Origin of the sequence: Pseudomonas sp. LTGT-11-2Z (genome assembly GCF_003691445.1) — a bacterium.
Taxonomy (GTDB): Bacteria; Pseudomonadota; Gammaproteobacteria; order Pseudomonadales; family Pseudomonadaceae; genus Aquipseudomonas; species Aquipseudomonas monteilii.
Genome location: NZ_CP033104.1, coordinates 2,983,140 through 3,213,825, shown reverse-complemented (window position 1 = coordinate 3,213,825; position 230,686 = coordinate 2,983,140). Strand labels below are relative to the sequence as shown.

The 230,686-nt window shown below is 60.5% G+C and carries 196 protein-coding genes, 17 pseudogenes and 2 riboswitches (2 of these 215 only partly in view); of the genes and pseudogenes, 114 read left to right on the top strand and 99 right to left on the bottom strand.

Translation table 11 applies throughout. The features are described from left to right. Positions 1 to 553, bottom strand: partial view of a LysR substrate-binding domain-containing protein gene (locus D8767_RS14985; RefSeq protein ID WP_016715280.1) — the 5' portion only. 389 nt of this gene lie to the left of the window's left edge; only the first 553 of its 942 coding nucleotides appear in the window; it begins with the start codon at positions 551 to 553; its stop codon lies off the left edge, out of view. A gap of 146 nt (positions 554 to 699) precedes the next feature. On the opposite strand from D8767_RS14985, the gene D8767_RS14980 reads away from it, so the two are divergent. Beyond that, positions 700 to 2,076 carry an L-serine ammonia-lyase gene (locus D8767_RS14980; protein ID WP_016715279.1) on the top strand — a complete coding sequence of 459 codons (1,377 nt, stop codon included), beginning with the start codon at positions 700 to 702 and terminating at the stop codon, positions 2,074 to 2,076. A 40-nt stretch (positions 2,077 to 2,116) separates the two neighbouring features. Here the strand turns inward: D8767_RS14980 and D8767_RS14975 are convergent, their stop codons facing one another. The 4 genes from D8767_RS14975 to D8767_RS14960 all read right to left on the bottom strand — a co-directional run bounded on the left by D8767_RS14975 (position 2,117) and on the right by D8767_RS14960 (position 6,750). After that, positions 2,117 to 2,794, bottom strand: coding sequence for a DUF3313 domain-containing protein (locus tag D8767_RS14975; protein WP_121757664.1), 678 nt, complete (start codon positions 2,792 to 2,794; stop codon positions 2,117 to 2,119). 135 nt (positions 2,795 to 2,929) lie between these two features. Then, positions 2,930 to 4,225, bottom strand: a complete 1,296-nt coding sequence (locus D8767_RS14970) for an FAD-binding oxidoreductase (RefSeq protein ID WP_016715277.1) — start codon at positions 4,223 to 4,225, stop codon at positions 2,930 to 2,932. Positions 4,226 to 4,238: 13 nt separating this feature from the next. Further along, entirely contained in the window at positions 4,239 to 5,327 is a 1,089-nt protein-coding gene (locus D8767_RS14965) for a polyamine ABC transporter substrate-binding protein (protein ID WP_016715276.1), read from the bottom strand. A gap of 64 nt (positions 5,328 to 5,391) precedes the next feature. Beyond that, positions 5,392 to 6,750, bottom strand: a complete 1,359-nt coding sequence (locus D8767_RS14960; protein WP_016715275.1) for a glutamine synthetase family protein — start codon at positions 6,748 to 6,750, stop codon at positions 5,392 to 5,394. Between the two features lie 183 nt (positions 6,751 to 6,933). On the opposite strand from D8767_RS14960, the gene D8767_RS14955 reads away from it, so the two are divergent. Beyond that, positions 6,934 to 7,833, top strand: a complete 900-nt coding sequence (locus D8767_RS14955) for a helix-turn-helix domain-containing protein (RefSeq protein WP_016715274.1) — start codon at positions 6,934 to 6,936, stop codon at positions 7,831 to 7,833. Positions 7,834 to 7,892: 59 nt separating this feature from the next. Further along, the gene (locus D8767_RS14950; RefSeq protein ID WP_016715273.1) at positions 7,893 to 9,803 is read left to right on the top strand and encodes an AAA family ATPase; all 1,911 of its coding nucleotides are present in this window, start codon (positions 7,893 to 7,895) and stop codon (positions 9,801 to 9,803) included. Between the two features lie 38 nt (positions 9,804 to 9,841). Here the strand turns inward: D8767_RS14950 and D8767_RS14945 are convergent, their stop codons facing one another. Further along, the gene (locus tag D8767_RS14945) at positions 9,842 to 11,227 is read right to left on the bottom strand and encodes an aldehyde dehydrogenase family protein (RefSeq protein ID WP_016715272.1); all 1,386 of its coding nucleotides are present in this window, start codon (positions 11,225 to 11,227) and stop codon (positions 9,842 to 9,844) included. 106 nt (positions 11,228 to 11,333) lie between these two features. On the opposite strand from D8767_RS14945, the gene D8767_RS14940 reads away from it, so the two are divergent. The 3 genes from D8767_RS14940 to D8767_RS14925 all read left to right on the top strand — a co-directional run bounded on the left by D8767_RS14940 (position 11,334) and on the right by D8767_RS14925 (position 13,643). After that, on the top strand, positions 11,334 to 12,203 hold the full coding sequence (locus D8767_RS14940; RefSeq protein WP_016715271.1) for a LysR family transcriptional regulator: 870 nt from the start codon (positions 11,334 to 11,336) through the stop codon (positions 12,201 to 12,203). Positions 12,204 to 12,336: 133 nt separating this feature from the next. After that, positions 12,337 to 12,780 (top strand): hypothetical protein, encoded by a 444-nt coding sequence (locus tag D8767_RS14935; protein WP_016715270.1) that lies wholly within the window; start codon positions 12,337 to 12,339, stop codon positions 12,778 to 12,780. 341 nt (positions 12,781 to 13,121) lie between these two features. Beyond that, positions 13,122 to 13,643: an acyloxyacyl hydrolase gene (locus D8767_RS14925; protein WP_016715268.1), complete on the top strand. Its 522-nt coding sequence runs from the start codon at positions 13,122 to 13,124 to the stop codon at positions 13,641 to 13,643. A gap of 32 nt (positions 13,644 to 13,675) precedes the next feature. Here the strand turns inward: D8767_RS14925 and D8767_RS14920 are convergent, their stop codons facing one another. Together D8767_RS14920 and D8767_RS14915 are read right to left on the bottom strand one after the other, a co-directional pair. Beyond that, positions 13,676 to 15,820 (bottom strand): TonB-dependent siderophore receptor, encoded by a 2,145-nt coding sequence (locus D8767_RS14920; protein ID WP_016715267.1) that lies wholly within the window; start codon positions 15,818 to 15,820, stop codon positions 13,676 to 13,678. 223 nt (positions 15,821 to 16,043) lie between these two features. Continuing rightward, positions 16,044 to 16,934, bottom strand: coding sequence for a universal stress protein (locus D8767_RS14915; RefSeq protein WP_063977250.1), 891 nt, complete (start codon positions 16,932 to 16,934; stop codon positions 16,044 to 16,046). Between the two features lie 131 nt (positions 16,935 to 17,065). Between D8767_RS14915 and hisN the strand changes: the two genes are divergently transcribed. The 13 genes from hisN (at position 17,066) to D8767_RS14850 (ending at position 30,997) form a co-directional block, all read left to right on the top strand. Beyond that, positions 17,066 to 17,857: a histidinol-phosphatase gene (gene hisN, locus D8767_RS14910; RefSeq protein ID WP_016715265.1), complete on the top strand. Its 792-nt coding sequence runs from the start codon at positions 17,066 to 17,068 to the stop codon at positions 17,855 to 17,857. A gap of 114 nt (positions 17,858 to 17,971) precedes the next feature. Beyond that, the gene (locus D8767_RS14905) at positions 17,972 to 18,703 is read left to right on the top strand and encodes a hypothetical protein (protein WP_016715264.1); all 732 of its coding nucleotides are present in this window, start codon (positions 17,972 to 17,974) and stop codon (positions 18,701 to 18,703) included. Between the two features lie 329 nt (positions 18,704 to 19,032). Further along, positions 19,033 to 19,989, top strand: a complete 957-nt coding sequence (locus D8767_RS14900; protein WP_016715263.1) for an AraC family transcriptional regulator — start codon at positions 19,033 to 19,035, stop codon at positions 19,987 to 19,989. Between the two features lie 147 nt (positions 19,990 to 20,136). Next, positions 20,137 to 21,495 (top strand): benzoate 1,2-dioxygenase large subunit, encoded by a 1,359-nt coding sequence (gene benA, locus D8767_RS14895; protein WP_016715262.1) that lies wholly within the window; start codon positions 20,137 to 20,139, stop codon positions 21,493 to 21,495. Further along, entirely contained in the window at positions 21,492 to 21,977 is a 486-nt protein-coding gene (gene benB, locus D8767_RS14890) for a benzoate 1,2-dioxygenase small subunit (protein ID WP_016715261.1), read from the top strand. Before benA ends, benB begins: the two co-directional genes overlap by 4 nt. Before the next feature lie 72 nt (positions 21,978 to 22,049). After that, a complete protein-coding gene (gene benC / locus D8767_RS14885) occupies positions 22,050 to 23,060 on the top strand; it encodes a benzoate 1,2-dioxygenase electron transfer component BenC (RefSeq protein ID WP_016715260.1) in 1,011 nt (336 codons plus the stop codon). A gap of 21 nt (positions 23,061 to 23,081) precedes the next feature. Then, positions 23,082 to 23,843 (top strand): 1,6-dihydroxycyclohexa-2,4-diene-1-carboxylate dehydrogenase, encoded by a 762-nt coding sequence (locus D8767_RS14880; RefSeq protein ID WP_016715259.1) that lies wholly within the window; start codon positions 23,082 to 23,084, stop codon positions 23,841 to 23,843. Positions 23,844 to 23,900: 57 nt separating this feature from the next. Then, positions 23,901 to 25,229 (top strand): aromatic acid/H+ symport family MFS transporter, encoded by a 1,329-nt coding sequence (locus D8767_RS14875; RefSeq protein WP_016715258.1) that lies wholly within the window; start codon positions 23,901 to 23,903, stop codon positions 25,227 to 25,229. 54 nt (positions 25,230 to 25,283) lie between these two features. Beyond that, complete coding sequence (locus D8767_RS14870; protein WP_016715257.1) at positions 25,284 to 26,483, top strand: benzoate/H(+) symporter BenE family transporter; 1,200 nt, start codon at positions 25,284 to 25,286, stop codon at positions 26,481 to 26,483. Between the two features lie 54 nt (positions 26,484 to 26,537). Then, positions 26,538 to 27,788 carry an OprD family porin gene (locus tag D8767_RS14865; protein WP_016715256.1) on the top strand — a complete coding sequence of 417 codons (1,251 nt, stop codon included), beginning with the start codon at positions 26,538 to 26,540 and terminating at the stop codon, positions 27,786 to 27,788. Between the two features lie 74 nt (positions 27,789 to 27,862). After that, positions 27,863 to 28,933 (top strand): metal-dependent hydrolase, encoded by a 1,071-nt coding sequence (locus D8767_RS14860; protein ID WP_016715255.1) that lies wholly within the window; start codon positions 27,863 to 27,865, stop codon positions 28,931 to 28,933. 71 nt (positions 28,934 to 29,004) lie between these two features. Continuing rightward, positions 29,005 to 29,916: a LysR family transcriptional regulator gene (locus tag D8767_RS14855; protein ID WP_016715254.1), complete on the top strand. Its 912-nt coding sequence runs from the start codon at positions 29,005 to 29,007 to the stop codon at positions 29,914 to 29,916. A gap of 100 nt (positions 29,917 to 30,016) precedes the next feature. Continuing rightward, positions 30,017 to 30,997, top strand: a complete 981-nt coding sequence (locus tag D8767_RS14850) for an LLM class flavin-dependent oxidoreductase (RefSeq protein WP_016715253.1) — start codon at positions 30,017 to 30,019, stop codon at positions 30,995 to 30,997. Between the two features lie 48 nt (positions 30,998 to 31,045). Here the strand turns inward: D8767_RS14850 and D8767_RS14845 are convergent, their stop codons facing one another. From D8767_RS14845 to D8767_RS14830, 4 genes are all read right to left on the bottom strand, one after another. Continuing rightward, a complete protein-coding gene (locus tag D8767_RS14845; protein ID WP_028699188.1) occupies positions 31,046 to 31,648 on the bottom strand; it encodes an EF-hand domain-containing protein in 603 nt (200 codons plus the stop codon). 106 nt (positions 31,649 to 31,754) lie between these two features. After that, a complete protein-coding gene (locus tag D8767_RS14840) occupies positions 31,755 to 32,768 on the bottom strand; it encodes an aldo/keto reductase (RefSeq protein ID WP_016715251.1) in 1,014 nt (337 codons plus the stop codon). 71 nt (positions 32,769 to 32,839) lie between these two features. Then, entirely contained in the window at positions 32,840 to 34,360 is a 1,521-nt protein-coding gene (locus tag D8767_RS14835; protein WP_016715250.1) for an apoptosis inducing factor family protein, read from the bottom strand. Positions 34,361 to 34,558: 198 nt separating this feature from the next. Next, positions 34,559 to 35,887, bottom strand: a complete 1,329-nt coding sequence (locus D8767_RS14830; RefSeq protein ID WP_016715249.1) for an MFS transporter — start codon at positions 35,885 to 35,887, stop codon at positions 34,559 to 34,561. 163 nt (positions 35,888 to 36,050) lie between these two features. Between D8767_RS14830 and D8767_RS14825 the strand changes: the two genes are divergently transcribed. Together D8767_RS14825 and D8767_RS14820 are read left to right on the top strand one after the other, a co-directional pair. Then, positions 36,051 to 37,148: a sugar diacid recognition domain-containing protein gene (locus D8767_RS14825; RefSeq protein WP_016715248.1), complete on the top strand. Its 1,098-nt coding sequence runs from the start codon at positions 36,051 to 36,053 to the stop codon at positions 37,146 to 37,148. 128 nt (positions 37,149 to 37,276) lie between these two features. Further along, positions 37,277 to 38,416, top strand: coding sequence for a glycerate kinase (locus D8767_RS14820; protein ID WP_016715247.1), 1,140 nt, complete (start codon positions 37,277 to 37,279; stop codon positions 38,414 to 38,416). Here D8767_RS14820 and D8767_RS14815 read toward each other — a convergent pair whose 3' ends face one another. Beyond that, a complete protein-coding gene (locus D8767_RS14815) occupies positions 38,417 to 39,322 on the bottom strand; it encodes a LysR substrate-binding domain-containing protein (RefSeq protein WP_016715246.1) in 906 nt (301 codons plus the stop codon). Between the two features lie 205 nt (positions 39,323 to 39,527). Between D8767_RS14815 and D8767_RS14810 the strand changes: the two genes are divergently transcribed. Further along, positions 39,528 to 40,436 carry an SMP-30/gluconolactonase/LRE family protein gene (locus D8767_RS14810; RefSeq protein WP_371058901.1) on the top strand — a complete coding sequence of 303 codons (909 nt, stop codon included), beginning with the start codon at positions 39,528 to 39,530 and terminating at the stop codon, positions 40,434 to 40,436. Here D8767_RS14810 and D8767_RS14805 read toward each other — a convergent pair. The 4 genes and pseudogenes from D8767_RS14805 to D8767_RS14790 all read right to left on the bottom strand — a co-directional run bounded on the left by D8767_RS14805 (position 40,426) and on the right by D8767_RS14790 (position 47,637). Then, a complete protein-coding gene (locus tag D8767_RS14805) occupies positions 40,426 to 41,376 on the bottom strand; it encodes a site-specific integrase (protein ID WP_016715244.1) in 951 nt (316 codons plus the stop codon). The genes D8767_RS14810 and D8767_RS14805 overlap by 11 nt on opposite strands. Before the next feature lie 57 nt (positions 41,377 to 41,433). Continuing rightward, positions 41,434 to 42,978: pseudogene (locus tag D8767_RS14800) on the bottom strand (putative bifunctional diguanylate cyclase/phosphodiesterase); the annotation flags it as partial. A 225-nt stretch (positions 42,979 to 43,203) separates the two neighbouring features. After that, a complete protein-coding gene (locus D8767_RS14795; protein ID WP_028699191.1) occupies positions 43,204 to 44,187 on the bottom strand; it encodes an SCO family protein in 984 nt (327 codons plus the stop codon). A 54-nt stretch (positions 44,188 to 44,241) separates the two neighbouring features. Continuing rightward, positions 44,242 to 47,637 carry an Ig-like domain-containing protein gene (locus D8767_RS14790; protein ID WP_028699192.1) on the bottom strand — a complete coding sequence of 1,132 codons (3,396 nt, stop codon included), beginning with the start codon at positions 47,635 to 47,637 and terminating at the stop codon, positions 44,242 to 44,244. A gap of 249 nt (positions 47,638 to 47,886) precedes the next feature. Then, a riboswitch (TPP riboswitch) is annotated at positions 47,887 to 48,001 on the top strand. Between the two features lie 78 nt (positions 48,002 to 48,079). Here D8767_RS14790 and D8767_RS14785 point away from each other — a divergent pair. The 4 genes from D8767_RS14785 to D8767_RS14770 all read left to right on the top strand — a co-directional run bounded on the left by D8767_RS14785 (position 48,080) and on the right by D8767_RS14770 (position 51,932). Then, positions 48,080 to 48,727: a TenA family protein gene (locus tag D8767_RS14785; RefSeq protein ID WP_016715240.1), complete on the top strand. Its 648-nt coding sequence runs from the start codon at positions 48,080 to 48,082 to the stop codon at positions 48,725 to 48,727. Beyond that, positions 48,724 to 49,386, top strand: coding sequence for a thiaminase II (tenA, locus tag D8767_RS14780; protein ID WP_016715239.1), 663 nt, complete (start codon positions 48,724 to 48,726; stop codon positions 49,384 to 49,386). The genes D8767_RS14785 and tenA overlap by 4 nt, the downstream gene beginning before the upstream one ends. A gap of 88 nt (positions 49,387 to 49,474) precedes the next feature. Beyond that, complete coding sequence (codA, locus tag D8767_RS14775; protein WP_016715238.1) at positions 49,475 to 50,716, top strand: cytosine deaminase; 1,242 nt, start codon at positions 49,475 to 49,477, stop codon at positions 50,714 to 50,716. A gap of 229 nt (positions 50,717 to 50,945) precedes the next feature. Further along, complete coding sequence (locus D8767_RS14770) at positions 50,946 to 51,932, top strand: DNA-binding protein (RefSeq protein WP_016715237.1); 987 nt, start codon at positions 50,946 to 50,948, stop codon at positions 51,930 to 51,932. Between the two features lie 8 nt (positions 51,933 to 51,940). On the opposite strand, the gene D8767_RS14765 is transcribed toward D8767_RS14770, so the two are convergent. After that, positions 51,941 to 52,450 (bottom strand): GNAT family N-acetyltransferase, encoded by a 510-nt coding sequence (locus D8767_RS14765; RefSeq protein WP_016715236.1) that lies wholly within the window; start codon positions 52,448 to 52,450, stop codon positions 51,941 to 51,943. A gap of 14 nt (positions 52,451 to 52,464) precedes the next feature. Then, a complete protein-coding gene (locus D8767_RS14760; protein WP_016715235.1) occupies positions 52,465 to 53,181 on the bottom strand; it encodes an MgtC/SapB family protein in 717 nt (238 codons plus the stop codon). A 398-nt stretch (positions 53,182 to 53,579) separates the two neighbouring features. On the opposite strand from D8767_RS14760, the gene D8767_RS14755 reads away from it, so the two are divergent. Beyond that, positions 53,580 to 54,047: a sterol desaturase family protein gene (locus tag D8767_RS14755; RefSeq protein ID WP_016715234.1), complete on the top strand. Its 468-nt coding sequence runs from the start codon at positions 53,580 to 53,582 to the stop codon at positions 54,045 to 54,047. A 15-nt stretch (positions 54,048 to 54,062) separates the two neighbouring features. Here the strand turns inward: D8767_RS14755 and D8767_RS14750 are convergent, their stop codons facing one another. Beyond that, positions 54,063 to 54,956, bottom strand: a complete 894-nt coding sequence (locus tag D8767_RS14750) for a bile acid:sodium symporter family protein (RefSeq protein ID WP_016715233.1) — start codon at positions 54,954 to 54,956, stop codon at positions 54,063 to 54,065. Positions 54,957 to 55,140: 184 nt separating this feature from the next. On the opposite strand from D8767_RS14750, the gene D8767_RS14745 reads away from it, so the two are divergent. The 8 genes from D8767_RS14745 to D8767_RS14710 all read left to right on the top strand — a co-directional run bounded on the left by D8767_RS14745 (position 55,141) and on the right by D8767_RS14710 (position 60,779). Next, positions 55,141 to 56,004, top strand: a complete 864-nt coding sequence (locus D8767_RS14745; RefSeq protein WP_016715232.1) for a Dyp-type peroxidase — start codon at positions 55,141 to 55,143, stop codon at positions 56,002 to 56,004. Between the two features lie 88 nt (positions 56,005 to 56,092). Beyond that, positions 56,093 to 57,001, top strand: a complete 909-nt coding sequence (locus D8767_RS14740; RefSeq protein WP_016715231.1) for an aldo/keto reductase — start codon at positions 56,093 to 56,095, stop codon at positions 56,999 to 57,001. Between the two features lie 4 nt (positions 57,002 to 57,005). Continuing rightward, entirely contained in the window at positions 57,006 to 58,289 is a 1,284-nt protein-coding gene (locus D8767_RS14735; protein WP_016715230.1) for an NTP/NDP exchange transporter, read from the top strand. Between the two features lie 147 nt (positions 58,290 to 58,436). Beyond that, positions 58,437 to 58,619, top strand: coding sequence for a general stress protein (locus tag D8767_RS14730; RefSeq protein ID WP_016715229.1), 183 nt, complete (start codon positions 58,437 to 58,439; stop codon positions 58,617 to 58,619). Positions 58,620 to 58,736: 117 nt separating this feature from the next. Beyond that, positions 58,737 to 59,324 carry a nucleosidase gene (locus D8767_RS14725; RefSeq protein WP_016715228.1) on the top strand — a complete coding sequence of 196 codons (588 nt, stop codon included), beginning with the start codon at positions 58,737 to 58,739 and terminating at the stop codon, positions 59,322 to 59,324. A gap of 142 nt (positions 59,325 to 59,466) precedes the next feature. Continuing rightward, complete coding sequence (locus D8767_RS14720; protein WP_016715227.1) at positions 59,467 to 60,018, top strand: ATP-dependent Clp protease proteolytic subunit; 552 nt, start codon at positions 59,467 to 59,469, stop codon at positions 60,016 to 60,018. Between the two features lie 166 nt (positions 60,019 to 60,184). Next, a complete protein-coding gene (locus D8767_RS14715) occupies positions 60,185 to 60,394 on the top strand; it encodes a general stress protein (protein ID WP_016715226.1) in 210 nt (69 codons plus the stop codon). A gap of 115 nt (positions 60,395 to 60,509) precedes the next feature. Beyond that, on the top strand, positions 60,510 to 60,779 hold the full coding sequence (locus D8767_RS14710) for a DUF6555 family protein (protein WP_016715225.1): 270 nt from the start codon (positions 60,510 to 60,512) through the stop codon (positions 60,777 to 60,779). Between the two features lie 66 nt (positions 60,780 to 60,845). On the opposite strand, the gene paaZ is transcribed toward D8767_RS14710, so the two are convergent. The 15 genes and pseudogenes from paaZ to paaF form a co-directional block, all read right to left on the bottom strand. Further along, positions 60,846 to 62,900 (bottom strand): phenylacetic acid degradation bifunctional protein PaaZ, encoded by a 2,055-nt coding sequence (gene paaZ / locus D8767_RS14705; protein ID WP_016715224.1) that lies wholly within the window; start codon positions 62,898 to 62,900, stop codon positions 60,846 to 60,848. Positions 62,901 to 62,937: 37 nt separating this feature from the next. Next, a complete protein-coding gene (locus D8767_RS14700) occupies positions 62,938 to 64,170 on the bottom strand; it encodes an OprD family porin (RefSeq protein ID WP_016715223.1) in 1,233 nt (410 codons plus the stop codon). 39 nt (positions 64,171 to 64,209) lie between these two features. Then, positions 64,210 to 65,778: pseudogene (locus tag D8767_RS14695) on the bottom strand (cation acetate symporter); the annotation flags it as partial. Next, complete coding sequence (locus D8767_RS14690) at positions 65,769 to 66,077, bottom strand: DUF485 domain-containing protein (protein ID WP_016715221.1); 309 nt, start codon at positions 66,075 to 66,077, stop codon at positions 65,769 to 65,771. The gene D8767_RS14690 and the pseudogene D8767_RS14695, both read right to left, overlap by 10 nt. A 107-nt stretch (positions 66,078 to 66,184) precedes the next feature. Beyond that, positions 66,185 to 67,261 (bottom strand): 1,2-phenylacetyl-CoA epoxidase subunit PaaE, encoded by a 1,077-nt coding sequence (gene paaE / locus D8767_RS14685; protein WP_016715220.1) that lies wholly within the window; start codon positions 67,259 to 67,261, stop codon positions 66,185 to 66,187. A 15-nt stretch (positions 67,262 to 67,276) separates the two neighbouring features. After that, positions 67,277 to 67,810, bottom strand: a complete 534-nt coding sequence (paaD, locus tag D8767_RS14680) for a 1,2-phenylacetyl-CoA epoxidase subunit PaaD (protein WP_016715219.1) — start codon at positions 67,808 to 67,810, stop codon at positions 67,277 to 67,279. After that, positions 67,797 to 68,555: a 1,2-phenylacetyl-CoA epoxidase subunit PaaC gene (gene paaC, locus D8767_RS14675; RefSeq protein WP_016715218.1), complete on the bottom strand. Its 759-nt coding sequence runs from the start codon at positions 68,553 to 68,555 to the stop codon at positions 67,797 to 67,799. Before paaC ends, paaD begins: the two co-directional genes overlap by 14 nt. 8 nt (positions 68,556 to 68,563) lie before the next feature. Further along, positions 68,564 to 68,845 carry a 1,2-phenylacetyl-CoA epoxidase subunit PaaB gene (gene paaB / locus D8767_RS14670; protein WP_004374528.1) on the bottom strand — a complete coding sequence of 94 codons (282 nt, stop codon included), beginning with the start codon at positions 68,843 to 68,845 and terminating at the stop codon, positions 68,564 to 68,566. Between the two features lie 25 nt (positions 68,846 to 68,870). Continuing rightward, entirely contained in the window at positions 68,871 to 69,860 is a 990-nt protein-coding gene (gene paaA / locus D8767_RS14665; RefSeq protein WP_016715217.1) for a 1,2-phenylacetyl-CoA epoxidase subunit PaaA, read from the bottom strand. 212 nt (positions 69,861 to 70,072) lie between these two features. After that, a pseudogene (gene paaK / locus D8767_RS14660) lies at positions 70,073 to 71,392 on the bottom strand (phenylacetate--CoA ligase PaaK). Positions 71,393 to 71,513: 121 nt separating this feature from the next. Further along, positions 71,514 to 72,734, bottom strand: coding sequence for a 3-oxoadipyl-CoA thiolase (gene pcaF, locus D8767_RS14655; protein ID WP_016715215.1), 1,221 nt, complete (start codon positions 72,732 to 72,734; stop codon positions 71,514 to 71,516). After that, entirely contained in the window at positions 72,727 to 73,167 is a 441-nt protein-coding gene (paaI, locus tag D8767_RS14650; protein ID WP_016715214.1) for a hydroxyphenylacetyl-CoA thioesterase PaaI, read from the bottom strand. Before paaI ends, pcaF begins: the two co-directional genes overlap by 8 nt. Next, positions 73,160 to 74,677, bottom strand: a complete 1,518-nt coding sequence (gene paaH / locus D8767_RS14645; RefSeq protein ID WP_029380341.1) for a 3-hydroxyacyl-CoA dehydrogenase PaaH — start codon at positions 74,675 to 74,677, stop codon at positions 73,160 to 73,162. Before paaH ends, paaI begins: the two co-directional genes overlap by 8 nt. A 2-nt stretch (positions 74,678 to 74,679) precedes the next feature. Continuing rightward, the gene (gene paaG / locus D8767_RS14640) at positions 74,680 to 75,471 is read right to left on the bottom strand and encodes a 2-(1,2-epoxy-1,2-dihydrophenyl)acetyl-CoA isomerase PaaG (RefSeq protein ID WP_016715212.1); all 792 of its coding nucleotides are present in this window, start codon (positions 75,469 to 75,471) and stop codon (positions 74,680 to 74,682) included. 33 nt (positions 75,472 to 75,504) lie between these two features. After that, positions 75,505 to 76,278: a 2,3-dehydroadipyl-CoA hydratase PaaF gene (gene paaF / locus D8767_RS14635; RefSeq protein WP_016715211.1), complete on the bottom strand. Its 774-nt coding sequence runs from the start codon at positions 76,276 to 76,278 to the stop codon at positions 75,505 to 75,507. 348 nt (positions 76,279 to 76,626) lie between these two features. On the opposite strand from paaF, the gene paaY reads away from it, so the two are divergent. The 13 genes from paaY (at position 76,627) to D8767_RS14570 (ending at position 87,649) form a co-directional block, all read left to right on the top strand. Next, on the top strand, positions 76,627 to 77,226 hold the full coding sequence (paaY, locus tag D8767_RS14630) for a phenylacetic acid degradation protein PaaY (protein ID WP_016715210.1): 600 nt from the start codon (positions 76,627 to 76,629) through the stop codon (positions 77,224 to 77,226). Positions 77,227 to 77,303: 77 nt separating this feature from the next. After that, positions 77,304 to 78,227, top strand: a complete 924-nt coding sequence (paaX, locus tag D8767_RS14625; RefSeq protein ID WP_174442277.1) for a phenylacetic acid degradation operon negative regulatory protein PaaX — start codon at positions 77,304 to 77,306, stop codon at positions 78,225 to 78,227. Between the two features lie 218 nt (positions 78,228 to 78,445). Then, positions 78,446 to 78,973 carry a DUF3455 domain-containing protein gene (locus D8767_RS14620; RefSeq protein ID WP_016715208.1) on the top strand — a complete coding sequence of 176 codons (528 nt, stop codon included), beginning with the start codon at positions 78,446 to 78,448 and terminating at the stop codon, positions 78,971 to 78,973. Between the two features lie 103 nt (positions 78,974 to 79,076). Then, a complete protein-coding gene (locus D8767_RS14615) occupies positions 79,077 to 79,625 on the top strand; it encodes a sigma-70 family RNA polymerase sigma factor (RefSeq protein ID WP_016715207.1) in 549 nt (182 codons plus the stop codon). Next, positions 79,622 to 80,320 (top strand): anti-sigma factor domain-containing protein, encoded by a 699-nt coding sequence (locus D8767_RS14610; protein ID WP_016715206.1) that lies wholly within the window; start codon positions 79,622 to 79,624, stop codon positions 80,318 to 80,320. Before D8767_RS14615 ends, D8767_RS14610 begins: the two co-directional genes overlap by 4 nt. 349 nt (positions 80,321 to 80,669) lie before the next feature. Then, positions 80,670 to 81,347 carry a thermostable hemolysin gene (locus D8767_RS14605; protein ID WP_016715205.1) on the top strand — a complete coding sequence of 226 codons (678 nt, stop codon included), beginning with the start codon at positions 80,670 to 80,672 and terminating at the stop codon, positions 81,345 to 81,347. Beyond that, entirely contained in the window at positions 81,337 to 82,800 is a 1,464-nt protein-coding gene (locus tag D8767_RS14600; RefSeq protein ID WP_016715204.1) for an AMP-binding protein, read from the top strand. The genes D8767_RS14605 and D8767_RS14600 overlap by 11 nt, the downstream gene beginning before the upstream one ends. Before the next feature lie 8 nt (positions 82,801 to 82,808). Further along, positions 82,809 to 83,489: a TenA family transcriptional regulator gene (locus tag D8767_RS14595; RefSeq protein ID WP_016715203.1), complete on the top strand. Its 681-nt coding sequence runs from the start codon at positions 82,809 to 82,811 to the stop codon at positions 83,487 to 83,489. Then, positions 83,476 to 84,282 carry an SDR family oxidoreductase gene (locus tag D8767_RS14590; RefSeq protein WP_016715202.1) on the top strand — a complete coding sequence of 269 codons (807 nt, stop codon included), beginning with the start codon at positions 83,476 to 83,478 and terminating at the stop codon, positions 84,280 to 84,282. Before D8767_RS14595 ends, D8767_RS14590 begins: the two co-directional genes overlap by 14 nt. Next, positions 84,279 to 84,920, top strand: coding sequence for a tetratricopeptide repeat protein (locus D8767_RS14585; RefSeq protein WP_016715201.1), 642 nt, complete (start codon positions 84,279 to 84,281; stop codon positions 84,918 to 84,920). Before D8767_RS14590 ends, D8767_RS14585 begins: the two co-directional genes overlap by 4 nt. A 2-nt stretch (positions 84,921 to 84,922) precedes the next feature. Next, positions 84,923 to 85,585 (top strand): response regulator, encoded by a 663-nt coding sequence (locus tag D8767_RS14580; RefSeq protein ID WP_016715200.1) that lies wholly within the window; start codon positions 84,923 to 84,925, stop codon positions 85,583 to 85,585. Then, on the top strand, positions 85,582 to 86,946 hold the full coding sequence (locus tag D8767_RS14575) for a sensor histidine kinase (protein WP_029380340.1): 1,365 nt from the start codon (positions 85,582 to 85,584) through the stop codon (positions 86,944 to 86,946). The genes D8767_RS14580 and D8767_RS14575 overlap by 4 nt, the downstream gene beginning before the upstream one ends. Positions 86,947 to 87,106: 160 nt before the next feature. Then, positions 87,107 to 87,649: a cytochrome b gene (locus D8767_RS14570; RefSeq protein WP_016715198.1), complete on the top strand. Its 543-nt coding sequence runs from the start codon at positions 87,107 to 87,109 to the stop codon at positions 87,647 to 87,649. Positions 87,650 to 87,715: 66 nt separating this feature from the next. On the opposite strand, the gene chrA is transcribed toward D8767_RS14570, so the two are convergent. Further along, a complete protein-coding gene (chrA, locus tag D8767_RS14565; RefSeq protein WP_016715197.1) occupies positions 87,716 to 88,933 on the bottom strand; it encodes a chromate efflux transporter in 1,218 nt (405 codons plus the stop codon). A 568-nt stretch (positions 88,934 to 89,501) separates the two neighbouring features. On the opposite strand from chrA, the gene D8767_RS14555 reads away from it, so the two are divergent. The 5 genes from D8767_RS14555 to D8767_RS14535 are packed head-to-tail and all read left to right on the top strand — an operon-like array spanning position 89,502 to position 92,592. Beyond that, positions 89,502 to 90,038 carry a chalcone isomerase family protein gene (locus D8767_RS14555; protein WP_016715196.1) on the top strand — a complete coding sequence of 179 codons (537 nt, stop codon included), beginning with the start codon at positions 89,502 to 89,504 and terminating at the stop codon, positions 90,036 to 90,038. A 2-nt stretch (positions 90,039 to 90,040) separates the two neighbouring features. Continuing rightward, on the top strand, positions 90,041 to 90,577 hold the full coding sequence (locus tag D8767_RS14550; protein WP_016715195.1) for a DUF3833 domain-containing protein: 537 nt from the start codon (positions 90,041 to 90,043) through the stop codon (positions 90,575 to 90,577). Beyond that, positions 90,574 to 90,879 (top strand): DUF6482 family protein, encoded by a 306-nt coding sequence (locus D8767_RS14545; protein ID WP_016486281.1) that lies wholly within the window; start codon positions 90,574 to 90,576, stop codon positions 90,877 to 90,879. Before D8767_RS14550 ends, D8767_RS14545 begins: the two co-directional genes overlap by 4 nt. A gap of 7 nt (positions 90,880 to 90,886) precedes the next feature. After that, on the top strand, positions 90,887 to 92,413 hold the full coding sequence (locus tag D8767_RS14540; RefSeq protein WP_016715194.1) for a cryptochrome/photolyase family protein: 1,527 nt from the start codon (positions 90,887 to 90,889) through the stop codon (positions 92,411 to 92,413). Continuing rightward, entirely contained in the window at positions 92,410 to 92,592 is a 183-nt protein-coding gene (locus D8767_RS14535) for a DUF2256 domain-containing protein (RefSeq protein WP_080578134.1), read from the top strand. Before D8767_RS14540 ends, D8767_RS14535 begins: the two co-directional genes overlap by 4 nt. On the opposite strand, the gene D8767_RS14530 is transcribed toward D8767_RS14535, so the two are convergent. The 7 genes from D8767_RS14530 to D8767_RS14500 form a co-directional block, all read right to left on the bottom strand. Next, the gene (locus D8767_RS14530) at positions 92,530 to 93,018 is read right to left on the bottom strand and encodes a DUF2878 domain-containing protein (RefSeq protein ID WP_016715193.1); all 489 of its coding nucleotides are present in this window, start codon (positions 93,016 to 93,018) and stop codon (positions 92,530 to 92,532) included. The two genes, D8767_RS14535 and D8767_RS14530, sit on opposite strands and share 63 nt — an antisense overlap. Next, positions 93,018 to 94,280: a cyclopropane-fatty-acyl-phospholipid synthase family protein gene (locus D8767_RS14525; RefSeq protein ID WP_016715192.1), complete on the bottom strand. Its 1,263-nt coding sequence runs from the start codon at positions 94,278 to 94,280 to the stop codon at positions 93,018 to 93,020. Before D8767_RS14525 ends, D8767_RS14530 begins: the two co-directional genes overlap by 1 nt. Then, positions 94,255 to 95,064: a DUF1365 domain-containing protein gene (locus D8767_RS14520; protein WP_016715191.1), complete on the bottom strand. Its 810-nt coding sequence runs from the start codon at positions 95,062 to 95,064 to the stop codon at positions 94,255 to 94,257. The genes D8767_RS14525 and D8767_RS14520 overlap by 26 nt, the downstream gene beginning before the upstream one ends. Further along, positions 95,061 to 96,308 carry an NAD(P)/FAD-dependent oxidoreductase gene (locus D8767_RS14515; RefSeq protein WP_016715190.1) on the bottom strand — a complete coding sequence of 416 codons (1,248 nt, stop codon included), beginning with the start codon at positions 96,306 to 96,308 and terminating at the stop codon, positions 95,061 to 95,063. Before D8767_RS14515 ends, D8767_RS14520 begins: the two co-directional genes overlap by 4 nt. Before the next feature lie 6 nt (positions 96,309 to 96,314). Next, positions 96,315 to 97,067 (bottom strand): SDR family oxidoreductase, encoded by a 753-nt coding sequence (locus D8767_RS14510; protein ID WP_016715189.1) that lies wholly within the window; start codon positions 97,065 to 97,067, stop codon positions 96,315 to 96,317. Then, positions 97,064 to 97,264, bottom strand: coding sequence for a nuclear transport factor 2 family protein (locus tag D8767_RS14505; protein WP_028699217.1), 201 nt, complete (start codon positions 97,262 to 97,264; stop codon positions 97,064 to 97,066). Before D8767_RS14505 ends, D8767_RS14510 begins: the two co-directional genes overlap by 4 nt. Positions 97,265 to 97,366: 102 nt before the next feature. Beyond that, positions 97,367 to 97,813, bottom strand: a complete 447-nt coding sequence (locus D8767_RS14500) for a PAS domain-containing protein (protein WP_016715187.1) — start codon at positions 97,811 to 97,813, stop codon at positions 97,367 to 97,369. A 153-nt stretch (positions 97,814 to 97,966) separates the two neighbouring features. On the opposite strand from D8767_RS14500, the gene D8767_RS14495 reads away from it, so the two are divergent. From D8767_RS14495 to D8767_RS29235, 3 genes are all read left to right on the top strand, one after another. Beyond that, entirely contained in the window at positions 97,967 to 98,854 is an 888-nt protein-coding gene (locus D8767_RS14495; RefSeq protein WP_016715186.1) for a MerR family transcriptional regulator, read from the top strand. Between the two features lie 447 nt (positions 98,855 to 99,301). Continuing rightward, entirely contained in the window at positions 99,302 to 99,643 is a 342-nt protein-coding gene (locus tag D8767_RS29240; protein ID WP_231115628.1) for a hypothetical protein, read from the top strand. Next, positions 99,643 to 99,867, top strand: a complete 225-nt coding sequence (locus D8767_RS29235) for a hypothetical protein (RefSeq protein WP_231115627.1) — start codon at positions 99,643 to 99,645, stop codon at positions 99,865 to 99,867. The genes D8767_RS29240 and D8767_RS29235 overlap by 1 nt, the downstream gene beginning before the upstream one ends. A gap of 876 nt (positions 99,868 to 100,743) precedes the next feature. Here the strand turns inward: D8767_RS29235 and D8767_RS28755 are convergent. Beyond that, the gene (locus D8767_RS28755) at positions 100,744 to 100,896 is read right to left on the bottom strand and encodes a hypothetical protein (protein ID WP_162998269.1); all 153 of its coding nucleotides are present in this window, start codon (positions 100,894 to 100,896) and stop codon (positions 100,744 to 100,746) included. 110 nt (positions 100,897 to 101,006) lie between these two features. Between D8767_RS28755 and D8767_RS14485 the strand changes: the two genes are divergently transcribed. After that, complete coding sequence (locus D8767_RS14485) at positions 101,007 to 101,990, top strand: IS5-like element IS2000 family transposase (RefSeq protein WP_121757667.1); 984 nt, start codon at positions 101,007 to 101,009, stop codon at positions 101,988 to 101,990. Positions 101,991 to 102,294: 304 nt separating this feature from the next. Here D8767_RS14485 and D8767_RS14480 read toward each other — a convergent pair whose 3' ends face one another. The 3 genes from D8767_RS14480 to D8767_RS14470 all read right to left on the bottom strand — a co-directional run bounded on the left by D8767_RS14480 (position 102,295) and on the right by D8767_RS14470 (position 105,666). Beyond that, a complete protein-coding gene (locus D8767_RS14480; protein ID WP_121757668.1) occupies positions 102,295 to 103,284 on the bottom strand; it encodes a zinc-dependent alcohol dehydrogenase family protein in 990 nt (329 codons plus the stop codon). A 103-nt stretch (positions 103,285 to 103,387) separates the two neighbouring features. Further along, entirely contained in the window at positions 103,388 to 104,296 is a 909-nt protein-coding gene (locus tag D8767_RS14475) for a LysR family transcriptional regulator (protein ID WP_208722297.1), read from the bottom strand. 203 nt (positions 104,297 to 104,499) lie between these two features. Continuing rightward, positions 104,500 to 105,666 (bottom strand): hypothetical protein, encoded by a 1,167-nt coding sequence (locus D8767_RS14470; protein WP_163002508.1) that lies wholly within the window; start codon positions 105,664 to 105,666, stop codon positions 104,500 to 104,502. A gap of 733 nt (positions 105,667 to 106,399) precedes the next feature. Between D8767_RS14470 and D8767_RS14465 the strand changes: the two genes are divergently transcribed. After that, positions 106,400 to 107,562 (top strand): IS3 family transposase gene (locus D8767_RS14465; protein WP_085982910.1). Its coding sequence is split into 2 segments (ribosomal slippage): positions 106,400 to 106,655 and positions 106,655 to 107,562, totalling 1,164 coding nucleotides; the frame shifts between segments, so codons are not numbered across the junction. A 310-nt stretch (positions 107,563 to 107,872) separates the two neighbouring features. Here the strand turns inward: D8767_RS14465 and D8767_RS14460 are convergent. Next, complete coding sequence (locus D8767_RS14460; RefSeq protein WP_122048335.1) at positions 107,873 to 108,625, bottom strand: SDR family NAD(P)-dependent oxidoreductase; 753 nt, start codon at positions 108,623 to 108,625, stop codon at positions 107,873 to 107,875. Positions 108,626 to 108,728: 103 nt separating this feature from the next. Here D8767_RS14460 and D8767_RS14455 point away from each other — a divergent pair, with 103 nt between their 5' ends. Next, positions 108,729 to 109,637, top strand: a complete 909-nt coding sequence (locus D8767_RS14455; protein WP_122048334.1) for a LysR family transcriptional regulator — start codon at positions 108,729 to 108,731, stop codon at positions 109,635 to 109,637. A 121-nt stretch (positions 109,638 to 109,758) separates the two neighbouring features. Here the strand turns inward: D8767_RS14455 and D8767_RS14450 are convergent, their stop codons facing one another. From D8767_RS14450 to D8767_RS14430, 4 genes are all read right to left on the bottom strand, one after another. Then, a complete protein-coding gene (locus tag D8767_RS14450; protein ID WP_122048333.1) occupies positions 109,759 to 110,586 on the bottom strand; it encodes a hypothetical protein in 828 nt (275 codons plus the stop codon). 741 nt (positions 110,587 to 111,327) lie between these two features. Beyond that, complete coding sequence (locus tag D8767_RS28935; RefSeq protein WP_177412722.1) at positions 111,328 to 111,567, bottom strand: hypothetical protein; 240 nt, start codon at positions 111,565 to 111,567, stop codon at positions 111,328 to 111,330. A gap of 48 nt (positions 111,568 to 111,615) precedes the next feature. After that, positions 111,616 to 113,619 carry a UvrD-helicase domain-containing protein gene (locus D8767_RS14435; RefSeq protein ID WP_122048331.1) on the bottom strand — a complete coding sequence of 668 codons (2,004 nt, stop codon included), beginning with the start codon at positions 113,617 to 113,619 and terminating at the stop codon, positions 111,616 to 111,618. Continuing rightward, positions 113,616 to 115,733 (bottom strand): ATP-dependent endonuclease, encoded by a 2,118-nt coding sequence (locus tag D8767_RS14430; protein ID WP_232860078.1) that lies wholly within the window; start codon positions 115,731 to 115,733, stop codon positions 113,616 to 113,618. Before D8767_RS14430 ends, D8767_RS14435 begins: the two co-directional genes overlap by 4 nt. A gap of 259 nt (positions 115,734 to 115,992) precedes the next feature. On the opposite strand from D8767_RS14430, the gene D8767_RS29230 reads away from it, so the two are divergent. From D8767_RS29230 to D8767_RS14405, 5 genes are all read left to right on the top strand, one after another. Continuing rightward, positions 115,993 to 116,307, top strand: coding sequence for a hypothetical protein (locus D8767_RS29230; RefSeq protein WP_122048329.1), 315 nt, complete (start codon positions 115,993 to 115,995; stop codon positions 116,305 to 116,307). 472 nt (positions 116,308 to 116,779) lie between these two features. Further along, positions 116,780 to 119,200: a TerB N-terminal domain-containing protein gene (locus D8767_RS14420; protein ID WP_122048328.1), complete on the top strand. Its 2,421-nt coding sequence runs from the start codon at positions 116,780 to 116,782 to the stop codon at positions 119,198 to 119,200. Then, complete coding sequence (locus D8767_RS14415; protein ID WP_122048327.1) at positions 119,197 to 120,492, top strand: ATP-binding protein; 1,296 nt, start codon at positions 119,197 to 119,199, stop codon at positions 120,490 to 120,492. Before D8767_RS14420 ends, D8767_RS14415 begins: the two co-directional genes overlap by 4 nt. Positions 120,493 to 120,535: 43 nt before the next feature. Further along, positions 120,536 to 122,740: a DEAD/DEAH box helicase gene (locus D8767_RS14410; protein WP_177412733.1), complete on the top strand. Its 2,205-nt coding sequence runs from the start codon at positions 120,536 to 120,538 to the stop codon at positions 122,738 to 122,740. A gap of 29 nt (positions 122,741 to 122,769) precedes the next feature. Beyond that, entirely contained in the window at positions 122,770 to 124,083 is a 1,314-nt protein-coding gene (locus tag D8767_RS14405) for an OprD family outer membrane porin (RefSeq protein WP_122048325.1), read from the top strand. 39 nt (positions 124,084 to 124,122) lie between these two features. Here D8767_RS14405 and D8767_RS14400 read toward each other — a convergent pair whose 3' ends face one another. From D8767_RS14400 to D8767_RS14390, 3 genes are all read right to left on the bottom strand, one after another. Continuing rightward, positions 124,123 to 124,848 (bottom strand): LA2681 family HEPN domain-containing protein, encoded by a 726-nt coding sequence (locus tag D8767_RS14400; RefSeq protein ID WP_256658589.1) that lies wholly within the window; start codon positions 124,846 to 124,848, stop codon positions 124,123 to 124,125. 21 nt (positions 124,849 to 124,869) lie between these two features. Then, positions 124,870 to 126,032, bottom strand: a protein-coding gene (locus D8767_RS14395) for an IS3 family transposase (protein ID WP_085982910.1) whose coding sequence is annotated in 2 segments (ribosomal slippage) — positions 124,870 to 125,777 and positions 125,777 to 126,032 — 1,164 coding nt in all. Because the reading frame shifts where the segments join, the coding sequence is not laid out codon by codon here. A 270-nt stretch (positions 126,033 to 126,302) separates the two neighbouring features. After that, positions 126,303 to 126,605, bottom strand: a complete 303-nt coding sequence (locus D8767_RS14390) for a ribbon-helix-helix domain-containing protein (RefSeq protein ID WP_009681578.1) — start codon at positions 126,603 to 126,605, stop codon at positions 126,303 to 126,305. A 207-nt stretch (positions 126,606 to 126,812) separates the two neighbouring features. Between D8767_RS14390 and D8767_RS14385 the strand changes: the two genes are divergently transcribed. The 5 genes from D8767_RS14385 to D8767_RS14365 all read left to right on the top strand — a co-directional run bounded on the left by D8767_RS14385 (position 126,813) and on the right by D8767_RS14365 (position 130,567). Then, the gene (locus D8767_RS14385) at positions 126,813 to 127,205 is read left to right on the top strand and encodes a VOC family protein (RefSeq protein ID WP_122048324.1); all 393 of its coding nucleotides are present in this window, start codon (positions 126,813 to 126,815) and stop codon (positions 127,203 to 127,205) included. 119 nt (positions 127,206 to 127,324) lie between these two features. Then, complete coding sequence (locus D8767_RS14380; protein WP_122048323.1) at positions 127,325 to 127,885, top strand: tat (twin-arginine translocation) pathway signal sequence; 561 nt, start codon at positions 127,325 to 127,327, stop codon at positions 127,883 to 127,885. A gap of 10 nt (positions 127,886 to 127,895) precedes the next feature. After that, entirely contained in the window at positions 127,896 to 129,464 is a 1,569-nt protein-coding gene (locus tag D8767_RS14375) for a GMC family oxidoreductase (protein ID WP_122048322.1), read from the top strand. Continuing rightward, positions 129,461 to 130,255: a hydroxyacylglutathione hydrolase gene (gene gloB / locus D8767_RS14370; protein WP_122048321.1), complete on the top strand. Its 795-nt coding sequence runs from the start codon at positions 129,461 to 129,463 to the stop codon at positions 130,253 to 130,255. The genes D8767_RS14375 and gloB overlap by 4 nt, the downstream gene beginning before the upstream one ends. A 21-nt stretch (positions 130,256 to 130,276) precedes the next feature. Continuing rightward, the gene (locus D8767_RS14365; protein WP_009681572.1) at positions 130,277 to 130,567 is read left to right on the top strand and encodes a cytochrome c5 family protein; all 291 of its coding nucleotides are present in this window, start codon (positions 130,277 to 130,279) and stop codon (positions 130,565 to 130,567) included. A gap of 111 nt (positions 130,568 to 130,678) precedes the next feature. Here the strand turns inward: D8767_RS14365 and D8767_RS14360 are convergent. Then, positions 130,679 to 131,835 (bottom strand): IS3 family transposase gene (locus tag D8767_RS14360; RefSeq protein ID WP_122048320.1). Its coding sequence is split into 2 segments (ribosomal slippage): positions 130,679 to 131,577 and positions 131,577 to 131,835, totalling 1,158 coding nucleotides; the frame shifts between segments, so codons are not numbered across the junction. A 146-nt stretch (positions 131,836 to 131,981) separates the two neighbouring features. After that, positions 131,982 to 134,276 carry a 3'-5' exonuclease gene (locus D8767_RS14355; RefSeq protein ID WP_122048319.1) on the bottom strand — a complete coding sequence of 765 codons (2,295 nt, stop codon included), beginning with the start codon at positions 134,274 to 134,276 and terminating at the stop codon, positions 131,982 to 131,984. A 563-nt stretch (positions 134,277 to 134,839) separates the two neighbouring features. Here D8767_RS14355 and D8767_RS14345 point away from each other — a divergent pair. The 3 pseudogenes from D8767_RS14345 to D8767_RS29655 form a co-directional block, all read left to right on the top strand. Further along, positions 134,840 to 134,953 (top strand): annotated as a pseudogene (locus D8767_RS14345) (transposase domain-containing protein); the annotation flags it as partial. A gap of 159 nt (positions 134,954 to 135,112) precedes the next feature. Continuing rightward, a pseudogene (locus D8767_RS29660) lies at positions 135,113 to 135,208 on the top strand (50S ribosomal protein L31); the annotation flags it as partial. 161 nt (positions 135,209 to 135,369) lie between these two features. After that, positions 135,370 to 135,773, top strand: a pseudogene (locus D8767_RS29655) (histidinol dehydrogenase). Here D8767_RS29655 and D8767_RS28750 read toward each other — a convergent pair. From D8767_RS28750 to D8767_RS14310, 5 genes and pseudogenes are all read right to left on the bottom strand, one after another. Next, a complete protein-coding gene (locus D8767_RS28750; protein WP_163002501.1) occupies positions 135,671 to 135,919 on the bottom strand; it encodes a hypothetical protein in 249 nt (82 codons plus the stop codon). The pseudogene D8767_RS29655 and the gene D8767_RS28750 sit on opposite strands and share 103 nt — an antisense overlap. Before the next feature lies 1 nt (position 135,920). Continuing rightward, positions 135,921 to 136,829 carry an STN domain-containing protein gene (locus tag D8767_RS14330; RefSeq protein ID WP_122048317.1) on the bottom strand — a complete coding sequence of 303 codons (909 nt, stop codon included), beginning with the start codon at positions 136,827 to 136,829 and terminating at the stop codon, positions 135,921 to 135,923. A gap of 86 nt (positions 136,830 to 136,915) precedes the next feature. After that, positions 136,916 to 137,863: a FecR domain-containing protein gene (locus D8767_RS14325; RefSeq protein ID WP_122048316.1), complete on the bottom strand. Its 948-nt coding sequence runs from the start codon at positions 137,861 to 137,863 to the stop codon at positions 136,916 to 136,918. Beyond that, positions 137,856 to 138,356, bottom strand: coding sequence for a sigma-70 family RNA polymerase sigma factor (locus D8767_RS14320; RefSeq protein ID WP_122048315.1), 501 nt, complete (start codon positions 138,354 to 138,356; stop codon positions 137,856 to 137,858). The genes D8767_RS14325 and D8767_RS14320 overlap by 8 nt, the downstream gene beginning before the upstream one ends. 1,048 nt (positions 138,357 to 139,404) lie before the next feature. Continuing rightward, positions 139,405 to 140,596: pseudogene (locus tag D8767_RS14310) on the bottom strand (transposase); the annotation flags it as partial. Positions 140,597 to 140,621: 25 nt separating this feature from the next. Between D8767_RS14310 and D8767_RS14305 the strand changes: the two are divergent. Next, on the top strand, positions 140,622 to 140,867 hold the full coding sequence (locus tag D8767_RS14305) for a tyrosine-type recombinase/integrase (RefSeq protein WP_122048314.1): 246 nt from the start codon (positions 140,622 to 140,624) through the stop codon (positions 140,865 to 140,867). A 347-nt stretch (positions 140,868 to 141,214) separates the two neighbouring features. Next, positions 141,215 to 142,441: a PD-(D/E)XK nuclease family protein gene (locus tag D8767_RS14300; protein WP_232860030.1), complete on the top strand. Its 1,227-nt coding sequence runs from the start codon at positions 141,215 to 141,217 to the stop codon at positions 142,439 to 142,441. A 98-nt stretch (positions 142,442 to 142,539) separates the two neighbouring features. On the opposite strand, the gene D8767_RS14295 is transcribed toward D8767_RS14300, so the two are convergent. The 6 genes from D8767_RS14295 to D8767_RS14265 all read right to left on the bottom strand — a co-directional run bounded on the left by D8767_RS14295 (position 142,540) and on the right by D8767_RS14265 (position 151,540). Next, positions 142,540 to 145,863: a DEAD/DEAH box helicase gene (locus D8767_RS14295; protein WP_122048313.1), complete on the bottom strand. Its 3,324-nt coding sequence runs from the start codon at positions 145,861 to 145,863 to the stop codon at positions 142,540 to 142,542. A gap of 3 nt (positions 145,864 to 145,866) precedes the next feature. Beyond that, on the bottom strand, positions 145,867 to 146,304 hold the full coding sequence (locus D8767_RS14290; RefSeq protein ID WP_122048312.1) for a hypothetical protein: 438 nt from the start codon (positions 146,302 to 146,304) through the stop codon (positions 145,867 to 145,869). After that, positions 146,301 to 146,837, bottom strand: coding sequence for a hypothetical protein (locus D8767_RS14285; RefSeq protein ID WP_122048311.1), 537 nt, complete (start codon positions 146,835 to 146,837; stop codon positions 146,301 to 146,303). Before D8767_RS14285 ends, D8767_RS14290 begins: the two co-directional genes overlap by 4 nt. Next, positions 146,834 to 147,403 carry a hypothetical protein gene (locus D8767_RS14280; RefSeq protein ID WP_122048310.1) on the bottom strand — a complete coding sequence of 190 codons (570 nt, stop codon included), beginning with the start codon at positions 147,401 to 147,403 and terminating at the stop codon, positions 146,834 to 146,836. Before D8767_RS14280 ends, D8767_RS14285 begins: the two co-directional genes overlap by 4 nt. 252 nt (positions 147,404 to 147,655) lie before the next feature. Continuing rightward, on the bottom strand, positions 147,656 to 148,093 hold the full coding sequence (locus D8767_RS14270) for a YeeE/YedE family protein (RefSeq protein ID WP_016714077.1): 438 nt from the start codon (positions 148,091 to 148,093) through the stop codon (positions 147,656 to 147,658). Positions 148,094 to 148,492: 399 nt separating this feature from the next. After that, on the bottom strand, positions 148,493 to 151,540 hold the full coding sequence (locus D8767_RS14265; protein WP_063977480.1) for an aminotransferase class III-fold pyridoxal phosphate-dependent enzyme: 3,048 nt from the start codon (positions 151,538 to 151,540) through the stop codon (positions 148,493 to 148,495). A 142-nt stretch (positions 151,541 to 151,682) separates the two neighbouring features. On the opposite strand from D8767_RS14265, the gene D8767_RS14260 reads away from it, so the two are divergent. Next, positions 151,683 to 152,123, top strand: a complete 441-nt coding sequence (locus D8767_RS14260) for an Lrp/AsnC family transcriptional regulator (protein WP_016714074.1) — start codon at positions 151,683 to 151,685, stop codon at positions 152,121 to 152,123. Positions 152,124 to 152,193: 70 nt separating this feature from the next. Here the strand turns inward: D8767_RS14260 and D8767_RS14255 are convergent, their stop codons facing one another. Continuing rightward, positions 152,194 to 152,811 (bottom strand): dTMP kinase, encoded by a 618-nt coding sequence (locus D8767_RS14255; RefSeq protein ID WP_016714073.1) that lies wholly within the window; start codon positions 152,809 to 152,811, stop codon positions 152,194 to 152,196. A 127-nt stretch (positions 152,812 to 152,938) separates the two neighbouring features. Between D8767_RS14255 and D8767_RS14250 the strand changes: the two are divergent. Further along, a pseudogene (locus tag D8767_RS14250) lies at positions 152,939 to 153,117 on the top strand (helix-turn-helix transcriptional regulator); the annotation flags it as partial. A 105-nt stretch (positions 153,118 to 153,222) separates the two neighbouring features. After that, positions 153,223 to 155,763: an HWE histidine kinase domain-containing protein gene (locus D8767_RS14245; RefSeq protein WP_016714072.1), complete on the top strand. Its 2,541-nt coding sequence runs from the start codon at positions 153,223 to 153,225 to the stop codon at positions 155,761 to 155,763. Positions 155,764 to 155,849: 86 nt separating this feature from the next. Here D8767_RS14245 and D8767_RS14240 read toward each other — a convergent pair whose 3' ends face one another. Beyond that, complete coding sequence (locus D8767_RS14240; RefSeq protein WP_028699227.1) at positions 155,850 to 157,493, bottom strand: acetolactate synthase large subunit; 1,644 nt, start codon at positions 157,491 to 157,493, stop codon at positions 155,850 to 155,852. Between the two features lie 170 nt (positions 157,494 to 157,663). Here D8767_RS14240 and D8767_RS14235 point away from each other — a divergent pair, with 170 nt between their 5' ends. Both D8767_RS14235 and D8767_RS14230 read left to right on the top strand, forming a co-directional pair. Next, on the top strand, positions 157,664 to 158,545 hold the full coding sequence (locus D8767_RS14235) for a LysR family transcriptional regulator (RefSeq protein WP_016714070.1): 882 nt from the start codon (positions 157,664 to 157,666) through the stop codon (positions 158,543 to 158,545). A gap of 180 nt (positions 158,546 to 158,725) precedes the next feature. Then, on the top strand, positions 158,726 to 159,910 hold the full coding sequence (locus D8767_RS14230) for an MFS transporter (RefSeq protein ID WP_016714069.1): 1,185 nt from the start codon (positions 158,726 to 158,728) through the stop codon (positions 159,908 to 159,910). A gap of 51 nt (positions 159,911 to 159,961) precedes the next feature. Here D8767_RS14230 and D8767_RS14225 read toward each other — a convergent pair whose 3' ends face one another. Together D8767_RS14225 and D8767_RS14220 are read right to left on the bottom strand one after the other, a co-directional pair. Then, positions 159,962 to 161,227 (bottom strand): ATP-binding protein, encoded by a 1,266-nt coding sequence (locus tag D8767_RS14225; RefSeq protein ID WP_016714068.1) that lies wholly within the window; start codon positions 161,225 to 161,227, stop codon positions 159,962 to 159,964. Next, complete coding sequence (locus D8767_RS14220; RefSeq protein WP_016714067.1) at positions 161,224 to 161,916, bottom strand: response regulator transcription factor; 693 nt, start codon at positions 161,914 to 161,916, stop codon at positions 161,224 to 161,226. Before D8767_RS14220 ends, D8767_RS14225 begins: the two co-directional genes overlap by 4 nt. Before the next feature lie 197 nt (positions 161,917 to 162,113). On the opposite strand from D8767_RS14220, the gene bamA reads away from it, so the two are divergent. From bamA to D8767_RS14205, 3 genes are all read left to right on the top strand, one after another. Continuing rightward, positions 162,114 to 164,477: an outer membrane protein assembly factor BamA gene (bamA, locus tag D8767_RS14215; protein WP_121757669.1), complete on the top strand. Its 2,364-nt coding sequence runs from the start codon at positions 162,114 to 162,116 to the stop codon at positions 164,475 to 164,477. Positions 164,478 to 164,575: 98 nt separating this feature from the next. Then, on the top strand, positions 164,576 to 164,959 hold the full coding sequence (locus D8767_RS14210) for a hypothetical protein (RefSeq protein WP_016714065.1): 384 nt from the start codon (positions 164,576 to 164,578) through the stop codon (positions 164,957 to 164,959). 14 nt (positions 164,960 to 164,973) lie between these two features. After that, positions 164,974 to 165,939, top strand: coding sequence for an endonuclease (locus D8767_RS14205; protein ID WP_016714064.1), 966 nt, complete (start codon positions 164,974 to 164,976; stop codon positions 165,937 to 165,939). Positions 165,940 to 165,988: 49 nt separating this feature from the next. Here D8767_RS14205 and D8767_RS14200 read toward each other — a convergent pair whose 3' ends face one another. The 8 genes from D8767_RS14200 to D8767_RS14165 form a co-directional block, all read right to left on the bottom strand. Next, positions 165,989 to 166,963, bottom strand: coding sequence for a D-glycerate dehydrogenase (locus tag D8767_RS14200; protein ID WP_016714063.1), 975 nt, complete (start codon positions 166,961 to 166,963; stop codon positions 165,989 to 165,991). 10 nt (positions 166,964 to 166,973) lie between these two features. Next, a complete protein-coding gene (locus tag D8767_RS14195) occupies positions 166,974 to 168,266 on the bottom strand; it encodes an MFS transporter (RefSeq protein WP_121757670.1) in 1,293 nt (430 codons plus the stop codon). Between the two features lie 58 nt (positions 168,267 to 168,324). Further along, positions 168,325 to 169,275, bottom strand: coding sequence for a sugar kinase (locus D8767_RS14190; RefSeq protein WP_016714061.1), 951 nt, complete (start codon positions 169,273 to 169,275; stop codon positions 168,325 to 168,327). Beyond that, the gene (locus D8767_RS14185; protein WP_016714060.1) at positions 169,268 to 170,041 is read right to left on the bottom strand and encodes a sugar phosphate isomerase/epimerase; all 774 of its coding nucleotides are present in this window, start codon (positions 170,039 to 170,041) and stop codon (positions 169,268 to 169,270) included. The genes D8767_RS14190 and D8767_RS14185 overlap by 8 nt, the downstream gene beginning before the upstream one ends. Before the next feature lie 66 nt (positions 170,042 to 170,107). After that, positions 170,108 to 171,127 (bottom strand): transcriptional regulator PtxS, encoded by a 1,020-nt coding sequence (ptxS, locus tag D8767_RS14180; protein ID WP_016714059.1) that lies wholly within the window; start codon positions 171,125 to 171,127, stop codon positions 170,108 to 170,110. A gap of 263 nt (positions 171,128 to 171,390) precedes the next feature. Beyond that, on the bottom strand, positions 171,391 to 172,638 hold the full coding sequence (locus D8767_RS14175; protein ID WP_016714058.1) for a cytochrome c: 1,248 nt from the start codon (positions 172,636 to 172,638) through the stop codon (positions 171,391 to 171,393). A 12-nt stretch (positions 172,639 to 172,650) separates the two neighbouring features. Then, on the bottom strand, positions 172,651 to 174,435 hold the full coding sequence (locus tag D8767_RS14170) for a GMC family oxidoreductase (protein WP_016714057.1): 1,785 nt from the start codon (positions 174,433 to 174,435) through the stop codon (positions 172,651 to 172,653). Between the two features lie 3 nt (positions 174,436 to 174,438). After that, a complete protein-coding gene (locus D8767_RS14165) occupies positions 174,439 to 175,188 on the bottom strand; it encodes a gluconate 2-dehydrogenase subunit 3 family protein (RefSeq protein ID WP_016714056.1) in 750 nt (249 codons plus the stop codon). 276 nt (positions 175,189 to 175,464) lie between these two features. Here D8767_RS14165 and D8767_RS14160 point away from each other — a divergent pair. The 7 genes and pseudogenes from D8767_RS14160 (at position 175,465) to D8767_RS28745 (ending at position 184,982) form a co-directional block, all read left to right on the top strand. Next, a pseudogene (locus D8767_RS14160) lies at positions 175,465 to 176,154 on the top strand (histidine phosphatase family protein). A 2-nt stretch (positions 176,155 to 176,156) separates the two neighbouring features. Beyond that, complete coding sequence (locus D8767_RS14155) at positions 176,157 to 176,975, top strand: phosphatase PAP2 family protein (RefSeq protein WP_016714055.1); 819 nt, start codon at positions 176,157 to 176,159, stop codon at positions 176,973 to 176,975. A gap of 239 nt (positions 176,976 to 177,214) precedes the next feature. Continuing rightward, complete coding sequence (gene icmH / locus D8767_RS14150; protein ID WP_016714054.1) at positions 177,215 to 178,063, top strand: type IVB secretion system protein IcmH/DotU; 849 nt, start codon at positions 177,215 to 177,217, stop codon at positions 178,061 to 178,063. Between the two features lie 13 nt (positions 178,064 to 178,076). Then, positions 178,077 to 180,257 carry a type VI secretion system Vgr family protein gene (locus tag D8767_RS14145; protein ID WP_122048309.1) on the top strand — a complete coding sequence of 727 codons (2,181 nt, stop codon included), beginning with the start codon at positions 178,077 to 178,079 and terminating at the stop codon, positions 180,255 to 180,257. After that, positions 180,257 to 181,135, top strand: coding sequence for a DUF4123 domain-containing protein (locus tag D8767_RS14140; protein ID WP_016714051.1), 879 nt, complete (start codon positions 180,257 to 180,259; stop codon positions 181,133 to 181,135). The genes D8767_RS14145 and D8767_RS14140 overlap by 1 nt, the downstream gene beginning before the upstream one ends. Before the next feature lie 8 nt (positions 181,136 to 181,143). After that, positions 181,144 to 183,821 (top strand): annotated as a pseudogene (locus D8767_RS14135) (T6SS effector BTH_I2691 family protein). Then, on the top strand, positions 183,822 to 184,982 hold the full coding sequence (locus D8767_RS28745) for a DUF6708 domain-containing protein (RefSeq protein WP_155738428.1): 1,161 nt from the start codon (positions 183,822 to 183,824) through the stop codon (positions 184,980 to 184,982). Here the strand turns inward: D8767_RS28745 and D8767_RS14120 are convergent. Both D8767_RS14120 and D8767_RS14115 read right to left on the bottom strand, forming a co-directional pair. Further along, positions 184,936 to 185,112, bottom strand: a pseudogene (locus D8767_RS14120) (OprD family outer membrane porin); the annotation flags it as partial. The gene D8767_RS28745 and the pseudogene D8767_RS14120 sit on opposite strands and share 47 nt — an antisense overlap. Positions 185,113 to 185,117: 5 nt before the next feature. Beyond that, a pseudogene (locus D8767_RS14115) lies at positions 185,118 to 185,500 on the bottom strand (LysR family transcriptional regulator); the annotation flags it as partial. A gap of 269 nt (positions 185,501 to 185,769) precedes the next feature. On the opposite strand from D8767_RS14115, the gene D8767_RS14110 reads away from it, so the two are divergent. The 6 genes from D8767_RS14110 (at position 185,770) to D8767_RS14085 (ending at position 192,504) form a co-directional block, all read left to right on the top strand. After that, positions 185,770 to 187,098 carry a hypothetical protein gene (locus tag D8767_RS14110; protein ID WP_122048308.1) on the top strand — a complete coding sequence of 443 codons (1,329 nt, stop codon included), beginning with the start codon at positions 185,770 to 185,772 and terminating at the stop codon, positions 187,096 to 187,098. Positions 187,099 to 187,130: 32 nt separating this feature from the next. Beyond that, positions 187,131 to 189,362 carry an Ig-like domain-containing protein gene (locus D8767_RS14105; protein ID WP_016714044.1) on the top strand — a complete coding sequence of 744 codons (2,232 nt, stop codon included), beginning with the start codon at positions 187,131 to 187,133 and terminating at the stop codon, positions 189,360 to 189,362. Positions 189,363 to 189,377: 15 nt separating this feature from the next. Next, entirely contained in the window at positions 189,378 to 189,851 is a 474-nt protein-coding gene (locus tag D8767_RS14100) for a curlin (protein WP_016714043.1), read from the top strand. A 16-nt stretch (positions 189,852 to 189,867) separates the two neighbouring features. Then, positions 189,868 to 191,313: a curlin gene (locus tag D8767_RS14095; RefSeq protein ID WP_016714042.1), complete on the top strand. Its 1,446-nt coding sequence runs from the start codon at positions 189,868 to 189,870 to the stop codon at positions 191,311 to 191,313. A gap of 109 nt (positions 191,314 to 191,422) precedes the next feature. Next, positions 191,423 to 192,070: a DNA oxidative demethylase AlkB gene (alkB, locus tag D8767_RS14090; RefSeq protein ID WP_028698905.1), complete on the top strand. Its 648-nt coding sequence runs from the start codon at positions 191,423 to 191,425 to the stop codon at positions 192,068 to 192,070. 146 nt (positions 192,071 to 192,216) lie between these two features. Next, positions 192,217 to 192,504 carry a hypothetical protein gene (locus D8767_RS14085; protein WP_016714040.1) on the top strand — a complete coding sequence of 96 codons (288 nt, stop codon included), beginning with the start codon at positions 192,217 to 192,219 and terminating at the stop codon, positions 192,502 to 192,504. 58 nt (positions 192,505 to 192,562) lie between these two features. On the opposite strand, the gene D8767_RS14080 is transcribed toward D8767_RS14085, so the two are convergent. From D8767_RS14080 to D8767_RS14065, 4 genes are all read right to left on the bottom strand, one after another. Further along, positions 192,563 to 192,823, bottom strand: a complete 261-nt coding sequence (locus tag D8767_RS14080) for a DUF1652 domain-containing protein (RefSeq protein ID WP_016714039.1) — start codon at positions 192,821 to 192,823, stop codon at positions 192,563 to 192,565. A 232-nt stretch (positions 192,824 to 193,055) separates the two neighbouring features. After that, positions 193,056 to 193,943: a pirin family protein gene (locus tag D8767_RS14075; protein ID WP_016714038.1), complete on the bottom strand. Its 888-nt coding sequence runs from the start codon at positions 193,941 to 193,943 to the stop codon at positions 193,056 to 193,058. A gap of 96 nt (positions 193,944 to 194,039) precedes the next feature. Continuing rightward, a complete protein-coding gene (locus D8767_RS14070) occupies positions 194,040 to 194,912 on the bottom strand; it encodes an alpha/beta fold hydrolase (protein WP_063977465.1) in 873 nt (290 codons plus the stop codon). A 21-nt stretch (positions 194,913 to 194,933) separates the two neighbouring features. Beyond that, a complete protein-coding gene (locus tag D8767_RS14065; protein WP_019099248.1) occupies positions 194,934 to 195,563 on the bottom strand; it encodes a LysE family translocator in 630 nt (209 codons plus the stop codon). Positions 195,564 to 195,687: 124 nt separating this feature from the next. Between D8767_RS14065 and D8767_RS14060 the strand changes: the two genes are divergently transcribed. Continuing rightward, a complete protein-coding gene (locus D8767_RS14060) occupies positions 195,688 to 196,167 on the top strand; it encodes a GNAT family N-acetyltransferase (RefSeq protein ID WP_016714035.1) in 480 nt (159 codons plus the stop codon). Positions 196,168 to 196,212: 45 nt separating this feature from the next. Here the strand turns inward: D8767_RS14060 and D8767_RS14055 are convergent, their stop codons facing one another. Genes D8767_RS14055 through D8767_RS14040 form a run of 4 tightly spaced genes read right to left on the bottom strand, consistent with a single transcriptional unit; the run spans position 196,213 to position 201,768 of the window. Further along, positions 196,213 to 197,142 (bottom strand): aliphatic sulfonate ABC transporter substrate-binding protein, encoded by a 930-nt coding sequence (locus D8767_RS14055; RefSeq protein ID WP_063977464.1) that lies wholly within the window; start codon positions 197,140 to 197,142, stop codon positions 196,213 to 196,215. 3 nt (positions 197,143 to 197,145) lie between these two features. After that, positions 197,146 to 198,189 (bottom strand): L-glyceraldehyde 3-phosphate reductase, encoded by a 1,044-nt coding sequence (mgrA, locus tag D8767_RS14050; protein ID WP_016714033.1) that lies wholly within the window; start codon positions 198,187 to 198,189, stop codon positions 197,146 to 197,148. Then, positions 198,186 to 199,520, bottom strand: coding sequence for an LLM class flavin-dependent oxidoreductase (locus tag D8767_RS14045; protein WP_016714032.1), 1,335 nt, complete (start codon positions 199,518 to 199,520; stop codon positions 198,186 to 198,188). The genes mgrA and D8767_RS14045 overlap by 4 nt, the downstream gene beginning before the upstream one ends. A 31-nt stretch (positions 199,521 to 199,551) precedes the next feature. Next, positions 199,552 to 201,768 (bottom strand): TonB-dependent receptor, encoded by a 2,217-nt coding sequence (locus D8767_RS14040; protein WP_016714031.1) that lies wholly within the window; start codon positions 201,766 to 201,768, stop codon positions 199,552 to 199,554. Between the two features lie 260 nt (positions 201,769 to 202,028). Between D8767_RS14040 and D8767_RS14035 the strand changes: the two genes are divergently transcribed. The 9 genes from D8767_RS14035 (at position 202,029) to D8767_RS13995 (ending at position 211,051) form a co-directional block, all read left to right on the top strand. Then, positions 202,029 to 203,075, top strand: a complete 1,047-nt coding sequence (locus D8767_RS14035; RefSeq protein WP_016714030.1) for a LacI family DNA-binding transcriptional regulator — start codon at positions 202,029 to 202,031, stop codon at positions 203,073 to 203,075. Positions 203,076 to 203,310: 235 nt separating this feature from the next. Then, on the top strand, positions 203,311 to 204,150 hold the full coding sequence (locus D8767_RS14030; RefSeq protein WP_231115665.1) for an RHS repeat-associated core domain-containing protein: 840 nt from the start codon (positions 203,311 to 203,313) through the stop codon (positions 204,148 to 204,150). A 93-nt stretch (positions 204,151 to 204,243) separates the two neighbouring features. Continuing rightward, positions 204,244 to 204,468: riboswitch (cobalamin riboswitch) on the top strand. A gap of 92 nt (positions 204,469 to 204,560) precedes the next feature. Beyond that, complete coding sequence (locus D8767_RS14025) at positions 204,561 to 204,749, top strand: CbtB domain-containing protein (RefSeq protein WP_016714029.1); 189 nt, start codon at positions 204,561 to 204,563, stop codon at positions 204,747 to 204,749. Positions 204,750 to 204,758: 9 nt separating this feature from the next. Then, entirely contained in the window at positions 204,759 to 205,445 is a 687-nt protein-coding gene (locus D8767_RS14020) for a CbtA family protein (RefSeq protein WP_016714028.1), read from the top strand. Next, positions 205,445 to 205,831, top strand: a complete 387-nt coding sequence (locus tag D8767_RS14015) for a cobalamin biosynthesis protein (protein WP_028698897.1) — start codon at positions 205,445 to 205,447, stop codon at positions 205,829 to 205,831. The genes D8767_RS14020 and D8767_RS14015 overlap by 1 nt, the downstream gene beginning before the upstream one ends. A 32-nt stretch (positions 205,832 to 205,863) precedes the next feature. Beyond that, positions 205,864 to 206,616: a precorrin-4 C(11)-methyltransferase gene (cobM, locus tag D8767_RS14010; protein ID WP_016714026.1), complete on the top strand. Its 753-nt coding sequence runs from the start codon at positions 205,864 to 205,866 to the stop codon at positions 206,614 to 206,616. 66 nt (positions 206,617 to 206,682) lie between these two features. Beyond that, positions 206,683 to 206,925, top strand: coding sequence for a DUF1272 domain-containing protein (locus D8767_RS14005; protein ID WP_016714025.1), 243 nt, complete (start codon positions 206,683 to 206,685; stop codon positions 206,923 to 206,925). Positions 206,926 to 207,147: 222 nt separating this feature from the next. Then, positions 207,148 to 207,762, top strand: coding sequence for a response regulator transcription factor (locus D8767_RS14000; protein ID WP_016714024.1), 615 nt, complete (start codon positions 207,148 to 207,150; stop codon positions 207,760 to 207,762). Positions 207,763 to 207,775: 13 nt separating this feature from the next. After that, positions 207,776 to 211,051, top strand: coding sequence for a transporter substrate-binding domain-containing protein (locus D8767_RS13995; protein ID WP_016714023.1), 3,276 nt, complete (start codon positions 207,776 to 207,778; stop codon positions 211,049 to 211,051). On the opposite strand, the pseudogene D8767_RS29650 reads toward D8767_RS13995, so the two are convergent. The 3 genes and pseudogenes from D8767_RS29650 to D8767_RS13985 form a co-directional block, all read right to left on the bottom strand. Then, a pseudogene (locus D8767_RS29650) lies at positions 211,026 to 211,451 on the bottom strand (methyl-accepting chemotaxis protein); the annotation flags it as partial. The gene D8767_RS13995 and the pseudogene D8767_RS29650 overlap by 26 nt on opposite strands. Positions 211,452 to 211,559: 108 nt before the next feature. Then, positions 211,560 to 212,240: pseudogene (locus D8767_RS29645) on the bottom strand (PAS domain-containing protein); the annotation flags it as partial. A gap of 241 nt (positions 212,241 to 212,481) precedes the next feature. Further along, positions 212,482 to 213,501, bottom strand: a complete 1,020-nt coding sequence (locus D8767_RS13985; RefSeq protein ID WP_016714021.1) for a LacI family DNA-binding transcriptional regulator — start codon at positions 213,499 to 213,501, stop codon at positions 212,482 to 212,484. Between the two features lie 207 nt (positions 213,502 to 213,708). Between D8767_RS13985 and D8767_RS13980 the strand changes: the two genes are divergently transcribed. The 3 genes from D8767_RS13980 (at position 213,709) to D8767_RS13970 (ending at position 216,095) form a co-directional block, all read left to right on the top strand. Then, complete coding sequence (locus D8767_RS13980) at positions 213,709 to 214,248, top strand: gluconokinase (protein WP_016714020.1); 540 nt, start codon at positions 213,709 to 213,711, stop codon at positions 214,246 to 214,248. 110 nt (positions 214,249 to 214,358) lie between these two features. After that, positions 214,359 to 215,711 carry a GntP family permease gene (locus D8767_RS13975; protein ID WP_028698893.1) on the top strand — a complete coding sequence of 451 codons (1,353 nt, stop codon included), beginning with the start codon at positions 214,359 to 214,361 and terminating at the stop codon, positions 215,709 to 215,711. A gap of 84 nt (positions 215,712 to 215,795) precedes the next feature. After that, positions 215,796 to 216,095, top strand: a complete 300-nt coding sequence (locus D8767_RS13970; protein WP_016714016.1) for a hypothetical protein — start codon at positions 215,796 to 215,798, stop codon at positions 216,093 to 216,095. A 9-nt stretch (positions 216,096 to 216,104) separates the two neighbouring features. Here the strand turns inward: D8767_RS13970 and D8767_RS13965 are convergent, their stop codons facing one another. The 4 genes and pseudogenes from D8767_RS13965 to D8767_RS13950 all read right to left on the bottom strand — a co-directional run bounded on the left by D8767_RS13965 (position 216,105) and on the right by D8767_RS13950 (position 221,484). Continuing rightward, positions 216,105 to 217,532, bottom strand: a complete 1,428-nt coding sequence (locus D8767_RS13965; protein WP_016714015.1) for a sigma-54 dependent transcriptional regulator — start codon at positions 217,530 to 217,532, stop codon at positions 216,105 to 216,107. Beyond that, positions 217,501 to 218,995, bottom strand: a pseudogene (locus D8767_RS13960) (sensor histidine kinase). The gene D8767_RS13965 and the pseudogene D8767_RS13960 overlap by 32 nt, the downstream one beginning before the upstream one ends. Before the next feature lie 284 nt (positions 218,996 to 219,279). Beyond that, complete coding sequence (locus D8767_RS13955) at positions 219,280 to 220,740, bottom strand: HAMP domain-containing sensor histidine kinase (RefSeq protein ID WP_016714014.1); 1,461 nt, start codon at positions 220,738 to 220,740, stop codon at positions 219,280 to 219,282. A gap of 150 nt (positions 220,741 to 220,890) precedes the next feature. After that, a complete protein-coding gene (locus tag D8767_RS13950; RefSeq protein ID WP_028698888.1) occupies positions 220,891 to 221,484 on the bottom strand; it encodes a lytic transglycosylase domain-containing protein in 594 nt (197 codons plus the stop codon). A gap of 185 nt (positions 221,485 to 221,669) precedes the next feature. Here D8767_RS13950 and gspG point away from each other — a divergent pair, with 185 nt between their 5' ends. The 3 genes and pseudogenes from gspG to D8767_RS13935 all read left to right on the top strand — a co-directional run. After that, positions 221,670 to 222,095: a type II secretion system major pseudopilin GspG gene (gene gspG / locus D8767_RS13945; protein ID WP_003253843.1), complete on the top strand. Its 426-nt coding sequence runs from the start codon at positions 221,670 to 221,672 to the stop codon at positions 222,093 to 222,095. 11 nt (positions 222,096 to 222,106) lie between these two features. Continuing rightward, positions 222,107 to 223,297 (top strand): type II secretion system F family protein, encoded by a 1,191-nt coding sequence (locus tag D8767_RS13940; protein ID WP_016714011.1) that lies wholly within the window; start codon positions 222,107 to 222,109, stop codon positions 223,295 to 223,297. Between the two features lie 57 nt (positions 223,298 to 223,354). Continuing rightward, a pseudogene (locus D8767_RS13935) lies at positions 223,355 to 223,540 on the top strand (transposase); the annotation flags it as partial. 105 nt (positions 223,541 to 223,645) lie between these two features. On the opposite strand, the gene D8767_RS13930 reads toward D8767_RS13935, so the two are convergent. Then, complete coding sequence (locus D8767_RS13930) at positions 223,646 to 225,022, bottom strand: IS30 family transposase (RefSeq protein WP_081259058.1); 1,377 nt, start codon at positions 225,020 to 225,022, stop codon at positions 223,646 to 223,648. A 287-nt stretch (positions 225,023 to 225,309) separates the two neighbouring features. Then, positions 225,310 to 227,619 (bottom strand): phosphatidylinositol-specific phospholipase C domain-containing protein, encoded by a 2,310-nt coding sequence (locus D8767_RS13925; RefSeq protein ID WP_162998271.1) that lies wholly within the window; start codon positions 227,617 to 227,619, stop codon positions 225,310 to 225,312. A gap of 421 nt (positions 227,620 to 228,040) precedes the next feature. On the opposite strand from D8767_RS13925, the pseudogene D8767_RS13920 reads away from it, so the two are divergent. The 3 genes and pseudogenes from D8767_RS13920 to D8767_RS13910 all read left to right on the top strand — a co-directional run. Next, positions 228,041 to 228,206: pseudogene (locus tag D8767_RS13920) on the top strand (IS5/IS1182 family transposase); the annotation flags it as partial. A 298-nt stretch (positions 228,207 to 228,504) separates the two neighbouring features. Further along, positions 228,505 to 229,746 (top strand): multidrug efflux RND transporter periplasmic adaptor subunit MexE, encoded by a 1,242-nt coding sequence (gene mexE / locus D8767_RS13915; protein WP_016714008.1) that lies wholly within the window; start codon positions 228,505 to 228,507, stop codon positions 229,744 to 229,746. A 12-nt stretch (positions 229,747 to 229,758) separates the two neighbouring features. Then, positions 229,759 to 230,686, top strand: partial view of an efflux RND transporter permease subunit gene (locus D8767_RS13910; protein ID WP_016714007.1) — the 5' end (the start) only. It continues 2,252 nt past the right edge of the window; the window shows 928 of its 3,180 coding nt (coding positions 1–928); the start codon lies at positions 229,759 to 229,761; the stop codon falls past the right edge of the window.

Genomic DNA, 230,686 nt, shown 5'->3' with positions numbered 1-230,686 from the left:
GCCCATGCAGCGGCGGGCGCCCGCGTAGCAGGGTAGGTGAGCACACCGGAAAGATCTGCTCGTCCAGCAGCGGTGTCGAGAGCATGCCAGGGTAGCTGCCATCGTTCAGGTCGATAGCCAGGTCGAAATCGCCTGGGGTCAATGCCTGGGCACTGTCCTCGGCCACCAGGCGTAGCTCGATGTCCGGGTAACGCTGCTGAAAGCGCGGCAGGCGCGGGGTAAGCCATTTGGCCAAAAAAGACGGGATCGAGCGCACGCGCAAGGTGCCGCGGATTTCTCCGGCATCCAGGCGCAACAATTCGGCCTCGATGCTGCCGTAGGCTTCTGCCACTGTCTGGGCCAGGCGTTGCCCTTCGGCGCTCAGCTCCACACCGCGCGCCCGACGCAGGAACAGCCGGTAACCCAGGCGTTCTTCCAGCTGGCGCATCTGCTGGCTGACAGCACCTGGAGTGATGTGCAGCTCTTCGGCGCAGCGGGTGAAGGACAGGTGCCGGGCTGCGCAGGCGAATACATGTAGCCAGACGAACACCTGACCATTGAGTTGTCGTCGCATCGTTTAGTACCGCTAAAGCCTTGCTTAGAAAGATTCGTTGGTCATTCGTGAATGAGCGCGTCAGTATCGCGCAAAATCGCAATACCGCTCAATTTCTTCAGATAACCGTGCCGTGGATTCATCTCAGGGTACGGTCAGGCATTAGCATGGCTATCAGTGTTTTCGACCTTTTCAAAATCGGCATCGGGCCGTCCAGCTCTCACACCGTCGGCCCGATGCGGGCAGCAGCGACGTTCGCCCAGGCCCTGCGTGAGCAGGGGCTGCTGACGCGGGTAACGCGCGTTGAAGTGCGGTTGTATGGCTCGCTGTCGGCTACCGGGGTTGGCCATGCCACCGATCGCGCCTGCCTGCTGGGCCTGATGGGCCAATGGCCAGACCGGATCGACCCGGCCACCATCGATTCGCGTATCAGCCAGGTACTGCAGGAGCGTTGCCTGATATTGGATGGCAGCCACCCGCTGGCCTTCGAGTATGGCCGTGACATGTTGCTGCTCGACGAAAACCTGCCTTATCACCCCAATGCCATGAGCCTGGAGGCGCTGGACGGGCAGGGCAGCCTGCTGTGCCAGACCTACTACTCAGTGGGCGGTGGGTTTATCGTCGAGCAGGCCGAAATCGATGCCCCTGCCGCCGAAAGCAACGCAGTGATTTTGCCGTATGAGTTCGACAGTGCGGCCCAGCTGCTGACCTTGTGCAAAACCCACGGTTTGAGCGTTGCGCAACTGATGATGGCCAACGAACGTGCCTGGCGCCCGGAAGCCGAAGTGCGTGAAGGCTTGCTGCGTATCTGGGCGGCCATGCAGGAGTGTGTTCAGAACGGCCTGCGCAACGAAGGCATTCTGCCGGGTGGGCTGCATGTCAAGCGCCGCGCTGCGCGGTTGCATCGTAGCTTGCAGGAACTGGGCAAGCCCAACGTGATTGGCTCGACCCTCAGCGCGATGGAGTGGGTGAACCTGTTCGCCCTGGCGGTCAATGAAGAGAATGCTGCCGGTGGGCGCATGGTCACTGCACCAACCAACGGTGCGGCGGGCATTATCCCGGCGGTGCTGCACTACTATATGAAGTTCAACCCCAGTGCCAATGACGCGGATGTGGTGGACTTCCTGCTCGGCGCCGCAGCGGTCGGTATTCTGTGCAAGAAAAACGCGTCGATCTCCGGGGCCGAAGTCGGTTGCCAGGGGGAGGTAGGCTCAGCGTGTTCGATGGCCGCTGCCGGCCTGGCCCAAGTGCTGGGCGCAACACCGCCACAGCTTGAGAACGCCGCCGAAATTGCGCTGGAGCACAACCTCGGGCTGACCTGCGACCCGGTCGGTGGCCTGGTGCAGGTGCCGTGCATCGAGCGCAATGCAATTGCTGCGGTGAAGGCGATCAATGCCGTACAGATGGCGTTGCGTGGGGATGGCGAGCACTTCATCTCACTTGACCGGGTGATCCGCACCATGCGTGATACCGGGGCGGATATGCATGCCAATTACAAGGAAACTTCGCGTGGCGGTTTGGCGGTTGCATTCGTAGAGTGCTAACAGGCTAGATCTGGATTAGGGCCGCAAAGCGGCCCTAAACTTAACGAGCCTTCTGCTTCGCTGCCAGGAAGCTGGCACGCATGTCTTTCGCCCAACCATCCAGCACTGGCTTTACGTCATTCAAGGTCAGCTTCTGGGTATCGTTCTCCAGTTCCTGCCCCGTGCCTTTGCGCACCACCTGGGCCAGCACCTTCTGGCTGGCACCATCAAGGAACGCTGCCTCCACACCGACATCCACTTCCTGATCACGGCAACCCATGGCCGTGTTCACACCCGCCGAAATCAGTGCGATAGGGATGACTTCGTACGGCTTCAGGCCTTCGTTGCTGGTCGACACCGCTGTAATGGCGGGGCGCACCACGATCACTCCCGGGCCTGGCCCCTTGGCCAGCGGCATCACGCTGCCCATTTCACGGCGCAAGGCATCATTGAAGTAACGCGTGATTTCTTGCAGCGTCTGCTGCGAAATCACCGCCGTTGGTTGTGGCTTGGGGTAGAACTGGCTGGGCTCGATGAACACCTGGCTGTACTGGTTGACGTTAACGTTGGGGTCGATCCAGCGCATCACCGGATCACCCGAAGGGCTTTTGGCTTCCTGCAGGCGGCTGTAATCCTTGAGGAAGCCGGAATAGTCCTTGGGGTCCACGCTTTTGCTGGAGCAGGCGGCCACGGCAAGCAGCGCGGCGCACAACAGGGTAATGCGAGGCAGTGATTTCATGATGGAGATGCATCCATGAGATGGTCGGCCAGAACAACGCTAGCAGGTGCGCGGCAGTTGGCCAGTGGGGGCGTTCAATCTGGACAATGAATTGCGGTGCCTGGTTTGTCTGGCGCCGCAATTCATGTGCTGGACTCACCCCAACGCTTCGCGCAACCGGTACCACAACATGCCCAGTGCCAGTAGCGGCGAGCGCAGTGCCTTGCCGCCGGGGAAGGTCAGGTGTGGCACGGCGCTGAACACATCCAGGCCATGGCTATGGCCGAGGGCGATACTTTCGGCCAGCAGTTTCGCCGTCCAGTGCGTCACGTTCAGCCCATGCCCGGAGTAGCCTTGGGCGTAGTATACGTTCGGGTGCTGGCTCAGGCGCCCAACCTGGGGAAAGCGGTTGGCGGTGATGCCGATCATGCCGCCCCACTGAAAATCGATGCGCACATTGGCCAGCTGGGGGAACACCTTCAGCACCTTGGGCCGCATATAGGCCGCGATGTCCTTGGGGTCGCGCCCGGAATAGTGGCAGGCGCCGCCAAACAGCAGGCGGCGGTCGGCGGTGAGGCGGTAGTAGTCCAGGCCGACCTTTTGGTCGCACAGCGCCATGTTCTGCGGGATCAAGGTGCGGGCTAGCGCTTCAGGCAATGGTTCTGTGGCTACCACGTAACTGCCGGCCGGTAGCACCTTGCCGCTTAACCGGGGCTCCAGTTCATCGAGGTGGGCGTTGCAGCCCAGCACCAGGCTGCTTGCCCTCACTTTGCCTCGGGCCGTGTGCAGGGTCACGGTGGGGCCGTGCTCGATGCGCAATACCGGGCTCTGCTCGAAAAGGCGCACACCCATGCCGTGCGCGGCACGGGCTTCGCCCTGGACCAGGTCGAGTGGGTGCAAGTGGCCCGAGCCCATGTCGACCAGGCCGCCGGCGTACTGGTCGCTGGCGACAATCTCGTTCAACTGCCCCGCACCGACCAGGCGTGTTGCATGGCGATAACCCAGCGCCGCGAGGTCGTCCTGTTCATCCTTGAAGGCAGCGAACTGGGCAGGTGTATTGGCCAGCTCGCAGAAACCCCAACGCAGGTCGCAGGCAATACCGTAGCGGGCGATACGCTCGGCGACCAGCGCCACCGAATCGATGCCGGCCTGCTTCAGGTAACGCACGCCGTCCTGGCCAACATACCGGGCGAAACCACTGACATCGTGGCCAATACCGCGAATCAGCTGGCCGCCATTGCGCCCACTGGCGCCCCAGCCGATGCGCCGGCCTTCCAGCAGCACCACCGAAAGGCCACGCTCGGCGAGCTCCAGGGCGGTATTGACCCCGGTCAGCCCGCCGCCGACCACGCATACGTCAGCCGTCAGTTCGCCGTCCAGGCTGGGGTAGGGGGCCGCATCGCGCGCCGTGGCGGCGTAGTACGAAGCGGCGTGTTGAGTATTGAAAGACATGGGCGTTCTCGACTCAGCGGTTGGACTTGATCTTGCTCCAGGAGCGGGTCATGACGCGCATGATCTTCGGGCTCGGGGTGCTGGAGATGTACAGTTTGTCCAGCACGTCCTGGGGTGGGTAGATCTCAGGATTGCTGACCAGCGATGCATCCATGTAGGCCTTGGCGTCCGGGTTGGCATTGGCATAGCCGACGGTTGCGCTGACCTTGGCGATCACTTTGGGGTCGAGCAGGTAGTTGATAAATGCCAGGGCCTGCTCGGGGTTGCTGGCGTCCTTGGGGATGGCCAGCAGGTCGAACCACAGGTTGCTGCCTTCCTTGGGAATGCTGTAGGCCACTTTCACGCCGTTCTTCGCTTCCACGGCACGGTTGGCGGCCTGGAACACGTCGCCGGAGTAGCCGAAGGCCACACAGACATCGCCATTGGCCAGGTCGGAGACGTATTTGGATGAATGGAAGTACGTGATGTAGGGGCGCAGCTCCAGCAGGCGGGCTTCGGCCTTGGCGTAGTCGGCCGGTTTTTCGCTGCGCGGGTCCATGCCCAGGTAATTGAGGACAGCAGGGAACAGTTCATCGGGCGAGTCCATGAAGGCCACGCCGCACTGTTTGAGCTTTTTGAGGTTTTCCGGCTCGAACAGCACCGCCCACGAGTCGATATGGTCCACGCCCAGAGCCGCCTTGACCTTGTCGACGTTGTAGCCGATGCCATTGGTACCCCACAGGTAAGGCACCGCGTACTGGTTGCCGGGGTCGTTCTGTTCAAGCTGCTTGAGCAGCTTGGGGTCCAGGTGCTGCCAGTTCGGCAGCTTGCTGCGGTCCAGCGGCAAGAAGGCACCGGCCTGGGCCTGGCGGGCGAGGAAGTGGTTCGACGGCACCACCACGTCATAACCGGTGCGCCCGGCCAGCAGTTTGCCTTCAAGGGTTTCGTTGGAGTCGAACACGTCATACACCACCTTGATCCCGCTGCTGGCCTGGAAGTCGGCCAGGGTGGTGTCACCAATGTAGTCGGTCCAGTTGTACACGCTGACCGAAGGGGTGGCGTGGGTGGTGGTGGCGAACAGCAGGGTGAGTGCAGCGGGTATCAGGGCTTGTAGATGACGCATGGGGACACCTCGTAGGTCTTGTTCTTCGAATTCGGTGCAGGGGGGCTAAGCCCCCCAAGGTGGGTCAAACGCTGAGCATCAGGAACTCGCGCTCCCACGAGCTGATCACGCGCTTGTAGTTCTCGTGCTCGGCCCGCTTGACCGCCACGTAGCCCTGGACGAACTGCTTGCCCAGGTACTGCTGCACGGTTTCGCAGTCTTCCATGTGCTGCAGCGCATCCTCGATGGTGATCGGCAAGCGCAGGTTGCGCCGTTCGTAGGCACGGCCTTGTACCGGCGCGCTGGGGTCGATTTGCTCGACCATGCCCAGGTAGCCGCACAGCAGGCTGGCGGCAATCGCCAGGTACGGGTTGGCATCCGCACCCGGCAGGCGGTTTTCCACGCGCATCGCCTCGGGGCTGGACGTGGGCACACGCAAGCCCGCGGTGCGGTTTTCTTCGCCCCACTCGACGTTGACCGGTGCCGAGGTGTCCGGCAGGAAGCGGCGGAACGAGTTGACGTTGGGCGCGAACATCGGCAGCAGCTTGGGGATGTACTTCTGCAAGCCGCCGATGTGGTGCAGGAACAGCGGGCTCATGCTGCCGTCTTCATTGGCGAAAATCGGCTTGCCGGTGGCGATGTCCACCACGCTTTGGTGCAGGTGCATGGCGCTGCCCGGCTCGTCGGTGATCGGCTTGGCCATGAAGGTAGCGGCGACGTTGTGCTTGAGGGCTGCCTCACGCATGGTGCGCTTGAACACGGTGATCTGGTCGGCCAGGTCGAGCGCGTCTCCGTGGCGGAAGTTGATCTCCATCTGCGCCGGGCCGTCTTCGTGAATCAGCGTATCCAGGTCCAGGCCCTGGATCTCGCACCAGTCGTAGACGTCTTCGAACAGCGGGTCGAATTCGTTGGCGGCATCGATCGAGAACGACTGACGGCCGCTTTCGGCACGGCCAGAGCGCCCCAGCGGAACCTGCAGTGGCAAGTCCGGGTCTTCGCAGCGCTTGGTCAGGTAAAACTCCATTTCCGGCGCGACGATCGGCTGCCAGCCTTTGTCGGCGTACAACTTGAGCACCTTCTTCAGCACGTTGCGCGGCGACAGCTCAATGGGGTTGCCTTGTTTGTCGAAGGTGTCGTGGATCACGATCGCAGTCGGCTCGATCGCCCACGGGATCTGGTACACAGCGCTTGGGTCGGGGCGGCAGACCATGTCGATGTCGGCGGCGTCGAGCAGGTTGTAGTAGATGTCATCGTCAACGTAGTCGCCGGTGACCGTCTGCAGCAGCACGCTTTCTGGCAGGCGCATGCCACGTTCATGGAGGAACTTGGCGGTGGGCGCGATCTTGCCACGGGCAATGCCGGTCAAGTCGCTGATCACGCATTCGACTTCGGTGATGCGGTGTTCTTTCAGCCAGGTGTACAGCTGATCGAAGGGGGCGTTCATACAGACCTCTTGGTTGGGTTTTAGTGTGGGAACGCGTAAGCCCGAGAAAGCCGTCGCAGGGTTTCCGGGGCATCACGCTTCCCAGGTGACGCGCTGGAGACTATCTTGGTCGCAGCCCACCGGGGCAATCTATCCACTTTCTTCAGTAACGAATGCACCAAAAGAGTGCATACAGGACAATGCGTGACAACCGCCAATGCGTTGCAGGTCCAGGCTTTTCATACCACCGACGTTACCGAGCAAGTGCGCGCCACCCCTGGCTGGCAGCAACAGTATCGGCAGATGTCACCCGGGCATTTCAGCGGTGAACTGCGTTGCCTGGGGCTCGATGGTGTGGAGGTTTACGAAGAGCGGCTGAATACCCGGGTGGAGCAGTTTTTCCGTGCGCCGAGCGGTTCGCTTGCGTTCTGCTTCGACCGTAGCGAGAACAGCCTGTACCTGCTGAACGAGCAAAGCCGCAATATCTGGATCACGCCGGAGAACTACCAGGAAGTGGCGGTGGTGTTCGATCAGGCCTTTCTGGCCCGCCATGGGCTGGACCCGCAGCGCCTCGAAGGTTTATTCATGGTGCCATTGGGCAGCGGGCAGAATGCCTTGTTCGGTAGCTGGCTGAGCGCCACGCTGACGCGCCTGGGCGAGGCGGTTTGTCCGCTGCAGGGGCAGGCCTTGGCGGAGCAATTGCTGGAGGACTGCCTGTTCATACTCGACAATGCCTGCCAGCGCTTGCAGGGTGTGGCGCTGGGGCGTCGTGACGAAGAGCGGGCGATCATGCGCCGGGTCAGCGAATGGGCGGCCGACTGCCCGGAAGAGACACTGAACCTGGTGGAGTTGGCGGGGGTTGCCGGGGTTTCCCTGCGCCAGTTGCAGCAGGCGTTCAAGGCATTTACCGGCATGCCGCCGGCGCAGTGGCTGCGGTTGCGCAGACTGAACGGTGCGCGGCGCGACTTGTTGCACGGTGGTGGCGTAACGGTCGCCGAAGTAGCGATGCGCTGGTCATTCTGGCATTTGGGAAGATTTTCAGAGAGTTACAGACAGTTGTTCAAGGAGTTTCCCAGTGAGACGTTGAAGCGGGGCAGGGGTTAAACCCAGCATTTCCTACTGAAAGTTGCTATCGTGCCGCCCTGTTTCCACCCGAGGTGCCGATGTTTTACCTGCCTTTGCCCAGCGACCAGGCGGACCGCCTCGCCAGCGAACTCAACACCGACTTTTTCACCACAGCCAGCGTGCTCGACGCCGCCGCGGTGCTGTTCGTGCAAAACCTCCCACGCCAGCCCGGCACCGCATCGGCCGACGCACAAGAGCGCCGTTTCGCCGAAATCGTGCGCATCGCCAACGAAGTCGAAAGCGCCGCGCCCGGGCGTTTCCAGGGCCAGGTGGCGCAGCACTTCGATCGCGAAGCTTTTGCCATGGGCCTTGGCATGCTGGGTGAAAACGGCATTGCCCTGTTGTCGGCCGAGGTGGAGTACACCGTAGACGAGCTGCTGGATGCCGAAGGCCAGTGGAGCTTCCAGTTTGCCGACACCTACCGCCAGCGGGCCACACCGCTGCACCCGGTGTACTTGCCGTCCCTGGCCAGTGACCTGATGCTCAGCGATCAGCAAAACCGCCTGCTGCGCGAATTTCTCAGTGGCATAGACGAGTCGGTGGCCGTGCAAGGCTTCGCGGGCACCGGCAAGACCTTCCTGATTCACCAGTTCGCCCGGCTGCTGGAGCCACAGCGCACGTTGCTGCTGGCACTGACCGAGGGCCAGTTGCGCGCCCTGCAGGCGCGGGTGAAGGACGCTGCCGCCTACACCGCGATGACCTTCGGCCAGCTGGCAGACGAGCTGCTAAACCGCGACCTCACCAGCAATGGCTGGCGTTTGCGCGACCCGTACCGTACCAAGCTGTCGTGGCGCCCGCAGGACGCGCAGGTGGTGCGCTGGCTGGCCATTCCCGACATCGGCCCAGTTGCTGCACGCGATGTCGTTGCCTTGTGCGTGCGCGCCGTGCGCACGTTCTGCCACAGCGCCGATACCCAGCTGCAATTGCACCATTTGCCATGGGCCGGGCCGGGCACCTCGCCGCTGGACCAGGAGGTGCTGCTGGAAAAGGCGAGGTCGTACTGGCAGGAACTGATTCGCCCGTCGGCACGAGAAATCCAGCTACCGGTGCGCGACTACCACCGGGTAAAGCTGCTGTCACTGACCGACTATGTGATCGACAGCCGTTATACCCACGTCATCGTCGACGAAGCCCACGAGCTGTCCGCACCGATGCTTGCCGTGCTTGATCGCAGCCCGCAGTCGATCATTGCCCTGGGGGACGAGCTGCAGAACCTCAACGGCCTCAGTCCGCACCATGGCGGTTTTATTCGCCAGCGCTGCATCGACCATTCGTTGCGTGCCGGGCCGGCGATGGACAACGTGCTGAACCCGCTGATTCAGGCGCACCCGGCCTCGATTCAGGCCGCTTTCAGTGGCAGCGCCGAGCACTACACCCGGGTCAGCTTCTTCGATGCCGTGACGGTGCCGGAACAGCCCACGGCGCTGATCGTCGATGACGAATGGGGCCTGTTTGGCTGGTTCCAGCGTCTGACACACCAGGGCGTGCCGTTCGTGCTGCTTAAAAGCGCGCGCAAGGACTTCGAATTGTTCGTCGAAGACTGCATCGAGTTGTACCGTTACGGCACGCGGCCCCGTCACCCGATGCTGTTCCGCTATGCCAGCTGGCAGGCGTTGGAGCAGGACAAGGGCGACGACAAGGCCTTCGTTGCCGTGGCCAACATGCTGCGCAAGGGCTACACGCCTGAGCACTTTGCCAAGGCCAAGAGCCGTTACCGTTGGGACAAGGCACCCAAGTTGTTCCTGGGGCGGGTAAGGGACGTGAAGAACATGGAATTCGCCCGGGTGATGGTGTCGCCGGAGCTGATGGTGGTGCCTCAGGTGGCGGGTAACCGCAATGAGCGGGCGCGGATGCTGGCGGGGTTGTACACCGCCTGTTCGCGGGCGCGGCATGAGTTGATCGTGCCGGGAGGGATGCTGGATTGGGTCAAGGACCAGGTTCGCGATTGAAGCTTTTGGGGCTGCGAAGCAGCCCCAAAGGTTCTGAATCAGTTGCGGTCCAGCCACACCGTCTGGGCATTGGTGAACTCACGCACACCAAAGTGCGACAGCTCACGCCCGAAACCGCTCTTCTTCACACCGCCAAACGCCACGCGGGGATCGGAAGCGCAGTAACCGTTGATGAACACACCACCGGTATCCAGTGCTGCGGTCATGCGCTCGGCCAGCGCATAGTCGGCGGTGTAGATGGTCGCGGCCAGGCCGAACTCGCTATCGTTTGCCAGCTCCACCGCATGGTCGGCATCACGGGCAGTGATGATCGCGGCCACCGGCCCGAACAGCTCCTGCTTGAACGCCGTCATGCCCGGCGTGACGTTGGCGAACACGGTCGGCGCGTAGAAGTTGGCCACGCCCTCGACTTTGTTGCCGCCAAGCAGCAGGGTGGCGCCTTCGGCGAGGGTCGCTTGCACCTGGCCGTCCAGCTCATCGCGCAGGTCGTAACGGGCCATCGGGCCAATGTAGGTGTCGTCGTCCAGTGGGTTGCCCACTTTCAGTTCACGGGTGGCTTCAACGAACTTGCGGGTGAATTCGTCAACGATGCTTTCTTCGACGATCAGACGCTTGGCCGCGGCGCAGACCTGGCCGGTGTTCTGGTAGCGGCCGATGACCGCAGCCTTGACGGCGGCATCCAGGTCGGCGTCGGCCAACACGATGAACGGGTCGGAACCACCCAGCTCCAGCACGCACTTCTTCAGCGCGGCACCGGCCTGGGCACCGATCGCCATGCCGGCACGTACGCTGCCGGTTAGGGTCACGGCGGCAATGCGCGTGTCGTTGATGGCGCGGGTGACGCCATCCGGGGTCACGTTCAGCACTTCGAACACGCCCTCTGGCAGCCCGGCATCCTTGAACAACTCGCCCAGCAGGTAGGCGCTGCCCATCACGTTCGGCGCATGCTTGAGTACATACGTGTTACCCGCCAGGATCGCCGGCACGGCGCCGCGCAATACCTGCCAGACCGGGAAGTTCCAAGGCATCACGGCCAGGATCGGGCCAAGCGGACGGTATTCGATACGGGCTTTTTCAACCTGGGTAGGCTCCGGCGCGAGCATGGCCGGGCCGTGCTCGGCGTACCAACGGCACAGGCCAACGCACTTGCTGACTTCGCCACGGGCCTGGACGACTGGCTTGCCGATTTCGCGGCTGATCATCTGGGCGAAGGCTTCGGCTTTGGCTTCGAGGGTGCTGGCCAGGGCGAGCAGGTACTCGCTGCGCTGACCCAGCGACACTTGGCGCCACTGGCGGTAGCCAACCTTGGCACGTTGCAGCGCCGCTTCCAGTGCGGCGTCGGTGTCGAACGGGTAGGCGCCGATCTGCTCGCCGCTGTACGGGTCGAGGGAGATGGCGTGGGTCAGACTGCTGATCGCGCTCATGGCGGACACTCTCGTTGTTGTTAATCAGTGACGCCAGACTAGTGGGCTATGGCTTTAATGAAAACTGAATAATAATGAGCGAAACATTCACGTTTGGAGAAAGGCTGTGGACCTGGTGCAACTGGAGATCTTCAAGGCCGTGGCAGAGCAGGGCAGCATCAGTGCCGCTGCGCAGCACATCCATCGGGTGCCGTCGAACCTGACCACACGCATCAAGCAACTGGAGCAAGACCTCGGCGTTGAACTGTTCATCCGCGAAAAGAGCCGCCTGCGCCTGTCGCCTGCCGGTTGGAATTTTCTCGAATACACCCGGCGCATTCTCGACCTGGTTCACGAGGCGCGGTTGACCGTGGCCGGTGAAGACCCGCAGGGCACCTTCGCCCTGGGCTCACTGGAAAGCACCGCGGCCGTGCGCATCCCGGCGCTGCTGGCGGCCTACAACCAGCGCTATCCCAAGGTCGACCTGGACCTGTCTACCGGCCCTTCGGGTACGATGCTGGAAGGCGTGTTGTCGGGTCGCCTGGTGGCGGCGTTCGTCGATGGCCCGGTGCTGCACCCGACACTGGAGGGCATGCCCGTGTTCGAGGAAGAGATGATGGTGATCGCGCCGCTCAACCATGCCCCGGTTACCCGTGCACAGGACGTGAACGGGGAGAGCATCTACGCCTTCCGCGCCAACTGCTCCTACCGCCATCACTTTGAAAACTGGTTCGTGCAGGACCAGGCGGTGCCGGGCAAGATCCACGAGATGGAGTCTTACCACGGCATGCTGGCCTGCGTCAGCGCTGGCGCAGGCCTGGCCATGATGCCGCGCAGCATGCTCGACAATATGCCCGGGTGCAGCACCGTCAGTGCGTGGCCGATGTCGGAGGATTTCCGCTACCTGAAAACCTGGCTGGTGTGGCGGCGGGGCACGGTATCGCGCAGCTTGAGCATGTTTGTGAAGCTTCTTGAAGAAACGCGTATAACATCCTGATATTCCTATAAATATACGTTCGCATCATGAGTTAGAGCCGAATATCACGAGGGTAACCACATATCGGCACGAACACCGGTACGCCTGAAGGATCAGAGACTAGGTAAGCCATCCTCTGAAGGAGGGACGTACCATGCGTAACCATCACTATGCCCTTGGTGCGGCACTGCTGGTCGCCTTGGCCATGCCATGGACCTTGGCAGCCGCCGCCAACCTCAATGCCCCCATCGATATGCAGGCCGTTCAGTTACAACCACAGGAACAGAACGGCGTGCGCTTTCTGCAGGGAGGCATCGGCCAGGATGAGGCCAACGCCCTGCGCAAAACCCCAGGTTACGACTTGCACGTAGAGCTTTCTAAGGGGCCGGAAGGCAAGTTCCAGAGCGGTGCCAATGTCGATATCCAGAACGCCCAGGGGCAGCCCGTACTCAGCGTCATGGATGCCGGGCCGCTGCTGTATGTGCAGTTGCCGCCTGGCAAATACAAAGTCACCGGTAACGCTCAAGGGCAGACGGTGCAACAAATGGTGACTGTTAACGGAAAAGCCCCTACGACGGTGAGCCTTAACTGGCGTTAATGGATAACGGGCAGGAGTACGCATGTACTCCTGCCGGGTCGGAGCACATCGCCATGAACCTGAGCCTTCAACTGGAGATGTTGGACGAGCGGGGTTATGCATTGATCCCGGGTGTGCTCGAACCCCTGACGCGGAGTACGACTGCAGCCCTGCGCACGGCGAGGCCCATCTTGAAGAAGCGAATTAGCCAATAGTGGCATTTCACTTTCAACTTTCTGATTATCTGGACAATAATCAAAAAACTATTACTTCGTGTGACCGGCACTGGAAGTGCCGGGCACTACATAAGATCGAGGGGCTCAAGCCCCCGCTTGCCGTGTAGACCATCAGGAGAGTTGTTGATGAAAACCCGTCTGGCAGCATCGCTGGCCGCCGCAGTGCTGGCCTTTGCAGGGGCCAGCCTGGCCCACGCCGCTCAGGTGTCCGGTGCCGTTGGCGCCACAGGCCAAGGTGACATGACCTACCGTATTGGCATGTCGTTCGACTGGGACAAGAAATGGATGGAAAGCAGCACCGGTTATCTGAGCGGGTATTGGGACGCCGCGTACACCTACTGGGAGGGCGGGGACGCCAGTGGCGCACATTCGCTGTCGTTCAGCCCGGTGTTTACCTATGAGTTCAGCGGTTTCACCTACACGCCGTACATCGAGGCCGGCATTGGCCTGGCGGCGTTCTCCAAGACCGACGTGGGCGATCAGCGTCTGGGTTCTTCGGTCAACTTCGAAGACCGCATCGGTTTTGGCTTGAAGTTGCCGGGGGAGCAAAAGGTGGGAATCCGTGCGATGCATTACTCCAATGCGGGCATCAAGCAGCCCAACGACGGGATCGAGTCGTACTCGCTGTTCTACAGCAAGGGTTTCTAGCAGTTTGGGGCCGCCAGGCGGCCCCACACCCGTCAGAAGGTATACGAAACCCCAGCCTGCACTGTCCGAGGCGCCCCTGGGTACACATAGCTGTTGAACGCCCCCTCGTCATAGCCTTTGTTGAACACGTTTTTCACATCCAGGTTCAGACGGACGTGTTCGTTGACCTGGTAGAAGCTCAGCAAATCGACCACGGTGTATTGCTCCATGGTGTAGGTCGTCGCGGCGGTCTGGCCTTGACGATCATCCACATACTTTACGCCAACGCCCAGGCCCAGCCCCTTGGCCACGCCATCCTGGAATTCATACGTGTTGAGCAGGCTGAAGCTGTTGCGCGGGATGTTTGCCAGGCGCGTGCCGGTCGGCAGGCTGGTATCCTTGGTGACTTGGGCATCCACGTACGAATAGCCACCAATCACCCGCCACTCAGGCGTGATGTTGCCGGCAACGTTGATGTCCAGGCCACGGCTGCGCACTTCGCCGGCTGCGATTTTGTAGGTGCCGGTAGGGTCGCTGGGATCGTTGGCCAGCACGTTTTCCTTGACGATGTGGTAGATCGCCGCGTCAACGCTCAACTGGCGATCAAGTGCCTCCCATTTCACACCCAGTTCGTAGGACTTGCCTTTCTCGGGGTCGAAACCACGCCCTGTTGCACCGGCAGGCGCGCCACTATTGGGCTTGAATGAGCGTGCGGTGTTGGCATAGACCGCGACGGTATCGGTCAGGTCAAACAGCAGGCCGAACCGCGGGGTTACACCGTTCTCGCCTTTATCGAAGTTACCCGCACTGTTGAGCTTGTTGACATAGTCATGTTCAAAGCGTTCAAAGCGCACACCTGCCAAAGCTTTAAGGCGCTCGGTCAGGGCAACCTGGTCCTGAACGAAAAATGCCCAGGTTTTGAGGTTTTCCTTGTCATGGGTGGTGGGTGTACTCAATAGGGCTGGGCGCGACTGGTCATATACCGGATCGAAAAGGTCGATTGGATAGGACGTTGGAGTGGTAGCCGAACGCTGGATGATCGAGTTGTAGTCGTAGTCTTCGTACTCGACACCTGTAAGCAACGTATGGCTGAAACCACCGGTGTCAAAATGCCCGGTCAGGTTGAGCTGGTAGTCGCGGTCGCGCCATTCCAGCTTGCGGTAGTTGAAGTTACGCCCCAGGGTCCGGCCATCGGCCTGCAAGCGGTTGGCCTCGATGGCGTTGCCCTTGAGGGTACCGTCCAGCCACTGCATGCCGCCGCCCAGGGTCCAGTCATCATTGAGCGCATGCTCGAAACGCAACTGCGCCATGTTGTTATCGTTGTGCAGCATGTTGTCGCTGCCTTTGCCCCAGATGTTGGTATCGCGCGAGGCGCTGCCAGCCTGGTTGGTGTAATGCGTCAGGCCACGGTCAAGCGGGTGGTTGTTACGCATGAAGTCGCCTTCAAAGACGATTTTGGTCGCATCGTTCACCTGCCAGCTCAGCACCGGCGCGACGTCGTAGCGTTCGCTTTCGATGTTGTCGCGGAAGCTGTCGCCACCTTCGCCCAACACATTCAGGCGATAGGCCAGGCTGCCGTCCTGGTTCAAGGCACCGGTGGCGTCGAGGGTGGCGCGGTGCATGCCCTGATCGTCGAGCTGGCTGTCCAGGGTTACCTGCTGTTCAGCCTGCGGCTGCTTGGTAACCACATTGAAGGTGCCGCCGGGGTCGCCACGGCCGTACAGGCTGCTGGCCGGGCCACGGATCACTTCCAGACGCTCGACGCTGTTGGCATCAGGCGCATTCGGGTAACCGCGGTTCATTGGGAAGCCGTTGCGGTAGTACTCGCCAGTGGTGAAACCACGGACAGTGACCGTGGTCAGGCCCTGCCCGCCAAAGTTGTTGGCGCGGCCCACGCCACCGGCATAATCCAGGGCGTCTTGCAGGCGGGTGCTGGCCGTATCGGTCAGCACATCCTTGGGCACCACGCTGACCGACTGCGGCGTTTCGTGCAGCGCCGTGTCGGTGCGGGTGGCGCTGGCCGAGCGGGTGGCCTTGTAGCCAAAGACCGGGCCGTCGGCGCGTTCGCTGTCGGCGTTGCTGGTGATGTTCAAAGCCTGGAGTTCAATCTGGGCAGGGTCGCTGAGCGGTTCGGGCTCGGCAAAGGCCAGCGGGGAGACAGCATGAAGCACACAAAGCGAAACGAACGTGCGACGCATCGACGGTACGATCCTGGAGTAAGGCACTGAGGGAAAGGGTAGGGAAGCGCCGCGAAATTACTACGAATCATTATCAAATGCATTCTTTTTGTGTAGCACTGGTGTACCAAATACCAACCGGTGAAATACACGCCGGTCTCTACGCGGGTAAGCCGCTCCCACCTTTAATATCCCTAAGGGAGCGGGTTTTCCCGGGAAGCGGCCGGTCCAGATATGCCAGAACTCAGTGAACGGCCTTGATCGCCAGCACATTACACAACGGATGCTCCAGTACATGGGCCGTGGTCCCGCCCAGGAACGTCTGCATCGCGTCATGCCGGTGGCTGCCCATGACAATCACATCGGCCCGGCTGTGGGCGACAAACTGGGCAATCGCCCTGATCGCTGCTCCTTCCAGGAAGTGCCTGCGCTCCAGCGGAATCTGATGATGGTCACCCAGGCGGTTGAACGCTGCCCGCTGCGCGGTACGCACGCTGCTGTCGAAGCCAGGCATGGTTACCGTACCCGCACCAAAATCGGCGATATGGGTCTTGGCTGCATCGCACACATGCAGCAGATGGAGCTCGCCGTTGCATTGCAGCGCCAAGGCATGGGCAGTCCGTATGACCTGTTCATCCAGGTGTTCACCTGCGCCGTGGCTGTTCAGGTCCACCGCTGCGGCAATCTGCCGGGGCAGGGGCAGGCGGATGTCGCTCACCAGGTGCACGGCGACCGGGCTGTCCTTGAGCAGTTGCCAGTCCAGGGGCGTGACCAGCAGGCGTTTGAGAATCGGTTCGTGCTGCACGTCCTTGACCAGCAGGTCGCAACCCAGCCGCTCGACCCGCTCCAGCACACTGCCCAGCGGGTCGCGGGTCAATAACAGCTCGGTGGACACGTCCAGGCCTGCATCGCCCAACTGTTCGGCCTCGTCCGCCAGCCACTGGCGGTTGTCGCTGAGCAGCCGCTCACGTTCGCGACCATCGCTCATCAAGCCAAAGGTGTCGACATCATCGACGAAAACGTTGATATCCAGCAGTGCGCCGCTGGACTCCGCCAGCGCCGCTGCGCGTTGCAGCGCGGGCGTATGGCGCATTTGCGGGCCGAGCATGACGAACAAACGCTTGAACTGGCTCATCTCACACCTCCACGTGTGGCAGCCCCCCCGGTGCTCTGGTCTTGTTCAGTCTAGTTCGCTTCAGGCTGCATGAGCAGCAGGCTGGCGATCGGGTATGATGCTGCCCCTAATCATTGTCCTGAGGCCGTCCCATGTCCCTGAGTGCTGAACAGATCGGTGAATTGCGCACCTTTGCCGAGCAGTTGGCCGATGCTGCCGCTGTGGCGATCCAGCCTTATTTCCGTGCCAGCCTGGCTGTCGAGGACAAGGGCGGGCGTTTGTACGACCCTGTCACCGTAGCCGACAAGGCGGCGGAAGACGCCATGCGCGAGCTGATCCAGGCCCGTTACCCCGACCACGGTATTCTGGGTGAGGAAGCGGGTGTCGCCGTCGGCAGCAGCCCGTTGACCTGGGTGCTCGACCCAATCGACGGCACTCGTGCCTTCATCACCGGCCTGCCGCTGTGGGGAACGTTGATTGCCCTGAACGACGGCACGCGCCCAGTGGTTGGCGTGATGAACCAGCCGTTCACTGGCGAACGCTTTGTCGGCACCCCTGAAGGTGCGTGGCGCAGCGGCACGCCGCTGAAAACCCGTGCCTGCGCCGACCTGGCCTCGGCCACGCTGATGTGCACCACCCCCGACATGTTCGATACCGCCGAGCGCAAGGCTGCGTTCGAGGGCGTTGCCGGCCGGGCGCGGTTGATGCGTTATGGCGGTGATTGCTATGCCTACTGCATGCTGGCTTCGGGCTTTGTCGATGTGATCGTAGAGGCCAGCTTGCAGCCGTATGACGTGCAGGCATTGATGCCGATCATCGAGGGAGCAGGTGGGGTGATTACGGCTTGGGATGGTAGCTCGGCGCAGCATGGTGGTTGCGTGGTGGCGTGTGGTGACCCGGCGTTGCATGCGCAGGTCGTGGAGATGTTGCGCCACGCCATGTAGTTGAAGCGTCGCCCGCAAATCCCCAACCACTGCACTTTTTCCGTTTTCGAGGCTCTATGCTTGGCCAGGCTGCCTTGACCCCCAAGGCAGCCGCCGAATATCGACCCGGTGCCGATGGTTGCAAGCTACCCAAGTTTCTTCTCCCGCCTGTTGCTGGCAGGCGCCCTCACATGCCTGTGCGCCTGCACCCAGGAGCAAGGCCGTGACATCGTTAATCAGTTCGGCAACGGCAAGCCCAGCGAGCTGTTCCAGACCAGCGTCGACCGCATGGCCACGCTGTCCATGCGTGACAACCTGCAAAGCCTGTACCTGCTGATGAACAAGCTGTACCAGCGCAATCCCAACCAGTGGAAGATGTCTGGCTACATCGACGCCGCCACCGCCGAGCGACAGATCCGCATCGCCATCGAGCAACGCCAGCCATTGCCGCAACTGGGCAACCGCCGCGACTTGGCGGCATTGAGCTACGCCCTGAGCCCGGAGTTTCGCGGTGATCGTGTTGGCGCCTTCATTTACGCCATCGGCAGCATGCTGATTACCGCGCATGGTGGGCGTACCGATTTCTACATGACCGATACCATCGACCCGCTGTTCGTCAACAACGCGGCGCGCAATATCGAGAAGGCAACCTGGATGCTCAGCCAGCGGCAGGACGCGAATGGGGTGCTGCTGCTGTTCTCCAACGAGATCTCCGAAGAGGGCAGTAACCTGAGTTTTGCCGTGGAGTTTGGCAAAATCGTTGCGCGGCTGGATCTGCTGGCGGAGTTGCTGGATGAGCGTTATCGGCGGATTGGCCTGAATTACGCGCAAAGCCTGCTGTTGATGAATTTTCTGCCGGTGCAGTGAAAGATCGTCAAATCATATTGATATTTTTGCTAGTTACACAATTATCTTGGTGTGCCATTGCTATGTGGTATTCCATGCTCAGGATGTTGTAATTACCGTTCGATAAACGAACACTGGTTGCACTCGGCATGTCCGCTATCCGCCCATCCAATCCCTTCTCCACATTGCCCAACCCCCACCTTTTTGCTGTAGTGTGGCTATCCGCCGGTTGTCGCCTGCCCCCGCGACCCGCAACCGGCCCGATAGAATGACCGTGACGACCGCGACCACTGCCCACAAGGCGGCAGGAGGCGGCGACCAGAACAATAACGATACCGAGTGCCTTGCCTATGGAAAGCCGCCTGCTGAGCGAGCGCAGTAGCGTGTTTCATCACGCCGACCCTTATGCTGTGTCCGATTATGTGAACCAGCACGTAGGCCAGCATTGCATCGGTCTGTCGCGCACCACCCACCCTCAAGCCAGCCTCAGCCACCGCAAGTTCGCCGAACTCGACCTGTGCCGCATCAGCTACGGCGGCAGCGTGCGCGTTACCTCGCCGGCCCTGGAAACCATCTACCACCTGCAAGTGTTGCTCAACGGCAACTGCCTGTGGCGCGGGCACAAACGCGAGCATCACCTCGTGCCGGGCGAGCTGTTGCTGATCAACCCCGACGACCCGGTTGACCTGACCTATTCGGAAGACTGCGAGAAGTTCATCCTCAAGGTGCCCACCCGGCTACTGGATTCGATCTGCGACGAACAGCGTTGGCATCGGCCAGAAGGCGGTGTTCGGTTCTTGCGCAACCATTACCGGCTGGATGAGCTGGACGGGTTCGTGAACCTGCTGGCCATGGTTTGCCACGAAGCGGAAGTGAGCGATTCGCTGCCGCGCGTGCAGGGGCACTACAGCCAGATTGTCGCCAGCAAGTTGCTAACCCTGATGAGCACCAATATCCGCCGCGAAAGCCTGGGTTCGCCAGGGGCTAGCCTTGAGCGAATCATCGACCACATCGACCGTAATCTGAAGCTTGAGCTGACTGCCGAGGCGCTGGCGGAGCAGGCGTGCATGAGCTTGCGCTCGTTGTATGCGTTGTTTGACCGGCAACTGGGCACTACACCCAAGCAGTACGTACGCCAGCGCAAACTGGAGCAGGTGCGTGCCTGCCTGGGCGATGCCACTTGCTCGGTACGCAGCGTGACCGAGCTGGCCATGGACTATGGCTTCCTGCACTTGGGGCGGTTCTCCGAAGTGTATCGGCAGCAATTTGGCGAGCTGCCCTCGGAAACCTTACGCAAGCGGCGCTGAACTCGCGGGTCTCTTCATGGGGTTCGCCCGCGAGGAGGTCCGTTAACCTGCACAAAACGGATATCACTGCGCACAAACCGGATACTCCCGCCTAATACCAGCGCCCAAACTGACCAGGTCTAAACAATAACAAGGGAGACCCTGGCCATGTCCCTGGGATTCGACTACCTCAATGCCATGCTCGAGGACGACCGTGAAAAGGGCATCTACCGCTGCAAGCGCGAGATGTTCACCGACCCACGCCTGTTCGACCTGGAGATGAAACACATCTTCGAGGGCAACTGGATCTACCTGGCGCACGAAAGCCAGATCCCCGAGAAGAACGACTTCCTCACCCTGACCATGGGGCGCCAGCCGATTTTCATCGCGCGCAACAAGGACGGTGAGCTCAATGCCTTCCTCAACGCCTGCAGCCACCGCGGCGCCATGCTGTGCCGGCACAAGCGCGGCAACCGTTCCAGCTATACCTGCCCGTTCCACGGCTGGACGTTCAACAACAGCGGCAAACTGCTGAAGGTGAAAGACCCGAGCAACGCCGGCTACCCCGACAGCTTCAACTGCGACGGCTCGCACGACCTGACCAAGGTGGCGCGTTTCGAGTCCTACCGGGGCTTTTTGTTCGGCAGCCTGAATGCCGATGTGAAGCCGTTGGTGGAGCACCTGGGCGAGTCGGCCAAGATCATCGACATGATCGTCGACCAGTCGCCGGAAGGCCTTGAAGTGCTGCGCGGTGCCAGCTCGTACATCTACGAAGGCAACTGGAAGCTCACCGCCGAGAACGGCGCCGATGGCTACCACGTCAGCTCCGTGCACTGGAACTACGCCGCTACCCAGAACCAGCGCAAGCAGCGCGAGGCGGGCGACGAGATCAAGACCATGAGCGCCGGCTCCTGGGCCAAGCAGGGCGGCGGCTTCTACTCCTTCGACCACGGCCACCTGCTGCTGTGGACCCGCTGGGCCAACCCGGAAGACCGCCCGGCCTACGAGCGCCGTGACCAGCTGGCTGCCGACTTCGGCCAGGCCCGTGCCGACTGGATGATCGAGAATTCGCGCAACCTGTGCCTGTACCCGAACGTGTACCTGATGGACCAGTTCAGCTCGCAGATCCGCGTTGCGCGGCCGATTTCGGTGAACAAGACCGAAATCACCATCTACTGCATCGCGCCCAAAGGCGAGAGCGCCGATGCCCGCGCCAAGCGCATTCGCCAGTACGAAGACTTCTTCAACGTCAGCGGCATGGCCACCCCGGACGATCTGGAAGAGTTCCGCTCCTGCCAGACCGGCTACGGGGGCGGCACTGGCTGGAACGACATGTCCCGTGGCGCGAAGCACTGGGTCGAAGGCGCCGATGAAGCCGCTAAAGAGATCGAGCTCCATCCGCTGCTGTCTGGCGTGCGCACCGAGGACGAAGGCCTGTTCGTGCTGCAACACAAATACTGGCAGGACACCATGATCCAGGCCCTGAAGGACGAACAGCAGCTGATCCCTGTGGAGGCCGTGCAATGAGCCTGTATGAAACCGTGCGCGACTTCCTCTACCGCGAAGCGCGCTACCTGGACGACGCCCAGTGGGACCAGTGGCTGGAGCTGTACGCCAGCGACGCCAGCTTCTGGATGCCGAGCTGGGATGACGATGACACCCTTACCATCGATCCGCAAAGCGAAATCTCGCTGATCTGGTACGGCAACCGTGGCGGCCTGGAAGACCGCGTGTTCCGTATCAAGACCGAGCGCTCCAGTGCGACCGTGCCGGATACCCGCACCTCGCACAACATCAGCAACATCGAGATCGTCTCGCGGTGCGAGGGCAGCTGCCAGGTGCGTTTCAACTGGCACACCCTGAGCTTCCGCTACAAGACCACCGACAGTTACTTCGGAACCAGCTTCTACACCCTCGACCTGCGCGGCGAGCAGCCGCTGATCAAGGCCAAGAAGGTGGTGCTGAAGAACGACTACGTGCGCCAGGTCATCGACATCTACCACATCTGATACAGGGTTTTGCGAGCATTGCCCGGTGCGTCCTGCGACGCGCCGTGGGCCGGCTCGCCCGCGAGGTGCAACATGAGCTACCAGATCGCACTGAATTTCGAAGACGGGGTTACCCGTTTCATTGAAGCCACCGGCCATGAAACCGTGGCCGACGCTGCCTACCGCCAAGGCATCAACATCCCGCTGGACTGCCGCGACGGCGCCTGCGGCACCTGCAAGTGCAAGGCCGAATCCGGCCGCTACGACCTGGGCGACAACTTCATCGAAGACGCCCTCAACGAAGACGAAATTGCCGAAGGCTACGTACTGACCTGCCAAATGCGCGCTGAAAGCGACTGCGTTATCCGCATTCCGGCTTCGTCGCAGCTGTGCAAGACCGAACAGGCCAGCTTCGAGGCGGCCATCAGCGATGTACGCCAGCTGTCGGCCAGCACCATTGCCCTGTCGATCAAGGGCGAGGCCCTCAGCCGCCTGGCCTTCCTGCCGGGGCAGTACGTCAACCTCAAGGTGCCGGGCAGCGAGCAGAGCCGTGCCTATTCGTTCAGTTCGTTGCAGAAGGACGGCGAAGTCAGCTTCCTGATCCGCAACGTGCCGGGCGGTCTGATGAGCAGCTTCCTCACCAACCTGGCCAAGGCCGGCGACAGCATGAGCCTGGCGGGGCCGTTGGGCAGCTTCTACCTGCGGCCAATCCAGCGCCCGCTGTTGCTGCTGGCTGGCGGTACTGGTCTGGCCCCGTTCACCGCGATGCTGGAAAAGATCGCCGAGCAGGGCAGTGAACACCCGTTGCATCTGATCTATGGCGTGACCAATGACTTCGATCTGGTCGAGCTGGATCGGCTGCAAGACTTTGCGGCGCGTATCCACAACTTCACCTTCAGCGCCTGCGTGGCCAACCCGGACAGCCAGTACCCGCAGAAGGGCTATGTGACCCAGCACATCGAGCCGCGCCACCTGAACGATGGCGATGTGGACCTGTACCTGTGCGGGCCGCCCCCCATGGTGGAAGCGGTCAGCCAGTACGTACGCGAGCAGGGCATTACCCCGGCCAACTTCTACTACGAGAAGTTCGCGGCAGCGGCCTGACGGATCAAGCAGGAGACACACATGAATAACCGATTCCAAGGCAAGGTCGCCCTGGTCACCGGTGCCGCTCAAGGCATTGGCCGTGGCGTGTGCTGGCGGCTGAAGGCCGAAGGCGCGCAAGTGGTGGCGGTAGACCGTTCCGAACTGGTCCACGAGCTGGCCGGCGAGGGCATGCTTACCCTCACCGCCGACCTCGAACAACACGCCGATTGCGCCCGTGTCATGGCCAGTGCGGTGGAAACCTTCGGCCGCCTCGACATCCTGGTCAACAACGTCGGCGGCACCATCTGGGCCAAGCCTTTCGAACACTACGAGGTGGAGCAGATCGAGGCCGAGGTGCGCCGCTCGCTGTTCCCCACCCTGTGGTGCTGCCATGCCGCGCTGCCCTACATGCTCGAACGCGGCAGCGGCGCCATCGTTAACGTCTCGTCCATCGCCACCCGTGGCGTCAACCGGGTGCCTTATGGCGCGGCCAAGGGCGGCGTCAACGCGCTCACCGCGTGCCTGGCCTTTGAAACCGCTGGCCGTGGCATCCGCGTCAACGCCACCGCGCCCGGCGGCACCGAAGCGCCACCCCGGCGCGTGCCCCGCAACAGCGCCGAGCAAACCGAACAGGAAAAACACTGGTACCAGCAGATCGTCGACCAGACCCTCGACAGCAGCCTGATGCACCGCTACGGCAGCATCGACGAGCAAGTGGGCGCGATTCTGTTCCTTGCCTCTGACGATGCCTCATACATCACCGGCGTGACCTTGCCGGTAGGAGGCGGCGACCTCGGCTGAGCAGCAACCTCAAGGCAACAGCTTTCCCTCACAACAAAAACAAGAGCGACAGATGCCATGCGAACCCTTGACGTACACCCGATCATCGATAACGCACGCTTTACCCCGTTCCACTGGATGGTCATGGCCTGGTGTGGCCTGCTGCTGATCTTCGACGGCTATGACCTGTTCATCTACGGCGTGGTACTGCCGGTCATCATGAAAGAGTGGGGGCTTACCCCGTTGCAGGCCGGTGCGCTGGGCAGCTACGCGCTGTTCGGCATGATGTTCGGCGCCTTGGCATTCGGCAGCCTGGCCGACCGTATCGGGCGCAAGAAGGGCATTGCCATCTGTTTCGCCTTGTTCTCGGGGGCAACCATTCTCAATGGCTTTGCCAGCAGCCCGAGCGAGTTCGGCATCTACCGTTTCATCGCTGGCCTGGGCTGCGGCGGCCTGATGCCCAACGCCGTGGCACTGATGAACGAATATGCGCCCAAGCGCCTGCGCAGCACGCTGGTGGCGATCATGTTCAGCGGCTATTCGCTGGGCGGCATGCTGTCGGCCGGTGTGGGCATCTTCATGCTGCCGCGCTTTGGTTGGGAGTCGATGTTCTTCGCCGCTGCCTTGCCACTGCTGCTGTTGCCGGTGATTCTCTACTACCTGCCTGAATCGATCGGTTTCCTGGTGCGCCAGGGCCGTACCGAAGAAGCTCGCAAACTGTTGAAACGGCTGGACCCGGAATGCGATGTACAGGCCGATGACGTGTTGCAGGCCGCTGACCGCAAAGGCAGCGGGGCATCGGTACTGGAGCTGTTCCGCAATGGCCTGGCCATACGCACACTGGCGCTGTGGCTGGCGTTCTTCTGCTGCCTGTTGATGGTCTATGCACTCAGTTCCTGGCTGCCGAAACTGATGGCCAACGCGGGCTACAGCCTGGGTTCGAGCCTGTCGTTCCTGCTGGCGCTGAACTTTGGCGGCATGGCCGGGGCAATTCTGGGCGGCTGGCTGGGCGACCGCTACAACCTGGTCAAGGTGAAGGTGGCATTCTTCATTGCCGCTGCGCTGTCGATCAGCTTGCTGGGGGTGAACAGCCCGATGCCGGTGCTTTACCTGCTGATCTTCATTGCTGGTGCCACCACCATCGGCACGCAGATCCTGCTGTATGCCGGCGCTGCGCAAATGTATGGGCTGTCGGTGCGCTCCACCGGCCTGGGCTGGGCTTCGGGTATTGGTCGTAACGGCGCCATCGTCGGCCCGCTGCTGGGCGGCGCACTGATGGGCATCAACCTGCCGCTGCAACTCAACTTCATCGCTTTCGCCATCCCTGGCGCAATCGCTGCGCTGGCCATGGCCGTGCACCTGGCCAGTGGCCGTCGGCAAGCTCAGGCCCTTGCGGCGCAGGCATAACCCAAAGAACAAGCGCCGGGCACCGCGCCCGGCCGATGCCTTGCCAGAGGTCCCATGAAAACCCTGATCAAGGACAGCTCGCTGTCCGCCATCGTCGCCGGCTGCATCGCCACGATGATCTCCTACGCAGGCCCGTTGGTGATCATCTTTCACGCCGCCGAAGCCGCCGGCCTTTCCCACCAACAGTTGTCATCCTGGGTCTGGGCCGTGTCGATGGGCAGTGCCGTGCTCGGCGCGCTGCTCAGCCTGCGCTACCGGGTACCTGTGGTGATCGCCTGGTCGATTCCAGGTTCCGCGCTGCTGGTCACCGCCTTGCCGCAATTCGGCCTGGAGCAGGCCGTGGGTGCTTACCTGGTGGCCAATCTGGTGCTGCTGATGATCGGCATCAGCGGGGCCTTCGACCGCATTATCGCGCGCCTGCCGGGCTCCATCGCTGCCGGGATGCAGGCCGGCATCCTGTTCAGCTTCGGCATCGAAGTGTTCCGCGCCCTGCCAGTGCAGCCGCTGCTGGTGCTGGCGATGTTCGTTACCTACATGCTGATGCGCCGGCTACAGCCACGCTATGCGGTAGCGGCGGTGCTGTGCGTGGGCACTCTGGTGACCGTTGCCAGCGGCGCGTTGCGCAGTGAGGCGCTGGTGCTGGAACTGGCTTCTCCACAGTGGGTCACGCCGCAGTTCAGCCTTTCGGCGGTATTCAGCCTGGCCTTGCCAATGGTGCTGGTGGCGCTGACCGGGCAGTTCATGCCAGGCATGGCGGTACTGCGCAACGCCGGCTACGCCACACCCGCCAGCCCGTTGATCAGCGCCAGTGCCCTGGCTGGAGCGCTGCTGGCGCCGTTCGGCTGCCACGGGCTGAACCTGGCGGCGGTCACCGCCAGCCTGTGCACCGGCCATGAAGCCCATGAAAACCCTCGGCGGCGTTATGTAGCGGCGGTGGCTGGCAGTGCGCTGTACCTGCTGCTGGGCATTGCCGGCGCCACGTTGATGTCGCTGTTCGCCGCCTTTCCTGCTGCGCTGATCGCTGCCCTGGCCGGTTTGGCCCTGTATGGCGCCATCAGCGAAGCCCTGGCCCGCAGCCTGGCAGAGCCGGCCGAGCGCGACGCCGGGCTGTTCACCTTCCTGGTCACGGCTTCGGGGGTAGCGTTCCTGGGGCTGTCGGCGGCCTTCTGGGGGCTGCTGTTCGGCCTGCTGGCCCATGCGCTGCTCAGGTTGCATCGGCCACGTGCCCGGGAGGTGCTGCGCCGTACCCCATGAACTGCCGTGTTCCCAACGCTTTACCCATAAAAACAAGATCAAGAGAGCTTCGGAATGAATCACACCCCTTGTGTCGCCCTGGGCCTGACTTTGCTCAGTCAACCGCTGCTGGCTGCCGAAGGCGGCTTCTTCGAGGATTCGAAGGCCACCCTGAGTGCCCGCAACTACTATTTCAGCCGCGATTTCTCTGACATCGTCGGGGCCAACAAGCAGTCCAAGGCCGAGGAGTGGGCCCAGGGCTTCATCCTCGACTTCAAGTCGGGCTACACCCCCGGTACCGTCGGTTTTGGCGTGGACGCGCTGGGCCTGCTGGGTATCAAGCTCGACAGCAGCCCCGACCGGGCCAATACCGGCCTGCTGCCGGTGCATGGCGATGGCCGTGCCGCCGACGAGTACAGCCGCCTGGCGCCCACCTTCAAGGCCCGCCTGTCGAAGACCGAACTGCGCGTCGGTGAACTGCAACCCAACCTGCCGGTACTGACGTTCAGTGATATCCGCCTGTTGCCGCCGACATACCAGGGCGCCAGTTTGAGTTCGTCGGAAATCGACGGGCTGACCTTGCAGGCCGGCCACCTGAAAAGCACCCACCTGCGTAACGAAGGCGGCGACGGCAAGATGAACGCCATGCTCGGCCATGTGCCGATGCGCCAGGCCGAAAGCGATGCCTTCAACTACGTGGGCGGTGACTATGCGTTCAACGCCAACCAGAGCAGCGTCAGCCTGTGGTACGGGCAGTTGGAAGACGTCTATGAACAAGGGTTTATCGGCCTGAAGCACAGCAAGCCAGTGGGGGACTGGGTGCTTAGCGCAAACCTGGGCTATTTCACCGCGCGTGAGGATGGCGATGCGCTGCTGGGCAATATCGACAACCAGGCGTTCTTCTCGATGTTCACCGCCCGGCACGGCGGGCACAGCTTGCATGCCGGCTACCAGGGCATCTATGGCGATAGCCCGTTCCCTCGGGTATTCGCCAACATTTCACCGTTGGGTAACGAGGTGCCGACGTATGAGTTTGCCTACACCGATGAGCGCTCGTACCAGGTACGCTACGACTACAACTTCGCCGCCCTGGGCGTACCCGGCCTGACGGCGACCGTGCGGTACATAACCGGTAACAATGTCGATACCGGGCTGGGTTACGAAGGGCGGGATCGCGAACGTGACCTGGACATTGGCTATGCAGTGCAGAGCGGCGTGCTGAAGGGGCTGGGGATTCGGGTGAGGAACGCCATGGCACGCTCCAATTACCGCAGTGACATCGACGAGAACCGCCTGACGTTGGTGTACACCTGGCAGCTGTTCTGAGCCTGCCAAGGGAATTGCGCACCGTGGTCGTATGAAGGTAGCTTGCGCAAATGTCCCTTTCAGGAGCGCGACCCTTGGACTCCATCACCCAAGCCGTACTCGGCGCGGCCCTGCAAGGCACCGTGCTTGGCCGCATCCAGGGCCGACGCGCGTTGCTGTATGGCGCTGCGTTGGCCACGCTGCCCGACCTGGACGTGATCATCCGCTACGCCGACCCGGTGTCGCAGATGACCTACCACCGCGGGTTCTCCCACTCGCTGTTCGTGCTTACCGGGCTGGCCTTGCTACTGGCCTGGCTGGTCAACAAATGCTGGCCTGGCAAGGGTTACACCTTGTCCAGGTTGTTCCTCGCATTCTGGCTGGTACTCATCACCCACCCGTTGCTGGATGCCTTCACGGTTTATGGCACGCAGTTGTTCTGGCCACTGCAAGTCACGCCGCAAAGCTGGGCGGCGGTGTTCATCATCGACCCGGTCTACACCTTGCCGCTGCTGGCGGCGGTTACCTACGCCATCTTCAAGGGGGTGACCGCAAAGGCGACACGCCTGCTGACCCTGGCGCTGATGTTCAGTACCGCATACTTGGGTTTCGGCCTTGCCGGGCGTATGGCGGCGGAGCAACGCTTCCAGGCGGCGCTGGATCAGCAAGGCATTGTCGCCAGTGAAGTGCGCGCCGTGCCGATCGCTTTCAATAGTCTGGTCTGGCGAGTACTGGCCAGGACCCCGGAGGGTGATTACTACGAGGGCATCAGCAGCGGGTTCGACCGCCAAGCGCCCGAGATGCAGCGTTTGCCACGTAATCTGCAACTGGCGAAAGCATTGGCAGGAAGCCCTTTGCACCAACGTTTGCGCTGGTTTACCGATGACTGGCTGCGCTACGACCAAGTGGGCGATGCGTTGGTGGTGACCGACCTGCGCATGGGCATCCCTGGCAACTACACCTTCCGTTTCAACATGGCTCACCGTGACCGCCAGGGGCATTGGGTTGCGGATGTACCTTCGCGGTGGCAAGGCAGCGGGCCTGGCTCGATGTTCAACGGTGATGACCTGCGCTTGATCTGGCGGCGTATTGTCGACCAGCAGCCACCACTGCCGTTGGCCGCCTGGACAGACGCATACATGAGGCCAGCCCCGAACACGCCCTAGCCAGCCTGTGGCCTTGCATTAGCTGGCTTCGGCCCCATTTATGCCGGTTCGATGACTCCAGGAACCCGCTCATGGAACCCAACCGCTTCGGCGACATTGCCGCCTTTGTCAGTGCCGCCAAGGCTGGCAGCTTCACCGCTGCCGCCGCCAGCCTTGGCCTGACGCGTTCGGCGGTGGGCAAAAGCATCGCCCGCCTGGAAGCGCGCATGGCTGTGCGCCTGCTTAACCGAACCACGCGCAAGCTGAGCTTGACCGACGAAGGCCTGGTGGCCTTTGAGCGCTGGCGGCAGATTCTGGATGACCTGGATGAGGTGGAAAGCACCATGGCCCAGCGCCGCGGAAAGCCCACAGGCACCCTGCGCCTGACCGCGCCGCTTTCGTTTGGCCAACGTCACGTGCTTCCGATCCTGGATCGCTATCTCAAGCAGTGGCCGGAACTGCGCGCAGACATCCGTTTCACCGACCGCTTCGTCGACCTGGTCGAGGAGGGCGTAGACGTTGCGGTGCGTATTGGCGCACCCAAGGAAGACTCACAGTTGTTGACCCGCACGGTGGCCTGGCAGCAGTTCGTGACCTGTGCATCGCCTGCCTACCTTGAGAAGCGTGGTGTACCGCAAGTGCCCGGCGACCTCTATGGCCACGACAAGATCGCCTTCCTCGCAGGAGAGAAGGCCATGCCCTGGCGTTTTCACACCGAAGCGGGGCTGCACCTGTGCGAAGACCCCGGCCGTTTGAACATCGACAGTTCCGAAGCCATGCTCGACGGCGCCCGCGCAGGCTTCGGGCTGATTCACCTGCCCACCTACATCACCGGTGACGACCTGCGCGCCGGCACCTTGGTGGAAGTGCTGCAAGCCTACCGCCCACCGGCAGACCCGATCCGCATCGTCTACCCAAGCAAACGCCATTTGTCCCCGCGCGTACGCGGCTTTATCGATTTGTTGGTGGCCAGCTGGGAACCGGGCGTGCCTTGGGAGTACTGATTGGGGAATACCAGGCCCCTATACCGGGCCTGAACCTGGGTTTATCGCTAGCGGCGCAGCAGGGAAACTGGCAGCCACTGATAATCCCCCTGGAGACCCCATGACTGCTCTGTCCGTTCTGGATCTGGTCATGATCGGAGAAGGCAAGACCTTCGCCGACGCGATCGAAGAATCCCGCCAGCTGGCGCGCCATGTCGAGCAACAGCACTACAGCCGCTACTGGATTGCCGAACACCATGACATGCCGGGCATCGGCTCGGCGGCCACTTCGCTGGTGATCAACGAAATCGCCAACGCCACCCGGCACATCCGTGTTGGCGCGGGTGGCATCATGCTGCCCAACCATGCGCCGTTGGTGATAGCCGAGCAGTTCGGCACCCTCGATACCTTGCACCCGGGCCGTATCGACCTGGGCCTGGGCCGTGCGCCAGGCACTTCCGGGCCGACCGTACGTGCCTTGCGCGGTGCCGCGCCAGAACGTGACTTCAGCCAGGACATCGCCGAACTGCGCGACTACCTGGCCGACAACGGCAAGCGACGGGTGCGTGGCGTACCAGGCAGCCACGAGGTGCCGGTGTGGATCCTTGGCTCCAGCCTGTTCGGCGCCGACCTGGCGGCGAAGCTGGGCCTGCCGTACGCCTTCGCTTCGCACTTTGCGCCGCGTTACCTGCTGCAGGCGATTGCCCATTACCGGGCCAACTTCCAGCCCTCGGCGCAGTTGGCCAAACCTTATATGATGGTGGGCATGAATCTCTTCGCCGCCGCCAGTGATGCCGAGGCAGATTACCTGGCCAGTTCCCATCGCAAGTGGATGCTGGACCTGCACGTCGGGCGCTTTGGTTTGTTGCCCAAGCCGCAGGAGGGTTATGTGCAACGCCTGCCTGAGCATGAGCGCGCAGTGCTGGAGCAGGTGATGGCCTGTACCGTGGCGGGTGGGCCTGAGCGGGTGAGGGAGGGGCTGCGTTCGCTGATCGAGCAGACCGGAGCGGATGAGCTGATGATCGATTGCCGCATCCATGACCCGCTGGCGCGGCAGCGGTCGCATGCCTATGCGGCGCAGGCCTTGGCCGAACAAGGTTGAAGCTACTGGCCTCTTCGCGGGTAAAACCGTGAAGAGGCCGGCACAGGGCTACACGCGTGTGATGGATGCGCGCCCCTCGGCTATCTCTTTCAGGAATTCAGCATATGACACCTCACCATTGCCATCCCGGTCGTGGTGCCATATGAAGTATGTACAGAAATCTGACAAGCTAAAAAGCTCAGTAAGTTGGGCATTGATTTTCGCCATATTCTCTTTTCTGGCGAGAACGATGTCGGCATGCGAGATCTTTCCATCCCGGTTGCGGTCAAGAGATGACAGAAAATTCACAGTGCTACTTGCTTTACCGTCTGCAACTCTCGCGCGTTTTTCCTCGACTTCCATGAAAAACTCTCCGTACGTCACATCGCCATTTCCATTTCTGTCATGACGCAAAATAACCGAAAGGCAAAGGTCCGACCAGGAAAACAAACTCCTTAGCGCACTGCTAATCGAAGCGATATGGTGTTCCCTTGCTTGAACAATGTCCGCGTGGGAAATTGTACCATTGCGATCAAGGTCGAGAGCCTCCAGGAAACCAACGATGTCACCTACAGCATTAATGGTGTTGGCGTTCTGCTGGTCATTTATCTGTTTACCAAGTGTCGTACGTGGCAGCCCGCTCTTGAGCATCTTATCTTCCTTGCCTTCCATGTTTTGCACGCCTCCCAGCGCTAAATTTGGAATGGAGTGCTGATTGTGAGCGTATCCTACCTTTCCACAACTGGTAAAAATGCCAGGTCAAAGGCGCACTTATAGGTTAAAACTTTCGAGCGGTGCGTCCCGTCACATAATGCGCTACATCATTGAACCCCGGCGTGGATGCATGCCCCGGCGTCACCAGCGAGTCGATGAACGCCTCATCCTCTGCCGTGATCTTCACCGCCAATGCACCGCCATAGGTGTCCCACTGCGCTTCGGTACGTGGCCCGACAATCGCCGAGCTTACTAGCTGGTTATTCAGCACCCAGGCAATGGCGAACTCAACCACTCCCACGCCCTTGGCCTCGACGTAAGCCTGGATCTGCCGGGCGATGGCCAGCGACTCCTGGCGCCACTCCACTTCCATGATGCGCTTGTCCTGGCGCCCTGCGCGGCTGCCGGCATCCGGCACGGCCCCCGGCGCATACTTGCCACTGAGTACACCACGCGCCAACGGGCTGAACGGCACGACGCCCAGGCCATGGGCGGCAGCAGCGGTAAGCTGCTCCGGCTCGGCCTGACGGTTGACGATGTTGTACAGCGGCTGGCTCACCACCGGCTTGGGCACCCCGAGGCGCTCGGCAATGTGGCAGACCTCGGCAATGCGCCAGCCACGGAAGTTGGACACGCCCCAGTAGCGGATCTTACCCTGGCGCAGCAGGTCGCCGATGGCCTGCACGGTCTCTTCCAGCGGCACCTTGTGGTCTTCGCGGTGCAGGTAGTAGATGTCCAGATAGTCCATGCCCATGCGGGTGAGGGTGGCCTCCAGGGCATTGAAGATGTGTTTGCGCGACAGCCCGCTGCGGTTGGGCAAGCCATCGGCCGGGCCGAAGCCGACCTTGCTGGCGACGATCCAGTCCTGGCGATGGCGTGCCACCGCTTCACCGACGATTTCTTCCGAGCGCCCGGCGTTGTACACGTCGGCAGTGTCGATGAAGTTGATGCCTTGGTCCCAGGCCTTGTCGATGATGCGCAGGGCGTCCTCGGTACTGGTCTGCTCGCCGAACATCATGCTGCCCAGGGTAAGGGCGGAAACCTGCAGGCCACTGTGGCCGAGGGGGCGGTAGATCATGCGCTTGGGTCCTTATCAGTCGGCTGATCCAGCTGTTTTACACACAACCGGGGCGCATGGAAAGGCGGACCTCAGCCAATTAGCGCCAACGCCTCTTGCAGGCTCAACGGGCGTTTCATGCGTTGCGACAGCGTTGCCATGGCATCGGAATAACCCTTGGCGACCACGGCCTCAACCCGATCATCCATACACTGCAGCGCAATGAAATCGCCTTTTTCCGGCTCACCGACGAACTCGACCCGGTTCCAGTCCCGGGCGTGGCCAAGCACTTCATAAGTGCGGCCGTGCTGGTAAGTCCAGAAGAACGGCACATCGGCATAGCGGCGCTGCTCGCCAAGCATGTTGGCTGCAGCGATTACCCCGTGTTGCTGGGCCAGGCGCCAGTGCTCGATGCGCACAGGTCGACCGGTGAGCGGGAAGGTGGCGATATCTCCCGCCGCCCACAGGCCATCGGCAGCGCGCATTTCTGCGTCGACCCTCACAGACTTGTCCTCGGTCAGCGGCACGCCTTGGAGGAAGGCAGTGACCGGTTTTACCCCCGTGCCGAGCAGCACCAAGGGTGTTTGGAGCCGTTCTCCGTTGGCCAGTTGCACGGCTTCGACTTTGTCCTGGCCCTCGATGCGCTGAACTTCAGTAGGGCCATGGAAGGTGACACCCTTGCGCTCATGCAGCTCACGGATGCTGCGGCCGATGCGTTCACCCAGCTGCCGGGCCAGGGGGACTTCGTGGCGGGTGACCACATGCACCTGTAGGCCGTACTTGCGCAATGCCGAGGCGGCTTCGAGGCCGATGAAACCGTCACCGATGATGACCACCGGTTGGCCGGGTTCGGCTGCATCGAGCAACTGGGCGGCATCCTCCCGTGAGCGCAGGGTGAACACCCCGGGCAGGTCGGCGCCGGGGATGTCCGGGCGCAGTGCTTTCCCGCCGGTGGCCAGCAGGCAGGCGTCGTAATCGATCTGTTGGCCGTCGGCGAGTGTAAGCTGGCGTTTCTGGCTGTTGAGTGTGCGCACCTTGCCGTGCTTGCGCTCCAACTGGCCCTTGCGCAAGGCGTCGGCATCAAGCAACGCGGGCACTTCATCGGGCGGCATCTGCCCGGCAATCACGAATTTGCTCAGGGCCGTGCGATCGTAGGCGGGCTGGCGTTCCTGATCAATCCACACCAGCCGGCCGGCGAAACCGTGGGCCAGCAACGTGGCGACGGCAGCGCTGCCAGCGGCGCCTGCACCGACCACGACAAAGCAGCGGGCATCGCTGTGCCGTGGCGGCTCGATTGCCGGCAGGGGCTGGTCATCGACCCAGACTTCATCGCCCTTGACCCAGGTTTTGTAGCGACGCAGGTCGGCCAGCGCAGGGGGCTCGCAGACCACCCCGTCGTCAACCGCAAAGGCGGCTTTATGCCAAGGGCAGACCAACAGGCCAGCGCAAACCACACCCTCGTCGAGCGGAGCCCCTGCGTGGGGGCAATTGCCTTGGTAGGCCCGAACCTGGTCGCCCTGGCGGATGAGGACAAGTTCTTCGCTACCGGCCTGAACGCGCAGAGGACGGTGTTCGTCGAGCTGGCTAAGGCGGGCCACGGCGTGCTGGGTCATGGGGTTTCTCCAAAGGGGCCTTTGGAACCATTTGACGCCTGGGTCGGGGAGGGGATGCGTTGAGCTGACGATCGGTGGAGGGTGTGGATTGTGTGTGGCCTGGGCTGGCCTGTTCGCGGGCTTGCCCGTTCCCACAGGATCACCACAAGCTCGAACACTGTGGCGGTCCTGTGGGTGCGGGCGAGCCCGCGAATGGGTTCAACTGGCCCTGGCAGTACTCAGCGCACCTGCCCGCGTTACCCGCAAGGCCACCAGGCTACCCAGCACGATCAGCGCCGCCAGCGAATACAGTGCGGCATCGGTCGAGCCGGTCTGGTCCTTGATGAACCCCACCAGGTACGGGCTGAGGAACCCCGCCATCTGGCCTACCGAGTTGATGATGGCCAAACCTGCCACAGCGGCACCGGCACTGAGCAGCGCGGTGGGCATTGGCCAGAACATCGGCAGGCCGGTCAGCGCGCCCATGGTGGCAATCGACAGGCCAAGAATGGCAATGGTCGGGTTACCCGCGAAGTTCACCGCGATCAGCAGGCCGATAGCACCCATCAGCATCGGCACTACAAGGTGCCAGCGGCGCTCGTTGCGCAGGTCGGCCGAGCGCCCGCACAGGATCATGAACACACCCGCCATCAGGTACGGAACGGCGCTGAGCCAGCCGATCAGCAGCGGGTTGTCGAAGCCCATGTTCTTGATGATCGATGGCAGCCAGAAGTTGATCGCGTAAACACCGCTCTGGATGCAGAAGTAGACGAAGCCGAAGGTCCAGATCAGCGGGTTGGTCAAAACGGCCAGTACGCTGTCGCCGGTAGTGTTCGGTTTGCTGGCAGCATCGGCTTCCAGGTCGGATGCAATCAGCTGGCGCTCCGACGTACTCAGCCAAGGTGCTTTCTGGTAGCCGTCACTGAGCAGGAACACCGCCAGAATGCCCAAGGCAACGGTTGGCAGGCCCTGGATCAGGAACATCCACTGCCAGCCGGCCAAGCCGTGTTGGCCGGCGGCGAAGTGCTGGAGGATCCAGCCGGAGAACGGCCCACCGAGCAAGCCCGACACCGGGATCGCCGACATGAACAGGGCCATGATGCGCCCGCGACGGGCCGCCGGGAACCAGCGCGAGAGGTACAGCACCACACCCGGGAAGAAGCCGGCTTCGGCGGCGCCGGTGAGCAGGCGCAAGGTGTAGAACTCGGTGGGGGTGGTGACGAACAGCAGGCAGGTGGAGAGGCTGCCCCAGGCGATCATCATCAGTGCAATCCAGCGCCGAGGGCCAAACCGGTTGAGCGCCAGGTTGCTTGGCAAACCGCACAGTACGTAACCGATGAAGAAGATGCCGGCGCCGAGGCCGTACACCGTTTCGCTGAACTTCAGGGCGTCGAGCATCTGCAGCTTGGCAAAGCCGACGTTGACGCGGTCCAGGTAGTTGAACAGGTAGCAGATGAAAATGAACGGAATCAGCCGCAGGGTGATGCGCCGGTACAGCGCGTTGCGGGTGGTGTCCGTGCCTTGGTCAGGGGCGGGGCTGTGTGCCATGATCGGGTTCTCTGTTGTTATGGTTGTCGCCGCGTCGCCTGTGCCGGCGCTCGCCCTGACGAGTCTCGGGGACTGCGGCCAGCCTGTCTTTGTGCTTTTGCACAGTGCCCGGCCCAGGCTGCTGTGCCCGAGCCCAAAAGCCTGACACCTAAAGGACCCCGCAATGTTCGAACTCGACCATGACTTGGCACAGGATATCGTTGACCGGGCGATGGCCATTCTGCCGTGCAACGTCAATGTCATGGACAGCCAGGGGTTGATCCTGGGCAGCGGTGAACCGGAGCGTATCAACACCCGCCATGAAGGCGCGCAGCTGGTCCTGGCCAATGGCCGGATCGTCGAGCTGGATACTGAAGCGGCCAAATGCCTGAAGGGCGTGCAGCCCGGGGTGAACCTGCCGCTGATGCTCGATGGCCGGCTGATGGGCGTACTGGGCCTGACGGGTGACCCGCAACAGGTGCGCACCTATGGCGAGCTGGTACGCATGACCGCCGAGATGCTGCTGGCCCAGCGCCATTTGCAAGCCGACCAGCAATGGCGACGGCAGCGTTGTGATGACCTGCTGGCGCTGTTGCTAGGCGGCAGCGGCGACTCGCCACGCTTGCTCGACGAAGCCCGGCAACTGGGCCTGAAGCCGCAGTTGCCACGGGTGCCTTGCCTGTTCGAGCTGGCCTCGGGGCCACCCGCCGAGGCACTTGCCGCGTGGTTGCTGAGCCGCTACCCGGACAGCTGGTGTGTCAGCCCGGCGCGGCAGTCGTTGTTGTGGTGTCGGCCCGCAGGTGTGACGCTGGATGAACCGCGCCTGCTCGAGCGCCTGCAACGCCATGGCTGGAGCGTGGAGCGCCTGGCCTTGGGCAGTACCGCGCAGAGCCTGGAGCAACTGCGCCGAGGTTATCGCCGGGTGCGAGACTTGCTGGCCTATGGGCGCGAGGTACTCCCCGCCGAGCGCTTGCTGAGCCTGCATCGCTACCGGCTACCGGCACTGCTGTGGCGGCATCGCAACGATGACGCGCTGGATGAACTGCTGGAGCCGTTGCAGCGCATTCGCGCCAAGGACAACAGTGGGCAGTTGCTCACCACCCTGCGCGCGTGGTGTGCCCATGACGGCCAGAGCCAGGCCTGTGCCGATGCCTTGGGCATCCACCGCAACAGCCTGCGCTATCGCCTGGAACGGATTGCCGAACTGGGTGAGGTCGACCCGCTGCGCATGGAGGGGATGCTTAGCTTGTACCTGGGGTTGCAGCTGTTGCCTGCTGATTGACGCGGCGCCTGCAGGCGCCGCCACGAAGGCATCTGCCCAAACAACCCGCCCGGCGTTTTGTGCATATGACCGAGGCCAGCCTGGCGGGCACCTGTCAGCATGCCGCTCATCAGGACAGGAGAATCCCCATGAAGATCGTCATTGCCCCCGACTCGTTCAAGGACAGCCTTGATGCTGCCGGTGTCGCCCGCGCTATCGCTGCGGGCCTGAGCCAGGCGTGGCCGGACGCAGCCTTGGTCGAGTGCCCGATGGCCGACGGCGGCGAAGGCACCATGGAGGCGATCTTGGCCGCCAGCCACGGCGAACTGCGCCGCCAGGCGGTGCGTGGGCCATTGGGGCACAGCGTCGAAGCCGGTTGGGGGTGGCTGCCACAAAGCCGCACGGCCATCATCGAAATGGCCCAGGCCAGTGGCTTGCAGCTGGTACCAACCGGCCAGCGTGATGCGTGCCGCAGCAGCACCTGGGGCACCGGCGAGCTGATTGCCGCCGCCTTGGCCGCCGGCGCACAGCGAGTGGTGCTGGCCATCGGTGGCAGCGCCACCAACGATGCAGGCAGCGGCATGCTGCGCGCGCTGGGCCTACGCCTGCTGGATGCCGACGGGCAAGCGCTGGAAGAGGGCGGCCTGGCACTGGCGAAGCTGGCGCGGATCGACGCCAGTCACCTGGACCCGCGCCTGGCCGAGGTGCAATTCGAAGTCGCGGCGGACGTCGACAACCCGCTGTGCGGCGCCAACGGTGCATCGGCGATTTTCGGCCCGCAGAAGGGCGCTAACCCGCAGCAGGTGCAGGCGTTGGACCAGGCGCTGGGCCATTTTGCCGACCACTGCGCACAGCTGCTGGGCGACGATGTGCGCGACTACCCTGGGTGCGGCGCTGCCGGTGGTATGGGCTTCGCCGCCCGTGCGTTCATGGGGGCACAGTTCCGCCCGGGGGTAGAGGTGGTGGCCGAACTGGCCGGGCTTGACGCCTTGGTGCAGGGCGCGGACCTGGTGGTGACGGGTGAGGGGCGTTTCGATGCCCAGACACTGCGCGGCAAGACGCCGATGGGGGTTGCCCGGGTCGCCAAACGCCACGGTGTGCCGGTGGTGGTGCTGGCCGGGACACTGGGTGAGGGCTACCAGCAGTTGTATGCCCATGGGGTCGATGCTGCATTTGCGTTGGCCAGCGGGCCGATGAGCCTGGAGCAAGCGTGTGCCAACGCGGCAGAACTGCTGCAGGCTCGGGCTTGTGACGTGGGCCGGTTATGGCGCTGCGCAGCGCGCGCCTGATCAAAGCGTTTTTGCGTCTTCGAACATGGCGATGAAGTTGGCCAGCGCAGGCGAGGCATTCTGGGCGTTCCATTTCATGTACAGGCCAATGCCTGGGGTGGATTGCTCGTCTATCGGGCGGATCGCACAGAACTGTACGCGCTCGCGTGGGGTCGATCGGGCGAATGAGGCCGGCACCAGGGCCACACCGAAACCACAGGCGACCAGCCCCAGCAGGGTATGAATCTGTGCGGCTTCCTGCACCACCCGAGGGTAGAAGCCGGCCGACTCGCACAGGGCGACCAGCTGGGCATGGTAGCCGCCGCCCAACGCCTGCGGGGTAAACACAAAATCCTCATTGGCAAACTCGCGCAGGTCGACGTCGCCTTGCTGCGCTTTCACGTGGCCGGCGGGCAGCGCCATGACAATCTGCTCGTCAAGCAACAGCCGTGACTCCAGCGTACCCACCGGCAGCGGTAACCTGCGCATGAAGCCTATATCCGCCTCGCCGGCCAGCAGCGCCTTGGCCTGCGTCGCCGATGGCATCTCGCGCAGGGTCAGCTGCACGTTCGGGTAAGTCTCGCGATAGCGCCGCAAGCTGTTGAGTAACGAGTCGTAATAGGCGATGGAAATGGCCGTGATGGTCAGTTTCCCGCTGACACCCGAAGAGACATTACGGGCGTACTCGATACCCTGTTCCAGCTCGGCAAGCACGCGGTAAGCCGTATCGCGAAAGGCTGTGCCGGCCGGGGTCAGACGCACCCCGCGCGTATTGCGCAAGAACAAGCTGAAACCGAGCTTTTCTTCCAGGCGGCTGATCGCCTGGCTCAGCGGCGGCTGTGCCATGTGCAGGCGCGCGGCAGCCTTGTGAAAGTGAAGCTCTTCTGCCACGGCGATGAACTGCCTGAGCAAACGTGTTTCGATCAATCAAGCATTCCTTCAGCGCGGCGACTCGGTGGTGATATCCATGAGATATCAAAGTTGCATGCTTTTAATATTAAGTCATTGAATTTTTTGTTGTTATCGTAAAAAGGAGAATCGAAGGTAGCCAGAAATGCCCGTTACAGAGCCTTTCCACAACGAAGTTGCGGCCGTCACCGATGCCGCACAGGGCCTGGGCTTGGCCTATGGCATGGGGCTGACCGGACGATCGCCCCGCATCAAGGAATGCAGCTGCGTGCCAGTCAAGGTCGCCAATACCCGCGCCGACCTGGGCGAAAGCCTGGTGTGGGATGAGCATAACAGTGCGTTGTACTTCATCGATATTTCTGGCGGGCGGATCAACTGCCTGACGCCGGAAGGCGAAGTCGAGAACCTTTACGCGTCAGCCGCGCGCATTGGCGCCCTTGCGCTGACCGACCGGGGCAACCTGATTTTCACCGAAGATGCCAGCGTGGCCATCTTCGATATGGCGGCGCGCAAGGTATGCCAGCATTCAGCATCGGTCCATCCGCGCTCCACCTACCGCTTCAACGACGGCGCCTGTGACCCACAGGGGCGCTTCGTTACCGGGTTGATGGACGATGCCCTTAGCGGCAATACCGGGGCGCTGTTCCGTTTTGACGGGCAGTTGAGCGACGAGGTCATCCACGATGACATGGCCTTGCCCACTGGGGTTGCCTGGTCGCAAGACGGCCAGACGGTGTACTTCGTCGATTCGGCGGCGCGCGCCATCTACCGTGCCGAGTACCTCATGGAGGGGCGGCTGGGCGTTGTTACGCTATTTGCCGAAACGCCTGCCGAACTGGGGCGGCCAGATGGCCTGGCGCTGGACCGCGAAGGCGGGCTGTGGGTGTGCCAGTACCATGGCAGCTGCCTGCTGCGCTACGACCGCCACGGCCACCTGACCGATCAGGTACTGATGCCGGTACCGTGCCCCACCAGTTGCTGCTTTGGCGGGCCCGGCATGAATACCTTGTTCATCAGCACCGCGCGTTTCGACATGAGCCCTGAAGGCCTGCTCCATTACCCGGATGCTGGCGACCTGTATGCCATCCACCCGACAATTGGCGGTGTCCCCCGGCACAGCTTCAAGGAATAAGCGCTTGGGCCTGGCTGGCCGGCAACACGGCCAGTTCGCCAAAACGCTGCGCCGAGTCGATGTAGCGCAGCGCCGACTTGGCGTCTTTCCAGCCCACGTAGCTCATCAGTGATTTCAGTTCCCAACCATTGGCTGTGGCCCAGGTGGCAAAGCCACGCCGTAGCGAGTGGCCGGTATACAGCGCAGCCGGTACCCCGGCACGCTCCAGCATGCGCCGCAACAGGCCGACCAGGCTGTTGCTGTTGAGCGCGCTTTCACCGAGGTTGCCCCAGCGGTCGAGCTTGCGAAACACCGGCCCGTGGGCAATGCCGGCAACTTCCAGCCATTGCAGGTAGGCCGTTACCGGGCACAGGGCCTTGAGGGCAGGGGTGCGGTGCTGCACGCCCAAGGCTTCGCGGTCGCCCTTGCTGCGCGGCAGAAACAGCGTGATGCCGACACCGGCTTCGGCCTGGATATGTTCGATGCGCAAGCGTGCCAGTTCATCACCGCGAAAACCTCGCCAGAAGCCCAGCAACAGCAACGCAGTGTCGCGGCGTGCCCGGCGCAGGGCGGCCAGGTCATGGTGTTCGCGGGCCTGGCGAGCCTCCTCTTCAAAACACGCCACGGCAGTTTGCAGGTGTTGCAGCAACAGCGGGGCGGCCTGCCTGGGCGGCGTCGGGTGCAAGGTGCGGATGCCGCGTAGAACCTGGCGTACCAGCGGTGCCTTGGTCGGGTCGGGGAAACCTTGGGCGACGTGCCATTGACTGAGCGCGGCCAGGCGCTGGCGCAGGGTACTGACGGCGTGGTGTTCGGCATGCTCGACCAGGTAGCGGGCGATACTCTCGGCGGTGGCCGGGAGAAAGCCGCCCCAGTGGCTTTCGAAGTGCTCGATGGCGGCCTGGTAGCTGCGCCGGGTGTTGTCACGGGTGGCGGCGCGAAGGTAGCGCTCGATATCGGTCATGGTGCGGCTGTCGGTAGGTGATGAGCACACGATAAACCGAAATCCCAAGACAAGCACCTAATGCGGCACCGGGGCAACGCCATCCTGCAGGGCCGGCACCAGCCCCATCGTATCGTGCGAGGCCTCAATGCCGTTGAAGTGCGGGTAGTCGCGCAACTGCGCCGGCGACAGCGGCCGGCTGAAGTGATAGCCCTGGGCAATATCGCAACCCGCCAGTTTCAGGCACACCACCTGCTCACGGGTTTCCACACCTTCGGCCACCACTTCCAGGCCCAGGCGTTTGGCCAGGATGATGGTGGAGGACACGATCGGGCTGTCGTCATGACTGTTGGACAAGGGGGCGATCAGCGAGCGGTCGATTTTCAGCTTGCTTAGCGGCAGCGAATGCAGGTGGGCGAAGCCGGCGTAGCCGCGGCCAAAATCGTCCAGGCTGATGCCCAGGCCCGCGCTGCGCAGGGTGTGCAGGTGCGCCACAGCGGTACTTTCCGGGTCGAGGATGGTGGTTTCAGTGATTTCCAGCTCCAGCCGCTGCGGCGCAATCGCATACTGCTGCAGTTCGTTCAGCAACCGGGTAGCGAAGTCGTCCTGGCGCAGTTGCAGGGCGGAGACATTGACAGCCAGCCGCGTCTCCCGGCCTTGGGCGTCCCACTCCGATAATGCCTCGCAGGCCAGGCGCAACACCTCCCAACCCAGCTCGACAATAAAACCACTGCGTTCGGCCAGGTCGATGAAGCGGTCCGGGTACAGCAGGCCGAATTCAGGGTGATCCCAGCGCACCAGCGCTTCGTAGCCCAGCACTTGCTGGGTGTCGAGGCGTATCTGCGGCTGATAGTGCAGCACGAACTGGCGCTCGGCCAGGGCACTGCCGAAGGCCTGTTCGAGGGTGAAGGCCTGAATGTCGGCCAGGTTCAGCGAGGGGTCGAAGAAGCGATATTGCGCGCGCCCGGCCTGTTTGGCCGAATACATCGCAGCGTCGGCACTGCGGATCAGGCTGTCGATGTCCTGGCCATCGCGGGGGCAGATGCTTACGCCCACGCTGGGGCTGGTGTTGACCTCCTGGCCATCCAGGGCATAGGTGGCCGACAACCGCTGGACCAGTTCGCGAACCCAGGTATTGATCTGTTCCTCGCTGCGTTCGCCTGCCAGCAGCACCACGAATTCGTCGCCGCCAAAGCGCGAGGCTTCGTCACCGGGCTCCAGAAGGCGCTGGATGCGCCCGGCAACAGCCTGCAGCAGCAAGTCGCCAATCTTGTGGCCGAGCGAGTCATTGATCGACTTGAAACGGTCCATGTCGATGAACAGGATTGCCATCAGCCGGCGCTTGCCCCGTTGCCGAGTAAGTGCCTGACCCGCCACTTCGACGAACTGGCGGCGGTTGTGCAACCCGCTGAGGTGGTCGGTGGCGGCGGCATGGCTGCTGCGCCGGTGTTCCTCCTCAAGGCGCCCGATAAGTTGCTGGTTGACCTGTTGGGCCTGCTCCAGAGCATTGAAAGCCTCCTGGTGCTTGCGCAGCAGGCGCAAGGTGCACAGTAAACTGCCGAGGATCAGCAGGGTCATGCTCAGGTTCAGCCAGAACTGCCGACAATAGGGCAATGCCGAGGGTGTAGGCAGGCCAAGGCCGCACGCCGGATGGGCGGCGGTTACGGAGGGGATGTGCAGCCCCCAAAGAAAGGCCAGGGTGGCTGCGCACAGCATCAGGATCAGCAGCCGCAAAAGGCTGGTGGATGAAAACGAACGGCGAATCACTGCTGATAGTTCCCGACCCTGGGTGATGCTCGAAAAATACGACAATAAGATGACAGGCTGATGACTGATAGCTAATTGCCTTTAAGGGTTTCCCGTATCCGCCAAGGGCGCCTGCAGGCGTGCGGTCTCCTCTTCGATGTAGCTCATCAAGGCGCTGACTTCGGCATCACCCAGGCGCATGTTGGGCATCGCCAGGCGGTTGTACTGCTCGTACAGCAGCATGGCCAAGGGGTCTTTCTCTGCCAGCATGCGGTCGGGTTCTTTCAACCAGCGGGTCAGCCAGTTGGCATCACGCTGGCGGGTCACACCCAGCAGGTCGGGGCCTATACCCGGTTGCCCCGGCTCGGTATTGCCCAGCGTGTGGCAGGATGAGCAACGGGTGCGGAAGATCTGCTCGCCACTGCTTGGCGGACGTACTTCGGGCGCTTGAGCGTAGTCATTGTTCATGGCGCTGGCCTGCTTCCAGTTGTGCAGGCTGTTGCCCAGGCGATCGGCGAGGATGTACGGGCTTTCGAAGGGCGAAGCCTTCATCCAGCGGCCGGTGGCCTGGTTGCCGATGATGAGGCTCAGGTTGTGGTCTTTGGAACGGCCGTTTTCAAGGCCGTCAATCCACAGCCCTAGGCTACGGCGCAACCGTTCGATGTCGTCAGGTTCACCGGTGAGCAGCGTCCAGCCGGGGCCGATACCGAACTTTTCAGCGTAGCGTTTGAGGGTGGCTGGCGTGTCGTTGTAAGGGTCGATGCTGATGGAGTACAGGAAAATGTCCTTGCCGACCCGGTCGCCAAGAATCTTCTGCACCTGGCGCAGGCGTGCGGTTTCAACTGGGCAGGAGTCGGAACAACCGGTGAAGATGAAGTTGATGGCGACCACCTTGTCCTTGATCAGGTCGTCGAAGAAATGCACTTGCTCGCCGTCCTGGGTGAGCAGGGGGATGTTGGGGAAGTAGTCGGCACCCCAAGGGCTCTCAGCTTCTTTGGCAACCGGTTGTTGCGGCTGCAACGGCCAGAACGGGATGCTGGCGGCGAACAGCGCGAGCACCATCAGGAAACGCCATGAGCCGGACATGATGCGGTCCTCATCGGTTGGCAGTGGGGCCGCAAAGCGGCCCCCGCCTTGCACTCACTGATACCTGACTGGCGCCGTCACGGTCTGCCCCAGCGCCGACTTCACGGTAATCGTCGCCGGTGTTGCCGGGCCGAAGCCGGTGGTGGTCACCGACACGCGCCAGCGCGCACCGGTGGTCGTGGCGGTCAGCGTGGCGTTACCCAGGCTTACCGGGCCGCCAGTGGTCGCCGCAGTCACGCTGATGCTGTTGCCCGTGGCCACTGTGGTAGTCCCTTGCACATCCCAGGTGAAGCGGTTACCGCTGCGCACCTGCACCGTGGCACTGGTGACCTGGATCTGGTCGACCGCTGCCGCCGGGCTGACCGCGATGCTGACCGTGGCCGGGTTCACCGACTCGGCCCCTTTAGCATCCCGCGCCGTGTAGTTGAAGCTGGCGGTGAACGGCGTGGCGACCTTGGCAGGCGGGGTGTAGGTCACCGTGGTGCCATTGGTGCTGACGCTACCCTGGCCGGAGTCTGGCTGGCTGAGGCCGACGACAGTCAATGGCAGGTTCCCTTCCGGGTCGGTGTCGTTGGCCAGCACGTTCAGGGTGATCGGCTTGCCAGCAGTGGTTGCCGCACTGTCGTTGGCCGCGACCGGTGGCTTGTTGGCGGCATCATCGTTGTCGTCCTTGCCTTTGGTGCGGAAGGTCGGCAGGCCCACCGACGCCATGTATTGCACGCCATCCCAACCTGGCAGCGGGGTCGGCATTACCTGGAACTGCCCTGGGTGTTCAATGTCCCAGCGCAGCAGCATCGAAGAGTCTTCATGCTGGGTGTTGTGGCAGTGCTCCATGTAGGTACCGGCGAACTCCCGGAAGCGAATGGCAACTTCCACTTCTTCAGACGAATCAACATCGGGCCCTATGCGGTACACATCTTTGCGCGCCCATTTCTCCCACTCTGGCGGCGCCTTGCCGTCGCGGCTAAGAATCACACCTTCCTCGAAGTGCACATGCACCGGGTGGCTCCAGCCATTGCCGCCGTTGACGATTTTCCACACTTCCAGGGTGCCGTCGCCGCTGAAGCCGCCATCGGTGGACTGTTGGGCCAGTTGTGGTGCAGCGCTGATACGTCGTGGATCCATGCTGTAGCCGAAGCCGCCATCGGTCTTGATGGTCCAGGGGGTGGTATCGGTGCCGTCGGAGCGACCAAAGATGAACTCGCGGTGGCGGGCCTCCTTGATCTTGGCCTGGTCGGCGGCCGAATTGCGGTCAATGGGCAGCGGGAGCATTTTCAGGCCTGCGGCCTTGCCGGGTTTGGCCGGTTCGTAGGCCACCGGGTCCATGCTCACGTCCTGGCCGCTGTACGGCTGCACGATCAACTGCAGGAACTTGCCGACCAGCGGGTCGCCGTTCTCCCACAGCGGGCCCTTGCTGGTCTGTTTGATCACTGCCTTGTACTTCTCCGACAGCACGTCGGCCAGCGAGATGGCACCTTCCGGGCCCTTGCCGGTGAGGTGTTCCTCCAGGTTGACGAAGTACAGCTTGTCGCCCACCTTGATGCCGTTCTTGGCGAAGTTGATGATGATGTCGTAGCGCTCGGCAATACCTTGCAGCGGCAGGATACCGTTGTTGTCTTGCAGGTTGCCGTCACCGTTGAGGTCCATGGTGCCGTCGAATGGCACGGCGTGCTCCATGATGTTGCCGTCGTTGGCGATCATGTGGAACGGCACCCGCGCATAGGACACGTTGGAGCCGGATGGCCCCTTGAATTCGCCGCTGGTCCCGGCGATTTCACGCACGACTGCGAATTTGAAGTAGCGGGATACCGAGCCATTGAGCAGACGGAAGCGATAACTGCGCGCGCGCACCTTGAGCTTGGGCTGGTACTGCCAGTTGACCAGCATCTGGTCGCCAAGGAAGCCATCGGTGTTGAACGGGTTGAACCACAGCTGGCCGTTGGCATCCCAGGCCTTGTCGGCCATCACCAGGTTGACGTCGTAGTCGCGGTTGCCCCAAGGCATGCCCGAACCGCTGGGGAAGCGCAGGTTCACGCCATCCTGCAAGGCCTCGTTGCCGCGGTCCAGGGCGCTGTAGTAGTTCATCATCACGGCGTTGCCCTTGTAGACGTTCTGCGCCGTGAAATCCATCATGTGGTCGTGGAACCAGTGGGTACTCATGGTTTCGCGCCAGTCGCCACGAATCTTGATGCTGCCGTTCTGGCAGGTTTTCAGCCCGGGCGAGCCGTCATTGACGAACAGGGTTTCCCCCGGTGAGCAAGGGAACGCGGCACGCGGGTCTTGTGCGCGGGTGTTGATGGTGTCGTAGCCGGCCAGCTGCACCGGCCAACGGTAGTCGTAGTACTGGCCGGGGAAGAAGTAGGCGTTGGCATAGCCGTCGCTTTCGGCGGGGGAGTGGCCGTTGTGCTCGTGGGTCGAGATGGTATGCAGGCCAAAACCGCCGTTGGCCGACGGGTCGATCGGCAGGGCGTTGTAATGGCGCATCAGCACCGGCTGGCCATAGCGCACCATCAGCAACTTGACGGGGAACGTGCCATCGAACGTCCACAGCGACTTGTGGTTCTGCAGCGGCATGTTCGGGTGGAAGCGGGTGTCGATGCCCTTGGTCGTGCCCAGCGTATTCGGGATGTCGGAGGTCTGGTAGTACAGCCCGCCCGGGCCGAATTCACCGACCGCATAGTTGTGCAACTGCTTGCGGTCGCGCAGGCCCTGGTTGATGCGCGCACCGGCTTGCGCGGTCTTGAACGCAGTCTGCGGATAAAACTCGTTCCAGCGCTGGTGTGACCAGCCTTTGCCTGGTGGACGGCCTTCAGCCGGGGAGCCGACCGGCTTGCGGTTCAGGAACATCTCGATCTGCGCCTTCCACGGGTTGCGGTCCAGCACGTTGGCGTACTGGGTCGGGAACGGGTAAAGCCCGGGTTGCTTGAGGAAAGCTTCCAGCGCGGTGCCACTGGGGCCGCTGCGGGCAACGACGTTGGGGTCCTGCGCCGGGGCGGCCCCCAAGGTGGGAACCGGGAAGGTCAGGCTGGGCGGTGGCAGGGTGGGGTCGAGTTTTTCTGTGCCGAACTCTTCGAACAGCAGCAATTGTTGGGTGAACGGCTGCGCACCGAACAGCGGGCTGGGCTTGCCGTTGGTAGGGTACTTGTCAGAGGTTTGCAGGGCAGGCGGTAGTACGTTGTCGGTGCGCACCGTGTTGCGGTCGCCATACATCCCATTGGTCAGTTCCAGCGAACCTTGGTTGGCTTCGGGCAATGTATTGAGGTTCAGCAAGGCCGGGGTCGGATCAGCCGGTTGGTCGGTGTAGGCGGAAGGATCGGTTGGCGGCGGCAGGCCGTTATCGTCGAGGGGGGCCGCTGTAACCGTGATCAGCCCGAGGCTGAGCATCAGCGCGGTGACGGTCGACAGCTGGAATGCATGCCTAGCAGGGTGGATCACGGCAGATGTTCTCATTGCCTTATGCCTCGCTCGCGGCTTTATGGCTTAAAGCCATCAATGGCGTTTTGCCCGGTAAAAAGCCCTGAGCAACGGCTGTGCCAACCGATATTTCAGTAATGCTTTGTTAAACAAATCGTTGTAGCGCCTGATGTGCGCTAAATAACAGGGTGTCAAAAATGGGGATATGTCCCCACTAGCGGGTCACCCAGTGCCCAGTCTTTGGGGGATGGGTAGTGACAGCACTGGCTCACTGGGGTATACCTGAGCGCCACCAAGGGGAGCCCGGCAACGGGCTGAGAAACCGCTGAGCGTTGCAGCGCGGTGACCCTTCGAACCTGATCCGGATCATGCCGGCGAAGGGATGGGATTCGTAACCTGCCTTTTTGCCGGCCTCACTGCGAGGCCCGTCCATGCTCACCGCCAAGGTCTCGCTGTCACCCCCATCAAGGACAGCAACATGACCGAACGTTTCAGCCAGTCCCTGCGCCGCCAAAGCGAGCCGACCTGGTCGGCGGCCGTGGGCCACCGTTTCGTGACCCAACTGTGCGACGGCAGCCTGCCGGCCCCGATCATGGTCGACTACCTGGTGCAGGACCACCGTTTCCTCGACAGCTTCCTCACCTTGCTGGGCGCGGCCATCGCCACCGCTGACACGTTCGAGGCCCGCCTGCGCTTCGGCCGTTTCGCCGGGATGATCTCCAGTGACGAGAACACCTACTTCCTGCACGCCTTCGAGGCCCTGGATGTAAGCCCGGCGCAGCGCACTGAACCGGCCGACACTGCGCCAACCGCAGGTTTCAAGGCGATCATGCGTGAAGCGGCGGCAACCCGCTCCTATGCGGCGGCGCTGGCGGTGCTCAATGTTGCAGAAGGCCTGTACCTGGACTGGGCACTGAAGGCGCCGAAGCCGATGCCGGACAACTTCGTTCATGCCGAGTGGATCACCCTTCACGACAACCCGGACTTCCAGGCCTTCGTTGCCTTCCTGCAAGCCGAGCTGGACCGCGTTGGCCCGCAGGAAGCCGCACTGTCCAGTGATTTCTACCAACGTACCGTCGAGCTGGAGCTGGCCTTCTTCGATGCCGTCTACCCGGAGGGCAAGTGAGCATGGACATCTTCGAGCGCCTCAAGGCTGGTGCGACGCATCAGTGGCACAGCTACGTCGACCATGACTTTGTGCGGCAGATGGGCGAGGGCACGTTGAGTGAGGACGCGTTCCGGACTTACCTGGTGCAGGATTACCTGTTCCTTATCCAGTTCGCCCGTGCCTGGGCATTGGCTGCCTATAAAAGCCGCCGCCCGGCGGACATACGCGCCGCGCAGGCCGGGCTGGCAGCGATCCTGGATGAAACCGAACTGCATTTGCGCCTGTGCGCGCGTTGGGGGCTGACCCAGGCCGATATCGAGGCGGCGCCAGAGCATCAGGCTACCGTGGCCTATACCCGCTACGTGCTGGACTGTGGCGCCGCCGGCGACTTGCTGGAGCTGCATGTGGCGCTGGCACCGTGCGTGATCGGCTATGCCGAGATCGGCCGTACCCTGGCCGAACGGATTGGCGACTTGAGCAACCACCCGTACCGCGAGTGGATTGGCGAGTATGCCGGCGAGGGCTACCAAGGGGTCGCGGCGGCGGCGCGCAAGCACCTGGATGAACTGGCAGCGCGGAGCATGACCGAACAGCGCTTCGCAGACCTGGTGGGGATTTTCGGGCAGGCGTCCAGCCTGGAGGCTGATTTCTGGCAGATGGGGCTGGACAGCCAGTAAATCGATACCCGCGCCAGGCACTGGCGGATAACCTTGGGCTCGACCACTATGCAGGTAGCGGCGATAAGCGAGCCCAAGGAGTAACACCATGAACATTATCAATGCACGCTTGCGCGGCAAGCCCGGTTTGTTTCGCATCGAACTGAGCGGCGAGCGCATTGCTGCCATCGTGCCCCAGGCCGAGGTAGTGGCACCCGTTGCTATCGATGACCTTGATGCCGGGCAAAACCTGGTGGTGGCACCCTTTGTGGAACCGCACATTCATCTGGATGCCACCCTGACCGCCGGCGAGCCGAAGTGGAACATGAGCGGCACATTGTTCGAAGGCATCGAGCGCTGGGCCGAGCGCAAGGAAATCACCACCCACGACGACATCAAGGTCCGAGCGAAAAAAACCATCGGCATGCTGGTGGACCACGGTATCCAGTATGTACGGACCCATGTCGATGTCACCGACCCGAGCCTTACCGCGCTCAAGGCCATGGTCGAGGTACGTGACGACGTGCGCGAGCTGATCGACTTGCAGATCGTCGCCTTCCCTCAGGAGGGTATCGAGTCGTATGCCAATGGGCGGGCGCTGATGACCGAAGCAGTGGCCATCGGTGCCGATGTGGTGGGCGGCATTCCGCATTTCGAGAACACCCGCGACCAGGGCGTGTCGTCGGTGAAGTTCCTGATGGACCTGGCCGAACGTACCGGCTGCCTGGTGGACGTGCACTGCGACGAGACCGACGACCCGCAATCGCGCTTCCTTGAAGTGCTGGCCGAAGAAGCCAGGGTGCGCGGTATGGGCGCCCGGGTAACCGCCAGCCATACCGTGGCCATGGGTTCGTATGACAATGCCTACTGCTACAAGCTGTTCCGCCTGCTGAAACTGTCGGGCATCAACTTCGTGTCGTGCCCGACCGAGAGCATTCACCTCCAAGGGCGCTTCGACAACTACCCGAAACGCCGCGGCGTCACCCGCGTGGCCGAGATCGACCGCGCCGGCATGAACGTGTGCTTTGGCCAGGACTCCATCGTCGACCCTTGGTACCCGCTGGGTAATGGCAACATCCTGCGCATTCTCGAAGCCGGGCTGCACATCTGCCACATGCTCGGCTACGAAGACCTGCAGCGCTGCCTGGACCTGATCACCGATAACAGCGCCCGCACCCTGAACCTGGGGGAGCGCTACGGCATCGAGGTGGGGCGGCCGGCCAACCTGTTGCTGCTGTCGGCACCGGACGATTACGAAATGGTGCGTAGCCAAGGGCACGCGCTGGTGTCGGTGCGAAACGGCAAGGTGTTGATGCGCCGCACGCCCGCGCAGGTTGAGCGCACGCACTGATACACCCGCCACTTTGAAGCCCGTAACGCCCCGCCGGCCTTGAGCCGGACGGGGCGTTTTGCTGTTTGCCGTACGGCTAAACGCACGCTTGGAGCGGATTTTTGCCGGTAACATGCGATAAGCCGTGATTATTCTTCCTGAGGAAACGTTTGCAGGAGCGCGTTGTTATCGCCATAATCAGTACGTAATTACATGTTACATAACACAGTACAAAATCGTAGGAGCACGCATGGCCCGGGGCGGTATCAACAAGGTGGTGGTTCAGCAGGCACGTCAGGCGTTGATTGCCCGCGGCGAGAATCCCAGCATCGATGCCATACGTATCGAGCTGGGCAATACCGGCTCGAAAACCACGATTCACCGCTACCTGAAGGAATTGAACGGCCAGCAACCCGTGGCCTCCGAAGGGGGCGCGGCGCTGAGCGATGTGCTAAGCCGCCTGGTCGGGCAATTGGCCACTCAGCTACAAGATGAGGCCGACCTGAAGATCGAACAGGCCGAAAGCACGTTCACTCAACAGCGAGAGCAGCTTGAAGCTCAGCTGGAAATCGCCCGTCAGGCCCTGGCGGCAGCGCATCAGCAACACCAGATTGATGCAGCGGCTTTGGCCGACGAAACGGAAAAGCGGTTGACCACACAAAGCACGCTGCAAGCCGAACAGCTGCGCAGCGCCAGCCTCAACCAGTCACTGGGTGAATTGCAGGTGCGCCTTGCCGACAAGGACGAACAGGTGAAGTCACTGGAGGACAAACACCGCCATGCCCGCGACGCCCTGGAGCATTACCGCAATGCCAGCCGCGAACAGCGCGAGCAGGAACAGCGCCGCCATGAAGCACAACTGCAGCAGATGCAGGTGGAAGTACGCCAACTGCAGCAGGGCATGATCGTCAAGCAGGACGAGCTGACCCGCTTGCACCGCGATAATGAGCGTTTGCTGGGTGAGTACCGCCAGGCCGCCAGCGAGTGCCGGGCGCAGAACGAGTTGCTGGAGCAACGCGATGCGCAGATCCAGGGCTTGCGGACGATCCTGGCCCAGGCACAAGGTGCCAGCGAAGAAATGCGCCGGCAGCTGGATGTGCAAGCGCAGCATCTGGAAACCAGGCGCGACGTGTGCGCGGAACAGGCGCGGCAGTTGCTGCGGTATGAAGAGCAGTTAAGAGAACGCGATGTGGCGTTGGCGCAATGCAGGGCACAGCTGCCTGCACATGCAGAGTGACGGGCCGTCTAATAATCGACGTAACGGCGCATTGCACAACGCTCAGTGAGGCCGTGTGCACGTTCATTGGCCAGGATTTCCCGCAACCGCGGGCTCAGCAGCCGCTCATCGAGCACCTCGAACCCGAACCGTGCATAGAAGGGCGCATTCCAGGGCACCTTGGCAAAGGTGGTCAACGTGAGCTCGCGCGCTCCCGCGTCACGCGCGGCATCAGCCACTTGCTGCAGCAAACGCCGCCCCACGCCTTGCCCTTGAACCTCCTGGCGCACCGATATTTCATAAAGGTGCAGCGCCTGCCCTTCACGGCGGGCACAAGCAAAACCGGCAAGGCACCCATTATCGTCCTCGGCCACCCAGCTACCGCCCGAGTCGACGAAAGCCCTGTGCGCAACGCAATCCATCACATCACCTTGCGCCAGCCAGGCCAGCGTCGGCCAGCCGGCAAACGCCTGGGCCGCCGAACGCTCTACGTCCGGCAGGTGTTGAATATCGCGCTCAAGGGTAGGGCGGATACGCATGAATCACTCCTGTTTCAGTAATCCGCCGCCAGTACTTGCGGCTGTAATTGCCAGCGCACCGAGCTTACACCTTTCTCCAGGCTCACCCGGCTGACCAGCCGCTCCAGTTGTGCGGGGGCCTGCGCGGTGCCCAACAGCTCGGCGCGTACTTCCAGGCGCGCCGGGCTGTCCAGATCCTGGCTTTGCAGTGACTGCAGCCGCAGCTGCGGATCGCCCAGGCTATGCAGCATCAGGCTGCGCACCTGGATTTCGTCCTCGGCGCGGCAGACGATTCGCACTTCGAAGTGCTGCTCCACCTCGCTGGCCGGCACCACGTCCTGACGGTCCAGGCGCTGGGCGATGTCACGCAGCAGGATATTGGCACATAGCACCACCAGGCTACCCAATGCCGCCTCCAACAGCAGCCCAAGGCTGCACAGCACACCCACTGCCGCCGTGCACCATAAGGTGGCTGCAGTGTTCAGGCCTCGTACGTTGAAGCCGTCACGCATAATCACACCCCCCCCGAGAAAGCCGATGCCCGACACCACATAGGCGGCGACGCGCGACGCATCGGCAGGTGCCATGCCTGGCACCGTCTGGGTCATCAGCACGAACAGACAGGCACCGGTGCTGACCAGCGCATTGGTGCGTAGCCCGGTCAGCCGTTGGCGCAATTGCCGTTCGGCACCGATCAACGCCCCCAACAGCAAGGCAATGCTGACGCGCAGCAGAAATACTTTCCAATCCATAGCAAACCTCTTGCGCAGGCATACGCCCGCATGAACGCCATCAGTTGGCGTGGTTGAAAAACCAGAACAATGCGCAGGACCACGAGGAAGGGAGGAAAAGCGGGGGGTTACAAGAAACCACCGTCTTGCCAGGGCGGCCAGACAGTGCAGGACACTGCCGGGCTAGTGCGCCACGCGGGCCTGTCGCAAGCGACTGGGGCTACTGTCCAAGGCAAATCTCCTGTTGAAGAAGGCAAAATTGCGTCGCGGACCATACGCCCGGTGGTAGAGCAGGTCAAGGGCGAAAACATGACAATGGCTTCATCCTTGAATGGCCTGCAGCCGGTCACGCCCACATGGAAAAAAACCTGGGCAGCCGTTAACCTTGCGCCTCTCTTTGCCATCACCCGGACCGTTCCATGCTGTTGAATCTCGCCGTACTGTTCGGCACCCTGGTGGCCATGGAGGGTGTTGGCACGCTGGCTCACAAGTACATCATGCATGGCTGGGGCTGGTGGCTGCACCGTTCGCACCATGAGCCTCAGCTGGGCATGCTCGAAACCAATGACCTGTACCTCGTGGCACTGGGCCTGATCGCCACGGCACTGGTAACGCTGGGCAAAAGCGGTTATGCGCCCTTGCAGTGGGTGGGCGGTGGGGTGGCTGGGTACGGGGTGCTGTATGTGGTGGCCCATGACGGATTTTTTCACCGGCACTGGCCGCGCAAGCCTCGGCCAGTCAACCGCTACCTCAAGCGCTTGCACCGGGCGCATCGGTTGCACCATGCGGTGAAGGGGCGCACGGGAAGTGTTTCGTTCGGCTTCTTCTATGCGCCCCCATTGAAGGTGTTGAAGCAGCAGCTGCGCAGCAAGCGCAGCCAGCAGTAACAACCTGAGCGGGCCTCAATTCACCGCTTCGCCTTCGGGCTGCGCCGCCACATGCCCACGGCTCACCCACCAGCCAAACCCCGCTGCCGTAAAGAACATGATCAGGCTATACAGCGCCGCCGGTACCGCCATGGTCGCGTTGTTCAGCAGCGAAGGGCTCAGCGCCAAGGCAATGGCCAAGGTCCCGTTATGGATGCCGATTTCCATGCCAATGGCAATTGCCTGGCGCTTGGGAATATTCAGCAGGCGCGGCACCCAGTAACCCACTGCCAGGCTCAACAGGTTGAACAGCAGCGCCGCCAGGCCCACCACCGGCGCATACTCGACCACGGTCTGCCAGTCCTTGGCCAAGGCCAGGACGATGGTGAAGGCGAGGAACAGCGCGGCCACCAGCTTCATCGGTTTTTCCATGCGCGCGGCGAAAACCGGGGCGAAATGGCGTATCAGCATGCCCAGTGCTACCGGCAGCAGCACAATGGCAAACACCTGCATCACTTTGGCAAACTGCAGCCCAATGGCTTGATCCGAAGCCATGAACCAGCTCAACGACAGGTTCACGAGCAATGGCATGGTCAGGATTGCGATCAGCGAATTGACCGCCGTGAGGGTGATGTTCAGCGCCACATCGCCATGGGCCAGGTGGCTGAACAGGTTGGCCGTGGTGCCGCCTGGCGAGGCCGCCAACAGCATCAGCCCTACCGCAAGGGCCGACTCCAGGCCAAAACCGTTGGCGATCAGGAAACACACCAACGGCAGCAGCAGGATCTGGCAGGCCAGGCCGACCATCACCGGTTTGGGGTATTTCACAACGCGAGCGAAGTCCGCCAGGGTCAACGACAGCCCAAGGCCGAGCATGATGATGCCCAAGGCTAGCGGCAGAACGGCGGTGAGCAAGGGCGAGGCTGTCATGGGCGGTCTCTTGGGCGAAGGATCTCGAGGAGTGTAGGCAGGCGCGGATTGATAGCTAATTGCAAAGGGCCAGCTATTGGTAACCATTTGTTACCAAGCGCAGCGGCTGGCCGGGCTGCATGCCGCGTTGCAGTAGGCCTGCAGGCGCAGTAGCATTCCCGTTTTTACCAAGGATTAGCCTGTCATGCCGTTCCAGCAAGGTCTGCTTGCCAACCCTGTGCCGGCCCACGCCCGTCACCTGTTCTTCACCCTGCAGTCACCCGAGGCGTTGCCAGCTGCGCTCGATGCCTTGCTGCCGCAGGTCGATGGCGAACAGCTGCTGCTCGGTGTCGGCGCCCCGCTGGCCAAGGCCCTGGGCCGCGAAGTGCCCGGCCTGCGCGCCTTCCCGCTGCTGGATGCCGCCGTTGAAAACCCGAGCACTCAGCACGCCCTGTGGCTGTGGTTGCGCGGGAACGAGCGCGGCGACCTTCTGCTGCGCGCCCGCGCCCTGGAACAGGTGCTGGCACCGGCCCTGCGCCTGGCGGACAGCGTTGAAGGCTTCCTGCACCGTGGCGGTCATGACCTGACAGGCTACGAAGACGGCACCGAAAACCCGGTGGACGAAGATGCGGTGCAAGCGGCCATTGCCAGCGACGGTTCCAGCTTTGCCGCGTTCCAGCTGTGGAAGCACGACCTGGAATACTTCAAGTCGCTGCCCCAGGCCGACCAGGACAACATTATCGGCCGTCGCCTGAGCGACAATGAAGAGCTCGACGACGCGCCCGAGTCCGCACACGTCAAGCGCACCGCCCAGGAAAGCTTCGAACCCGAGGCGTTCATGGTGCGTCGCTCGGTGGCCTGGGCCGACCAGCGCGGTGCCGGCCTGGCCTTTGTCGCCCTGGGCCACAGCTTCGATGCATTCGAGGTGCAACTGCGGCGGATGAGCGGCCTGGAGGACGGCATCATCGATGGCCTGTACCGCTTCAGCCGGCCACTCACCGGTGGCTATTACTGGTGCCCGCCGATGGGTGACGCGGGGGTCGACCTGGGCCAGCTGCTGCAGGCCTGATCACTAAACATCCAGATACAGAAACACCCGCTGGCGCGGAGCAGAGCGACTAGCCTTGAAAGTTTCCGATTCATGACGGGAGCTTTCCATGTACGCACGTCGTGATGTCCTACGCGCCAGTGCCGCCTTGAGCTTGCTGGCGGCGGCCCCTTGGCTGCATGCCGCCAGCCCGGCCGGCCTGCTGACCCGTAAAGTGCCGTCCACAGGTGAGGCGTTGCCGGTGATCGGTGCCGGTACCTCGGGCAGCTTCGAAGTGGACGCTGGCTCGGCTCAGTACGAGCAGCTGAAAATCGTGCTCAAGGCCTTTTTCGAAGGCGGTGGCCGGGTGATCGATACGTCGCCCAATTATGGTGGCGCCGACAGCATACTCGGCCAGTTGCTTGAGGAGGGTGGCTGGCACCGGCAGTGCTTCATAGCCACCAAGATCGCTGCCAACAGCCGGGCCGAGGCCGAAGCACAGTGGGCCGGCAGCCTGAAGAGCCTGCGTACCGACAAAGTCGACTTGCTGCAAATTCACAATTTGCGTGAGTGGCGGACCCAGCTGCCCTACGCCCGTGAGCTGAAGCAGCAGGGCAAGGCCCGTTACGTCGGCATCACCCATTACCTGAACAGTGGCCAGGACGAAGTCGCCCGCATCGTGCGCAGCGAGCCGCTGGACTTCATCCAGATCAACTACTCGGTCAACGCCCCCGACGCAGCCCACGCACTGCTGCCGCTTTGCCAGGACAAAGGTGTTGCGGTGCTGATCAACCGTGCTTTCGACGATGGCCGCCTGTTTGCGCGGGTCAAGGACCAGGCGTTGCCCGGCTGGGCCGCAGAAGCAGGCATCGGCAGCTGGGCGCAGCTGTTTCTGAAGTTTGCCATCAGCCATCCGGCGGTGACCACGGTCATCCCCGCCACCGGCCGGCCCGAACGCCAGCTCGACCAGCTGAAGGCCGGGCATGAACCCCTGCTTAGTCAGGCGCAGCAACAGGCGCTGATCAAGCAGTTTGCCTGACACCATGCAAGCGTGGCGGCGGCGGCTCGATCAAGGGCTGAACATCGAGCCCGGCGAGGGGCCGGCGGTCATCGCCGGCTTGCTGCTGTTCTACCTGCTGTTCACCGGTTACTTCATGCTGCGTCCGGTGCGCGAAACCATGGGTATTGCCGGTGGGGTGGACAGCCTGCAATGGCTGTTCACCGGCACTTTCATTGCCACCCTGGCGTGCCTGCCGCTGTTCGGCTGGCTGGCGTCCAGGGTGCAACGCAGGCTCATCCTGCCGTGGACCTATGGCTTCTTTGCCAGCAACCTGCTGCTGTTCGCCGCCCTGTTCGCAGTTGCCCCTGACGACGTGTGGGCGGCCCGGGCCTTCTACATCTGGCTGTCGGTATTCAACCTGCTGACCATATCCCTGGCCTGGAGCGTGCTTGCTGATCTGTTTTCCACGGCCCAGGGCAAGCGTTTGTTCGGCCTGCTGGCAGCTGGGGCTAGCCTGGGCGGGCTAAGTGGCCCCCTGCTGGGCACCTTGCTGGTGGCGCCGCTGGGCCATGCCGGGCTGCTGGTGCTGGCGGCGGTATTGCTGCTGGGCAGCAGTAGCGCGGCCCTGTTCCTGCAACGCTGGCGAGCACGCCAACCTCTGCCGGCACAAGCCCAACGCTCGGGATCGCGACCTTTGGGCGGCAACCCGTTTGCCGGTGCCACCGCCGTACTGTGCTCGCCGTATCTGCTGGGGATCGCGCTGTTCGTCGTGTTGCTGGCCAGCGTCAGCACCTTCTTGTATTTCGAGCAGGCACGCATCGTCAGCGAAACCTTTGCCGATCGCACCCGGCAAACCCAGGTGTTCGGCCTGATCGACACCGTCGTGCAGGCATTGGCCATCCTTACTCAGGTATTCCTCACGGGCCGCCTGGCGCGTCGGTTGGGCGTGGGGGTGTTGCTGGTAGCGGTGCCGCTGGTGATGGCTGTGGGCTTTGTGTGGCTGGCGCTGGCCCCGGTGTTCGCCGTGTTCGTGGGGGTCATGGTGGTGCGCCGAGCTGGCGAATATGCACTGGTGCGGCCTGGGCGGGAAATGCTGTTCACGGTACTGCCGGCCGAGGACAAGTACAAGGCCAAGAACTTCATCGACACGGTGGTCTACCGGGGTGGCGATGCCTTGAGCGGCTGGGTCAAGCGGGCACTGGACGTGGTGGGCGAGCACCCGCAACTGGCGATGCTCATCGGCGCATTGATTGCCTTGGGCTGGGCAGTGACCGGTGGCTGGCTGGGCCGCCGACAAGCTCGCCTGGATAGCCCGCCGCACGACTGACAGGCGCCCCAAATATGGCGTTGTCGCTTATTTAACGCCACCGGTCCGAACCCCTCGCAATAAACCGAATCCCCCGAGGGAGCCGTACTCACAACCTGTGTACGGCAACGTGCCGTGCACACCTAAGTCATACGAGGTTTCAAGACCATGGCCAACAAAGAAAACAGCCGCACCGGCAATCAACAAGGCAGCCAGGGTGGTAGCAAGAACCCGGGCAACTTCGCCAACGATCGTGAAAAGGCCTCCGAAGCCGGACGCAAGGGCGGCCAGTCTTCGGGCGGCAACATGCCCCACGATAGCGAGTCGGGCCGTAAGGGCGGCCGCTCGTAAGTGACCTGATGGCAGTGCCGGGGCGACCTGGCACTGCAATGAACCGGGGGTTTGCAATTAGCCAGGGTTGGCCGACAATGGCGGCGCCCTTTGCAGCCACCCGGAATCATCTGCTCCATGATGCTGATCAAGCAATTCCCTGACATTTCCCTGGATGACACGCTATTCGTCTTCGCCCTCGAGGCCGAGGCGGGCGATGTATTCACCGAGGTGCGCACCGTGTTCACGGGTATTGGCAAGGTGAATGCTGCCATCGCCCTGACCAAAGCCATTGCGGCGCACCGCCCAAAGCTGATCGTGAACCTGGGCTCGGCGGGCAGCCAGCGCCATGGCAAGGGCGAGGTGGTGTGTTGTAGCCGCTTCGTGCAACGCGACATGGACGTGACGCCATTGGGCTTTGCCCGGTATGAAACGCCGCTGTCGGACATACCGGTGGTACTGGAGCACGGCACCGCTATCCCCGGGCTGGCACAGGAAACCTGTGGCAGTGGCGACAACTTCGAGATCAACCATGGCGATGCGCCCTATGACGTGGTCGACATGGAAGCCTATGTGCTGGCATTGATCGCACGCGACGAAAACATACCTTTTGTTTGCCTCAAGTACATTTCCGACGATGCCGGCAGCGATGCAGCGGATGACTGGGCGGTGCAGGTTCACTTGGCGGCCGAAGCGTTCAAGCGGGTGTTGTTCAGCCACGTGTAACCTGTGTCGTAACGCCAGGCCAGACGGCCTCTGCATGGCGTTGCGCCAACAGGGTGAGGTCGGGTTGAACTTTGCGGCGGTTGACGTTTCCACCGCATACACGCCAAGTCCAAGGAATGACCTGCCAACCCTGGAGGCAAACATGGCACGACATATCATCCATTTCACCGGGCCTATCAACTCGTCAACCTGCGGCAACCTGGTCAATACCTGTTCACGGGCGTTGCAGCAGGGGGCCGAGGTACTGCAACTGAACATCGCCACCATGGGGGGCGAGTGCAGCTACGGGTTTACCCTGTACAACTTCCTGCGGGCGTTACCGATCCAGGTGCAGACGCACAACCTGGGCACGGTGGAGTCCATGGGTAATATTCTGTTCCTGGCCGGGGAGCGGCGTACGGCATGCAGTTACAGCAAGTTCCTGTTCCACCCGTTTCATTGGACCTTGCATGGCTCGGTGGACCATTCACGGATGGCCGAGTACGCCATGAGTCTGGATTACGATTTGCGCTTGTATGCGCAGATCGTCGCCGAACGCACCAAAGGCGCCGCTGAGGTACTGGATGTGCCGCGGTATCTGATGGCCTATCCGCGCATATTGGGGCCACGGGAGGCGCTGGAGAACGGGATGATCCATGCCATTGATGAAATGCCGATCGACGTGGATGCGGTTCAGTGGAGTGTTCACGCTTGACGGTGAAAGGCCGGCAGCTTTGCCGCGCAAACATTTTGCCCGTAACAGTTTCGTGCCGCTCGTCACCTGCGGGCAAAACGATTGAGCAGACCTTGCAATTGGCGGCTCGGAATTAGGGCATGGTACTGGCCATGCAACCCGCCAATTCCTCGCAAGGAGTAATGACATGGCACAGGATCAAGCGCAAACCGGCCAACGTGGTGGCACCAAGGAAACCAACCCAGGCAACTTCGCCAACGACAGGGAGCGCGCCTCCCGCGCCGGGCAAAAGGGAGGGCAGGCTTCTGGCGGCAATTTTGCCAATGACCGCCAGCGGGCATCGGAAGCGGGCCGCAAAGGGGGGCAAAATAGCCACGGGCGCAGCCGCAGCCAGTGACTGAACATCCCCACCGTAGGGTTAAGGGTTCTAATTGTTCGACATTTTTTTGAATTATCTGGCCATGCCCGGATCAATCAGGTTGTCATCCATGGAGAAGAGGAGGCCCCCTGCGATGCCTAGCCCACAACTGTACATCATCGATTACCAACTGCATGGCCAGCCGCGCAGTTTCATCATTCGTCTGGAGCGGTTGGACAATGCCGAGGCCTGGCATTGGGCAAGTTGCGATGCGGGCATCGGCATCATTCCCAAGTTCGGGCGCGAAAAAATCCGGAAGATCAGCCGGCCCATGGCCGAGCGCTACGGGATTACCGAAGTGACCTGGCGAATTTCGGGGAGCAAGCCGAACCAGTCGGCGGTGGATCCGGCGGCAATGCGTTGATGCCACACCTGAAGCTGCCGGCCACTTCGCGGTTGAACCCGTGAAGTGGCCGGCGAGGTCAAACCATCACTCCGGCTGCTTCAACACCAAGGTCAGGATGTCATAGCTGGCCACCAGCTCCCCCAGTTGGTTAGTGACTTCTACATCCCACGCCACCACACCCTGCGGCTGGCCCAGCGGGCTGGTCTTGCCTTGGTCGATTTTGCGCTTGCAGGTCAAACGCGCCTGGATGGTGTCGCCAATGCCCACCGGGTTGATGAAACGCAGGGTATCCAGGCCATAGTTGGCCAACACCGGCCCGGCACCCGGCGACACGAACAGGCCGGCTGCCGCCGACAGCACGAAGTAGCCATGGGCAATGCGCTTGCCAAACTGCGATTCCTTGGCTGCGATTTCGTCGAAATGCATGTAGAAGTGGTCACCCGACAGGCAGCCGAAATTGACCAGGTCGGCTTCGGTCACCGTGCGGCGGTGGGTCAGCAGCGACTCGCCAATGCGCAGCTGCTGGAAGTAGCGGCGGAACGGGTGCACTTCGGTTTCGATCACTTCGCCACCGCGCACGTATTCGCCGGTGACTGCCGTGAGCATGCTCGGCGAACCCTGGACAGCGGCACGCTGCAGGTAGTGCTTGACCGCACGCAGGCCACCCAGCTCTTCACCACCACCGGCCCGGCCAGGGCCGCCGTGCTTGAGTTGCGGCAATGGCGAGCCATGGCCGGTGGACTCCTTCGCGGCCTCGCTGTCGAGCACCAGCAGGCGGCCATGCCAGGCAGCCGCCACCGGAATGGCCTTGGCAGCCACGCTACGGTCGGCGGTGACCAGGGTTGCCACCAGGCTGCCTTTGCCCCGCGCGGCCAGCGCCAAGGCTTCGTCAAGGTCATCGTAGGCCATCAGCGTGCTGACCGGGCCGAACGCTTCGATGTCGTGAGCGCCGCCTTCGGCGTGCGGGTCGCGGGCTTGCAGCAGGGTCGGGGCGAAGAACGCCCCTTCAGCCACACCCTCGCCGCGCGGGGCAAAGCCATCGCTGGCGCCGAACAGCTGGTCACAGCTTTGCAGCAGGCTGCGTACCCGCTCGGCCACGTCGTGCTGCTGGTCGTGGGAGGCCAGGGCACCCATGCGCACGCCTTCCAGCGAGGGGTCGCCAACCACGACTTTGCTCAGGCGCTCGCGCAAGCGTGTGGCAACGGCATCGATGTGCCTGGCCGGCACAATGGCCCGGCGGATGGCCGTGCATTTCTGCCCGGCCTTGGTGGTCATTTCACGCACCACCTCCTTGATATACAGATCGAACTCTTCGCTGTCCGGGCTTACGTCCGGTCCGAGGATGGCACAGTTCAGCGAATCCGCCTCTGCGGTGAAAGGTACCGAATTACGTATCAGGTTCGGCGTGACGCGCAATTTGGCAGCGGTATCGGCGGAGCCGGTGAAGGTCACGACATCCTGACCTTGCAGGCGGTCGAGCAAGTCGCCTGTGCTGCCGATCACCAATTGCAGGCTACCTTCCGGCAGCAAGCCGGAGGCGTTCATCAGGCGCACCACGGCTTCGGTCAGGTAGCTGGTGGAGGTCGCAGGCTTGACGATACAAGGCATGCCGGCCAGGAAGGTCGGCGCGAATTTTTCCAGCATGCCCCAGATGGGGAAGTTGAACGCGTTGATGTGCACCGCAACGCCTGCACGCGGCACCAGGATGTGGCTGCCGGCGAAATGGCCTTGTTTGCCCAGCGCAATGGCAGGGCCTTCGTGCACCAGGTTACCCGACGGCAACTCACGGCTGCCAATGCCCGCGTACGAGAACAACGTGGCGTTACCACCCTCGATGTCGATCCAGCTGTCGGCACGGGTAGCGCCGCTGTGGTGCGACAAGGCGTAAAGCTGTTCCTTGCGTTCGGCCAGGTACAAGGCCAGGGCTTTGAGGCGCTGGGCGCGCTGCTGGAAGTCCATGGCCATCAAGCTGGCAAGGCCACGGGCTCGTGCGTAGTCCACGGCTTCGGCGAAGTCCGGGCGCTCTTCATGGCTGTAGGCAAGCACGTGGCCGTCGAGGGCACTGCGCAGGGCCTGAGCGCCATGCTGGCCCAGCCAACGGCCGGCAATGAAGCTTTGCAGGGTAGGGGCGGCAGACATGCTGTTCTCCATGCTGTTCAAATGTAGGGGCGCGCTGTTACCACAGCGCCAGGGTGTAGCCGATGATCAAACGGTTCTCGTCCACAGCATTGGTCAGGCCATTGCCGGAACGGAAAGTGACATTGCGCCAGCGCAGGCTCACGTCTTTGAACGGGCCACTCTGGATGACGTAGGTGATGTCGGTGTCGCGTTCGCGCTCGCGGCCATTGCTGACGGTGGCGGTTTCGGCGTGGCGGCCGTCGGTGTAGCGGGTCATGAAACTCAGGCCGGGGATGCCCATCGCCACAAAGTCGTAGTCATAGCGCACTTGCCATGAGTCCAGCCCGGCACGGGTGAAGGTGTTGTAGGTGACCAGGTTGACCGTGAACGGGTCGCCGCCGTTGACGAACGGGAAGGCGCTGTCGCCGGACATCTGCTGCCAGGTGGCGGTGAACTTGTGCGCCCGTACGCCGAGCGTGAACATGGCGTTGAAGTTGCGGTTGTCGATGTTGCCGGCACGCTCGGCGCCATCGTTGCGGCTGTCGAAGTAGCGCAGGTCGCTGCGCAGGCTCACACCTTCGCTCAACGGACGGGTATCGATCAGGCCCACGAACTGCTGGCGGTAGATGTCTTCGAGTTTGGCGTAGTAGTAGCTGACGCTGGTTTGCGGGGTGATGGCATAGCTGCCACCGCCGAAGTCCAGGTGGTCGCTGGTAGCAGCGCCATAGCCGATGTCGTCCCGGCCCGAGGAATCGCGCAGGTTGGCCTTGGTCAGGCGGCCGGCGTTGAAGGTGAAGCCATCAAGGTCCTGGCTGGTCAACAGGCCACCCTGGAAGGTGGACGCCAGCAGGCGGGTGTCGTTGTAGACCACCACCGGCAAGATGGGTTGCAGCGTGCCCAGGCGCAATGTGCTTTTGGACACGCGCACCTTGCCGGTCAGGCCCAGTTCGCTGTAGTCATCGACCGGTTCATGGCTGTTTGGTCCAAAGGGCAGCAAGCCGGTGTTGCGGCGGTCGCGACTGGAGTCGAGCTTGATACCCAGCTGGCCCATGGCATCGACGCCAAAACCGACCGGGCCTTCGGTGAAGCCCGACTCAAGCTTGGCGGTAAAGCCCTGGCCCCATTCCTCGGCCTTGGCCTGCGGGGCATTGTTTTGGCGGAAGTCGCGGTTGATGTAGTGGTTACGCAGCTCCAGCCGTGCGTGGCTGTCGCTGATGAAGTCTGCCATCGCTGGCAATGGCAATGCGAGGGTGGCCAGCCAGGCAGCTGACATGAAGTGCGTGCGGTTCATTGTTGTTGTTTTACCCGACATGATTGTTCGTCCTTGAAGTCAGTGCTTGCTGGCGCCGGCGGCGCCGATACCGGTCATGGAGCGGATGAACTGGGCCAGGTAGCGGCCGCGCTCTTCAGTGGCACGCTCAGAGCTGTCGGTGACCGAGAACACCCAGGCGCTGAGGAACGCCAGGCTCATGGAGAACAGCGCCGGGTTGCTGTAAGGGAACAATGCTTTTTCGTTGTGCAGCACGTTGACCCACACCGCCGGGCCAAGCACCACCAGCAGCACTGCCGTAACCAGGCCAGCCATGCTGCCGCATACCGCGCCACGGGTGGTCAGCCCCTTCCAGAACATCGAGAGCAGCAGCACCGGGAAATTCACCGAGGCAGCCACTGCCAGTACCAGGCCGGAGAGGAAGGCGATGTTCTGCGACTCGAACAGCAGGCCGAGGATCACTGCCAGCAGGCCTATCAGCAGGGTGGCGATACGCGACACACGCATTTCTTCCTGCTCGGTGGCCTTGCCTTGACGGAACACGCAGGCGTACAGATCGTGGGACACGGCCGATGCGCCAGACAGCGCCAGGCCGGCAACCACGGCCAGGATGGTGGCGAAGGCCACGGCAGAGATGAAACCAAGGAATAGGTTGCCGCCCACGGCCTGGGCCAGATGCACGGCGACCATGTTGCCGCCGCCGATGATGGCGCCGGTGGCATCGCGGTAGGACGGCTCGGTGCCAACCATGACGATGGCGCCAAAGCCAATGACGATCAGCAGCAGGTAGAAGTAGCCGATGAAGCCGGTGGCATAGAACACGCTCTTGCGTGCTTCCTTGGCGTCGCTCACGGTGAAGAAGCGCATCAGGATATGCGGCAGGCCAGCGGTGCCGAACATCATGCCCAAGCCAAGGGAAATGGCATCAATCGGGTTGGACAGCAAGCCACCCGGGGCCATGATTGCCTGCCCCTTGGCATGCACGGCCACGGCGCTGGCGAACATGGCTTCGGTGCTGAAGCCGAAATGCTTGAGCACCATGAAGGCCATGAAGCTGGTGCCCGAAAGCAGCATGACTGCCTTGATGATCTGCACCCAGGTGGTGGCGAGCATACCGCCGAAGGTGACGTAGGCAACCATCAACACACCGACCAGCATGACCGCGTACAGGTAGCTGATGCCGAACAGCAGCTCGATCAGCTTGCCGGCGCCGACCATCTGCGCGACCAGATACATCAATGCGACGACCAAGGTGCCGAATGCCGATGTGAGGCGCACCGGCGTTTGTGCCAGGCGGTAGCTGACCACGTCGGCGAACGTGTACTTGCCCAGGTTACGCAGGCGCTCGGCGATCAGGAACAGGATGATCGGCCAGCCGGCCAGCACGCCAAGGGCATACAGCAGGCCGTCGTAGCCGTTCATGAACATCATGGCCGAGATGCCCAGGAAGGAAGCGGCACTGATCATGTCGCCGGCGATCGCCAGGCCGTTCTGCATGCCGGTCAGCCCCCCGCCGGCGGTATAGAAGTCGCTGGCCGAGCGGGTGCGCAGGGCAGCCCAGCGCGTGACCAGCAGGGTGAAGCAGACGAACACCATGAACATCGAGATGGCAGTCCAGTTCATTGTGCGCACTCCTGCTTGACCTTGTCGTTGAGCGGGTCGAGCACATTGTTGGCGCGGTGCACGTAGATGCCGGTCAGGGCGAAGGACAGCAGCACCATCAGCACACCTACCAGCATGCCCACGGTGGTCACGCCGCCGCTGAGGGACTGGCCGAGGGTGCTGGGCGAGAACGCAACCAGCAGGACGAAGCCGTAGTAGATCACCAGCATGGCCAGGGTCAGGCTGCCGTTGAGGCGGCGTTTGCGCCGTACCAGGTGCTGGAAGTCGGGGTGCTTGGCGATGCTTTCTATTCGTTCGGGTGTCATGGCAAGCGATCTCTTGGTGTTGTAATTGTTTTGTTGAGGTCACGCGGGTGTTGCGGTGTCGCTGATGGCCTCTTCGCGGGCGCGCCCGCGAAGCAGGCGACTCGGTCTCAGAGTTGGTCGAAATCGAGGACCACTTTGTCGCTCACCGGGTAGGTCTGGCACGACAGCACATACCCGGCCGCCACTTCGTAGTCTTCCAGTGCGTGGTTGCTGTCCATTTCCACTTCGCCTTCGATCACCCGGCACTTGCAGGTAGAGCACACGCCGGCCTTGCAGGAGTAGGGCAGCTCGGCGCCGATGGCATTGCCGGCGTCCAGCACGTTCTGGGTGTTGCGTGGCAAGTCGAAGGTGAGCGCGCGTCCGTCGCTGATCACGGTGATGTGGCTGAGCGCCGCGTCCACCTGGCGCGCTGCTTCGCGGGCTTCGCGTCGTGCTTCGTTACCGGCAGCGGCGAACAGCTCGAAATGGATGCGCTCCTTGCCCAGGCCGTTGGCCTGCAAGCTGTCGCGTACGGTCTCGGTCATCGCCTGGGGGCCGCAGATGAAGGCCGCGTCCAGGCCTGGAACGTCCAGCCAGCGCGAAAACAGCTGGCCGCACTTGTCAGCGTCGATGCGACCGTTGTACAGGTCGACATCCTGCTGCTCGCGGCTGAATACGAAAATCAGGTTCAGGCGGTCGAGGTACCGGTTTTTCAGGTCTTCGAGCTTGTCGCGGAACAGCGCGCCAGAGCTGGAGCGGTTGCCGTACAGCAAGGTGAAGCGGCTGTGTGGCTCGCTGGCCAGGGTGGTGCCAATGATCGACAGGATGGGGGTTATGCCGCTGCCGGCGGCCACGCCCAGGTAATTACCCTGGCGGGCAGGGTCCAGCGGTACGAAGAAGCTGCCCGATGGCGGCATCACGTCCAGTTGCTGGCCAACTTTGAGCCTATCATTGGCAAACGCCGAGAAACGCCCGCCGGGCACGCGCTTTACGGCCACGCGCAGCTCACCGTCCTGGACGGCGCTGCAGATGGAGTAGGAACGGCGCACTTCTTCGTTGTCCAGCTGGGTACGCACGACCAGGTACTGCCCCTGGGTGAAACGGAACTGCGCTTGCAAGTGCTCGGGCACGTCGAAGGCAATCGACACCGCGTCACGGGTCTCGTTGCGCACTTGCTTGATGGTCAGGCTGTGAAACTGGCTCATGGCGTTCTCCACGGCTCAAATGCATTTGAAATAGTCGAACGGCTCCAGGCACTCGCGGCAGCGGTACAGCGCCTTGCACGCGGTGGAGCCGAACTGGCTGAGCAATTCGGTATGGGCGCTGCCGCATTGTGGGCAGCACACTTGGGGCACTTCGCCGAGCAGGCTGCGCTTGCTGGCGCTGCCTTGAGGCGGCGCGATGCCGTAAGCCCGCAGGCGCTCGCGGCCCAGTTCGCTGATCCAGTCAGTGCTCCATGCCGGGGTCAGCCGGCGTTCAAGGTCTGGCGCGGCAAAACCGGCCTGTTCCAGCGCCTGGCGGATATCACCTTCGATCACCTCGGTGGCCGGGCAACCGGAGTAGGTCGGGGTAACCACCAGGTGCAGGTGGCCGGCGCGCCAGTCGAGGTCGCGAACGATTCCCAGGTCGACCACGCTGACCACGGGCACTTCCGGGTCCATGACCTGGCCAAGCACCGCCCATGCCCGGGCCAGGTCGTCACCTTGCAGCGCCCGCGCACCCCGGTCGCCGGCAATCAGCTCACCAGGTTGCATCGGGGTAGGCCCTTGGCAGGAACTGCATTTCGGCCAGCAGCAGGCCCAGGTGTTCGGTGTGCAAGCCTTTGCGACCGTCCAGGTAGAAGTGGCTGGCAGCCTTTGGCAGAGGCAGTTCGACCGAGGCGAAGGTTTCGCTTACCTGCTTGAGCCAGGCAGCACCCACGGCACCGGGGTCGGCAGCGATACCCGCTTTGGCGAGCTGTCCTTCATTGTCGCTGCCAGCCGTCAGCTCGACCGTGAAACGCCACAGTGACGCAATGGCGGCAAGTATGCGCTGGCGGCTCTCTGCGGTGCCGCCACCCAAGCGCTGTACCCACTTGCTGGAACGGCGCAGGTGGTAGGTGACTTCTTTCAATGCCTTGGCGGCGATACCGGCGATACGTTCATCGCTGGAGCCAGCTAACCCCTGCAGCACGGCGAAGTGCCAGGCGTCGTAGAGGAACTGCTTGGTCATGGTCACGGCGTAATCGCCGTTAGGTTGCTCGACCAGCAGCAGGTTGCGGTAGGCTCGCTCGTCACGGCGGAAGGCCAGGGCATCGGCGTCGCGGCCGTCATCCAGCAGCTCGGCGGCGTACTCCAGCCAATTGCGCGCTTGGCCTACCAGATCGAGGCCGACGTTCATCAGGGCCAGTTCTTCTTCGATGGCCGGGGCATGGCCACACCACTCGCAAAGGCGCTGGCCTTGTACCAGGGTACTGTCGCCAAGCAACAGCAGGTAGGGGATAAGGGCTTCGTTGTGCATGGCCAACCTCACATGTGTCCGACTTCGTCGGGCAGTTCGTAGAAGCTGGCATGGCGGTAGACCTTGTCGTCCGAAGGGGCGAACAGCGGGTCTTTCTCGTCGGGGGACGACGCGGTGATCAGCGCCGAGGGCACCACCCACAGGCTGACGCCTTCGCTGCGGCGGGTGTACAGCTCGCGGGCGTTCTCGATGGCCATGGCGGCATCGGCGGCGTGGACGCTGCCGACGTGCTTGTGGTTAAGGCCGTGCTTGCTGCGCACGAACACTTCGTAGAGGGTCCAGACAGACATTTTCGATCTCCGCATCAATCGCCGCTCAGGCGGCGTTCTTGTTCTGTTGCTTGCGCGCGTAGGCCTCGGCGGCCTCGCGTACCCAGGCACCGTCCTCGATGGCCTTGCGCCGGGTGGCGACACGTTCCTGGTTGCACGGGCCATTGCCCTTGATCACTTCGTAGAACTCGTCCCACTGGATTTCGCCAAAGTCGTAGTGACCGCGTTCGGCGTTCCACTTCAGCTCGGGGTCGGGGGCAGTGCAGCCGAGCAGTTCGAGCTGCGGCACGGTCTGGTCGATGAAGCGCTGGCGCAGCTCATCGTTGGTCTGACGCTTGATTTTCCAGGCCATGGACTGGGCGCTGTTGGGGGAATGTTCGTCGCTGGGGCCGAACATCATCAGCGAGGGCCACCACAGGCGGTTGATGGCGTCCTGCACCATGTCGCGCTGGGCCTGTGTACCGTGGCGCATCATGGTCAGGAGGATTTCGTAGCCCTGGCGCTGATGGAAGCTTTCTTCCTTGCAGATACGGATCATCGCGCGGGAGTAGGGGCCGTAGGAGGTGCGCTGCAAGACCACCTGGTTGACGATGGCGGCGCCATCCACCAGCCAGCCCACGGCACCCATGTCGGCCCAGCTGAGCGTGGGGTAGTTGAAGATGCTCGAATACTTGGCCTTGCCGCTGTGCAGCTTGGCGATTTCTTCGTCGCGATCGGCGCCCAGGGTTTCCATGGCGCTGTACAGGTAGAGGCCGTGGCCGGCTTCGTCCTGGATCTTGGCCATCAGTTGCAGCTTGCGCTTGAGGCTGGGGGCGCGGGTGACCCAGTTGCCTTCGGGCAACATGCCGACGATTTCCGAATGGGCGTGCTGGGAGATCTGCCGGATCAAGGTCTGGCGGTAGGCCTCGGGCATCCAGTTCTTGGCTTCGATCTTGATTTCAGCGTCGATCTTTTCCTGGAAGTTGCGCTCCTCGGGCGACATCTCTTCCAGCGACTTGACGCGCTTGACTCCGGTTTCCACTAGCTGTGCGTACATGTGCTGCGACTCCTGCTAAGGCATGAGTCATTTGTAAGCGATACAAAACATAACGTCAAACTGTTTCTTGTGTATCAAATAAGATTTGTGTATCGCTTTCAGGCCTCTTCGCGGGCAAACCCGCCACAGGGATCGCGCAGCCCCTGTCAGGGCGTGCAACACGCAAAAAAAAGCCCCGGACTGAGCCGGGGCCGAAAAGGCAGCCGAATGAATCAGCTGGCCAACCGTTTATCAAACACGTGGCAGGCCTTCCCCTCTGAGCGCTTAAGCGTGCCACAAGGCTGCAGGTACACCTGGGTGCTGATGCCAATGTAGGTCTTGATCTGCTTGCTCAGCTCACCGACCACCTGCTTGCGCTGGCCTTCATCGAGGTGCTGGCACTCCCCGCGCAACTCCACGTGCACCTCGACACTGTCCAGGTTTCCATTACGATACAGATGAATCTCATAAAGCTCTGATAGTTGTTTTATTTTAAGTACCTGCTCCTCGATTTGGGTCGGGAACACGTTGACCCCGCGAATGATCAGCATGTCGTCGCTGCGACCGGTAATCTTGCCGATCCGCCGCATAGGGCGAGCGGTGCCTGGTAGCAGGCGGGTGAGGTCGCGGGTGCGGTAGCGCACCATCGGCAACGCCTCTTTGCTAAGCGAGGTGAACACCAGCTCGCCGAGCTGGCCGTCTGGCAGCACTGCGCCGGTGACCGGGTCGATGATCTCGGGGTAGAAGTGGTCTTCCCAGATGGTCGGGCCGTCCTTGGTTTCGATGCACTCCATCGCCACCCCAGGGCCCATGATTTCCGACAGGCCATAGATGTCGAGGGCATTGATGCCCAGTCGCCCTTCGATCGAGCGGCGCAGCTCGTCGGTCCAGGGTTCAGCACCGAAAATGCCCAGCCGCAGCTTGAGGTCGTGCGGGTCGATGCCCTGGCGCTCGATCTCGTCAGCCAGGTTGAGCATGTAGGAGGGGGTGACCATGATGATGTCAGGCTGGAAGTCGCGAATCAGCTGCACCTGCTTCTCGGTCTGGCCGCCGGACATCGGGATTACCGTACAGCCCAGGCGCTCGGCGCCCTAATGCGCGCCAAGGCCGCCCGTGAAAAGCCCATAGCCGTAAGAAACGTGCACCTTGTCACCTTTACGCCCTCCGGCCGCGCGGATCGAGCGGGCGACCACATTGGCCCAGGTGTCGATGTCATTCTGCGTATAGCCAACCACTGTCGGCTTGCCTGTAGTGCCGCTTGAGGCGTGCAGGCGCACCACCTCTTCCTGAGGCACGGCAAACATTCCGTAGGGGTAGTTGTCACGCAGGTCGTTCTTGCCGGTGAAGGGGAACTTTGCCAGGTCTTCAAGGCTTTTGAGGTCGTCGGGGTGGGCGCCGCATTCGGCAAAGCGCTTGCGGTACAGCGGCACATTGTCGTAGGCGTGCTGCAGGCTCCAGCGCAGCCGCTCCAGCTGGTGCTGACGCAGGGCATCGACGCTGGCGGTTTCCATCGGGTCCAGCAGGGCACGATCGGCATCATGGTACATGTTCATGGCTTCACTCGAATTGTTCTTGTACGCCGCGCGGGACCGGTTGCAGGCCGCGCGGTGAGTGTCATGAGCGCAGCATATATGGCTGCGTTCGGTTGGGTAACAGGCAGATGGTCTGATCCGCTCAGAGGCGTTCGATGATCATCGCAATGCCTTGGCCAACGCCGATGCACATGGTGCACAGGGCGTAGCGGCCGGCGGTTTCTTCCAGCTCATGCAAGGCAGTGGTTACCAGGCGTGCACCGCTCATGCCCAGTGGGTGACCCAGGGCAATGGCACCGCCGTTGCGGTTCACCCTCGGGTCGTCATCGGCCAGGCCCAGTTCGCGCAACACCGCCAGGCCCTGGGCCGCAAAGGCCTCGTTAAGCTCGATGACGTCGAGGTCGGCCAGCGACAAACCCGTCAATTCCAGCACCTTGCGGGTTGCCGGTACCGGGCCGATGCCCATCAGCCGGGGCTCGACCCCGGCCACGGCCATGCCGGCGATACGGCCGCGCGCCTTGAGGCCGTGTTGGCGGGCAGCCGCGCTACTGGCCAGCAGCAGGGCGCAGGCACCGTCATTGACCCCGGAGGCGTTGCCCGCTGTTACGCTGCCGCCTTCACGGAAAGGCGTCCCAAGCCGGGCCAGTTGCTCGAGCGTGGTATCGGCGCGTGGGTGCTCGTCGTGCTCAATCACTTTGGGCGGGCCTTTGCGCTGCGGGATTTCGACCGGCACGATTTCCCGGGCCAGGCGGCCGCGGGCCTGAGCCAGCGCTGCCTTGTGCTGGCTACGCAGGGCGAATGCATCCTGGTCGGTGCGCGAAATACCGAACTGTTGCGCCACATTCTCGGCCGTTTCCGGCATCGAATCGGTACCGTAGGCGGCTTTCATGAGCGGGTTGACGAAACGCCAGCCGATGGTGGTGTCGAACAGCTCGGCGGCACGACCGAATGCCTGCTCTGACTTGCCCATCACAAATGGCGCACGGGACATTGATTCCACGCCACCCGCCAGCATCAGCCCAGCTTCACCACAGCGCAGGGCGCGGGCTGCATTGCCGATGGCATCCAGGCCGGAACCGCACAGGCGGTTGATGGTGGTCCCAGGCACTTCGAGTGGCAGCCCGGCCAACAGGCTGGCCATGTGCGCCACGTTGCGGTTGTCTTCACCGGCCTGGTTGGCACAGCCGAGCATGACGTCATCGACGGCTTTCCAGTCCAGTTCGGGGTGACGCTGGATCAACGCCTTGAGCGGGATTGCAGCGAGGTCATCGGCTCGCACGCCGCTCAAGGCGCCGGCGTAGCGGCCAATAGGGGTGCGCACGGCGTCGATGATCAAGGCATCGGGCAGAGTGTGTTCATTCATCTTGCGTCTCCTGCGCCAGCACGGTGCCGCGCACTTTGTAGGATTTGCCATGGAACATCGCCACCAGCTCACCGCGCTGGTTATCGATGCGCACGTCGTACAGGCCGGTGCGGCCCTTGCGGCTGACCTCGCTGGCGTGGGCGCAGAGCACGTCATCGCGCAACGCTGGGGTCAGGTAGTCGATGCTGCAGCCCAGCGCCACGGTGGCCTCATCGTAGCTGTTACAGGCGAAGGCAAATGCCGAGTCGGCCAGCGCGAACAGGAAGCCGCCATGGCAGGTGCCATGACCCTGGATCATGTCGGCACGAACCGGCATGCGCAGGCTGGCCCTGCCTGGGCCGGCATCCAGCAGGGTAATACCCAGGCTCTGGGTGGCTTGGTCGCGGGCGTACATGGCGTCGGCACAGGCGTGTGCCAGTTCCACTTCAGTCATGCAGGGTGCCTCCTTTGGCTTCGCAGCGGCGTAACAACAGGGAAGGGCGGTAACGGCTCTCGCCGTAGCTGCGCTGCAGGTTGTCGAGCACGCGCAGGGTGTGGGCAATACCTATATTCCCGGCCCAAGCCAGCGGGCCGCAGGGGTAATTGACGCCGGCGCGCATGGCCAAGTCGATGTCGGCGGCGCTGCCGACACCTTGCAGCACGGCATCGGCGGCTTCGTTTGCAATCATTGCCACGGTGCGCAGTACCACCAGGCCGGGCAGGTCGGCGACCGCCGTGACCTTGAGCCCGGCGCGCTGCAGCAGGGCCACGGCGTGGTCGCGTGCGCTTTCGGTGATGTCCGCCGACCAGCTGATGGCTATTCGCGTGGCCGTGCTGTAGTCCAGTGCGAGGTCGAGCAACACCAGGTTGCGCAGGCCGTCTTCACGGGCGCGCTGGCTGGCGAGGCGGCCATCGGACAGTGCCAGGGTGGCATCGCCGACCAGGATCACACCGCTACCTGCACGCCGGGTGACAGCGATGCCGTTGAGGCTCAGGCGCTCTACCAGTGGCTGCATTACACCCAGGTGCCCCTCGATGACGCAGGCTTCGGCGCTGGTGAGGCTGCACAGTTCAGCAGGTGTTGGCCGTTCGGCGCCTTCGGCATAGCTATAAAAGCCTTGGCCAGTCTTGCGGCCAAGGCGTCCGGCATCCACCAGCTCTTTTTGCACCAACGAAGGCTGGAAGCGGAAATCTCCATAGAACGCATCGAACACCGAGCAGGTGACGGCGTAGTTGACGTCGTGGCCTATCAGGTCGGTGAGTTCGAACGCCCCCATCCGGAAACCACCCGCATCGCGTAACAGTGCATCGAGGCTGGCGCAGTCGGCGGCACCTTCCTGCAACAGGCGCAGGCTTTCGGCATAGAAAGGCCGCGCCACACGGTTGACGATAAAGCCCGGTGTCGAGCGCGTGTGCACTGGCTGTTTACCCCAGGCCTGGGCGGTAGCGTAGATGCAAGAGGCCACTGCCGGTTCGGTTGCCAGGCCCGACACCACTTCGACTAATGCCATCAGCGGCGCCGGGTTGAAGAAGTGCATGCCAACGACCTGTTGCGGGCGTGCAAGGCCGGCGGCCAAGCTGGTGATGGATAACGACGAGGTGTTGCTGGCCAGTATGCAATCGTCGGCGCACAGGGCTTCGATCTGACGCAATAGCGTCTGCTTGACCTGCAGGTTCTCGACAATGGCTTCGATCACCAAGCCGGCATCAGCCAATGCTTCAAGGGTGTCGACCGGGCATAGCCGCAGGCGGATCATTTCGTGTTCGGCTGCCTGCAACTTGCCTTTTTCCACTAGCCGGGTGAGTTGCCGATCAATACCGGCCACAGCCTGGGCAGCAGCCCCTGGGCGGTTGTCGTACAGTTTCACCGGGTGACCGGCCTGGGCCGCGACCTGGGCGATGCCGGCCCCCATGGCACCCGCACCGATCACCGCCACCTGCACATCGCTTTCGAGTGGACTCATGTTCAGCACCCCTTGAAATCTGGCGTGCGCTTGTTCATGAAGGCGCTCACGCCTTCGCGGTAGTCTTCGCTGCGCCCGGCTAGGCGCTGCAGATCACGTTCCAGCTCCAGCTGCTCATCGAAGCCATTGTCGAAGCTGGCATTGAGGCCGCGCTTGATCAGGGCCAGACCGTAAGTGGGCTGGGTGGCAAGCTGGCGGGCGAGGGTGAGGGCCTCGTCACGCAGCGCGGCATCGTCCACTACGCGATGGATCAGCCCCCACTGCTGGGCCTGTTCGGCGCCAAGGCGGTCGCCCAGCATGGCCAGGGCCTTGGCCCGTGCCATGCCGACCAGGCGCGGCAGCAGCCAGGTACCACCCGAGTCCGGCACCAGGCCGATCTTGCAGAACGCCTGAATGAAGCTTGCAGAGCGGGCAGCCAGTACCAGGTCGCAGGCCAGCGGTATGTTGGCACCGGCGCCAGCGGCCACGCCGTTGACCGCACAGATCACCGGCAGCGGCAGGTCGCGCAGTGTGCGCACCAGCGGGTTGTAAAACCTGTCGATGGACTCGCCAAGGTCTGGCATTTCGGCACCTGGGGCAACGTTGCGGTCGGACAGGTCCTGGCCGGCGCAGAAGCCACGGCCTTCGCCGGTCAGCAGCAGCACCCGCGCGTCACTGCTCTGGCGTACTTGCTTGAGTGCCTCGCGCACTTCCAGGTGCATGGCGGTGTTGAAGCTGTTCAGTTGCTCGGGGCGGTTAAGCGAGAGGAGGGCGACGCCGTCCTCGATGGAAAACAGGATGTGCTGGAAAGTCATGACAGACTCGCTCCGTCAGTCGAGGGAAAATGGTCAGCGGCCCTGGAAGCGGGCCTGGCGCTTTTCCTGGAATGCTCGGATGCCTTCATCGCGGTCGGCGGTACCGGCAAGCAGGGTGAACGCATGCCGTTCGAAACGCAGGCCGCTGGCCAGGTCGGTGTCGCCGGCTTTCAGTAACGCCTCCTTGCCCAGACGCACAGCCAGGGGCGCCTTGGCGGCAATGCTGCGGGCAACCTGCAGGGCGCGTTCCACGGTGAGTTCGGGTTGAGTGGTTTCGCTGACCAGGCCGGCCTGCAGGGCGTGGTGGGCGGAGATCGCTTCACCTGTCAACACCATCTGCATGGCCAACGGCTTGCCGACGGCGCGCAACAGGCGCTGGGTGCCGCCGGCGCCGGGGATGATGCCGAGGTTGATTTCCGGCTGGCCGAAACGGGCGTCGGTACCGGCAATGACGATGTCGGCACACATCACCAGCTCGCAACCGCCACCCAGTGCATAGCCGTTCACGGCGGCAATCAGCGGCTTGGCGAATGCAGCGATCGCTTGCCAATGGGCTACACGAGGGTCGTTGAGAATGCCGACCAGATCGCGCTCGGCCATCTCACGGATGTCGGCACCTGCGGCAAATGCCTTGGGGCTGCCAGTAATCACTACGGCGCGTATCTGCTCGTCGCCCTCGGCAAGCTTCAAGGCCGCAGCCAGCTCTGCCAGTAGCTCGGTACACAAGGCATTCAGGGCCTCAGGCCGTTGCAAGGTGATGAGCTGAACGCCAAGTTCGGGCGCCTGCACATCGAGATATCGCGGCATGTCGGGTTCCTCTGGCTACACGCACGGCACATCGTGGCGCCGGCATTTCTTGGATTTGTTTTTTGCAAGGCGTGATGCTGGGTCACGACCAAGTGCAGCCAGTATATGCACCAAGCGATACCACTACGCAATGTTAAAAATTCAATTGCGTATCTCTTTATGCGATTTTAAGCCTCAAAAACAGGCATCGACGAGCTTTCGATTAAACGTTTCATCTAGCTATTAATCACAGTTATAGCTAGATTTATCCCGATTTTTCACCCACCAGAGAAGCGATACACGATTGACGAGCAAACTGCTTGTGATACAAGATCTAACTGCATACAAAGACATTTCAGGAGTTTTACCATGCCTTGTTATCGACTGGACGGCCTGACGCCCGTGGTGCATCCATCAGCCTACGTACACCCCAGTGCAGTGCTGATCGGCGACGTCATCGTCGGCCCTGGTTGCTACATAGGCCCATTGGCATCGCTGCGGGGAGATTTCGGCCGTATCGTGCTGGAGGAGGGTGCCAACCTGCAGGACACCTGCGTAATGCATGGCTTTCCGGGCGGCGATACCGTGGTAGAACGCAACGGGCATATCGGACATGGCGCCGTGTTGCACGGGTGCCGAGTAGGCGAGGACGCCTTGATCGGGATGAATGCGGTGGTGATGGATGGTGCCCATATCGCACCGCGCTGCATCGTAGCGGCTACCAGCTTCGTCAAAGCCGGCTTCGAGTGCGAAGCTCAAAGCCTTGTAATGGGCTCGCCAGCCCAGATGAAACGGCGCCTGAGCGAGCAGGAGCTGGCTTGGAAGCAGCGCGGCACTGCGCAATACCAGCAGTTGGCGCAGCGCTGCATGAACACCATGGTCGAATGCTCGCCACTGGCCGAGGTTGAAGCAGGGCGGCTGCGTATGGAAGACACAGGCATCAGGCCCAAAGGCCAGGCGACGGCATGAGCCTGCTTGCGTCACGCAATGGCCAGGCGGCCCGCCGCACAGGTATAGTCGGTGCTTTATCCGCGCACAGTTCGCCCATGAGCAATCTTGCCCCACTGAACAACTTGATCACTCGCTTCCAGGAGCAGACGCCGATCCGCGCCAGCTCCCTGATCATCACCTTGTACGGCGATGCCATCGAGCCCCACGGCGGTACCGTTTGGCTAGGTAGCCTGATCAACCTGCTGGAGCCTATCGGCATCAATGAACGGCTGATTCGCACATCGATCTTTCGCCTGACCAAAGAAGGTTGGCTCACGGCTGAAAAGGTTGGTCGGCGCAGTTACTACAGCCTGACGGGCACGGGTCGAAGACGCTTCGAGAAAGCCTTCAAACGCGTCTACAGCCCAAGCCAACCCGCTTGGGACGGGGCGTGGACGCTAGTGCTGCTGTCGCAACTGGAGGCAGGTAAACGCAAGGCCTTGCGTGAAGAGCTGGAGTGGCAGGGGTTTGGTGTAATGGCGCCGAACCTGTTGGGTTGCCCGCGGGCAGACCGTGCCGACCTGGCTGCCACGTTGCGCGAACTCGAGGCCAGCGACGACAGCATTGTCTTTGAAACCCACACACAGGAAGTACTTGCGTCAAAAGCCATGCGCGCCCAGGTGCGGGAGAGCTGGCGTATCGACGAGCTGGGACAGCAGTACAGCGAGTTCATCCAGCTGTTCAGACCGCTGTGGCAGGTGCTGAAAGAGCAGACGGTGCTTGATGCGCAAGATTGCTTCCTGGCACGCACGCTGCTGATTCACGAGTACCGCCGCTTGCTGTTACGCGACCCGCAACTGCCAGAGGAGTTACTACCAGGGGACTGGGAGGGAAGGGCCGCACGACAGCTGTGCCGTAACCTCTATCGGTTGGTGTTTGCCAAGGCAGAGGAATGGCTGAACGCAGCACTGGAGACGGCTGACGGTCCATTGCCCGATGTTAACGAGAGCTTCTACAAGCGGTTTGGTGGATTGGCGTAAGGGTAAAGAGTGGGCAGTTATCCGTCCTTTTTATATAACTACGCTAAATGAATACAGATGAGATTACTCACCTGTATTAAGAGGGGGCGTTAGCTGTCGGTGCTGATGGGCGAAACCCGTTTTTTACCCATTCAGTGCATCCAGTCCGGCCGTTGGCGGGTATTGCTTATGGGCGGCCTGTGACTGCCCAGCCAAATGACCTGTCAGGAGCACTACCCATGAGCCTCAAACCCTCCGTCTGCCTGCTCGCCTGCTGCCTCGCCCTGGCGCTGCAACCCGCTCACGCCCAAACCGCGCTGCCAGATGCGGTCAAGGTCCCCGATGGTCATCGCGTCTTGCTCGAGACCGTCGGCGTCGGCGAGATCACCTACGAGTGCCGCGACAAGGCCAACACCCCTGGCCAGACCGAATGGACCTTCGTAGGCCCCAAGGCCACGCTCAATGACCGTGCCGGCAGACAGGTGGGCGACTACTTCGGCCCACCCGCCACCTGGCAGGCCAAGGACGGATCAAAAGTCACCGGCACCCAGGTGGCGGTGGCACCTGCAGACAAGGGCGCTATACCTTATCAACTGGTCAAGGCCAACCTGGCCGAAGGCAAAGGCGCCATGCAGGGCGTCAGCTACATCCAGCGCCTGGCCACCCGCGGCGGCGTGGCGCCGGCAAGTGACTGTACGGCGCAGAACAAAGGTGCTAGGCAGGTCGTCATGTACCAGGCCGACTATGTGTTCTGGACAGCCAATTAAGACGCACTTGAGCAGACGCCTTGCAATCGTTCATCTATGCTCGTTGGCAAGCCCCCGGCTGGATGGCCGGGGTACCTTGCATGACACAAGGAAGCTGCACACGTTGAACTCGCCTGTCGCCCCCTTCGACTTCAACCGCTGCCTGGAGGCCTGCGCACAGGGTGACCGGCGTGCCCTGCAGGCGCTTTACGACCACGAAGGCGCGCGCCTGCTGGGCGTTGCCCGGCGCATCGCGCGTGACGACGCCAGCGCAGAAGACATCGTCCACGATGCCTTTATCCGTATCTGGACCCGCTCCGCCAGCTTCGACCCCGCACGCGGCTCTGCGCGCGGCTGGATCTACAGCATCACCCGACACCTGGCACTGAATTCGATCCGCGACTCACGCCGTGAAACCGTGCTGGACGAAGCCGATATGGATACGACGCCCACATTGCACGGGGGATTCGATGACGTTGACCTCTGGTCAGGGTCGGCGAAGATCTACCGTTGCCTTGAAAAACTGCAGCCTGCACCACAGCGTTGCATCCTGCACGCTTATGTGGACGGCTGCAGCCACGCCGAAATCGCCGGGCTGCTGGGAGCGCCATTGGGCACCGTCAAAGCCTGGATCAAGCGCAGCCTAAAGGCATTGCGGGAATGCCTGGAATGAAGCCGGATACTGCCGAGGAACTGGATAGCCTCGCCGGCGAGTTCGTGCTGGGAACCCTGTCGCCACAGCAACACGCCACAGTGGCCGAGCGCCTGGTCAACGACACGGCTTTGCGCGCCGCAGTGAATGCCTGGGAAGCACGTTTGCTGGAGCTGACCGCGCTGGCTGCGCCGCAACCTCCAAGCGCCCGCCTGTGGGGCCGCATCCAGCGCAGCCTGAATGAAATGGCCGCACCTGCCACACAGCAGCAAGTTAAATGGTGGCGACGCCTCGGCCTGTGGCATGGGCTGAGTGCTGCGGGGCTGGCTGCAAGCGCGGTCCTGGCGTTTACATTGCTTACTGCGCCCCCGCCGACCACCCAATTCGTGGTGGTATTGGTGGCGCCGAACAGCCAAACTGCCGGCTGGGTGGTGCAGACCAGCGATAGCCGCATGATAGAGCTGATCCCGCTTGGCCAGGATGCTGTCCCCGAAGGCATGGCCCTTCAGTTCTGGACCAAGGGCGAACAGTGGCAAGCACCGGTTTCACTGGGCCTAGTCAAACCCGGGGAGCCCTATCGTGTTCCGCTACAGAGCCTGCCACCGCTAGAGGCCAACCAATTGTTCGAACTGACACTGGAGAAATCTGGCGGTTCGCCTACCGGGCTGCCTACGGGCCCAGTGAAGTTCATTGGCCGCGCGGTAAAAGTGATCTGACCAAAGGTCTGCAACCACTGACCGCTATGGGTCGATAGCAGCCTTTGGCGATAGCTCCCAAGCAGGGGAATTTTGCTCCCCGTCCAATACGCATTCTTGCCCAGGCGCATTCGCGTATAAGCCTGTTTATGCGCTATCGACGTCTGGACCTCAACATTCGGAGCGTTCCGACTGATTATAAAGCAGCAATGCTGACCCCATTGTGACCAAGGAGTGGCCGCTCTTAGCGCGCTGACTGCTGTCTCCAACGATCAGCACGCGCACTGCGACCAAGGTCGAATCCGTGACTTCAGATTCCCTTCAGATTGACCACTGATACTCCCCCCATCAAGCCAACGGGGGGAGTTTCATGACCCAGTCTCAGTGGAGCGGCCTGCTCCCATTGCCTATCGGCAGCCACGTCGACCATCAGGCCCACTTGTCGCTTCATCTGCACAAGGACCCTGGCCGCGATGAGCTGGAGCACTTCATTCATCAGTGTTTTGCCAGCGTGCACCACGCTGATGTGCAGCATTACCTGCCAGAACTGCTGGCGCTGCATGACAGCCATGGTCGGCTGATTGCTGCCGCAGGCTTGCGCCCGGCCAGCAGCGGGCCGCTGTTTCTCGAGCACTACCTAGATGAGCCGCTGGAAGCTGCAGTTTCACGCGTAGCGGGCTGCCCCATTGAGCGTGAGTGCATGGTCGAAGTCGGCAACCTGGCCTCGCTCAGTGCCGGTAGCGCGCGAATCATGATCATAGCGGTGACCTGGCTATTGGCTACACGGGGCCTGAAGTGGGTGGCATTCACCGGCGCGACGACACTGATCAACAGCTTCCAGCGCCTGGGGTTGGTGCCATCGGTACTGGCGGCGGCCGACCCGGCTCGGCTGAATGGGCAGGTGGACCAATGGGGTACCTACTACGCTCAGCATCCGCAAGTCTTTGCCGGCAGCATTGGTCATGGCTTCGATGCCTTGAGCAAGGCTGGGGTGTTTCAGCGCCTAGGATTGCCAACCGCCTTCCAGGAGACTGGTCATGCCGCATGAACTGGAGCGCTTCCATCAACTGCTGGTCACGTTTTCCCGCGATCACGGTGACGCCATTGCCGTGCAAGGGGCGACTGAGCGCTTCACCTACAGGCAGCTACTGGCAGAGGTGGGGTTGCGCACCCACGGCTTGCGTACGTGTTCGCCAGGCCCTCTGGTACTGGCGCTGGATAGCAGCCCGCAGTTGGTGTTCTGGGATTTGGCGGCGCTGTTTGCCGAGCGTCCTTGTGTAATCGTGCCGTCGTTCTTCAGTGTTGCCCAGTTCAGCCATTGCATCGAGCAGAGTGGCGCCAGCCATGTGCTGTGCGACCCGCAATGGCACGGTACGCTCGCCGAACTGGGGTTCGTTCAGCAGGACGTGTTCTGGGTTCGCGAGGCAGAGCCCGCTGCAGCGCTGCCTGAAGGTACCGCCAAGATCACCTACACCTCCGGCAGCACGGGCAAGCCCAAAGGCGTGTGCCTTTCTGCTGCGGCCCTGTTGCGTGTCGCCCGGGAACTGGAGGTGGCCAGCCGGCCCAGTGAACCTCAGCGTTACCTGGCGGTGCTGCCGCTGGGCGTGCTGCTTGAAAACCTTGGTGTCTACGCCGCATTGATGGCCAGGGCGAGTGTGCTGCTTTACCCCCAGGCGCAACTGGGCATGGGCGGTGCAAGCCAGGTCGATTTCAAGCGCTTGCTGGGGGCCATCGCCCTGAGCGGCGCGCAGAGCCTGATTCTGGTGCCGCAGCTGTTGATGGGGCTGATCACTGCTATCGAGCGTGGGCTGATGCGGGTGGGGGCGCTACGGTTCGTTGCGGTCGGCGGTGCCCGTGTGGCACCCAGCTTGCTGGCCCGCGCCGAAGCGATCGGCCTGCCGGTGTTCGAGGGCTATGGCTTGTCAGAGTGTGCTTCGGTGGTGGCCTTGAACCGGCCGGGGGCAACCCGCCGCGGCAGTGTCGGCAAGCCGCTGCCCCATGTGCAGGTGCGGATCGCCGAGGACGGGGAGGTACTGGTGGCGGGCTCGGTGCTGCTCGGCTATCTGGAGGAACCACCCGTCTGCGATAGCTGGTGGGCCACCGGCGACCTAGGCCATTTCGACGAGGAGGGCTACCTGTACCTCGATGGCCGCAAGAAACACCAGTTCATCACCAGCTTCGGGCGCAACGTCAACCCGGAATGGGTGGAGGCCGAACTGACCCAGAGCGGCGTGATCGCCCAGGCGTTCGTACATGGCGAGGCCCTGCCAAAGAACCTGGCATTGCTCTGGCCGCTGGACCCCGCTACCCCCGACACCCTCATCGACAAGGCTGTGCAGCAGTGCAATGCCTTGCTGCCGGACTACGCCAGGGTCCATGCCTGGCGTCGCCTGCCGTGCCCCCTGTCCAGTACCGACGACACACTGACCGCCAATGGCCGCCCGCGCCGCGAGGCCATCCTGCGGCGTTACCACTCCCTGTTATCCGACATCCCTTTGTGAGGTCTGCCATGTCCTTTTTCGATACCCTGCAAATGCAAACCACCCAGGAGCGTCAGGCCCTATTTGCCGTGCCGGTTATACGCGATGCGCTGGCGGGGCACGTCAGCATCGACAGCTATGTGGCCTTCCTGACTCAGGCATACCACCATGTACGCCATACCGTGCCGCTGATGATGGCGTGCGGGGCGCGCCTGCCTTCGCGCCTGGAATGGCTGCGCGGCGCCGTGTGTGAATACATTGAGGAGGAGTACGGCCACGAGCAGTGGATCCTCAATGACATCAATGCCTGTGGTGCCGATTGGGAGGCGGTGCGTGACGGTCGCCCGGCGCTGCCGATCGAGCTGATGGTCGCCTACCTTTACGACTTGATTGCCCGTGGCAACCCGGTCGGGCTGTTTGGCATGGTCAATGTGCTCGAAGGCACCAGCATTGCCCTGGCCACCCAGGCCGCCGGCACAATCCAGCGCACGCTGGCGTTGCCCGACAGCGCCTTCAGCTACCTGAGCTCCCATGGCGCGCTGGACCAAGACCACATGGTCACCTACCGGCAGCTGATGGACCGCCTTGATGATGCTGACGACCAGCGGGCTGTGATCCATGCGGCCAAAGTGGTTTACCGGCTGTATACCGACATGTTCCAGGGGCTGCCGCGTGCGGACCTGCAAGAGGTGCGTCATGCGCTTGCCTGAGTGTGTAGTCATACTGACCGGTGCCAGCGGAGGCATCGGCCTGGAGCTGGCCGAGCAGTTGTGCGCAGCCGGTGCCCGGGTACTGGCGGTGAGCCGGCAGATGGGCAAGCTCGCCGGTTTGATGAACCGTTATCACGACAGGCTGCTCTGGCAGTCGGCCGATCTGCGCAGCCATGAGGGGCGTGAGCAGGTGCTTGCCCGTGCCCGGGAGATGGGCGGGGTCAACGTCCTGATAAATGCCGCGGGCGTGAACCGTTTTGCCCTGTTCGACCAGGTCGACGAGCTGGCGCTGAACGAGTTGCTGGACATTAACCTCAAAGCCGCCCTGCAACTGACGCGTGTGTGTCTGCCGCTGCTGCGCGCACAACCCAGGGCACTGGTGGTCAACGTCGGCTCCACCTACGGCTCGATCGGCTACCCCGGCTATGCCACCTACTGCGCCAGCAAGTTTGCCCTGCGCGGCTTCTCGGAGGCGCTGCGCCGCGAGCTGGCCGATACCTCGATTAATGTCATGTACGCCGCACCCCGGGCGACCCGTACCGCAATGAACAGCAGCGCTGCCACGGCGCTCAACGAGGCGCTGAAGGTTGGCATGGACGACCCGGCAGACGTGGCCCGTGCTGTGCTCAAGGCCGTGCAGTCAGAACGCAGCGAGCTTTACCTGGGCTGGCCAGAAAAGCTCTTCGTGCGCATCAACGGCATGTTGCCCGGCGTGGTCGACCGTGCACTGCGCAAGCAGTTGCCGTTGATCCGTCGTTACCTCGCTAGCCATTCCAAGGAGTCGATCAAATGAAACGTCTGTTCATCGCTAGCCTGCTTGCGTTCGCACCGCTCACCTGGGCGCTGGACCAGGCCGGCAGCCAACAATTGGCTAACTTGCAGCAGCGCTGGGCGCAGATCCAGTACCAGACGCCCAAAGACAAACGCGCCGATGCGTTCGAGAAACTCGCAGCTGATGCTTCTACGCTGGTCCATCAGCACCCGGGCTCGGCCGAACTTTTGATCTGGGAGGGCATCATCAACAGCAGTTGGGCGGGTGCCACCGGCGGCCTGGGGGCGCTGGGTAAGGTCAAGTCGGCCAAGGCGAGCCTGGAGCAGGCGATGGAAATGGACCCCACCGCCTTGCAAGGGTCCGCTTACACCAGCCTGGGGACCTTGTACGACCAGGTACCCGGCTGGCCCATCGGCTTTGGCGACAGCGACAAAGCTGACGCCTTGTTGCGCAAGGCGTTGCAAATAAACCCCAATGGTATCGACAGCAATTACTTCTGGGCCGATCATCTCTTCCGGCAGAAACGCTACGCTGAAGCCACCGCTGCCCTGGAAAAAGCACGCCAGGCGCCGCCACGGCCAGGCCGCGAACTGGCCGATCAGGGCCGGCGTGGCGATATCGATGCTTTACTCAAGGCCATCAAGGACAAACAGGACTGAACATGCGGCTGCTGCTGGTTGAGGATGATACCGCCCTGGGCGAGGGGATCTGCGACGGGTTGCGCCAAGAGGGCTACACCCTCGACTGGCTGCGCGATGGCCTGAGCGGGCTGCATGCCCTGCAACACGAAGTATTCGACCTGGTGATCCTCGACCTCGGGCTGCCGCGGTTGGACGGCATCGAGCTGCTGCGACGGGTGAGGGCAGGGGGCAACAGCTTGCCGGTACTGATCCTTACCGCGCGCGATGCGACCGAGGACCGTATCTCTGGCCTGGATGCCGGTGCCGACGACTACCTGGTCAAACCTTTCGACCTCAATGAGCTCAAGGCCCGCCTGCGCGCCTTGCTCAGGCGCAGCGCCGGGCGGGCCAAGGTGCTGATCGAGCACGCCGGTGTAAGCCTGGACCCTGCTACCCAGCAGGTGTGCTACAACGGCGTGCCTGTGATACTGACGCCCAAGGAGTATCGCCTGCTGCACGAATTGCTGGCGCAACCGGGCAAGGTGTTCACCCGTGAGCGGTTGACCCAGCTGCTGTATGGCTGGGACGAGGAGCCTGAGAGCAACACGTTGGAGGTGAACATCTATCACCTGCGCAAGAAACTGTTCAACGGCCTGATCCGCACGGTGCGCGGTATCGGTTATCTGGTCGAGGCCAAGCTGTGAGCTCGTTGCGCCAGCGCACATTGTGGCGGGTGATGGCGCTGATGCTGCTCGGCACCGGCTTGTTGGCGTTGTACAACTATCACGACAGCCGACGCGAGATCAATGAAGTCTACGATGCTCACATGGCTCAGAATGCCCGGCTGTTGCAGGGGGTGATGAACCTGCCGGTGCGGGATGGCAACCGCGAAAAGCTGTATCAGGCATTTAACGAGGCGCTGGGCAAGGCCGGGCGCCACCGTGTGGGCCACCCCTATGAGAGCAAGCTGGCATTCCAGGTGTGGGGGGAGGGAGCACGGTTGCTGGTGCACACCCCCAGTGCACCGACGCTCGACGCACCGCCTGCGGCGGCGGGCTTCTACGATTTTGACAGTGGTGGCGAACAGTGGCGCGGCTTTGTATTACCGGTGCCCGAAAAACAGTGGGTAATCTGGGTGGGTGAGCGCGACGATGTGCGTTACGACCTGATCGACCGCATCGTACGCCATACCCTTTTCCCGTTCCTGCTCGGCAGCCTGGGCCTGGCGCTGTTGGTCTGGGCGGCCATCGGCTGGGGGTTGCGCCCGTTGCAGAACATGGCCGATGTGATTCGTGGGCGCCATGCCGACTCCCTCGAACCCCTGCAACTGGTGCCGTTGCCGACCGAGCTTGAGCCTATGCAAGCCGCCATCAACCGCCTGCTGGCGCAGATCGATGATCTGCTGCGGCGTGAGCATCGCTTCATTGCCGACGCCGCCCATGAGATGCGCACACCGCTGGCGATCCTGCGTCTGCATGCGCAGAACGCACAGGCCGCCAGTACCGATGCCGAGCGCCAGAAAGCCCTGGGTTTTCTGATTGGCGGCGTGGACCGGCTGACCCGGGTGGTCAACCAGTTGCTGACCCTCGCCCGGGTCGAGCCGCGCCTTGGTCAGCGCGCCACCACCCGTGTCGACCTGGGCGAAGTGGTCACCGATGTGCTGGCGGATCTCACCCCCTGGATACTGGATCGCGGCCTTGAGCCCTCGCTGGATCTCAGCGAAGGTGACCATGGCCTGATGATCGATGCCGGAGCGTTGGGCATCGCCTTGCAGAACCTGGTTTCCAATGCGGTGGAGCATTCACCGCCTGGCGGGCGCATCACGGTATCACTCAGGCGCCTGGCCACTTGCTTCGAACTGGTGGTCGAAGATGAAGGCCAGGGCATAGACGACGCGGATCTTGCGCGGGTATTCGAGCGCTTCTATAGCCGCAATAGCCCCAATGGCGCAGGGCTGGGGTTATCCATCGTGGCCACCATTGTCGAGCGGCTGGGGGGGCAGGTGCGCCTGGAAAACAGGGCCACTGGCGGGCTGGCTGCCATCGTGTCGCTTCCCTTGCAGTGAGCTGCTCAAGCAAATCGCTGCACGGCCTCACCTGTTTCAAAACGTATCGGTACTTCAGACTTCTTTAAGCTTGGGCTGACAACGTGGTGGTGTACGTTGCCCGGTTTGCCTTCAGCGCCGATGGGCAGCGAATACTTCCCTGTCACAAGAGGCCCTGGATATGGCACGCACGTCGAACCCCGCCCGTTACGGGCAACTTTCGATAATCATGCATTGGAGCATGCTCGTTTTATTCATGGGCGTTTATGCCTGTGTCCAATTGCGCGAGGTATTGCCCAAAGGGCACTTTCTCAAGGCCCCCCTGTTGGGCGTGCATGCCGTGATGGGTATTGGCATCTTCACTCTGGTGTGGCTGCGCCTCCTTGGTCGGCTCAGCCCACGGCCTGCAATCGTGCCGACACCGCCTGCCTGGCAGGGCTTCATGGCCAGCGTGCTGCATATTGCATTGTACGCCCTGATGATCCTTACACCTCTGCTGGCCTGGCTGATGCTCGCGGCCGCTGGCAAGCCGCTGCCCTATTGGGGTGTGGCCATACCTGCACCCGTGGCGGTGGACCCGACGCTGGCCAGGGCGCTCAAGGGGTGGCATGAGTGGCTGGGGAATGCGGGTTACTGGCTGATCGGGCTGCATGCCTGTGCAGGCCTGTTGCATCATTACTGGCTGAAGGACAATACCCTCAAGCGCATGTTGCCAGGGCGGTGAGTCCGAAACGCTGGTTTCAAGGCTGAAGGCGAATGAGCCCTCAGCCTGGTTGGTTTCGTTGCGCGGCTATAAGGTGCCGCTCAGCAGCCAACCGAACACGCCGCAGCCCAGGACAACCAACCATGCAGGCCACTTCCAGAACATCAGGGCCATCAAGGCCATCAGCGCCCATGCCAAGTCTGCTGGCTTGGAGATGGCGCTCGTCCACACCGGTTGGTACAAGGCAGCCAGCAGAAGCCCGACCACGCCGGCGTTTACACCGGCAAGCGCTGACTGGCTGCGGGCGCTGCGCCGCAGTGTTTTCCAGAAGGGAACTACACCGATCACCAACAGGAAGGAGGGGGTAAAAATGGCGAGAATGCCAACCGTCGCGCCCACCCAGCCGGAGGGCTGCACGCTCATGGCTGCACCCAGGAAGGCTGCAAACGTGAAGAGTGGGCCCGGTATGGCCTGCGCCAAGCCATAACCTGCGAGAAAGGTGTCATTTGTGACCCAGCCATTGGCCACTGTGGCCGACTCAAGCAACGGTAGCACCACATGCCCGCCGCCGAATACCAGCGAGCCTGCGCTATAAAAGGCGTTGATCAATGCCAGTGCCTGTGAGGGCCAGATGCGGGTCAATAGCGGCAAGCCGACCAACAAGGCAAAGAACAGGATCAGCGCAGCCAGCCCGGCCTTTCGGCTGACTGAAAACGGCAGCTCGTCCCCTGCCGGGGAGCCCGGAGGCTTGAGCAGGATCAAGCCTGTGATGGCCGAGCCTGAGATCACAGCTATCTGCCCGATCGCGTTGGGCCACAGCAGCGCGGTACAGGCAGCGAACAGGGCGATGGTTACCCGCGCAACATCGGTGCAAAGGCTACGTGCCATGCCCCACACCGCCTGGGCCACCACGGCGACTGCGACGATTTTCAGCCCATGCAACAGGCCACTTGGGGCGCCACCTCCCCATGCCCCCAGGCCCTGAGCACACAGCGTCAGCAGTAGGGCCGATGGCAATGTGAACCCTGCCCACGCAGCGACAGCGCCCGCGAAACCCGCCCGTGACAGGCCCAGAGCGATGCCGACCTGGCTGCTGGCGGGGCCGGGAAGCAGTTGGCACACCGCGACCAGCTCAGCATAACTGCGCTCGCTGAGCCATTGGCGGCGCGCTACAAATGCTTCACGAAAGTAACCCAGGTGCGCAATGGGGCCACCGAAAGACGTCAGCCCCAGCCGCAAGAACACCAGAAACACCGACCAGGCAGAGTCGCTGGGCTTCACGCCGCAGTGGGTGCGTTCTGACAAGGCAGGCTCCTTGGGTGAGTGATGCTGCAGGTTTTGGTGAGGATCAGCCAGCCTCGAGGCTTGTTTTGGGGAGTAGACCCGCGCCGCCCGCGCGGCGCTCGGTTTCACAGTCACTGAAAATCCTGCAACACGCCCCCAGAACCCGTATTCATTTGTGCAAAGTTTGCTGTTCGCCGCCTACGCTGTCCAGAGTCTTGGTCTGCAGGAGGCACCATGAGCAGTTTCCCTATCGTCGCTACCGTCCTGTCTATGGTCTTCCAGCCGCAGCGAGGACGAACGTGAAGGGCTCGCGTGTACTTCGAGCAGGATGGCCGCTTCGCGTTGTTATTCCTGTCGGGCTGTTACCTGCTTGGGTTCATCGTCAACATTCTGTTATTCGGCGTTTCGCCCATGGCGCTGTGGGGCGCCTCTGACCGTGGCATTCGTGCCTCTCAATATGGCGGACCTGGTGATATCACTAGTGACGTGACCGAGGTCTGGCGCTGCGCATTAAAATCTATGCAGTTGGAATACAATATCTGTACAAGATGCTATTGTTGTACAGTATTTTCGCGTGCTCGAGGTCAGTATGGCGCACCGTGCTAGTTGGACTTGCCTTTGTCTGCTACTGGCTACCTTTTCAGCGGTGGCGGGCTGGAAGGCGGAGCTGCCTGGGGCGCAACGGCTTGGGAGTGGTGAGTTCACCTGGTTTGGTCTGCGTCTGTATACAGCCCAATTATGGACTTCAGGGCCAGTTCATGACTGGAACCAGCCCTTCGCCCTTGAGCTTCTCTACCACCGTTCGTTGTCCAGGGACACCTTGGTACAGGCAAGTCTCGAGGAAATGCGCCGCCTCAACGGTGGCAGCATTACGTCGCAACAACGCACGGCGTGGGCCCATGCGATTGAAGAGGCATTCGTGGACGTACGCCCCGGCACGCGCATTACTGGCTTGTACCTGCCGGGGCAGGGCTGCCACTTTTACGTCGACGGTAAACTCAGCCGCGAAATTGCCGACCCGGCCTTTGCAAGGGCGTTCTTTGCCATCTGGCTCGACCCCCGAGCCAGGGACCCACAACTGCGTCAGCGCCTGCTTGGGCTGGCTGGCAACGACCGAGGAACATGAATATGTACAAAGTACTGTTGCTGGTCTCCTGCCTGCTTCTGGGCAGCTGTGGCAATGTCGGTGTCGAGCACTATGCCCAGGAGCAGCCGAAACTGGACCTGGCTGCATTCTTCTCGCGACCGGTGCAGGCCTGGGGCATGTTCCAGAAGCGTTCCGGTGAAGTGGTCAAGCGCTTCCACGTGCGTATAGACAGCCGCCGCGAAGGTGAGCGGCTGATCCTCGACGAACATTTTCTATACAGCGATGGTACTCGCCAGCAGCGTACCTGGACACTTATGCCAGACGGCCCCGGCCGCTGGCGCGGTACCGCGGGGGACGTGATCGGCGAAGCGCGCGGCGAAGTCGCGGGTAACGCGCTGCGATGGCGTTACCAGCTGGACCTGCCGGTTGACGGGCGGCACTGGCAGGTAGACCTGGACGACTGGATGTACCTCATGGATGACGACACCCTGATCAACCGTTCGAGCATGAGTAAGCTGGGCGTTGAGATTGGCCAGATCACCCTGTTCTTCCGCCGCCTGCCAGAGGGCACACCATGAACCTGATCGCGCTTACCCAGCTGGTCTCGACCGGCGAAGCAAAGGAACTTGAACTGCTGTCGCTGGAGGGCGGCTTCTACCTCCTGCGCGCCTTGACCGACGCCGGCCCCGTGACACTGAGCGATGCCCATGGGCAGCCCGTTCGCGTGCGCTCCACTACTGAGCTGCGGCAGTTGTTAGCCGACCTGCCACCCGTGCCGTGCATGCTGGTACAACAGGTGGTGCATGATGAGATGTGCGGACAACGTGACGGCCCTATTGCACCGCTGCGCGTGCCGGTAACGCTCACCAGCCAATGGTAGCCTGACCATGCGCCTAGGCCTTGTGCTGGGTGACCAGCTGTCGTTCGACTTGGCGAGCCTGGCTGCCCTTGACCCCGCCCGCGATGCTGTTCTGATGGCGGAAGTGGAGGGTGAGGCCCGCTACGTGACGCATCATCCGCTCAAGATCGTTCTCATCTTCAGCGCCATGCGGCACTTTGCCCAGGCCCTGCGTGAGCGGGGTTGGCAGGTGCATTATGTCGAGCTGGATGCTGACGGCAACAGCGGCAGCATCGTTGGCGAGCTGCATCGCTGGCAACAAGCCTTGGGCGCCACGCACATTCACCTCACTGAGTGCGGGGAGTGGCGGCTGGAGCAGGCTTTGCGTGACGCCGCACTGCCGCTGGTGTGGCATCGCGACACACGTTTTCTGTGCTCCCGCGAGGCCTTCGCGCGCTGGGCTCACGAGCGTCGCCAGCTGCGAATGGAGCACTTCTACCGTGGCATGCGCAAACGAACCGGCCTGCTTTTGGAGCCCGACGGCAGTCCGGCAGGCGGGGCCTGGAATTTTGATGGTGATAACCGTAAGTCATTACCTCGCCAGTTGCGTGGGCCGTTCGCTGCGCATTTCGCGCAGGACGGGATCACGGCAGCGGTGGTCTCCCTGGTACGTCGGCGCTTCAGCGACCACTACGGAGACATCGACGGCTTCGACTACCCTGTGACCCATGCCGAGGCACAGCAGCTGTGGCAGCATTTTCTGGATTTTGGCCTGGCGGCTTTCGGCGACTACCAGGACGCGATGGCCGAAGGCGAGCCGTACCTGTTTCATGCGCGCATCAGTGCGGCGCTCAATATCGGGCTTCTGGATGTCAGAGGTTTGTGTGAGGAGGTCGACAAGGCCTGGCGAGAGGGGCGGGTACCGCTTAATGCAGCTGAAGGCTTCATTCGCCAGTTGATCGGCTGGCGCGAGTATGTGCGCGGTATCTACTGGCTGCGAATGCCGGAGTATGCCGGGCTCAACCACCTGGGCAACGACCGAGCGTTACCTGAGTTCTATTGGACCGGGCGCACCCGCATGCGCTGCATGGAGCAAGCCATCGGGCAGACCCTGCGGTTGGGCTACGCGCACCATATCCAGCGGCTGATGGTGACCGGCAACTTCGCCTTGCTGGCCGGAATCGTGCCCACCGCGATTTGCGAGTGGTACCTGGCGGTCTATATGGATGCCTTCGACTGGGTCGAGCTGCCCAACACGCTTGGCATGGTGATGCACGCCGACGGCGGCTACCTGGGGTCCAAGCCATACTGCGCCAGTGGTCGTTACATCCAGCGCATGTCAGATCATTGCAAGGCTTGCAGTTACAAGGTCGACCATGTGATCGAGGACGATGGCTGCCCGTTCAATGCCCTGTACTGGCATTTTCTTATCCGCCATCGCCCCCTGCTGTCGACGAACCCGCGTTTGGCTCTGGTCTATCGCAGCCTCGATGGCATGACGGCTAGCCGCCGCGACGCCGTGTGGCAGCGTGGCCAGGCACTGTTGGCGCAGCTTGATGCGCAGCAGGCGTTATGAAAAAGAGCCATTTGCCCAGCAAGGTCTGCGTGGTGTGTGGTCGGCCGTTCAACTGGCGTAAGCGCTGGGCCCGCTGTTGGGAGCAGGTGCGCTATTGCTCCGAGCGATGCCGCCGGTCAGCGCCGCGCCGCGAGGCGCGCGAGCAGTGGCAGGGCCAAGGCCCAAATCGGCATCAGTAGCAGGCCGGTTTGCAGCGAGCCAAGCGGCAGGGCGACATCCGCAAACCTTGCGCCGCCTACATAGGCTAAGGGGCCACCTAGTGCACCCAGCAGCGCACCGAGCTGCCAGTGCCTGCCAGCCCATGCAAGGCTGTGGCGCATGCCGCTGGCCAGCACCAGCCACAGCAGCGCCAGCCACAGGGGCAGCGGCCAGGCGTCGAAACCGAACATGCCCAGTGCCCCCAGCGAACTGTCGAGCACACACCCAGCCAAGGTGACGCGCAGCAGCGCCTTGACCTCGGCGTTAACATCCGGACACAGGCGCAGGTGCACCACCACACCTACAATCACCAGCAGCAGTAGCCAGGGGCGTTCTGCGCCCAGCACGCAGAGCCACCAGCCAGCCTGCAACCAGACTGCATTGGCGACCAGCCAGCGCCCGGGCATCAGGCACCGTAAGGTAATGGGGCGCGCCGTGCCAGTGGCGCTGCCCACAGCAGGTGCGCAACGCCGATGGTGCGCTCCTCGAAACCGCCCTGGCAGTAACACAGGTAGAACTCCCACAGGCGCTGGAACATGTCGTCGTAGCCCAGGTCCGTCAGTGCTGTGCGCGCCTGGCGCAGGTTTTCACGCCAGTGCTGCAGCGTGCGGGCATAGTCCCGGCCGAAGTCTTCCATGTGCACGAGGTTGAGTGCGGTATGCCGGCTGGCGGTGTCGAGCAATACGCTCAGCGAAGGCAGGGCGCCACCAGGGAAAATGTAGCGCTGGATGAAGTCGACCGAGCTCCGCGCCTGGGCGTAGCGCTGGTCGCGGATGGTGATCGCCTGCAGCAGCATCAGGCCGTCGGGCTTAAGTAGCGAGGCACACTGGCGGAAATACACGGGCAGGTAACGATGGCCGACTGCTTCGATCATTTCGATCGAAACCAGTTTGTCGAAGGTGCCTTGAAGGTCGCGGTAGTCTTCGCGAAGTACCTGGACGCGCTGCTCCAGCCCGAGGGCCTGAACGCGCGCCAGGGTATGGCTGTACTGCGCCTCGGAGATCGTCGTGGTGGTGACCCTGCAGCCGTATCGGGTGGCTGCGTGGATCGCCAGGCTGCCCCAGCCGCTGCCAATTTCCAGCAGGTGATCGTCAGGGTGCAGTTCAAGCTTCTGGCAGATGCGCTCCAGCTTGTACAACTGGGCTTGCTCCAGTGTTTGCCCGGGATGTTCGAATTGGGCCGCCGAATACATCATGGTGGGGTCCAGCAGCCGCTCGAACAGAGCATTCCCCAGGTCGTAATGCGCCAGAATATTGCGCCGTGCACCGCGTTTGTTATTGCGGTTGAACCGGTGCAGAAGCCGCAGGGCAGGGCGGCCGAAACGGGCCAGCCCCCCCTCCAGCGCGTCGAGCACCTCAAGGTTGGCGACGAAAAGGCGGGTCACCAGCGCCAGGTCGGGGCTTCGCCAATAGCCGTGGATGTAGGCCTCGCCAGCACCGATCGAGCCATTGCCGACGATTAGGCTCCAGGAGGCGTCATCGAGGATCTCCACCTCGGCCTGCAACGGGCTGTCGACATCACCGAAACTCCACTGCTGCCCGTGGCTGAGCAGACGCAGATGGCCGTGGCGCAGCTTGCGCAGTTGGGCGAGCACTGCGCCTCGTGCCAGCCCGCCAAGCAAGGGGGCAAGGCCTGCGAACTTGCTAACGCTCAGTGTGGGATTCGACATCATCAGGGTCCTCGCAAGGTTGGCCCAGCGCCAGGTCATTCTGGCTGGTGGTGTGGTCATGCACGGGGGTGAGTTTGAGTAACAGGCGTAGCGCTTGCCAGTAGATGGCCGAGACAGTGCGCAGGCTCATCCATGGGAAGGTCATGACATACCCGCGCAGCGCGGTTGCATCCAGTGGCTGACGGTGCAGGGCGAGGTCGGCCTCGAACACCTTGTGGCCGTCCTGCCAGTTCTGCATGTGGATGCGTACATGGTCTGCGCTCAGGAAAAAGCGCAGGTGATAGTCCATGTCCAGTGGCATGAACGGCGAAACATGGAAGGCCTTGGCCACGGTGAACGGCTTGGCAAGGTTTTCCTGCACCGGTAGTACGTAATGAAAACGCTCGCGCCACGGGGTGTTGCGCACCTCCATCAGGATTGCCGTCAGGTAGTCGTCGCGGTCGTGGCAGAAATAGAAGCTCACCGGGTTGAACGACAGCCCCCAGCAACGCAGTTGCGTCAGCAGCCGTACCGGGCCATTGGGCATGTGACCAGTGGCCTGACACACCAGCAAGCGTGCGGCCTGCGCCAGGGTTACGCCGTGGCGGGTCTGAGCTGGCAGGTAGTCGGTCTCGCGCCAGCACAGCGGCGCCATACGCCAGCGCCCAAGCCAGCGTGACAGGCCCATCAACCAGGCTTGTTCGTCCAAGTCCAGGTAGAACATGCCGATCCGGTAGCGGAAAGCATGCAGGTGCGGTTTCAGCCTGCGGTGGCTGATCCAGCCCAGGCAAAGGCTGCTGTTCACAATTGCTCTCCGAAATGTGCAGCCACCTTCAGGGCGCTGACCACCCCGTCCTCGTGAAAGCCGTTGCCCCAGTAGGCGCCACAGAAGTAGCTGTGAAGCTGACCCTGCAGTTGTGCCTGGCACGCCTGTGCGGCGGACGCGGCAATGCTGTACTGCGGATGGGCATACTGAAAGCGCGCGATCACCTGCGCCGGGTCTATCAGTGCGGTCTGGTTGAGGCTCACGCAGAAGGTTGTCGGCGCCTGGATTCCTTGCAGGATGTTCATGTTGTAGGTCAGCGCGGCGGGAGCCTGCTCGGGGCCGCCCAGGCGGTAGTTCCAGCTGGCCCAGGCGCTCTTGCGGCGTGGCAGCAGGCGGGTATCGGTGTGCAGCACCACATCGTTGCTGGCGTAGCCGATGGCGCCGAGTACAGCGCGCTCCTGCATGGTTGGGGTTTCCAATAGCGCCAGAGCCTGGTCGCTGTGGCAGGCGAACACCACATTGTCGAAGCGTTCGGGGCCGGCCGCGCTCACCAGATTCACGCCTCCGTCATCGCGGCTGACCCGGGATACCTTGCATTTGAGGCGTATGCGTTCAGCAAACGGTCTGCACAGCGGCGCGATATAGCTGTGTGAACCGCCTTGAACCACCCGCCACTGTGGACGCTGGTTGACCGACAGCAAGCCGTGGTTGCGACAGAAACGGACGAAGAACTCAAGGGGGAAATGGAGCATATCGGCGCGGGACATCGACCAGATCGCAGACCCCATCGGCACGATGTAGTGGTCGATGAAGCGCTGCCCGTAGCGCTGTGTCTGAAGGTAGGCGCCCAGGGTGGTGTCTTGATCGATTCGCCGATTGTCCAGGTCGGCCAGCGCCTGGCGGTTGAAGCGCAGAATATCACGGATCATGCCCCAGAAACCTGGCGACACCAGGTTACGGCGTTGGGCAAACAGTGTGTTCAGATCGTGACCGTTGTATTCCAAGCCAATGACCGGATCATGCACGGAAAAACTCATTTCAGTCGGCTGCGAGGTGACCTTGAGCTGGTCGAGCAAGCGTATGAAGTTGGGGTAGGTCCAGTCGTTGAAAACGATGAAGCCGGTATCTATTGCATAGCGCTGGCCCTGCCAGACCACATCGAGGGTGTGCGTGTGCCCTCCGATCCATTGCTCGGCTTCGAAAACCGTTACTTCATGCTTGCGTGACAGCAGATGGGCGCAGGTCAGCCCCGCGATGCCACTGCCGATGATTGCGATACGCATGGATCATCATTCCTGTTCATGACGGGCGAGTCGTTGGCCAAGTGCCAAACGCAGGCGCGCGGGTAGCACCCCTAACAGGCGCAAGACCAGGGTGAAAAGGCCGGGAAAGTTGATTTCCAGGGGGCGCCGGGGCAGGCGCGTGGCGATATAACGCGCTGCGCGCTGCGCAGTCCACAGCTGCGGCATGGGGAAATCGTTGCGACGGGTCAGTGGCGTGTCGACGAAGCCAGGGCTGACAAGGGTGACCGCAATACCCTCGCGAGCAAGGTCTATTCGCTGTGACTCCACCAGATAGCGCACCGCGGCTTTGGACGCGCCGTAGGCGCCGGCGCGGGGCAGGGCCAGCCAGGTCACAGAGCTGCCCATCACCACCAGGTGAGGGCGGTGGCCGGCGCGAAGCAAGGGCAGTGCGGCCGCCATGCAGTAGCTGACACCCAGCAGGTTTGTGCGCATTACACGCTCGACCAACGCTGGATCGAAATGCCCCGGCTCCAGGTATTCGCAGGTGCCGGCATTGAGAATGGCCATGTCCAGTCCTCCCCAGGCGTTCTCGATCTGAGCGGCGATCCCGGCGACCTGCTCCGGCTTGTCAAGATCGCCAATGGCCAGTATTACCTGCCCGGGAAACTTTTGGGCCAGAGGAGCAAGTCGATCGGCATGGCGCCCGCCCAAGGCAACCTGGTGGCCTTGCTCCAGTAGGATGTGTGCGAGTGCGGCACCGATACCGCTGCTTGCGCCGGTCAACCAGCAGCGGCTCATGCCAGCCTGCCTTTGAGCCAGCGGATTGCACCGCCCATGAGGGGGAGGTGTTCATAAAGCAGGGCATGCAGCCCTTGTATGTGATGAAGAGGGTCGCGAAAGGTGACATCTTCGCAGTACAGTTTTTCCAGCGTGTCGAGGTTAGCCCCATCGAGGCTGGTGAAGCGCTCGACGAATTGCTGTAGGTACGTTGACATACTGGCCTCCAGGCAATCCTGTACAAAATCTGTTGATTGTACAGATATAGCTGAAAACCAAGCATTAATCTATACAAGAAGACGACTTTGTATAGATTTTTGTCATTGCTCGATCTGTCCCAGTTGCCAGCGCAATTCAGCCACTTCAGCCTCAAGCTCGCGTACTTTCTCCTCGGCGCATATCTGCGCTGTGACGTCGCGCTGAATACCAATGTAGTACGTCAGCTGGTCCGCATCGTTGTACACCGGCGTGATGGACAACTCATTCCAGAACAGGCTCCCGTCCTTGCGGTAGTTACGCAGCACCTGGCGGCAGGGGCGGCCTTCGCGGATCGCATCGCGTATGGTTGCCAGGCCCTCCTGGTCATGAGCCTCGCCCTGAAGAAAACGGCAGTCCTGATAGAGGATATCGTCGGCGCAATAGCCAGTCAGGCGCTCGAAGGCGGGGTTGACGTAGATAAGGATACTGTCAGTACCTTCCTGCTCGGCGACGACGATACCATCGTTCGAATGCTCGACCATCAGTTGCAGGAGTTTTGCGTTGATCATAGGGCCCACCTACAGCGGTTCGTATGCGATATGCGCAGCGTAGCTTCTGTGCAGAAGGTTTCGGCGCCGTTTGTTGCATGATGAACCAAGGAGGCTCGCCGCAGAAGGTGCATATGGGTTTAGAATGGTTTACCACTCGGATATTCCCTCGTTATGACTGACGCCACCCCACCCAATTTGCTACCTATGCGCGATGTCGTCAGCATGACCGGCATCAACCCGGTGACCCTGCGTGCCTGGGAGCGGCGCCATGGTTTGCTACGTCCGCAGCGCACCGAGGGCGGCCATCGCCTGTACACGGTGGGGGATGTCCAGCGCATACGCGACATCTTGCGCTGGACGGCAAACGGCCTGTCCGTCAGCAAGGTCGGCGATCTGCTCGCGGCGCAGTCTGAGGCGTCTGCGCAGCAGCATTCGGCCTTTGACGATTGGCGCGCGGCCGTGGTGCGCGCAACCAAGGCATTCGATGGGCCGGCACTGGAGGGGATCCATGGTCAGTTGTTCACTCTCTTGCCGAAGGCCACCGTGCTGCGTGAAGTGCTGATGCCGGTTTGGCATGACCTGGCTTCAGGCAAAGCGCCAGGCCAGCGTAGCCAGTGGGTGTTTCTCGACACGTTCCTGCGCGCCCGCTTGCTGTTGCGTCTGCAGGTGAACCAGGTCGATGCGCCGCAGGTTTTGCTAGCCGGTAGCGAGGGGCAAGCCGAACTCAGTGTGTTGTGCGCCGGGCTACTCTTGAGCAGCGAGCTACAGCGTATCGACGTGCTCGGTTGCGGGCAGCCACTTGAAGAGCTCCCCATCGTGTGTGCGGCCATGCAGCCTGCGGCACTGGTGATAAAAGTCAAGGCGCCGGTGAGCCCAACCTTGGCTAAGCGCTTGCGGTCGTTGCAGATGGAAATTGCGTGCCCGCTGGCCTTGATAGGCGAGGGGCTGGCCGATTCGCAACCCACCTTGAACGGAATTCCGCTATGCCTGCTGGACGAGGGAGGCGCTGACGCCGCGCGCATGCTGAATGCCTTGCACAGCGGTGCTCTTGACGTTTGACCGAAGGGCTTGCCCCTTTACCGTCATGTCTGAACCTCGCCACTGTCGCCAATCCGACGACCGGGCACCAGATCTTCCTCGGCCAACGCTTCCGCCGTCTCGATCACATAGTCCCATTGCAGGTGGGTGAGGGCGCGGCCGTCCACTTCTTGGGTGTTGCGCTGCTTATAGACGCCTTGACCAGAGCAGCAAACGCTCGACCTGCGTGCGGTAGGAGTTGAAGGTGGCTTCATTACCGGCGTAGGGGGCTTGCAATATCCGGGGCTGGGAGTTATCGGATATTGAGGGAAGTGCAAAGGTTACTTTCTTGACAAACCACAACTATAACTACACTAAATGAATATTTAGTTTAGTTATTCCTTAATCGAATATTATAAGGGCAGGGTAGCTCATCTGCTGAACCAGGGAAAGCTCAATTCCTGGACCGCTGCTCTTTGGAAAATCTCGATGCAACCGCATCTGACACCCTGGATGGTTGAGAGCGCGTACCGCTATTGCGAGGCTGCAAAGCACCTACTTACTGGTCACGACATGATGGCAATTTCCCAACTAAATGCGGCAATTGGCATGGAAATCCTGCTCAAAAGCTTCGTTGCCCGTCCAAACGGGACCCACGGCAAGATTCATGAGACTTACGATCTGGAAGCAAGCATGATCAAGGCAGCTCACCTTGAACTTAAGCGTTCTGGTCGTGCTGCGCCGAAGCTAGATAAGCACGATCTACTCAGGCTTTTTTACGCAGTGCCTGCAAATGTCCGGTCGCGACTTCTATTCGACCAGGAGGAATAATGATCGAGCGTTATCTTAACGTCTTCACAAACGCTCGCTATCCGTACGAAGCAAGCTCGCCAGGCGGTTATGACGACATGCTGATCTACATTTTGGGTCAGATGATTGAGCGCGTTGTGATGTGGTACCGCGAGCAAGGCTGCCGCGATGTGTTCATTGTGTGCCATGGGATGACGCCGGCCGATTTCCAGTCCAAAGCGGGAAATGAGCCTGAACCTTCGTGAGCCTGGCTTCAAATCTGTCTACTCTTGGCCCTGGTAGCTCCATCCAAGGTGTCTCATAATGCATATTATGTTAAATCATGTGCTCTGTCAGAGATGTTCATACTGTCGGTTGCACCTAAAATCCGGTGCACCAATCGCTAATTAATGCGACTAAGCCACTAGCCATGGCTGGAGCCCTCGATCCCAATGGGCTGCACGATTATTCCTTACCACAGACCCTGCTTGCACTTCACGATTTGATGCGACCCTGAGAGAAAGAATGAATGTCTCAAGTCATTGATTTTATTCAGTTTCCCACGAGCCTCTCACACGGGTCATGTTGGAATTCTAGCGAAGAATGGTGCGACTGCTTCTGTAGGAATGACCTCGCGGACTTGAGATAAAAAGCTAATAAATACAACCACATAGCGCGCATTCGAAAAAATGATGCGTCTTTCATAAGGCGTTTTTTTGAAGGCTTTGATGCGCCGCTCCTACACAAAGCGACAGATATTTCTCAAATTGTTCACTACGCTGCTCAATGAGCATTTGTCTTGCAAGCCCCAGTTTTGATGGGATTTGCACTGATCGAGGGGTTGGTCGAGACAGTCCGGACGACTCAATTTCGTCATTGAGATAAAGGCGTGTACGTAAAATAACGTGCGACTTTTCTGAAGCGTGTTTTCATCTTTTATCCGCTCCCTTCCGGAAAGCACGGCTTACAGCTCTATCTAAGTATCGATGCGACTTTCCTGGGCGCATACTCTTTAAAGGTTTTGATGCGCCTCTCTTGATGCGTCAATCTACGAATTATTGGGCGAGGGACTTTCAAAAAGCGCCTGGCAATATTTAGATAATTAAATTCGCACTTGCCTGTAATGCAAAGGGCTGTCCCTGTCAATGCTGCCATGGAAAATGGTCGAGGTCGCTGCCCTCTCTGTCTTCACCGCGGCAAACGGAGCCGAATATCCGGACGGCCACGAAACCGTAGGACTCGACAGCTTGCTTGATCTCCTTGGTTTTCCCATGGATGGCGTAGGATGGTTTCATGCAGGGTCACCTCTCGTACTCTAGGGATTCTCCGATCAAGTCAGCACAGGCCGTCTGACCTGTGCTGAAATAGCCCTCCGTCCAACTGCCTTCTACAAGTCCGCCATCCCATGAGTCAGATGAGCTTTTCCGATTTCGAGTACGCCGGCAAGCGCAAGCAAACCCGTCGCGAGCGTTTCCTGGCCGAGATGGAGCAGGTGGTTCCGTGGAGTGGACTGGTGGCGTTGATCGAGCCTCACTACCCAAAGGCTGGCGGTGGCCGCAAGCCTTATCCTCTGGAAACCATGCTGCGCATTCACCTGCTGCAGAATTGGTTCTCTTTGAGCGATCCCGCCATGGAAGAGGCGCTGTACGAGATCACTTCGATGCGCCAGTTCGCTCGTCTGACGCTCAGCGCTCCGATCCCCGAAGACACGACGATCATGAACTTCCGGCACCTGCTGGAGAAGCATCAGTTGGCAGCCGGCATTCTGGAAACCATCAACAATTACCTGCAAGACAAGGGCCTGTCGTTGCGCCAGGGCACCATTGTCGACGCGACCATCATCCACGCGCCCAGTTCGACCAAGAACAAGGAAGGCAAGCGCGATCCTGAAATGCATCAAACGAAGAAGGGCAACCAGTACTATTTCGGCATGAAGGCCCACATCGGCGCGGATGCTGAATCGGGTCTGGTGCATCACGTTCATGGCACCGCCGCGAACGTAGCTGACGTGACGGAGGTCGCTCAGCTATTGCATGGCGACGAGAATGTCGTGTGTGCGGATGCGGGTTACACAGGCGTGGAAAAGCGGCCAGAACACGAGGGACGGCAGGTGATATGGCAGGTCGCTGCCCGCCGCAGCACCTACAAACACTTGAACAAACGCAGCGTGCTCTACCAAACCAAGCGCAAGATCGAAAAGGCCAAGGCGCAAGTGCGTGCGAAGGTGGAGCACCCGTTCCGGGTGATCAAACGCCAGTTCGGCTATGTAAAGACTCGTTTTCGCGGCTTGGCCAAGAACACGGCGCAACTGACCACGCTGTTTGCCCTGTCGAATCTGTGGATGGTGCGCCGGCAATTATTGCCTGCTGCGGGAGAGGTGCGCCCGTGAGTCCAGATAACCAAGGCTTTGCCTTGGTTATCCAATAATCAGCGGCTGAAAATCGGGTTTTTCGGCATCCCCAAGCCGTCCATTTCCGGCTGATGGGCAACTTGCTCGGAGTTTCCCTAGGTGCTCATAAGGCGTATGGTCGTCGACGAGATACCGCAATCCTACTACGGCGTCGCATGCCTAGTAACGGAGAGGCCGATAGGACACCTGTCCAGCAACACACCCCCGCCGCTGACTACCCACATACACGAGCCGCTTCTGCTATGTCCGGGCAGACATTGCATCCACCCGGGCCATGATCGATTTAGAGCTCTACAACGATCTTGCCTACCTGGCTGTTAGATTCCATGTAGCGGTGCGCTTCCACGATCTCATCGAACTTGAACACCTTGCCAACAATCGGACGCAAGCTGCCATTCTCAAGGCCCTCGATGATGAACGCCTTGGCCCTGTTCAGCCGCGCCTCATCCTGGGTAACCTCGAAAAGCTGGTAACCGCGGATAGTCAAGTCTTTGCCGAGCAGCTCCATCACTGGCACGCTGATGTCAGACGTCTCTAGTGCGCCGTACTGGAAGAAAATCCCGAGAAAAGACAGCGACCGCAGGATGTTTCCCACCTCAGGGCCACCCACGGGGTCAAAGGCCATGCGTGCACCCTTCCCGTCTGTGATGCGAGCTACGGCGGCGACCAGATCCTCTTCAGCGGTGGCAATCACGTGCACTGCCCCTGCGTCCACAAGAGCCTGGCGCTTCTCCGAGGTGCGGGTCAAAGCTACCGGAATGGCGCCCAGGGAATTGGCGATCTGAATAGCTGCCAGCCCAACACTGCTCGACGCAGCCCGGATCAGCACAACCTCACCTTTCTGCAACTGGCCGATGTCCACCAACGCGCCATAAGCGGTGACGTACTTCATCCAGGTAGCAGCAGCTTCTACTGAAGACAGCCCTGCTGGCTGCTTCACCAAGGCATGCGCCGGCGCGACAATGGTTTCGCCGTACATGCCGTAATCCGCAAATGAGAAGGCCGGGATCACATTCACTTCATCACCGACGGCAAACTCGCTCACGCCCTCTCCGACCGATTCAATCGTACCTGCTGCCTCATAGCCCAGGGCCGCGGGCATGTCAGGAGTAAAGGTGTACTGGCCGGAGCGGTACATCGCTTCCGCGCGATTGAGCCCAAGCGCCTTGACCTTGATCTTCACCTCACCTGGGCCAGGAGCCCTGACATCAAGCTCATCAATCTGAAGAACCTCAGGGCCACCCAAACGGTGGAATCGAACAACCTTTGACATGTCTTTGTTCCTCTTGAGAATGCTCAAAGGGCAAAATTACTGAGCTGCAAGCCGAAGAAAAAGACACGCACGAGTTACAGACTGGTATCCCTGAAATTACCAATCAAGGCTGGGTCAAGCCCTTTTCAGCCATTAGCGACCGCAACCATGCTACGAAGGCCTCGACCGCTGGGGGCATCAGCTCGCGGTGGGGGTACAGAATCGAAACACGCTTTGAAGGTACTGGACAATGCTGCATCACTTGCACCAGCGCGCCGGAATCAAGATGAGCCTGAACATTGAGCGCTGGGCCTTGGATCAGCCCGAAACCCGCCAAGGCTGATGCGACAAAACCCTGAGTTTCATTCACGTTGATTGCTGACTTGACCCGTACTGTCTGGATTCCATCGCCCTGAAGAAACAACCATTCCAGCGTGCGAGGATTGCTGCCTGAGAAATAGTTCACCGCGAGGTGTTCGCTCAGATCGCCAATGCACTGGGGCACCCCATGTCGAGCGAGGTAGGCTGGAGATGCGCACGTCACCATGGGTAGGTATCCAATTCCGCTTGCAATCAGGCTGGAATCTTCCAAGGCGCCAAGCCTCACTACGCAATCGACGCCTTCGCTGATCAAGTCGATCGGCTTGTCACTGGTACCCAGCGTCAATTCGATCCCAGGATAGCGTTGCTGGAACTCCATCAGTGACGGAATGATGAGCAGGTGGCCCACCGACACCGGCAAGTCAACCCGCAGCTTCCCGATCAATCGCTCTGGACGATCGCTCAGCGAAGACATCGCCTGACCGACATTGTCGAGGATGGCCTTGCACCGATGGTAAAACGCCTCACCTTCTGGGGTCATGCTGAGACTGCGTGTAGACCTGTTGAGCAGTCGTCCATCAAGTCGCTGCTCAAGGAGCTGGATCGTCTTTGACACCGCTGGCCGGTGCATGTGAAGTGACTGTGCAGCGTTGGTAAAACTACCCGTCTCCACAACACTCACGAACACTTGCATCGCATTCAGCACATCCATTCATAGCTCCAGGTAGATGCTGCTCAGTTAAGCAGTCGCCTACCATTCAATCACAGTCTGAAGCGTGAAATGCCGTTGTCGCCAGATTGGGAAGATGGGCGATCGCCACAGACAGGATGGCATCCACCTGCTGGGCAGCGGCTTTCTGGAACTTTTGAGGGGTTGCCGTAGCGCTAGAGCGTATAGGTTGGACTAACCGTCTTCTAGCGTTCCCACCAATCGTCCTCGTCTTTCGCAATCCTGTATCCAGTGAAATAGCTTTCAATCTGACAGTAGAGAGAAATGGTGGCGGGCGATGTTGATGGGTCTAAGAGCGCGGCTTGCTGGCGCGCCCATTCCGCCCATGCTTCGACTTGGTCAGCTTCTGCCTGGCAGTCTCTGACCACCGCGTCGACAAACGACCGCAGCCTTTTGGCTTTTTCCCAGTGCTCGAGGTTGCGCACCAAGCGCTTTCGCAGGCGCCGTTGTTGCTCCGACTTGATCGCGTGAGCCTTGCGTATGAGTTCCTCCTCCTCGTCGCGGCGCCTTTTCTCCTCCAATTCTTGGCGAGATACCTTGATTCTCTGGGTGAGAGCCTCTAAGCCTGGGATGAAGAGGTGGATTTTGTCCTCAATTCTTCCTGTTTTCGCGTCGGAAAATGTTTTCTGCGGCCCGTAGTCTGGGCTTTCCCTGAGAATCAAGGTCAGCTCTCCAGTAGAGAGAAACTCATACCTCGGCATCCCCATGCGTGAGAGGTCTAGAGTCCAGACTTTTTTCGGCTTTGGGTCTGGTGGCGGCGGTGGCAGCTCTTGCTTCAGCAACCTTTCTCGCAGTGTTACGTAGACCGTTTCTCCGTCGAAGGTCACCGTCGTCTGCTGTTTGGATACGGCCCACCTACAGCCACTGGTCTCGGTGTGCTTGATCAACGTGTCCAGGAGGATCGCGGCGCGATCAATGAGTGTTGGCGAAATCCTGGTGTTCAGCACGTTGGCTTGCTGGAGCGCCAGCCTTCCTTCAATCGCTTTGGTTTTCTGTGCCTTCTTCCGCCAGCGGTCTACGAGTGGATGTGGATCGACAAGACTGTCAGGGATCGTGACTTTGGGTGGCGGAGGTATTTCGTCGGTTACGGACGCCAGTTTTTCAGGGAACAAGGTGCGGTCTAGCACACGAAATGACACCAGCTCGTTAGAGGTTGGTGGAGCAGGTTTTTTCGGTCGTTTCGTTGCTGGTTTTGCCCAATGGCCGCGACGAGGGACAGCGATACCCGCCTTCCTGCAGGCTTTACCCAGCGCCACGTCTGAGACACCTATTTCTCGTGCAAGCGTCAGGACAGGCGTCGACCAAACCTTTTCGAAAAGCTCTTGGGCCGGGAAAGAAACCGTCTTGTGCATCTAGCCGTCTCCAACCAGTTTCTCCAATATTTGCTCTGCCAAGGTTAGCTCCTTGCCTCCAGGGTGTTCTGAGCTAGGCCATGGACGCTGACATTCAGCTCATGCTCAGCTTGGGAAGCATTGAGCAGCGACCTAGAGGGCTTGCATGGGTGAAGAACACTTTGCTAATTTAATCTGCAGGGTGTGCCGTGAACCTCCCTGCTGCGTGGGAAATCTCGGTTCTTCGCTTACCACATAACTCCCTGTGGCCGGCTCAGCAAGCAGCATGTTCAGCGAAGTGCGTATGCGCTATCAAGGCCATGACAGTGGAGTCATGCGACCATGTTTACGACCGAATTCATTCTCAGCGCCTTCAAATCAATGGAGGTTGCCGATGTCCCGCAGCACCTCACTCACGCCCAAACCCTTGAGTTCAAAGCGAAGCTGCTAGGATTCGCCCACTACCATCATTTCAAAACAAACCTCGAGAAAGCACCGGCAGACAGAGCCGCTCGCATCTACGACGCGCTCATGCGAAAAATCTGTGCCGCTCGGCTTCCACATCCGCAGGCTAGCCATGTCCGAATGGTCGCCGATGATGATGACGATGTAGGTTTCGATTCTTACTGGATTGGATGGGATGAGCGAGGCGATGAAGTCCGTGAGGCGAGGACTGGGTTTGGTAGGTCTTGTAGTGGTCTACTAACCCCGGACACCTTTTTAGGCGAAAATGGTCGCCACACAGAGGTGTTCGATGAGCAGACAACGACGTACTTTCACCCCCGAATTCAAGCGCGAGGCAGCCGGCCTGGTGCTCGACCAGGGCTATAGCCTTACTGAAGCCGCCCGGTCGCTCGACTTGGTTGAATCGGCGCTGCGCCGCTGGGTGAATCAACTCCAGTCAGAACGTGGCGGTGCTACGCCAACGAGCAAGGCGCTGACCCCCGAGCAGCAGAAGATCCAAGAGTTGGAAGCTCGGATCAACCGGCTGGAACGGGAGAAATCGATTTTAAAAAAGGCTACCGCGCTCTTGATGGCCGAGGAACACGAGCGCTCGCGTTGATTGATCAGCTCCGCCGCGAGGAGCCTGTCGAATTACTCTGCTCGGTGTTTGAAGTCACTCGCTCGTGTTACTACGCGCATTGCCATAAACGGCGATCTCCGGACGTTGCGCGACTGGCACTGCGCGTTCGGGTTAACGAGCTATTTACACAGAGCCGTAGTGCCGCAGGTAGTCGAACCATCATGTGCATGATGCGCCAAGAAGGCATTCAGATCGGCCGCTTCAAGGTGCGCAAGTTGATGCGCGAAATGAAGCTGATCAGTAAGCAACCGGGTTCACATGCCTACAAGAAGGCCACAGTAGAGCGCCCTGACATCCCGAACGTGCTGGAGCGCGCATTCGATGTTACGGCACCGAATCAAGTATGGTGCGGCGACATCACGTATGTGTGGGCTCAAGGCCAGTGGCACTATGTGGCGGCAGTTATCGACCTTTTTGCACGTCGCATGGTGGGTTGGGCGTTTTCACCCAAACCGGACAGCGAATTGGTCATCAAGGCGCTGGACATGGCGTACGAGCACCGCGGGCGGCCGCAGAATGTACTGTTTCACAGTGATCAGGGCAGCCAGTATGGCAGCCGAGCTTTTCGTCAGCGGTTGTGGCGTTACCGCTTCAAGCAAAGCATGAGCCGCAGAGGTAATTGCCTGGACAATGCGCCTATGGAGCGTTTGTTCCGCAGCCTGAAAACGGAGTGGGTGCCAAGTGTGGGCTACATGAGTGCTGCGCAGGCACAGCAGGACATCGGCAGGTTTCTGATGCAGCGCTACAACTGGGAGCGACCGCATCAGTTCAACGGTGGGTTACCTCCGGCGATTGCCGAGGAAAAACTTAATCCGGTGTCCGGGATTAGTTGACCACTACAGTCTCGGATAGAAGCGTTTCGTGCGCGCAACCCTCAACCGCTCTACCTTCTTAGCGATGCCCAGGAACTTATTGCATGGCTTACGGGTTGGCACTCAAGTGCAGCTGTGCCAGTTGAATTGGCCAAAGAATTTTTTCCGGACATTTTTGATCAGAAGCACCTCGTGGCAGAAAACCCTCCCCACGAGCTGATCGACGAAAAGGTCAAAGCTGACCTGCTGCGTCGGGGACTGAAACGCTGTGCTCGAGATTGAGTGCGGCAAGGAAGGGGGCTATCCCCCTTCCTCTCGCAAATCATAAGCATCAGATCTGTGCCTGCCCCCCGTCTACGAACAGTTCAGCTCCGTTTACGAAGCTTGAGTCATCGCTTGCGAGGAACACTGCGGCGTTGGCAATCTCGATGGGCTCTCCGACTCGCCCCAATGGTACTTGCGAAGCCAAGTAGTCGAGCAGGCCTTGTTGCTGTTCTGCATCTGGGCCAGCCAAGTCGACCAGGCCAGGGGTACGGGTCGCACCTGGGCTGAGGGTGTTGACCCTGACTGCGCGATCCTTCAGATCCAGAATCCAGCTGCGGGCAAAGGCGCGTACAGCAGCCTTGGAGGCTGAGTAAACGCTGAACGCTGCAGTACCTGAACTGCCAGCGGTGGAGCCTGTGAGGATGATCGAGGCGTTCTGCGCCAGCAACGGCAAAGCCTTCTGCACAGTAAACAGCACGCCTTTAACATTCCGGTCGAAAGTATCGTCGTAGTGAGCCTCGGTGATCTCACCCAAAGGCAGCATGGAACCGCCGCCAGCGTTGGCGAACAGCACGTCCAGTCGCCCATGGTTTTGCTTGATGTGGGCGTACAGCGCATCGAGCTGTTCGAGCTTCGTGGAGTCGACGGCAATACCGGTGGCGTTGCCCACCAGCTCCACCGCCTTGTCCAATTCAGCCTGGCGGCGGCCGGTGATGTAAACGTGGGCGCCCTCTTCAGCAAAGCGTTTAGCGGTGGCCAGGCCAATGCCGGTGGTGCCGCCAGTGACCAGTGCGATTTTGCCTTCGAGTTTCTTGCTCATGATGTTTCTCCCGTTGGGGTTTTGATTAGGTGTGGGAGAAGCGTATCGACTGTGGATGGCTTTCAAAATAGAATCATTTGAAAGCCATCATTGCAGATATGAAATGCCAAGAATTCCGGATTTTGAAGGGCTGGCGATGTTCGCCAAAGTGGCTGAAGAAGGCTCTTACGCCGCTGCTGCCAGGGCCATGGGCGTGTCGGTGCCTACTGTATCCCGGGCGGTTGCACGCTTAGAGGAGCGCCTTGGCGGTCGCTTGTTTAACCGGACATCACGCCAACTCTCTATGACCGAGTTTGGCCAGCGTATGGTTGATCAAGCGAGTGCGTTGTATCGCCAGGCTGAGGAAATGGAAAGCGAAGCTCAGGAGCTATCTGTGCAGCCGCGGGGATTGGTGCGTTTAGCCGTGCCAATGTCGTTCGGCTTGCGGTGGGTCGCGCCGTTGCTTCCCGAGTTGCTGGAGCGGTACCCAGGGCTTGAGCTGGATCTACACCTATCGGATTCAACAGTCGACCTGGTAGCAGATGGTTTCGATGCCGCATTGCGGATCGCTGCCCTCCCCGATTCCTCACTGGTTGCCCGACGGATTTGTTCAGTAACCCAGTACCTGGTAGCAGCACCGTCGTACCTGGCTCGGCATGGCCATCCAAGTCATCCGCGTGATTTGGTTGCTCATGCGTGCATGAGTTACGCCTATCGAGCGCGCAGTCAGGTATGGCGCTTCACCCACGGTGATGGCGGCGAGCAGGATGTAACACCGCGCGGCCCGCTACGTGTCACCAACTCCGATGCATTGGTCGAGCCTTTGCTGGCGGGGATTGCGATAGCTGAGCTTCCGGAGTTCATCGCTGCCGATTACTTAGCCGATGGACGTCTACAGCACATACTGCCTGAGTGGCGCATGACGCAAGGCGGTCTGTATTTCGTAACGCCATCAGCACGTGCACGGCCGAGAAAAGTTCAGGCCCTTTCTGATTTCTTTGCGGAACATCTTTCAAGCCCAGCCTGGCGGTAGTCAGTCCCAAGCAGGCGCAGGAGGATTTGGTAAGAAGATGTCGTAAGGAGTACATTTGTACTCCTGTGTCGGCTACCTCATCCGACTCGATTGTCTGAGCTACTCCGTTGACTGTGGGAAATCAGTTCATCGTTACATTAAGGCTATTGCACCCCTGAGATCCCAAGGGAATCGTCATCGCTGGGTCGGCGAACAGATCCATCTGAATGCAGTAGAGCATCAAGCCATCTCCCTCCGAGGTCGAGTACATAGTCTCAAAATAGCTCTTGGCATAGACCTCGAAGCGTTCAGTGTCTATGTCCTTGGCGATGTCCTCACTCACGCGCCAGGTGCGGCTGGAAACGCTATAGGCCCTTGTCGCCGAGGCCAGACGCTCAAAGCTGCTGGTGCCAGGGCCACGCACTAAGCCTGGATTGCCAACGTTTCTAAACATGGCAGCAGGAAAAGGCCCGCTGGTTCTACCGATCTCGCTGACGAGAAACGAGTGATTATCGAAGTCATAGTCTCCGAAACGGATCGATGTATTTCCGGTCATGAGCTTTGGTGGAGCTTTCGTGAACTTCATCTGGTAGCGAGTGAAAGCCTCCTCTGCAGCCACACGATTCTCAGTTGAGCGCCGGTTGGCTTCAAATTTATCCTTTGGCTTTTCCTGTCCAGACTCCAGGAAAGTCTTGTACTCCTTCTCGAATTCAAATCTTTGGTAATTTTTCGCCAGACCAGCAGTGACCAGAATGCGATTTTGTGGATCGTAGATATCCATCGCCTCAGCTTTTTCCTGAACGCTAAGCTCCTTGGATTCGAACGGCAGTACTGGTAGCTTCGCAACTACGGAAGCGTTATAGGCGTACTGATTTTGTTCCTCTACGTGAGACAGGTATTTATTCGTCAGCACAACAACTACCACTGCTGCACTGGCGCCGACCACTTGCTTTTTCGTAATTTTTCTCATGCTGTCCTTCGCTCAACGAGACCTTGCATTGACCAAGGTACGAGATCTTACGCGATTTCAAGACGCCATCATCATATGGAAATTGCCGCAACTGCCAGGGCTGGAGCGGCAATGTGTTCACCCTGTACATGCTGTGCGCCGCCTCATCAGTTCATGTGGCAGGCGCTCCAGCTCAGTACCCGTTACACCGTTTGCCTGAGCCTGGTGATAACGTTTCATCGCGTCAACTGCACGGTGTACATGGGTAGGCAGTGGGTTGCCCAGCCGAATGCGTACGAGGCTCCCCCCAGAACTCAACATTGGGGAGCCCTTCAAGACCGCAGCTGGAGTCCAGGGCCTAAACGACGCATTACCAACCTACCCTCGCTTGCGAAGCATGCGCTTCGCCGTTGGCTCATTTCTGACGATGAGCAGTTCGGAATCCAGAACTGTGCGCGAAATAAATGCAAGCGTACGGAGCGTAGGCTGGCCATCGATTGCCCGCGCGACCTCATCTGGATTGACCGACTTGTGCCCGATGAGACGCCGGCTTCTGCTTTACGAAGCGCGTCGACGATCAACTGACCAAGTTGGCGAATCCCGCCCTCATCCAGATCCCGGGTGGCTCGTTGATCCCGGGAGGTACCTAGAAGATCACTCATCATGTGGTTTTTGACTTGCGATGGGTCATCCGAACATCGGTAGGCCACAAGGTGGCTATTGAAGACGTAGTGCTCATCATCATCAGGAAGCACGCCTATCTCACCCTAACGAGTTGTCGACGATCTGCTTCGGCAGGTACTGCACAAACCGTGGCGATCCGAAAGGAATCTTGACGTCGTAGCCACCACCCGGTTTTCCCTCCTTCTGCAGTGAAGGAAACTCGGGGGCAGCCACAACATGAACGCCAGGCGCTGTGATCAGCTCGTTGGTGAAAGCAAAGCCGTAGGAAAACTGAGACATCTCGGGTTTCATTGTTGCGGCATCCTTGCTGTTGGTCATTCATGGCGCAGCATTTGGTTTTGCTGTCTGCATAGTGACGGTGGACGACTAAGGGGTAGGCGCTGACGCTGCAAGCTCCAGAATCGACCAGCCTGCTTTTTCAAGCGCCACCCTTCGCTTTTCCCCTGCGACACCCTCCCCCAATGAACTCTGGCGAATGGCCAAGCACAGCATGTGCGAAGGACGGGTCATCCCCACGTACATCAGCATCATGTCCTTCTTAGCTGTCTCCTGAGGCCTCTTGGCAGCTGCTTTTTTGCCCTCTAGATATGGCATGAGTTTCTGGATGAAGTGGCTGCTCCGGAAGGTCTCCAAGATTATCGTCGCTGCGTGTGTCTTGCCCTTTTCCGAATGAATGGATGACATCCGGATATCGACGCCGGCGGAGACATCCTGGAACCGGTAGGTGTTTACAAGGGATCCCCCTGTCTCTCCGGCTTCGGTGGCAACTGGAGCGGGCTCATAGGCAAGGTATTGGCGGCCCAGTAGTTCAGCTGCCACACCCTCAGAATCATAGAGCGCGGCAGCCAGTACCATGAGTTTCGGTGCGATGACCTTGACCCAGTCCTGCTGCGTGATTTCAGACGGCACAAACAACATCTGCTGGAGACACTCGCGGTACTGAGCAAAGGCTTCGGGCTTGTTCGCGAACTTCTCATGCACAGCGGCTTGGTGCCGACCTCGCATCTGAACCAGGCTACGAGGGAAAGCCAGCTCACCGAGGTTGATCAGGCACGAGGCCAGCAGCTCAACGGCCGAGTTGGCCGTTGGCTCCTTCATCGCATAGCGGCGCGCGATATGTGCGCCCTCGGCGAACGTGCGGGGCTTGAACGATGTCTTGGTCGTGTCAGAACGATAGGATGGCCAGTAATGCTCCAAGGCTTTCGGGTACTGTTTCGGCTTGAAGTTTTCAAGCCGATGCACGGCCCCGACGGCGAACACCCCCTTTTCGCGGATATCTGCCGGTAGATGTTTCAGCACCAGCTTGCCGAATTCGTCCAGCACTCCGGTTGCATCCTTGTCCGGAAAGACGATGATCGTGTTCGGGATGGTGCTGGATTCCCCTTCAGCCCGTAGCCCTTTCAAGCCATTCGTGATCGGAACATAGGCAAAAGGGTTGGCGATCGATGCAATGGCCTGATCAAAGCGGAAACTGCTGGCGATCTCCAACTGACGTTTTGGGTCAGGGAACGGATCCGACAATGGTGTCTTCTTCTCGAAGATTTCCTGGTTGGGGTCGCCGACGCGGATGACGCGAACATCTGGATCATCGTGGGGAAAGACCCGTTGCAGTATGCCCGCCTGGTCAGGCTGGGTGTCCTGCATCTCATCGATCAACACGCACGGGAAGCGCAGACGCAATGCGCCGCCCACAGCCGGCTCTTGGTCGAGTAACGCGTGTCCCAGCACGAACACTTCATCGAAGCAGAAATATCCCGCCTTGGCAGCGCCGCTCAGCGATTTCACCACACTCTTGTAGGTGGCGGTGTGTGGCGCAAAACCGATATCTTCCTCTCCGAGTGGATGATCGAAGTCGGCAGACCGGACTCGCAAGCTGTGGAGGCTTTTGTGCTTGACCTCAAAGGCCGTCTTTGCACCGAAATGCTCGCCATCCGTGAGCTTTCTTCGGCGTGCCTTATGCGTGAGGTCATCGTCGATGGCCTGCAGTGCAATCCCTTTCGAGCGCAACCAGGGCGAAGCCAAGAATCGTCCGGTGAAACCATGGATGGTGTCGATATAGTGAGGGAAGCGAAGCAGCCGTTGACCTACTTCGGTACCGCCGAGGCGTTTCTCGATCTCTTCCCGAGCCGCGTTGGTGTGTGAAAGCACGCAGATACCCTGCATGCGGCTCTTCCAATGGCGAGCCAGGATGGCCAATTTCGCCACGACCAGGGTCGTCTTGCCGCTCCCCGGGCAAGCCGCTACATCGATGGTATCCATGGATTTCAAGAAATTACGGCGAGGTTCGTCCAGCGTTTCCAGGCCCATGAGCTTGATGACCCAGTCCACATCGGCATCAGTGATGGGGGCAACCAGTTGGCTAAGCGTCATTCGGCGACCTCTTCCAGCGGATCAGCAGAGCCTGCCAGTGCTGTCGGCACCACGAGAGCGTGAGCCGGGCTGGAGGTTGTGGTCAGTGCGGCACCTCCGGTTGCGTACTCGATCGCATGGACAACATAGGTGGGCAGCAGCCCTCGCAGAGTCGTGGCGTCCAGGGTACTGGCTTCAAATCGCTCGTCGAGCATATCGATCAGGTGCTGGGCTGCGATCGCTTTAGAGGCCCTTTTGAACAGTTTGTAGATCGCGGAACACCGGGCATCTTCGGTTGCATAGGTGGTCTGGATCTTATCGAAGGCTGTCTGCGCCTTCTTCAGCAGCGTGACCTTGGTCTCCTTGCCTTCGTCGATCTTTTCCTCATTGATGGCGAGGTATGCGGCGTGGTGGACTTCCTTCGAAAGCCCCTTGAGCGCCAGGTCGTACTCAAGCGTCCATTGATCCGCAACGAACGTGCGCACGCATTGCCCATCACTTTCTGCTCGCTTCTCGCGGTGCTCTTTGAGCCCTTTTTCAAGGTCAGGCGGTGTGGCACCGAAGTCTTTCATCGCGCGCCAGCGCCGATCGGCTTTGTCTGGCCATACAGCCCCTTTTACTCCCTTTAGGCTCAAGATCTCGGGTGCACAGTCCGGCATCACGTCCATGTCCGTAATGCAGGCGGTAGGCACGGATATCTCGCCCTTGGAGGTGTCTTTTCGCTGCAGGATTTTCGAGTACCGCCGCAAGCCAACACCGCCCACGTTGATGATCGATACGCCATGCTTGGTGAGATCTTTGCCAAGTCGCCGAGCGAGCGACGGCAGCAGAATGGCTTCGGCATCGCCTTCTACGACCAGTAACCCCTTGGCGAAGAACAGACCCGCTTTGGTGACGTCCAGGAAACGACTAAGGAAGCGATAGTCGTCGGGAGCAAGGCAGGTTTGCTCTTCTGCAAGGGAGAATGCCTGCTGCCGCTGCATCAGAACCAGATTCTGCAACGGAATTTTCGAGCTCAGGTTGGGGCTGTGCGTAGTCAATATGACTTGAACCGGCCTCAAGCCTTTAGCTGGCTGAGCCGCAGCTTCAAGAAACTCCATCAACTGGAGCTGGCGCTGAGGATGTAGGTGCGCTTCTGGCTCTTCGATGAGGAGCAACGGAAGTCCGTCGGGCTCTTTACCGAGCAGCAGTAGCTCACAGGCCATGAAAAGCACGTTGTTTGAGCCCAGTCCATAAACGCCGCGGGCTTCACCTGTTGCGTGATCCAGCAGCCCCAGCTCCAAACGCTCCAGGATCTGCTTGAGTTTGGCGGGATCCGTTCCCGCTTCCCCAAAACCGATGCGACTTGTCAGTGGCTGGCCAGCAAGCGATAGCGGACGCAGGTAGGTGTCGTTGATTTCCTTCTGTGCGGAGACAATGGCGCCGTGGCTGTTCACCAAGTGACGAAGATAGTCGCCCATGCCTGCAATACTGAGGGCTTCAGCGTCAGCGAGGTCAGCTGGAAGCGTCGCGGGATCGAAGGCGCTGCCGGCGTCAATATTCGGGAAACTACTGAGTACTTGAGACAGGCGGGAGTTTCTGCCCGGGGACATCTCTCGTTCTGCGTCGCGCAGCGGTTTAAGGTACGCGGTGGCCAGTAGTTGCCGTACACCCACATCCAAGGACAAGCCTTCTCCGTTTTCACCCGAGCGAACCGAGATATCGACCCATTTACGGGTGGCGGCAGAGGCAACGATGCGGCGAGCCGACCAGTGAACGTATAGCCTCCCAACGCCACCCTTGTAGGTCACGTACTCAGCGAAAGCGCCGAGTTCCGCAGGGCTCAGTCCTTCCAGCGTACACCTGAGGGTGATGGCTTCCGCCTGGGTGCCATCGTTGGCGATGTGAAAGTCCTCGATCTGCAGCCTGAGATACTCAGCATCACGTGTCTGCAGAACGTAGCGAATCGCATCGATGACCGCGGTTTTACCCGCATCGTTTTCACCTACGAGGGCAGTCACGCCTTCGTTGAACTGGATGTTCAACGCATGGCCGCCTTGGCCGAACTGGCGGAAGTTTTCGATTTTCAAAGCCGAAAGATACACAGCGCTGCCCTCACCTGATTCAGTGGCAGGGAGAGGGTTGCCGAGCGTCAACCTGGCCGACGCCATCCCTCCCTGGATGCGCTAGCTATATGCCATGAAAAGCCCATTGGAGCTAGACGAATCGGCCGTTTCCTACCGGAGTTTGGTCATTCGGCATTCCCCCGTGGGCGTGTAGCCGTTGCGGGTATCAGTGCAGCCCAAATTGATGACGGCGTAACCCGCATAAGACGTCAAGTTTCATTTACCATGCTGTCGGCCCAGGCCGGGCGCGAACAGGCCGAAGGCCCCAATACGCACAGGTACTTTTCGTTTGGCAGAAAAAACACTAACAGTCCGTGAGGCCTATCAAATCCTGCGGGACATCGCCCTAGGGGTTCGAATCATACGGCGCATTGGCCTGCAGTCATGGGCTGAGATCTACTGTGGTTTGATGACTGTCGAGGCCGAAGGTTGGGTGCTCACGTTCTATAACGATTGCGACGCCCTCGATTACTGCGACAGCTGCTACAGCCCTGATGGCCGCGCGTACGTTTTCAATTCGTCGCAGTCGTACAGCACTGACCCTGTAGAGTTACTGAGCACTTGGGAGCATGCGCAGCTTGAAAAACTGTTGAGTGCCTCGTAGCCGGCCATGAGAGAGCGACAGGATTTTACTTAGTAGACGGTCGGCTAAGGCAGCTAAGATAATCAGCTCCTCATCGCGGTGATTGCCCATGGACGATTTCGCCAGCCGTTTTTCTGAGCAGGGTTATGAACCCCACGCCGACGACCGCTCTCACCTTCTGAAGGCATTGAATGAACAGCTCTACAGCCCAGGCTCTGATCGGTACGGGTGCCTTCTGCGCCACCACCGCCCCGTTGAAGCACAGAGAAGCTCATTTGCCTAAGGTGCCCGTAGAGTTGGTGTCGTAGGGAGACCAGCGTCGTAGTTTCCTAAGCCACGATGGCAGAATGTTCCGCCTGAGTGTCGTAGACCAACTCTACTGGCGACCCAGTCCAGTATTTTTCAAACACTCCCTTCGTCTGTTCAGCTTGGCCGCCCTCGAAAAATCCGTAAGAATGTCATTTGGCCATTACCAACTGTACGGAACACTCATATGCCACGGAAGCGCAAAGGGAGCGGCGGCGGGCCGATCGCTCTGTACGCCCTGTTTTTTGTTATTGCCCTCTTGGCACAGATCCCTAAACAGGTTTGGATTGCCATCGGGGTCGTCTTGGGCATAGGCGTATTGGTATGGGCCGTCAGACGCACCACCCAGGCGAAGCCCTACGTTCCTGAAGATGACATTGTTCCCGAGATCGCTGCGGCGTCTCGACAAGCAACTTCCCCCACTGTCACCGTCCAGTTCAGCACCAATACCCGCGAACGAGACTTCCATACTGTCCAGGTCGGTTCGTCCAGCGACAGTCAGAGTTACACCATCCCAAAGCCAAGTGCCAAACCCATTGGGGTTCGTTGGCTGGCTGAAAACGAGTCCATCAACGTGGCTGGGTTGGCCATCCCCGGTGGACTGCTCTACATCACCGAGCGAGCGACACAATTCGGCCAATCTGAACCCTCCCTGATCGATGCCACGCTTCGAGTCGCGCGCTCACCGATGAACCTCACCGAGCGACAGATGCCCTATTGGCCAAGCTACCGGAGCATCACACCCGAGGCGCGGCGAGCGTATCTGCAATGGCTGGCAGGAGGTCGCAGCCAGCTAGCCGATGCAGGTTACGTGTTCCTGTTTTTCTATGGGCTTGAACGCCGCGCGCTGATCGATGCACCGAGCGATCCTCAGGCCAAGGCAGAAATCCCTGCTATCAAGGCCGAGGTTGAGCGTCTGCTTGGTCTCTACGGCGACAACAATTCATTCCGCGGCTACGCTTCCCGCTTCCTCGCCCATATCGACGCAGGTTCTGTGCAGCTACAGAGCTACATGAATGAACCGGCTGCCAGTGCAGTAGATGGGTATGAGCTGCCAATGTCACTGAGGGTCGCGCTGGGTCAGATGGCCGTGGATAAATACCCACTCAATCCGAGTTGGGCATTGGCCTGGGCGCTCGCAGAGCCCAACATCTCCAGGCGCACACCTGTGACCCGGTGTCCTGAGCAATTCGCAGCGCTCTTCAAAAACGAATTCACAAAACGCTACCCCAACGGCATTGTGCTTCCTCAGAACAAGACCAAGCTGAAGATTGTCTACCGACCTGCGTCTGCCGGATTGAGTATTCCGGCAGTGGCTGTGGGTGACCTTCCCGATGTTGCGGCAACCTCAGGAACGCGTAACAAGCTGCAGGTCATTGTCGAGGAATGCACCGCTGTACTCGACGCGTTCAGTCGGTATCTGGGGCGCAATCCGGACGCGGAAAATAGCCTGGAAGCTATCCTGCAGTTGCCAACAGAACTCTGGCCCGCTGAAGCTAAAGCAGAACTTGAACAGTTGGAGCAACGCGTCGGGGGCGAAACCATCTGCATGAGTTTCGGTGAGCTGGCAGGCCGATTCAAATCAGCCGGCGCGCTCTCCCGCGACAAAGTCGTCGCACTTGCCCGGGCCTTGGAAAGCAAGCGAATTGGATTGGAGCCCGATGTCCTTTCTGGCAGCCGTACGCCCAAGGCAGAAGACACCATCGCGCTGTTCGCCGCGGACTCTGACGAAGGCACTCTTCGCTCTACCGATGCTTACAGCGCTGCAGCGGTGACCTTAGATCTCGCCAGTGCAGTTGCTGCGGCAGACGGTGACACCTCGCTTGAGGAGGTGAATCTGCTCTCAGGCCACATCGACTCATGGGATCACCTCTGTGTCGCGCATCGCAAACGCTTGAAGGCGCATCTCCAGATTCAATTGAAGCAGCCGCCCACGCTGGCAAGCCTCAAGAAGAAACTTGAGCCGCTACCCCTTGAGGCCAAACGAAAAATTGCCAGTTTCCTGGCCCACCTAGCGCAAGCCGATGGTGAGGTGACACCGCAGGAAGTGAAGCTGCTTGAGCGCGTGTACAAATCGCTCGCTCTCGATCCGCAGTTCGTCTACAGCGACCTCCATAGTGCAGCCGTTCGCCCTTCCCAGGTCGTGGAGGCAATGACTGCGACTGGCGCGCCGACCAGTATGGCTCCGTCTTCAGAAAGCAGTGGTTCAGGCTTTGCCCTGGACATGGACAAGGTCGCTCGTCTGCAACAAGAAACAGCAGAGGTGTCGGCGCTTCTGGCCAGCGTCTTCAATGAAGAATCGCCTACTGAAACACCTAATGCCTCGGTACAAGAAGCCCCCCAAGAACAGGAAGGCAGTACCGCCGAACAGCTTGCTACCGTACATGGTTTGGACGTCGAGCATTCCGCGTTCCTTCGTCTGTTGGTTTCTAGGACTGAATGGAGCCGCGCTGAGCTGGAAGACGCAGCCAGTGATATGGAACTGATGTTGGATGGCGCTCTGGAACGGATCAACGACACAGCGTTTGAGCTGTTCGACATGCCCGTGACTGAAGGCGACGACCCCATCGAAATCAACCCCGAAATTCTGGATGAATTAGCCCTATGAGTAAGATACGAGCCAAGGATCGCGACGCGGTCATTCAATCGCTGCGAGCGGGCGTTGTGCCCCGTGTGGGGCAGCATCTGATCCAGGTAGGTCGAGCAGGCGAGCTCGATTCCCTGCTCAAGGATGTGGATCGTCTCGCGGATGGCGGCTCGGCATTTCGGGTCGTTGTCGGCGAATACGGTGCAGGTAAAACCTTCTTTCTCAACCTGGTGCGCGGCATCGCCATGGAGCGCAAGCTCGTCACCATGCACGCCGATTTGAATCCTGACCGTCGTCTTCATGCTTCGGGTGGTCAGGCGCGCTCCCTTTACTCCGAACTGGCCAAGAACATGGCCACGCGCACCAAACCCGATGGCGGCGCGCTCCAGGGTATCGTTGAGAAATTCATCTCACAGGCTAAAACGGAAGCCAAGGCCAAAGGTGTTGAGAGCGAGGTGGTCATCCGTGAGTACCTGGCGGAGCTCACCGAGATGGTCAACGGCTATGACTTTGCCGACGTCATTGCTGCCTATTGCCGAGGTTTCGAGGAAGGCAATGAGCAGCTCAAAGCTGATGCTATCCGTTGGCTGCGCGGAGAATTCTCCACCAAGACCGATGCCCGGGCTGCGCTCGGTGTGCGTACGATCGTCGACGATGCCTCCATCTACGACCAGTTGAAATTGCTGTCCAGGTTTGTGCGCCTGGCCGGCTTCGGCGGCTTGATGGTCTGCCTGGATGAATTGGTCAACCTGTACAAGCTGGCAAACACCCAGGCCCGTAACGCCAACTACGAACAGATTCTGCGCATCCTCAACGATTCTCTGCAGGGCTCCGCTGAAGGTCTGGGCTTTGTCCTGGGCGGCACACCAGAGTTTCTGATGGACACTCGTCGCGGGCTCTACAGCTACCTTGCCCTGCAGTCGCGCCTCGCGGAAAACAGCTTTGCGAAGTCTGGGCTGGTCGACCTTTCTGGGCCGGTCATTCGACTCAGCAGCCTGACCCCAGAAGACTTCTATGTGCTGCTACAGAAGCTGCGTAACGTCTACGCCTTAGGCGAACCTGAGAAGTTCTTGCTGCCGGACGAAGCAATCCCCGCTTTCATGGCGCACTGCAACCAGCGCTTGGGCGAGGCGTATTTCCGGACGCCACGCACGACCATTACAGCTTTCATCAACCTGCTCGCGGTGATCGAGCAAAACCCTACGGCGGATTGGCGAACTTTGCTGGGTGCCGTGGAGCTGGCCAAGGATGAGGCTGGGCAACAGGATCTTGAAGTAGAGGCCGACGATGAGCTCGCCACCTTCAAGCTCTGACTCTTCTTCATTTGAGCGTCTGCACCCCGAGGTTCAGCAATGGATCTGGTCACAGGGGTGGACGTCGTTACGTGATGCCCAAGAGTGGGCGGTACCGGCTTTGGTGGGCGCTGATCGCGACGTGATCATTGCAGCGTCTACCGCGGCAGGTAAAACAGAGGCTGCATTCCTCCCCATCCTGACCAACCTGCTCCACGACAGCGAACCCGCCGGCGCGGTGCTGTATATCAGCCCGCTCAAGGCCCTGATCAACGACCAGTGGGACAGACTCAGCAGGCTGTGCGAGCGGCTTGAGCTGCCCGTCGTTGCTTGGCATGGTGATGTGGCAGCAAGTAAGAAACAACGATTCCTGAAATCGCCCGAAGGCATCTTGCTGATCACTCCAGAGTCGCTCGAGGCGCTGTTCGTGAACAGAGGCTCCAGTTTGCCTGGAGCTTTTCAGAACCTGCGTTACATCGTGGTCGATGAGCTCCATGCCTTCATTGGCAGTGAGCGCGGTAAGCAGCTGCAATCGCTCATGCAACGGGTTGAGATCGTCGTAGGTAGGGCCCTGCCTCGTGTAGGGCTTTCGGCGACGCTTGGGGAGATGTCGCTGGCCCGAAAATTCCTGAGGCCAGTTCGTCCCGATGACATTACCGTCATCGAGTCGAAATCCTCTGGCCAGGAACTCCAGGTGCAGGTACGTGGGTACATTGAACAGCCCATGCAGCAGCTGGTGGCCGAACACCCTGAAAATGCATCAACAGATGAAAGCGCCGAGAAGGAAGACCCCCCAGGTACCAAAGTGGCTATCGCAGGTCACTTGTATAAGGTACTCAGGGGGCATAACAACCTGGTCTTCCCCAACAGGCGCCAGGAGGTTGAATGGTTTGCCGACCGTCTGCGTTCACTGTGTGAGAGCGATGGAGTGCCAAACGAGTTCTGGCCGCACCACGGTAGCTTGTCCAAGGAACTGCGCCAGGATGCCGAACGGGCGTTGAAAGCGGGAGATCCTCCAGCCTCTGCCGTATGCACTACCACCCTTGAACTGGGTATCGACATCGGTAACATCAGGACGGTCGCACAGATCGGCTCCCCACCCTCTGTTGCGAGTCTCAGGCAACGGCTTGGACGCTCAGGTCGTCGGCCCGGTGAGCCTGCCATGCTCAGGGCGTACTGCCGAGAGCGCCCTTTAGCGGATCAGTCTGATCTCTCCGATCAGTTACGTGAGGGCCTTGTCCAAACGGTCGCCATGATCCGCTTGCTGATCAACGGATGGTTTGAACCGCCACGGTCGGAGGGCCTACACGCCTCGACACTGGTGCAGCAGTGCTTGTCTTCGATTGCTCAGCTCGGCGGTGCATCGGCAGCGCAATTATGGGGAAATCTCATAGCAAGCGGCAGTTTTGCGAGCGTTACCAAGCCTGATTTCCTGTCTTTGCTCAAAGGTATGGGTGAGAAAGAGTTGATCGTCCAGGACAGCTCAGGACTTCTGCTGCCAGGCGAACTCGGGGAGCGGTTGATCAACCACTATGAGTTCTACACCGCCTTCACGAGTGATGAAGAGTTTCGTTTGCTCCGGGATGGAAAACCACTTGGCTCGCTGCCCGTCAGCAAACCCCTGACCAAGGGGCAACGTATCATTTTCGGCGGCCGACGCTGGCAGGTTCAGGACATCGACCTTGAAGCGAAGGTGATCGTGGTCACGCCAGCGCGGGGCGGCGAGCCCCCTCAGTTTGATGGGCTAAGCGCGCAGTTGGATGATCGCGTCAGGCTTGAAATGCGAAATGTGCTGATGGAAACCACCCCCTGTCCCTTCTTGGACAAACACGCTCAAGCCCTCCTGGAGGAGGCTCGGAGTAACTTCCGTGCCCTAGGCCTGGATAGCACGGCGATTGTTGGCTCTGCTAGCGTAAGCCACGTGGCGACCTGGCGAGGGGATTACACCAACGATGCGCTGGCCTTATTACTCAGGCATGTGGGCATTCAGTGCGAAAACAATGGACTCTTTCTGGAGGTTGCTTTCGGTGAGGAGGACACGTTGCGAGCTTTGCGCGTGGTCGGCCAGATGGACATCTCAGATGTAGAGTCCATCTTAGAAAACGTCGAAAACATGATCCGAGAGAAATGGGATTGGGCCCTTCCCCGCTCGCTCCTGATGAAGTCGTTTGCCTCGAGCCATCTTGATCTCCAGGCTGCAGTCTTCACAGCGCGGCTTCTTAGCGAGGATGCGCAGAGCGAGGAGAATGCCCTTAGCCTCCTCTCCTAGGATCTGTCGCCCATCCTTTCGAGGTCGGCTTGTGCACTGGCAAGCTGCTGGGTCAACTCAGCCTCCCGCAGCTTCCCTGCGGCGGCCTCGGACTGAGCGTCAACAGTCTCCTTAGCCTTGGCTTCCAGTTGCTGAGAGAGCAGCTCTTTAGCGCCTTCCGCGCGCGCGGTGGCGGCATTAGCGATGCCCAGGTCGCCCCTCAGAAGTTCGATAGCATCACGATGCTGGTTTGCTTCCTTGGCGTGCTGGCGGTTTTCGGCGATCAAGCGTTCGTTGTCGCGGATCATTCGGGTGAGAGTGCCGGCGGCGGCACCGCGGGACTGCGGCTACTCCCCATCGACAGCGAGGGTAAGCCTGGTGATCAGTATTCCCGGGTTGGTGCAGCGTTGAAGCTCCGTGCATCAAAAAGCACGTTGAAGTACGGGGAGCAGATGCCCATGACCCCTGTCCTGGCAGTGAACACCGTCAGGCTGTTTCCAAGCGCCGCTACGGGCATACAGTTGAACGTCAACGAATTCGATAAGGTTGCGCTAGAGGCAGGCCATTTCACGAGGCAGACCGGGGTCGACTCGTCCAACAGCGACGATAAATTTACGACCGACTATGCCCTCAAGCGAGGCGGTACCGCGATCACCTACGACTCTGCGAGCTTCTTGGGTGGCCGATACCAGGAAGGGAACCTATCGCTAGCGCTCTATGCCGGACAGTTGGAAGACGCCTGGCATCAATACTATGGCAACACTAAATACACGTATGCCATTGATGAGGGGCGAAGACTGGCGTTCGACTTCAACATCTACCGCACGCTGGACTATGGCAAAAGCCTTGCTGGCCCTATAAACAACACCTCCTGGTCATTTTCCACTGCGTACACCACCGGCGCCCATACCGTCACTGTCGTGCATCAACGGATCAATGGGGACGAGCCTTTGGACTGGATCGGCTTCGGCACCATGGGCGGCACCGTCAACATTGGGAACGCAGTCCAGTACGCCACCTTCACCGAAGCCAACGAACGCTCCTGGCAGCTACGATACGATTTCGATTTCGCAGCTCTAGGCATTCCGGGGCTTAGCTTCATGACCAGGTACGTGAGGGGGGACGGTATGGATAACTCCCACAGTCATAATCCCTACTACACCGCTCGTCATGTGTACGATACGGACAAAGACAACAAGCACTGGGAGAGGAATTTTGACATCAAATATGTCATCCAGTCTGGCCCAGCACGTGATATGTCGTTCCGACTGAGACAGTCAACGCATCGCGGTACCAGTGGCTATCGGTATATCGACATCGACGAGGTACGGCTGATTACCGAGTTTCCGGTGAATATTTTCTGACCAGCTTCAGTAGCCCTGTGTGGGTTACACAGCTATGACTCATTGGTAGTCAGGAACATCTAGCGTAGCTAAAAGACCCTCACTACCGATCGGCTTCAGATTTTCATACTGACCAACTGCATCCGCGAGCATCTGAATTGCTGATCTCGCCACCCGAAGCGCAGCCAGCGCTTCACCGCGGAATTCGTCATACCGATAGCGTTCGATCTCATCAATCTGCCTGGCAGCAGCGGGATCACCGAAGTCATGCAACACCAGGAAGCGGTGGGTACCTGCGTTTCTCAAGTCCTTCAATGGGCGCAACCTACCACTCAGGGCATCGTAGTCATCCGCCAGCTCGGAAAGGCCGTAGAGGGAGCGCACTCCTTTCTTGATCAATTCGTTGACCCGATCAGTAAGCGACCGATCGCCTGACTTGGCTGGTGAGCGCCATAGCTTGCCGAAGGAAACGCCGCGGTAATTCAGCCCTAGCTCAAACTGATGGTTTGCTGTCACCGCGATTTTGTCTAGGAGGTCGAGAGCGGCGCGATGAGCAAGGATCAGAGCGGAGGTCGACGGGCCATAGGCGGCGTAATCTAAGGTATCGGCAAAGCGTCCAGTCGTGGGCCAAGCTCTGTCACTCATGGATCTCCAAGCCAAATCACGCGCAAGGATAAAGTCGCTTTTCAACTGATTGAACATTGCGAATATCGGAGGTGGCGCGATAGCCCCCTCAGGCTCGCGCTCATTTATGCCAGGGAGTGTGAGCCAATCTAGCTTTTCCAAGTCAGGGTCGATCTGTAGTGGTCAACTAATCCCGGACACCGGATTAAGTTTTTCCTCGGCAATCGCCGGAGGTAACCCACCGTTGAACTGATGCGGTCGCTCCCAGTTGTAGCGCTGCATCAGAAACCTGCCGATGTCCTGCTGTGCCTGCGCAGCACTCATGTAGCCCACACTTGGCACCCACTCCGTTTTCAGGCTGCGGAACAAACGCTCCATAGGCGCATTGTCCAGGCAATTACCTCTGCGGCTCATGCTTTGCTTGAAGCGGTAACGCCACAACCGCTGACGAAAAGCTCGGCTGCCATACTGGCTGCCCTGATCACTGTGAAACAGTACATTCTGCGGCCGCCCGCGGTGCTCGTACGCCATGTCCAGCGCCTTGATGACCAATTCGCTGTCCGGTTTGGGTGAAAACGCCCAACCCACCATGCGACGTGCAAAAAGGTCGATAACTGCCGCCACATAGTGCCACTGGCCTTGAGCCCACACATACGTGATGTCGCCGCACCATACTTGATTCGGTGCCGTAACATCGAATGCGCGCTCCAGCACGTTCGGGATGTCAGGGCGCTCTACTGTGGCCTTCTTGTAGGCATGTGAACCCGGTTGCTTACTGATCAGCTTCATTTCGCGCATCAACTTGCGCACCTTGAAGCGGCCGATCTGAATGCCTTCTTGGCGCATCATGCACATGATGGTTCGACTACCTGCGGCACTACGGCTCTGTGTAAATAGCTCGTTAACCCGAACGCGCAGTGCCAGTCGCGCAACGTCCGGAGATCGCCGTTTATGGCAATGCGCGTAGTAACACGAGCGAGTGACTTCAAACACCGAGCAGAGTAATTCGACAGGCTCCTCGCGGCGGAGCTGATCAATCAACGCGAGCGCTCGTGTTCCTCGGCCATCAAGAGCGCGGTAGCCTTTTTTAAAATCGATTTCTCCCGTTCCAGCCGGTTGATCCGAGCTTCCAACTCTTGGATCTTCTGCTGCTCGGGGGTCAGCGCCTTGCTCGTTGGCGTAGCACCGCCACGTTCTGACTGGAGTTGATTCACCCAGCGGCGCAGCGCCGATTCAACCAAGTCGAGCGACCGGGCGGCTTCAGTAAGGCTATAGCCCTGGTCGAGCACCAGGCCGGCTGCCTCGCGCTTGAATTCGGGGGTGAAAGTACGTCGTTGTCTGCTCATCGAACACCTCTGTGTGGCGACCATTTTCGCCTAAAAAGGTGTCCGGGGTTAGTAGACCACTACACCAGCAGCTCTTGGAAATCGTAATTCGCCAAAGGTAACGCCTCTGCAGTTGGAATATGCCAATAAGAAGCCGTGCCACACGCCCTACCCTAAAAACAGCCTCGTCAGCACGTTGCCTAATTCTCTCGCCTCCTGTGAGGTGCGCCTAAGAGTGGTCGGTTGCCGGCAGATGAGCACCTGCCAGGACACCGTCACGAGGCAGTTCACTTACCCCGCTGCGATCGAAAGTGGCACCACCCTATTGGCCACCTGCTTTTGGCTGAGGTAGCGGGTGCAGCTCACCCTCAAGAACGAGGCAAAATTCACCACTTCTCCGCGGTAATCCATGACTTCCTCGTACAGCTTAGCGATGAGTTGGTTCGTGCTGACACCATCCGCTGAAGCGATCTCGGTCAGGATGTCCCAGAACTGGTTTTCTAGACGCAGGGTGGTGACCACGCCCCTGATGCGCAAGGAGCGCGAGCGCGATTCATAAAGGATCGGATCTGCCTTCACATACAGCTCACACATGATGCCTCCGCTGGCTTTACCTGGCTAAGTCTCGTCGAGGGCATACGCCCACGCGTGAAGGTACCTTCCAAAAGCAGTTCATGGGTAATACACAGCTATTACACGTGTCCATTTTGCTGATGGGGAGAACGTAATAGCCACTTATTACCCACCATTTTTTCAGGCTGCCATCCTGAGCGCATAACAACACCACAGGAAAGCCTGATCATGCCGAAATTCCTCCACACCATGATCCGTGTAGGTGACCTGGATGCCTCCATGAGTTTCTACGGACAAGCATTCGACCTGCAGGAATCCCATCGCCTTGAGTTCGACGACTTCTCCCTCGTGTACCTGCGCGACCAGCAAAGCGGCGCCGAAATCGAACTGACCTGGAACAAGGGCCAAGACAGCTACACCCACGGCAGTGGCTATGGCCATGTCGCCTTCGCAGTAGAAGACCTTGATCTGCATCACGCTCGATTGAGCGAAATAGGGCTCTCACCTGCCCCCATCAAGGAATTCAAACGTGGCGAGGAGATGCTCGCTCGCTTCTTCTTCATCCAAGACCCCGACGGCTACAAGATCGAGGTATTGCAGCGCGCCGGCCACTACCAGTAACACAACCACAAGCATTAGACGCCTAGGCGTCCTCTATCAAAAACACGGAAGAACGCCATTCCCCAACAAAGCAGCACCCGTGATGTCAGGCTCCTAATAAAAACAACAAGGAGAACAGCATGCAGGATATACAGGCCAGCCGCCGTAGCTTTCTGAAAGGCAGCGGCGGAATTCTCTTGGGCACGTTGCTTTTCACCTCAGGCCCCATTGCCCTGCTCGCCCCCAGTAAAACCTGGGCGCTCGAGATGAAAATGCTGAATAACGATCAAGCCGCACGACTGATCGTCGTGGTGCGCCGGATCTACCCTCACGATCAGATGGAAGACGCTGTGTACGCCTTTGCGATCAAAGCACTGGACGACCGCGCCGTGACCGACCCCTACATTCTTCCCCTGCTTGAACAAGGTTTGAACGAGCTAGACAAGTCAGCTGATGGCGCCTGGCTGAATCTGGATGAGCCGCGCCAATTGGCCTTGCTGGAGTCCATCCAGACCACACCGTTTTTCACTTTGGTGAGATCAGTGTCGGTCAATGCCCTGTACAGCAACGAGCTCGCCTACCAGCACTTCGGCTACGAAGGTGCCTCTTTCCCCAAAGGCGGCTACTTGATGCGAGGCTTCAACGACTTGAAGTGGCTGCCTGCAGCCCCTGCCGAAGCCAGCCCTGCCGCCTATTCCTGAGGAAGCGTACATGACCACATTCAATTTCGACGACGACTCGGTAGTGGTGATCATCGGCTCTGGTGCGGGTGGCGGGACACTGGCCAATGAACTGTGCCAGAAGGGTATTCCAGTCGTTCTGCTGGAAGCTGGACAGCGCCAATCCTCAGCCACATTCATCAATGACGAATGGCCTTCATTCGAGCAATTGTCCTGGGGCGATACTCGCACTACCTCGGGCTCGTGGCAGATCGCCAAGGACTTCCCGAATCTCCCCGCCTGGATCTGTAAAACCGTCGGTGGAACCACCACTCACTGGGCAGGTGCCAGCCTTCGATTCCAGGAGCATGAATTCCGAGCGCGGCAGACCTACGGCGACATCAAAGACGCGAATCTGCTCGACTGGCCACTGACGCTTGCAGAATTGGAGCCCTTCTATGCAAGGGCAGAAGACAAGATGGGCGTGACGCGCACCAACGACATTCCTGGACTGCCGGGAAACAACAATTTCCAGGTGATGTACAACGGTGCTCGCAAGCTTGGTTACAAGAAATGCAGTACCGGCCACATGGCGATCAACAGCCGTGCTCGCGCAGGACGTGCTCAATGCATGCAACTCGGATTCTGCTTCCAGGGCTGCAAGATGGGGGCAAAGTGGTCAACGCTGTACACCGAGATTCCAGCAGCGGAAGCCACAGGCAAGCTCGAGCTCCGCACGCAGGCGCACGCAGTGAAGATCGAGCACGATGCCAAGGGACGCGCGACTGGAGTGGTCTACGCAGATGCGCAGGGACGACTGCAACGCCAGAAAGCGCGTCTTGTTGCGGTCGCAGGCAATGCCATCGAAACGCCCCGCTTGCTGTTGAATTCGACCAGCACATTGTTCCCTCATGGGATTGGCAACGGTTCAGGGATGGTTGGTAAGCACTACATGCGCCATACCACCGGCTCAGTGTTTGCGGAGTTCAAGGATCCGGTGCACTTCTACCGCGGCACCATCATGGCCGGCCTAATCGGTGATGAGGTGCACTTCAATCCCGACCGAGGCTTTGTCGGTGGCTACGAGATGGAAACCATCTCGCTCGGCCCTTCCTTCATGGCTGCGTTCTTCAACCCCGGCGCCTGGGGGCGCGACTTCACCCGCGTCATGGACAACTACACGCATCTGGCTGGCATGTGGCTGGTCGGTGAGGACATGCCCCGGGAAACCAATCGCATCACCCTGAGCGATACCGTCAAAGACCGCTTCGGCATTCCAGTGGCCAACGTGCACTACGACGACCACCCCAACGATATCGCCATGCGAGAGCATGCCTATCAGCAAGGTAGTGCGGTCTATGAGGCCGTCGGAGCACTGAAGACGCATCGAGTACCACCCTACCCCTCGACTCATAACATGGGCACATGTCGCATGAGCCACAAGGAAGCTGATGGCGTCTGCAATAAATACGGGCAAAGCCATGAAGTCCCGAATCTCTTCATTTCGGATGGCAGTCAGTTCACCACCAGCGCAGCCGAGAACCCTACCCTGACGATCGTCAGCCTCGCGATCCGTCAGGCTGAGTACATTGCCGATGCCTTGAGGACGCATGCGGCATGACTACTACTCCCGACAACCGTTTGGAGATTTGCGCTCTCCCGGCATTCACCGACAACTACATCTGGCTTCTGGCTGATCACTCAAACCAGGCCTGTGCAGTCGTAGATCCAGGTGATGCCGGGCCAGTTCAAGCCTGGCTGGCTGAGCATCCTGGTTGGGTGCTCACTGATGTACTGATCACTCACCACCACAGTGACCATGTGGGCGGTATCGAGAAGCTGAAGTCTGCGTTCGACCTTCTCGTCCATGGCCCGGAAAACGAGCCGATCCCCTATAGGGATCGGCCACTCAAGGATGGTGATCTGATCCAGGTATTGGGACGTACCATCAACGTGATCGGGGTGCCTGGCCATACTTCCGGACACCTGGCTTACCACCTGGTTGATGAGAATGTGCTGTTCAGCGGCGACACGCTGTTCAGCGCCGGTTGTGGGCGCCTGTTCGAGGGTACGCCGCTGCAGATGCTGACCTCGCTCGAATGCCTTGCAGCGCTACCGGAGCAGACGCAAGTCTACTGTGCACACGAGTACACCCTCTCCAACCTGCGTTTTGCATTGGCTGTTGACCCAGACAATCAGCAAATCGCCGAGCGCTTGGCCGAGGTCTGCGAAATCCGTGACCGCGGTGAGTGCACCTTACCGACCCGAATCAGCGTTGAGCGTGCATTTAACCCGTTCCTCCGCGTACGGGAAGCGAAGATCGTTGAGGCTATCGAACGTCACGCGGGGCTGACCATCAGATCCGCCGAGGAATGCTTCGCTGCAATGCGCAAGTGGAAAGACAATTTCTGAACAACAACAAGAAGATCATCTATGAGAAAAACACTGCTGATTGCCGCTACAGCCTTCATGATTGCTTCTGCCCAGGCAGCTCAAGAGCCTGAGGCCGTATTCGCAAAATCCTGCGCCATGTGCCACAACGGCCAACTCCCAAACGCGCCCAAGAAAGGTGATGCAGCTGCGTGGAAACCTCGCCTTGCTCAAGGGCAAGAGGCACTACTCAAAAACGTAGTGAATGGATTGAGTGTCATGCCACCACGTGGGCTCTGCAGTGACTGCAGTGACGAAGACCTCGTGGCAACGATAGGCTGGATGTCTCGCTAACCGATAGGAAAATCGAGCCGCTATAGGACAATGGGGCATCCACAAAGGTCAGCCTTGCTGTTCTGGTGATTTTAGACATGATGATCTTGCCCAGCAGCCGTGGACACGGGTTTAAGCACACATCCTGGCCTCGAAGGTCTCTGGGCTGATGTGCCCCAGCGTGCTGTGTCGCCGCTGGCGGTTGTAATCGGTTTCGACGTATTCAAACACGGTTTCACGCATCTGGGCGCGGCTCGTGAAGCGCTCGCCGTGGATGCACTCGACCTTCAGGCTGTGGAAGAAGCTCTCTGCACAGGCATTGTCGTAGCAGTTGCCTTTGGCGCTCATGCTGCATCGCAAGTGATGGGCGCGGATCAGCTCCTGGTAAGCCGCTGAGCAGTACTGGCTGCCGCGGTCGCTATGCACGATCACGTCATTAGGCTGCCTACGTCGCCACAGCGCCATGTGCAAGGCATCGCAAACCAAGTCGGCCGTCATGCGCTCGTTCATGGCCCAGCCGATCACCATCCGTGAATACAGATCGATGACCACTGCCAGATACAGCCAGCCTTCCTCCGTATGCAGGTAGGTGATGTCACCCACCCATTTCTGATTTGGCGCAGATGCCTTGAAATCCTGCTTGAGCAAGTTCTCTGCCACTGGCAGGGAGTGCTGAGAATTGGTCGTGGCCTTGAACTTCTTGGCGGCCTTGGCACGCAGTCCTTGCCGTTGCATCGAGGCGGCTACCGTCTTGCGATTGCAGGGTAGGCCGGCTTCCCGCAGGTCGTGGCACAGCCGTGGAGCCCCGCTGCGGCCCTTGCGTGCGCTGTATGCCTGAGCGACCTGCCGATCCAGTTCGGCTCTTCGCCGCTGGCGGATTGACGGCCTGCGAGAGCACCAAGCGTAGTAACCGCTGCGGGCAACGCCCAACACGCGACACATGGCCTGGATCGAGAAATGCGCGGTATGAGTCCTCATGAAGGCGTACTTCACTTGAGGCTCTTGGCAAAGTACGCGGCGGCCTTTTTTACGATGGCCAGCTCCTCGGCGTGCTCGGCCAACAGCCGCTTGAGTCGGGCATTCTCGTCGGCCAGCGACTGCTCGCGCTCGCTGCCGGCCTGAGTCTGGTGCTTCTTGCTCCGCCAGCCGTAGAGCTGGGAAGCATGCAGGCCGAGCTGTTCGGCAGCCTTGCTGACGCCAATGCGCTCGGCCAAAGCCAGCGCTTCGTCCTTGTAGGCTTGGGAATGGCGGGTGCGGGTCTGTTTCATTGGGGTTGCTTGTCTTGCCATGATTCACCTCGTTGCAGTTTATCGCTTAACGGGGTGTCCACTGGGACTGGGCAAGATCATGATGCGCCTAGACTCGACAGTACAGCCGCCGAGCTAGGTGCATCATATTATGCAAAATCGCCTATCGTTTGTCGTATCGATTGGAGCTAGTCAAGCAGTTCTGAAACCTCACCATCTTGATATTTGAGCCCGTCACACCAACTGCTGATCGTCCCAAGAGCTTCCACAGGACGCATCTCGCCGTTTGACACATAGCTAATATGCAGCTTGTCCCGTGCGCGCGTCATGGCCACATAGAGCTTTGCAACATCACCTGCTTTACTATCTTCATCGGCGCGAGGGATAGCGTGTGGTTCGGACACGGTGGATGCCAGAAAAACAGTTCCAAACTCAAAACCTTTAGCACTTTCTACAGTAGACACCCGAACTCCTTCGGAGTCGATTGAGAAATTCCCTTTAATGTCAATGCACGGAATATTAGCAGCCTTCATTGCCGTCATAATTTCATTTCGGAAAATTCGGCTACGTGAGATTACGCAAATATCTGACAGGGCAGAATCACCATGGAACTCTCTCAAGCTGGCAACCTCGGATAACACGTGCTCGAGTTCAGCTTCCTTGGAGCGACACCTAACCAGCGCGGGTCGTTCTCCTCTCCGAGTCGCAAAATCTGGCCGCAACGGTTTCTCTTGATTATCCTCATCAATGTCGGAGAACTCATGATTGCTAATCAGAGCATATGCAGCCTTCAGGATCTCCGAAGTGTTTCGATAGTTCTTCTTGAAAACGCTTGCACGTGCAAGGCTGATCCCAAGCGTCTTCAGAGAAAAGCCGCGCTTGTAGATGGTTTGGGCACCATCACCAACCAAGAACAGGCCGTCTGCAGCCGTTTTGAGAAGCTCACCTTGTGGGGTTCGTAGCAGCGAAAGCATACGGATTTCGTTCTGGCTGAGGTCTTGAACCTCGTCGGCAAGCACAGCCCTCCAGCGAGACTTGCTTACCCCCTCCCCCCGATCTTTCAAAAGGGTGGCGGCCTGCTGTACAACACCCTCATGATCAGGAGAGCCAGCTTCAACCAGTGAAGCCTCATAGGCTCGCAGGCCTTGTAGAACATGCTTACGTGCAACCTCACCTAGTGCCTTACCACGGCCAGTTCGCCTGAACGCAGAGGTTGCATAGCTGTCATACTCAGCTGGAAGCATCCGGGTGCGGATGTAGCTCAGCTCATCTCTAAGAAAATTCTTCAGCTCTGGGCCAGGCAATCGTGCTAATCCTTGGGCCCCGCCACTGTACCCATGGACAGCCTGGATAACTTCATGCATCTGGGCATCTGTGTAAGACTCCGAAGGACGGCGCATTACCTCTCCGCGCAAATCCTGCGTGATCTCGCGTGCAACACCCTGAATCGTTGCCACATGGATTTGGGCACGCTCAGGCCCACAGAGTGTGGCAACCAGAGAGTCGAGCAGCTTTCTCATGCTCTCAGTGAGCGTAACCACCAAGATGGGCTCGTTATACTTCCTCGCGAGATATCGTGCACGATGAACCAGAACGCACGTTTTGCCGCTACCGGAGACACCTCGAAGCCGGGAGGGGCCAGACAGATCCGCGGAAGCTATCTTGGTCTGTTCAGGATGCAGATAAAGCATCCACTCCTCTCGGTTGGAAGGGTCAGGCATCCCTGGCTCCTCCTTCCAAGTGTAAAAGGTTTCGGAGTTGATTGGCGCATTGATCGCCGTCAACAGTTCACCAGCTGATGCTTCATGAGCAGCATTCGATGCCACCTTGAGCCGTTGAGAAACACCGTCCATCTCACCACGATCAGCCATGGTCAAGATATCGACAGCTAGCAATGCAGCTTCAAAACCAGCCTGACGCTCAACTTCTCCGAGGATCGCGTCAGCAGACTCACCCCAATCACCTTTGTTAACCTTGAGCAACATGGCAATTATCGGAGCGCTGAGCTTGCAGCCACTGAAATCATCGCTGTTTAGTCCGATGAGCAGCGGCTCTTCCAGAACGTGTTCCGGCGTATCGAACGAGAGCTCAATAGCGGCAGATGGCCTAGGTTCATCCGGACTGGATACCTGGATAAAGTCGACCTTGCCATCAGAGTCCTTCCGAACCCACTTATAGCGCTTGTGCTTCTTCAACCAGCTATCGCAGTCGTCATGGGTGCCAGCGAATAGCATGATCAGAAAATCGTCTGTTCCACTCTGGTACCGCTGCACAACCAGTCGGTGCCCGTCTCCCAAATCGTACTTGTCGCAATCCATCCGGGATTCTCCATGATGGGTGCGCTCAAGTCGGATCTCACCATCCATACTGGCCTGGGTACACGCAGCCTCTGCACGTTGGGCTGCGACCTTACTAACTCGATTTGCCTTGGCCAGAGCCTTGAGCATTTTCCGAAAATCTCTCGGAACCACTACCTGCGGCATGTTCTTCCCTAATTTTGATAGACCATCACTGCTGCCCCGAAACCAGGTGCAACCCTCCGACACACGGCCGTGATATCAGTTAGGCATCATTCGTACCGATTTTTGAAGTGGACTTTGGTAGGAGAAGTCCTAGTCAGGGGGCTAGCCATGCGGCCACACCTTGTTACAAAGGCAGGATACGCTCGGAAAAATGGATCCTATGATGTGAAAGCCATCACATTGACGAGCTAAGGGGCATGGTCATGTCCCAAGGGGTTTTCCACGTTGCCTTGCGGGCTAACACGCAAGATTTTGGCGAAGGTTTAGTTGTGGTGAAGGACGGTTGCGTTAACGGAGGGGATGATAATTTTTTGTACCAGGGCAACAGTTTCCCTACTGAATCTTGGGCCTTTAGAGCTGAGATTAGGGTATCCCAGTGGCGCAAAAGCAACACGCATGTGTTCGGCGGCACCGGGGATTTCGTACTCTAAGTGAGCGGCTCAGTCGATTACAAAGCGGGCACACTATCCTTGAAAGGCTCGCCACAGGGGCAGCCACAGTTGGTACTCACTGCAACTGGCACACGCGTGGCTGGGCATGATCCGTATGCCTATCTCAAGGACGTGCTGACACGACTGCCCACGCAGCGAGCGAGTGACATCGAGGCCTTGTTGCCACATCAGTGGACGCCTGCTTAACGAGCGCAAGGTGTGTTCGCGGTTCGCTTACCCATCGCCAACATCGCCTTGGGTTACAGTCTCAATGCCAACCTCGTGCACAAATGGATTCGGCTGCACAATCAGAAAGCCACGGCTATTCAGCCAGCGTTTATCCCGCTGCATCCCCATGTACACGGCTCAGGGTCGCACGCCCAGGAGCGCAAAGCCAAATCTGAGGGCCGTGTACCTGGCTTCAACAAGCGGTTCGCCGGGTTCAGCCAAAAGTGGAGTTGAAGGGTTGAGCGCTCCCCAGGCATGAAACGAAGCAGCCGGCGCTAAAGCTGGCTTCTTTCTACACCGTTGAAGATCAGCAGTAGTACCTGACCGAGGCCCCAAATGTGGTTGATGGCTGTGGAACGATCACCAAACCGCTATTGGTACCGTAGGCTAAGCACATCCCTGTTAATGCAGCTGGCTGCTACGTGCCTGGTGGCAAGTACCCACTGCTGTCATCGGCCCACATGTCGATCGTTACCGCCAAATCGGAAGGCGTGAAGAACATCACCATGGCTGCCCCCCCTTCCAAGGCAAGCCGGCTCCTTACATCGTTGCTGCACAGGCGCTGGGCGGTGCTGACGCCATCTACAGCCTGGGTGGCATTCAGGCAGTTGCGGCGATGGCGATCGGCACTCAGTCGATGCCTAGTTCAGAAAACGATGGAGCCTCTAAACTCGGAGTAACAGATCAAACTGGACGCTACTTTGAAAAATCGATCACTGAACTTTCGACATCCGGCTTGTTCCTGATGATTTTCTTCTCCGCATACCAAGCTGCCACGTTCTCGATATGTTTGGTTTGATCAGGCCCGACAGCAATCAGCTCTGAAGTGTTGGTTTCACCCAGTTGGCGAGCGACTTCCTCATTCTGATTACCCATTTGTTTGGCCCAAATGCGGCCGGCTTCCTGGGGATGCTGACGAGCCCAAGCATTGGTCGATTTGAGCACATCAAATCCGCCCCGCGATCTTGTCGTCCACCAACACACCACCGCCGGCCCCCTCTACCGTGCGATTGCTTTGGCTACCGGCATCGAGCTTCAGATAGCCTGGGTTCGAAACGAAGTCTGGCCTGCGAGAAAGGAAATTGATTGCCCCAGCAGTCGTATTTTTACCCCACAGTGTTCCTTGAGGGCCCTTGAGCACCTCAACCCGATCCATGTCGAATAGAGGGAAACTGGTGGCGTCAACGTTGTTGATGTACACGTCGTCGAAGTAGATCCCGACTGGGCTGACGGTGTTTGCTCGCTGATCACCGGTACCAATTCCTCGAATCCACCACCTTGGCCGCTGGTTATCGATCGTCGCGGACGAAGTGTTCGGAATGAAGCGCGTGACCTGAGTAGCACTGTTTCCAGCGTTCAAATCATCGATACTGCGTCCGCTCACTACGCTTATAGGCACAGGCACCTTCTGGGCGCTGTCTTCCCGTTTTTCAGCGGTCACCACAACGTTTGCCAGGCGCGGTGGCTGCGGCTTACTAACGGTGGAAACAGTCGCTGGGGCAGCGGCTGCTTGAGCAGCTGTGTCACTACTCAAGACAGTAACCGCGCCTTCCGAGTCGCGCTCCAGGCGGAGGCTTGTGCCCTTGAGTGCACGAGATAATGCTTGGTCTACGCTCAGCTCCCCCTCTACAGCGGGACTGGTCAGTCCTTGAGTGATCCGTTGATCAAAGATGATCAATTGACCGCTTTGCCTGGAGATTGCAAGCAAGACTGAATTGAGTGGCCCAGAGGGAATGGAGTACCGAGCCACTTGGGTAGCCGCCTCAGTCGTAGTAGCAACAAAGAGTGCGGGTGTACTAGCCAGTGCGATGGCCAGCGTCAATCGATTCAAGGCTTGGGTAAAGGGCGGATACATATCTGACCGTCTCATGTTGTGTATGCCTTGAGGACGGCCAGCGAAAATCTATTTCCAGCTCTTCGATAGAACGGTTTTGCATGAGCTTATGCAGCGTCAATTTTTACCCAAACGTCCCAAACGCTTGTCACCTTGATAGGCGCAATCCGAGACAGCATCGACAATGCATGATCAGTGTTATCGAGAGGTAAGATGCCGCTGATTGGAACATTGGCCACGTCAGCCGAAAGCTGGATGACACCTCGACGGTACGGCCTGATCCGGTCGATAACGTCGATCAGAGGCAGACTGTTGACCTCCAATAGGCCCTTCAGCCAGAGTGTTTCGTCAGCTGAGGCAACCCCGGTACGCAGCTCCCCTGCATCATTGAATCTCGCCCATCGACCTTGTGTCACCCGACGTCGTGTCTGACCATTCCTGAGTTCTAAGTCTCCATCCAACGCTACTAGGTAACCTCCGTCACGCTCACATCGGACAAGCAGTCGTTTTTGATTGGCACTCATTTGCCAACCCGCAGCGTTGATCAGGAAAGGTGTGCGACCTGGTCGAACATCCAGAATGAGTTCGCCGCGATGGAGTGCAATCGAGCGCTCACTCTGGGTCACACTTGGACTTACGCGGGTAGCAGAATTGAGAGTCACTCGGCTTCCATCGGCCAGGTCATAGGACTCGCGCTCTCCAATGCCAGTGTAGAGGTCACCGGGCCAAGCGAAACCAGTACTTCCAACTCGCGACAGTAAGGCTGCTGACACGGCGCAGGCCGTGATGGCGAACATCCCATTGATGAACTGCCGTCTGGATGAGGGCGCATTCAAGCTGCTGGAAATCTGCCGTGAGCTCAGCTTGCTTAGTGGTGAGTCTCGGATGGCGCCAATCTTGCTCACTAACTCATCCATGCAGCGTGCATGCTCATCTGAAGCGTCTCGCCACGCCATAAAGGCCGTCGCCTGAGAAGACGTGACGGAACCTGAATTCATGATTGCCAGCCATCTGACAGCTTCAGAAAGCACGCCTTGAGAATGTCCCTCACTCATGCGGCATCACCTGAAACGCTGCCATGTAAGCCTTCTCCATGTGCTGGTGCACCCGGCTCTTGGATATGCCGAGCGCCCGTCCAATTTGTTCATAGGTAAGCCCATCGAAGAGACTGAGCACGAACGCCTGCTTTGCTTGCCGAGAGACCGCCGATAACGCCTTGTCCAGCGCGACGATGTACTGCATCACCTGGGCGTGCTCTTCCGGATCAACGATAGTGTTATGAGGCTCAGCTGCAAGCGAAGCGAGAAACGCTCGCTCAATATCCTCACGCCTCCAGCTGTCGATGATCAGCCGCTTGGCAATAGTGCTCAGTAATGTCTTGGGTTCTCGGATGGTGCTGAGATCATCCATGCGTAACACCCGGACAAAGGTGTCTGCCGCAACGTCATCAGCACGGAACCTGCACCCAAGCGTGCGACTGACCCGGCTGCGCAGCCACTGGTAATGCTGCGCAAACATCGCCGTGAACAGATGGTTTGGAGTAGACATGGTGCTTTCGGATGCGAATTGGAGGGGCTCACTATCACATGCCTCACGCAAACAAAAAAGGAATTTAAAATACTGTTCTTATGCAATTTAGAGATATTGATACTGCTAATCTGTGACCCACTGAGTCAAGCGTCCACTTGCCGCTTTCTGCACTAGGTGGCACACCGAAGTAGAACCACTGTTGACTTAATAAAACCGTCTTGCTCATTATCCGGTAGCACCTCTTCGCAACGGATCAACCATGATTCCCAATACTGACCACATGCAGATTGCCAAGAGCCTCTCCGCCCAGGCATGTGCATGCGTGTCCGTTGCTAAGAAATCCAAGAAACAGCCGCTCATTTGACCGGGGGCGCTGTCCCGTCAGATGAGCTGACTGGACAAATAGCGCTAGGTCTCCTCCCCACTTGATTCCCATCCCCTCCTCTCACGTCGACTAATCGGCCTGCCTGAGGAGTATTGTGTGCTTAATTTTCGCGGTATCTGGGTTGCACTGGCCACATCTTTTCGTTCGGGACTTGTCGACTTTGTGTAAGTGTCCGGCTAACACACCTTGCGTAGTCGAACGGACGCAAGCCCGGTATCCTTCACCCCAATCACGGTTACCGACTCTGAGGGCGCATTTTGGCAATATCCGTCTATTACACTGCTAGGCGAAAGGCCCCGCTCAGCTCGAACGAGGTAACCGTTATTGAGGAGATTGTTCGTCGCCACTGTGTAGATGATCAAATCGAACGATTCCTCTCCCTCGGCTCTGGCCTGAATTGGGAGTCATTCGATTTCTCAACCAACCTGGAGCCGAGTCGTTTTTTAAAGAAGGCCCTCGTGTTTTCGGGCGCCACTAAGCTCCCTGATAACCAAGAAGACGCATCATGGGTTGGCATACAACATTGGTGTAAGTGCTTATCGGAAATTCGTATCGCGGTGTCTGGTTGCGAATGGAATGTTGCGGTCGAAGACCATGCAATGCAGTGGGATGCGGTGCTCAACTCGTATGACCCGACACGATAAGAAGGGGAGGCGTAAGCGCACACCAACTCAGCGTAATTCAGGCCGGCACCCACTGATGCGGTAGCAGTTGGCCGATCTCACTGGCCTGCTGCATCGGCAGCCGCGTCAGCACATCTTTGAGATAGGCATACGGATCATGCCCATTCATGCGCGCCGACTGGATCAGACTAATGATGGCAGCCGCCCGTTTGCCACTGCGCAGCGACCCGGCAAACAACCAGTTCGAGCGCCCGAGCGCCCAGGGCCGGATCTGGTTCTCCACTTGGTTGTTGTCGATAGGCACAGCCCCATCGTCCAAGTAGCGCGTCAGCGCTACACAGCGTTTCAGACTGTAATCGAGGGCTTTAACTGTGGCTGATCCGTTGGGCACCAGGTCGCGCTGGGCCAACATCCAGTCATGCAGTGTTTTGCTGATCGGTATCGCCAACTCCTGACGGATTCGCCACCGATCTTCATCGCTCATGTCCCGAGCCTGGCGCTCGATCTCGTATAAACCGCCAATCGAATGTAACGCCTGTTCGGCCAACTGGCTTTTGTTCGCGACATGCAGATCAAAAAACTTGCGAGCTGAAGTCGTACACCACGGCTTTGAGCGCCGAAAACGGCGTCGTGCTGTAGGCCCTGACGTAGGCCCGGTGGGTTTTCTTCTCGCCTGGCGCAAGCATTTGAACCGGTGTTTCGTCAGCGTGAATCACGCCCTGGTTCAGCATCACTTCACGCAGTGCATCGACCAACGGCTGGAGCCGCACGCCGGTTTGTCCGACCGACTGGGCCAAGGTCGAGCGAGCAATTGCCAGCCCGGCGCGGCCGAAGATTTTCTCCTGCCGGTAGAGTGGCAAGTGATCGGCAAACTTGGCCACCATCACATGGGCCAGCAAGCCTGCGGTTTGAATCAGGGTTTCGCACTGACGGCAGGCCCATTTGCCACGCACATGTTGCTCAACCGTGAACACGCCCGGCGTGTAATCCAGCTTCTCACTGACGTCTTCGCCAATGCGCTGAAGTTGGCAGCCACAGGCGCACCTGATGTTTTCGGGTTCGTGACGAATCACTGTGCGTGGAAACTGCGGTGGCAATGGCGCAGGTTTCGGGGATTGCCGTGGTTCGGCCTGTGGCGTAGCTGGAAGGAGCTGTTTAAGCTCGGCTTCGATAGCCTCAAGGTCTGTGTCGAGCAAGTCATCCAGCAAGCTGCTTTGCGCCGGGCTGATTTGCTCGCTGCGCTTGGCAAACTAGGGGGATTGACGCTGGGGCAACATCAGTGATCGCCCGCTTGCGGCCCACAGCCTGATTCCCCTGCTTCGCGATACCCTGGATCGGTGTGGCTTGCCGTCCGAGATCTATAGCGCTCATTCGATCCGACGAGGATTTGCTACCTGGGCAGCCAGCTCTGGCTGGGACATCAAGACGCTGACGGAGTACGTTGGCTGGAGTGATATGAAATCAGCACTTCGCTATGTTGAGCCGGCTCAACAGTTTGGCGGTCTTATTAGGAAACTCTAGGGAAAGCCGACAAAGCGTTAGCTGATGACCTGCCCACGCATGGACATGATCGATCCAAACGCTATGCCATAGGTCTGACTGCTCCTGGACGGTAGTGCGTGTATGAGTCCGGTTGAATACAGTGGCTCACTCTGCTCTTGGGCATGCTTTGTAAGATGATGTCAAGAAAATTCCGAATCTTCAAGTTGGGTATTTTCTCTTCGAACCAAGACCATCCCACATCGGGCAGGCGACTGGGGAGTTAGCTAAGGGGTGGTGATGGAGAGGCTCCTAGGGTGGCTGAGTACAGCCGGTACGATTATCATAAGCCCCCAATTGGTCTTGCTAGCATTTGTTAGGGCGATAACATGGATTTTGTAGGAGCTGAGCAGCTGCTCGATGAGTTCCAGCTGTGGAATGACATGGATTCGAAGGCAAAGCGCCGCTACCAGGCCCAGCTCGCACCAGATTTCAGGTTGATGATGTTCTTGCAGCGTGATGAAAATGCTCTTTCTAGCTACTTGGGAGAGCTGCTTGATCCCAACGGTAGCCACGGACAAGGTGATCTTTACCTTACTAAATTTCTTGCTCTCCTCCCTGATACTGGCTTTGCCTTAACACAAGATTTTGTAGCCGCTCATAACGAGTTTCGCCTCCCTAGCCACCGCCGAATGGACATATATTTAAGGTTTCGTAATGGCGGGTTAGCTATTGAGAACAAACCTTGGGCAACCGACCAAAAGTATCAGCTGCTTGACTACGCCAGATACTTGGAAAGCCAGCACACGAAAGGACAATGGCTACTAATCTACCTGAGTAATGGTGAGATCAGCGAGTACACGCTTCCTAAACAGTCATCGGCCGCTCTTACCGAACAAGTTGTAGGTCTGGACTTTTTTCAACTTGCTCGCTGGCTTGAGGACTGCGCTCAGCATACACGCGCACACGCTGTGCGTCTTTTCGTGGAGGCGATTGCGCAATTTGTTCGTGAACAAATTAATGGAGAATTAATTGTGGAGAATGGCCAGGAACTAACTGCACTCATTTTGCGTACCGAAAAGAATGTTAGAGCCGCCTTTCAGATCAGCCAGCAGCTGCACGCAGCAAAGCGGCAGGTTTGGCAAGACTTTCAAGCATCCCTTCGCCAGCAAATCTCACACCTCCACGTGGAGGTTCTAGTCGATGAAGGCTTGGCCGACGGTGCTTCTCATTGCACATTAGGTATACGTTTCAGTCCTGAGGATGTTTGTGGCCCGGCTTGGGCATTTAACAAGCGCAACCATCAGGAGCTCTACTTCGGTATCTGTGCCTGGGGTCAAGAGGAAATTGCTAACATGCGGAACGACGCCATTAGTAAGGCGATGACCGAGTTTTGCGGTATGTCTTCATCAGCACCGACCAAGTGGTGGCCTTGGTGGACATTCGATACTAGAGCATTCAGCGCCTACCCTATCCATTCCAATTGGAACACTGATCCGGATGCCTGGCTTAACTTGATGAATCAGAGTGAAAATGGCTTCGCAGCACAAATCATCGATATAGCCACTCGCTTCAGCCAAGAGTTTAACTTGAGTCTTTTCCGCCGCAAACCCTGAGTAAAAGCACAGCATTTAGCCTTGTAATAGAGAGGGCGACACTGACGCCCCCTCCTGAATGACTCGGCGCAAGTGGAGCGACGCCACGACTCTGTATCTCAGCACTCCGTGAGTCCTTCCTGCTCTGCGTCCTTAAACCTGACAGCCAGGTTAAACGCATGAGACATGAGCCTTGGGAAGAGGTTTGCTTCAGGGTCTTTCTTCGAGTGCCACCGCCCCAAAAAGTCCCGATGCCCGAAGAAAAGCAGGTGAAGCTTTGCCCTTGAGCACGCTACGTTCAATCGCTTCCGATCAAGGATGAAGTTGAGATTGCCCTCGGTGCGCACTGTGGAATAGCAGACGATGTCTGCCTCACTGCCCTGGAAGGCATCAACAGTATCGACAGCAACAGTCAAAGATCCCTTGCAGCCATCGATCCAATCGGCTTTTTTCAGGCTTTTACGGATGCATTCCTTTTGAGCCCCATAGGGCGTGATCACTGCGACTGAAAGAGGGCGATCGACGCGCTGGGCAAGCTCGCTTAGGAATTCGGTAATCCGCAACGCCTCTTCCTTGTTTTCTTGGCTTTTCGAGCCTTTAGGCTGCCGTTGCTTTCCTTTCACATCTACCCAGTAAATTGGCTTCTGCAAGACATAGAGATCGTTGAAATAATCATCTTCGCGTCCGTTGTGCAGTACCCGCTGTCCATTCCTCATGTAGAAAAGCTCGGCAACCAAATTGCCAATCGCAGGCGCCATTCGGTACTGCAGATTGAGCGTCTCACAGCATTGAGCCGGAAGGCGTTCAAACATCAGTTCGAAGAAGCTGTTGTCTAAGAAATTTTCGCGAAGGAACCCGAGCTCTTCAGCAGCCTCGTCCTCCCGAAGCAGCGGAGCAATGCTAGGTGGAAGCTGGTAGTGATCGCCGACTAGGATTATCTTGCGCGAACGAAGGATGGGAATCAGGATTTCGGGAATGGTGGCGCGCCCCGCCTCATCGATGATAGCAACATCAAACTGCAGTTGGTCGATCCCGCCTTTGTTGCTGGCCAGACCCACGCATGTCGCGCCCAGCAGGTTTCGATCAGCAAGCAATGTGATGAAGAACTCATCCTGGTCTGCCTTCGACTGAGCGGCCTGCTTGATTAGGCTTAACCACATATGACACAGAGCAGCCTCATCCTCCGGCAAGCTGACTGCTCCGGCGATCGCACGCTCCTCCAGCTCAGTGATGTAGTCTGAAAACTGGGCATCGAAACCTGACGGCCTGATCTCTGCACTCATCTTTTCTGGGTTGCCGATACGAATCATACGAATCGGGTTATCAAAGCTATCAGCATGCTGTTTGAGGAATTTACTCAACGCGTTGTCGACAGCCGAGTTCTGCTGAGAAACGACCAATATGCGTAAATCCTGGCGTTGACGATAAAGCTGATAGAGCATTTCGACGATGGCTGTCGTCTTCCCTGCCCCTGGAGGGCCCTGTATCAAGGCGATATTGCGCTCCTTCAGCGCCAACTGGACAACACGCCTTTGGCTTTCGTCTAGAGGCCCAGACCAAGCAAGCTCTCTTTCTCGACTATCTTGCTCGGCAAGATAATGTTCAGGGGAAAGCAGTATATTTTTTAGTGCTGGGTTAACCAGCTGGTCGTTGAAAAAATCTTCGAGCGCTTGGGCTTGGCGTTTTAGGGCAGTGCTTGTAACCGTCACCACTAAACGGAGCATCATGGCTTCGTCTTCTGGGAGCGGGAATTCCCCGTCTATGCTGATGCTATCTTTGGAACATGAATATAAGGGAGATCTTCGACGATCGGTCGCCAAAATGAACTCGCTCCGCGCTTCATCCCATTTGTACAGGCGCACGCAGAAGTCCTGGTTGAGCTTGTTCCGTGGATCAAGCACTTCCTTCAGTTTTTCAACTGTCTGATCGAATCCGTCGAGCTCAGCGTAAGACAAGCGATCCCTGGACAAGCGAAGGCTTTCATCCTCGAGCTGCACCAAGGCGCTTGCCTGGAAGCTCACCGACGAAACTTCCTCCCTGCTGCGTTGATAGGCAATTACCTGCTCCCAACGCTGGTAGAAGCGGCTTTGAGCTAGCCGCTGCGGTGAGTCCTTCATATCCAAGGCTGTTTGGGCACAGAAACTGAGAAACTCATCTACGCCATCGCGCCATCCAACCTGTCCTCTGGCAGCCAAATTTCGCTCGATGAGCGTAAAGCGGAAAGGAGTATCAATCCCTATCTGCAACGCCCCTGTCTGAGTGGCCTTGATAACCTCGAGCATCTCGTAATTCGCTGAGGGCTGGCATTCAATGCGTACGGACGATTTGGCTAGAGAAATTGTTCCGGTTAAGCTGGAAAAGTCGAGAAGCGTCCATGGCTCGTCAGAATCGAAAAATTTCTGATCAGAGATTTCGCTAAGGAGCGCCTCATCTACAGCAACGTAGAGTTGCTGATATGACTGCACGCTGCGAGTATGGTAATCAAACTCACTAACTTCAATATGAGTCGGCCTTTCCTCAAAAGGGTTTTGCTGCAAGCAGAGGTCGTAGTGGGTTAAGTGTACCAGCACCTTTTGGCCGACCAGCAATCGAACACCGGGATGTTTGAGCTGACTGCTTGGAAGCCTGGCTTTGATGGCACCATCGAAAAGCGTCCCCACCACCCCTTGCTTGACTGTGTGGTCGACTATGAGCGATGCAGCTTCACCTGTCATTATGTGATTGTAATAAAGCAGTCCTCTGGCAACACATCCACTGAAGGATCCATTTTCCCAGCGGCGATTAATCAGGACAGGAATCTCGTCCTTATAAGGTAGCGCCAGGGCTTTCTGAGCAACGCTATCTTTTCCGAAAGAGACGCGATGACCAAACCGCGGCAGAGGTTTTCCGACCTCATTCATAGCGAGCAGTACCAGCTTGCCCGGGTATAGCCATTCAAGGGGAAGCAGTGGCTCAGCTGTTTCGACCTCAAGGAGTGCTTCGTACTGGCTCCGTGCCAATAGACCATCAATCTCAGATGCCGCGTAGGACAGGTACTTTTCGTACTCTTTCATTCGCACGATGGCATCTTCGATGCGCGCATACTCCCGGCGCAGTGCTGACTTGCGATACGGGCTTGACGTCTTGTCGCGAACCTCCATGCCGATCATTGTCTCAAGCTCTAGAAGCACTTGAGGGACGCCAGCAACCGCTTCGCGATTGTCTTGAATGACTTGCCGTAGCAATTGAGCATGCTCAAGAGCCATGGCTTTGTATTCTTGCCTGAGAGACTCGTCTTGCCTTTCTTTAGCCGCACGTGCACGGCTGCGGATGTCAGCTGTTTTCCGCCTCTCCTCCCTCTGCTTACGCTCTTCTTCCTCGGTCATGGTGTTAGCGACCCAGCTAAATACTTTGGCGGTTGCCATGACCATAAGGCCAGCCGCGACGAGGAAGGGAATAGCCATGACTTACTCCTGACCTCCGTACAGCAAGAGAGCAGCTTCTTGAGCTGTGATTTCCTTTGCTTCGAGCTGCTTCAGGATCCGATCTTCCTTACTGACTTTGCTGTCCAGCGACGCCATCGCATGCTCATGGCTATTGTCAGCCTGTCGACCTTGAGTTTCGAGTTCATGCATACGCTCATGATGCTCCCTCAAATGCTGCTGATCTCGTAGATGAGCTTCTTGGAGCTGTTGCTCTCCAAGGCGAATCGCACGCTCGCCATCAATGAGCGCCCTCTCAGTAATTAGGCTCTCTTTCTTGTAGTCGGCAAATGCCTTGAAGGCATCTGCAGAGGCATTTGCCATCTCCATTGCCTGGGAGAAATTGATCCCCCCTCCTCCTTTTTTACCAGCTGGCTTCTTAGGTGCTGGCTTGGAAGGGGTAGGTTTGCTTGGAGCTTTCATTCGTTCTCTCCCGTAGGGCTCAGAAGAAGTGCCAAGGTGGCATCAATGCACCTGTCAAGGCACACCTGTAAGGCGACGAGTTCCTGGAAATTCCCTAGCTCTCGACGCTCCGCTTGTAGCAAAACGTGTTGCCGTCTAAGGCTATTGAGTTGCCGCTCTACCGTCTTGGCAGTGAGTGCCTTCGTATTTTGAGCCCCTGCGAGAGCTTGAGTAATCCTCTTGGCCCGTTCCGCTCGATCGCGCTGAATGATCTTCAATTCACCCTCACCCAAACGCAGTTGCTGAGCCAAAGTCACCTCAAGCTGCTCGTTGAACGCTCGGATCTGCGCTGTCACTTCACGGGCGGCACAGTAGCGCAGGTAGCTGGAGCCGGCTTCAATCACAGCTACCACTGCGTCAATCCATACAGCCGTCGGGTTGAGTTTGGCGACGCCGCCTACACCCCGTGCAAGCAGAATCGCTCCGTATCGGCGTGTTTGAGTATCCTGAAACGCTTGATCCATGACGCTGGCAAAAATGTCGACGGTTTTCATTGATCACCACTGACAACGTGCAGGCCTTCCAGGTTAAGGCTTTGCTCTACAGCCCTCCAGTTGAACCCTAGGTGCTGCCAGCGATCCTCCAATACATGTTTCCGATTGATAACGGAAGAAACGCAGTCTTCCGAGGAAGCCACCTCATAGAACAGCTGCTCTATCACTTGCTCTCGAACGATGGTATCTACGATAGGCCACACCCAAGGTGTATCCGGTGACTCAGATAAAATAATCTCGTCTGAGCACTCATCGTCATAGTCAAGAAACGTGGTGAACCGCAGTTGGTTCGGTGGTAGGAGCTGGGAGAGATGGTGAGGTGCATCGGCGGGCAGGCTGTAGCGGGTCGAAAGGCAGATCACCGGGCTCGCGAATTTGAATTCACACCCCTGCTTACGACTGACGAACTGCGACTCCAGGTTCACTTCGATCGCTTGATCACTCTTGGCGCTTTCAGCATCGAGTCGAACTTGAAGCACCCATTCTGTTGGAATGAATTTGGCATCTTTGAAGCAGCTATAAAAATCTTCAAATGCTATCGAAAGGTACTGGTCTGGACACATCATGATGCGCTTCTTCTGACGCTCACAGTCCTCATTCCAGTCCGCAGTGGGCCACCGACGGGGTTTTCCGTCACCTCGATGCCATTGGCGAATAACAAAATCCTGCTCGTCCAGAGCAACGGTTTGAAGCGTATGGGCGCCGCAGAAAGAATGCGTCTTGTAGGCTCCGTCCAGCCAGAGTGACCGAGATTGCCGGACAGCAATAAACCTATCCCGAACAGCACCCCTGCGATGAAGCCACTGATCCGAGTCATGTTACGTTCCTGTAAAAAGATGCCGAGCGACGAACACAGTGACAAAACCGGTCGCCATGAAACACAGCGTCGCCACTGCCGAACGAGGAGACAGCCGCGACAGGCCGCACACCCCATGACCGCTGGTGCAGCCGCCACCGTAGCGAGTACCCAGGCCGACCAGCAGCCCTGCGGCCATCAGCACCCAAGGTGCGCTGGTGAACTGCACAGTAGGAAGCGACGCGAACGCCTGCCACAACAACGGTGCAGCGAAGATTCCCAGCAAGAACGCCGCTTTGTCACCACGCCCCTCCCCTGCACGCTGCAACATCGAAGCGAGCAACCCACTAATACCGGCTACCCGTCCGTTGCACATGGCGAACAGACCTGCTGCCAGACCAATCAGCGCGCCCCCTCCGAGTGCCGACCATGGTGTGAAAGCATTCACATCAATAAACATTGCAGTGCTCCAACTCTTGATGTCCTGATGACAGCAAACTTTATCTTAGCGCTGGGCCAGCGCGTTTGAAATCCAGCACGGAGGCAGCTCATCGTGTCTTTGGACACTGTCGATGACTTCATCGAAAAATACTACGACCACATGGAGTCGGAGGAAAACATCTTCTTTCCAGCAGCGTTGCCTCGAACAGTTCGAACTAGCGCCTGAAGAAGCCCGGGCGACGGTGCCTTGATTCGCAGTTCAGTTCTGGTCGATCGCCATCCAGTTAGTGCCATTGTTGTTTTATTTCCTGCCATTGACTGTTTGAAAGCCATTGTTCTGCCGCTCAAGCAGATGCTTTCTCAGGGAAGCCTGGGGGCGTTCTTGAACGGGACCTCTCAGAATCTCACTGGGTGCACCTCACTTCAGCGCCGCAATGAAGCTGTCTTGCAGCACTTCAAGCAGGAAGTCCGCATTGGCCCGGCTGAAAATCATGGAAGGACGCATTTTCAGCACGTTGTCATGCGGGCCTTCGGTACCGATCAATACGCCGCGCTCTCTGGCGCCATCGGCAACTTTCCTGGCCAAGGCCGTGGCCGGAGCCTTCGACGTGCGGTCCGTGACCAACACGACGCCGAGGAACAGGCCCAACCCGCGTACATCACCAATCACCTCGAATTGCTGCTGAAGTTTGCCCAAACCCTCAAGCAGGTAATTGCCGATGCGCAAGGCGTTCTCTTTCAACTGGTCGCGCTCGATTGCATTGAGCACCGCCAGGCCCACCGCACACGACACAGGGTTGCCGGCGAACGTATTGAAATACTCCATGCCGTTGTTGAAAGCATCGGCAACCTCGCGCGTGGTCACCACCGCCGACATCGGGTGGCCGTTACCAATCGGTTTGCCCATGGTGACAGCATCCGGCACTACGCCTTGGGTCTCGAACGCCCACCAGTGGCTACCGACACGGCCAAACCCGACCTGCACCTCATCGGCCAGGCACAGCCCACCTTCGGCGCGAACCATCGCGTATACCTCCTTGAGGTAATGCTCGGGCAGGAACACCTGCCCCGCCACGCTGGGGATCGACTCGGCAAGGAAGAACCCCGGGCCCTTGCCGGCTTTGCGCATGGCGTCCAGCTGCTCTGCCACCGACTCGGCAAACCGCTTGCCGTGCTCTTCCAATGGCCAGTGCTCGGGCGCGTAGTAGCTGTCTGGAACCACCGCCTCGTATACGTGCGCCGCCCTGCCCTTGCCGGCTTTGCGCTTGTACTTGTAAGGGCTCAGGTCGATGAGTTCTTGCGTGGTGCCATGGTAAGCCCAGTCCAGCACGATCGCCTGGTCGCTACCGGTGTAGTTGCGCGCCATGCGCAGCATGAGGCTGTTGGCTTCACTGCCCGAGCAGCCGAATGACGCCACACAAAGGCCCTCTGGCAACGTGCCGGTCAGCCGCTCGGCGTACTCCACGATGTTGTCGTGCAGGTAACGGGTGTTGGTGTTAAGTCGTGCAGCCTGGCGGCTCAAGGCGTCGACCACGTCGGGATGGCTATGGCCCAAGTGACACACGTTGTTGAAGCAATCCAGGTAGGCCCGCCCGAAGTTGTCGATCAGCCATACGCCATCGCCGCGCACGAACTTGATCGGGTCGGTGTACGAAATTGACAAGTTCGGTAGCAGCAGCTCTTTACGCTTGGCAATGATCTGGGCCTTGGTCATTCCCTGCTGGTTGTAGGTTTCTGGCGGGATGCCGGCCAAGGTCGAGGCATCAGGGAACAGGTCTGCCCACACTTCGCGGTACTCGGGCTCTCCAACGCCAATGACCTCACTCGCGCTCAGCTGGGTATCGGTGGTCATCTGCAGATGCAGGTGAGGAATCCAGCCGCCGTTTTCATTATCGGTGCCCATGTAGCCCACCAGGTCGCCGGCGTCGAGCTTGTCACCGGCCTTCAAGCGGCTGAGCGCCTCGTGGGCCAGGTGCCCCCACAGGGTCAGGAATGGCGGGCAACCTGGCGGGCTGTGCTCGATCATCACCAGCCCACCATAGCCCAGCGGGTCGGATTCAACCTCAACGCTTTTGACGGTGCCAGGGACCGGAGCGTACAACGGCGTACCGGCGGGCATCACCAGATCGACCCCTACATGCAAAGTGCGGCGCTGCCCCTTGATAAAGCGCGACTCGAAAGCGCTGTCCGTATAAATGGTACGCAACTCACCCCATGGCCCGATGGCCAGCGGCACGTTGTGCGCGGCAGAGAACGCATTCCACCAGCGCGTCGCATCGGCAGGCCGCTGCTCGGCTGAGGCGATGGTCATTTCGTGGCTGGCGTCGCCAAACGGCGCGATCACCTTGTTGAGGACGGCGGCTGACGGGCGCACCAGGTCGGCAAATGATGTGTGGTTATCGGCGATCCAGCGGCGCACTGCGCCCGCCCCCTCGATGGCATCGAAACCGCAGGCTTTGCGCAGGATGCCTGTAGCCAGCCGTGGATTCATCGAATCAAGCTGTTCCAGCAGGCGCCAGGCTGGCGCTTCACTGATCGCCAGGTAAGGGTTGTCTTCTGTCTGATCTTGCCGGGAAGCGGAGAAAGTAACGCTGATGACCAGGCGCATGGCAATCAGGTTGAACAGCACGTCAAGCTCTTGCGCTTGCAATGGGTACTTTTCATGGAATCCGGCCACCAGCGCTGCGGCAGCGCCGATCGGGTCGTCCATGTCGAGAATGGCGTAAGCACTGGCGATCGCGACCTCGGCAATCAGCACGGTATGCACGGCATCGCCAAAGTCGATGAAGCCGGTCACATGGCGGGTGGTTTCGGCATCGACCAGGATGTTCCAGTCGTTGGCGTCATTGTGGATCACCTGCGCCCTGAGTGATGCCAGCCGGGGCTGTACAGTGTGTTCGAACCGGGTGATAAAACGCTCGACAATGGCCCGGCGCTCGGGGCTTTTGATGTGGTGCAAGCGCGAACGGGAGCGTGCGGCATGGCGCAAGTCCCAGTCCAGATCACGGACGGCACCAGGGTGCATGAACCCCTGCAGGGCGCGGTCAAGTTCACCGAGTGCCCGACCAAAGTTGCTCATCAGCGCGAAAGATCGCTTGGCCTCGGCAAGTGGCGTACCGACCAACCAGCTGACCAAGCGCATCGCATGCTGCTCACCTGAGGCGCTGGCCACGGACGGCAGGTAGTCACCCGCCACACTGGCGCGAAGGTGAGGCACACCCAGGTGCGCGCCATGCACGGCCAGATGATCGAGCAGCGCGGTTTGAAACTCGCTTTCTACCCGGGGTTCGCTGGCGTTGACGATTTTCAGTATCCAGCCCGCATCGACGCCCGTATCCAACCGGTAATTGCGGTCCCGCTCCCCGTCCAGGGGGGTTGCTGTAGCGGTGACATTGAAAAAATCTTTTGCGAGGCCCTCTGCATCGCTTGCCGAAAACCGAGGTGCCGGGTGGGAAAGGTCTGTCATATCATCACGTTCCGAGCGAGCAAATTGTTTTTCAATAGCTTGTCATGCACTGCCGAAACCGACACCCTGCATACGGTCGGGATCGACAGGCATTATGCCGGTACCGACCGGCATAATGACGGCGAGCTTATCAGGTGGTGCAATGCGTGAACTGGACGCAAAAGATCGTGAGATTCTTGAAGTACTTTCGAAGGACGCGCGCATTGCGCTGAAGGCATTAGCCGGCCGCATAGGCCTTTCCAGAAGCGCCACTACCGAGCGTGTGGCCAACCTTGAACGCAGCGGGATCATTCGAGGATACCGTGCGGATATCGGCGAGATAGACGCCAATGTCATACGCGCGATACTGCTGGTGACCTTGCAGCGCACACCTGCCATGGGGCTGCTCGACCAGTTGGCAACGGACGCACGCGTGCGGCGGGTTTCCTCGGTGAGTGGGCAGCTTGACCTGGTGGTTGAGGTGGAAACCCGGACAATCGACGACCTCAATCAGGTGCGCGACAACGTGGCACGTCACGAATCGGTGGATGACATTACCACGTCGGTTGTCCTGCGCCGTGATATCGACCGCCAGGGCGCCTGATCATCCACGCATGGTTGCCCAGGCCGGCCTTTGCGCCGGCAAGCCAGCTTGCACAGCGGCGCACGAGCGCTCAACGCGATAGCAGTACGCGGTCAATCTCGCCAACCACCTGCCGCGTCGCGTCTTCGATAGCCCCTTCATTACGGCACAACACCCAGCCGTGCTTTACGAGCGCACGCTCGAAAGCCTCGGTGCAGGCAACCTGTTCATCCAGGTTGTATATCACCGTACTGCCCAGGCCACGCGTGCGTGCCGTAGCCCTTGCCCACGAGGTTTCAGGGGCAGTGACAACCCCGACATGCAAATCTGGCACTTGCACGCTTAGGTCGAGGTTCAATCGCAAGATCTGGTCAAACGGCACCGTGCGGCGAAACGCGGCGTCAGAGGGGTACCAGCGATCAATCAGGACGATGCTGTCGGCTGGCTGCTTGGGCAGTACGTGCCGGGAAATCCAGGCGCGGCTTTCAGCGAAGCGCTCGCACACCCTTAATTCCAGATCTCGGCAAGGGTTTCTGGCGAGCTTGTTGACCAGCGCCATGGTTTCGCCCCGGTAGGGATCGCTCTTTTTTTCGCAAAGGCGGATCACCTTTTTCCCGTCCACTCTCAGGGCTTGGGTGACGGCCTCCAGCAGCGTGGTCTTGCCGGTGCCTTTAGGCCCATCGATGGAAACAAACAGCGGGCGAATCATCGTTCAATACCAGTTGGCTCAGGTGCGGATGAGACCATTGATCGCCGCTTGCCTTCAAGGCATATCGACAAGAGCACATCTGTACTCCACCGGTAAAAGGCGGCACATGCCGCCTTCTCGTCCGTTCCTCCTGCGCGGCTATACGTCGAAGGCGATGGCGCACGGCTGGGCATCTCGCCAGAAACCATCAAGGTGCACCGGCGCCACCTGTACGCGAAACTGAATATCTCGCCTCACCCTGAACTGTTTTCGATGTTCATCCGTGAGCTGGGGTTCGCTGATGATCGAGGGGAACACCCGTCATAAGCCAGCAAGGCCCTTTTCGCCTCGCTATGCCAAAGGCGGGCATGCCTGCTAGGCTGACGTTGGCGGCCCTGCTGGCAGCCTCCTCATCCCCCACAGGCACGGCCCATGACATTCAACCCCCAAGTAAACCTGACCAACTGCGACCGCGAGCCTATTCAGATACCTGGCAGCATCCAGCCCCATGGTTGCCTGCTGGCGTGCGATGCCTCGGCCACCGTCGTTTTGCGTCATTCGGCCAATGCCCCACAAATGCTGGGCGTAGCAAGCGACATCAACGGCCAGAAGCTGCATGCGGTGCTCGGGGATGAAGTGGCGCATACCCTGCGCAACGCGCTGGCCCGCACCCGGGAGGCCTCGCGGCCGGCGCACAGCTTCGGTGTGAAACTGCCCAGCGGCGAGGCTGTCGACATTGCCGCCCACGTGTTCAAAGGCACGGCTATCCTCGAGTTCGAGCCCGCTGGCGCGAGCATTGCCGAGCCAATCGAGCTGGCCCGCACGCTGATCGCCCAACTGCGCGACATCGACCAGACCAGCAAGCTGTTCCGCGATGCTGCCCGCTTTGTCCGGGCCGTGCTCGGTTACGACCGGGTGATGATCTACCAATTGGGTGCCGACGGCGCCGGCAAGGTGGTTGCAGAGGCTAGGCGCAGCGACCTTGAAAGCTTCATGGGCCAGTATTTCCCGGCCTCCGACATCCCCCAGCAGGCCCGCGCACTTTACCTGCGCAACCCGATCCGGGTGATCTCGGATGCCCAGTTCAAGACAGTCGCCATCGACCCGGTGCTCGACCCCTCGGGCGAGCCGCTCGACCTTTCCTATGCGCACTTGCGCAGCGTCTCGCCGATCCACTGCGAATACCTGTGCAACATGGGCGTGGGGGCCTCCATGTCGATTTCGGTCATCGTCAATGGAGAGCTGTGGGGGATGATCGCCTGCCACCACTATGCACCACGCACGCTGTCCATGGGACAACGTGTGGCGGCGGAAATGTTCGGCGAATTCTTCTCGCTGCATATCGAGACCCTGCGCAGCCGGCAAAAGCTTGAAGCCGCCGTACACGTTCACAAAGCGTTGGACAGCATGCTGCTTGACGCCAACCGGGCTGCAGACATCGACGGGTTCTTCCGTGCGCGCCTGCCCCGGCTTATGTCGCTGATCCCCTGCGACGGCATCGGCATGTCGCTGCAAGGCCGCTGGTCATCCGCCGGGCTGACGCCGCCCACATCGGCGGTTCCCGACCTGCTGCGCCTGGCAGATATTGTCAGCGCTGGCCGTACCTGGGCGTCCAACCGCCTGTCGATGGTGCTGCCTGCGGCCCAGGCGTACTTTACCGATGTGTCTGGCGTACTGATCATACCGATGTCGCAGCAGCCGAGGGATTACCTGATCTTCTTCCGCAAGGAAGTGGTCGAGACACTCGACTGGGCCGGGGACCCGAACAAGACCTATGACAGCGGCGCATTGGGCGACCGCCTGACACCACGGAAAAGCTTTGCGATCTGGAAAGAAACCGTTCACCAGCAGTCACTGCCCTGGACCGAGCAGGACCGCCAGTTTGGCGACGCCATCCGTACCGCTATCGTCGAGGTGGTGCTGTATAACAGCGAGTTGCTGGCCAGCGAGCGTTCGAAGGCAGAAGTGCGCCAGCGCATCCTCAATGAAGAGCTCAACCACAGGGTCAAGAACATTCTGTCGTTGATTGGCGCGCTGGTTGCCCACCCGACCTCGGAGAGCCAGACACTGCAGGACTACGTGGCGACATTGAAGGGGCGCATCCATGCGCTGTCCCTCGCTCACGACCAGGTGGTACGCGGTGACGGTGGCGGGCGACTGGCCAAGCTGCTGGAGGCAGAGCTTTCACCCTACCGCACCGCCGCCGGAGTGATTGAACTGCAAGGCCCGAACGTTATCCTGGATGCCCGCGCCTACTCGGTCATGGCCTTGGTGCTGCACGAACTGGCAACCAATGCTGCCAAATACGGCGCGTTGTCGCGGGCGAGCGGCAAACTTGCCGTAAGCTGGGCCATCGACGCCTCCCACGGCTGCAGCATTACCTGGCGCGAAAGCGGCGGGCCAACGGTTCACCCGCCCAGCCGTAATGGCTTTGGCTCGGTGCTGATAGAACGCAGCATTCCGTTCGACCTGGGTGGCACCAGCACCGTGGAATATCACGCCGAAGGCGTGCAAGGGTTGTTCAGAATTCCTGCAAAACACCTGTCCGTGGCCGAAGCGGCCGACCCTGTGAGCACATCCGCGCCGGTTACCCGTGAAGCCGATGCCTTTGCCGCCCTGCCGGGCTTGTGCGTGCTGATCCTTGAAGACCAGTTGGTGATCGCGGTTGGCCTTGAGCAGATTCTCAACGATGCACAGATCAAGGACGTGATGACCGCCAGTTCCGAGGATGAGGCCATGCGCTTGATTAGCAGCCGCACACCGGACGCCGCGATACTGGATGTGAACCTGGGAACAGGGACGTCGATTTCCGTCGCCGATGAACTGCAGCGCCGGCAAATTCCGTTTCTGTTCGCTACCGGCTATGGCGACGGCATCAGCATTCCCGAGCATCTGCAGGATGTGCCCGTAACCCGCAAGCCCTATGACGCCAACAGCATCCTGACCAGTCTGCAGGCCCTGGTTGATCGCTGAGAGAAGGGATTCTGAACGGAAGGAGGGAGCGCAAGCCGCTCCAGGGAACGGCGCCAGCCTTGAGGTGGCGCCGTACCTGTCAAGCGTTACACCGCCAGCGCGCGCTCACGCAGCTCGCTGTTGAGGATGCGGTCGTTTTCGCTGTAATCGACCGGGCAGTCGATCACATGCACACCCGGGGTCTTGATGCAGTGCTCCAGCAGCGGCAGCAGGCCTTCGGCACTTTCCACGCGGTGGCCATTGGCACCATAGGCTTCGGCGTACTTGACGAAGTCCGGGTTGCCGTAGTCCAGGCCGAAATCGGTGAAGCCCATGTTGGCCTGCTTCCAGCGGATCATGCCGTAGCCGTCATCACGCAGGATCACCACGGTGATGTGCATGCCCAGACGGACTGCAGTTTCCAGCTCCTGGCTGTTCATCATGAAGCCGCCGTCGCCGCAAACCGAAATCACCGGACGGTCAGGGTGCACCAGGTGCGCCGCCATGGCAGAAGGCAGGCCGGCGCCCATGGTCGCCAGGGCGTTGTCCAGCAGCACGGTGTTTGGCTTGTGCGCCTTGTAGTTACGGGCGAACCAGATCTTGTAGATGCCGTTGTCCAAGGCAACGATGCCTTCGGACGGCAGCACACGACGGATATCGGCGACCATACGCTGCGGGTAGACCGGGAAGCGGTTGTCGTCAGCGCCTTCGGCGATTTGCGCTTCGTTGGCTTCACGGATGGCCATCAGGCGAGTGAAGTCCCAGTGCGAGGTGTCGTTCAGCGCTTCGCTGATCTGCCACACGGCATTGGCGATGTCGCCGATCACTTCGACCTGCGGGAAGTACACGGCATCGACTTCGGCAGAGCGGAAGTTGATGTGGATGACCTCAGTACCGCCACGCACCATGAAGAATGGCGGCTTCTCGATCACGTCGTGGCCGATGTTGATGATCAGGTCGGCGGCTTCGACGGCGCGGTGCACGAAGTCACCGGACGACAGGGCGGCGTTACCCAGGAAGCGGGGATGGCGCTCGTCGACCACACCTTTACCCATCTGGGTGGTGATGAACGGGATGCCGGTCTTGTCGATCAGTTGCTTGAGGACCTTGGCGGTCATCTTGCGGTTGGCGCCAGCACCGATCACCAGGATCGGGTTACGCGCGCTCAGCAGCTTCTCGACGGCGGCTTCGATGGCCACATGCTCGGCCAGCGGGCGGCGGTGCAGGCTGCGCGGGATCGGCAGTGCATCGGTCTGCTCGGCGGCGATGTCTTCCGGCAGCTCCAGGTGTACCGCACCCGGCTTTTCTTCTTCGGCCAGGCGGAAGGCTTCGCGCATGCGCGACGGGATGTTGTCTGCCGAGGCGAACTGGTGGGTGTACTTGGTGATGGGGTCCATCATGCCGCACACGTCGATGATCTGGAAGCGGCCCTGCTTGGACTTCTTGATCGGCTTCTGGCCGGTGATCATCATCATCGGCATGCCGCCCAGGTAGGCGTAGGCGCTGGCAGTAACCAGGTTGGTGGCGCCAGGGCCAAGGGTCGACAGGCTGACGCCGGTCTTGCCGGTCAGACGGCCATAGGTGGCAGCCATAAAGCCTGCAGACTGCTCGTGACGGGTCAGTACCAGCTTGATCTTCGACTTGCGCAGGGATTCGAGCAGGTCGAGGTTTTCCTCACCAGGAATGCCGAACACATACTCGACACCTTCGTTTTCCAGGCATTGCACAACGACATCGGCGGCCTTGGCCATTTGGGGTACTACCTCAAAATCTTTGTGGGATTGCAGCGTTATTACACTGCGTGACTGAGATGTTGCAGGATGTCTCAGTGGCGCGCATCGTAGGCCCTCTGGTTAATAATAATAAATATATTGTTATGATGCTTAGCATCACAGCTTGTTATGAATGGTAGAACGCCTCAATGAACCTCAAGGCATTGCGCTGCTGCGTCGAGATCGTGCGCCAGGGCAGCTTCACCAAAGCCGCGCAGCACCTGCACATCGCCCAGCCGGCACTGAGCATGGCCGTAACCCGGCTGGAAGAAGAACTGGGGGTCACCCTTTTCAACCGCACCACGCGCAAGGTGATCCTCACCGCCGAAGGCGAACAGTTTCTGCCGCGCATTGCATCGGCCCTGCGTGAGATGGATGTGGCCCGGCAAGAACTGCGCGACATGGCCGACCTAAAACGCGGTGAAGTGCGTCTGGGTATTCCTCCGATGTTCGGCCTGCACTATGTGCCCGGCTTGATGAATGCCTTTCGCAAGCTATACCCCGGCATTGCCATGACCGTGTTCGAAGGCAGTGCCGAGGACATTGGCCACCGCCTGGAACAGCGTGAAATCGACCTTGCACTGCTGGAGTCCCGGCGCGTGCCGCCCGACAAGGAGTCGATCCTGCTGGGCAGTGACGAGATGCTGGCGTGTATGCACCCCGACCACGCCTATGCCGGCAAAGCCTTCCTCACGGCGGAAGACCTGCGCAATACCGACATGGTGGTGTTCGACCGAACGTTCGTGCAACGTCACCTGCTGGACGCGTTCTTCGCCGAACATGGCATTACTTACCAGGTGGCGCTGCAGAGCAACTTCGTCTCGCTGGTGGTGCAGGCCGCACTGGACAACATGGGCGTGGCGACCCTGCTGCGCTCGGTGCAGCAGCGCACACCGGGCATCGTCGGGGTGCCGTTCCGGCCAGCGCAACTGATGAGCTTCCGCCTGTGCTGGCGGTCGGGGGAATACCTGTCGCTGGCCAGCAAGCGGTTCATCGATTTTGCCGCGCAGACACATTACCTGGAGCGTTGAGGAGCACACTTGTACTCCACTCGCATTCAGGCCGCTCCAGTGGCATTCGTAAGCTCGGCAGCAGAACGTGCCTGAACCCAGCAGATGCGCGTGGAAGCTGTCCAGCTTCCTCGACGTTTCAAGCAAACATTGACTATGATCCCGACTTGAACGTTTCAGCATGTTTCAGTAAGGATCCCGATGTCAGTCCAGGAACACCCCCCTCTTCCCAGCAAAACCACCGTCGCCAAGTTGGAAGCCGCCATGGCGTTGGGCAGCTTTGCCATCGGCACAGGCGAGTTCGCCATCATGGGCCTGATGCCCGACATCGCCAACAACCTGCAATTGAGCGAGCCGCAGGTGGGCCACGCCATCAGCGCCTATGCACTGGGGGTGATGGTTGGCGCCCCGACACTGGCGATTCTGGGTGCCAAACTGCTGCGCAAGCACATGTTGTTGCTGTTGATGCTGCTGTATGCCTTGGGCAACCTGGCCACGGCCTTTGCCCCCTCGTTCAGCGGCCTGGTTGCCTTCCGCTTCATCAGCGGCCTGCCCCACGGCGCTTACTTCGGCATTGCCGCAGTGGTGGCATCGAGCATGGTGGCCAAGGACCATCGAGCGGGTGCCGTTGCCCGGGTGATGATGGGCCTGACTTTGGCCATGTTGCTCGGTAACCCGGTGGCCACCTTCCTGGGCCAGTACTTCGGTTGGCGTTCGGCATTCGTGCTGGTCGGCGCGATTGCCCTGTGCACCATCGCCCTGGTGTGGCGCTTCGTGCCCCAGCGCCACGACGAAGTCCGCAGCGACCCGCGCAAGGAGCTGCAAGCCTTCGCCCTCCCGCAGGTATGGATGGCGCTGGCAATCGCTTCGATCGGCTTTGCCGGCATGTTCTGTGTATTCAGCTACCTGGCACCGACCATGCTGCAAGTAACCCAAGTGTCACCACAGTGGATTCCGTTCGGCCTGGCGGCGTTCGGCGTGGGCGGTATCGTCGGCAACATCGCTGGCGGCAAACTGTTTGATCGCTTGCAGTTCCGCGCGGTGGGGCTGGTGCTGGTGTGGTCGATTGCCGTACTGCTGTTCTTCACCTTCGCCGCCCAGGCACTGTGGAGCCTGCTGTTGGGGATCGGCCTGGTGGGTACCATGATTGCCTTGGCAGCGCCGCTGCAGATCCGCCTGATGGACATTGCCCATGAAGCACCAAGCCTGGCAGCGGCATCGAACCATGCGGCGTTCAACCTGGCCAATGCATTGGGGCCGTGGCTGGGTGGCATGGCGATTACCGCAGGCATGGGCTGGACAAGTACCGGCTACATTGGCGCGGCGACGGCACTGGTCGGGTTGGGGATTTATTGGGTGGCGCGACGGATGAAAGGCGGCCATTGAAATACCCGCACCCAGCGGGTGTGCGAAAGGCCCGGTAACTCAGCCCTGGATTCAGGCAGGGCTGGCCTGCGGCAACTCGATGCGTACCCGCAACCCGCCACTGTCCGCAGCCAGCGCCGTGATGCTGCCGCCGTGCAACGCAATAGCCCGCTGTGCAATCGCCAGCCCCAGGCCAAAGCCATCGCCACTGTCATCGGTGCCCCGATCAAATGGCTCGAAGATGCGCTGCAAGCGGGCCGGCTCTACGCCCGGCCCATGGTCGCTGACACTGACCTGCAACCATTGCCCGCCCGGCGCCTGCGAGGCCTGCACCAGCACCTCCGTACCGGCTGCGGCATAGCGCACAGCGTTGCGGATGATGTTCTCGAATGCCCGGTACAGCAGCTCCTCATGCCCGTGGATGAGAAACGTACCTTGGGCATGCAACGACACCTGACACTGTTTCATGCCCGCCTCGAAACGGGCGTCCTCGACGATCTGCGCCAGCAACTCGACCACATCCACGCTGGCAAAGTCGCTGTCGCCCTGCCGCGCCTGAGCGCGGGCCAGGGTCAGCAACTGCTCGATCAGGTCGTCCATTCGCCGCGACTCACGTTCGACCCGTTCCAGCATATCGAGCCGGTCGGGTTGCTGACGCATCAGGCCGATGGCGGCATGCATACGGGTCAGTGGTGAACGTAGCTCGTGGGAAATGTCATGCAGCAGGTTCTGTTGCGCCTGCACCAGGGCCTTGAGTTGACCGGCCATACGGTCACAGTCTTCGGCCAGCTCGACAATCTCGTCACGGCGTTTGCCAAGCCGGGGCTTCACGCGCACGTCGAACCGGCCCTGGGCCACCTGGCCCATCGCTTCACGCAGCCACGCCAGCGGGCGTGTCAGGTACAGGCTGCACAAGAAGGCAAACAACGCACTCATCAACGTGCCGGTAAACAAAGGGCCCATCCCGCGCGGAGGTGGTGGCTCGCCAACGGTTGTGGCCACCGAGGCCCGCAGCACCAGCGGGCGGCCCTCGCTGTCGCGTAAGGCTTGCTCGAAACGGGCCACCTGTACCGCCTTCCCAGCCAGCAGTTGCCCTTGGCTATCGTAAAGGCCCACCTGCACATCGGGTGGCTGCGGCGACACGTTCAGCAACTGCCGACCGGCCTGTTCGCCATAGCGCTGCAACAGCTGCAGCTCGGTGGCCAGCAGCGAACGCAGTGCCGGGCTGTCTCCACGCCAGTCATTCAGCATGAAGGTGGCTGCGCCCACCAGAAAGGTCAGGCTGTTGGCCAGCCAGAATGCCAGGAACAGCTTCCAGAACAGGCGCCGGCGCATCATTCGACTATCAGCATGTAGCCCATGCCACGCACGCTCTGGATCCAGCTGCTGCCGTCAGCGCGCGGGCCGAGCTTTTGCCGGATGCTGCTGACATGCACATCGATGCGCCGGTCGTAGCGGGTCAGCGGCCGGCCCAAGGCATTGAGCGACAGGTCCTGCTTGCTGACCAGCTGTCCAGCCTGGCGGGCCAACGCCTCAAGCAGGCTGAACTCCGAGCCGGTCAGTTCCAGCGTGGCATCGCCCCAGTGCGCTTCGCGACGACCCGGCCACATTTTCAATGCACCCGTGCGCACTTGCTCAGGGGCAATGGCCTCGCCCATCAACTGCGGCTGCACCCTGCGCAGAATCGCCCGCAAGCGTGCCACCAGTTCACCCGGCGAGCTGGGCTTGGGCACATAGTCATCGGCCCCCAGTTCAAGGCCGGCAATGCGGTCGATGTTGTCGCCACGGGCAGTCAGCAACAGTACAGGCACCTGGCTGCGCGCACGCACGCGCCGCAGCACTTCGATACCCGAGATACCCGGCAGCATCACGTCCAGCACCACCGCCTGATACTGGCCGGACAACGCCTGGGCCTCGCCCTCCTCGCCAGTGTCCACGGCCGTGGCCTGGAAGCCTTCGCGCGCCAGGTACAAAGAGAGCATTTCAGTCAGTTCGCGGTCGTCGTCGACCAGCAGCACGGGGATCATCGGGGCCAGATATCGCAATTGCAGGGGCGTTAATGATCGTCCTCCACGGCGGCACTGTCACCGCCGGCCGGTCGGACTTTACACATCTTTACCCTCGGCTAACCGCGCCGTACACAGCCCGCCCGTATCCTCATCGCCCGCTGCTTGCGGGTTGCCCGCGCTTGCTCCCCTCCGAATCCGCTTGTCTGGAACCCCCGATGAACTACCCGCGCCTGTTGCTCTCCATCCTGTTGCTGAAAGCCACACTGGTTCAGGCCTCCCCCTTCAGGATCGCCGACATCCGCGTCAACGGCCTGCAGCGGGTTTCCGCCGGCAGTGTGTTCGGTGCCCTGCCGCTGAACGTCGGCGACCAGGCCGATGACCGCCGCCTGGTAGACTCGACCCGTTCCCTGTTCAAGACTGGGTTCTTCCAGGACATTCAGCTGAACCGCGATGGCAATGTGCTTATCATCAACGTGGTCGAGCGCCCGTCGGTGTCGAGCATCGAGATCGAAGGCAACAAGGCGATCAGCACCGAAGACCTGATGAAGGGCCTGAAGCAATCGGGCCTGGCCGAAGGCGAAATCTTCCAGCGTGCCACCCTCGAAGGCGTGCGTAACGAACTGCAGCGCCAGTACGTGGCCCAGGGCCGCTACTCGGCCGAGGTCGATGCCGAAGTGGTGCCGCAACCGCGCAACCGCGTCGCGCTGAAGATCAAGATCAACGAAGGCACCGTCGCTGCCATCCAGCACATCAACATCGTTGGCAACAACGTGTTCGACGATGAGACCCTGGGGCAGCTGTTCGAGCTGAAAACCACCAACTGGCTGTCGTTCTTCAAGAACGACGACAAGTACGCCCGCGAAAAACTGTCCGGCGACCTGGAGCGTCTGCGCTCCTACTACCTGGACCGCGGCTACATCAACATGGACATCGCCTCTACCCAGGTGTCCATCACGCCAGACAAGAAGCACGTCTACATCACCGTCAACATCAACGAAGGCGAGAAGTACACCGTTCGCGACGTGAAGCTGTCCGGTGACCTGAAAGTGCCGGAGGACCAGGTCAAGTCGCTGCTGCTGGTGCAGCCGGGCCAGGTGTTCTCGCGCAAGGTGATGACCACCACATCCGATCTGATCACCCGCCGCCTGGGTAACGAAGGCTATACCTTCGCCAACGTCAACGGCGTGCCACAGCCGAACGATCAGGACCACACGGTCGACATCATGTTCGTGGTCGACCCGGGCAAGCGTGCCTACGTCAACCGCATCAACTACCGCGGCAACACCAAGACCGAAGACGAAGTGCTGCGTCGCGAAATGCGCCAGATGGAAGGCGGCTGGGCCTCGACCTACCTGATCGACCAGTCCAAGACCCGTCTGGAACGCCTGGGCTTCTTCAAGGAAGTCAACGTAGAAACCCCGCCGGTGCCAGGCACCGACGACCAGGTCGACGTCAACTACAGCGTCGAAGAGCAGGCCTCCGGTTCGATCACCGCCAGCGTAGGTTTCGCCCAGAGCGCCGGCCTGATCCTCGGTGGTTCGATCAGCCAGAGCAACTTCCTCGGTACCGGTAACAAGGTGTCGATCGGCCTGACCCGCAGCGAATACCAGACCAAGTACAATTTCGGCTTCACCGACCCCTACTTCACCGCCGACGGCGTGAGCCTGGGCTACAACGCCTTCTACAGCAGCACCGACTACAGCGATTACTACGACGATGGTGTTTCTTACTATGCAATCAACAGCTACGGCGCCGGGGTCAGCTTTGGCTACCCGATCAACGAAACATCGCGCCTGACCTATGGACTGACCCTGCAACACGACGACATCTCGCCCGGCACCTACAGCGCCGACGAGATCTACGACTTCATCGCCCGGGAAGGCAAGAGCTTCAACAACCTCAAAGCGTCGATCGGCTGGTCTGAATCCACCCTCAACAAAGGCGTGCTGGCCACCCGTGGCCACTCGCAAAGCCTGACGCTGATGGCCACCACCCCTGGTAGCGACCTGTCGTTCTACAAACTGGACTATAACGGCCAGACCTACCTGCCGGTGACCGCCAAAACCGCGCTGCGCCTGCACACCAGCCTGGGCTACGGCAACGGTTACGGCTCCACCGATGGCCTGCCGTTCTACGAAAGCTACACCGCAGGTGGGCTGGGTTCGGTGCGCGGCTTCAAGGACGGTGGCCTCGGCCCGCGCAACACGCCGGCCACCGGCACCTATGCCAGCGCCGGCCAAGCCTATTACTCCGACCGCGATACCGATGTGCTAGGGGGCAATATCCTGATTACCGGTGGCGCCGAGTACATCTTCCCGTTGCCGTTCGTGAAGGACCAGAGCCAGCTGCGCAGTTCGGTGTTCGTCGATGCAGGCAACGTGTATGCCGACACCTGCTATCTGTCGACCACCCAGGGCTGCGGCAGCGTGGACCTGGCGCAGATGGCCGTGTCGCTGGGGGTTGGCGTGACCTGGTACAGCCCGATGGGGCCGCTGAGCTTCAGCCTGGCGGCACCGCTGAAAAAACCGGACAACGCAGAAACGCAGATCTTCCAGTTCTCGCTGGGGCAGACCTTCTGAGCACCGACATTACCTGCTTTTACCCCTGCTTAACCCAAGTTGACAGTCACCTTGCCTAAGCTGGGCGGCATTCGAACGCCGCCCAGCAGGACACGCCCATGCCACCTTTCACACCTTGCTTGCCCAACGCATTGCGACACGATGAAGTCCCGCTCGCGCTACTCGATCTGGTCCAGCAGCGCCTGGCCAACCTGCTCGGCCCGCGTTTCACGGTGGTCCTGGGCGGCAGTGGCAACGGTGCCGGGGTCAGCCACTACCACCTGGCCATCCAGCACAACCAGAGCGGCGTTTCACTGGAAGACTATGGCGACGTCGGCGCCGGTTTCATCGAGCGCCTGCTGCGCATGGGCACCCAGGTCAGGGACATGCTCGACTCAGCCACGTTCAACCATATGGCCAGCGACGACCCAGGCCGACCCTTGGTGTGGCTCCGCGAGCTGGCCAGCCCCGGGGAAACCATTACAATGCGCGACCCATCCTGAAATATGTTTTTCTCATGAAATCACTGCTTTACGCCGTAACCTTACTGTTTTCCTTTACCCTGCCTGCCTTGGCCAACCCGCCGGCAACCTTCACCGAAGCCAAGGTGGTGGCCAAGCAGAAGGTGTACCTGGACCAGGCCAGCAGCGCCATGGGCGACCTGTACTGCGGTTGCAAGTGGACCTGGGTGGGCAAGTCCGGTGGGCGCATCGATGCGGCCTCGTGTGGGTACCAGACCCGCAAGCAGCAGAACCGCGCCGAGCGTACCGAGTGGGAACACATCGTGCCCGCCTACACCTTCGGCAACCAGCGTCAGTGCTGGAAAAATGGCGGCCGCGAGCACTGCGTGGACAACGACCCGGTGTTCCGTGCCATGGAAGCCGACCTGTTCAACCTGTACCCGGCAGTGGGCGAGGTGAATGGTGACCGCAGCAACTTCAACTACGGCATGGTTGCCGGCAATGCCGGCGAATATGGCCAGTGCACCACCAAGGTCGATTTCATCCAGCGCGCTGCAGAGCCGCGTGATGAAGTGAAAGGCCTGGTGGCGCGTACCACGTTCTACATGTTCGACCGCTACCAACTGAGCATGTCGCGCCAGCAGCAACAGCTGTTGATGGCGTGGGACAAGCAGCACCCGGTGTCGGCCTGGGAAAAAGAACGCGACCGCCGTATTGCCGCGATCATGGGCCATGCCAACCCGTTCGTGAGTGGCGAACGCAAATGGACTGCCGACTACAAGCCGGCTGGCAGTGGTGTAGTGCAAGCGGTGCCGGTGAAAGCGACCAAGGCGCAGGCCAAACCGAGCCTGGCCAGCGCCGCGCCGGTCGGGGCTGTGCTTGGCAACCGCAACAGCCATGTTTATCACCTGTCTGTTGGCTGCCCGGGCTACAACCAGGTAGCGGCGAAGAACCAGGTGACCTTCGCCACCGAGGGTGAGGCGCAGGCTGCGGGCTATCGCAAAGCCGGTAACTGCCGATAAGTGCCCGCTCAGCTGCACAGCAAAGGGGCCGTATGGCGGCCCCTTGCTCTCACGACCTGCACACCTCATTCACCAGATTCGCCGGCCGTTCGCCGGCCAGCGCGCTGAGCAGGTTGTCCACCGCGCAACGCGCCATGGCCTGGCGTGTCTCCTGGGTTGCCGAGCCGATGTGGGGGGTCGCTACCACGTTATCCAGCTGCAGCAGCGGCGAGTCTGTGGACAGCGGCTCCTGCACGAATACATCCAGCCCCGCACCCCGTATGCGCTTGGCCCGCAGCGCATCGACCAGCGCAGGCTCATCCACCACGCGCCCACGCGAGATGTTCACCAGGATCGCCTCAGGTTTCATCAGCGCCAGCTCCCGTGCGCCAATCAGGCCTTCGGTGCTGGCACTCAGCGGCACGGTCAGGCACACGAAATCCGCCTGCTGCAACAACTCATCCAGGCTGCACTGGCGCGCGGCGTAGCGCGCCTCCACCTCGGGCTTGGGCCGCTGGCTGTGGTAAAGCACGCGCATCCCGAAGCCGGCAGCCGCTCGCCGGGCCAAGGCCTCGCCGATGCGGCCCATGCCGACGATGCCCAGCGTCTTGCCATGCACGTCACAGCCAAAATGCGCCGGGCCCAGGTTGGCCTGCCAGTGCCCGTCGCGTACCCAGTTCGCCAATTCCACTACCCGCCTGGCTGTGGCCAGGATCAAGGCAAAACCCGTGTCGGCAGTGGTTTCGGTCAGCACGTCGGGCGTGTTGGTCAGCATCACGCCGCGTTGGCTGAGCTCGGCAATGTCATAGTTGTCCACGCCGACCGAAACGCTGGACACCACTTCCAGCTGTGGCGCCAGGTCGAGCAGGCTGGCATCCAGGCGCAGGCTGGCACCCAGCAAGCCATGGGCGCCCGGCAACGCGTCGCGCAGGCGGGCCAGGCCATCGGGCCGGGCGGTATCCACCCAGGTGACCTCGACGCGGTCTTGCAGGCGGGTCATCAAGTCGTCAGACAGGCGTTTATACAGGACGATTCGCTTCTTCATTGCAGGTTTCCTAAGGGTTCATGGCCAGCCGCGTGCTGTTGCGCTTGGCCCGGCCAGATGTCTGTGACGTATTGAGTGCGGCGGTAAGCGCCACGGCGGTCAGCAACGCGCCGCACATGAACAGGTAAGAAGCGCCCGGCCCGCCAGTGGCGCCATTGAGGTAGCCCACCAGCCACGAACCGCCGAACGAACCCAGCGCGCCCATGCTGTTGATCAGCGCCATGGCCCCGCCTGCGACGTTGGCCGGCAGGATCTCGGGCACGATCGCGAAGAACGGGCCATAGGGTGCATACATGCAGGCGCCGGCCAGCACCAGCAGCGCGTACGACAACCAGAAATGCTCGCTGCCCAAGGCGTACGAGCCATAGAACGCCACTGCGGCCACCAGCAGCGGCGGCCAGACGAAGCGCTTGCGCTTTTGCAGGCGGTCGGAGGCCCAGGACACGCCCACCATCGCCAGTACCGCCGCCAGGTAAGGCACCGAGGCCAGCCAGCCGGCCTGCACGATATCGACATTGGCCGCCTGCTTGAGGATCGACGGCAGCCACAGCACGAAGCCATAGACGCCGATGCTCCAGCAGAAGTACTGCAGCGCCAGAATGATCACCTGCGGCGAACGGAACGCCTCGCGGTAGTTCTTCACAGGCTTGATGCCCTGCTGCTCGGCAGCCAGCGCCTGCTGCAGGGCTTCTTTTTCCTGCTCGCTCAGCCAATTCACCTGGGCCGGGCGGTCGTCTACCAAGCGCCACCAGCAGAACGCCCAGATGACGGCTGGCAGGCCTTCGATGATGAACATCCAGCGCCAGTCGTAATGCTTGATGAGGTAACCCGACACCACCGACATCCACAAAATGGTCACCGGGTTGCCCAGCATCAGGAAGGTATTGGCACGCGAACGCTCGGCACGGGTGAACCAATGGCACAGGTACACCAGCATCGCCGGCATGACGGCGGCCTCCACCACCCCGAGCAGGAAGCGGATGCCAATCAGCATGTAGACGTTGCTGACCATGCCCGTGAGTGTGGCAAGGCCACCCCAGAGGATCAGGCAGACGAAAATCAGCTTCTTCACACTGCGCTTTTCGGCGTAGATGGCGCCAGGCACCTGGAAGAAGAAGTAACCGAGGAAGAACAGTGCGCCCAGCAGCGAAGACAGCACCGGGGTGATGTGCAGGTCTTCGGCCATGCCGGACGCTGCAGCGAAACCGTAATTGGCGCGGTCCAGATACGCCAGGCTGTAAGTGACGAACACAATCGGGATGATGTACCACCAGCGGCGAGGTGCCAGGCTTTGGCTTTGCATGGTTTGTTTCTCCTGAGCTTGTTGTTTTTGTTGCAACAGGTGATTCGGGGTCAAGGGGTCACGCGCTTCTGCGCAGGTCGAAGGCCTCCAGCTCGTGGCGCAGCGGCAGCCCTTCCATGTCGCCTCGTGACTGCACGGCACGGCTGCCGCACCAGTTGCCGCGTGCCACCGCCTCGGCCACTGCGCGGCCCTCCAGCAGCGCGCTGAGCACGCCGACGGCAAAGGCATCACCGGCGCCGACGGTGTCCACGACACGGCTGACCGGCACGGCTGCTACCTGGCCTTCCCCTTTGGCACTGCGCAAGTAGGCACCGGCGTCGCCCAGCTTGATCACCACCAACTCAACCCCTCGGTCGAGGTAGAACGCGGCGATGTCTGCCGGGGTGTGCCGGCCGGTCAGCAACCGGCCCTCTTCCAGGCCCGGTAAAACCCAGTCGGCCTTGACCGCCAGGGCATTGATTTCGCGCACCATGCTGTTTTGATCAGGCCATAACGAGGGGCGCAGGTTGGGGTCGAACGAGATGCTGCGACCGGCTGCACGCATGGCGTCGACCAACGTGTGGGACAGGGCCCGGCAGCTATCCGACAGCGCCAGCGGAATGCCAGTGGCGTGCAGGTGCCGCGCTTGCAACAGGTCTGCACGCAGCAGTTGGGGTGACAACTTGCTGGCCGCCGAACCACGGCGGAAGTACTCCACAGCCGGGTCGCTGCCGTCATCGCAGCGGGCCTTGAGCTGAAAGCCCGTGGGGCAGTGGGTATCCACTTCGACACCAGAGCAGTCCAGGCCTTCGCGTTGCAGGCTGTCGAGCACGAAACGGCCCAGTGAATCGTCACCGACCCGGCTCAACCAGCGCACCTTGAACCCCAGCCGCGCCAGGCCGATCGCCACATTGCTGTCGGCGCCGGCAATGCGCTTGCCAAACTGGCCGACACTGGCCAGGTCGCCGGTTTGCTCGGCAACGAACATGGCCATGGTTTCACCAAAACACAGCACGTCATGCTCATGCATGGGCCACCTCCTCCCCCAGCGCAGACAGGCTACGCACCTGGGCACGGGTCAGCGCCAGCAGGTCGTCGCCCACCAGGGGGTACTCGACAGCGCGCACCACGCCGGGGGCGAACTCGGTCATCAGTGTTGCCCATGCGTGCAGGTCAGCTGCTTGCGGCGGTATGGCAACCCGTCGGCCATCGGCCCGGCGCTCCACAGCCTTGCAATGCACATAGCGCACCCAGCGGCCCAGTTGACGCGCGGCTTGCCTGGCAGACTCGTCTTGCCATTGCCAGTTGCCAATATCGAAGGTCATGCCCAGGCGCAGCCCAAGCGGGTCGGCGTGCCGGAAGAACTGCAGCAGCGGTTCGATCCTGCCACCGTGTTCAGTCTGGTCGTTTTCCACCAGCAACAGCGGCCCCTGTGCGGGCAGTAGCGCTGCCAGGGCGGCGACATCGCAACGCTCGTTGAAGTGCCCCAAGGACACCTTGAGCGCTACCGCGCCAAACGCGCGGGCGAGCTCCAGCTTCTGCACCACAAGTGGGTCGGGTACGCCTTGCGCGGTCCACAACTCCAGGGGAGTCGAGTACAGGCATTCCAGGCGCAATGCGGCAATGACAGCACCCAGCGCTGTCGCGTCCGGCGCACTGGCAAACAGTTCTTCGCGCAACTCCACACGACTAACGCCAGCGGCGGCCAGCAGGTCAAGGAACTGCTCCTGACCACGTTGCCGCACGAAGTCGGCGCCGTAGCTGGAGAGGCTGATGGAAACGGGGTTCGTGTGCATTGTTCTTGTCCTTATGAAACCGGTTTCATTTTTAGTCGATAGCAGCAGGCGTCAGCCTGCCGTTGCTTATTGGGGTTGGGTTGAGCCTCGGATGATCAGCTCGGCCTTGAAGTCGATGCGCCGGGCCGCCCCGCTGTCGCCGCGTAGGCGGCCAAGCAGGCTTTCGAAAGCCGCCACACCGATACGCTCGGTGGGTTGCGCCAGTGCAGTGATGCCATTACCGACCAAGGGGTACCAGTCAAGGTCGTCGAGGGCGATCAGCCCGACGTCGGCAAACAGGTTGCGCCCGGCTTCGTGCAAGGCCCGGGTCACCGCCAAGGTTGCAACGCCGTTGAAGGTGAAGATGGCTTGCGGGCCATGGCCACGGCTGGCCAGGAATGACGCCAGCTGCCCCTCCAGCCCGGTGCCGATTTCCAGCACCTGCTGGCGCATGCCGGCCCGACGGCTGACCGACGTGCCGAATGCCTGCACCCGCTCCAGGCGTGAACTGGTGCCATCGAGGGGTTCGCTGACCGCCAGGATATCGCGGTAGCCCTGTGCCTGCAGGTGGTCGAGGGCCTGCTCGACCGCATCGGCATTGTCTAGGCCAACCAGGTCGACATTCAGCTCGGGCAATTGGCGATCGACCAGCACCATGGGGATGTCACGCTGCAGGTTGAGCAGCTCGCCGGGGTGATGGCCAAGGGTGTTCACGATCAGCCCTTCGACGTTGTAGCTCTGCAGGGCCACCAGGTGATGACGCTCCTGCTCGTCGTCGCGGTTGGTGTTGCACACCACCAGGCTGTAACCGTGCTGACGGCAGGCGGTTTCCACGCCATGCATCACGGCCACTGAGTAGGGGTTGAGAATATCGGCTACCAGCATGCCGATCAGCCGCGTCTGGCCGCGCTTGAGCCCGCGGGCCATCTGGTTGGGGCGGTAGCCAAGCCGCTCGATGACTTCTTCCAGGCGCTTGGCCGTGGCTTCGGCCAGCAACTGGCGATCACCACCGATGTAACGGGAAACGGTGGCTTTGGAAACGCCAGCGACACGCGCTACTTCGCTGATGGTGACCCGTTCGCGGGCATGGGCAGGCGCGTCGGTCATGGGCAGTCCTTATGATTGTTGTGATTGCGATGAAACCGGTTTCAATACAGCAAAACTGCGCGTGTTCGTCAACATCCCGTTGGTCGGAAGCGTCATTTCATCATGATAAATGACATGAGGTATGCAAATTAACTCAATGAAACTAAATATAAAATATCAAAAATAATGTGGGCGCGGGTTCACCCGCGAATGCGGCGGTAGATTCAACATCGCATTCGCGGGTAAACCTGCTCCCACAGTGGATCAGGGGGCAGCTGGAGAAGTCAGCGAAGCGACTTCACATCACCGGCCGCGACAGCGCTCCCCTGGTTGCCCCAGCTGCTCCTGATGAAGTTCACCACATCGGCAACCTCCTGGTCGCTCAGGCGCCAGCCAAACGCCGGCATGGTGAAATTCGAAGGCGCCGTGTGCGTCGCCGGTACCGTGCCCCCTGCCAGCACCACATGGATCAGCGACGTGGCATCCGCCGTCTGCACCACCGGGTTGCCGGCCAAAGCCGGGAACGCGCGGGTGTAACCCTGGCCGTCGGTACGGTGGCAGGCCGCGCAATTGTCGATGTACACCGCCGCCCCTGGCTTGCTGTCATCGCCCTTCCACAGCGCATCCGCCACCTGCTTGTCGTAGACGTGTGGCCGGTCTTCAGGGTTGCTCGGCGGCAGGGTCTTCAGGTAACGGGCGATCGCGGTCAGGTCGGCATCACTCAGGTGCTGCATGCTGTGCTCGACCACGTCGCTCATGCCACCGAACACGGCGCTGCGATCACTGCGCCCAGTCTTGAGAAACTGCACCAGCTGTGCTTCGCTCCAGCTGCCCAGGCCGTCCTTGTGGTCGCCACGCAGGTTCTTGGCAATCCAGCCTTCCAGCGGAGCGCTGCCGGCCAGAAATTGCTCACCCTCTGCCGGGCTAAGCGCCTTTTCCTGCATGGTCAGCGCCCGCGGCGTATGGCAGGCACCACAATGGCCAAGGCCCTCGACCAGGTACGCACCACGGTTTACCACCGGGTCGGCAGCAGCCGTTGCCTGCCAAGGCTTGGCCTCTGGCGCGAAAAGGCCGCGCCAGACAGCCAGCGGCCAACGCATGCTCAGCGGCCAGGGGATGTCGCTGGCCTTGTTCGCCTGTTCGACGGGCGCCACGCCCTTCATGAAGTAGGCGTACAGCGCCTGCATGTCCTGCTCGCTGACGCGCGCGTAAGACGGGTATGGCATAGCTGGGTACAGGGTGCTGCCGTCCTTGCGGATGCCCTTGCGCACGGCCTGGTCGAAGTCTTCGAAGCTGTACTGGCCAATGCCGCTGGCAGCCGGGGTGATGTTGGTGGAGTACACCGTGCCGATCGGCGTTTGCATCGGCAGCCCACCGGCAAAGGGCTGGCCGTTCCTGGCGGTATGGCAGGCCACACAGTCACCGGCGCGGGCCAGGTACTCGCCCTGGAGCACCTGAGCATCATCATTCGTGGTGGCTTGTACAGCCGTCGTGGCCGCCAGCAGCAGGGTTGCGATCAACATTGTCTTCATGCCCATCGCTCCTCAAGCCTGGACCAGCGGACCGGGGTTGTTCAGGTACTGCTCGCGGATGGCGCGGGCCGACCAGTAGGTCAACGCGGCCACCAGCCCGGTCGGGTTGTACCCCAGGCCCTGAGGGAACGCCGAAGCGCCCGGGACAAACACGTTATGCACGTCCCAGCTTTGCAGGTAACGGTTCAGTGCGCTGGTCTTGGGGTCGGAGCCCATGATCGCGCCGCCGTTCAGGTGGGTGGTCTGGTAGCTGGCGGTGTTGAAGTGGTCCTTGACCTTCTTGCCCAGTACCGCAATCGACTTGGGGTTCATCGCCTGGGCGATCTTGCTCAGCTTGTCGACCATGAACTGGTTCATCCTGATGTCGTTTTCCTGCCAGTCGAAGGTCATGCGCAGCAGCGGTTGGCCATAGGCGTCGCGATAAGTCGGGTCCAGGTCCAGGTAATTGCCACGGTACGACTGGTGGGCGCCATGGGCGTCCATCGATACCTGATGGGTGTAGTAGTCGGCTGTGGCTTTCTTCCAGGCGCTGCCCCAGGCTGGCGTGCCCGGCGGGTTAGCGGTGCCGGCAATCGGCCGGCTGCCAGCCTGGTTCACCCACATCGGTGAGCCGCCGACGAAGCCGTGCGGGCCATGGTCGAAGTTGTCGGCGTTGAAATCGTCGATGGCAATACCGTTGCCACCCGCGCCGATGAAGTTGTTGGTGTAGGTGTCCTTGTCGAAGAACGCCTTGACCGTGCCCATGTTCTGATAGGCAAAGTTACGCCCCACCACGCCTTCGTTCTTCACCGGGTCGTAAGGCTTGCCAATGCCGGAAAGCAGCATCAAGCGCACGTTATTGAACTGGAACGCCGCCAGGATCACCAACTCCGCCGGCTGTTCTACCTCGCGCCCTTGGGCATCGATGTAGGTGACGCCGGTGGCCTTGCGCTTGCTGTCGTCCAGGTTCACCCGCAGCACATGGGCATTGGGCCGCAGCTCGAAGTTAGGCACTTGCCGCAGCGCCGGCAGAATATTCACGTTGGGCGAGGCCTTGGAGTACATGTAGCACACGTACCCGCTGCAGAAACCACAGAAGTTGCACGGCCCCATCTGTGCCCCGTAAGGGTTGGTGTATGGCCCGGAGGTGTTGGCCGATGGCAGGTTGTAAGGCTTGTAGCCCAAGCTGGTGGCGGCCTTTTCGAACAACCTGGCCGACACCACGTTCTTCTGAGCAGGCAGCGGGAACGGGCTGGAGCGGTCCGGCGCATAGGGGTTGCCGCCCTTCCCTTCGCCCACGACCTGTCCGTTGACGGTCCAGGCCTGGCCAGAGGTGCCGAACACCTTTTCAGCGAAGTCGAAATACGGCTCCAGCTCCTCGTAAGTGACGCCAAAGTCCTGGATGGTCATGTCGTCAGGGATGAACTTTCGCCCGTATCGCTCTTCGTAGTGGCTGCGCATGCGCAACTCGACCGGGTCTACCCGAAAGTGCACACCCGACCAGTGCAAGCCCGCGCCGCCCACGCCTTTGCCCGGCAAGAAAGCGCCAAGCTGGCGATTGGGCAGAGCCACATCGTTCATGCCGTGGCGGACAGTGACGGTTTCTTTAGACACGTCGACGAACAGCTTCTTGCGCACGCTGTAGGTCAACTCGTCGATCACCTGCGGGTAGCTGCCTTCCGGGTAGGTGTCCTGCATCGGCCCACGTTCCAGCGCCACTACCTGCAGCCCGGCCTCGGTCAGCTCCTTGGCCATGATCGCACCGGCCCAGCCGAAGCCGACGATCACCGCATCCACTTTGTTCAACACAGTCGCCATGCCTCAGGCCCTCTCGCCGCGGATCGATACAGCCGGGAACGGGTAAGGCTCGTTGCGCTCGACCCAGTCCATGAAGTCGGCGCGGGCGCCGGGGAAGCCGATCTGGGTCCAGCCGACCATGCCTTTGTTGCCCCCATGGATCGGGTCGCAGAAAAACCCTTCGCGGGTGTTCTGCACCAGCAAGCTGAAAAACACCTTGGCCGGCACGGTGTCGAAAACCAGCTCTCCGGCCTCGATCTTGCTGAGAATACGGTCCCGGGTAGCGCTATCTTGTACAGCAAAAACCTGCCCGGAATTGGCCTTGCACCAGCCGTCCACGGCAGCGATGCCCAGGCGGTAGATTTGCTGCGGGCTGAGCTGCAACTGATAACCCAGCTCGGGCGCTGCGTCGGCGTTGAAAGGGCCTTGCATGTACCACTGTGCGCCAGTGGCGTACGGCGTGTTCATCTGCCGGTCGATGAATTCGGCAGCGCCGGCTTCAAGCGCGCCGGGGCCAAGCTCATCGGCCGGAATGATGCGGGACACGGCGGCTTGCAGAAACGCCCACTCTTCGGCGCTGAAAAATGTCGGCTGATAGTTACCCGCCGGTGGCGTGGCCGGCACTTTCGGTGGCTGTTGCTGCTGTTGCGGGGCCGCAAGCAGTTGGCTGGCACCCACGCCCAGCCCTGTGCTGGCCACGGTAACGACAGGGATCAGGGTCAAGGTCTTGCGCAGAAAATCCCTGCGCGGGTTGTCTGGGGCATGCTCAGGCATTGGGAATCCTCATCGGCTCTGGGGCGGCCTTGATAAGCGCCATCTGATTTTCAATGGAGAGGTGATCTTGATAGGCCATCAAGAAGACAGCCGAATAATCTAGCGCGTTCAGAAATGTTTTGAAACCGGTTTCATGGTTGACTTCTCGTCTTTGCCGCAAGGCCAGAGCGCTGTCGGGCCAAGGCTTTTTTCACATCTGCCTCACTCTCTACCGACATCCCGCTACCTACAGTGCCGACGCTCTCGTAATGGAGCGAGCTGACTGGAGTGGCAAACATGCTGCAAGGCGTTATCGACAAATCCCTCGCCTCACGCCGTGTGCAGGTTTACCGGTTTCCTTGGGGCACAGCGCTATTCGCAGTCTTGTGCCTGCTGTTCCTCCTGGGCGTGGCAGCAGCCTGCGCGCATGCCCGCACGGCCGTCCCCAACCTGGGCAACCCGCACCACCTGCAACGCAGTGGGCTGGAGGCCGCTTGGGCAAAAGGCTCAGTGATTGTGGTACTGCGCCATGCCGAACGCTGCGACCGGTCCAGAGGTGCCTGCCTGGGTGACCCCAGCGGCATTACGGTTGCGGGCAGCCAGGTGGCCGCCGCTGTAGGCCAAGGCCTGCAACACCTTGGCCTGGCGTCATCCGACGTGTGGACCAGCCCGCAGGTGCGCACCCGACAAACCGCACAAGCCATGTTTGGTAAAACCATGGCCACGCAAGGTTGGCTTAACTAGTGTGACGGACACTTTGCCGATAACGCCTTTAGCCACAAGCGGGCCGGCCACAACCTCGTGCTGGTCAGCCACAGCGGTTGCATGGAACAGCTGGAGCAAGCGCTTCAGGTACCCGTCAGCGCGACGTCGAACAGCTATGCCAGTGCCCTGTTCATCACCCAGGGCAGCGATGGCAAGGCAACGCTGCTGGGCCAGATGGCTGCCAGTGAATGGCGCAAACTTGTTGATGCCAAGGAGCTGTGAATATGCCCTCCCGCGCCGCTTTCTACCGCAACAATCTGCTACTGCCGCTGTTGCTGGCCGCCATCGTGTTCGTGGCATTCGACCTCACCGAGTTCGATCGCTGGATCAGCAACCTGCTGCTCGACCCCGCCACCGGTCAGTTCCCGCTGCTGCACAATCAGTGGTTCGAGAAGGTCACCCACAAGTGGCCGCGCATCCTGCCGGACTGGACAGGTGAACTGGCAGTCATCGGCAGCTTGTTGTCGTTCATCTGGCCGCGCCTGGCCAACCGCCCCCAACTGGGCCTGACCCGGGCGCTGGAAAAAGCCCGTATCGCACCCGTGCTGCGCTTCACCACCCAACACCGCCGCGACTTACTGTTCGTGGTCGTGGCGTTTGCACTGAGCACAACCGTGATTCATTACCTGAAAAGCCACACCAGTGTGTATTGCCCTGTCGAAACCACACTGTATAGCGGTACGCAGGCCCGCGTTGAATGGTTCGAAAACTTCTCCTGGTGGAACAAGGCCGGCGATGGCCGCTGCTGGCCGGGTGGCCATGCCTCCAGCGGGTTTACCTTGTTGGCGCTGTACTTCGTGGCATTGCGTCATCGCTGGGCACATGCGCGTAAGTTGCTGGCGGTCATTCTGCTGATCGGGTTCGTGTACGGCACAACACGGGTACTGCAGGGCTGGCACTATATGTCCCATACATTCTGGGCGGGGATTTTTGTCTGGCTGACAACCTGGGTAACGGCGTTGTTCTTCTATGGCCGCATCGCGTTGCAGGCGCCAGAACACAGCCCGGTCATTCATGACGCTGCCATGGCACAGCCCTTGTAGAGCAGCCTTGTCTCTCAGCAAGGGGCATAGTGGAATCTGACAGGCACCTGCCATCCACTTAGTTGCTAATAATACTTTTAAAATAAACCTTAGCGAAACTTCCTACAGCGCTTTAGGAAGTTTCAATCTCCCCTGCCTATTGATTCCTCGTTAGTCTTCAGGATTTCGCAAGATACTTGTGCGCGACCGCATGGAAAGTGCGCGCGTGAGCCTGATCTGTTAACTGACGAGGATTATGGATGTCCAGACAGTCCGACGGCACTGACAAGCCTGTGCCCGCCATGAAAAAGCCAATTCTGCTTGAGGATATAGAGGCTGCCCAGCAGCCTCACAGCGGGGCTGGCCCTGAACACGCTACGGAGCCGCTCGGCTACCCCGCCGACCCGCAGTTCCAGCTACGCGGCGGCTTCAAGAACCTGATGCTTGATGCGGCAACCCCGCTGTTCGGCCTGGTCATTCGCCTGCGTACGCTGGATGACCTGCCCAACATCGCCTACGTGCACAAGGCCGTGCAAAACCAGGTCAGTAACATCCGCGAAGAAATCCGGCAGCACGGCTACCCCATTGCCCAACAGGAAGTCTACTCCTACGCCCTGTGCCTGTTCCTCGACGAGGCCGTGATGAGCCGCCCGTGGGGCAACAATTCGTGCTGGAGCCACGAGCCGCTGCTCAGCATCTTCCATGACGAAACCCAGGGCGGCGAAAAAATCTTCGTGCTGCTCGAGCGCGTCATGCAGTCGCCCAAGGAATTCCAGGATGTACTGGAGTTCCTGTACTTCAGCATTTGCCTGGGCCTGCGCGGCAAGCACGCCCTCGACCCCAGGTGCGACGACATCATCAAGGCCCTGATCTCGCGCATGCACAAGGTCATCCGCGAACTGCGCGGCCCCATCCCCGAAGACGTCTGCGACCCCTACACCAACGTCGCCCATCGCCCCTACCGCGGGCGGCGTTGGGAGTGGCCTTGGTGGAGCCCGCTGGTGCTCTCGGCCATCGCCATGGTCTGCGCCTACAGCTACTACAGCTACCGCCTCGACCTGATCACCGCCGAAGTCCTGCAATCGCTCGACGCCATCTTGCAGCAGTAGCGGGGGACGCCACATGCCTAGCCAAACCGATTTGCGTTTTACCTTCCAGCCGCTGGTTGGCCGCAGTGAGTTCGAGGTGGTGTCGTTCGAGCTGGACGAGGCCATCAGCACGCCGTTCCAGTTGCAGCTGGAACTGATCAGTTTCGAAGACGATGTCGACTTCGGCCAGCTGCTCGACAAGCCGGTGCTGTTCACGATCTGGCGTGGTGAGCGCCCGTTGCGCTATGTGCACGGGCTGGTCAGCACCTTCAGCCAGGGCGAAACGGGGTTCCACCGCACCCGTTACCGCGCTCTGGTCGAGCCCGTGCTGGCCCGCGCGGGGCTGCGTTCGAACTGGCGCATCTTCCAGCAGAAAACCGTGCCACAGATTCTGCAGATCATGCTCGAGCGCCAGGGCATCACCGGCTACACGCTGCAGAGCATCGACAAACACGAGGTGCGCGAGTTTTGCGTGCAGGCCGGTGAAACCGACCTCGACTTCATCGCCCGCCTGGCCGCCGAAGAGGGCTTCGTCTACCGCTTCGAACACACGCCAAAAGGCCACACGCTGATCATCACCGACCGGCTGCTGGCGCTGGGGCAGATCAGCCGAGGCGCCATTCAGGCCGACGATGATGACGAAGGTTTCTTCGAGCCGGACGACATCGACCCCGACCAGGTGCTGTACCACGCCACCAGCGGCGGCAATCAGGCCAGGCCTTGCCTGCGCCGCCTGCGCTACAGCGAACAGGTGCGAACCGCCCGCCAGGTGCAGCGCGACTACACCTTCATCCACCCGGCGTACCGCCTGGAGCAGCGTGCCCAGGGCAACGACCTGACACACCAGTCCACCGGCTACGAACGCTTCGACTACCCCGGTCGCTACAAGCGTGAGGCGGTCGACGTGCGCTTCACTGCCACCCGCATCACCGCCCTGCGCCATGACGCCCGCCTGGCCGAAGTGGAAGGCGACGATGTACGCCTGCAACCGGGCCTGAGTTTCACCCTGATCGAGCACCCGCGCGAAGACCTGAACCTGCATTGGCGGGTCAACCGCGTGCACCACGAAGGCGTCCAGTTCACCAGCTTGCAAGAGGAAGCCGCAGATGCCCAGCAAGGCACACGGTACAAGCAGAAAGCCGTGCTGGTCCCCGGCAGAACCGAATGGCGGCCGGCCCCGTTGCCCAGGCCGCGCATCGACGGCCCGCACATGGCCATGGTGGTCGGGCCGAAGGGCGAAGAAATCTATTGCGACCAATGGGGCCGGGTGAAAGTCAGTTTCCCGTGGGACCGTGAAAGCCAGAACAACGAGTTCAGCTCTTGCTGGGTACGCGTGTCGCAGGGCTGGGCCGGTGGCAGTTGGGGCTCGATGGCCATTCCGCGCATTGGCCAGGATGTGATCATCCAGTACGTCAACGGCGACCCGGACCAGCCGATGATCACCGGGCGCACCTACTGCGGTGATCAGTTACCGCCCTACGACCTGCCCGAACACAAGACACGCATGACCATCAAGAGCCAGACCCATAAAGGTGATGGTTACAACGAACTGCGTTTCGAGGACGAACTGGGCAAAGAGGAAGTGTTCATCCATGCCCAGCGGGACAAGAACAACATCGTCAGGCACGACGAGACCACGCAAGTGGGCAACGACCGCACCGAACGCGTCGAACGGGACGAGACGATTTCGATTGGGCAGGACCGTCTTGAAGACGTTGCCCGGGACGAGACCGTAAGCATCGGCCAGAACCGGGCACATGAAGTTGGCAATGACGACAGCCTGAGCGTTGGCCGCACCCATACCATCACCACAGGCAAGGACCGAATCGAACACGTCGGCAATCACCGGCAGGACCTCACCAAGGCCAACCATACGGTAGAGATCGGTGGCCATCTCGAACAGGTCGTGGCCGGTCACAGCACATTGCAAACCGGCGAGGCTATTCGGCACACCACCAAGGTTTACGACATCCAGGTCAGCGAAAGCCTGACGATCAGAAGTCCGGCAGGTCTTCTACGAATCGACGGCGCCGGCATCACGCTGGACGGCCTTGCGCTGGACTTCAAGGGGCCGGTCAGCCAGCAGGCCAAGGGCAGCCAGCGCGTGACTGCCACTTCCGGCGTACCTGAGCCTGGGGAGCCGATTTGTCTGAGTTGCTTGCTCAAAGCCATCGCCGACGGCCACAACATGATTCCCATGGAGGGTGCCAGCTGATGCCCAGCCCATTCATCAGAGCAATGGTCGAAGTGCTACGCACATCCGACCGCTATCGCCTGAGTGCCGTCGTTGAAATGGCCAACCTTTCACCCCGGGCCCGGGAAACGCTGACCCAACATTACACGGGGCGCTGCTGGCCTTTGTTGCAACAGGCCCAGTTCAGCAATTTACGCGCGGTAGGCCCTTGGTTATTCGGCTCCAGGCCAGGTTCCGATGTCTCAGGCCAGTACGATTTCCAGTGGCAGCTGGAGCAAGGTGCAATGGGTGCGGTGAGTGGCTGGATCGTCAGTGCGCTGCCAGCCGCCCAGCTTGTACAGCACTTGAGCCAGGCCAACTCCGTTACCGGGCCGGATGGCCACGCTTACCTGTTGCGCTACCACACCGCAGCCGTCCTGCAAGTGTTGGATACCTGCCGCGAGTTGCCTGGCGTGGCCGAGTGGTTGGCGCCCATCCATTGCTGGTGGGCCCCGGTGGCGCATCCGCACAAGAGGTTGTGGGTGCAAATCGCTGGCGGCGACCAGCCTCGCATGATCCATGTCCCGCCCATCACCCTGAGCGAAGACTGCTGGGCAGCCTTGGCCGGCGACCCACTGAGCTATCAACTTGCCGAAATGCTGAAGCACGAGCCGTCTTGCGCGGCCTTCACGGCTGTCTGCCACGGTACGCGAATTGGCCTGATCCAGCACCACCTGAATCAGGCCCGCGCGCAAGGACTGGATCGAGAGCAAGACCTGGTCAGCTATGTGCTGATGATGGCCCGCGCCGGAGAACAGCTCTGCGAATCACCTGCCTGGCAAGACGCAATCGCTGCTACACGCGAGCAGCGAACGCCCCTGATCGATAACGTGCAGCGATGCCTGCACGGCAAGGACTGAGGTACACAATGGACTCATTGAACGAAGCCCTAGAACTGTGCCGGCGCGTCACCACCGGCTACCGCCCTGCCCTGCGCAACAGCCCCGTCGCCGACTGCACCCGCCGCTTCGAACTGCTGCCTTTGCGCTACGCCGCCGTCGGCGGTAACCCGGCACAACGCGCCCGCCTGCCCAAACTGCCGGGTTATCTCAGCCCGTTCCAGGACGTGGGCGAGATGACCCACTCCAGCTACGCCATCCGCCCCCTGCGTGAGGGCTATCTTTACCTGCTGATCAAGCGCCACAGCGCAGATGCCTACGAATGGCACAGCCAGTACCGCGTGGCACCCAACGGTTCCCTGCAGTACATCAGCGCCGACGCACCGTGGGAACCCGCCCCCCTCACTGGCAATCTGGATGACATCATCCGCAGCTTCGGCTGGACCATCACCCTCTACGACCTCGACGACATCCAGGAACTGCGTCCGTTGTTCAGCCCTTCCCCCCTCACCCCGCGCCTGCTCGACAACTACCGCCTGCTCGAAGACGAATACCGCAACAGCCTGCCTGCCATCGATATCGCCCGCTTCATCCAGCCCTCCGACGCCCCGCCGCAGCCCCATGTACTCAAGCACGACCAACTGAACTGGGTAGCCGACTTCAAGGCCCGGGACGATGCCGACCTGCAAGCGCTGCTGGACCTGCAACCCTTCAACAACGACCAGATCGTCTCGCCCCACGCCTCACGCCAGGCCCTGGCGCCGCCAGTGAACCAGACCAAACCCCGTGGCGCCGCCATCGTGATCGAAGACGCCATCGGCATTACCCAGGAGCTCAACGCCTGGCGCAATGCCGCCGTCGATGATGTGAAAACGAAGTGGCTGGAACGCACCGTGGAACCCGGCGTGGACAACGAGCGCAAGCTGCTGGTGGCGCAATCGTTTCTGGAGATCGAGAAGCTCTACCCGCAGATGGTGACCGAGCAGATCGTCAAGCGCGAAGTCATGGCCGAGAAAGTGCGCAACCAGCCTCACCTGCATGCGGAGATCTACGCCTTTTCCGAACGGGCCAGGCAGCAAGCCGACGCCCATGACGAACGCATGAAGCCCCACATGGCGCAGTTCGAGCGCGACATCCGCGCCAAGGCCCAGGCCCGCCAGGACACCGGCGAGTTCACCAAGAAGTTCGACCAGAAATACGGCCACCTGGTCGACCGCCAGGCCATGCACGATCAGCTCGACGCGTTCGAGCAGGCCATGCAACAGGCCCAGCAAGCCGCCGAAGACCGCGCCAAGGACCATGCCCGCTGGGTGATCAGCGAACGCTTGCTGCAAGCGCTGGACCGCTACGACAACGCCGACCTGATCAGTGGCCTGGCCTTTGCCGAGCAGACCGGCCAGTGCGTGATCGGCATGGAGCTGAGCGACTGGGGCACGAAAGTGCTGGACCATTGGTGGCGCAGTGACGTGGCGGACCGGGGCAACCTGGCGATGCGCGGCATCAGCTACAACCAGGACGACATCCGGGAAGAGCTGGCGGCGCTGACTGAGGCCGCCAAGGGCGAACCGCCCTCGGAATTCAACTACACGCTGGCCGAAGGCCTTGCCAAGCGAGCACACGCGGCAGCGAATGCCTTTGGTCGTATCAACTCGCTGTACGAGGAACTGCAAAAGCAGAACAACACCGCCAGCATCGGCCTGCATGCCTGGTTCGTCGCGCTTGGGCGACAGGTGCTGCGTAGCGGAGCCCCCAACAGTGCAGACCGGGCGCTGCACCATGGCCTGCGACTGACGTTGTTTGCGTCGGTGCATGAGACCGCGCTCGACATTCGTCTGAGCGAAGCCGCTCGAAATGGACAATCGCTCAGCTCTCAACGCAGCGGTGGCCAGATTGCACGCTTTCTGGACCAGGCCTGGGCTGAAAGCCTGATGCAGGCAGATGGCAAGAAAAGTGACTTCTACAAAGTGCGTGCCGCCAGCTTGGTCTGCCTGCTGGAAGGCATGCTGATGGCGTTCAAGGCGCGGGAGCTGCCCGACAGTGATGCGCGAGTGAAGACCGAACTCCTGGCGGCTGCGATGACCACGGCAGCGGCGGGCTTTGAAATCGGCGCCAGCTATGTGGATCAGGTGGCAACCCGATATGGCGAGAAAAGTGTGACCGGGAAAGGGGCAGCAGCGACTTTGGGAAGGTTGAAACTGTGGGGCGCTGGATTGGCGGGTATCGGAGGCTCGCTGCTAGCGTGGTGGGATTTCACTGATTCAGTTGAGCATTTCAATAGCAGCCAGAGTGGCGCTTCCAAGCAGGCTGAAAAAACTCCAGACTCTTAGCCGCTACGTATTTTCTAAGAGGGATGGCCACAATAACCCTTTCACTGGCAGAGTTAGGAACAGCAGTTGCGATTGCAAAGCCCCTCTTCGACTACCTTTCTCAAAATGCCAAAACCAAGCTGGCAAGGATGGTATCCACGTCCTTGGGAGCGATCGCAGAAAAACTCGGTACGCAAGCTGCTCGTTTATTACTTACTCGTCTAATTCTTGGCGCTTTCTGGGTCGGCCTGGCTCTGACTGTAATAATTTACATATTTGAGGACGATGCTTTAGAAAAATGGTGCAAACGCAGCACGTTCCGTCTTGCAAAAAATTCAAAGCCTTTTGAAGATATTGAAGAGCTGAAGACCCTGCACTCGGCATTCAGCGAGGTATTGTAAATGTATTTGATCGAATGGGTTTTTTGGAAAATGGCCAAAGAATCCAAGGCTGAGCGAGAAGCATATGAAGCAGAACGGACACCGAAAGAAAAACGCGGAAATCAGGACTTCTATGAGGGCGATTTGCAGGAAGAAATACATTTCCAATCCGTCAGTGAAAAACCTTGTGCAAGAGGCCCTGTATTCGCTTTTAACGACATTTTCTTGGAAGTCCGCTGTGGTGGTTCAGAAGAAAAGCGAGGCCTAATTACGCTCGCAACGCTCGGCGCTATCGCCCCAGCCATTGCTGTCGGACTATACATCACCATTGGTTTTATATGGATGGATTTTACGGATCCTGAGGGGCGATCCGCAGTCACCCTCCTTACCACAGTTATAATGCTCTCAGCTTCCTCGACCATACTCTATCTTTACTCGAAATATGGAATTCATCTAACCCGACTGGAAATGCTCACGAGCCGCCACCTACTCATTCGCTTCAATCGAGTAACTCAACAAGTTTACCTCCATAGACCGAAATACTGTGGTGGCATCGTAACTTTCCCATGGAGAACAACCGGAAGCACTGCCATTGACCCAGAAGATGACTCACTCAGCCTAGGCATGCGACTCGGTCTGGTCTGGCACCCCAGCCGCACCGGCCTCCCCCATATGGAAATGGCCCTGCTCGGCAAACAAGGCCAAGGCGGCAGTGAACTCCGCGACGAGTGGGAGTTCATTCGCCGCTACATGGAAGAAGGCCCGCACGCCGTCCCCCGCCCTCGCCTGAGCACCCAACTGCCCTCACCCATCCAGGCCTTCAGCGCCCAGTTCGAAGGCCTTGGTCGCTTCTTCCGCAAAAGCAGTTGGCTGTTCAAAGTCGTCCTGCTCATGATCTGGCCCGCCTTCGTCATCGTAGGTACCGGCCATTGGCTCAGCCTGCTGCTGTGTTGGCGACCACGTTGGCCAAAGGTTATCCGCGAGGCGGGTATGCCTGGCAAACCCGTCCCACCGGTGACGACCCTCAGCGACTACCCGCCGGCCATTCAAGAACGCCTGCTCGCCAACGCCGATCGCTGGCAGCTCAAGCCTGGCAAGCGTCCGGAGAAAAAACCACGCAAACCGCGTGCGTCGAATAGGCGTACGCCGTGTCACCGCTCACCTTCTGATAGCCACCACTGAACGTGTGGCCCTGAATGCTGTAGCCGACGTTGGTGCTGAGGGTCTGTTTGTCGACTTCACCCAGCAATGCCCGGCCCTGCTGGCGAGCATTGAACCAGCGCCACTCGGTGAAGACATCCCCCGCCCCCAGGTGGTCTGTCGGTAAGGCACGAACTCCAGGTCGCCCACCGCCATGGGCTTGCGGCAAATCCCCAGGTCCGCATTGCCCTCCGCCACACCGCGCACCACGTCCGGGCTGAAGCGCTCTTCGATATCGGCCTGGATCAGCGGGTTTTCCAGCATGAACGCCGAGAGTTCTTCGGGCAGGAACTCCATGATCGACGACCCGTTCGCCAGTACCCGCACATGGCCTCGTGCACCTTCGGCGTAAAGACGGTGCCAAAGCGCGCTTCGATGTCCGAAATGCGTTTGCTGACGGCGGACGGCGCCATGAAAGCACGCTCGCCGGCGCGGGCGATGGTGCCCTCTTCGCAAACGACGATGAACAGGTTCAGGGGCAAGTGATCGAGGGGCTGCATTACATCGCTCGGCGTGGGGAGGTGGAAGGCCGATGCACTGTAGCAAAGTTGGGACTGCAGCCGCCTGTCGGGTCGCAAAGGCCTCCCCCCAATCCCCAATCCTGGGGGAAGGCTGCCCACCGTCGACACCGTGTGGAATGCCCCGTTTAAAAACTGGATCCCTTGCGCCGCAAGGCCTTCAAGGCACTTTCCAGCTTTTGGCACAGCTCTTGCCGATCTCCTCCCAGACGCCCCAAGTCCATGGGCCCGTTTGCAGGAGGAATAGACTCATGCACCGACCGATACCCCACCCGCTGGCAGTGGCGATTTTCGCCGGCATGCTCCAGCTCCCGGCGCAGGCTGCCCTGAACGCTGTCGACCCAGGCGCCTACGTCCCCGCCAACGGCGGCTTCCCTGCTTGGTACCAGGACAGTCACGGTCGTACCCTCGACCTGTGCCTGACCAAGGCGGTCAGCTCCAGGGTTGCCGGCGCGCCCGGCGCACCGGCGTACATGTGTACGCTGCTGCCCACGCCGGGCGTGTTCGACGATACGCAACCTATTGTCTTCCCCACCAACTTCCCTGACGAAGCGTTCTGGTTCACTGCAGATGCCGCCATCGTCGACGCCGCCCGCGGCATCGACCTCAGCTACGGTACCGCGATCGAGGCGGCATTCGCCGCCGAAGAACCGGTCGAGGGTGACCAGGTCAGCTTCGCCCGGGTGCGCATCCGGGTCGATGTACCTACCGCTGGCACCTACGTGGTCACCCACCCCTACGGCGTCGAAGTATTCGACGTGCCCGCCGCCGGGCGCCGGGCGATCAATATGACCCGCGATATCGGCATTGCCGGCGCAGGCGACTTCACCGGCGCGCTCAAGGGCGATGTCGGGCCGTTCCTGCGCAGTGTCAACGGCCCCTACACCGAAGGCAGCGAACGCTTCATCGGTGACCCGAACCTGGATGAACGGGTAACCGGCAGCCCGTTCAATACCAACTTCGTACGCATCGAAGGCCCTGGTGGCATCGACTTGCGTACCGAGCTGTTCTCGATATCTGGCAAGCTTTCGACCGTCGCCCTGCCAACCCCGCTGATGCCACAGCGCAGTACCTATTCGCGGCACACCGAAAACGGCAACCTGCGCGCCCAGCAAGACATCTTCGTGATGGCCCCGCCACCACCGGCCAGCGTCACCCTGACCAGTCAAACACCCAGCCTGAACCTCACCGAGGCCAACGGCACCGGTGCCTGGTATGCACAGTCGGCCCTCAACCCGGCGGCAGGCAGCATCCTGACACTGACCGCCGACAACAGCGTGGCGATCCCGACCAGCAGCCTGACCACCCGCGAGGTGCCATTAACCGACCTGGTGACCATTACCCAGGCCCAATACCGCCTGTCCACGGGCGAGCTGACCCTGGTGGCCAGTACCGGCGACGAAACGACCCCACCAGTGCTTACCGCACACACCGGCAACGGCACGTTAATCGGCAACCTTGGCGGCACCGGCGCCGTGAAAACGTTGAGCATGACCCTCTCGCCCATCCCGCCGGCCAAGGTGCAGGTCACCAGTGCCAATGGCGGTAGCGACACCGAAGACGTGGTGCTGGTGCCATGAACAGACAAAGGCTCAGCCTTCAAGGAGGCCGCATGAACACTTGGTCGCGCCGTGCGCTGTTCGCCGCCGGTTTTTCCCTTACCGTTACCAGCGCCGCCTTTGCCGCGCTGTCTGAAGTCGACCCAGGGCCCTACACCTTCGCCACGGGCGGCTACCCGATGTGGTACAAGGACGGCCTCAATCAGTCCCTGGAGCTTTGCCAGTCACGTGCAACGAGCACACGTGCCCCGGGGGCGCCGGGGGCACCGGCCTACATGTGCACCCTGCTGCCTGAGCCAGGGGTGTACGATGACGCTCTGCCCTTGGTGTTCCCGGACAACTGGCCACCGGAAATGTTCTGGTTCCTGGCAGAAACCACTATTCCGCAGGTCGGCAATAGCGGTTACGAACTTGAAGTGTACGTTGCTGGCCTCGAAGCTGCATTTGCAGCTGAAAACCCGGTCGACGGCGACCAGCAAAGCTTCGCGCGCATCCGTATACGTGTCTCGGTGCCCCGCGCAGGTACCTACACAATCACCCACCCTTACGGCGTTGAAACAGTCAACGTCACCACGCCGGGGCGCAGGGCGATCAATATCACCCGCGATATCGGCATCGGTGCACCAGGTAACTTCACCGGCGCGCTCAATGGCGCCCTGGGTCCTTGGCTGCGAGGTGTGGGTGGGCCGTATACCGAGGTCAACCCTGACACGGGCGCCACCGAAACCTACATTGGCGACCCCAATATCACCGAAGCAGTGACCGGAAGCCCATTCAATACCAACTTCGTGCGCATTGAAGGGCCCGCTGGCACGATCCAGACCAATGCTTTTACGGTTTCGGGCAAGGTACTGGACCAACGCGCGCAAACCCCGGTAACCCTGGAACGCGCCACCTATTCGCGCAATGGCAACGGCACCCGTGTAGAGGTGTTCGCCAAGGCACCGAAAGAGGCCAGCTTATGCATGCGCAATGGCGTGGCCTTGATCGGCACGCCCCCTTCGCCTTGCCAGTTCAACCTGACGGCGGACAACAACGGCCTGTTCTTCAGCCAGCAACTTAGCCAAGCCGTACCGCCTGCGGTGGTGGTGGTCACCGCCAGCAACAGTGCTGGCGGCACCCAGCCGACCGCGCTGTCGAGCAAGTTGACCGACGTGGTCAAGGTCAGCACTGCACGCTATGACTGGGCCAACAAACGCCTGCTGATCGAGGCCATGTCCAGTGATGAGGTCGTCATCCCCGACATGCTCGCCCAAGGCTACGGCCGCATGTCGAAAGCGGGCACGCTGCAAAGCATCACGGTCAACGACGTGGCACAACCGCCAGCCACCGTTACGGTCAAGTCTGCCCACGGGGGCAGCGATGTAGAACCGGTGATCGTGGTCGGCAACGCACCGGTCGAGGCGGCCAACCAACCACCGCTGGCCCAGGCCGATGTCGGTAGCACCAGTGTCGGTGTGCCAATCACCCTCAACCTGCTGCAAAACGACAGCGACCCGGACGGTAACGTGCCGTTGACCATCAGTGACCTCACCCAACCAGGCACCGGCCTTGGCGGCGTGGTGCTCAACGGTACCACCTCGGTCACCTACACCCCGCCAGCCGGGGCTACGCAACCACTGGTGGCCACCTTCAGCTACCGGGCGGTGGACGCCAAGGGCCTGAAGTCGGAACCGGCAACAGTCACCATCAACGTTGCACCCAACCAGGCTCCAACCGCCAACCCGGAAACCGTCGCCACCCTGAGCGTGCCTTTGACCATCAACGTGCTGGCCAACGACACCGATCCGGAAGGCAACGTGCCGTTGGCTGTTGCGGTCGTCACCCAACCGGCGGCAGGCCGAGGCACCGTCAGCACCGATGGCACCACGGTGACCTACACCCCACCGGCCACGGTAACCGCAGCCTTCACCACCACCTTCACCTATCAGGCACGTGACTCGCTGGGGGCGCTGTCCACCCCGGGTACGGTCACCGTCAACGTGTCGCCAAGGCCAGCCGCCGAAACCTTCACGGTCACGGCAGCCACCGTCACGGCACGCTCCAACAACCGTTACAACTGGGATATCAGCGGTACCTCATCGGTTACCACGGGCAACGTTGTCACGGTACGGGTCACCACTACCACCGGGGTGCAGACGCTGGGTACCGCCACAGTGCCGGTTACCGGCCGCTGGCGCCTGGCCGTCAGCAACAGCACCACGATAATCCCAACCGCCGCGCCGACGGCGACCATCACCACCAGCCCGGGTACTACCCGCACCGTCAACGTGGTTGTGCAGTAAAGGCGGGGAAACGCCATGAAACGCCTGTATCCACTGCTGCTCAGCCTGGCCCTCGTGGGCCAGGCCAGCTGGGCCGACGACCTGATGGACAATGCCGACCTTGCGCCCGGCAACGACCTCGGCGACCCGGTGATCATCCGCCTGCTACCGGTCGGTGCCGGTCAGGCTGCGGTGATCGAGCAGCAAGGGGCGGGCAACCGCGCCGCCCTCGACCAGAACGGCCAGGCCCTGCTGGGCCGCATCGTCCAGGCCGGCGGTGCGCAGGAAGCGTACATCTTGCAGGAAGGCAGTGACCTGATGGCCAGCATCAGCCAACAGGGAAATGGCAACAGCGCATCGATCCGCCAGAGCGGCAGCGGCAACAGTGCAGCCATCGAGCAGATCGGCAACGACAACAGCGCCAGCATCGTGCAGTCCGGCTCGGGCCTCAACAGCTCCGTGACCCAGACCGGCAATGGCCAGCATGTGCAGATCACCCAATACCGATAGACCTGGAGGCACCACCATGTACAAGCTCGCTCCGTTAAGTGCCGCTATCGTCCTGGCCCTCGCTGGTCAGGCCATGGCTGCTGACAGCACCTCGTCCCAGACCCAGGACGGCAAGGAAAACATCGCCGAAGTCAGCCAGACCCAGGCGTCCTTCGCTTCGGCCACCCAGAACCAGACCGGCAAGGGCCACAATCACCTGGCCGTGCAAACCGAAAGTACCAGCGATATCCAGCAGAGTGCCACCGGCCAGTACAACGCGGGCTATGCCGAGCAGTTGTTCGAAAATGGCAGCCAGATCAAACAGCAAGCCGCAGGCAGCTACAACGATGCTTTCGCCAGCCAGTCGGTGGGGCTGAACAACGAATCGCTGCAAACCCAACAAGGTGTCGGTAACAAATCCACCGTGTGGCAGGACAGCCAGGAAGGCAGCAAAGCCACCACTTGGCAATCCGGCCAGCGCAACGAGGCTTTCATCGAACAGACCTTCGGAGGCAGCAACAACCGCAGTACCGTCAACCAGACCGGCCAGGACAACTATGCCGCCGCCGAGCACCTGAACCATGTCGACGGCGACATCCAGGTCTACCAGGATGGCCACGACAACTGGGCTTACGGCGACCAGCGCGAAGGCACCGGTGGCACCATTGGCATTGGCCAGTACGGTGGCGGCAACTCGGTTGAAGTGTGGCAGGACACCCAGATTGGCAGCCAGGCTTCCGTGGTCCAGACCGGCCAGTCCAACGAAGGCTATATCGACCAGAGCTTTGGCATGAACAACAAGGTCAGCCTGTTGCAGCAAGGCAACGCTAACGCCAGTTGGTCGGACCAGTTCGAGACCAACAACTCGACCACCACCATCACCCAGACGGGCAACAACAACCTGCATTTCACCTATCAGAATGGTGAAAACCTCAACCTGTCCATCAATACCAAAGGCAATGGCAACAGTATCACCGCCAGCAACTGGAAAGGCGCCAAGATGGGCGGCCAGTTCGGCACCAATCAGAACGCCACCATCAACCAGAACGGTAACGGCAACGGCGTCAACCTGACCCAGAACGGATCTGACCAGCTGGCCACGCTGACCCAGACAGGTAAAGGCAACCAGATGCAGACCAAGCAGGCCGACAGCAACAACGAGCTGTATTTCGAGCAGAACGGTACGGACAACATCCTGATCGCCGACCAGCGCGGTACCGACAACTACGCCTACGGCAACAGCCAGGGTACTGGCAACACCATCACGCTGGACCAGTCCGGGTACAGCAACCAGAGCTACACCAACCAGCTGTACGGTAGCGGCAACGAAGCCACCATCAAGCAGACTGACAGCATCAACGTCGCCTATGTGACCCAGGGAGGCCAGGGCAACAAGGCGTACGTCGACCAGAGCGGTATCGCCCAAACCGCCACCATCACCCAGCTGGGCAGCGCGAACCTGGCCACCGTGACCCAGAAGTAAACGACTCCCCCCTTGAACCGCGGTGCTCCTCTCCCTGGTGCCGCGGTTCCTTTTTCTCGATTGCACATGCCGGGATACAATGCCGTAACCCTTGAACATGTGCAGTGCCATGATCCAGTCCGACCTCGACCTGTTCGGCCCTCAGCCACAACGCCTGGCCAGCCATACCGTGCTGCTGCCCGGCTTCGCGCTGGGCGAAATCGAACCCCTGCTGGACGCTTTGCGCCCGGTACTGCGCGCCGCGCCGTTCCGGCACATGCGCACACCGGGAGGCCTGCACATGGCCGTAGCCTTGACCAATTGCGGCACGCTGGGTTGGGTGAGTGATGAACACGGCTATCGCTACAGCGCCACCGACCCGCTCAGCGGCAAGCCCTGGCCCGCCTTGCCCCCGGTGATACTGAGCCTGGCCGCCCGCGCTGCGGCAATAGCCGGTTTCGAGGGTTTTGTCCCCGACGCCTGCCTGGTCAACCATTATCTGCCCGGCACCCGCCTGAGCCTGCACCAGGACCGTAACGAGCAGGACTTCGGCCAGCCGATCGTGTCGGTGTCGCTGGGGTTACCGGCCGTGTTCCTGCTTGGGGGCCTGCAGCGCGCCGACAAGACCCAGCGCGTACCCCTGAGCCATGGCGATGTGTTGATCTGGGGCGGCGAAGACCGCTTGCGCTTTCACGGCGTGCAGCCCATCAAGCCCGGCATCCATCCGCGCATGGGCGAGCGGCGGATCAACCTCACCTTGCGCAAGGCCGGTGGCTGACACAAACACGATGAACGTGCATGAAACACGTTGAACATCTTGGTTTGGCAAGCTTCAAAGGATAAGCCGCGTTCTCACACTCAGGAGCCTGCCATGCCGTACTTGCCTTGCCCGATGCCCCCGCACGACTCACCGGCCGCACGCTCATGAAAATGCCCGGTCGTGCACCCAATGCCTCGCTGCAACTCGATTACGTGCGCGACACCCTGTTTGGCCCGGTGGCGCAAAGCGTGGAGTGCCAGTGCCAACTCGCCGCCCTCAACCTGCAGGGCCGGCCAGCGTTGCGTTTGCACATTTGTCCGCCACTGCCCGACAAGGTCGACCGGGCCCACAGCGTCGCGTTCGTTTGGGACGGGCGCAGTTATCACGGTGTCGTACGTGACCAAGGCAAGTGCGGGGATGGTGGTTTGAACCTGTTGCTGGAACTGCAGTAACCCGGATAACGCAAGTACACCCGGCCAGCTCAAGCCGGCCGGGTATACATCGGCTCACTCAGGCAATGGCCTTGAGTGGCACCGGGTGGCTGTCACGCAGCGCGTGCAGCTGCCCCACTAGGTGGACCAGGTCACGGCAGCTGTTGAGGCTTTGCAGCGGGACCCCACTCAGGGTCACGCCCTCGTCGAGACTCTGACCCTGACCCAGGCGGATGGTCAGGTTGGTGCCATCCAGGCAGCTGACTTCACAGCGATCAGGCAAGCAGGCCTGCTCGATCAACTGCCGCATCTCTAGCATCGAAACTCCAATCAACGACATGGTACGACCCTCTCTGTGGGATGGCCTGTTGTGTGGATTTACGCCCTTGTGAGGCGAGGCGCCAATTGATATTGCGCATGCCCGGGCAGGCATCCATGCGCCCGGGCAATGATGATGCTGGGAATCCTTTAGCACCTTAGTGGATGATTGCCAGCACGGGCCGTGTGTTCGGTCGCAATCGCACACTTGGCGACGGGTGGTATTGGCAGCGTTCATGAGGGCGGGCTACCGCTCAGTGCGCCGCACTACCACGTTCGTCCTGCATCTGCCCAAACCGCCCGGCATGGAAGTCGTCGAACGACTCGGCAATTTCCGCCTGGCTGTTCATCACGAACGGGCCATAACCGACGATCGGCTCATCGATAGGCTCGCCACTGAGCAACAGCACGCTGGCACCTTCCAGCGCTTCGACAGTTACATCCTCGCCACCTCGGTCCAGCAGCACCAGGCTCGATGGCCCGGCTTCGCGTTCACCGTTGACCTGCACGCTACCGCGCAACACCACCAGCGCCGCGTTGCGCCCGGCGGCCAGCGGCAGTTGTAGGGCCACACCGGCGTTCAGTCGCAGGTCCCATACATCCAAGCGGGTAAACGTCCGCGCAGGGCCGGTATGCCCACGGTAGCTACCGGCAATTACCCGCAAGCTACCGCCCTCGCCGTCCAGCGTGACTTCAGGGATGTCCTGCGCCAGCAACGTCTGATACCCGGCCGCTGCACGCTTGTCTCGCGCCGGCAGGTTGACCCACAGCTGCACCATCTCCAGCGTACCGCCACTGCGGGCAAAGGCCGGGGAATGGAACTCTTCATGAATGATGCCGTTGGCTGCGGTCATCCACTGCACGTCGCCAGGGCCGATCAGGCCGCCAGCGCCCGTGGAGTCACGGTGCTCCAGCTCCCCTTGGTAGACGATGGTGACCGTCTCGAAGCCGCGGTGCGGGTGCTGGCCAACGCCACGCCGTGCGTTGGTGGGGGTGAAGTCATGGGGCCCGGCGTAGTCCAGCAGCAGGAATGGACTGATTCGGCTGGCCAGGTTGTCGTAGGTGAACAGGCTGCGCACCGGGAAGCCGTCACCCACCCAATGGGCGTGCGGGCTGCGGTGGATACCCAGGATCTGTTTCATGAGAAGGCTCCTCTCTTGGCTGAGTTAACCTTATCAATGATGGCAATCTGGCGGTAGCCAGCGGAATTGGCATGCATCGTTCCATACATGGAACAGTTAGCCCTGCAAGAAGGCGAGCACCTGCTGGACCGCCGCAGCCGGGTCTTCCTGCATGAAACAATGCCCACCCGCAACTTGCTGTGCAGTCACGGTGCGGTTGAGCGCCGCCAGACGGTTCACTGAGTGCGGCACGAAGGGATAAGTATGCTCGCCATACAACACGCGCGTGGGCGTAGTGATTGCGGCCAGGTTTGCCCACATGCGCTTGGGGAATGAACTGAAAATTTCCACTTCCCGGCTGGGCCGGCACTTAAGTACCACGGCATCACCGCAATCACCGATGGCATGTTCAACATAGGCCCGCAGCGCCGCATCGGCCCAGCCCTTGAAAATGCCCCGCCCTTTCAGCGATGCCAGGGCTGCCTCGCGATCGGGCCAGTGGCTGCGGCGGCTGGCAGCCTTGCGCGCCAGAGCATGGCGTTGGTGCAGGCCAACCAGAGCAGCCGCCCCCATCACACCGATCATGCGCCGGCTGAACAGTACCGGGTCAAGCAGCACCGCACGGGCAAACAGGTGTGGCTCACTGGCCAGGATCAGCCCGGTGAGCACGCCACCAAAACTGTGGCCCACGGCAAACCGGGGAACATCGCCATACTCGCCACGCCCGGCCTGAAAAGCTTCCACTGCCAGCTCGGCTGTACGGTTCCACCCCCGAAACACACCGCCGTGATCGCTGTCACCATGCCCCTGAACGTCGCAAAGCCACAGGTCAAAATGCTCGCCCAGGCTCATCAGCAATGGCTGGTAGGCCAGGCAACAGAAACCGTTGCCGTGCAAGAAATGCAGCAGCGGCTTGCCACTGGCCGGGGTTCGCCAGCCACGCAGGGTGAAACCTTCGGCGCATTCGTGGGACCAGGGAATCAACTGCATCGGTTTGCTGTACTCGCGGGGCTAGGAAAACGCTGATTCTACAAACAGCAGCGGGTACAGTGAAATCACCAGCAACAAGGCCATCAGGACATTGAACAGCATCAGCCAGCGGGGGTTCTGCAACAGATTGCGCAAGGCGCTGCCAAACATCACCCACACGCCGACGCTGGGCAGGTTGACCAAGGCGAACAAGGCCGCGATCACAATCACGTTCGTTACATAGCCTTGCGCGGGCGTGTAGGTGGTGATCGCCCCCACTGCCATTACCCAGGCCTTGGGGTTGACCCACTGGAACGCCGCCGCCCCCCAGAAACCCAGCGGTTTTCGGGTGCTGGACGAGGCCGTGCCGACCGGCCCGGAGGTGGCGATCTTCCAGGCGAGGTAAAGCAGGTAGACGGCGCCGGTGTAGCGCAACACGGTGTAAAGCGGCGGCCAGGCCTTGAACACTTCACCCAGGCCCAGGCCGACGGCCAGCACCATCACCATGAAGCCGACGCTTATGCCCAGGGCGTGAGGGATTGAGCGGCGCACACCAAAATTCACCCCCGAGGCCAGCAGCATGGTGTTGTTGGGGCCAGGGGTGATGGAAGACACGAAGGCAAACAGCACGAAGGCGGTCAGCAGGTCGGCAGAGGCAAGCATGGCGGGCATTCCACTTTCGTTATAGGTGCTGTCACACTATCGGAGTCGCCCTTCCCTGCGACCTGTACAGTTGCATTAAATTTTGTGAATACACATCACTGTACTGCAAACCTGGATCAAGGAAGCCGTCACCATGAGCCTCACCATTCGCCCTGCCGTTCGTTCCGATGCCGGGCAGATCCTCGCGTTTATCACCGAGCTGGCCGAATACGAACGCGCCCGCCACGAGGTAGTCGCCACCCTTGCCGACATCGAGCACAGCCTGTTTGGCGAGGGCAGCACGGTGCACAGCCTGATGTGCGAGCGCGATGGCCGGGCAGTCGGCTTTGCCGTGTACTTCTACAGCTACTCGACGTGGCTCGGGCGCAACGGCATTTACCTGGAAGACCTGTACGTGACTCCCGAACAGCGAGGCGACGGTGCCGGGCGGCAACTGCTACGACACATTGCCCGCGAAGCGGTGGCAAACAAGTGTGGCCGCCTGGAATGGAGCGTGCTGGACTGGAACGAGCCGGCGATCGGCTTCTATGAGAAGCTCGGTGCCGAGGCGCAGGATGAGTGGGTGCGCTACCGGCTGGATGGCGAGAAGCTGACGGCGTTTGCCCAAGGGTGAACAGACTGGGGGCTGCTTTGCAGCCCCCAGTGTCTCGCAGCTATCTCATTCCCGCCGCCACACCGCTCCGGCAATGTCGACCCGTTTTGGCAGGATCTTGTTGTCAAAAAACAACGCCGCCGTGCGCTGCTGCGCCGCCACGATTTCATCACTCACCGGCAGCACCGGTGATGCCGGCCGGTGGCTGAAACTGCGCTGCACCACCGCCTCCGGCAAGCCCATGAACTGCGCCAGCAAGCGAATGCTCCCAGCCTCATCGCTGCGGGTCAGCGCCTCGGCCCGGCTGATTTCATCGAGCAACTGGCCGACAAAGGCGCCATGGGCTTCGACGTAGGTCCGTGAGCCCAGCAGGAACGGCCCGATCAGCCCCAACCCTTGGCCGTCCGCCAACAGCCGCGCCTTACCCTCCAGGTCGATGGCCGAGTAGAACGGGTCCCAAATCGCCCAGGCATCCACACTGCCCCGCTCGAACGCCGCCCGGGCATCGGCGGGTGCCAGGTACACCGGCTGAACATCGCGAACTCCAAGCCCCGCCTTGGCCAAGGCACGCAGCAGCAGGTTGTGCGCGCTGGACCCCTTCTGCAGGGCAATGCGCTTGCCCTTGAGCTCGCCCACTGCGCTGATCGGGCTGTCTTTCGGCACCAGAATCACCTCGGCCCGGGGCTTGGCCGGCTCGGCACCGATGTACAACAGGTCGGCACCGGCAGCCTGGGCGAAGATCGGCGGGATATCACCGGTCGAGCCGATATCGAGGCTGCCGATGTTCAACGCCTCCAGCATCTGAGGGCCGGCCGGGAACTCGATCCACTCAACGCGGGTATTGGCAAATCGCTGCTCCAGCAGACGATGCTGCTTTGCCAGCACCAGGCTGATCGAGCCCTTCTGATAGCCAATACGCAAGGTAGCCGGGTCTGCAGCCTGGGCCGCTCCGGCCAGGGCCACCCACAACAGCATGGCAAGGCGTAGCACGCGCATCGATCACTCCTTCCAGTCGGTCGAGGGTTTTTCCCACAGATTGATCCCGCCTTCCACGGCGTACTGGTCGATGGCAGCCAACTCTTCGGCGCTGAACACCAGGTTGTCGAGCGCTGCAACGTTCTCGATGACCTGCTCGGGCCGGCTGGCACCTATCAAGGCAGAGGTCACCCGTGGGTCACGCAGTGTCCAGGCCAGGGCCAGTTGGGCCAGGCTCTGGCCACGCTGACGGGCGATGTCGTTCAGGGCGCGTGCACGGGCGATGTTGGCTTCCGACAAGTGCTGGGGTAGCAAAGAACCCCCGCCCGCGCGGTTCACCCGGGCGTCGGCCGGGATGCCATTCAGGTATTTGTCGCTGAGCAAGCCCTGCGCCAGCGCTGTGAATACGATCACCCCGGCACCCAAGGCATCCGTGGTATCGAGCAGGTCGCGCTCGATCCAGCGGTTGAACAAGTTGTACGACGGCTGGTGGATCAGCAGCGGCACCTTCAGCTCATCGAGCAATGCCGCAATTTCTGCGGTTTTGCCGGCGGAATAGGACGAGATGCCGATGTACAGCGCCTTGCCCTGGCGCACGATGTCGGCTAGCGCGATCGCCGTTTCTTCCAGCGGCGTGTCGGCATCGAAGCGGTGCGAATAGAAGATGTCGACGTAATCCAGACCCAGCCTTGCCAGGCTCTGGTCCAGGCTGGACATCAGGTATTTGCGCGAGCTGCCGCCCTGCCCGTATGGCCCCGGCCACATGTCCCAGCCAGCCTTGCTGGAAATGATCAGCTCGTCGCGGTAGCTGCGCAGGTCTTCACGCAGCAGCCGGCCGAAGTTGGTCTCGGCGCTGCCATAGGGCGGGCCATAGTTGTTGGCCAGGTCGAAATGGTTGATGCCGGCATCGAAGGCGGTGTGCAACAAGGCACGCTGCGCGGTGATGGGCGTGGCATCGCCAAAGTTGTGCCACAAGCCCAGGGACAGGGCCGGCAGCACCAGGCCGCTGCGGCCTACACGTCGGTAAGGCATGCGCGCATAGCGCTCGGGGTTGGCGGTGTAGCTCATGGTTGGCCTCGTTCGGCAAAGTAAGGGTTGGCTGGGCGCTGCAAGCCCAGGTGTTCGCGCAGGGTGTGGCCCTGATACTGGCGGCGGAACAGCCCACGCTGCTGCAACTCGGGCACTACATAGCGGGCGAAGTCTTCCAGGCCCAGGGGCAGGTGCGGCACGAGCACGTTGAAGCCATCGGCGGCATTGCCTTCGAACCAGGCTTGCAGCTCATCGGCAATCTGCACCTGGGTACCGACCAGGCTGTAGTGCCCTCGCCCACCGGCAATGCGCCGCCCCAGTTGGGCCAGGGTCAGCTGCTCGTTGCCGGCCAGTTCGGTGAGCAACTGCTGGCGGCTGCGCTGGCCGTCTTCGGTCGGCGGCAACTCGGGCAACGGGCCATCCAGCGGGTAGCCGGAAAGGTCGAAGTTGCCGAGCATGCGCCCAAGCAGGCCAACCCCGACACGCGGGTCGACCAGTTTCTGGAACTGTTCGTACTTGTCCTCGGCCTGCGCCTGGCTTTGCCCCACTACCACGAACACGCCGGGCATGATCTTCAGCGATTGCTCATCCCGCCCATGGCGGGCCAGGCGGCCCTTGAGGTCGGCGTAAAAGGCCTGTGCGCGTGCCAGGCTGGGCTGGGCGGTGAACACCACTTCGGCGCTTTGGGCCGCCAGTTCGCGGCCGGTTTCGGACGAACCGGCCTGCACCAGCACCGGTCGCCCCTGTGGCGAGCGGGCGACATTGAGAGGGCCTTTAACACGAAAGTGTTCGCCGACATGGTCGATGGCCCGCACGGCTTGCGGGTCGTGGAACAGGCCACTGACCTTGTCACGCACGAACGCGTCATCGGCCCAGCTGTCCCACAGGCCTTGCACCACTTGCTGGAATTCCCGGGCACGGGCATAGCGTTCGGCATGTGGAATATGCGCCTGGCGGCCGAAGTTACCGGCCTCGGCGGCAGCATCGGAGGTGACCAGGTTCCAACCAGCACGGCCTGCGGACAGGTGGTCCAGGGAAGCGAACTTGCGTGCCACATGGTACGGCTCGTTGTAGCTGGTGGTGGCAGTGGCGATCAGGCCGATGCGATCGGTAACAGCACTGAGTGCCGACAGCAGCGTCAGTGGCTCGAAGTACACCGAGCGGGCGCTGTGGCTGGCGAGTGCGTCACTGGGCGCAGCCACGCTGTCGGCGACGAACAAAGCATCGAAGCACGCGGCTTCGGCGATGTGTGCGGTGCGCTTGTAGGTGGCGAAATCCAGCGGGTCGGCGGGTACGTCCGGGTGGCGCCAGGCAGCCACATGGTGACCGGTGCCCATGAGAAAGGCACCCAGGTTCATTTGGCGGGGCATAGTGTTCTCCTTGGTCCGAAAAGCCACAGATTCAGAAATCCTTGCGCAGCTGCACGCCGAAGTAGCGCCCGTCATCGCGTGGTACCGAGCGGTAGATGTAGTCACCGCCACTGGCCAGCATCTGCGCATACGACTTGTCGCCCAGGTTCTTGCCCAGCAGCGCCACGCGCCAGCCGTCGTTGTAGTCGGCCAGGGCGATGCTGGCGTTCCAGATGCCGTAGGCGCCCTGCACGGTGTTCGGGTTCTGGTCGAGGCTGAACTGCACCGCGTCCTGCCAGCTGTAATCGCTGCTCAGTTCCACATCCAGGCCGTTGTCCAGCGGGATCACGTAATCGGCGCGCAGGTAGGTCTTCCAGTCCGGCGTGAACGGCAAGCGGCCGCCATCGATGTTGCAGCTGGCGGCTGCACCCGCCGGGCAGTTGAAGTGATCGACGCGAGCCTTGGTGTAGGCCACGGCGGTCGACAGCTTCAGGCGCGAGGTGGCCTGGAAGCTGGCATCCAGCTCCACACCCTGAGTCTTGACCTTGCCCGCGTTGACCAGGCGGGTCACCACCTGGTTGGCCACGGTGTCGTAGAAGTTGGCCTGATAGTTGTCGTAGTCGGTGTGGAATACGGCCAGGTTGGCGGTCAGGCGATTGTCCAGCGCCGTGCTTTTCAAACCGATTTCATAGGCATCGGAGGTCTCGGGTTTGAGCGCTTCGGTGTCGCGCGGCTGCATGTTGAAGAATACGTTGTAGGCCGGGCCTTTGTAGCCGCGCGAATAGGTGACGTAACCGGTCAGGTTGTCGTTGAAGTCGTATTGCAGGCCGGTCCGTCCGCTCCAGCCGTCCTCATCTACCGAACCCGAGCTGGCGGTAGAGGGCTGAATGCCGGTTACAGAAGTGGCCGAGGTGGAGACGCGGCGGTGGTCGTATTCGAGGTCGTCGTGGGTCCAGCGCAGGCCGAAAATGGCACGCAAGTCGTCAGTGAAATTGAACGTGTTCTCGCCGAACAGCGCGACACTGTCGTTGGTGGTGGAATAATCGGCACGGCCACTGTTGGCAACACCGCCGTTGACCGACAGGCGCTGGTAGGTCTCTCTGGACGTGCCATGCATGTAGAAGGCTCCCAGCACATATTCGTTGAACTGCCCTTTGGGCGAGGTCAGACGAAACTCCTGGCTGTACTGGTCATAGTCCACCGTGCCTTTGTCGTGGGACGCGGTCAGTGGCAGCAAGGCGCGGCGGTCTCCGTCCTGGTACTGGGTGTTGTCCCAGCCGCGCCAGGCGCTGATCGACGTCAGGGTGTAGTCGCCCAACTGCCAGTCCAGTTGCGCCGACAGCCCCTGGTTCTCGTCCTCGACGTGGGTCTTGAAGTCGCTGTTGATGTCGCGGTTGTGGGCGCTTGGCGTCACCGGACGCAACTGGTTGGCGAAGGCGGCGCTGGCGCTGGTGATCACACCGCTGGGCAAGGTGTCTTCGCCTTTCATGTAGTCGGCGATCAGAGTCAGGCGCAGGTCTTCGTTGGGCTCGAACTCCAGCTTGCCGCGGGCGCCTTTGCGCTCGTAGCCATTGACGTCGTGACCATTGGCAACGTTCTCGACATTGCCGTCATAGTCGCCCCACAGGGTGCTTAACGACCCCTTGAACTGCTCGCTCAGGCGCCCGCCAATACCGAAACGCAGGCGGTTTTCGTCGCCACCACCAAAGTGCGAATAATCTACATAACCTTGGGTCTGTTCAGGGATGGCCTTGCTGACCACATTCAGCACGCCGGCCGAGGCATTTTTGCCAAACAGTGTGCCCTGCGGCCCGCGCAGCACCTCGATACGTTCCAGGTCGAGCAGGTCTAAGGTCGACTGGCCCGGGCGGCCGAATACCACGCCATCGACCACCGTGGCCACGGTAGGTTCTACGCCCGGCGAGGTGGAAATGGTGCCCACGCCACGAATGAACAACGAGGTGTCCTTGTTCGAGGCCCCGGCGCGGTAATTGAGGGTAGGCACCTGCTGGACGATGCTGGCCACGTTGTTGCGGTTGTCTCGCTCCAACTGCTCGCCATCAATCACCGACACTGCCACCGGCACTTCCTGCAATGTGGCTTCGCGGCGTGTGGCTGTCACGGTAACCGCACCCAGCGCAGTGGCCTGCGCAGCCCCCGTTTCAGCAGGCTCGGCTGCTTGGGCGCCCTGCCCGAAAACGGCCAGCAGGATGGCTGCGGCCAACGGCCGGCGTTGCGTAGCGGGAAAAGGTGTACGGTTTTTCTGCATGGTGCTCACTGCCTCGGGAAACCAGACCAGGCCCCCATTGACGGGGCCGACACGAAGTTGCTGTGGTTGTCTGGTCTCGCTCGTGCGAGTGGCAGGCGCTTGCCAACAGCAGCGCTTGTTAGCGCTAACATGAGCAAGTATCTGTGGCCATCGTTTAGCACGTCAAATACTTAAAAGTCAGATTTATATGCAATAAAGCTATTTGCCAATCGCTGATCCGTTAGCGCTACCATCGGGCCATTTCCACAGGAGGCAGCCCGGTGAGCCAGGCCAAGGATCCCCCCCGCAAGCGACGCGGCGCAGGCCGTGTCACCCTCGCCGAGGTGGCGCGGGCTGCTGAGGTTTCAGCCATCAGCGTGTCGCGCTACTTCAACCAGCCAGACCAGGTTTCACCGCCGCTGCGTGAACGTATCGAGGCTGCTGTACAAGCGCTGGGCTATGTCCCTAATCTGGTCGCCGGGGGGTTGGCCTCGGCGCGCGGACGCATCGTGGGCATGGTGATCCCGAACATTTCCGGGCCGATCTTCGCCCAGACCATCCAGGCCTTCAGCGATACCCTCAGCCGGCATGGTTACCAGTTGCTGTTGGCGTCCAGCTACTTCAGCGAAGCGCAGGAAGAAAGCGCGGTGCGGGCGTTTCTTGGCTGGTCACCGGCGGCGTTGGTGGTGACCAGCCATTTCCACAGCCCGGCCACGGAAAAGATGCTGGCCGACGCAGATGTGCCTGTGGTGGAAATCTGGGATTACCGCCCGGAGCGGGCGCCCCTGCAGGTGGGCTTCCTTCATCACCAAGTGGGTGTACAGGCCTGCCGATACCTGCTGGAGAAGGGCCATCGGCGCATCGCGTTCGTGCAAAACAGTGCAGCCGGCGACCTAAGTGCGCTGGAGCGGCGCGACGGCTATGTCGAGGCACTGGGTGAAGCCGGGCTGGAGCCTTGGGTGTTCGTGCCCTCGGCAGACTGCGCGCCGTTCGAGGCGGGCAAGCAGGCGATGGAAGCGTTGATCCGCCGTAATCCACGGCCCGAGGCGATCATCTTCGCCAATGACAACCTGGCGGCCGGCGCCCTGTTGGCAGGCCAGCGCGCCGGCTTGCGCCTGCCTGAAGACATGGCCATTGTCGGCTTTGGCGACTACCCCTTTGCCAACATGCTGCTGCCCAGCCTCACCACCCTGCGCCCGCCCTCCCGGGAGATTGGCGAAGTGGCGGCGCTGCGGGTGCTGCAGCACCTGGGTGTGCTGGCGTGTGACGGTGAGGTACAGCGGCTGAACCTGTTGGCGTGCGAGTTGATTGCCCGCGAGAGCGCGTGAGGGGCACATGTGCTGTCGGCAAGAGCCCCCTACGGAGCACAAATCACACAGAAACGACATGCGCCTGCATTGCGCCCGCCTCAATACCATTCCCGCGACCTGATATTTTTACCAGTTGCAAGCTTACAGAGAGGCTAGGAGAGTATTGTGAAATACGGGAGTTCACCGAATGCTACTTTTTTACCAGTCTACATTCCCCACGACCTTAATGTACTCCACCAAAGCCCCTCGTATAATGGCGCAGGATCGCCAATTGCTTGCCCTACAGCATGGTGGCGCAGTTCGTTCCGACCTGATCGCTATTGATAGTATGCACTCGCCTCTGCGAGTGATGAACTCCAGAGATAATCAACCGATAGCATACACAGCTTATGGCTTTGGCAGTGGAGTGAAAAACCTACCGCTGGGGTTCAATGGATATCTCTGGTATGAAGTAAGCAAGCTGTACGCCTTAGGGGCAGGCTATCGCTGGCTTTCAACATTGATGAGATTCACGAGCCCTGACAGGGTAAGTCCGTTTGGTATAGGGGGAATCAACGCATACGTCTATGCACTCAATGATCCGATTAATCGATCCGACCCCGGCGGCAACGCTAGCCTTGCGCGTTTTTTTGGCAGGAAAAATAATTCGTACCGAGGGCTAAAGAAAATCTACGGTTGGGGAGAGGATGGTGACGGACTTTATAAAACGACTAACAATCTATTCCGCAAACCCAAGGCAGTGTTTTTTACACATGGGCAAGGGGAAACCATATCCATAGATGGAACCAATAAAAAACCAGCACAACTTAGAGACTGGATGCTAGCACATAATATAAACCCACAGGATTACCGAAAAATCACCTTTCTTGCCTGCAACTTAGGGAAGACCGCTTTTCCGCAAATATTTGCTAACGACAACACGGTTGTCGTCAGGGCTGCCAGCGGCACGATTGATACGACCATATGGATACCCCAGGAAGATGGCTACCTTACTAAGATTTCTATGCGAATCAGGCGCTTACCTGACGACTCATCTGAAGATGTTTACCGACTAAAGACTTACTACCCGCAACCAAATCAAGCGATTAGGTGAGCGAAACGGTGGCGGCACGCTGGGCAGCGGCTTCCCCCTGAAACACCCTGTAAATAAAGCCTGGCAATTGACGCAACGCTCGCCTCATGCTCTCCTTATGCCTCACGTTCAGGTGCCCCCTTGGGGGTGAAACGGGAAACCGGTGCGTCGCAGGCCCTCCAACAGGGCCGGACAATTCCGGTGCTGCCCCCGCAACGGTAAGCGAGCGAAGCGTCTGTACCACTGTGCCCTTGTAATGCGGTATGGGAAGGTGACGCTTTCCAGGAGCCCTGCTCCTCCTCGCAAGCCCGGAGACCGGCCTGGCGTTCATGAACACCCCGCGGTGGGCGGGCGCTGTTGCATTCCCCTGGGCGACTACGCTCGGGGCTGCCGCGCTTGCCCATTGCCCACAAAAAGCAGAGGAACGCGTCATGCCCGTCACCAGCGCCAAGCAACACAGCCTTGCCACGCCTGTCACCCTCAGCCAGCGCATCGTCATCGCCGTCGGCGCCAGCCTGCTGGGCCTGTGCCTGGTGTACTTTGCCGGTTTCTCGCACATCGAGGCCGTGCACAACGCCGCCCACGACACCCGCCACAGCGCCGCCTTCCCCTGCCACTGAGTACGCCTGATGATCACGCGCATTGCCCGTACCGCGGGCTTCAGCGGGCTGCTTGCGGCCCTGTTGCTGACCTTGCTGCAAAGCTTCTGGGTCGCCCCGCTGATTCTTGAGGCGGAAACCTACGAGTCCTCGGCCCCTGTCGCCCACCACGAGCATGGCAGCGAGGTGCCCGCCCATGAGCACAGCGCCGAAGCCTGGTCGCCGGAAGACGGCTGGCAGCGTGTGCTGGCCACTACGGGCGGCAACCTGGTGGTTGCGGTCGGCTTCGCCCTGATCCTCGCCGCCCTGTACAGCCTGCGTGAACCGACGCGCGCCGGCACGGGTGCATGGTGGGGCCTGGCCGGCTTCGCCGTGTTCTGTCTTGCCCCGACCTTGGGCCTGCCACCCGAACTGCCCGGTACGGCAGCCGCCGACCTGGGGCAACGCCAGGCCTGGTGGATCGGCACAGCCAGTGCCACCGCACTGGGCCTGGCCTTGCTGGTGTTCGCTCGCCACTGGCTGCTGAAAGCGCTGGGCGCCGTGCTGCTGGTAATCCCCCATGTGATTGGCGCACCACAACCCGAAGTGCATGAAAGCCTGGCCCCCGATGCACTGGAAACACAGTTCAAAGTGGCCTCCTGGCTGACCAACGCCGCCTTCTGGCTGGCCTTGGGCCTGCTCAGCGCATGGCTGTTCCGCCGTTCCAGCCGGGCCTGATGCCGCTCCTCTACGCCGGCTTCGGCTGCCGCCGGGGTTGCCCGGCGGATACCCTGCAACGCTTGCTGGACCAGGCCCTGGACAACCAGGGCCTGGCATTGGCCGACCTGCGCGGTATCGCCAGCATCAGCCTGAAGGCCGAAGAACCTGGCTTGCTACAGCTGGCTGATCGCCTCGGTTTGCCCTTGGTGCTGTACCATAGCGTGCAACTGCAACCTTACGAACCCCTGCTCAGCCACCGCTCTGCCGCCGCCCATGCCCACAGTGGCTGCTGGGGTGTGGCCGAGAGCGCGGCACTGGCCCTGGCCAGCCAGCACCTTGGCACGGCCAGGTTGCTGCTGGCCCGCCAGGTGCTTGGCCCGGCGACCCTCGCCTTGGCAGGCTGAGCGCTTCCCCTTCTTTCCTGCAAGGACTTTCCATGACGGTCTATTTCATCGGCGCCGGTCCCGGCGACCCGGAACTGATCACGGTCAAGGGCCAACGGCTGATTCGCCAGTGCCCGGTGATTATCTATGCCGGCTCACTGGTACCCGCCGCCGTGCTCGAAGGCCATCAGGCCGAGACCGTGATCAACAGCGCCGAACTGCATCTGGAACAGATTGTCAGCGCCATGCGCACCGCCCACGAACAGGGTAAGGATGTGGCCCGTGTACACAGCGGCGACCCTAGCCTGTACGGCGCCATCGGCGAGCAGATCCGCCACCTGCAGGCGCTGGACATCGATTACCAGATCATCCCTGGGGTCACCGCCACGGCAGCCAGCGCCGCCCTGCTCGGCTGCGAACTGACCCTGCCGCAGGTGGCACAAACGGTGATCCTCACCCGCTATGGCGACAGCTCGCCCATGCCGCCCGGCGAGCAACTGGGAGATCTGGCGCGCCATGGCAGCACCTTGGCGATTCACCTGGGGGTCAAGCACCTCTCGCGCATTGTCGAAGAGCTGCTGCCGCACTACGGCGCGCACTGCCCGGTAGCGGTGGTGCACCGGGCCACCTGGCCTGACCAGGACTGGGTGCGTGGCAGCCTCGGCGATATCGTCGAACGCGTAGCGGCCAAAGATTTCCGGCGTACGGCACTGATCCTGGTTGGCCATGTGCTAGGGGATACGCCATTCGCCGAGTCGGCCTTGTACCGTGCCGGGCACGCCCATCTGTATCGCTCTGCCGACTGAGCATTGCCAGGCTTGCCACAGGCGTAGCAGACTCCGGGTTCCCGCCTGCGAACAGGAGTTACGCCCATGCTGGAATTACGCCCTAACTGCGAGTGCTGCGATACCGACCTGCCGGGCGACAGCCCCGATGCGCTGATCTGCTCCTTCGAATGCACCTTCTGCCGCACCTGCGCCGAAAGCCGCTTCCAGGGCCGTTGCCCGAACTGCTCCGGCCAACTGGTGGCCCGCCCGACGCGGGTCGACCGGGCGTTGGCCAACAACCCCGCCTCAGCCCAGCGCGTAAACAAACCGCATGCGGCCTGCGTCTGACCGACCGGAGGAAAACCGGCATCACCGCTTTGACAGGGTGATATCTTTCCCGCTTTTTGTAGGATTTTTCAACAACAAGTGCGGGTGATTTCAACACTTCTATACTCGGCATTACCAAACTTCGGGATTGGTCGTATCTTGCAGCGCTTCCGATTAACCCACTTGCAGACGTATTCCTGAGTGATCCAGGAAGCGGACCACATCCTGACAGGAGTTTTCCCCATGACAACCGTGCTGATCGTCGATGACCACCCTATCGTCCGGGTGTCCTTGCGGATATTGCTTGAACGCGAGCGCTTCCATGTCGTCGGCGAAGTTGGCAATGGCAGTGAAGTGGCGCAGGTGGCCCGCGAACTGCGCCCGGACGTCGTCATTCTCGATATCGGCCTGCCTGGGCTGGACGGCATGGAAGTCATCAAGCGCCTGCAGTGCCTGGAGCCGGTGCCGAAGATCATGGTATTGACCGGCCAGGCCACCGACCTGTACGTGCGACGCTGCCTGGATGCTGGTATCGGCGCTTTCGTCACCAAGGAAGAAGACCACGAAGCACTGCTGTTTGCCCTCAAGGCCCTGATCAAAGGTTATTCGACCTTTCCGCAGATGTCGGTAAACAGCAATTCGCTGGAAAGCGAGCCCGTGCGCCTGGCCAGCCTCTCCAACCGGGAGATGGAAGTACTGCGGCGCCTGGCGCGCGGCGAGAACAACAAGAATATCGGCACTTGCATGAACCTCAGCGCCAAGACCATCAGTACCTACCGGGGACGCATCATGGAAAAACTCAAGACTGAATCACTGGTAGAAATGGTCGACCTGGCCAAACGCAACAGCGTTTATTGAGCGTTTGCACACCATGAAGCGCCTGCTGGCGAGCGTCTTTCTGGCTACCGGCTTACTCGCCTCGGCCGATCTGCTGGCCAGCAGCGAACCCCGCCAGTTGCTGGCCCGGTCGGCCAGTGCCGCCGCCCCCCTGTCGTTGTCCAGCGAAGACCGGCAGTGGCTGCAGCGCCGCCAGCACCTGGTACTGGGCAGCTCTCGGCCCGACTATCCACCGTTTGAAATCAACGTCAGTCAGCACGAATACGAAGGCCTTAGCGCCGATTACGCCGGGATTATCGCCGAGCAATTGGGCATTCCCGTCGAGGTACGGCGCTACGACAGCCGCCACGAAGCGATTACAGCCTTGCGTGAGGGCAGCATCGACCTGCTGGGCAGCTCCAATGCCTTCGAGGCGGCTGACGCTCAACTTAGCCTCAGCACCCCCTATGCTGACGACCTCCCGGTCATCGTCACCCGCAAGGGGCACAGCCTGAAGGACACACCTGACCTCGCCGGCCTGCGCCTGGCCATGGTCGATCATTATCTGCCCGCCGCTGCCGTTCGAACGCTGTACCCCAAAGCGCAACTGAGCCTGTACCGCTCGACCCAAGCCGGGCTGGCGGCCGTCGAACTGGGCGAGGCGGATGCGTACCTGGGCGATGCCATCAGCACCGACTTTCTGATTGGCAGGAGTTACCAGGGCACGCTCAAAATCGATCACTTCTGCCAGGTGGCCCCCGGGGCTTTTGCCTTTGCCCTGGCCGATGACAACCCACGCATGCACCGTCTGGTCGACAAGGCGCTGGCGCGCATCAGTGAAAGCGAACGCCTGAACATCCTGCGCCGCTGGAGCAGCGGTAACACTAGCCTGCTGCTGCAGCGCCATCTCTCTGCCTTGAGCGCAGAAGAAGAGGCCTGGATCGCCGCCAACCCCACCATCCGTGTGCTGGTCAATACCTCGCTGGCCCCCTTGACCTTCAACGACGCTCAGCATCGCCCCAGTGGCATAACCCTCGACCTGCTCAAGCAGATCTCGCTGCGCACGGGGCTGCAGTTCACACCCGTCGACAGTGCTTCAGCACAGGCCATGGTGGACCGCCTGGCCCGAGGCGAGGCGCAAATGATCGGGGCGCTGGGCTATGGTGCTGACCGTTTGAAGCAGTTGCGCTTCACCCGCCCCTATCTGGTCAGCCCACGCGTGCTCGTCACCCGCAGCGACGTCGAATCTCCCGCACAAGCCAAGGCCATGAACGGCAAGCGCATCGCCCTGGTGCGTGGTTCACCGCAACGGGCCATACTGCAACAGCGCTACCCGCAGGCCAAGATAGTCGAAGTGGACAACCCGCTCGGCCAGATGGAGGCCGTGGCCAACGGTACCGCCGACGTTGCCCTTAGCAGCCATATCAATGCTGCCTACTACATCAGCCATGTTTTCAAGGACCGCTTGCGCATCGCCAGCGTCCTCGACGACGAACCGGCCGTTGCCGCCTTCGCCGTCGCCGCCGACCAGCCCCAGCTGCAGGCCATTCTCGACAAGGCGCTGCTGAGCATTCCGCCTGAAGAGCTCGATCAACTGATCAATCGCTGGCGTACCAGCACCCTGGTCAGCGACAGCCCCTGGCGCGACTACCGCACCTTGGCCTTGCAGGTGCTGGTGCTGTCGGCCCTGCTGCTGGCCGGCGTCATATTCTGGAACAGTTACCTGCGCAAGCTGATCAACCAGCGTACAGAGGCCCAGCACGCGCTGCAGGCACAGTTGGCGCTGAGCCGCGGGCTGCTTGAGCAATTGCGCCAGGCCAAGGACGACGCCGAACAGGCCAGCCAGACCAAAAGCACGTTCCTGGCCACCATGAGCCACGAAATCCGTACCCCGATGAATGCCGTGATCGGCCTGCTGGAACTGGCACTGGAGGACAGCCGTGGCGGCCGCTGCGACACCCAGACCTTGCAGACCGCTTACGACTCAGCAATTGGCCTGCTTGAACTGATTGGCGACATTCTCGACATTTCCCGCATCGAATCCGGCCACCTCAGCCTGCAGCCAGTGCCCACCGACCTGGTAGAGCTGGTGCGCGCCACACTGCGGGTATTCGAGGGCAATGCACGGGCCAAAGGCCTGCACCTGCACAGCGAACTGCCGGCAGAGCCAGTCTGGGTGCTGGCTGACCCCGTGCGATGCAAGCAAATTCTGTCCAACCTGGTCAGTAATGCCATCAAGTTCACCGACCGTGGTGAAGTGCAGGCGAGCCTGCTGCTGCCCAAGGTTGCCGGTCAGGGCATTCTGGCAATCGAGCTGGATGTGCGCGACACCGGTATTGGCATCAGCCCTGCCGACCAGGCCCGCCTGTTCAATGCATTTGTCCAGGCCGATGGCCCAAGGGCCCGCCAAGGTGCAGGCCTGGGGTTGGTCATCAGCCGTACCCTCGCCGAATTGATGGGCGGCGCCTTGAGCCTGCAGAGCGTGGAAGGCGTCGGCACCCGGGTGCAAGTCTGCCTGCAACTGCCCACCTGTGCAGCACCGGTACAGGCCGAGCAGGACCCGCCAGCACATGAAAGCACTAGCAGCCCACTCAACATTCTGGTGGTCGACGACTACCCCGCCAACCTGCTTTTGCTGGAGCGGCAACTGCATACCTTGGGGCATCGCGTGACCCTGGCGGACAATGGCGAAATCGCCTTGGCGCACTGGCAGGCCGCGCGCTTCGACCTGGTGATTACCGATTGCAGCATGCCGGTCATGGATGGCCACGAACTGACCCGGCGCATTCGCAGCCTGGAGGGCGAGTGCGGCCTGCCAGCGTGCAGGATTCTCGGCGTTACAGCCAATGCCCAGGCTGAGGAACGCGCCCGCTGCCTGGCCAGCGGCATGGACGAATGCCTGTTCAAACCGATTGGCCTACGTTCGTTAAAGGCCCATCTACCCCAGGTCCGCCCTCAGCAACAAAAAACACCGACAACACGCCATAGCGGGTTCGACTTGGCTGAACTGCGCCACCTGACCCAGGACGACGAACAGCTGACGCGGCATTTGCTCGAACAACTTTCGGTAAGCGTCGCCGAAGACCTAGCCGCCTTGCGTGCCCTGGCACCAGACGCCGCCGACGAAGCCGTGCGGGCCCTGGCCCATCGCATCAAGGGTGGCGCCAAGATGATCAGGGTGCGCACCGTGGTCAAGGACTGCGAAGCCATCGAGCTCGCCCACGCACAGGGGCTGCCGACGGTCGAGCAGCGCGCGCTGCTGCAAACCAGCCTGCAAGCCCTGCTTGACGAAATGCGCGATGCGCTCAATGCAATTGCAGCGTCGAGCTGATCTGGCTGATGGCATCCACCACGTGCCGTGAGCCTTGCTGGATTTCCATGATCACCGTACCGGCCTCGTTTGCCAGCGCCACACCGTGACCGGTGCGGTTCAGGCTCGACTGCATACTGGCTACCGCCAGTAGCGACAGGTCATGGTTTTGCCGCACCACATCGACAATCTCCAGGGTGGCCTTGCTGGTTCGCGCCGCCAGGTTACGCACCTCATCGGCCACCACCGCAAAGCCTCGCCCATGCTCGCCGGCACGGGCGGCTTCGATCGCGGCATTCAGGGCCAGCAGGTTGGTCTGGTCGGCGATGCCGCGAATGGTCAGCACGATCTGCCCGATTACATCCGATTGCTTGCTGACCGCATCGATGCTGCGTGCAGCGTCGTTTAGCTCCTGGGAAATCTGTTCGATTACCTGCACCGCCTGCTGCACCACTTCTGTGCCCTTGCGCGCGCAGGCGTCGGTCTGCATGGAACTGGCATGGGCGGCATCGGCGGCGTTCTGCTGGGTGCAGACCTGGCGGGTAATGTCACTGGCGAACTTCACGACCTTGTTCAAGCGCCCCTTGCTGTCGAAAATGGGGTTGTAGGAGGCTTCCAGATAGACCATCTGGCCCTGCTTGTTGATACGCTCGAAACGGTGCGAATGGTATTCGCCACGGTTAAGCGACGCCCAGAACTCGCGGTACTCGACCGACTCGCGTTCATGCGCAAGGCAGAACAGGCCATGATGCCGGCCAACCACCTCGTCGAGGCGATAGCCCATGGTGTCGAGGAAATTCTGGTTGGCTTTGATCACCCGGCCCTGGGGGGTGAATTCGATCACCGCCATGGAGCGGCTGATGGCCTTGAGCAGGTTTTCACTTTCATGCTCCTGCACCACCCGCTGTGTGATGTCGGCGGCCACCTTGATCACGCTGGTGACCTGACGCTGCTCGTCCAGCACCGGCATGTAGCTGGCCTCCAGCCATACCTCGCGACCGGCCTTGTCGAGGCGCTCGAAGGTACCGCTGATAGCCTTGCCCTGCCCCAGTTCTCGCCACAGCTGTTGGTATTCGGCACTTTTTGCGTAGTCTGACTCGCAAAACAACCGGTGGTGCTTGCCACGCAATTCGTCAACGCTGTAACCCATGGCCTGACAGAAACGCTCGTTGGCATCGAGAATAGTGCCATCGGGAGCGAATTCGATCATCGCCATGGAGCGGCTGATAGCGGCGAGTTTGGACTGCGCGGTGGCCAAAGCCTGGTGGCTGCGCTGGATCTCGACCAAATCGGACTTGCGGTGGAAATCGAACATGACGCCGGGCTCCTTTATGCGCGGTTTCATGAGCATAGATCGCCATCATTAGCATGCAAGCACAATGCTATCACTTTGTAATTAGTGCATTTTCATTACCAAGCGTCCTGACACGCTTACTGCCCAGGCGTGAAACTCAGGAGCTCTCCCGCACCATCAACTCAAAGCCCAAGTCCTGCTGTGCGTTCGGCGCTCGCTTGCCATCGAGCAGCGCCAGCAGCGCCTGCGCCGCCCCACGCCCCACAGCAGCCCGGGGCGTGCGAATCGAGGTCAGCCGGGGCACCATGTGCGCCGAGGCCGGCAAATCGTTGAACCCGACCATTGCCACCTGGCGTGGTACCTCCACCCCCTGGCGCAAGGCCTGCAGAACCGCGCCTTGGGCCAGGTCGTCGTTACAGAAGAAAATGCCGTCGACATCCGGCGCCTGCTGCATCAGTTGGCTGAACAGTGCACTGCCCAGTGCAATCGATGAAGGCTCCGGCGCCAGTACCTCCAGCTCGGTCGCCTGCAAACCGGCCTCGGCCAGCGCCTGGCGGAAACCTTCGGCCCGCTGCATCACCCGTGGGTCGAGCTGCGCGGCAATGAATGCCAAGCGCTTGCGTCCGCGCTCGATCAGGTGCCGGGCAGCAGCACGCCCGGCCTGCTGCTGCGAAAACCCGACCGACAATGCCCCAGGCTCGCCATTGAGCTCCATCATGTGCACACAAGGCACACCACTGGCAGCCAGCATCTGGCGGGCCGCATCACTGCGCTCGAAGCCGGTCAGCAGCATGCCGCAGGGCTGATAGGCCAGGTAGTTGCGGATCAAGTTCTCTTCTTCGGCAAGGTCATAGTGATAGTTGCCGATCAACACCTCGAGCCCACGCGGGCGCATGACCTCGTGGATGGCCTCCAGGGTATCGATGAACAGCTGGTTGGACAGTGACGGGATCAACACCACCACCGACTGGCTACGCGCCGAGGCCAGCGCCCGGGCCGCCGGGTTGGCGACATAGCCAAGGTTTGCCGCTGCGGCGACAACCTTCTCCACCAGCTCCGGCGCAACCGTGCTGACCCCGCGCAAGGCGCGCGAAGCGGTAATCGGGGAAACCCCGGAAAGCCTGGCAACTTCTGCCAAGGTGGGACGACCTGTAGTACGGGAGCCGGTGCGGGACATGGATGTTGTAATTTTACTACTTGCAAGGAGAGGGAACGGCCACTAAGGTAGCGCTGTCTCAGGACGCAGGCAATGTAATCTTTGGTAGCAGCCATCACGCGCTCGCCGCCAGGCGTCCATACTGCGTAAGGACAAGACCAATAACACCGGGGAGGTGGCTGTTCGTCAATGACGAGACAGCGCTATCTCACCCCGCAGGAGGTACTGATGAATTCTCCCCTGTCCGCCATCGTGGTGATGGGCGTGGCCGGTTGCGGCAAAAGCTGCATCGGCGCCGCCATCGCTGCCAGAAGCGGCGGCCGCCTGATCGAAGGCGACGCTTTCCACCCTGCCGAAAACATCCGCAAGATGAGCGCTGGCATCCCGCTGGACGATGACGACCGCGCCGGCTGGCTGGTGCGCCTCGGTCAGGAGTTGCAGGCCACCACCCAGGCTGGGGAGCGCCCGATCCTGACCTGCTCAGCACTCAAGCGCCGCTACCGCGACACCCTGCGCGATGCCATGCCCGGGTTGGTGTTCGTGTTCCTTGAACTGTCACCTGCCGAAGCGGAAAAACGCGTGCGGGCCCGCCCCGGTCACTTCATGCCGGCCAGCCTGATCGACAGCCAGTTCGCTGCCCTGGAATCGCCACGCGGCGAGCCACTGACCCTGCCACTGGATGCGACCCAACCCGTCGAAGCACTGGCCGAAGCGGTGGACCGCTGGCTAAAGGCCTGCGGTGAGCAGGGGCTGGCGCAAACCGCCTGACCCTGGCGGTTTTCCGGCTCACCAAAGACAGCGCTACCCCAACCCGCAAACGCGGGAAAAGCGCCAAAAAGCTACGCCCAAAACAACGATAAGACCGAGGCCTTCAAACCATGTTCGGACTGGCTACTGATACCTTCCTGCTGCTCGACGCGCTGGTTACCATCGTCGGGCTGATTCTGCTGATCACCCACTTCAAAGTGCACCCCTTCGTCGCCCTTACCCTCGCGGCCGGCTTCCTGGGCCTAACCTCCGGCATGCCGGTGGCCAAGGTCATGAAATCGTTCCAGGACGGTTTTGGCGGCGTGCTGGGCTTTGTCGGTATCGTGCTTGCCCTGGGCACCATGCTCGGCAAGCTGATGGCCGACTCCGGGGGCGCCGACCAGATCGCGCAAACCCTCATCCGCGCCTTCGGCAAGAAGAACGTGCACTGGGCCATGATGTTCGCCGCGTTCCTGGTGGGCATACCGCTGTTCTTCGAAATCGGCTTCGTGTTGCTGATTCCGCTGGTGTTCATCGTCGCCCGCCGCTCTGGGGTGTCGCTGGTGAAGATCGGCATTCCGTTGCTGGCTGGCCTTTCCGTGGTGCACGGCCTGGTCCCGCCACACCCGGGCCCGCTGCTGGCGATCGGTATTTTCCACGCCGACATCGGCAAGACCATCTTCTATGGCCTGATCGTCGCACTGCCCACCGCGATCATCGCTGGCCCGCTGTTCGGTAACTTCATTTCCCGCTACATCCCGGGCAACCCGTCGCAGGAACTGATGGACCAGATCGCCAAGGAGTCCGACCAGGGCAACCTGCCAAGTTTCAGCATCACTCTCATCACCGTGCTGCTGCCAGTCGCGTTGATGCTGCTGAAAACCTTTGCCGACGTGGTGCTGCCGGCCGAGCACATCGTGCGCCAGTGGATGGACCTGATCGGCCACCCGATCACCGCCCTGCTCGCCGCCCTGCTGCTGGCCTTCTACACCTTTGGTTCGGCTCGCGGCTTCAACCGCCAGCAGATCATGAAGATGCTCGACCAGAGCCTGGCCCCCACTGCTGCCATCGTGCTGATCGTCGGTGCTGGCGGTGGCTTCAAGCAGATGCTGGTGGACACTGGCGTGGGCAACGTGATCGGGCAGATGGCCGTGCAGGCGGAAATTTCACCCATCATGCTGGCCTGGCTGGTGGCGGCAGTGATCCGCATCGCTACCGGCTCCGCCACGGTCGCCACCATTACCGGTGCGGGCATCGTTGCTCCGGTGATCGACCTGGTGCCGGGTGTAAACCGTGAGCTGTTGGTACTGGCCACCGGTGCCGGCTCGCTGATTCTGTCGCATGTGAACGACGCCGGCTTCTGGCTGGTGAAGCAATACTTCAACATGACCGTGGCAGAAACCTTCAAGACCTGGAGCATGATGGAGACCATTCTCTCGGTGGTCGGCATCATCTTCATCATGTTGTTGTCGCTGGTGGTGTAACCGTTGATCGGGGCAATGGCACCTGGATGCGTCGGGTAGGGCCGAAGAAAAGTATGAGCCCTACCCAACGCAATGGAGTCTGCCATGACCCGCACAAGCATTCTGCTGATCACCCTGCTTGGTTCGCCGCTGGCCTTGGCCGCCGGCACCGGCCCGACCTACCCTGACGACCCGCACAGTACTGCGCCAAGGCCAGGCGTGGACAGCACCCTCAACCCGATCGAGAAGCCCATGCCGCGGGATACCGACCCGCGCATCAAGGGCAACGACCCGGACAGCCCGCCGGCAGAGCAGAATGACAACCGTGACCTGCCGGGAATGGGTGGCAGTGGCCAGGAGGGCACTCGCCGGCAAAGTGGCGCAACTGACGATAGTCAGCACTAGACGCCTGCCCTACCACTGACGCTTGTCTGGCCGGGTCAGCCCCAGTTTCTCGATCCGGTAGCGCAGCATGTCCCGCGACAGCCCCAGCATCCGCGCCGACTTGGTCACGTTCCAGTCGGTACGGTCCAGGGTCTTGCACACCAGGTCGCGCTCCATGTCGGGCAGGCTGGTGCCCGGCTCCGGCTCGTGCCGTGGCATTTCGAACATTGCCGGCGCCTGCTGGGCTGCCAATGGCTCGTCGATCAACGTCATGCACAGGTTCAGCTGGTGCGCCTGCACCACCTCGTTCGGTGCCAGCAGCACGGTCTGCTCCAGCATATTACGCAGTTCGCGCACATTGCCTGGCCAGCTGTAGCCCAGCATCAGGCTCTCGGCTTCGGTGGAAAAACGCAGGTTCGGCTTGCCATAACGCCGGCCATGGTGGGCCAGGAAATGCCGGGCCAACAGCAGAATGTCCTGCCCACGGGCATACAGGCGCGGCACCTTCAGGGCAATGATGCGCAGGCGGAAGAACAGGTCGCGGCGGAACTTGCCCTGCTGCACCATCTGCTCCAGGTTGCAGTTGGTGGCACTGATCACCCGCAAGTCAACCTTGCGCTCCTTCACCGCACCAATCCGGCGGATGCTGCGGTCTTCCAGCAGCTTGAGCAGCTTGGCCTGCAGCACCAGGTCCATCTCGCCAATCTCGTCGAGGAACAAGGTGCCGCCATCGGCCGCCTCCACCAGGCCTACCCGGCGCTCCTTGGCGTCGGTGAATGCACCCTTCTCGTGGCCGAACAGTTCTGCCTCCAGCAGGTTGGCCGGGATCGAGGCGCAGTTGAACTCGATGAACGGCCCCTTGCTGCGCGTGCCATCGAAATGCAGGGCGCGAGCCACCAGTTCCTTGCCGGTGCCGGTTTCGCCTTCGACCAGCACCGGTGGCAGATCGTCACTGGCCATACGCCGTTCGGCATCCAGCACCTGGCGCAGGGTGTGCTTGAGGGTCAGCATCGTTGGCGACTCGCCGATCAACGCCTGCAACCCGGACTTCTGCGCCTCTCGTTCTTGGTAGAACGACAGCGTGCGCTCCATGCGCTCGGCAGCCAGGGCCTTGTCCAGGGTCAGCTTGAGTTCGGCCAGTACCACGGGCTTGCTCAGGTAATGGAAGGCGCCCTCCTTCATCGCCTGCACGGCATCTTCAACATTGCCGTAGCCGGTCATCATGATCACTTTCAGGTCCGGCACCTGTGCCACCAAGCTCCGCAGCAGGTCGTGCCCGCTCATGCCAGGCAGCGAGTTGTCGGTCAGCACCGCGTCGGGCCGGGCCCGTTTGATCTGCTCCAGCGCTAGCTCCGCGCTATGGCATACGGTGACCTCGTAGCCCTTGAGGCTGAGGTAGGTGCGAATGTTGTCGGCGAGAATTTCATCATCCTCGACTACCAGGATGCTGTGCTCCATGGTCCCCTCCCGCTGCGATATTGAATGTAAGGCTGACGCGGGTTCCTTCCTCTTCGCGGCTGCTCAGGCTGACCGAGCCGCCAAAACGTTCCATGATGCGTTTGACCAGGGCCAGGCCTACACCGAGGCCACCCTGTTTGGTCGTGAAGAACGGCTTGAACACCATCCGTTCCTGCTGTTGGCTCATGCCCTTGCCCGTGTCGGTGAGCACGAGTTCGGCACGCAGGCCACCCTGCACATTGACCTGGGCATTCAACATACCGCCGCAGGGCATGGCCTCCAGGGCATTGGAAAACAGGCTGTTGAGAATTTGCGTCAGCTGCAACGGCTGGCTGACCACCCCACTGCACGTCAGGCCCCTCGAAATGGAAGCGCACGCCGTTTCGTTCGATCTGCTGGGCGAAGGCCAGGTGGGTGTCTTCGATGGCGGCCACCAGGTCCACGGCTTCAGGTTCGTCGCTGGTCGGGCGCAACGACACCAGCAGGTCACGTACCCAGCGCGACATACGGTCGACCTGGCCGATGATATCGGTGATGTTCTTCTGCGCAGCAGCGTTGGCGGTTTCCTGGGCCAGCTCGGCGCTTGAGCGGATGTTGGCCAGCGGGTTGCGCAAGCTGTGGGCTACCGCCGACGACATCTCGCCCAGCGCCACGTAGGTTTCGCTGGCCACCAGCCGGTCCTGTTGCAGGTGCAGCATCTGCGCCGCCCGGCGCACGATCCAGAACAGCCCGAAATAGATGAGTGCCCCGCCCACCAGTGTCGAAGCCCAGATCAGCACATAACCCCGCTGGATGCGCCGCACCAGGTCCTGTGGCTCTTTGTAGATTTCCACCATGGCCAATACCTGCTCGCCCTGGCTGTCGAACAGCGGAATGTAGTTTTCGATGAACAGGTAGCGCGGTTCACGCTGAAACTTCTGTTCTTCGCGATCTTCCTCGGCCTTGTGGTAGCTGGCAGACACCGCCTTGCGCGACCGGAAGGCACGATCGAGGTCGCCGTCGGCTTCTATTCGCTTGCCAATCAGCTCGACGTTGGTGGACCAGACGATGGTGCGGTCGCGGGCGTAGACGTTGGCCAGCAAGGTATCTGGCAAGTGCTCGACATGGTCCAGGAACTCGACCCGGGTCGACTCGGCCAGTGCGGGGATGAACTGCAGGTGCTGCAGGTCCAGACGCGGGTCAAGCAGCTCACCCATGGTGGTGCCTGGCGGCAACTGCGAATGGCGTACCTCAGCCTGGGCCATGGCCTGAATGAACTGCGCGGTAAGCATGGCATCGCGCTGCACGCTGTCGCGAACCACGAACCGCGTTGACACATAACCCAACCCGCCCGCCACGGCGGTGATGATCAACAGGCTGATGACCGAAAACCACCGCAGCAGGTTGAACTCACGCAATGGCACAGCCAGACCGCTGGCGGTCGCACCGGGCTTGTCGCGAACTTCGTTTTCCAGCATCTGCATCGCGTGGTTCCCGCACAGGGCGTCCGTTCAGAAATGCCTCAAGGCCAACAGCCAATTGAAAGCACCCCGCCTGGGCAGCCTGATAGCTGCCTTGTGTTGCGTGTTGCGCTCTGCACATCACGTAGCAAGAACTCAGCCAGCCAGCAATAAAACATTATAATTCAGTACCTTATAAAGCTTTTCTAAATACAGCATGAGGAAAAATCCCCACATTTGGGTAACTATCACCCAAACCCTACAAAATCTTTAAATATCAATAGCTTAAATAGATTAATTAATGTTTTCTATAAGCCGGATACCAAGCGGAACGTCAAAGATACCCGCGTACCATGGCCCTCGCTGCTGCTGAGCCGAACCGAACCGCCGAAGCGCTCCATGATGCGTTTCACCAGCACCAGGCCCACCCCTAGCCCACCCTGTTTGGTGGTGAAGAACGGCCGGAAGGCCATGCGCTGCTGCTCTTCGCTCATGCCCTTGCCATTGTCGGACAGGCGCAGTGTCAAGCAGCGCCGTTTCTGGCGCACCACCTCGATACGCAGACGCCCGCCCTGCTCCATCGACTCCAGGGCATTGGCAACCAGGCTGCTGAACACCTGCCGCAGTAACGCCGGGTGCCCCAATACCTGCACTGCCGGTAACGGTTGCAGGTCAAGGCTTACCCCACTGCGTGCCAACGGCACGGCATAGGTCTGCAAGCTTTCCTGCAACGCCTGTGGCAAGTCCACCGCCACGGCCTCGTCGTTGAGCGGGCGCAGTGACTGCAGCATCTGGCGTATCCACTGCGACATGCGATCGACCTGGCTGATGATATCGTTGACTTGGCGTTGCGCCGGGCCCTCGTCGAACGCCTGGGCCAGTTCGGCACTCGAGCGGATGCTCGCCAGCGGGTTGCGCAAGCTGTGGGCCACCGCCGACGACACCTCGCCCAGTGCAACATACGTCTCGTTGTTGATCAGCCGCTTCTGCTGCACCGCCAGCAACCGCGCGGCACGGTGCATGATGCCGTACAGGCCGATATAGACCAGCGCGGCCCCCACGGTAATAGCCAGCCATATCAGGATCAGGCCATGCTCGATGCGCACAATCAGGTCATGGGGCTCTTTATAAATTTCGACCATCGCCGTGACGTTCTCGCCATCGGCATCGAACAGCGGAATGTAGTTTTCGATGAACAACTGCTCGGGCGGGGTAACGAATTTCTGCTCGGCGCGGGCCTGTTCGAAGTTATGGTAGCTGGCCGAGACCCGCATCTTGTACTCGAAGGCCCGCTCCAGGTCGTCGTCGCCATTGATCAGCTTACCGATCAGCGCCGGGTTGCTGGACCAGATCACCGTACGGTCCGGCGCATAGATATTGGCCAGCAGCATGTCGGGCAGGTGGGCGATATGGTCGAGAAACTCACCGCGCGCCTTGCGTCGGGCATCCGGGTCGACATCGGGCAGGTTGCTGCGGTCGGTACGCGGGTCTATCAGCTCGCCCATGGTGCGCACGTTGGGGATCGACACGTGGCGTACTTCGGCGTCGGCGATGGAGGTGATGAATTGCGCGGTGAGCAAGGCATCGCGCTCCACGCTCTCATCGATGATGAAACGGCTGGAAATCAGCCCCAGCCCGGCAGCCACCGACAGGATGATGGCCAGGCTGACCCAGGCATACCAACGCAAAAGGTTGAAGGGCTTGCGCGGGGCAGCCAACTCGTTACCGACAGGCACTTCGATGGTCTCGGAACGAGGGGCGATGTCCATGGCGGACTCCACATCTGGGCACCTTCAGAAGGTTATAGCCCAGAGTTGGGGAAACCATAGTATTAAATTGATGGCATCCGCCGAAGGGTAACGTTTTTTTCACTTCGTACAGCCGGTCACTGCAGAAACGGCAGCCGTACCCGCCCCCCCTCAGAGAGCGCCATCGTCTGCCAACCCCTGCAATTTGCGGTATTCGCGCAGCACAGCAGGTACATAACGGCGAGTTTCGGCATATGGGGGCACCGCTCCGCGCCGCAACACGGCATCCGGCCCCGCGTTGTAAGCCGCCACGGCCAAGGTGATGTCGTTATCAAACAGAGTCAGCATGCGCTTCAGGTAGCGTGCCCCACCCTGCACGTTGTCTTCCGGGTCCAGGCGGTCTTCCACGCCCATCTCGCGAGCGGTATCGGGCATCAGTTGCATCAACCCCACCGCACCCGCCGGCGAACGGGCTTTGGGGTTATAGCCGGACTCTGCCTTGATCAGCGCGTGCAACAACGCCGGGGGCACATTGTGGATGCGTGCCGCTGTGGCGACCACCTCGGCATAGGGGCGGCCAGTGATCATCTGCGCATTGGCCGGGCCAGCCTGGGCGAGCGGTTCGTTGATCACCTTTTCATAATGTCGTCCGGGCCGATGGACGTTGGTCAGTACGTAGCCCCCCTTGGCATCGATTGAGATGTACACATCAGCCTGGGCAGCCCCTGCCGTCAGCCAGATCAAACCGAGGATGAGTCCACGCATGTCGGTCGCCTCTTCGTCGTGGCCCCCGATGTGGGGGAAATGCCCCGGAAAACCCGAGGTCGATGACCACGACGCAAGCACTGTGCCGCTTCCAGTGCCGCATGGCGCAAGGCCCCTAGGCAGACGTGCATGGCTGTTGCATGGTGCCTGTCAACGCGTGTTCCCATGCAGTGGAGGGCTTCACCATGCAGCGCAGAACCAACCCGCAACGTGGCTTCACCCTGCTTGAACTCCTGGTGGTACTGGTGGTGCTCGGCCTGTTGGCCGGCATCGTCGCGCCCAAGTACTTCAGCCAGCTCGGCCGCTCCGAGGCCAAGGTGGCCCGGGCGCAGATCGAGGGGCTGAGCAAGGCTCTGGACCTGTACCGCCTGGAAGTCGGCCACTACCCCAACAGTGAGCAAGGCTTGCAGGCGCTGGTGGTCGCCCCCAGTGGCGAGGCTCGCTGGACCGGCCCGTATCTGCAGAAGGCCGTGCCGCAAGACCCATGGGGCCGCCCGTACATCTACCGGCAGCCCGGCGAGAACGGCGGTGAATACGACCTGCTGTCGATGGGCAAGGACGGCCAGCCGGGTGGTGATGGGGAAAACGCGGAAATTACCAGCTGGCAGTAAGGAGAGCGGCCATGCGCTACAGCCTCAAGGCCCTGGGCAGACAGGGTGTGGTGCAGTTGCAGATCGACGCCGAGGACGCCGACCAGGCCCGCCGCCAGGCCGAGGACCAAGGCCTGCGTGTGCTCAGCCTGCGCAGCAACGGCGGCGCCTTGCGCGGCACGGTCTGGCGCCGCGAGGCGGCGTTTGATCTGGTGCTGTTCAGCCAGGAACTGTCGACCCTGCTCAATGCCGGCCTGCCGTTGATCGACGCACTGGAAAGCCTGGCCGAAAAGGCCCCCGCTGCGGCCACACGCAAGGTGCTGGGCGAGCTGGTGCGCCAGCTGTACGAAGGCCGCTCGCTGTCCCAGGCACTGGGCCAGCAACCCCGGGTGTTCCCGCCGCTGTATGTGGCGCTGGTGCAGTCCAGCGAACGCACCGGTGCGCTGGGTGACGCACTGGCCCGTTACATCAGCTATCGCCAGCGCCTGGACCTGGTCCGGCAGAAGCTGGTGGGCGCATCGGTGTACCCCTTGCTGCTGTTGCTGGTAGGCGGCGGCGTGGTGCTGTTCCTGCTCGGCTACGTGGTGCCGCGTTTCAGCCAGGTGTTCGAAGGCATGGGCACCGAGTTGCCCTGGCTGTCACGGGTGTTGATGCAGATCGGTCTGTTTTTGCACGCGCAGCAACTGCCTCTGGCGCTGGGCACTGCAGGTGGCGTCACGGCGCTGTGGCTGCTGCGCCGCCATCCCCGGGTACGCCGCTGGGCATCCTGTCAATTGCGCCGGCTGCCAGCGCTGCATCAACGTTTGATGATGTACGAACTGGCGCGCTTCTATCGCTCGTTGGGTATCCTGCTGCAAGGTGGCATTCCCATCCTCACCGCCATGGGCATGGCCCGCGGCCTGCTCGGCAGTGCCGCAGGTCAAGGCCTGGCACAGGCCAGCCAGCGCGTGGGCGAAGGGCTGCCGCTGTCCGATGCGCTGAAGGCCGGGCACCTGGTTACACCCGTGTCGCTGCGTCTGCTGCAGGCCGGCGAGCAGTCCGGCAACCTCGGCGAGATGCTGGAGCGCTGCGCCGACTTCCACGACCAGGAAATCGGCCGCTGGGTGGAATGGTTCGTCAAACTGTTCGAACCGCTGCTGATGACGTTCATCGGCCTGCTGATCGGCCTGATCGTGATCCTGATGTACATGCCGATCTTCGAACTGGCTTCAAGCATTCACTGAGGCGCCAGGCCCAGGCTTCGGCGAGACGTGGTGCCTTCCTAGGCGGTGTGCTGGTGGATGATAACGACGAACGGGCCAACGACCGAGAAAGGCACGCCTTTCACCGATGTTGCCCGGCGCCTGGGCATGTCCGCTCACAGCCTCTACGCCTGGATCGAGCGCTACGCCAAGCCCCAAGAGCATCGTCAGCAAGACGATGACCAGCAAGCCGAGCTGCGTCAGCTTCGCGCTGAGCTCAAGCGTGGATGTGCAGCGACGTGGCGATCGACGCATTGGTGATGGTCGTGTGGCGCCGCAAGCCACAGCAGCAAGTGATGATTCATTCAGACTAAGGGAGCCAAGGCGGATTCAACCGGTCGTCGCAACACTGGATTGTTGTACAGACTTCAGATACTCATTCAGTGTTTCGGCAGGTGTTTTCCAGCCGAGTGTTTTTCGAGGTCTAGTGTTAAGTACGTGAGCTACCGCCTGTATTTCTTGGGCACTCCAACGAGAGAGGTCAGTGCCTTTCGGGAAGTATTGCCGCAGAAGGCCGTTCGTATTTTCATTGGTGCCGCGCTGCCAAGGACTATGTGGATCAGCAAAGAAAACCTTTACTCCGGACTCGATGGTAAATCGAGCGTGATCCGACAGCTCCTTTCCACGATCCCAGGTCAAAGATCGCCACAGCTCGCTGGGAAGCTCAGCCACCGTCTTCTTCAATGCATTGGCCATACTAACAGCCCCATAGCCAGCCAGCGCCGGGCCATTCTTCGTGCGGGGAATTAGCCCATAACCTTCCTCGCGAGGCAGATGGACAAGCATGGTAAATCGAGTTGAGCGCTCGACCAGAGTTCCAATCGCAGAACGGTTCAGACCGATGATCAGGTCACCCTCCCAATGCCCGGGCACAGCCCGATCTTCTACCTCAGCTGGGCGACTGGAGATCATGACGTCCTCGCTGACGTGTGCCCACACTTTGGCCTGCGCTCTGGCTCTCGGCACGCGCAATGCTCGTCCTGAGCGCAGGCAGCTCACCAGTTCGCGCTTGAGAGCTCCTCTACCCTGAATGTAGAGCGCCTGATATATCGCTTCATGAGAAATGCGCATGGATTCATCATCCGGAAAATCGAGCTGGAGCCGGTTGGCAATCTGTTCAGGCGACCAGCCATTGACCCATTTACGGTCACTGCGATGCGGTTTATTTCGGCCTTTGAAGGGTGCTTGCCGAGGCCCAGAAATCTCACGACCATCGGCGTCTTGAACCTTGCCCTCAAGGCGGTCGTGTACGTACTGGTGCAGTCGCGGGTTAGTGACCAGTTTCGCTGGTTTCGGCCTCTTGGCCACCAGTTCTGCCTTCCACTGCGCTACTGACGCTCGATATTCAAGCCGACCGCAACGGGTAGCAGCATTGCGTGTCAGCTCCCGTGAAATTGTCGATGGGCTTCTTCCAAGGCGACGGGCGATCTCACGAACGCCAACACTTTGCGCTCGAAGCAGCCCAATCTCTTCTCGCTCTGCAAACGATAAGTATCGTCCTGATATGTGATTCGACATGAATAATGGCATCCCGCCTCGATGACGGAACCAGCGTGTACCTACCGCTGTTGATACGCCAACGGCATGTGCTGCCTTTTCGCTTGTGATGCCTGTTTCAATCTGCACCCAAAATAGCCGTTCGATCTCATTACGAAGTGAGGGTGCACCTGGAGAACGCATCGCTCCCCGCCCAGTCAATTTTTGCATCCATCCTGCGGGTCGCCCCATAAACACCTCGATCAAGGTGTTGCGACGACCGGTTGAATCCGCCCAATTCAGTAGCTCAGATTGGCAAAAGTGGGTTCCCAGCAAGGGTGACAAGGAAATTGAAGAAGCCAGGCAGGATATGACCAGCTTCTTCATGCGATACAACCCCATCTGGCTCCAGCGCCGCAACAACTACCGGTCGCCAATAGCTATGGAGCAGGAAGCGGTGTGATCACCGTAATCTGTATCCGGAAGGACATGACCCGAACACCCTCTTGTCATCTCGACTATGGTGTCTCATTTAGCTCGCAGTGCAATCGCATACCATTGAGCGCCGTATCGTCCCCATCAAAAGGATCCTCGACACGGGTTACAAAGCCATTTGCAGATTGACCTGTCGGGCAAGAGAAGAGCTGACTCCATACACCCCATTGAGAGCGCGGTTCCAGCGCCAACTCTTTCCCGTTTCTGCAGATCAGTCGCACATTGCCGGCGGCAGTATCATCACCATTGCCTTGATACTGTTCGATGCGAATCTTGAATCCGGTCACTGGCCCGTCTCTTTGTTGACAAAAGACCGGGCCGGTAACCTGTGAACCCCAGGGCCCTTCCTTACTTTTAATTGGCAATGAAGTGTCTCTAGAACAGTACATCTCGATGGCATTCAAAGCCGAGTCGTCTCCTTTCCCCAAGTAAGGTTCATTCTTCAGCCTGAAGCCCCAAATGAATTTTCCGGCCTGACATTTCCGGAGCGGCCCCCACCCCCCCCAAAATCCGTCTGAAGCCGATGATGCTGTCTTGGGTACGACGTTCTGACCAGCAAAGGGATCCATTGATACCCGAGCCGAGGATATTTTGCCATCGAGTTTCTGTGTTCCGCCCGAACGAACAACTTGGACCTTGCGATCAGGGCTGGTCCAATTGTATTCAAACCTGGGGATTGTGACAGGCGTGGTTACATCCTCCTTGACCGTTATGGTTGAACAGCCCTGATCACAGGTATTTGAGTTCCAATTACCATAAAACTGGATGACCGTATTCTTCCTTGCCTTGAGCAAGCGAGCGGAAACAGCCTCATCATTATCGCACCCCCGACTGCTAGGAAAATTGAATGAATAGTTACCATCCAGCTTAATGGTACAAAGATTGTTCTGACCACCACCCGTGCTCTCATACAAAGCAATTGACGCACCTGAATAGTCGAACGACATATCGTTTTCCACCTTGACTCGACTTACCTTCCCGTCGAGCCCATTATTTTTGACCCAAACAATCTGATAATCATCATTGCTATAGAATGACTGCTCGAAGGTATTAACCTTAACCACTTTGTCACGGCCAATATCGCGCTTGATGTCGACAACTGCGTAATCGTCTTGCATGTTACCATCGGGACTGTCATAAAATGTAATTTGCGTCCCCTTTTTTATCCCTGACATAGAAAATGATCGCATTTCGTCATTTTCGCATCCGAGCCGAGCCTGATCGCTCCCCTGCAAACTAACGGTCCGATCAAACGCAGTGGAGAACGTACAAACAAGAGATTGGCTTACATTATTCCCCTCATAGGCAACAATGCCCCCATTATTATGGGCCTCGACATACTCCAAGACATCGCCTTGATCAACAAAATCGACCGCAATAAAATTGGGATCTCGCCCAGCGGCTGGCTTGCACTGTCCATTGATCCTGTCTACCAGCCCCACGCGACCACCCATTTCATTGTCGTCGCCACTATGCTGACTTAAGGGAACACCATGGTAGTGGTTCATAACAAAAAGCCGCGACCAGCCGTTGAAGTCAGGGTGACTGGCTTGCCTTGTATTCAAGGGAATACTAGCCCAACGCGTCTTGCAACTTAAATCGTGATCAAAAGCAGCATCACCCAAAGACCAGTAGTTTTCGACGGTAATATCCTCATCCTCAAACATATAAACATTGCTTGCATAAACACCCGCATTTTCTGGTTTTTGCGTGATGAGGATGAGCCGCTGATTAGCGTTAACCATCTCTTGCAACGTTGGCCACTGAGAGCGCCCGCCCCACCGCCCAACCGGATTGAAAACAAAGTTTTTTAAAGTCGGTACAGCATTGAAAGCATTCTGCATGGCTGTTCTGTTAGCGTAATCCTCAAAATGAATAGTTATTACGGCATCTGCATTTGCTGCCAGAAACGCAGCCACCGTATTCAGCGCTGCAACCAAGGTAGTTTGACAATCAGACTTGGGATGACACAGCTGAACCGGATTATTATAGGTGTCCAGCATAAGCCCTCTCACTCCACGGGCTAGTTGCTCTGAAATCGACAGGTCTTGGTTAGGGGTGCCCGTCCAGGTGTTGGTGACAAATGAATTATGGGACATCACCCATTGATAGTCACTGAAGGGTCGTGATTTGTCCACTACCGCACCTGGCTGGGCGTTACTGATACTAGACTGCTGCGCCGACACGAGACCACTCAACAACATTATGAGCAGCGCTAACAACCAACGCACCAGATATACAGGAGCACCTCCACTCCAACGAGCTTCTCGGAGAAGAAGCATGAACGACTCAAACCTCCTTAGTCCAACACCACACGAAGCAATCTCGTTCATCATAATATCCCTCTTCTGCAATTTTCTGCTTAGCGCAAATAGACGTTATGCCCACAGCCAATACAAAAGAACGAAAATAAATGAAGAAAATTTGCGCCCCATGCATTCCACTTAACAATATCTCAGAACTCTATATGCGCCGTATAATTCAGCATTGGCATTTACCCCACTAAAGGCTGCCCTCAGTGGCTACGGAGCGCATGAACATAACGGGACACCGTTCCTAACACAAAACCAGGAGAATCAGTAACAATAAATACATCTAAAAGATCGCGTATATTTCAGCTTCATGCGGAACCCGCTTGTCCGCTGCTTGCGCCTCCACTCTGCCGAGTAGCCTTGCACAAGGCAACTAGCAAAAATGCTAGGGATTCTCCGAACGCAAGCCTTGCCCATGAGTCAGATGAGCTTCTCCGATTTCGAAGTGGAGCACCCATTCCGGGTGATCAAGCGCCAGTTCGTTTATATGACGACTCGCTTTCGTGGCTGGCCAAGAATATGGCGCAACTGACCACGCTGTTTGCGCTGTCGAATCTGTGGATTGTGCATAGGCAGTTATAAGCGCTGCGGGAGAGGTGCGCCTGTAGCGCGAAAGAACGAGGGCAAAGCCCTGGTTCTGACCCGACTAACGGCTGAAAAATGCGGCCGGCTGGCGCGTTGCGCTTCCTTCGCGGCACGTGCCTTCCCTGGTGACCGTGACCGCATGCGCATAGTTTGACGCCCCCGGCACGAACGGGGTACAGCTCAACCCCAATCATGCCCGACATCTATGAATGACCCGCACATATCATTCAGCGTGATAATAACCTTCGCCCCGTTCGATTCGTGCCTCACGCGCAACACACTCACACTCCGCCCACTACTAATACATTGGCGGAGTTCTCCATGGAACAATCACTCAAACACTTGCGCTTTCCCCTCGCTGCCCTGGCAGTGGTGGTGATCAGCGCTTGCGGTCGAACCCCAGACGCCGTGCAGGCTCCCGCCGCGCCGAAGGTCAGTGTGGCCAAGGTGATCGAGCAACCGATCAACGAATGGGACGAGTTCACCGGCCGCCTAGAAGCCCCGGAAACCGTCGAAGTACGCCCACGGGTTTCCGGCCAGATCGACCAGGTGGCCTTCACCGAAGGCGCCCAGGTCAAGAAAGGCGACCTGCTGTTCCAGATCGACCCTCGCCCGTTCCAGGCTGAAGTCCGCCGCCTTGAAGCCCAACTGCAACAGGCCAAGGCCACTGCCATTCGCAGTGCCAACGAAGCCCGCCGTGGCGAACGCCTGCGTGACAGCAACGCCATCTCCGCCGAGCTGGCCGAATCGCGCAGCAGCGCTGCCGCCGAAGCCCGTGCCGGGGTCGATGCCATTCAGGCCCAGCTTGACCTGGCACGCCTTAACCTCAGCTTCACCCGCGTCACCGCGCCTATCAGCGGCCGTGTCAGCCGCGCCGCGTTCACCGCCGGCAACATCGTCAGCGCCGATGTCACCCCGCTGACCAGCGTGGTGTCCACCGACAAGGTCTACGCCTACTTCGACGCCGACGAGCGCGTGTACCTCAAGTACACCCAGCTGGCACGCGAGGGCCAGCGTGGCCAGAGCACCCCGGTGTACCTGGGCTTGACCAACGAAAGCGGCAATCCGCACCTGGGCCAGATGAACTTCGTCGACAACCAGGTCAACCCGCGCACCGGCACCATCCGTGGCCGTGCGGTGTTCGACAACAGCGACGGCCAGTTCACCCCAGGCCTATATGCACGCCTGAAGCTGGTGGGCAGCGCCCAGTACGACGCCGTGCTGATCAACGACGAAGCCGTGGGCACCGACCTTGGCAAGAAGTTCGTGCTGGTCATGGACAAGGACAACAAGGCTGCCTACCGCGCCGTGGAGTTAGGGCCGAAGCTGGAAGGCTTGCGCATCGTGCGCAGCGGCCTGGGCAAGGATGACCGCATCGTGGTCAAGGGCCTGCAGCGCGTGCGTCCTGGCTCGCCGGTCACCCCGATCGATACCCAGATGGCCAGCGAACAGACCCTCGCCGCCCTCGCCCAGCAGCGCCAGGCCCTGGAGGCCAGCAACCCGGCGCCGAAGGTGGCGGGCAATAACGTGAAAGTCGCCAGCGCCCAGGCGCCACGCGGTTAAGGGACCACACCGATGAACTTCTCGAAATTCTTCATTACCCGGCCAATCTTCGCCGCGGTGCTGTCGCTGGTGCTGCTGATCGCGGGCTCCATCTCGCTGTTCCAGCTGCCAATCAGCGAATACCCCGAAGTGGTCCCGCCAACCGTGGTGGTGCGCGCCAACTTCCCCGGTGCCAACCCCAAGGTCATCGGCGAAACCGTCGCCGCGCCGCTGGAGCAGGCCATTACCGGTGTGGAGAACATGCTGTACATGTCCTCCCAGTCCACCGCTGACGGCAAGCTGACGCTGACCATTACCTTCGCCCTAGGCACCGACCTGGACAACGCCCAGGTACAGGTGCAGAACCGCGTCACCCGCACCCAGCCCAAGCTGCCCGAGGAAGTGACCCGCATCGGTATTACCGTCGACAAGGCCTCGCCCGACCTAACCATGGTCGTGCACCTGACCTCGCCGGACAACCGCTACGACATGCTCTACCTGTCCAACTACGCCATCCTCAACATCAAGGACGAACTGGCGCGCCTGGGCGGCGTAGGCGACGTGCAACTGTTCGGCATGGGCGACTACTCGCTGCGCGTGTGGCTGGACCCGAACAAGACCGCTTCGCGCAACCTCACCGCCAGTGATGTGGTCGCTGCAATCCGCGAGCAGAACCGCCAGGTGGCAGCAGGCCAGCTGGGCGCACCGCCCGCCCCCGGCTCCACCAGCTTCCAGCTGTCGATCAACACCCAGGGCCGACTGGTCAACGAGGAAGAGTTCGAAAACATCATCATCCGTGCCGGTGCCAATGGCGAAATCACCCGCCTGAAGGACATCGCCCGGGTCGAACTCGGCTCCAGCCAGTATGCCCTGCGTTCGCTGCTGAACAACCAGCCGGCCGTGGCCATCCCGATCTTCCAGCGCCCAGGCTCCAACGCTATCGAGATCTCCGACGAAGTGC

Excerpts from the sequence above, each read along its gene's own strand:
- D8767_RS14980 (WP_016715279.1), top strand. The coding sequence starts at position 700 with ATGGCTATCAGTGTTTTCGACCTTTTCAAAATCGGCATCGGGCCGTCC.
- D8767_RS14975 (WP_121757664.1), bottom strand. The coding sequence starts at position 2,794 with ATGAAATCACTGCCTCGCATTACCCTGTTGTGCGCCGCGCTGCTTGCC.
- D8767_RS14970 (WP_016715277.1), bottom strand. The coding sequence starts at position 4,225 with ATGTCTTTCAATACTCAACACGCCGCTTCGTACTACGCCGCCACGGCG.
- D8767_RS14965 (WP_016715276.1), bottom strand. The coding sequence starts at position 5,327 with ATGCGTCATCTACAAGCCCTGATACCCGCTGCACTCACCCTGCTGTTC.
- D8767_RS14960 (WP_016715275.1), bottom strand. The coding sequence starts at position 6,750 with ATGAACGCCCCCTTCGATCAGCTGTACACCTGGCTGAAAGAACACCGC.
- D8767_RS14950 (WP_016715273.1), top strand. The coding sequence starts at position 7,893 with ATGTTTTACCTGCCTTTGCCCAGCGACCAGGCGGACCGCCTCGCCAGC.
- D8767_RS14945 (WP_016715272.1), bottom strand. The coding sequence starts at position 11,227 with ATGAGCGCGATCAGCAGTCTGACCCACGCCATCTCCCTCGACCCGTAC.
- D8767_RS14935 (WP_016715270.1), top strand. The coding sequence starts at position 12,337 with ATGCGTAACCATCACTATGCCCTTGGTGCGGCACTGCTGGTCGCCTTG.
- D8767_RS14925 (WP_016715268.1), top strand. The coding sequence starts at position 13,122 with ATGAAAACCCGTCTGGCAGCATCGCTGGCCGCCGCAGTGCTGGCCTTT.
- D8767_RS14920 (WP_016715267.1), bottom strand. The coding sequence starts at position 15,820 with ATGCGTCGCACGTTCGTTTCGCTTTGTGTGCTTCATGCTGTCTCCCCG.
- D8767_RS14915 (WP_063977250.1), bottom strand. The coding sequence starts at position 16,934 with ATGAGCCAGTTCAAGCGTTTGTTCGTCATGCTCGGCCCGCAAATGCGC.
- hisN (WP_016715265.1), top strand. The coding sequence starts at position 17,066 with ATGTCCCTGAGTGCTGAACAGATCGGTGAATTGCGCACCTTTGCCGAG.
- D8767_RS14905 (WP_016715264.1), top strand. The coding sequence starts at position 17,972 with ATGGTTGCAAGCTACCCAAGTTTCTTCTCCCGCCTGTTGCTGGCAGGC.
- D8767_RS14900 (WP_016715263.1), top strand. The coding sequence starts at position 19,033 with ATGGAAAGCCGCCTGCTGAGCGAGCGCAGTAGCGTGTTTCATCACGCC.
- benA (WP_016715262.1), top strand. The coding sequence starts at position 20,137 with ATGTCCCTGGGATTCGACTACCTCAATGCCATGCTCGAGGACGACCGT.
- benB (WP_016715261.1), top strand. The coding sequence starts at position 21,492 with ATGAGCCTGTATGAAACCGTGCGCGACTTCCTCTACCGCGAAGCGCGC.
- benC (WP_016715260.1), top strand. The coding sequence starts at position 22,050 with ATGAGCTACCAGATCGCACTGAATTTCGAAGACGGGGTTACCCGTTTC.
- D8767_RS14880 (WP_016715259.1), top strand. The coding sequence starts at position 23,082 with ATGAATAACCGATTCCAAGGCAAGGTCGCCCTGGTCACCGGTGCCGCT.
- D8767_RS14875 (WP_016715258.1), top strand. The coding sequence starts at position 23,901 with ATGCGAACCCTTGACGTACACCCGATCATCGATAACGCACGCTTTACC.
- D8767_RS14870 (WP_016715257.1), top strand. The coding sequence starts at position 25,284 with ATGAAAACCCTGATCAAGGACAGCTCGCTGTCCGCCATCGTCGCCGGC.
- D8767_RS14865 (WP_016715256.1), top strand. The coding sequence starts at position 26,538 with ATGAATCACACCCCTTGTGTCGCCCTGGGCCTGACTTTGCTCAGTCAA.
- D8767_RS14855 (WP_016715254.1), top strand. The coding sequence starts at position 29,005 with ATGGAACCCAACCGCTTCGGCGACATTGCCGCCTTTGTCAGTGCCGCC.
- D8767_RS14850 (WP_016715253.1), top strand. The coding sequence starts at position 30,017 with ATGACTGCTCTGTCCGTTCTGGATCTGGTCATGATCGGAGAAGGCAAG.
- D8767_RS14845 (WP_028699188.1), bottom strand. The coding sequence starts at position 31,648 with ATGGAAGGCAAGGAAGATAAGATGCTCAAGAGCGGGCTGCCACGTACG.
- D8767_RS14840 (WP_016715251.1), bottom strand. The coding sequence starts at position 32,768 with ATGATCTACCGCCCCCTCGGCCACAGTGGCCTGCAGGTTTCCGCCCTT.
- D8767_RS14835 (WP_016715250.1), bottom strand. The coding sequence starts at position 34,360 with ATGACCCAGCACGCCGTGGCCCGCCTTAGCCAGCTCGACGAACACCGT.
- D8767_RS14830 (WP_016715249.1), bottom strand. The coding sequence starts at position 35,887 with ATGGCACACAGCCCCGCCCCTGACCAAGGCACGGACACCACCCGCAAC.
- D8767_RS14825 (WP_016715248.1), top strand. The coding sequence starts at position 36,051 with ATGTTCGAACTCGACCATGACTTGGCACAGGATATCGTTGACCGGGCG.
- D8767_RS14820 (WP_016715247.1), top strand. The coding sequence starts at position 37,277 with ATGAAGATCGTCATTGCCCCCGACTCGTTCAAGGACAGCCTTGATGCT.
- D8767_RS14810 (WP_371058901.1), top strand. The coding sequence starts at position 39,528 with ATGGGGCTGACCGGACGATCGCCCCGCATCAAGGAATGCAGCTGCGTG.
- D8767_RS14805 (WP_016715244.1), bottom strand. The coding sequence starts at position 41,376 with ATGACCGATATCGAGCGCTACCTTCGCGCCGCCACCCGTGACAACACC.
- D8767_RS14795 (WP_028699191.1), bottom strand. The coding sequence starts at position 44,187 with ATGTCCGGCTCATGGCGTTTCCTGATGGTGCTCGCGCTGTTCGCCGCC.
- D8767_RS14790 (WP_028699192.1), bottom strand. The coding sequence starts at position 47,637 with ATGAGAACATCTGCCGTGATCCACCCTGCTAGGCATGCATTCCAGCTG.
- D8767_RS14785 (WP_016715240.1), top strand. The coding sequence starts at position 48,080 with ATGACCGAACGTTTCAGCCAGTCCCTGCGCCGCCAAAGCGAGCCGACC.
- codA (WP_016715238.1), top strand. The coding sequence starts at position 49,475 with ATGAACATTATCAATGCACGCTTGCGCGGCAAGCCCGGTTTGTTTCGC.
- D8767_RS14770 (WP_016715237.1), top strand. The coding sequence starts at position 50,946 with ATGGCCCGGGGCGGTATCAACAAGGTGGTGGTTCAGCAGGCACGTCAG.
- D8767_RS14765 (WP_016715236.1), bottom strand. The coding sequence starts at position 52,450 with ATGCGTATCCGCCCTACCCTTGAGCGCGATATTCAACACCTGCCGGAC.
- D8767_RS14760 (WP_016715235.1), bottom strand. The coding sequence starts at position 53,181 with ATGGATTGGAAAGTATTTCTGCTGCGCGTCAGCATTGCCTTGCTGTTG.
- D8767_RS14755 (WP_016715234.1), top strand. The coding sequence starts at position 53,580 with ATGCTGTTGAATCTCGCCGTACTGTTCGGCACCCTGGTGGCCATGGAG.
- D8767_RS14750 (WP_016715233.1), bottom strand. The coding sequence starts at position 54,956 with ATGACAGCCTCGCCCTTGCTCACCGCCGTTCTGCCGCTAGCCTTGGGC.
- D8767_RS14745 (WP_016715232.1), top strand. The coding sequence starts at position 55,141 with ATGCCGTTCCAGCAAGGTCTGCTTGCCAACCCTGTGCCGGCCCACGCC.
- D8767_RS14740 (WP_016715231.1), top strand. The coding sequence starts at position 56,093 with ATGTACGCACGTCGTGATGTCCTACGCGCCAGTGCCGCCTTGAGCTTG.
- D8767_RS14735 (WP_016715230.1), top strand. The coding sequence starts at position 57,006 with ATGCAAGCGTGGCGGCGGCGGCTCGATCAAGGGCTGAACATCGAGCCC.
- D8767_RS14730 (WP_016715229.1), top strand. The coding sequence starts at position 58,437 with ATGGCCAACAAAGAAAACAGCCGCACCGGCAATCAACAAGGCAGCCAG.
- D8767_RS14725 (WP_016715228.1), top strand. The coding sequence starts at position 58,737 with ATGATGCTGATCAAGCAATTCCCTGACATTTCCCTGGATGACACGCTA.
- D8767_RS14720 (WP_016715227.1), top strand. The coding sequence starts at position 59,467 with ATGGCACGACATATCATCCATTTCACCGGGCCTATCAACTCGTCAACC.
- D8767_RS14715 (WP_016715226.1), top strand. The coding sequence starts at position 60,185 with ATGGCACAGGATCAAGCGCAAACCGGCCAACGTGGTGGCACCAAGGAA.
- D8767_RS14710 (WP_016715225.1), top strand. The coding sequence starts at position 60,510 with ATGCCTAGCCCACAACTGTACATCATCGATTACCAACTGCATGGCCAG.
- paaZ (WP_016715224.1), bottom strand. The coding sequence starts at position 62,900 with ATGTCTGCCGCCCCTACCCTGCAAAGCTTCATTGCCGGCCGTTGGCTG.
- D8767_RS14700 (WP_016715223.1), bottom strand. The coding sequence starts at position 64,170 with ATGAACCGCACGCACTTCATGTCAGCTGCCTGGCTGGCCACCCTCGCA.
- D8767_RS14690 (WP_016715221.1), bottom strand. The coding sequence starts at position 66,077 with ATGACACCCGAACGAATAGAAAGCATCGCCAAGCACCCCGACTTCCAG.
- paaE (WP_016715220.1), bottom strand. The coding sequence starts at position 67,261 with ATGAGCCAGTTTCACAGCCTGACCATCAAGCAAGTGCGCAACGAGACC.
- paaD (WP_016715219.1), bottom strand. The coding sequence starts at position 67,810 with ATGCAACCTGGTGAGCTGATTGCCGGCGACCGGGGTGCGCGGGCGCTG.
- paaC (WP_016715218.1), bottom strand. The coding sequence starts at position 68,555 with ATGCACAACGAAGCCCTTATCCCCTACCTGCTGTTGCTTGGCGACAGT.
- paaB (WP_004374528.1), bottom strand. The coding sequence starts at position 68,845 with ATGTCTGTCTGGACCCTCTACGAAGTGTTCGTGCGCAGCAAGCACGGC.
- paaA (WP_016715217.1), bottom strand. The coding sequence starts at position 69,860 with ATGTACGCACAGCTAGTGGAAACCGGAGTCAAGCGCGTCAAGTCGCTG.
- pcaF (WP_016715215.1), bottom strand. The coding sequence starts at position 72,734 with ATGAATGAACACACTCTGCCCGATGCCTTGATCATCGACGCCGTGCGC.
- paaI (WP_016715214.1), bottom strand. The coding sequence starts at position 73,167 with ATGACTGAAGTGGAACTGGCACACGCCTGTGCCGACGCCATGTACGCC.
- paaH (WP_029380341.1), bottom strand. The coding sequence starts at position 74,677 with ATGAGTCCACTCGAAAGCGATGTGCAGGTGGCGGTGATCGGTGCGGGT.
- paaG (WP_016715212.1), bottom strand. The coding sequence starts at position 75,471 with ATGACTTTCCAGCACATCCTGTTTTCCATCGAGGACGGCGTCGCCCTC.
- paaF (WP_016715211.1), bottom strand. The coding sequence starts at position 76,278 with ATGCCGCGATATCTCGATGTGCAGGCGCCCGAACTTGGCGTTCAGCTC.
- paaY (WP_016715210.1), top strand. The coding sequence starts at position 76,627 with ATGCCTTGTTATCGACTGGACGGCCTGACGCCCGTGGTGCATCCATCA.
- paaX (WP_174442277.1), top strand. The coding sequence starts at position 77,304 with ATGAGCAATCTTGCCCCACTGAACAACTTGATCACTCGCTTCCAGGAG.
- D8767_RS14620 (WP_016715208.1), top strand. The coding sequence starts at position 78,446 with ATGAGCCTCAAACCCTCCGTCTGCCTGCTCGCCTGCTGCCTCGCCCTG.
- D8767_RS14610 (WP_016715206.1), top strand. The coding sequence starts at position 79,622 with ATGAAGCCGGATACTGCCGAGGAACTGGATAGCCTCGCCGGCGAGTTC.
- D8767_RS14605 (WP_016715205.1), top strand. The coding sequence starts at position 80,670 with ATGACCCAGTCTCAGTGGAGCGGCCTGCTCCCATTGCCTATCGGCAGC.
- D8767_RS14600 (WP_016715204.1), top strand. The coding sequence starts at position 81,337 with ATGCCGCATGAACTGGAGCGCTTCCATCAACTGCTGGTCACGTTTTCC.
- D8767_RS14595 (WP_016715203.1), top strand. The coding sequence starts at position 82,809 with ATGTCCTTTTTCGATACCCTGCAAATGCAAACCACCCAGGAGCGTCAG.
- D8767_RS14590 (WP_016715202.1), top strand. The coding sequence starts at position 83,476 with ATGCGCTTGCCTGAGTGTGTAGTCATACTGACCGGTGCCAGCGGAGGC.
- D8767_RS14585 (WP_016715201.1), top strand. The coding sequence starts at position 84,279 with ATGAAACGTCTGTTCATCGCTAGCCTGCTTGCGTTCGCACCGCTCACC.
- D8767_RS14580 (WP_016715200.1), top strand. The coding sequence starts at position 84,923 with ATGCGGCTGCTGCTGGTTGAGGATGATACCGCCCTGGGCGAGGGGATC.
- D8767_RS14570 (WP_016715198.1), top strand. The coding sequence starts at position 87,107 with ATGGCACGCACGTCGAACCCCGCCCGTTACGGGCAACTTTCGATAATC.
- D8767_RS14555 (WP_016715196.1), top strand. The coding sequence starts at position 89,502 with ATGGCGCACCGTGCTAGTTGGACTTGCCTTTGTCTGCTACTGGCTACC.
- D8767_RS14550 (WP_016715195.1), top strand. The coding sequence starts at position 90,041 with ATGTACAAAGTACTGTTGCTGGTCTCCTGCCTGCTTCTGGGCAGCTGT.
- D8767_RS14545 (WP_016486281.1), top strand. The coding sequence starts at position 90,574 with ATGAACCTGATCGCGCTTACCCAGCTGGTCTCGACCGGCGAAGCAAAG.
- D8767_RS14540 (WP_016715194.1), top strand. The coding sequence starts at position 90,887 with ATGCGCCTAGGCCTTGTGCTGGGTGACCAGCTGTCGTTCGACTTGGCG.
- D8767_RS14535 (WP_080578134.1), top strand. The coding sequence starts at position 92,410 with ATGAAAAAGAGCCATTTGCCCAGCAAGGTCTGCGTGGTGTGTGGTCGG.
- D8767_RS14530 (WP_016715193.1), bottom strand. The coding sequence starts at position 93,018 with ATGCCCGGGCGCTGGCTGGTCGCCAATGCAGTCTGGTTGCAGGCTGGC.
- D8767_RS14525 (WP_016715192.1), bottom strand. The coding sequence starts at position 94,280 with ATGTCGAATCCCACACTGAGCGTTAGCAAGTTCGCAGGCCTTGCCCCC.
- D8767_RS14515 (WP_016715190.1), bottom strand. The coding sequence starts at position 96,308 with ATGCGTATCGCAATCATCGGCAGTGGCATCGCGGGGCTGACCTGCGCC.
- D8767_RS14510 (WP_016715189.1), bottom strand. The coding sequence starts at position 97,067 with ATGAGCCGCTGCTGGTTGACCGGCGCAAGCAGCGGTATCGGTGCCGCA.
- D8767_RS14505 (WP_028699217.1), bottom strand. The coding sequence starts at position 97,264 with ATGTCAACGTACCTACAGCAATTCGTCGAGCGCTTCACCAGCCTCGAT.
- D8767_RS14500 (WP_016715187.1), bottom strand. The coding sequence starts at position 97,813 with ATGATCAACGCAAAACTCCTGCAACTGATGGTCGAGCATTCGAACGAT.
- D8767_RS14495 (WP_016715186.1), top strand. The coding sequence starts at position 97,967 with ATGACTGACGCCACCCCACCCAATTTGCTACCTATGCGCGATGTCGTC.
- D8767_RS29240 (WP_231115628.1), top strand. The coding sequence starts at position 99,302 with ATGCAACCGCATCTGACACCCTGGATGGTTGAGAGCGCGTACCGCTAT.
- D8767_RS29235 (WP_231115627.1), top strand. The coding sequence starts at position 99,643 with ATGATCGAGCGTTATCTTAACGTCTTCACAAACGCTCGCTATCCGTAC.
- D8767_RS28755 (WP_162998269.1), bottom strand. The coding sequence starts at position 100,896 with ATGAAACCATCCTACGCCATCCATGGGAAAACCAAGGAGATCAAGCAA.
- D8767_RS14485 (WP_121757667.1), top strand. The coding sequence starts at position 101,007 with ATGAGTCAGATGAGCTTTTCCGATTTCGAGTACGCCGGCAAGCGCAAG.
- D8767_RS14480 (WP_121757668.1), bottom strand. The coding sequence starts at position 103,284 with ATGTCAAAGGTTGTTCGATTCCACCGTTTGGGTGGCCCTGAGGTTCTT.
- D8767_RS14475 (WP_208722297.1), bottom strand. The coding sequence starts at position 104,296 with ATGGATGTGCTGAATGCGATGCAAGTGTTCGTGAGTGTTGTGGAGACG.
- D8767_RS14470 (WP_163002508.1), bottom strand. The coding sequence starts at position 105,666 with ATGCACAAGACGGTTTCTTTCCCGGCCCAAGAGCTTTTCGAAAAGGTT.
- D8767_RS14460 (WP_122048335.1), bottom strand. The coding sequence starts at position 108,625 with ATGAGCAAGAAACTCGAAGGCAAAATCGCACTGGTCACTGGCGGCACC.
- D8767_RS14455 (WP_122048334.1), top strand. The coding sequence starts at position 108,729 with ATGCCAAGAATTCCGGATTTTGAAGGGCTGGCGATGTTCGCCAAAGTG.
- D8767_RS14450 (WP_122048333.1), bottom strand. The coding sequence starts at position 110,586 with ATGAGAAAAATTACGAAAAAGCAAGTGGTCGGCGCCAGTGCAGCAGTG.
- D8767_RS28935 (WP_177412722.1), bottom strand. The coding sequence starts at position 111,567 with ATGACCAACAGCAAGGATGCCGCAACAATGAAACCCGAGATGTCTCAG.
- D8767_RS14435 (WP_122048331.1), bottom strand. The coding sequence starts at position 113,619 with ATGACGCTTAGCCAACTGGTTGCCCCCATCACTGATGCCGATGTGGAC.
- D8767_RS14420 (WP_122048328.1), top strand. The coding sequence starts at position 116,780 with ATGCCACGGAAGCGCAAAGGGAGCGGCGGCGGGCCGATCGCTCTGTAC.
- D8767_RS14415 (WP_122048327.1), top strand. The coding sequence starts at position 119,197 with ATGAGTAAGATACGAGCCAAGGATCGCGACGCGGTCATTCAATCGCTG.
- D8767_RS14390 (WP_009681578.1), bottom strand. The coding sequence starts at position 126,605 with ATGTGTGAGCTGTATGTGAAGGCAGATCCGATCCTTTATGAATCGCGC.
- D8767_RS14385 (WP_122048324.1), top strand. The coding sequence starts at position 126,813 with ATGCCGAAATTCCTCCACACCATGATCCGTGTAGGTGACCTGGATGCC.
- D8767_RS14380 (WP_122048323.1), top strand. The coding sequence starts at position 127,325 with ATGCAGGATATACAGGCCAGCCGCCGTAGCTTTCTGAAAGGCAGCGGC.
- D8767_RS14375 (WP_122048322.1), top strand. The coding sequence starts at position 127,896 with ATGACCACATTCAATTTCGACGACGACTCGGTAGTGGTGATCATCGGC.
- gloB (WP_122048321.1), top strand. The coding sequence starts at position 129,461 with ATGACTACTACTCCCGACAACCGTTTGGAGATTTGCGCTCTCCCGGCA.
- D8767_RS14365 (WP_009681572.1), top strand. The coding sequence starts at position 130,277 with ATGAGAAAAACACTGCTGATTGCCGCTACAGCCTTCATGATTGCTTCT.
- D8767_RS14355 (WP_122048319.1), bottom strand. The coding sequence starts at position 134,276 with ATGCCGCAGGTAGTGGTTCCGAGAGATTTTCGGAAAATGCTCAAGGCT.
- D8767_RS14330 (WP_122048317.1), bottom strand. The coding sequence starts at position 136,829 with ATGTATCCGCCCTTTACCCAAGCCTTGAATCGATTGACGCTGGCCATC.
- D8767_RS14325 (WP_122048316.1), bottom strand. The coding sequence starts at position 137,863 with ATGAGTGAGGGACATTCTCAAGGCGTGCTTTCTGAAGCTGTCAGATGG.
- D8767_RS14320 (WP_122048315.1), bottom strand. The coding sequence starts at position 138,356 with ATGTCTACTCCAAACCATCTGTTCACGGCGATGTTTGCGCAGCATTAC.
- D8767_RS14300 (WP_232860030.1), top strand. The coding sequence starts at position 141,215 with ATGGATTTTGTAGGAGCTGAGCAGCTGCTCGATGAGTTCCAGCTGTGG.
- D8767_RS14295 (WP_122048313.1), bottom strand. The coding sequence starts at position 145,863 with ATGGCTATTCCCTTCCTCGTCGCGGCTGGCCTTATGGTCATGGCAACC.
- D8767_RS14290 (WP_122048312.1), bottom strand. The coding sequence starts at position 146,304 with ATGAAAGCTCCAAGCAAACCTACCCCTTCCAAGCCAGCACCTAAGAAG.
- D8767_RS14285 (WP_122048311.1), bottom strand. The coding sequence starts at position 146,837 with ATGAAAACCGTCGACATTTTTGCCAGCGTCATGGATCAAGCGTTTCAG.
- D8767_RS14280 (WP_122048310.1), bottom strand. The coding sequence starts at position 147,403 with ATGATGTGTCCAGACCAGTACCTTTCGATAGCATTTGAAGATTTTTAT.
- D8767_RS14270 (WP_016714077.1), bottom strand. The coding sequence starts at position 148,093 with ATGTTTATTGATGTGAATGCTTTCACACCATGGTCGGCACTCGGAGGG.
- D8767_RS14265 (WP_063977480.1), bottom strand. The coding sequence starts at position 151,540 with ATGACAGACCTTTCCCACCCGGCACCTCGGTTTTCGGCAAGCGATGCA.
- D8767_RS14260 (WP_016714074.1), top strand. The coding sequence starts at position 151,683 with ATGCGTGAACTGGACGCAAAAGATCGTGAGATTCTTGAAGTACTTTCG.
- D8767_RS14255 (WP_016714073.1), bottom strand. The coding sequence starts at position 152,811 with ATGATTCGCCCGCTGTTTGTTTCCATCGATGGGCCTAAAGGCACCGGC.
- D8767_RS14245 (WP_016714072.1), top strand. The coding sequence starts at position 153,223 with ATGACATTCAACCCCCAAGTAAACCTGACCAACTGCGACCGCGAGCCT.
- D8767_RS14240 (WP_028699227.1), bottom strand. The coding sequence starts at position 157,493 with ATGGCCAAGGCCGCCGATGTCGTTGTGCAATGCCTGGAAAACGAAGGT.
- D8767_RS14235 (WP_016714070.1), top strand. The coding sequence starts at position 157,664 with ATGAACCTCAAGGCATTGCGCTGCTGCGTCGAGATCGTGCGCCAGGGC.
- D8767_RS14230 (WP_016714069.1), top strand. The coding sequence starts at position 158,726 with ATGTCAGTCCAGGAACACCCCCCTCTTCCCAGCAAAACCACCGTCGCC.
- D8767_RS14225 (WP_016714068.1), bottom strand. The coding sequence starts at position 161,227 with ATGATGCGCCGGCGCCTGTTCTGGAAGCTGTTCCTGGCATTCTGGCTG.
- D8767_RS14220 (WP_016714067.1), bottom strand. The coding sequence starts at position 161,916 with ATGATCCCCGTGCTGCTGGTCGACGACGACCGCGAACTGACTGAAATG.
- bamA (WP_121757669.1), top strand. The coding sequence starts at position 162,114 with ATGAACTACCCGCGCCTGTTGCTCTCCATCCTGTTGCTGAAAGCCACA.
- D8767_RS14210 (WP_016714065.1), top strand. The coding sequence starts at position 164,576 with ATGCCACCTTTCACACCTTGCTTGCCCAACGCATTGCGACACGATGAA.
- D8767_RS14205 (WP_016714064.1), top strand. The coding sequence starts at position 164,974 with ATGAAATCACTGCTTTACGCCGTAACCTTACTGTTTTCCTTTACCCTG.
- D8767_RS14200 (WP_016714063.1), bottom strand. The coding sequence starts at position 166,963 with ATGAAGAAGCGAATCGTCCTGTATAAACGCCTGTCTGACGACTTGATG.
- D8767_RS14195 (WP_121757670.1), bottom strand. The coding sequence starts at position 168,266 with ATGCAAAGCCAAAGCCTGGCACCTCGCCGCTGGTGGTACATCATCCCG.
- D8767_RS14190 (WP_016714061.1), bottom strand. The coding sequence starts at position 169,275 with ATGCATGAGCATGACGTGCTGTGTTTTGGTGAAACCATGGCCATGTTC.
- D8767_RS14185 (WP_016714060.1), bottom strand. The coding sequence starts at position 170,041 with ATGCACACGAACCCCGTTTCCATCAGCCTCTCCAGCTACGGCGCCGAC.
- ptxS (WP_016714059.1), bottom strand. The coding sequence starts at position 171,127 with ATGACCGACGCGCCTGCCCATGCCCGCGAACGGGTCACCATCAGCGAA.
- D8767_RS14175 (WP_016714058.1), bottom strand. The coding sequence starts at position 172,638 with ATGAAGACAATGTTGATCGCAACCCTGCTGCTGGCGGCCACGACGGCT.
- D8767_RS14170 (WP_016714057.1), bottom strand. The coding sequence starts at position 174,435 with ATGGCGACTGTGTTGAACAAAGTGGATGCGGTGATCGTCGGCTTCGGC.
- D8767_RS14165 (WP_016714056.1), bottom strand. The coding sequence starts at position 175,188 with ATGCCTGAGCATGCCCCAGACAACCCGCGCAGGGATTTTCTGCGCAAG.
- D8767_RS14155 (WP_016714055.1), top strand. The coding sequence starts at position 176,157 with ATGCCCTCCCGCGCCGCTTTCTACCGCAACAATCTGCTACTGCCGCTG.
- icmH (WP_016714054.1), top strand. The coding sequence starts at position 177,215 with ATGTCCAGACAGTCCGACGGCACTGACAAGCCTGTGCCCGCCATGAAA.
- D8767_RS14145 (WP_122048309.1), top strand. The coding sequence starts at position 178,077 with ATGCCTAGCCAAACCGATTTGCGTTTTACCTTCCAGCCGCTGGTTGGC.
- D8767_RS14140 (WP_016714051.1), top strand. The coding sequence starts at position 180,257 with ATGCCCAGCCCATTCATCAGAGCAATGGTCGAAGTGCTACGCACATCC.
- D8767_RS28745 (WP_155738428.1), top strand. The coding sequence starts at position 183,822 with ATGTATTTGATCGAATGGGTTTTTTGGAAAATGGCCAAAGAATCCAAG.
- D8767_RS14110 (WP_122048308.1), top strand. The coding sequence starts at position 185,770 with ATGCACCGACCGATACCCCACCCGCTGGCAGTGGCGATTTTCGCCGGC.
- D8767_RS14105 (WP_016714044.1), top strand. The coding sequence starts at position 187,131 with ATGAACACTTGGTCGCGCCGTGCGCTGTTCGCCGCCGGTTTTTCCCTT.
- D8767_RS14100 (WP_016714043.1), top strand. The coding sequence starts at position 189,378 with ATGAAACGCCTGTATCCACTGCTGCTCAGCCTGGCCCTCGTGGGCCAG.
- D8767_RS14095 (WP_016714042.1), top strand. The coding sequence starts at position 189,868 with ATGTACAAGCTCGCTCCGTTAAGTGCCGCTATCGTCCTGGCCCTCGCT.
- alkB (WP_028698905.1), top strand. The coding sequence starts at position 191,423 with ATGATCCAGTCCGACCTCGACCTGTTCGGCCCTCAGCCACAACGCCTG.
- D8767_RS14085 (WP_016714040.1), top strand. The coding sequence starts at position 192,217 with ATGAAAATGCCCGGTCGTGCACCCAATGCCTCGCTGCAACTCGATTAC.
- D8767_RS14080 (WP_016714039.1), bottom strand. The coding sequence starts at position 192,823 with ATGTCGTTGATTGGAGTTTCGATGCTAGAGATGCGGCAGTTGATCGAG.
- D8767_RS14075 (WP_016714038.1), bottom strand. The coding sequence starts at position 193,943 with ATGAAACAGATCCTGGGTATCCACCGCAGCCCGCACGCCCATTGGGTG.
- D8767_RS14070 (WP_063977465.1), bottom strand. The coding sequence starts at position 194,912 with ATGCAGTTGATTCCCTGGTCCCACGAATGCGCCGAAGGTTTCACCCTG.
- D8767_RS14065 (WP_019099248.1), bottom strand. The coding sequence starts at position 195,563 with ATGCCCGCCATGCTTGCCTCTGCCGACCTGCTGACCGCCTTCGTGCTG.
- D8767_RS14060 (WP_016714035.1), top strand. The coding sequence starts at position 195,688 with ATGAGCCTCACCATTCGCCCTGCCGTTCGTTCCGATGCCGGGCAGATC.
- D8767_RS14055 (WP_063977464.1), bottom strand. The coding sequence starts at position 197,142 with ATGCGCGTGCTACGCCTTGCCATGCTGTTGTGGGTGGCCCTGGCCGGA.
- mgrA (WP_016714033.1), bottom strand. The coding sequence starts at position 198,189 with ATGAGCTACACCGCCAACCCCGAGCGCTATGCGCGCATGCCTTACCGA.
- D8767_RS14045 (WP_016714032.1), bottom strand. The coding sequence starts at position 199,520 with ATGCCCCGCCAAATGAACCTGGGTGCCTTTCTCATGGGCACCGGTCAC.
- D8767_RS14040 (WP_016714031.1), bottom strand. The coding sequence starts at position 201,768 with ATGCAGAAAAACCGTACACCTTTTCCCGCTACGCAACGCCGGCCGTTG.
- D8767_RS14030 (WP_231115665.1), top strand. The coding sequence starts at position 203,311 with ATGGCGCAGGATCGCCAATTGCTTGCCCTACAGCATGGTGGCGCAGTT.
- D8767_RS14025 (WP_016714029.1), top strand. The coding sequence starts at position 204,561 with ATGCCCGTCACCAGCGCCAAGCAACACAGCCTTGCCACGCCTGTCACC.
- D8767_RS14020 (WP_016714028.1), top strand. The coding sequence starts at position 204,759 with ATGATCACGCGCATTGCCCGTACCGCGGGCTTCAGCGGGCTGCTTGCG.
- D8767_RS14015 (WP_028698897.1), top strand. The coding sequence starts at position 205,445 with ATGCCGCTCCTCTACGCCGGCTTCGGCTGCCGCCGGGGTTGCCCGGCG.
- cobM (WP_016714026.1), top strand. The coding sequence starts at position 205,864 with ATGACGGTCTATTTCATCGGCGCCGGTCCCGGCGACCCGGAACTGATC.
- D8767_RS14005 (WP_016714025.1), top strand. The coding sequence starts at position 206,683 with ATGCTGGAATTACGCCCTAACTGCGAGTGCTGCGATACCGACCTGCCG.
- D8767_RS14000 (WP_016714024.1), top strand. The coding sequence starts at position 207,148 with ATGACAACCGTGCTGATCGTCGATGACCACCCTATCGTCCGGGTGTCC.
- D8767_RS13995 (WP_016714023.1), top strand. The coding sequence starts at position 207,776 with ATGAAGCGCCTGCTGGCGAGCGTCTTTCTGGCTACCGGCTTACTCGCC.
- D8767_RS13985 (WP_016714021.1), bottom strand. The coding sequence starts at position 213,501 with ATGTCCCGCACCGGCTCCCGTACTACAGGTCGTCCCACCTTGGCAGAA.
- D8767_RS13980 (WP_016714020.1), top strand. The coding sequence starts at position 213,709 with ATGAATTCTCCCCTGTCCGCCATCGTGGTGATGGGCGTGGCCGGTTGC.
- D8767_RS13975 (WP_028698893.1), top strand. The coding sequence starts at position 214,359 with ATGTTCGGACTGGCTACTGATACCTTCCTGCTGCTCGACGCGCTGGTT.
- D8767_RS13970 (WP_016714016.1), top strand. The coding sequence starts at position 215,796 with ATGACCCGCACAAGCATTCTGCTGATCACCCTGCTTGGTTCGCCGCTG.
- D8767_RS13965 (WP_016714015.1), bottom strand. The coding sequence starts at position 217,532 with ATGGAGCACAGCATCCTGGTAGTCGAGGATGATGAAATTCTCGCCGAC.
- D8767_RS13955 (WP_016714014.1), bottom strand. The coding sequence starts at position 220,740 with ATGGACATCGCCCCTCGTTCCGAGACCATCGAAGTGCCTGTCGGTAAC.
- D8767_RS13950 (WP_028698888.1), bottom strand. The coding sequence starts at position 221,484 with ATGCGTGGACTCATCCTCGGTTTGATCTGGCTGACGGCAGGGGCTGCC.
- gspG (WP_003253843.1), top strand. The coding sequence starts at position 221,670 with ATGCAGCGCAGAACCAACCCGCAACGTGGCTTCACCCTGCTTGAACTC.
- D8767_RS13940 (WP_016714011.1), top strand. The coding sequence starts at position 222,107 with ATGCGCTACAGCCTCAAGGCCCTGGGCAGACAGGGTGTGGTGCAGTTG.
- D8767_RS13930 (WP_081259058.1), bottom strand. The coding sequence starts at position 225,022 with ATGCAAAAATTGACTGGGCGGGGAGCGATGCGTTCTCCAGGTGCACCC.
- D8767_RS13925 (WP_162998271.1), bottom strand. The coding sequence starts at position 227,619 with ATGAACGAGATTGCTTCGTGTGGTGTTGGACTAAGGAGGTTTGAGTCG.
- mexE (WP_016714008.1), top strand. The coding sequence starts at position 228,505 with ATGGAACAATCACTCAAACACTTGCGCTTTCCCCTCGCTGCCCTGGCA.